This window comes from Pseudomonas sp. GW822-FHT03F08, assembly GCF_058801265.1.
Genome location: NZ_JBXANC010000004.1, coordinates 171,790 through 402,475 on the forward strand (window position 1 = coordinate 171,790; position 230,686 = coordinate 402,475).

Annotated in this window: 193 protein-coding genes, 2 tRNA genes, 2 pseudogenes and 1 riboswitch (2 of these 198 running past the window's edge); of the genes and pseudogenes, 80 read left to right on the forward strand and 117 right to left on the reverse strand. The window is 61.6% G+C overall.

Annotation, left to right across the window (positions count from 1 at the left end; all coding sequences use genetic code 11):
* The 8 genes from AC1RME_RS11285 to rnr all read right to left on the reverse strand — a co-directional run.
* On the reverse strand, positions 1-181 hold the start of the coding sequence (locus AC1RME_RS11285) for a YgiQ family radical SAM protein (protein WP_096819809.1). Its footprint begins 2,132 nt before the window's first position; 181 of the gene's 2,313 nt are visible here — the first part of the coding sequence; its start codon is at positions 179-181; the stop codon falls past the left edge of the window.
* Between the two features lie 112 nt (positions 182-293).
* A complete protein-coding gene (gene dnaB, locus AC1RME_RS11290) occupies positions 294-1,691 on the reverse strand; it encodes a replicative DNA helicase (protein WP_096819810.1) in 1,398 nt (465 codons plus the stop codon).
* Between the two features lie 119 nt (positions 1,692-1,810).
* Positions 1,811-2,257, reverse strand: coding sequence for a 50S ribosomal protein L9 (gene rplI, locus AC1RME_RS11295; protein ID WP_008078307.1), 447 nt, complete (start codon positions 2,255-2,257; stop codon positions 1,811-1,813).
* A 19-nt stretch (positions 2,258-2,276) separates the two neighbouring features.
* On the reverse strand, positions 2,277-3,167 hold the full coding sequence (locus AC1RME_RS11300; RefSeq protein WP_096819811.1) for a YybS family protein: 891 nt from the start codon (positions 3,165-3,167) through the stop codon (positions 2,277-2,279).
* Between the two features lie 37 nt (positions 3,168-3,204).
* Positions 3,205-3,435 carry a 30S ribosomal protein S18 gene (gene rpsR, locus AC1RME_RS11305; RefSeq protein ID WP_002551829.1) on the reverse strand — a complete coding sequence of 77 codons (231 nt, stop codon included), beginning with the start codon at positions 3,433-3,435 and terminating at the stop codon, positions 3,205-3,207.
* A 28-nt stretch (positions 3,436-3,463) separates the two neighbouring features.
* Complete coding sequence (gene rpsF, locus AC1RME_RS11310; RefSeq protein WP_007950702.1) at positions 3,464-3,892, reverse strand: 30S ribosomal protein S6; 429 nt, start codon at positions 3,890-3,892, stop codon at positions 3,464-3,466.
* 309 nt (positions 3,893-4,201) lie between these two features.
* Positions 4,202-4,969, reverse strand: coding sequence for a 23S rRNA (guanosine(2251)-2'-O)-methyltransferase RlmB (gene rlmB / locus AC1RME_RS11315; protein ID WP_096819812.1), 768 nt, complete (start codon positions 4,967-4,969; stop codon positions 4,202-4,204).
* Complete coding sequence (gene rnr, locus AC1RME_RS11320) at positions 4,966-7,596, reverse strand: ribonuclease R (protein WP_096819813.1); 2,631 nt, start codon at positions 7,594-7,596, stop codon at positions 4,966-4,968. The genes rlmB and rnr overlap by 4 nt, the downstream gene beginning before the upstream one ends.
* A 225-nt stretch (positions 7,597-7,821) precedes the next feature.
* Here rnr and AC1RME_RS11325 point away from each other — a divergent pair.
* The 4 genes from AC1RME_RS11325 (at position 7,822) to AC1RME_RS11340 (ending at position 10,943) form a co-directional block, all read left to right on the forward strand.
* Positions 7,822-7,908, forward strand: a tRNA-Leu gene (locus AC1RME_RS11325).
* 180 nt (positions 7,909-8,088) lie between these two features.
* Positions 8,089-8,175, forward strand: a tRNA-Leu gene (locus AC1RME_RS11330).
* 192 nt (positions 8,176-8,367) lie between these two features.
* Entirely contained in the window at positions 8,368-9,378 is a 1,011-nt protein-coding gene (locus tag AC1RME_RS11335) for an iron ABC transporter substrate-binding protein (RefSeq protein ID WP_096819814.1), read from the forward strand.
* Positions 9,378-10,943, forward strand: coding sequence for an ABC transporter permease (locus tag AC1RME_RS11340; protein ID WP_096819815.1), 1,566 nt, complete (start codon positions 9,378-9,380; stop codon positions 10,941-10,943). Before AC1RME_RS11335 ends, AC1RME_RS11340 begins: the two co-directional genes overlap by 1 nt.
* A gap of 43 nt (positions 10,944-10,986) precedes the next feature.
* Here AC1RME_RS11340 and AC1RME_RS11345 read toward each other — a convergent pair whose 3' ends face one another.
* The 12 genes from AC1RME_RS11345 to AC1RME_RS11400 all read right to left on the reverse strand — a co-directional run bounded on the left by AC1RME_RS11345 (position 10,987) and on the right by AC1RME_RS11400 (position 25,981).
* Entirely contained in the window at positions 10,987-12,921 is a 1,935-nt protein-coding gene (locus tag AC1RME_RS11345) for a methyl-accepting chemotaxis protein (protein WP_096819816.1), read from the reverse strand.
* 140 nt (positions 12,922-13,061) lie between these two features.
* Entirely contained in the window at positions 13,062-14,351 is a 1,290-nt protein-coding gene (locus AC1RME_RS11350) for an adenylosuccinate synthase (protein ID WP_085711159.1), read from the reverse strand.
* A gap of 54 nt (positions 14,352-14,405) precedes the next feature.
* A complete protein-coding gene (locus AC1RME_RS11355) occupies positions 14,406-15,593 on the reverse strand; it encodes an ATP phosphoribosyltransferase regulatory subunit (protein ID WP_085746509.1) in 1,188 nt (395 codons plus the stop codon).
* A 312-nt stretch (positions 15,594-15,905) separates the two neighbouring features.
* Positions 15,906-16,775 carry a protease modulator HflC gene (hflC, locus tag AC1RME_RS11360; RefSeq protein ID WP_007950723.1) on the reverse strand — a complete coding sequence of 290 codons (870 nt, stop codon included), beginning with the start codon at positions 16,773-16,775 and terminating at the stop codon, positions 15,906-15,908.
* The gene (gene hflK, locus AC1RME_RS11365) at positions 16,775-17,944 is read right to left on the reverse strand and encodes an FtsH protease activity modulator HflK (RefSeq protein ID WP_085685164.1); all 1,170 of its coding nucleotides are present in this window, start codon (positions 17,942-17,944) and stop codon (positions 16,775-16,777) included. The genes hflC and hflK overlap by 1 nt, the downstream gene beginning before the upstream one ends.
* Positions 17,945-18,040: 96 nt before the next feature.
* Positions 18,041-19,342, reverse strand: a complete 1,302-nt coding sequence (hflX, locus tag AC1RME_RS11370; protein ID WP_096819817.1) for a ribosome rescue GTPase HflX — start codon at positions 19,340-19,342, stop codon at positions 18,041-18,043.
* Between the two features lie 12 nt (positions 19,343-19,354).
* Entirely contained in the window at positions 19,355-19,615 is a 261-nt protein-coding gene (hfq, locus tag AC1RME_RS11375) for an RNA chaperone Hfq (RefSeq protein WP_007902656.1), read from the reverse strand.
* 93 nt (positions 19,616-19,708) lie between these two features.
* Positions 19,709-20,680, reverse strand: coding sequence for a tRNA (adenosine(37)-N6)-dimethylallyltransferase MiaA (miaA, locus tag AC1RME_RS11380; protein ID WP_096819818.1), 972 nt, complete (start codon positions 20,678-20,680; stop codon positions 19,709-19,711).
* Complete coding sequence (gene mutL / locus AC1RME_RS11385) at positions 20,680-22,587, reverse strand: DNA mismatch repair endonuclease MutL (RefSeq protein WP_493091230.1); 1,908 nt, start codon at positions 22,585-22,587, stop codon at positions 20,680-20,682. Before mutL ends, miaA begins: the two co-directional genes overlap by 1 nt.
* Positions 22,584-23,972 (reverse strand): N-acetylmuramoyl-L-alanine amidase, encoded by a 1,389-nt coding sequence (locus AC1RME_RS11390; protein WP_425220387.1) that lies wholly within the window; start codon positions 23,970-23,972, stop codon positions 22,584-22,586. Before AC1RME_RS11390 ends, mutL begins: the two co-directional genes overlap by 4 nt.
* A 51-nt stretch (positions 23,973-24,023) precedes the next feature.
* Complete coding sequence (tsaE, locus tag AC1RME_RS11395) at positions 24,024-24,494, reverse strand: tRNA (adenosine(37)-N6)-threonylcarbamoyltransferase complex ATPase subunit type 1 TsaE (protein ID WP_096819821.1); 471 nt, start codon at positions 24,492-24,494, stop codon at positions 24,024-24,026.
* The gene (locus AC1RME_RS11400) at positions 24,482-25,981 is read right to left on the reverse strand and encodes an NAD(P)H-hydrate dehydratase (RefSeq protein ID WP_096819822.1); all 1,500 of its coding nucleotides are present in this window, start codon (positions 25,979-25,981) and stop codon (positions 24,482-24,484) included. The genes tsaE and AC1RME_RS11400 overlap by 13 nt, the downstream gene beginning before the upstream one ends.
* Before the next feature lie 63 nt (positions 25,982-26,044).
* Between AC1RME_RS11400 and queG the strand changes: the two genes are divergently transcribed.
* A complete protein-coding gene (gene queG, locus AC1RME_RS11405; protein WP_096819954.1) occupies positions 26,045-27,124 on the forward strand; it encodes a tRNA epoxyqueuosine(34) reductase QueG in 1,080 nt (359 codons plus the stop codon).
* Here queG and AC1RME_RS11410 read toward each other — a convergent pair.
* Both AC1RME_RS11410 and orn read right to left on the reverse strand, forming a co-directional pair.
* Positions 27,106-27,717, reverse strand: a complete 612-nt coding sequence (locus AC1RME_RS11410; protein ID WP_096819823.1) for a trimeric intracellular cation channel family protein — start codon at positions 27,715-27,717, stop codon at positions 27,106-27,108. The two genes, queG and AC1RME_RS11410, sit on opposite strands and share 19 nt — an antisense overlap.
* Before the next feature lie 84 nt (positions 27,718-27,801).
* Positions 27,802-28,344, reverse strand: a complete 543-nt coding sequence (gene orn, locus AC1RME_RS11415) for an oligoribonuclease (RefSeq protein WP_096819824.1) — start codon at positions 28,342-28,344, stop codon at positions 27,802-27,804.
* A gap of 107 nt (positions 28,345-28,451) precedes the next feature.
* Here orn and rsgA point away from each other — a divergent pair, with 107 nt between their 5' ends.
* On the forward strand, positions 28,452-29,483 hold the full coding sequence (gene rsgA / locus AC1RME_RS11420; protein ID WP_102620136.1) for a small ribosomal subunit biogenesis GTPase RsgA: 1,032 nt from the start codon (positions 28,452-28,454) through the stop codon (positions 29,481-29,483).
* Between the two features lie 104 nt (positions 29,484-29,587).
* Here rsgA and dinD read toward each other — a convergent pair whose 3' ends face one another.
* From dinD to motA, 3 genes are all read right to left on the reverse strand, one after another.
* Positions 29,588-30,439 (reverse strand): DNA damage-inducible protein D, encoded by an 852-nt coding sequence (dinD, locus tag AC1RME_RS11425; RefSeq protein ID WP_096819826.1) that lies wholly within the window; start codon positions 30,437-30,439, stop codon positions 29,588-29,590.
* Between the two features lie 166 nt (positions 30,440-30,605).
* The gene (gene motB / locus AC1RME_RS11430; RefSeq protein ID WP_493091233.1) at positions 30,606-31,709 is read right to left on the reverse strand and encodes a flagellar motor protein MotB; all 1,104 of its coding nucleotides are present in this window, start codon (positions 31,707-31,709) and stop codon (positions 30,606-30,608) included.
* 3 nt (positions 31,710-31,712) lie between these two features.
* Positions 31,713-32,564 (reverse strand): flagellar motor stator protein MotA, encoded by an 852-nt coding sequence (gene motA, locus AC1RME_RS11435; RefSeq protein ID WP_007952169.1) that lies wholly within the window; start codon positions 32,562-32,564, stop codon positions 31,713-31,715.
* A 166-nt stretch (positions 32,565-32,730) separates the two neighbouring features.
* Between motA and AC1RME_RS11440 the strand changes: the two genes are divergently transcribed.
* Genes AC1RME_RS11440 through asd form a run of 3 tightly spaced genes read left to right on the forward strand, consistent with a single transcriptional unit; the run spans position 32,731 to position 36,003 of the window.
* The gene (locus tag AC1RME_RS11440) at positions 32,731-34,269 is read left to right on the forward strand and encodes an HDOD domain-containing protein (protein ID WP_096819828.1); all 1,539 of its coding nucleotides are present in this window, start codon (positions 32,731-32,733) and stop codon (positions 34,267-34,269) included.
* 39 nt (positions 34,270-34,308) lie between these two features.
* Positions 34,309-35,124, forward strand: a complete 816-nt coding sequence (locus AC1RME_RS11445) for a rhodanese-like domain-containing protein (RefSeq protein WP_096819829.1) — start codon at positions 34,309-34,311, stop codon at positions 35,122-35,124.
* An 18-nt stretch (positions 35,125-35,142) separates the two neighbouring features.
* Positions 35,143-36,003, forward strand: coding sequence for an archaetidylserine decarboxylase (asd, locus tag AC1RME_RS11450; RefSeq protein WP_096819830.1), 861 nt, complete (start codon positions 35,143-35,145; stop codon positions 36,001-36,003).
* A 60-nt stretch (positions 36,004-36,063) separates the two neighbouring features.
* On the opposite strand, the gene AC1RME_RS11455 is transcribed toward asd, so the two are convergent.
* Positions 36,064-36,465 (reverse strand): lectin OAA family protein, encoded by a 402-nt coding sequence (locus AC1RME_RS11455; RefSeq protein ID WP_096819831.1) that lies wholly within the window; start codon positions 36,463-36,465, stop codon positions 36,064-36,066.
* Positions 36,466-36,687: 222 nt separating this feature from the next.
* Here AC1RME_RS11455 and AC1RME_RS11460 point away from each other — a divergent pair, with 222 nt between their 5' ends.
* Positions 36,688-38,442, forward strand: coding sequence for a cyclic-di-GMP receptor FimW-related protein (locus AC1RME_RS11460; RefSeq protein ID WP_493091236.1), 1,755 nt, complete (start codon positions 36,688-36,690; stop codon positions 38,440-38,442).
* Positions 38,443-38,481: 39 nt separating this feature from the next.
* On the opposite strand, the gene serB is transcribed toward AC1RME_RS11460, so the two are convergent.
* Positions 38,482-39,696 (reverse strand): phosphoserine phosphatase SerB, encoded by a 1,215-nt coding sequence (serB, locus tag AC1RME_RS11465; protein WP_096819833.1) that lies wholly within the window; start codon positions 39,694-39,696, stop codon positions 38,482-38,484.
* Positions 39,697-39,830: 134 nt separating this feature from the next.
* Between serB and AC1RME_RS11470 the strand changes: the two genes are divergently transcribed.
* Positions 39,831-41,345, forward strand: coding sequence for an AhpA/YtjB family protein (locus AC1RME_RS11470; RefSeq protein ID WP_096819834.1), 1,515 nt, complete (start codon positions 39,831-39,833; stop codon positions 41,343-41,345).
* Positions 41,346-41,735: 390 nt separating this feature from the next.
* On the opposite strand, the gene AC1RME_RS11475 is transcribed toward AC1RME_RS11470, so the two are convergent.
* The 9 genes from AC1RME_RS11475 to AC1RME_RS11515 form a co-directional block, all read right to left on the reverse strand.
* Complete coding sequence (locus AC1RME_RS11475) at positions 41,736-42,446, reverse strand: PqiC family protein (RefSeq protein WP_096819835.1); 711 nt, start codon at positions 42,444-42,446, stop codon at positions 41,736-41,738.
* A gap of 231 nt (positions 42,447-42,677) precedes the next feature.
* The gene (gene parC / locus AC1RME_RS11480; RefSeq protein WP_096819836.1) at positions 42,678-44,942 is read right to left on the reverse strand and encodes a DNA topoisomerase IV subunit A; all 2,265 of its coding nucleotides are present in this window, start codon (positions 44,940-44,942) and stop codon (positions 42,678-42,680) included.
* A 7-nt stretch (positions 44,943-44,949) separates the two neighbouring features.
* Complete coding sequence (locus AC1RME_RS11485) at positions 44,950-45,474, reverse strand: retropepsin-like aspartic protease family protein (RefSeq protein ID WP_096819837.1); 525 nt, start codon at positions 45,472-45,474, stop codon at positions 44,950-44,952.
* Complete coding sequence (locus AC1RME_RS11490; RefSeq protein WP_096819838.1) at positions 45,471-46,460, reverse strand: esterase-like activity of phytase family protein; 990 nt, start codon at positions 46,458-46,460, stop codon at positions 45,471-45,473. Before AC1RME_RS11490 ends, AC1RME_RS11485 begins: the two co-directional genes overlap by 4 nt.
* On the reverse strand, positions 46,460-48,367 hold the full coding sequence (gene parE, locus AC1RME_RS11495) for a DNA topoisomerase IV subunit B (protein WP_096819839.1): 1,908 nt from the start codon (positions 48,365-48,367) through the stop codon (positions 46,460-46,462). Before parE ends, AC1RME_RS11490 begins: the two co-directional genes overlap by 1 nt.
* Positions 48,368-48,417: 50 nt before the next feature.
* Positions 48,418-49,026: a YqiA/YcfP family alpha/beta fold hydrolase gene (locus AC1RME_RS11500; protein WP_085711138.1), complete on the reverse strand. Its 609-nt coding sequence runs from the start codon at positions 49,024-49,026 to the stop codon at positions 48,418-48,420.
* A gap of 96 nt (positions 49,027-49,122) precedes the next feature.
* Positions 49,123-49,938 (reverse strand): 3',5'-cyclic-AMP phosphodiesterase, encoded by an 816-nt coding sequence (gene cpdA, locus AC1RME_RS11505; protein ID WP_096819840.1) that lies wholly within the window; start codon positions 49,936-49,938, stop codon positions 49,123-49,125.
* 126 nt (positions 49,939-50,064) lie between these two features.
* Complete coding sequence (locus AC1RME_RS11510; RefSeq protein WP_096819841.1) at positions 50,065-50,517, reverse strand: DUF1249 domain-containing protein; 453 nt, start codon at positions 50,515-50,517, stop codon at positions 50,065-50,067.
* Complete coding sequence (locus tag AC1RME_RS11515; RefSeq protein ID WP_096819842.1) at positions 50,508-51,125, reverse strand: NUDIX domain-containing protein; 618 nt, start codon at positions 51,123-51,125, stop codon at positions 50,508-50,510. The genes AC1RME_RS11510 and AC1RME_RS11515 overlap by 10 nt, the downstream gene beginning before the upstream one ends.
* Positions 51,126-51,353: 228 nt before the next feature.
* Between AC1RME_RS11515 and AC1RME_RS11520 the strand changes: the two genes are divergently transcribed.
* Positions 51,354-52,100, forward strand: a complete 747-nt coding sequence (locus tag AC1RME_RS11520; RefSeq protein ID WP_096819843.1) for an RsiV family protein — start codon at positions 51,354-51,356, stop codon at positions 52,098-52,100.
* On the opposite strand, the gene cytX is transcribed toward AC1RME_RS11520, so the two are convergent.
* Positions 52,069-53,361: a putative hydroxymethylpyrimidine transporter CytX gene (cytX, locus tag AC1RME_RS11525; protein WP_096819844.1), complete on the reverse strand. Its 1,293-nt coding sequence runs from the start codon at positions 53,359-53,361 to the stop codon at positions 52,069-52,071. The genes AC1RME_RS11520 and cytX overlap by 32 nt on opposite strands.
* 79 nt (positions 53,362-53,440) lie before the next feature.
* Positions 53,441-55,330 (reverse strand): phosphomethylpyrimidine synthase ThiC, encoded by a 1,890-nt coding sequence (gene thiC, locus AC1RME_RS11530; RefSeq protein ID WP_096819845.1) that lies wholly within the window; start codon positions 55,328-55,330, stop codon positions 53,441-53,443.
* A gap of 146 nt (positions 55,331-55,476) precedes the next feature.
* Positions 55,477-55,582: riboswitch (TPP riboswitch) on the reverse strand.
* A gap of 219 nt (positions 55,583-55,801) precedes the next feature.
* Between thiC and AC1RME_RS11535 the strand changes: the two genes are divergently transcribed.
* Complete coding sequence (locus AC1RME_RS11535; protein WP_096819846.1) at positions 55,802-57,235, forward strand: TolC family outer membrane protein; 1,434 nt, start codon at positions 55,802-55,804, stop codon at positions 57,233-57,235.
* 31 nt (positions 57,236-57,266) lie between these two features.
* Here AC1RME_RS11535 and waaA read toward each other — a convergent pair whose 3' ends face one another.
* Together waaA and AC1RME_RS11545 are read right to left on the reverse strand one after the other, a co-directional pair.
* Positions 57,267-58,547, reverse strand: a complete 1,281-nt coding sequence (waaA, locus tag AC1RME_RS11540) for a lipid IV(A) 3-deoxy-D-manno-octulosonic acid transferase (protein ID WP_096819847.1) — start codon at positions 58,545-58,547, stop codon at positions 57,267-57,269.
* An 11-nt stretch (positions 58,548-58,558) separates the two neighbouring features.
* Positions 58,559-59,461, reverse strand: a complete 903-nt coding sequence (locus AC1RME_RS11545; RefSeq protein WP_096819848.1) for a LysR family transcriptional regulator — start codon at positions 59,459-59,461, stop codon at positions 58,559-58,561.
* Positions 59,462-59,563: 102 nt separating this feature from the next.
* On the opposite strand from AC1RME_RS11545, the gene AC1RME_RS11550 reads away from it, so the two are divergent.
* The 4 genes from AC1RME_RS11550 (at position 59,564) to AC1RME_RS11565 (ending at position 63,016) form a co-directional block, all read left to right on the forward strand.
* Positions 59,564-59,896, forward strand: a complete 333-nt coding sequence (locus AC1RME_RS11550) for a DMT family transporter (protein ID WP_096819849.1) — start codon at positions 59,564-59,566, stop codon at positions 59,894-59,896.
* Positions 59,897-60,031: 135 nt separating this feature from the next.
* Positions 60,032-61,207: an NAD(P)/FAD-dependent oxidoreductase gene (locus AC1RME_RS11555; protein WP_096819850.1), complete on the forward strand. Its 1,176-nt coding sequence runs from the start codon at positions 60,032-60,034 to the stop codon at positions 61,205-61,207.
* The gene (locus AC1RME_RS11560; RefSeq protein WP_096819851.1) at positions 61,204-62,016 is read left to right on the forward strand and encodes an aldo/keto reductase; all 813 of its coding nucleotides are present in this window, start codon (positions 61,204-61,206) and stop codon (positions 62,014-62,016) included. The genes AC1RME_RS11555 and AC1RME_RS11560 overlap by 4 nt, the downstream gene beginning before the upstream one ends.
* A 31-nt stretch (positions 62,017-62,047) precedes the next feature.
* Entirely contained in the window at positions 62,048-63,016 is a 969-nt protein-coding gene (locus AC1RME_RS11565) for a metal ABC transporter ATPase (RefSeq protein ID WP_096819852.1), read from the forward strand.
* Between the two features lie 66 nt (positions 63,017-63,082).
* Here the strand turns inward: AC1RME_RS11565 and hldE are convergent, their stop codons facing one another.
* The 4 genes from hldE to msbA all read right to left on the reverse strand — a co-directional run bounded on the left by hldE (position 63,083) and on the right by msbA (position 67,885).
* Positions 63,083-64,507: a bifunctional D-glycero-beta-D-manno-heptose-7-phosphate kinase/D-glycero-beta-D-manno-heptose 1-phosphate adenylyltransferase HldE gene (gene hldE, locus AC1RME_RS11570; RefSeq protein ID WP_096819853.1), complete on the reverse strand. Its 1,425-nt coding sequence runs from the start codon at positions 64,505-64,507 to the stop codon at positions 63,083-63,085.
* A 102-nt stretch (positions 64,508-64,609) separates the two neighbouring features.
* Complete coding sequence (gene cysC, locus AC1RME_RS11575) at positions 64,610-65,221, reverse strand: adenylyl-sulfate kinase (protein ID WP_096819854.1); 612 nt, start codon at positions 65,219-65,221, stop codon at positions 64,610-64,612.
* Entirely contained in the window at positions 65,214-65,918 is a 705-nt protein-coding gene (locus tag AC1RME_RS11580) for a sulfotransferase family 2 domain-containing protein (RefSeq protein WP_096819855.1), read from the reverse strand. The genes cysC and AC1RME_RS11580 overlap by 8 nt, the downstream gene beginning before the upstream one ends.
* Before the next feature lie 164 nt (positions 65,919-66,082).
* Positions 66,083-67,885, reverse strand: coding sequence for a lipid A export permease/ATP-binding protein MsbA (gene msbA / locus AC1RME_RS11585; RefSeq protein WP_096819856.1), 1,803 nt, complete (start codon positions 67,883-67,885; stop codon positions 66,083-66,085).
* A gap of 154 nt (positions 67,886-68,039) precedes the next feature.
* Here msbA and AC1RME_RS11590 point away from each other — a divergent pair, with 154 nt between their 5' ends.
* Both AC1RME_RS11590 and AC1RME_RS11595 read left to right on the forward strand, forming a co-directional pair.
* Entirely contained in the window at positions 68,040-69,905 is a 1,866-nt protein-coding gene (locus tag AC1RME_RS11590; RefSeq protein ID WP_096819857.1) for a bifunctional O-antigen ligase/aminoglycoside phosphotransferase family protein, read from the forward strand.
* A 2-nt stretch (positions 69,906-69,907) separates the two neighbouring features.
* Complete coding sequence (locus tag AC1RME_RS11595) at positions 69,908-71,128, forward strand: acyltransferase family protein (RefSeq protein WP_096819858.1); 1,221 nt, start codon at positions 69,908-69,910, stop codon at positions 71,126-71,128.
* A 4-nt stretch (positions 71,129-71,132) separates the two neighbouring features.
* Here AC1RME_RS11595 and AC1RME_RS11600 read toward each other — a convergent pair whose 3' ends face one another.
* The 18 genes from AC1RME_RS11600 to AC1RME_RS11685 all read right to left on the reverse strand — a co-directional run bounded on the left by AC1RME_RS11600 (position 71,133) and on the right by AC1RME_RS11685 (position 90,621).
* The gene (locus AC1RME_RS11600; RefSeq protein WP_096819859.1) at positions 71,133-71,756 is read right to left on the reverse strand and encodes a CatB-related O-acetyltransferase; all 624 of its coding nucleotides are present in this window, start codon (positions 71,754-71,756) and stop codon (positions 71,133-71,135) included.
* A 3-nt stretch (positions 71,757-71,759) separates the two neighbouring features.
* Positions 71,760-72,644, reverse strand: a complete 885-nt coding sequence (locus AC1RME_RS11605) for a glycosyltransferase (protein ID WP_096819955.1) — start codon at positions 72,642-72,644, stop codon at positions 71,760-71,762.
* 14 nt (positions 72,645-72,658) lie between these two features.
* Positions 72,659-73,813 carry a glycosyltransferase family 4 protein gene (locus AC1RME_RS11610; RefSeq protein ID WP_096819860.1) on the reverse strand — a complete coding sequence of 385 codons (1,155 nt, stop codon included), beginning with the start codon at positions 73,811-73,813 and terminating at the stop codon, positions 72,659-72,661.
* Positions 73,810-75,255, reverse strand: coding sequence for a PIG-L family deacetylase (locus AC1RME_RS11615; RefSeq protein ID WP_096819861.1), 1,446 nt, complete (start codon positions 75,253-75,255; stop codon positions 73,810-73,812). The genes AC1RME_RS11610 and AC1RME_RS11615 overlap by 4 nt, the downstream gene beginning before the upstream one ends.
* A gap of 8 nt (positions 75,256-75,263) precedes the next feature.
* The gene (locus tag AC1RME_RS11620) at positions 75,264-76,160 is read right to left on the reverse strand and encodes an antimicrobial resistance protein Mig-14 (protein WP_096819862.1); all 897 of its coding nucleotides are present in this window, start codon (positions 76,158-76,160) and stop codon (positions 75,264-75,266) included.
* Complete coding sequence (locus AC1RME_RS11625) at positions 76,160-77,290, reverse strand: glycosyltransferase (protein ID WP_096819863.1); 1,131 nt, start codon at positions 77,288-77,290, stop codon at positions 76,160-76,162. Before AC1RME_RS11625 ends, AC1RME_RS11620 begins: the two co-directional genes overlap by 1 nt.
* Positions 77,274-79,031, reverse strand: coding sequence for a carbamoyltransferase family protein (locus AC1RME_RS11630; protein ID WP_007952261.1), 1,758 nt, complete (start codon positions 79,029-79,031; stop codon positions 77,274-77,276). Before AC1RME_RS11630 ends, AC1RME_RS11625 begins: the two co-directional genes overlap by 17 nt.
* 225 nt (positions 79,032-79,256) lie before the next feature.
* Entirely contained in the window at positions 79,257-80,048 is a 792-nt protein-coding gene (locus AC1RME_RS11635) for a DUF3800 domain-containing protein (protein ID WP_493091242.1), read from the reverse strand.
* Positions 80,049-80,053: 5 nt separating this feature from the next.
* Entirely contained in the window at positions 80,054-80,389 is a 336-nt protein-coding gene (locus AC1RME_RS11640) for a YceK/YidQ family lipoprotein (protein WP_096819865.1), read from the reverse strand.
* 159 nt (positions 80,390-80,548) lie between these two features.
* Complete coding sequence (locus tag AC1RME_RS11645; RefSeq protein ID WP_096819866.1) at positions 80,549-82,000, reverse strand: lipopolysaccharide kinase InaA family protein; 1,452 nt, start codon at positions 81,998-82,000, stop codon at positions 80,549-80,551.
* Positions 82,000-82,752, reverse strand: a complete 753-nt coding sequence (locus AC1RME_RS11650; RefSeq protein ID WP_096819867.1) for a lipopolysaccharide kinase InaA family protein — start codon at positions 82,750-82,752, stop codon at positions 82,000-82,002. The genes AC1RME_RS11645 and AC1RME_RS11650 overlap by 1 nt, the downstream gene beginning before the upstream one ends.
* Positions 82,749-83,483 carry a lipopolysaccharide kinase InaA family protein gene (locus AC1RME_RS11655; protein ID WP_096819868.1) on the reverse strand — a complete coding sequence of 245 codons (735 nt, stop codon included), beginning with the start codon at positions 83,481-83,483 and terminating at the stop codon, positions 82,749-82,751. Before AC1RME_RS11655 ends, AC1RME_RS11650 begins: the two co-directional genes overlap by 4 nt.
* Positions 83,483-84,289, reverse strand: coding sequence for a lipopolysaccharide core heptose(I) kinase RfaP (rfaP, locus tag AC1RME_RS11660; RefSeq protein WP_096819869.1), 807 nt, complete (start codon positions 84,287-84,289; stop codon positions 83,483-83,485). Before rfaP ends, AC1RME_RS11655 begins: the two co-directional genes overlap by 1 nt.
* Positions 84,290-85,411 (reverse strand): glycosyltransferase family 4 protein, encoded by a 1,122-nt coding sequence (locus AC1RME_RS11665; protein ID WP_096819870.1) that lies wholly within the window; start codon positions 85,409-85,411, stop codon positions 84,290-84,292.
* Complete coding sequence (gene waaC, locus AC1RME_RS11670) at positions 85,411-86,472, reverse strand: lipopolysaccharide heptosyltransferase I (protein WP_085711109.1); 1,062 nt, start codon at positions 86,470-86,472, stop codon at positions 85,411-85,413. The genes AC1RME_RS11665 and waaC overlap by 1 nt, the downstream gene beginning before the upstream one ends.
* Before the next feature lies 1 nt (position 86,473).
* Entirely contained in the window at positions 86,474-87,508 is a 1,035-nt protein-coding gene (waaF, locus tag AC1RME_RS11675) for a lipopolysaccharide heptosyltransferase II (protein ID WP_039766536.1), read from the reverse strand.
* A 51-nt stretch (positions 87,509-87,559) separates the two neighbouring features.
* A complete protein-coding gene (gene glnE, locus AC1RME_RS11680; RefSeq protein ID WP_096819871.1) occupies positions 87,560-90,499 on the reverse strand; it encodes a bifunctional [glutamate--ammonia ligase]-adenylyl-L-tyrosine phosphorylase/[glutamate--ammonia-ligase] adenylyltransferase in 2,940 nt (979 codons plus the stop codon).
* Positions 90,496-90,621: a hypothetical protein gene (locus AC1RME_RS11685; protein WP_255261909.1), complete on the reverse strand. Its 126-nt coding sequence runs from the start codon at positions 90,619-90,621 to the stop codon at positions 90,496-90,498. The genes glnE and AC1RME_RS11685 overlap by 4 nt, the downstream gene beginning before the upstream one ends.
* Before the next feature lie 262 nt (positions 90,622-90,883).
* Here AC1RME_RS11685 and aceE point away from each other — a divergent pair, with 262 nt between their 5' ends.
* The 5 genes and pseudogenes from aceE to msrA all read left to right on the forward strand — a co-directional run bounded on the left by aceE (position 90,884) and on the right by msrA (position 100,890).
* Positions 90,884-93,529 carry a pyruvate dehydrogenase (acetyl-transferring), homodimeric type gene (gene aceE, locus AC1RME_RS11690; protein ID WP_096819872.1) on the forward strand — a complete coding sequence of 882 codons (2,646 nt, stop codon included), beginning with the start codon at positions 90,884-90,886 and terminating at the stop codon, positions 93,527-93,529.
* 11 nt (positions 93,530-93,540) lie between these two features.
* Positions 93,541-95,505: a dihydrolipoyllysine-residue acetyltransferase gene (gene aceF / locus AC1RME_RS11695; RefSeq protein ID WP_096819873.1), complete on the forward strand. Its 1,965-nt coding sequence runs from the start codon at positions 93,541-93,543 to the stop codon at positions 95,503-95,505.
* 279 nt (positions 95,506-95,784) lie between these two features.
* Positions 95,785-97,182, forward strand: coding sequence for an alkaline phosphatase D family protein (locus AC1RME_RS11700; RefSeq protein ID WP_096819874.1), 1,398 nt, complete (start codon positions 95,785-95,787; stop codon positions 97,180-97,182).
* 238 nt (positions 97,183-97,420) lie between these two features.
* Positions 97,421-100,117: pseudogene (locus tag AC1RME_RS11705) on the forward strand (putative bifunctional diguanylate cyclase/phosphodiesterase).
* Positions 100,118-100,224: 107 nt separating this feature from the next.
* Entirely contained in the window at positions 100,225-100,890 is a 666-nt protein-coding gene (gene msrA, locus AC1RME_RS11710) for a peptide-methionine (S)-S-oxide reductase MsrA (RefSeq protein ID WP_102620170.1), read from the forward strand.
* Positions 100,891-100,939: 49 nt separating this feature from the next.
* Here the strand turns inward: msrA and AC1RME_RS11715 are convergent, their stop codons facing one another.
* The 5 genes from AC1RME_RS11715 to putP all read right to left on the reverse strand — a co-directional run bounded on the left by AC1RME_RS11715 (position 100,940) and on the right by putP (position 106,966).
* Positions 100,940-101,779 carry a 23S rRNA (adenine(2030)-N(6))-methyltransferase RlmJ gene (locus AC1RME_RS11715; protein ID WP_007952304.1) on the reverse strand — a complete coding sequence of 280 codons (840 nt, stop codon included), beginning with the start codon at positions 101,777-101,779 and terminating at the stop codon, positions 100,940-100,942.
* A gap of 106 nt (positions 101,780-101,885) precedes the next feature.
* Positions 101,886-102,206, reverse strand: coding sequence for a hypothetical protein (locus AC1RME_RS11720; protein ID WP_096819877.1), 321 nt, complete (start codon positions 102,204-102,206; stop codon positions 101,886-101,888).
* Positions 102,207-102,541: 335 nt separating this feature from the next.
* A complete protein-coding gene (locus AC1RME_RS11725; RefSeq protein ID WP_493091247.1) occupies positions 102,542-103,294 on the reverse strand; it encodes a DUF4123 domain-containing protein in 753 nt (250 codons plus the stop codon).
* Positions 103,239-105,254, reverse strand: a complete 2,016-nt coding sequence (locus AC1RME_RS11730) for a type VI secretion system Vgr family protein (protein ID WP_493091249.1) — start codon at positions 105,252-105,254, stop codon at positions 103,239-103,241. The genes AC1RME_RS11725 and AC1RME_RS11730 overlap by 56 nt, the downstream gene beginning before the upstream one ends.
* Positions 105,255-105,481: 227 nt before the next feature.
* Positions 105,482-106,966 carry a sodium/proline symporter PutP gene (gene putP, locus AC1RME_RS11735; RefSeq protein ID WP_102620174.1) on the reverse strand — a complete coding sequence of 495 codons (1,485 nt, stop codon included), beginning with the start codon at positions 106,964-106,966 and terminating at the stop codon, positions 105,482-105,484.
* 458 nt (positions 106,967-107,424) lie between these two features.
* Between putP and putA the strand changes: the two genes are divergently transcribed.
* Positions 107,425-111,378, forward strand: a complete 3,954-nt coding sequence (gene putA / locus AC1RME_RS11740) for a trifunctional transcriptional regulator/proline dehydrogenase/L-glutamate gamma-semialdehyde dehydrogenase (protein WP_096819881.1) — start codon at positions 107,425-107,427, stop codon at positions 111,376-111,378.
* A 143-nt stretch (positions 111,379-111,521) separates the two neighbouring features.
* Positions 111,522-113,324, forward strand: a complete 1,803-nt coding sequence (locus AC1RME_RS11745) for an acyl-CoA dehydrogenase (protein ID WP_493091252.1) — start codon at positions 111,522-111,524, stop codon at positions 113,322-113,324.
* A gap of 46 nt (positions 113,325-113,370) precedes the next feature.
* Here AC1RME_RS11745 and AC1RME_RS11750 read toward each other — a convergent pair whose 3' ends face one another.
* The 3 genes from AC1RME_RS11750 to AC1RME_RS11760 all read right to left on the reverse strand — a co-directional run bounded on the left by AC1RME_RS11750 (position 113,371) and on the right by AC1RME_RS11760 (position 115,937).
* Positions 113,371-115,308: a methyl-accepting chemotaxis protein gene (locus tag AC1RME_RS11750; protein WP_493091254.1), complete on the reverse strand. Its 1,938-nt coding sequence runs from the start codon at positions 115,306-115,308 to the stop codon at positions 113,371-113,373.
* A gap of 99 nt (positions 115,309-115,407) precedes the next feature.
* A complete protein-coding gene (locus tag AC1RME_RS11755) occupies positions 115,408-115,710 on the reverse strand; it encodes a cell division protein ZapA (RefSeq protein ID WP_096819884.1) in 303 nt (100 codons plus the stop codon).
* Entirely contained in the window at positions 115,707-115,937 is a 231-nt protein-coding gene (locus AC1RME_RS11760) for a hypothetical protein (RefSeq protein ID WP_007952320.1), read from the reverse strand. Before AC1RME_RS11760 ends, AC1RME_RS11755 begins: the two co-directional genes overlap by 4 nt.
* A 277-nt stretch (positions 115,938-116,214) precedes the next feature.
* Here AC1RME_RS11760 and AC1RME_RS11765 point away from each other — a divergent pair, with 277 nt between their 5' ends.
* The 5 genes from AC1RME_RS11765 to trxC all read left to right on the forward strand — a co-directional run bounded on the left by AC1RME_RS11765 (position 116,215) and on the right by trxC (position 125,524).
* Positions 116,215-117,840, forward strand: a complete 1,626-nt coding sequence (locus AC1RME_RS11765; RefSeq protein WP_493091256.1) for a methyl-accepting chemotaxis protein — start codon at positions 116,215-116,217, stop codon at positions 117,838-117,840.
* A gap of 157 nt (positions 117,841-117,997) precedes the next feature.
* Positions 117,998-119,740, forward strand: a complete 1,743-nt coding sequence (locus AC1RME_RS11770; protein WP_096819886.1) for a potassium/proton antiporter — start codon at positions 117,998-118,000, stop codon at positions 119,738-119,740.
* Between the two features lie 34 nt (positions 119,741-119,774).
* Positions 119,775-123,128, forward strand: coding sequence for a mechanosensitive channel MscK (mscK, locus tag AC1RME_RS11775; protein ID WP_493091258.1), 3,354 nt, complete (start codon positions 119,775-119,777; stop codon positions 123,126-123,128).
* A 48-nt stretch (positions 123,129-123,176) separates the two neighbouring features.
* A complete protein-coding gene (gene selO, locus AC1RME_RS11780; protein ID WP_096819888.1) occupies positions 123,177-124,640 on the forward strand; it encodes a protein adenylyltransferase SelO in 1,464 nt (487 codons plus the stop codon).
* Between the two features lie 449 nt (positions 124,641-125,089).
* On the forward strand, positions 125,090-125,524 hold the full coding sequence (gene trxC, locus AC1RME_RS11785; protein ID WP_096819890.1) for a thioredoxin TrxC: 435 nt from the start codon (positions 125,090-125,092) through the stop codon (positions 125,522-125,524).
* A gap of 45 nt (positions 125,525-125,569) precedes the next feature.
* Here the strand turns inward: trxC and AC1RME_RS11790 are convergent, their stop codons facing one another.
* Positions 125,570-126,340 carry a ParA family protein gene (locus AC1RME_RS11790; RefSeq protein WP_096819891.1) on the reverse strand — a complete coding sequence of 257 codons (771 nt, stop codon included), beginning with the start codon at positions 126,338-126,340 and terminating at the stop codon, positions 125,570-125,572.
* Positions 126,341-126,710: 370 nt separating this feature from the next.
* Between AC1RME_RS11790 and AC1RME_RS11795 the strand changes: the two genes are divergently transcribed.
* The 21 genes from AC1RME_RS11795 to AC1RME_RS11895 are packed head-to-tail and all read left to right on the forward strand — an operon-like array spanning position 126,711 to position 145,149.
* The gene (locus AC1RME_RS11795) at positions 126,711-127,436 is read left to right on the forward strand and encodes a beta-ketoacyl synthase chain length factor (RefSeq protein WP_096819892.1); all 726 of its coding nucleotides are present in this window, start codon (positions 126,711-126,713) and stop codon (positions 127,434-127,436) included.
* The gene (locus AC1RME_RS11800; protein ID WP_096819893.1) at positions 127,412-128,221 is read left to right on the forward strand and encodes a lysophospholipid acyltransferase family protein; all 810 of its coding nucleotides are present in this window, start codon (positions 127,412-127,414) and stop codon (positions 128,219-128,221) included. The genes AC1RME_RS11795 and AC1RME_RS11800 overlap by 25 nt, the downstream gene beginning before the upstream one ends.
* Positions 128,202-128,462: a phosphopantetheine-binding protein gene (locus AC1RME_RS11805; protein ID WP_085711082.1), complete on the forward strand. Its 261-nt coding sequence runs from the start codon at positions 128,202-128,204 to the stop codon at positions 128,460-128,462. Before AC1RME_RS11800 ends, AC1RME_RS11805 begins: the two co-directional genes overlap by 20 nt.
* Before the next feature lie 9 nt (positions 128,463-128,471).
* Positions 128,472-128,726: an acyl carrier protein gene (locus AC1RME_RS11810; RefSeq protein WP_007909503.1), complete on the forward strand. Its 255-nt coding sequence runs from the start codon at positions 128,472-128,474 to the stop codon at positions 128,724-128,726.
* Positions 128,723-129,268, forward strand: a complete 546-nt coding sequence (locus AC1RME_RS11815; RefSeq protein WP_096819894.1) for a COG4648 family protein — start codon at positions 128,723-128,725, stop codon at positions 129,266-129,268. Before AC1RME_RS11810 ends, AC1RME_RS11815 begins: the two co-directional genes overlap by 4 nt.
* Entirely contained in the window at positions 129,265-130,944 is a 1,680-nt protein-coding gene (locus tag AC1RME_RS11820; protein WP_493091260.1) for an ApeI family dehydratase, read from the forward strand. Before AC1RME_RS11815 ends, AC1RME_RS11820 begins: the two co-directional genes overlap by 4 nt.
* Complete coding sequence (locus tag AC1RME_RS11825) at positions 130,937-131,671, forward strand: glycosyltransferase family 2 protein (protein ID WP_096819896.1); 735 nt, start codon at positions 130,937-130,939, stop codon at positions 131,669-131,671. The genes AC1RME_RS11820 and AC1RME_RS11825 overlap by 8 nt, the downstream gene beginning before the upstream one ends.
* Positions 131,668-132,615, forward strand: a complete 948-nt coding sequence (locus tag AC1RME_RS11830; RefSeq protein ID WP_493091262.1) for a lysophospholipid acyltransferase family protein — start codon at positions 131,668-131,670, stop codon at positions 132,613-132,615. The genes AC1RME_RS11825 and AC1RME_RS11830 overlap by 4 nt, the downstream gene beginning before the upstream one ends.
* Positions 132,596-134,140 carry an HAL/PAL/TAL family ammonia-lyase gene (locus AC1RME_RS11835; protein WP_493071381.1) on the forward strand — a complete coding sequence of 515 codons (1,545 nt, stop codon included), beginning with the start codon at positions 132,596-132,598 and terminating at the stop codon, positions 134,138-134,140. Before AC1RME_RS11830 ends, AC1RME_RS11835 begins: the two co-directional genes overlap by 20 nt.
* Complete coding sequence (locus AC1RME_RS11840) at positions 134,133-134,558, forward strand: acyl-CoA thioesterase (protein WP_096819899.1); 426 nt, start codon at positions 134,133-134,135, stop codon at positions 134,556-134,558. Before AC1RME_RS11835 ends, AC1RME_RS11840 begins: the two co-directional genes overlap by 8 nt.
* Positions 134,555-135,157, forward strand: coding sequence for an outer membrane lipoprotein carrier protein LolA (locus AC1RME_RS11845; RefSeq protein WP_493071383.1), 603 nt, complete (start codon positions 134,555-134,557; stop codon positions 135,155-135,157). The genes AC1RME_RS11840 and AC1RME_RS11845 overlap by 4 nt, the downstream gene beginning before the upstream one ends.
* A complete protein-coding gene (locus AC1RME_RS11850) occupies positions 135,141-137,480 on the forward strand; it encodes an MMPL family transporter (RefSeq protein WP_493071385.1) in 2,340 nt (779 codons plus the stop codon). The genes AC1RME_RS11845 and AC1RME_RS11850 overlap by 17 nt, the downstream gene beginning before the upstream one ends.
* On the forward strand, positions 137,477-138,637 hold the full coding sequence (locus AC1RME_RS11855) for a cation:proton antiporter (RefSeq protein WP_096819902.1): 1,161 nt from the start codon (positions 137,477-137,479) through the stop codon (positions 138,635-138,637). The genes AC1RME_RS11850 and AC1RME_RS11855 overlap by 4 nt, the downstream gene beginning before the upstream one ends.
* Positions 138,624-139,871, forward strand: a complete 1,248-nt coding sequence (locus tag AC1RME_RS11860; RefSeq protein WP_096819903.1) for an NAD(P)/FAD-dependent oxidoreductase — start codon at positions 138,624-138,626, stop codon at positions 139,869-139,871. The genes AC1RME_RS11855 and AC1RME_RS11860 overlap by 14 nt, the downstream gene beginning before the upstream one ends.
* Entirely contained in the window at positions 139,868-140,593 is a 726-nt protein-coding gene (locus tag AC1RME_RS11865; protein WP_096819904.1) for a class I SAM-dependent methyltransferase, read from the forward strand. The genes AC1RME_RS11860 and AC1RME_RS11865 overlap by 4 nt, the downstream gene beginning before the upstream one ends.
* On the forward strand, positions 140,593-141,075 hold the full coding sequence (locus tag AC1RME_RS11870) for a hypothetical protein (RefSeq protein ID WP_096819905.1): 483 nt from the start codon (positions 140,593-140,595) through the stop codon (positions 141,073-141,075). The genes AC1RME_RS11865 and AC1RME_RS11870 overlap by 1 nt, the downstream gene beginning before the upstream one ends.
* Positions 141,072-142,268 carry a beta-ketoacyl-[acyl-carrier-protein] synthase family protein gene (locus tag AC1RME_RS11875; RefSeq protein WP_096819906.1) on the forward strand — a complete coding sequence of 399 codons (1,197 nt, stop codon included), beginning with the start codon at positions 141,072-141,074 and terminating at the stop codon, positions 142,266-142,268. The genes AC1RME_RS11870 and AC1RME_RS11875 overlap by 4 nt, the downstream gene beginning before the upstream one ends.
* Complete coding sequence (locus AC1RME_RS11880; RefSeq protein ID WP_085732583.1) at positions 142,265-142,729, forward strand: hotdog family protein; 465 nt, start codon at positions 142,265-142,267, stop codon at positions 142,727-142,729. Before AC1RME_RS11875 ends, AC1RME_RS11880 begins: the two co-directional genes overlap by 4 nt.
* Positions 142,722-143,450 carry a 3-oxoacyl-ACP reductase FabG gene (fabG, locus tag AC1RME_RS11885; protein WP_096819907.1) on the forward strand — a complete coding sequence of 243 codons (729 nt, stop codon included), beginning with the start codon at positions 142,722-142,724 and terminating at the stop codon, positions 143,448-143,450. Before AC1RME_RS11880 ends, fabG begins: the two co-directional genes overlap by 8 nt.
* Positions 143,450-144,685 (forward strand): beta-ketoacyl-ACP synthase, encoded by a 1,236-nt coding sequence (locus AC1RME_RS11890; protein ID WP_493091264.1) that lies wholly within the window; start codon positions 143,450-143,452, stop codon positions 144,683-144,685. Before fabG ends, AC1RME_RS11890 begins: the two co-directional genes overlap by 1 nt.
* A 20-nt stretch (positions 144,686-144,705) precedes the next feature.
* Positions 144,706-145,149 (forward strand): excinuclease, encoded by a 444-nt coding sequence (locus tag AC1RME_RS11895; protein WP_493091266.1) that lies wholly within the window; start codon positions 144,706-144,708, stop codon positions 145,147-145,149.
* Positions 145,150-145,358: 209 nt separating this feature from the next.
* On the opposite strand, the gene AC1RME_RS11900 is transcribed toward AC1RME_RS11895, so the two are convergent.
* Complete coding sequence (locus AC1RME_RS11900) at positions 145,359-145,742, reverse strand: type II toxin-antitoxin system PemK/MazF family toxin (RefSeq protein WP_085611128.1); 384 nt, start codon at positions 145,740-145,742, stop codon at positions 145,359-145,361.
* Positions 145,743-145,954: 212 nt separating this feature from the next.
* Here AC1RME_RS11900 and AC1RME_RS11905 point away from each other — a divergent pair, with 212 nt between their 5' ends.
* Complete coding sequence (locus AC1RME_RS11905) at positions 145,955-146,392, forward strand: excinuclease (RefSeq protein ID WP_493091268.1); 438 nt, start codon at positions 145,955-145,957, stop codon at positions 146,390-146,392.
* Here the strand turns inward: AC1RME_RS11905 and AC1RME_RS11910 are convergent, their stop codons facing one another.
* Positions 146,393-147,289: a LysR family transcriptional regulator gene (locus AC1RME_RS11910; protein ID WP_039766450.1), complete on the reverse strand. Its 897-nt coding sequence runs from the start codon at positions 147,287-147,289 to the stop codon at positions 146,393-146,395.
* Positions 147,290-147,407: 118 nt separating this feature from the next.
* Between AC1RME_RS11910 and AC1RME_RS11915 the strand changes: the two genes are divergently transcribed.
* Entirely contained in the window at positions 147,408-148,682 is a 1,275-nt protein-coding gene (locus AC1RME_RS11915) for an MFS transporter (RefSeq protein WP_096819912.1), read from the forward strand.
* Positions 148,683-148,738: 56 nt separating this feature from the next.
* Here the strand turns inward: AC1RME_RS11915 and hemE are convergent, their stop codons facing one another.
* From hemE to AC1RME_RS11970, 11 genes are all read right to left on the reverse strand, one after another.
* Positions 148,739-149,806 (reverse strand): uroporphyrinogen decarboxylase, encoded by a 1,068-nt coding sequence (hemE, locus tag AC1RME_RS11920; RefSeq protein WP_493091270.1) that lies wholly within the window; start codon positions 149,804-149,806, stop codon positions 148,739-148,741.
* A 190-nt stretch (positions 149,807-149,996) separates the two neighbouring features.
* Positions 149,997-151,415, reverse strand: coding sequence for an FAD-dependent oxidoreductase (locus tag AC1RME_RS11925; protein WP_007909438.1), 1,419 nt, complete (start codon positions 151,413-151,415; stop codon positions 149,997-149,999).
* Positions 151,416-151,448: 33 nt separating this feature from the next.
* Positions 151,449-155,894, reverse strand: a complete 4,446-nt coding sequence (gene gltB / locus AC1RME_RS11930; RefSeq protein WP_493071398.1) for a glutamate synthase large subunit — start codon at positions 155,892-155,894, stop codon at positions 151,449-151,451.
* 350 nt (positions 155,895-156,244) lie between these two features.
* Positions 156,245-157,843, reverse strand: a complete 1,599-nt coding sequence (locus tag AC1RME_RS11935; RefSeq protein ID WP_102620200.1) for an AAA family ATPase — start codon at positions 157,841-157,843, stop codon at positions 156,245-156,247.
* Positions 157,844-157,853: 10 nt separating this feature from the next.
* On the reverse strand, positions 157,854-158,954 hold the full coding sequence (gene aroB / locus AC1RME_RS11940; protein ID WP_096819915.1) for a 3-dehydroquinate synthase: 1,101 nt from the start codon (positions 158,952-158,954) through the stop codon (positions 157,854-157,856).
* Between the two features lie 142 nt (positions 158,955-159,096).
* Positions 159,097-159,615 (reverse strand): shikimate kinase AroK, encoded by a 519-nt coding sequence (aroK, locus tag AC1RME_RS11945; RefSeq protein WP_045121685.1) that lies wholly within the window; start codon positions 159,613-159,615, stop codon positions 159,097-159,099.
* 4 nt (positions 159,616-159,619) lie between these two features.
* Positions 159,620-161,698 carry a type IV pilus secretin PilQ gene (locus AC1RME_RS11950; protein WP_493071402.1) on the reverse strand — a complete coding sequence of 693 codons (2,079 nt, stop codon included), beginning with the start codon at positions 161,696-161,698 and terminating at the stop codon, positions 159,620-159,622.
* A 13-nt stretch (positions 161,699-161,711) separates the two neighbouring features.
* On the reverse strand, positions 161,712-162,236 hold the full coding sequence (locus tag AC1RME_RS11955) for a pilus assembly protein PilP (protein ID WP_096819917.1): 525 nt from the start codon (positions 162,234-162,236) through the stop codon (positions 161,712-161,714).
* Positions 162,233-162,856, reverse strand: a complete 624-nt coding sequence (pilO, locus tag AC1RME_RS11960) for a type 4a pilus biogenesis protein PilO (RefSeq protein WP_096819918.1) — start codon at positions 162,854-162,856, stop codon at positions 162,233-162,235. The genes AC1RME_RS11955 and pilO overlap by 4 nt, the downstream gene beginning before the upstream one ends.
* Positions 162,853-163,419 carry a PilN domain-containing protein gene (locus AC1RME_RS11965; protein ID WP_096819919.1) on the reverse strand — a complete coding sequence of 189 codons (567 nt, stop codon included), beginning with the start codon at positions 163,417-163,419 and terminating at the stop codon, positions 162,853-162,855. Before AC1RME_RS11965 ends, pilO begins: the two co-directional genes overlap by 4 nt.
* On the reverse strand, positions 163,419-164,483 hold the full coding sequence (locus tag AC1RME_RS11970; RefSeq protein ID WP_096819920.1) for a pilus assembly protein PilM: 1,065 nt from the start codon (positions 164,481-164,483) through the stop codon (positions 163,419-163,421). The genes AC1RME_RS11965 and AC1RME_RS11970 overlap by 1 nt, the downstream gene beginning before the upstream one ends.
* Before the next feature lie 219 nt (positions 164,484-164,702).
* Here AC1RME_RS11970 and AC1RME_RS11975 point away from each other — a divergent pair, with 219 nt between their 5' ends.
* Positions 164,703-167,147: a penicillin-binding protein 1A gene (locus tag AC1RME_RS11975; protein WP_371858309.1), complete on the forward strand. Its 2,445-nt coding sequence runs from the start codon at positions 164,703-164,705 to the stop codon at positions 167,145-167,147.
* 169 nt (positions 167,148-167,316) lie between these two features.
* Here AC1RME_RS11975 and AC1RME_RS11980 read toward each other — a convergent pair whose 3' ends face one another.
* The 3 genes from AC1RME_RS11980 to rpmE all read right to left on the reverse strand — a co-directional run bounded on the left by AC1RME_RS11980 (position 167,317) and on the right by rpmE (position 169,811).
* Complete coding sequence (locus tag AC1RME_RS11980) at positions 167,317-168,585, reverse strand: malic enzyme-like NAD(P)-binding protein (protein ID WP_096819922.1); 1,269 nt, start codon at positions 168,583-168,585, stop codon at positions 167,317-167,319.
* A gap of 183 nt (positions 168,586-168,768) precedes the next feature.
* Positions 168,769-169,551, reverse strand: coding sequence for a thermonuclease family protein (locus AC1RME_RS11985; RefSeq protein WP_493091274.1), 783 nt, complete (start codon positions 169,549-169,551; stop codon positions 168,769-168,771).
* Between the two features lie 41 nt (positions 169,552-169,592).
* Positions 169,593-169,811, reverse strand: a complete 219-nt coding sequence (gene rpmE / locus AC1RME_RS11990; RefSeq protein WP_007975586.1) for a 50S ribosomal protein L31 — start codon at positions 169,809-169,811, stop codon at positions 169,593-169,595.
* 329 nt (positions 169,812-170,140) lie between these two features.
* Between rpmE and AC1RME_RS11995 the strand changes: the two genes are divergently transcribed.
* From AC1RME_RS11995 to AC1RME_RS12040, 10 genes are all read left to right on the forward strand, one after another.
* The gene (locus tag AC1RME_RS11995) at positions 170,141-172,360 is read left to right on the forward strand and encodes a primosomal protein N' (protein ID WP_096819924.1); all 2,220 of its coding nucleotides are present in this window, start codon (positions 170,141-170,143) and stop codon (positions 172,358-172,360) included.
* A gap of 142 nt (positions 172,361-172,502) precedes the next feature.
* Positions 172,503-174,239, forward strand: a complete 1,737-nt coding sequence (gene argS / locus AC1RME_RS12000; RefSeq protein ID WP_102620208.1) for an arginine--tRNA ligase — start codon at positions 172,503-172,505, stop codon at positions 174,237-174,239.
* A gap of 1 nt (position 174,240) precedes the next feature.
* Positions 174,241-174,957, forward strand: coding sequence for an SPOR domain-containing protein (locus AC1RME_RS12005; protein WP_096819926.1), 717 nt, complete (start codon positions 174,241-174,243; stop codon positions 174,955-174,957).
* A 155-nt stretch (positions 174,958-175,112) separates the two neighbouring features.
* Positions 175,113-175,649, forward strand: a complete 537-nt coding sequence (gene hslV, locus AC1RME_RS12010) for an ATP-dependent protease subunit HslV (RefSeq protein ID WP_003220875.1) — start codon at positions 175,113-175,115, stop codon at positions 175,647-175,649.
* Between the two features lie 48 nt (positions 175,650-175,697).
* Positions 175,698-177,035, forward strand: coding sequence for an ATP-dependent protease ATPase subunit HslU (hslU, locus tag AC1RME_RS12015; RefSeq protein ID WP_096819927.1), 1,338 nt, complete (start codon positions 175,698-175,700; stop codon positions 177,033-177,035).
* A 76-nt stretch (positions 177,036-177,111) separates the two neighbouring features.
* Positions 177,112-177,489: a gamma-butyrobetaine hydroxylase family protein gene (locus tag AC1RME_RS12020; RefSeq protein ID WP_085711048.1), complete on the forward strand. Its 378-nt coding sequence runs from the start codon at positions 177,112-177,114 to the stop codon at positions 177,487-177,489.
* Between the two features lie 258 nt (positions 177,490-177,747).
* A complete protein-coding gene (phaC, locus tag AC1RME_RS12025) occupies positions 177,748-179,427 on the forward strand; it encodes a class II poly(R)-hydroxyalkanoic acid synthase (RefSeq protein WP_102620211.1) in 1,680 nt (559 codons plus the stop codon).
* A gap of 68 nt (positions 179,428-179,495) precedes the next feature.
* A complete protein-coding gene (gene phaZ / locus AC1RME_RS12030; RefSeq protein ID WP_085732561.1) occupies positions 179,496-180,350 on the forward strand; it encodes a poly(3-hydroxyalkanoate) depolymerase in 855 nt (284 codons plus the stop codon).
* Between the two features lie 150 nt (positions 180,351-180,500).
* Positions 180,501-182,183, forward strand: a complete 1,683-nt coding sequence (gene phaC / locus AC1RME_RS12035) for a class II poly(R)-hydroxyalkanoic acid synthase (RefSeq protein ID WP_096819929.1) — start codon at positions 180,501-180,503, stop codon at positions 182,181-182,183.
* Between the two features lie 30 nt (positions 182,184-182,213).
* Positions 182,214-182,834: a TetR/AcrR family transcriptional regulator gene (locus AC1RME_RS12040; RefSeq protein ID WP_096819930.1), complete on the forward strand. Its 621-nt coding sequence runs from the start codon at positions 182,214-182,216 to the stop codon at positions 182,832-182,834.
* 58 nt (positions 182,835-182,892) lie between these two features.
* Here AC1RME_RS12040 and AC1RME_RS12045 read toward each other — a convergent pair whose 3' ends face one another.
* The 3 genes from AC1RME_RS12045 to AC1RME_RS12055 form a co-directional block, all read right to left on the reverse strand.
* Entirely contained in the window at positions 182,893-183,732 is an 840-nt protein-coding gene (locus AC1RME_RS12045; protein ID WP_273538711.1) for a phasin family protein, read from the reverse strand.
* 10 nt (positions 183,733-183,742) lie between these two features.
* Complete coding sequence (locus AC1RME_RS12050; RefSeq protein WP_096819932.1) at positions 183,743-184,165, reverse strand: phasin family protein; 423 nt, start codon at positions 184,163-184,165, stop codon at positions 183,743-183,745.
* 161 nt (positions 184,166-184,326) lie between these two features.
* Positions 184,327-184,602: a polyhydroxyalkanoic acid system family protein gene (locus AC1RME_RS12055; RefSeq protein ID WP_085711042.1), complete on the reverse strand. Its 276-nt coding sequence runs from the start codon at positions 184,600-184,602 to the stop codon at positions 184,327-184,329.
* 165 nt (positions 184,603-184,767) lie between these two features.
* Between AC1RME_RS12055 and ubiE the strand changes: the two genes are divergently transcribed.
* From ubiE to AC1RME_RS12110, 11 genes and pseudogenes are all read left to right on the forward strand, one after another.
* Entirely contained in the window at positions 184,768-185,538 is a 771-nt protein-coding gene (gene ubiE, locus AC1RME_RS12060; protein ID WP_007952418.1) for a bifunctional demethylmenaquinone methyltransferase/2-methoxy-6-polyprenyl-1,4-benzoquinol methylase UbiE, read from the forward strand.
* Entirely contained in the window at positions 185,538-186,161 is a 624-nt protein-coding gene (locus AC1RME_RS12065) for a ubiquinone biosynthesis accessory factor UbiJ (protein WP_007952419.1), read from the forward strand. Before ubiE ends, AC1RME_RS12065 begins: the two co-directional genes overlap by 1 nt.
* Positions 186,158-187,762 carry a ubiquinone biosynthesis regulatory protein kinase UbiB gene (gene ubiB, locus AC1RME_RS12070; protein ID WP_493091277.1) on the forward strand — a complete coding sequence of 535 codons (1,605 nt, stop codon included), beginning with the start codon at positions 186,158-186,160 and terminating at the stop codon, positions 187,760-187,762. Before AC1RME_RS12065 ends, ubiB begins: the two co-directional genes overlap by 4 nt.
* A gap of 80 nt (positions 187,763-187,842) precedes the next feature.
* Positions 187,843-188,244: a phosphoribosyl-AMP cyclohydrolase gene (gene hisI / locus AC1RME_RS12075; RefSeq protein WP_007909357.1), complete on the forward strand. Its 402-nt coding sequence runs from the start codon at positions 187,843-187,845 to the stop codon at positions 188,242-188,244.
* Entirely contained in the window at positions 188,237-188,569 is a 333-nt protein-coding gene (locus tag AC1RME_RS12080; protein WP_007952422.1) for a phosphoribosyl-ATP diphosphatase, read from the forward strand. Before hisI ends, AC1RME_RS12080 begins: the two co-directional genes overlap by 8 nt.
* Positions 188,570-188,594: 25 nt before the next feature.
* On the forward strand, positions 188,595-188,873 hold the full coding sequence (locus AC1RME_RS12085) for a twin-arginine translocase TatA/TatE family subunit (protein WP_007952423.1): 279 nt from the start codon (positions 188,595-188,597) through the stop codon (positions 188,871-188,873).
* A gap of 10 nt (positions 188,874-188,883) precedes the next feature.
* Positions 188,884-189,336, forward strand: a complete 453-nt coding sequence (tatB, locus tag AC1RME_RS12090) for a Sec-independent protein translocase protein TatB (protein ID WP_096819934.1) — start codon at positions 188,884-188,886, stop codon at positions 189,334-189,336.
* Entirely contained in the window at positions 189,333-190,121 is a 789-nt protein-coding gene (tatC, locus tag AC1RME_RS12095; protein WP_096819935.1) for a twin-arginine translocase subunit TatC, read from the forward strand. Before tatB ends, tatC begins: the two co-directional genes overlap by 4 nt.
* A complete protein-coding gene (locus AC1RME_RS12100) occupies positions 190,118-190,825 on the forward strand; it encodes a 16S rRNA (uracil(1498)-N(3))-methyltransferase (RefSeq protein WP_085711040.1) in 708 nt (235 codons plus the stop codon). Before tatC ends, AC1RME_RS12100 begins: the two co-directional genes overlap by 4 nt.
* A 223-nt stretch (positions 190,826-191,048) precedes the next feature.
* A pseudogene (locus AC1RME_RS12105) lies at positions 191,049-191,993 on the forward strand (methyl-accepting chemotaxis protein); the annotation flags it as partial.
* 141 nt (positions 191,994-192,134) lie between these two features.
* The gene (locus AC1RME_RS12110) at positions 192,135-192,848 is read left to right on the forward strand and encodes a methyl-accepting chemotaxis protein (RefSeq protein WP_371858310.1); all 714 of its coding nucleotides are present in this window, start codon (positions 192,135-192,137) and stop codon (positions 192,846-192,848) included.
* 54 nt (positions 192,849-192,902) lie between these two features.
* Here AC1RME_RS12110 and AC1RME_RS12115 read toward each other — a convergent pair whose 3' ends face one another.
* The 20 genes from AC1RME_RS12115 to hutC form a co-directional block, all read right to left on the reverse strand.
* Positions 192,903-193,637 carry an amino acid ABC transporter ATP-binding protein gene (locus tag AC1RME_RS12115; RefSeq protein ID WP_096819937.1) on the reverse strand — a complete coding sequence of 245 codons (735 nt, stop codon included), beginning with the start codon at positions 193,635-193,637 and terminating at the stop codon, positions 192,903-192,905.
* Positions 193,630-194,589, reverse strand: coding sequence for an amino acid ABC transporter permease (locus AC1RME_RS12120; RefSeq protein ID WP_096819938.1), 960 nt, complete (start codon positions 194,587-194,589; stop codon positions 193,630-193,632). The genes AC1RME_RS12115 and AC1RME_RS12120 overlap by 8 nt, the downstream gene beginning before the upstream one ends.
* 136 nt (positions 194,590-194,725) lie before the next feature.
* A complete protein-coding gene (locus AC1RME_RS12125; protein ID WP_085711037.1) occupies positions 194,726-195,523 on the reverse strand; it encodes a transporter substrate-binding domain-containing protein in 798 nt (265 codons plus the stop codon).
* Between the two features lie 207 nt (positions 195,524-195,730).
* Positions 195,731-198,301 (reverse strand): glucans biosynthesis glucosyltransferase MdoH, encoded by a 2,571-nt coding sequence (mdoH, locus tag AC1RME_RS12130; protein ID WP_096819939.1) that lies wholly within the window; start codon positions 198,299-198,301, stop codon positions 195,731-195,733.
* On the reverse strand, positions 198,294-200,108 hold the full coding sequence (locus AC1RME_RS12135) for a glucan biosynthesis protein G (protein ID WP_096819956.1): 1,815 nt from the start codon (positions 200,106-200,108) through the stop codon (positions 198,294-198,296). The genes mdoH and AC1RME_RS12135 overlap by 8 nt, the downstream gene beginning before the upstream one ends.
* Positions 200,109-200,429: 321 nt before the next feature.
* Entirely contained in the window at positions 200,430-200,867 is a 438-nt protein-coding gene (dtd, locus tag AC1RME_RS12140) for a D-aminoacyl-tRNA deacylase (RefSeq protein ID WP_065260939.1), read from the reverse strand.
* A complete protein-coding gene (gene pip, locus AC1RME_RS12145) occupies positions 200,864-201,835 on the reverse strand; it encodes a prolyl aminopeptidase (RefSeq protein ID WP_096819940.1) in 972 nt (323 codons plus the stop codon). Before pip ends, dtd begins: the two co-directional genes overlap by 4 nt.
* 104 nt (positions 201,836-201,939) lie before the next feature.
* Positions 201,940-202,845 (reverse strand): alpha/beta hydrolase, encoded by a 906-nt coding sequence (locus AC1RME_RS12150; RefSeq protein WP_096819941.1) that lies wholly within the window; start codon positions 202,843-202,845, stop codon positions 201,940-201,942.
* Positions 202,845-203,792 (reverse strand): choline ABC transporter substrate-binding protein, encoded by a 948-nt coding sequence (locus AC1RME_RS12155; RefSeq protein WP_096819942.1) that lies wholly within the window; start codon positions 203,790-203,792, stop codon positions 202,845-202,847. The genes AC1RME_RS12150 and AC1RME_RS12155 overlap by 1 nt, the downstream gene beginning before the upstream one ends.
* Before the next feature lie 148 nt (positions 203,793-203,940).
* Positions 203,941-204,741, reverse strand: coding sequence for an N-formylglutamate deformylase (hutG, locus tag AC1RME_RS12160; protein ID WP_096819943.1), 801 nt, complete (start codon positions 204,739-204,741; stop codon positions 203,941-203,943).
* Between the two features lie 10 nt (positions 204,742-204,751).
* Positions 204,752-205,957, reverse strand: coding sequence for an imidazolonepropionase (hutI, locus tag AC1RME_RS12165; RefSeq protein ID WP_096819944.1), 1,206 nt, complete (start codon positions 205,955-205,957; stop codon positions 204,752-204,754).
* 75 nt (positions 205,958-206,032) lie between these two features.
* Positions 206,033-207,565 carry a histidine ammonia-lyase gene (hutH, locus tag AC1RME_RS12170; RefSeq protein WP_096819945.1) on the reverse strand — a complete coding sequence of 511 codons (1,533 nt, stop codon included), beginning with the start codon at positions 207,563-207,565 and terminating at the stop codon, positions 206,033-206,035.
* A gap of 116 nt (positions 207,566-207,681) precedes the next feature.
* Positions 207,682-209,205 carry a histidine ammonia-lyase gene (gene hutH, locus AC1RME_RS12175; protein ID WP_096819946.1) on the reverse strand — a complete coding sequence of 508 codons (1,524 nt, stop codon included), beginning with the start codon at positions 209,203-209,205 and terminating at the stop codon, positions 207,682-207,684.
* A gap of 77 nt (positions 209,206-209,282) precedes the next feature.
* Positions 209,283-210,113: a quaternary amine ABC transporter ATP-binding protein gene (locus AC1RME_RS12180; RefSeq protein ID WP_096819947.1), complete on the reverse strand. Its 831-nt coding sequence runs from the start codon at positions 210,111-210,113 to the stop codon at positions 209,283-209,285.
* Entirely contained in the window at positions 210,110-210,961 is an 852-nt protein-coding gene (locus AC1RME_RS12185; protein WP_096819948.1) for an ABC transporter permease, read from the reverse strand. Before AC1RME_RS12185 ends, AC1RME_RS12180 begins: the two co-directional genes overlap by 4 nt.
* Before the next feature lie 70 nt (positions 210,962-211,031).
* Positions 211,032-212,000 (reverse strand): ABC transporter substrate-binding protein, encoded by a 969-nt coding sequence (locus tag AC1RME_RS12190; protein WP_096819949.1) that lies wholly within the window; start codon positions 211,998-212,000, stop codon positions 211,032-211,034.
* Positions 212,001-212,070: 70 nt separating this feature from the next.
* Positions 212,071-213,543: a purine-cytosine permease family protein gene (locus tag AC1RME_RS12195; protein WP_096819950.1), complete on the reverse strand. Its 1,473-nt coding sequence runs from the start codon at positions 213,541-213,543 to the stop codon at positions 212,071-212,073.
* Between the two features lie 82 nt (positions 213,544-213,625).
* Positions 213,626-215,308: a urocanate hydratase gene (hutU, locus tag AC1RME_RS12200; protein ID WP_493091283.1), complete on the reverse strand. Its 1,683-nt coding sequence runs from the start codon at positions 215,306-215,308 to the stop codon at positions 213,626-213,628.
* A 421-nt stretch (positions 215,309-215,729) separates the two neighbouring features.
* Positions 215,730-216,299, reverse strand: coding sequence for a HutD/Ves family protein (locus tag AC1RME_RS12205; RefSeq protein WP_096821981.1), 570 nt, complete (start codon positions 216,297-216,299; stop codon positions 215,730-215,732).
* A gap of 22 nt (positions 216,300-216,321) precedes the next feature.
* Positions 216,322-217,032 carry a histidine utilization transcriptional repressor HutC gene (gene hutC, locus AC1RME_RS12210; protein WP_173861404.1) on the reverse strand — a complete coding sequence of 237 codons (711 nt, stop codon included), beginning with the start codon at positions 217,030-217,032 and terminating at the stop codon, positions 216,322-216,324.
* A gap of 145 nt (positions 217,033-217,177) precedes the next feature.
* Here hutC and AC1RME_RS12215 point away from each other — a divergent pair, with 145 nt between their 5' ends.
* Positions 217,178-218,542 (forward strand): formimidoylglutamate deiminase, encoded by a 1,365-nt coding sequence (locus AC1RME_RS12215; protein WP_493091285.1) that lies wholly within the window; start codon positions 217,178-217,180, stop codon positions 218,540-218,542.
* 48 nt (positions 218,543-218,590) lie between these two features.
* Here the strand turns inward: AC1RME_RS12215 and AC1RME_RS12220 are convergent, their stop codons facing one another.
* Positions 218,591-219,160 carry a lipocalin family protein gene (locus AC1RME_RS12220; protein WP_096821978.1) on the reverse strand — a complete coding sequence of 190 codons (570 nt, stop codon included), beginning with the start codon at positions 219,158-219,160 and terminating at the stop codon, positions 218,591-218,593.
* A 31-nt stretch (positions 219,161-219,191) separates the two neighbouring features.
* On the reverse strand, positions 219,192-219,446 hold the full coding sequence (locus tag AC1RME_RS12225; RefSeq protein ID WP_007952486.1) for a hypothetical protein: 255 nt from the start codon (positions 219,444-219,446) through the stop codon (positions 219,192-219,194).
* Positions 219,447-219,728: 282 nt separating this feature from the next.
* Between AC1RME_RS12225 and AC1RME_RS12230 the strand changes: the two genes are divergently transcribed.
* The 3 genes from AC1RME_RS12230 (at position 219,729) to AC1RME_RS12240 (ending at position 222,354) form a co-directional block, all read left to right on the forward strand.
* Positions 219,729-221,621 (forward strand): methyl-accepting chemotaxis protein, encoded by a 1,893-nt coding sequence (locus tag AC1RME_RS12230; protein ID WP_493071430.1) that lies wholly within the window; start codon positions 219,729-219,731, stop codon positions 221,619-221,621.
* Between the two features lie 131 nt (positions 221,622-221,752).
* Complete coding sequence (locus AC1RME_RS12235; protein WP_039764708.1) at positions 221,753-222,025, forward strand: type II toxin-antitoxin system Phd/YefM family antitoxin; 273 nt, start codon at positions 221,753-221,755, stop codon at positions 222,023-222,025.
* Positions 222,022-222,354, forward strand: coding sequence for a type II toxin-antitoxin system RelE/ParE family toxin (locus tag AC1RME_RS12240; protein WP_085698076.1), 333 nt, complete (start codon positions 222,022-222,024; stop codon positions 222,352-222,354). The genes AC1RME_RS12235 and AC1RME_RS12240 overlap by 4 nt, the downstream gene beginning before the upstream one ends.
* Before the next feature lie 13 nt (positions 222,355-222,367).
* Here AC1RME_RS12240 and AC1RME_RS12245 read toward each other — a convergent pair whose 3' ends face one another.
* The 5 genes from AC1RME_RS12245 to AC1RME_RS12265 form a co-directional block, all read right to left on the reverse strand.
* A complete protein-coding gene (locus AC1RME_RS12245) occupies positions 222,368-222,970 on the reverse strand; it encodes a DUF924 family protein (protein ID WP_096821976.1) in 603 nt (200 codons plus the stop codon).
* A 3-nt stretch (positions 222,971-222,973) separates the two neighbouring features.
* A complete protein-coding gene (locus tag AC1RME_RS12250; protein WP_096821975.1) occupies positions 222,974-223,984 on the reverse strand; it encodes a class 1 fructose-bisphosphatase in 1,011 nt (336 codons plus the stop codon).
* 195 nt (positions 223,985-224,179) lie between these two features.
* Complete coding sequence (locus tag AC1RME_RS12255; RefSeq protein WP_493091288.1) at positions 224,180-225,544, reverse strand: DUF3999 domain-containing protein; 1,365 nt, start codon at positions 225,542-225,544, stop codon at positions 224,180-224,182.
* Positions 225,541-229,134, reverse strand: a complete 3,594-nt coding sequence (locus tag AC1RME_RS12260) for a DUF2339 domain-containing protein (protein WP_493091290.1) — start codon at positions 229,132-229,134, stop codon at positions 225,541-225,543. The genes AC1RME_RS12255 and AC1RME_RS12260 overlap by 4 nt, the downstream gene beginning before the upstream one ends.
* 103 nt (positions 229,135-229,237) lie before the next feature.
* Positions 229,238-230,686: the 3' portion of a glycogen/starch/alpha-glucan phosphorylase gene (locus tag AC1RME_RS12265; RefSeq protein WP_493091291.1), read on the reverse strand. 1,002 nt of this gene lie beyond the right edge of the window; only the last 1,449 of its 2,451 coding nucleotides appear in the window; the start codon falls outside the window, past its right edge; the stop codon is at positions 229,238-229,240.

Genomic DNA, 230,686 nt, shown 5'->3' on the forward strand with positions numbered 1-230,686 from the left:
CGATGATCGCCATGCCGAACGACGGGTGATCGACGTAGGCATCTCCCGTCACAATGATGATGTCGCAGGAATCCCAGCCGAGCTGATCCATCTCCTCCCTGCTCATCGGCAGGAATGGTGCCGGCCCGAAACATTCGGCCCAGTATTTTGGATAGTCAAATAACGGCTTGGCTGCTTGCATGTCGATGACCGGTGTTGAGGTGAAAAATCGCGGGCGCGGAATATAGCACAAAAAATGACCAATTCCGACGGCTGTGGTCGGAAATATCAGGAGCTGTCAGACGAGGACGGACTTACTCGTCGTCGTCGAAGTTATAGCTGCCCGGCGCAAGGTTTTCGAAGCGTGTGTATTTGCCGATGAAGGCCAGACGGATGAAGCCGATCGGGCCGTTCCGCTGTTTGCCGATGATGATTTCGGCGATGCCCTTGTGTTCGGTTTCCGGGTGATAAACCTCGTCCCGGTACACGAACATGATGACGTCGGCGTCCTGCTCGATCGCTCCGGATTCCCGCAAGTCGGAGTTCACCGGACGCTTGTTGGGACGTTGTTCCAGGGAACGGTTGAGCTGCGACAGGGCAACCACGGGGCAGTTGAACTCCTTGGCCAGGGCTTTCAGGGATCGGGAGATCTCGGAAATCTCGTTGGTCCGGTTGTCACCGCTGGAGCCGGGAATCTGCATCAGCTGCAGGTAGTCGATCATGATCAGGCCGACATCGCCGTGCTCACGCACCAGACGCCGGGTCCGGGCGCGCATCTCCGACGGGCTGATACCGGCGGTGTCATCGATGAACAGCTTGCGGTCGTTGAGCAGGTTGACCGCCGAGGTCAGGCGTGGCCAGTCGTCGTCTTCCAGCTGACCGGAACGCACCTTGGTCTGGTCGATACGACCGAGGGACGAAAGCATACGCATGATCAGCGATTCACCTGGCATCTCGAGGGAGTAAACCAGAACCGCCTTTTCACTGCGTAGAACGGCGTTTTCCACCAGGTTCATCGCGAAGGTGGTCTTACCCATCGACGGACGGCCGGCGACGATGATCAGGTCGGACGGTTGCAGGCCGCTGGTCTTCTCGTCGAGGTCGGTGTAGCCGGTGGACAGGCCGGTGATCGCGTCGGCGGTGTTGAACAGGGTGTCGATGCGGTCGATGGCCTTGGTCAGCAATTCGTTGACGCCCACCGGGCCGCCGGTCTTCGGCCGCGCCTCGGCAATTGCGAAGATCTGCCGCTCGGCTTCGTCGAGGATCTCTTCGGCGGTACGGCCTTCAGGGTTGAAGGCGGCGTCGGCGATGTCGTTGCTGATACCGATCAACTGGCGCAACGTCGCACGCTGGCGGACGATTTGCGCATAAGCCTTGATGTTGGCGACGGACGGTGTGTTTTTCGCCAGTTCGACCAGATACCCAAGCCCCCCGACTTGCGAAGTCTGACCTTCCTTGTCCAGTTGCTCGGAAAGGGTCACGACGTCGATCGGCGAGTTCTGATCGGCGAGTTTGGCGATCGCACGGAAGATCAGACGGTGGTCATGCCGGTAGAAATCGCCGTCGGAGACTTGATCAAGCACGCGTTCCCAGGCGTTGTTGTCCAGCATCAGACCACCGAGTACAGCCTGTTCGGCCTCGATGGAATGCGGCGGCACCTTCAGGGATGCGGTTTGCAGATCGTATTGCTCGGGAGCGGAGATTTCGTTCATGGCCACTTTTTATTCAGGAAAAGCAGGGATTACAGAAAGACAAAGGGCACGACCTGTAAACAGGATCGTGCCCGATGTTAACCGTCTGACGGACAAGCCGCCAGCCGATCAGGTGTTGCTTAAGCTGCTACCACGACAACGCGTACGGTGGCTTCAACTTCGGCGTGCAGGTGCACAGCCACGTCGAATTCACCCACGTTGCGGATGGTGCCGTTCGGCAGACGAACTTCGCTTTTCGCAACTTCAACGCCGGAGGCGGTCAGTGCGTCAGCGATGTCGTGAGTACCGATCGAACCGAACAGCTTGCCTTCGTCGCCAGCGGTGGCAGTGATGGTCACTTCCAGCTCGGCCAGTTGGGCAGCACGGCTTTCAGCCGATGCTTTACGGTCTGCAGCAGCTTTTTCCAGCTCGGCACGACGCTCTTCGAACGCAGCAATGTTTGCTGGGGTCGCGGCGGTAGCCTTGCCGTAAGGCAGCAGGTAGTTACGACCGTAACCGGCCTTAACGTTCACTTTGTCACCCAGGTTGCCCAGGTTGGTGACTTTTTCCAGAAGGATCAGTTGCATGTGAAAATCCTCTTAACTTTTAACCTTCACCGTTCGCGCTATCGGTGTCTTTCGACACGTGACGACCGCGAAAATCAATCAGGCTGTCGACGATGGCCAAGACCACCAGTAACGGACCGAGCAAGTGCATGAAAGGCACGAGCGTCACGTATATCCCCACCAGCCAGAAACCGGCCAACCGCTTCTGCGCCACCAGCCCGTGAACCAAGGCCAGACCTGCGAAGAACAGCGGCACGCTGCACAACGGCAACAGGACCAAGGCATGCAGACCGAAGAACGGTGCCACACACATGACGGCCAGAAGCGACAGCGCAACGCTTTTCGGCAGTCGGATGGCGCGAAACTCGCGACCGAAACCGCCGGGGTTATACAACAACGCCTGCCAGTAGCGCCCAAGAATCAGGCACAGCACGCTAAAAACCTGCAACGACACCGCTGTCGAAATGATCGACAGTGGGACCGCCAATGCAGTGAGAATCGCTTTCTGGTCTGCCGAGAATTTCTCGTAGACCTCACCCATCGCCAGCGGCAAGACTTGTTCAAACGTCTGCGCCAGAGTCTCGGTGAAGGAACTGAATACAGTCCCCAGGCTCACGGCAATCAACAATCCCACGGCCACGCTGACCAGCAGCGCGCGATTCCAGGTGTGGCCGGCGCGTAAAACCAGCGCCAGACCGCAGGTCCCGAGCAACACAATCAGTGCCGTCGGATCTTTCAGGTAGTGCCAGCTCACTAACGCTGACAACACTCCCACACCCAGGACGCTCAAGGCGTCCGAACCGCGCCGCAGGAGCACAAGGCAACCTGCAGCGGCACTCAACCAGAACAACAGCGGCAATGCCGCAGATCCGGCCACGACCAGCGTGGCCTGCATACGCCCCCGCATGATGAATTCAGCTAAGGCACGCATGCATTCGATCCCTTACTTACTTGTCGACTACCCGGTCTCAGCGGCCGTGGCTGTCGGTGTAGGCCAGCAGGGCCAGGAAGCGGGCGCGCTTGATAGCGGTGGCCAGCTGACGCTGATAACGAGCTTTGGTACCGGTGATGCGGCTTGGAACGATTTTGCCGGTCTCGGATACGTAGGCTTTCAGAGTGTTGAGATCTTTGTAATCGATCTCCTTCACGTCTTCAGCGGTGAAGCGGCAGAATTTACGACGACGGAAGAAACGTGCCATTTGATAGGCTCCTTAAAAGGTCCGTGGATTACTCGTCAGCGTTATCGCTGTTGTCGCTGTCGCTATCGCTGTCATCGCCATCGGCGCTGCCATCGTGCTCAGGACGTTCGCGACGCTCACGGCGCTCACTGCGGTTTTCTTCAGCCTTGAGCATCTCGGACTGGCCGGTAACGGCTTCGTCGCGACGGATGACCAGGTTACGGATCACTGCATCGTTGTAGCGGAAGTTGTCTTCCAGCTCGGCCAGAGCCTTGCCAGTGCACTCAACGTTCAGCATCACGTAGTGAGCCTTGTGAACATTGTTGATTGCGTAGGCCAGTTGACGACGGCCCCAGTCTTCCAGACGGTGGATTTTGCCGCCGTCTTCTTCGATCAGCTTGGTGTAACGCTCAACCATGCCGCCGACTTGCTCGCTCTGGTCAGGGTGGACCAGAAAGATGATTTCGTAATGACGCATGAATGCTCCTTACGGGTTGTAGCCTGCCGCTCAAAAACGGTCAGACAAGGAGTGAATGACACTTATGGACTTGCCGGCGCGGGGCACATGCGTGCCTGCCGTCACAGCAAGGGGCGCAATTGTAGAGAAGGGACAGAAGAGGTGCAAGGCAATTGGTGATTATTTGAACAGCCACCAAAACTTCGCTCTGCCATAAAACGCTGCGGGAGCGCAGTCTGCTCGCGATTGGGTGAAACACTCAACAATGATGCCGAATGTAACTCCGCTTTCGCTAACAGACTCGCTCCCACATTTTGGACGGCTTAAGGCTTAAGGCTTCTTGGCAGCCGCCTTGGCCTTGGCCCCGCGCTGGCGCTGGGCCTCGAACAGGCACACGCCCGTCGCAACCGACACGTTGAGACTGCTGACGCTACCGGCCATCGGCAGGTTCACCAGGTAGTCGCAATGTTCACGGGTCAGGCGACGCATGCCTTTACCTTCGGCGCCCATGATCAGGATGGTCGGGCCGGTCAGGTCCTGGTCGTAGATGCTGACCTCGGCCTCACCCGCCGTGCCGACAACCCACAGCCCGCGCTGCTGGAGCTTTTCCAGGGTGCGTGCGAGGTTGGTGACGGCCACCAGCGGAATCACTTCCGCCGCACCGCAGGCCACTTTACGCACGACGGGCGTCAGGGTGGCCGATTTGTCTTTCGGCACGATGACCGCCAGCGCACCGGCAGCGTCCGCCGAACGCAGGCAGGCGCCAAGGTTGTGCGGATCGGTCACGCCGTCGAGCACCAGCAACAGCGGCGCACCTTCGGTGCGATCAAGCAGCTCGTCGAGCATCGCTTCGCCCCAGACCTGGCTTGGACTGACGTCCGCCACCACACCCTGATGCACGCCTTCGACCCAGGCATCCATTTCACGGCGCTCGGCCTGACCGATCTGGACCCGGTTTTCGTTGGCCAGCTCGATCAACGTCTGCACCCGCGGATCGTTGCGGCTTTCGGCCAGCCAGATCTGCTTGACGCGCTTAGGGTGGTGACGTAGCAACGCTTCTACCGCGTGAACGCCGTAGATTTTTTCCAACTGACTCATGACTTCGCCTTCGGTTTACGTGCCCCGCCGCTTCTGGCTGGAGCGGAACCCGCTTTTGGCGGGCCCTTGCGGTGTTTGCTCGGTTTGGCTGGTTTGCCGCCGGAGGCCTTTTCAGGCGCCGACCGCCCGGTCTTTCCCCCGGACGCCGCTTTACCACCGTTTTTGGCGTCGGCCAGCAAGGCCTTCTTCATTTCACGGCTTTTGCGCAGTTCGGCGTTTTTCGCCACGGCATCGCTCGGGCGATAAGCCTCGGCCACCTTTTCCTTGGCCGGACGACGGCTGGCGGTTTTTGCCGGAGCCTTTTCTTCCACAGCCTTGGCCGCTGGAGCAGCCGTTTCGGTGCCACGCTTCTTGCGGCCGATTGGCGCGCTGATGGTTTTTTCGGCCATCTCGAAGTCGATCTTGCGCTCGTCGAGATCGACGCGCATGACCCGCACTTCAACGGTATCGCCAAGACGGAAGCTGCGACCGGTGCGCTCGCCCGCCAGGCGGTGATGCACAGGGTCGAAGTGGTAGTAATCGCCCGGCAGCGCCGTAACGTGCACCAGACCTTCGACGTAGATATCGGTCAGCTCGACGAACAGGCCAAAACCGGTCACGGCAGTGATCACGCCCGGGAACGACTCGCCCACGCGATCCTTCATGAACTCGCACTTGAGCCAGTTCACCACATCGCGGGTTGCTTCGTCGGCACGGCGCTCGCTCATCGAGCACTGCTCGCCGAGCTGTTCCAGGGCCGCCTCGTCGTACGGATAGATACGCGCCTTCGGAATGGTCATCGCGCCGGCACGGCGAACGTGCGGGGTGTCCTGTTTCGAATGGATCACGCTGCGGATCGCCCGGTGCGTGAGCAAGTCCGGGTAACGGCGGATCGGCGAGGTGAAGTGGGTATAGGCTTCGTAATTCAGGCCGAAGTGGCCGTCGTTCTCGGCGCTGTACACCGCCTGGCTCAGGGAGCGCAGCATCACGGTCTGGATCAGGTGGAAATCCGGACGGTCCTTGATGCTGGCCAACAGGGCCTGATAGTCCTTCGGCGACGGGCCGTCCTTGCCTTTGTGCAGGGACAGACCAAGCTCGCCGAGGAATGCACGCAGTTTTTCCAGACGCTCCGGTGGCGGACCGTCGTGGACACGGTACAACGCAGGGATTTCGTGCTTTTTCAGGAATTCGGCGGTGGCCACGTTGGCCGCCAGCATGCATTCCTCGATCAGCTTGTGAGCATCGTTACGGGTGGTCGGGCGGATTTCGGCAATCTTGCGCTCGGAACCGAAGATGATCCGGGTTTCCTGCGTTTCGAAATCGATCGCGCCACGTACGTGACGGGCAGCCAGCAATACCTTGTACAGCGCGTAGAGCTGTTTCAGGTGCGGCAGGACGTCGGTGTATTCGCCGCGAAGCTTGCGACCTTCAGTCGCTTTCGGCGTTTCCAGCATCGCGCTGACCTTGTTGTAGGTCAGGCGGGCGTGGGAGTGGATCACCGCCTCATAGAAGCAATAGTCGGTCATTTCGCCGGACTTGGAGATGGTCATCTCACAAACCATGGCCAGACGATCGACGTGCGGGTTCAGCGAGCACAGGCCGTTGGACAGCTGCTCCGGCAGCATCGGCACCACGCGCTCGGGGAAGTACACCGAGTTGCCGCGAACCTGGGCTTCGTTGTCCAGAGCCGAGCCGATCTTCACGTAGCTGGAAACGTCGGCAATCGCCACGTACAACTTCCAGCCGCCGGAGAACAGGCGCAGTTTGCCTGGCTTGGATTCGCAGTAGACCGCGTCATCGAAGTCGCGGGCATCTTCGCCGTCGATGGTGACGAACGGCAGATGACGCAGGTCGACGCGCTTCTCTTTGTCTTTCTCTTCGACTTCCGGCTTGAGCTTGCCGGCTTCCTTCAGAACGGCCTCAGGCCAGACGTGCGGAATGTCGTAGGTGCGCAGGGCGACATCGATTTCCATGCCCGGCGCCATGTAGTTGCCGACGACTTCGACCACATCGCCTTGCGGCTGGAAGCGCGGAGTCGGCCAGTGGGTGATTTTCACCTCGACGAACTGACCGATCTGGGCGTTGGCGTTGCGGCCCGGGGTGACCAGCACTTCCTGCTGGATCTTCGGATTGTCCGCGACGACGAAGCCGATGCCGCCTTCTTCGAAATAGCGGCCGACGATGCTTTCGTGGGCACGGGACACCACTTCGACAATCACGCCTTCGCGGCGACCGCGACGGTCCAGGCCGGAAACACGGGCCAGGGCACGGTCGCCATCGAACACCAGACGCATCTGCGCCGGGCTCATGAACAAGTCGTCGGAACCGTCATCCGGCACCAGGAAGCCGAAGCCGTCGCGGTGACCGCTGATGCGACCGAGGATCAGGTCGAGCTTGTCCACCGGCGCATAAGTGCCACGACGGGTGTAGATCAGTTGAGCGTCGCGCTCCATGGCGCGCAGGCGGCGGCGCAGGGCTTCGATCTGGTCTTCTGTGGTCAGACCAAATTCTTCGACCAGTTGCTCGCGGGCAGCAGGCGAACCCCGATCAGCAAGGTGCTGAAGGATCAGTTCGCGGCTGGGAATAGGGTTTTCATATTTTTCCGCTTCACGAGCGGCCTCGGGATCGAGGGACTGCCAATCGGCCATTAGAGAGTTTTCACCTTGTCTATATGCGGGTTAGTTTGGCATAGGCGCCATCAAACGGGAAATTTCCAACTCTATAAGGCGCGTCTTGAGCCTTGTATCGACGTCTGAAAGGCGTTTTGAACACCGCTGGTAAAAAAAACCATTTTTTTTGCTGGCAGGGGTTTACAGTTAAAAAGACGCTCCGTATAGTGCGCGCCATCGACGACGTACACACGTTGCCGAGATGCCCAGATGGTGAAATTGGTAGACACGCCAGCTTCAGGTGCTGGTGACCTTACGGTCGTGGAAGTTCGAGTCTTCTTCTGGGCACCAATTTCGAGTTTGAGACTAGATCAGTTTCAAGACTCACACAAAAACCCGCGAAAGCGGGTTTTTTGCATTCTAAGCCGTCATTTTCTTAAAACTGATTTATTAAAATCAAATCAGGGGTTTACAGATCAAAAGACGCTCCGTATAGTGCGCCACATCAACAGCGGCAACGCTGAAGATGAAGCCCAGATGGTGAAATTGGTAGACACGCCAGCTTCAGGTGCTGGTGACCTTACGGTCGTGGAAGTTCGAGTCTTCTTCTGGGCACCAATTCAAATTCAAGGTCACGATCTTGAATCTCACAAAAACCCGCGAAAGCGGGTTTTTGCGTTTCCGGGGTTTGGAAAAGCCCGAGACACAGCACCTACCAGACACACCCTCTCCCCGCAAGGAGCATTTGAGAAACGATATCGTTTATCATTGTTGCAAGTTTTTGCAATGCGACAGTGAGGAACCCTGCGAATGATGTTTCGAAATACCCTGCGCCGCGGCTTGACCTTCACCCTGCTCGGCCTGGCGCTCGCCACTCCCCTCACCCAGGCTGCCGACGCGGTTTCCCTGACGCTCTACAACGGTCAACACAAGGAAGTCGGCGATGCGATCGCAAAAGCCTTCGAAGCCAAGACCGGCATTCACGTCAATGTACGCAAGGGCAGCAGCAACCAGCTCGCCAGCCAGATCATCGAAGAAGGCGACCGCTCCCCCGCCGACGTCATCTACACCGAAGAATCCCCACCGCTGAACAACCTCGGCGAACAAGGCCTGCTGGCCAAGGCCGACGATGCAACCCTGGCCGTTCTGCCAAAAGAATACGTCGCCGGCAACGGCACCTGGATCGGCGTCACCGCCCGGGTTCGCGTGGTGGCCTTCAACCCGAAACTGGTCGATGAAAAGGACCTGCCGAAATCGGTCCTGGATTTCGCCGACCCACAATGGCAAGGCAAGGTCGGTTTCGTGCCCACCAGCGGCGCGTTTCAGGAACAGGCCGTCGCCATCATCAAAAAGCACGGTCGCGAAGCCGCCGAAGAATGGCTGACCGGCCTGCGCGCCTTCGGCAAGACCTACAGCAACAACATGGTCGCCCTCAAGGCTGTGGAAAACGGCGAAGTCGCCACCGTACTGGTGAACAACTACTACTGGTTCGCCCTGCAACGGGAGAAAGGCAAGCTCGACTCCAAACTGCATTACTTCACCGGCGGCGATGTGGGCGGTTTGATTACCGTCTCCAGCGCAGCCGTGCTGAAATCCAGCAAGCATCCAAAAGAAGCCCAGCAGTTCCTCGCGTACATGGCCAGCGAAGAAGGCCAGCGTGTGATCACCCAGACGACTGCCGAGTATCCGCTGCACAAAGGCATGGAGTCGGATCGCGGCCTCAAGCCTTTCAGTGAACTGGAAGCGCCGGACGTCACGCCCGCCGACCTGGGCAATGCCGAAGAAGCGCTGGACCTGGAACGCGAAGTTGGCCTGAACTGATGACCGCATCGCTATCCGCCTCCGCCGCTCGCGGGGGTTACGTGCCACGCCGCAAGCGGCCATCGATCTGGCTGGTGCTGCCGGTGTTGCTGCTGGTGGTCATGAGTCTGCTGCCGCTGGCCTACGTCGGGCTCAAAGCCTGGCAGGCCGGCTGGAGCGAAGCGCTGCACTTGCTGTGGCGCCCCTACGTGTTCGGCCTGCTGCGCAACACGCTAGCGCTGATGGTTGGCGTAACCGTAACTTGTGGCGTGATCGGCCTGTCGCTGGCCTGGCTGCTGGAGCGCAGCAATCTGCCGGGCCGGCGCCTGTGGGGCGTGATTCTATGCTTGCCGTTCGCGGTGCCGGCCTTCGTCAGCAGCTTTACCTGGGTTTCACTCAGCGCGCAGTTCGAAGGGCTCGGCGGGGCGATTCTGGTGATGAGCCTGTCTAAATACCCGCTGATCTTCCTGCCGGTGGCAGCCACGCTGCGCAATCTCGATCCGTCCCTTGAAGAGTCCGCCCGAACGCTGGGGCAGAATCGCTGGGGCGTGTTTTTCCGCGTCACCCTGCCGCTGCTCTGGCCGTCTTTGCTGGCGGGCTCATTATTGATTGCGCTGCACATGTTGGTGGAATTCGGCGCACTGTCGATCATTGGTCTGCAAACCTTCACTACCGCGATCTATCAGCAATTCGAACTGGAATTCAGCAATGCCAACGCGGCGATGCTGTCTGCGGTGCTGCTGGCGCTGTGCCTGATGCTGTTGTGGCTGGAACTGCGGGTGCGCGGCAAGGGCCGTCATGTGCGTACCGGCCAAGGGGCTGCGCGTCGCGCCGAGCAAGTGCAATTGGGACCGTGGGCCGCTGCGGGTCAGCTGTACTGCCTGATGCTGGCGATTGTCGGCAGCGGGATTCCACTGGGGATGCTGGCGTACTGGCTCGCCGTGGGATCGTCAGCGGCGTTTCCGGTTGCAGCGATCACTGAAGCTTTGCTGTCTTCATTGGCGCTGTCTCTGGGTGGCGCAGGATTGTGTCTGGTGCTGGCGGTGCCGGTCGGGTTGCTGGTCGTACGTTACAAAGGCCAATTGGCGATCTGGGCCGAGCGCCTGCCTTATCTGCTGCACGCGCTGCCGGGGCTGGTGATCGCCCTGACACTGGTGTATTTCGCCCTGCATTACGTGCCGGCGCTGTACCAGACTTCCGCGCTGTTGCTGATCGCTTATGCGCTGCTGTTTCTGCCACTGGCTCAAGCGCCGATCCGCACGGCGCTGAACAAGGCAGCACCACAACTGGAAGAGGCCGCCCGCACACTGGGCGCGTCTTCGTTCACCGCGTTTTGCCGCGTGACTTTACCGATCATCTTCCCGGCACTGGGCGCGGCGTTTGCGCTGGTGTTTCTGGATGCCATGAAGGAACTGACGGCGACGCTACTGCTGAGTCCGACCGGGCTCAACACCTTGGCGACCGAAGTCTGGGCACACACCGCGAACGTCGAATTTGCCGCGGCAGCGCCTTACGCAGCGTTGTTGATTGTGGTGTCGGGCTTGCCCGTCTACCTGCTGACAACCCGGATGTATTTGAGCCGATAAAAAAATCGCAGCCGAAGCTGCGATTTTTTTTGCCCGCAATATATCAAGCCCGGAACTGACCCAGACTGGCCTTGAGCTGCGCCGCCAGCCCGTCCAGCACCTTGCCGCTGGCCGTTGTTTCGACCACCGCCTGAGCGGCTTTCTCGGCCTGGGCATGAATCGTCTCGACGCGCCCACGCACAGCCTGCGCGCCCTGCGCCTGATGCGCCGCGGCCTGAGTCGCCAGGCCAATCGCCGCATGCACCTGCTCGACCGACGCCTGCACCGACTGCTGCAGTCGCGCGCTGTCACGCAGCACCAGCAAACCTTCGCTGGCCTGGCGCCCGGCCTGCCCGATCGCCTCAACCGCCTCACGAGCGCCCTGCTGCAAGGCCACGATGTGCGCCTGGATGTCGCCAGTGGAGCTTTGGGTCTTGCTCGCCAGCGCACGGACTTCATCCGCCACCACCGCAAACCCTCGCCCCGTCTCACCAGCTCTGGCCGCTTCGATGGCGGCGTTGAGCGCCAGCAGGTTGGTCTGCTCGGCGATGCCGTGAATCACGGTCAACACCACTTCGATCTGCTCACTTTGCTGCGCCAGGCGCTCGATGACTTTGGCGCCGGTATCGACCTGCCCTGCCAGCGCCTCGATCAGGCTGCCGACCTTGGCCGACGTGCGGGTGTTCTCGTCGGTGGCCTGGCGAATATCCACCACCTGCTTCAGCGCCGCCTGCATCGCATGGCTTTCCGACTGCGCCTCATCGGCCATTTGCGACAGCGCGCGCAAGCTCTCGGCGACTTCATCACGCTGCATCCCGGCCGCCGCGTCGGCACCGGCATTGCGCAACGTCATCGCGCCGATTTCCACGCCGGTACGCTGAGCCACATCCCCGGCCTCGCGCACGATCGGTTGCAACTTATCCACAAAGCGGTTGACCGCCGAAGCCATGTCGCCGATTTCGTCTTTGCTGTTGATCTGCACACGTTTGGTCAGATCGCCCTCACCCGCCGCGAGATCATCCATGGCGGCGTTGAGCATCTTCAAGCGGTTGACCACACGGTGACCGAGCACCACGGCCAGCAGCAACAGCACGCCGGCACCAACCAGCGCCAGGCCCATGCCGATACGCCAGCGCAGTGTCGCGGCGGCGTCCTGCACGGTGCTGGTGGTGTTGGCTTTCATCTCCGCAGCGGTGGACTGCGCCGATTGCAAGCGCGCGCGCATGGCCGTGGCGCTGTCGGCGGCCGCGCCCTTGAGGCTGTCGCCGACCAGTTGATCGCTGCTGGCGATCAGCGCCGAGAAGCGTTGATCGAGCGCCGCCAGATCGGCATCCACCGAGGCCGTCGAGACGCCCATCAGCACCTTGCCGATTTCGACTCCGTTGGGATTGATCGACGCTTCGAGGTAATAGACCGAGGGATCGTTCTTCGCCGCATCCAGCACTTTATCCAGCGCCCGCTCACCCTGGCCTTTTTCCAAAAGGGCCTTGTTGATCGGGTTTTCGCGGTTGAGATAGCGGGTCAGATGCTGGCCGGTGGCGTCGTCGTAAACCACGAACAGCACGTTGGGATTGCGCTGGGCTCGGCGGGCGAATTCGGACAGGGTCGGCACGTCGCTGTCCCACATGGCGCGAGGCGCTACGGACGCGAGCAACTGGGCCATGTCGTTGGCCGAGTCCTTCAGGTCTTTTTCCAGGGTCGCACGCAGTTGTGCCTGCTCGTCCTTCAGACGCGAGGACAGGCCTGCAGTCAGCCGCTGACGAGTGTTGGTGGACAAGGTATCGAGGCTCGACGTGACCTCACGCCCGGCCTGCTCCAGCTCGCCGGACAGCTTCTGACTGTCGACGCCCAGGCGAGCACCGAGATCGGCTTCCAGCGCGGTGACGGTGCTCCGCGTCAGGGCGACGGCCACCAACACTTGCACCAAAAGGGCGATACCTAGGGTAACGAATACGGGCCGCAACAAACGGCTTTGTAACAGTGAGAGAACGGCCGACACTGTGAATCCCTCTACTTCTGACGCCATTAATTTGATGGCACTCTTGTAGACAGATTCACAGCAAAGGTCATGCCGTCCAACAGGCATAAACGACAAAGGCCCCGATGAAGGGGCCTTTGTGTTTTTACATCAACGACTTATCAAGCGAACGGATGACGCAGAACGATGGTTTCGTTGCGGTCCGGGCCCGTCGAAATAATGTCGATCGGCGCGCCGATCAACTCTTCAACGCGTTTGATGTAGGCACGAGCGTTGGCCGGCAGCTCTTCCAGGGTCTTGGCGCCCACGGTCGATTCGGTCCAGCCCGGCACTTCTTCGTACACAGGCTGCAGGCCCACGTAGCTGTCAGCGTCAGTCGGCGCAACAGCGTTGCCTTGCGCGTCTTTGTAGCCGGTGCAGATGTTGATGGTTTCCAGACCGTCGAGTACGTCCAGCTTGGTCAGGCAGATGCCCGAGATGCTGTTCACATCGATAGCGCGACGCAGGATAACGGCGTCGAACCAGCCGCAACGACGGGCACGGCCGGTGGTAGCACCGAACTCGTGACCTTGTTTGGCCAGGTGTGCTCCGACTTCGTCGAACAGCTCAGTCGGGAATGGACCCGAACCTACGCGAGTGGTGTAAGCCTTGGTGATGCCCAGGATGTAGTCCAGGAACATCGGGCCAACGCCCGAACCGGTCGCCACGCCACCAGCGGTGGTGTTGGAGCTGGTCACGTACGGGTAGGTACCGTGGTCGATGTCGAGCAACGAACCTTGGGCGCCTTCGAACATGATGTCTTTGCCGGCGCGACGCAGGTCGTGCAGCTCGGCAGTAACGTCCAGCATCAGCGGCTTGAGCAGCTCAGCGTATTCCTTGCACTCGGCCAGGGTCTTTTCGAACTCGATGGCAGGCTCTTTGTAGTAACCAACCAGCATGAAGTTGTGGTAGTCCACCAGTTCACGCAGCTTGTCTTCAAAGCGCGGCATGTTGAGCAGGTCGCCAACACGCAGGCCACGACGTGCAACCTTGTCTTCGTACGCCGGGCCGATGCCGCGACCGGTCGTACCGATCTTCAGCTCGCCACGGGCCTTTTCACGGGCCTGGTCCAGCGCCACGTGGAAGGACAGGATCAGCGGGCAGGACGGGCTGATACGCAGGCGCTCGCGCACCGGTACGCCTTTCTCTTCCAGCTTGGTGATCTCGCGCAGCAGGGCGTCGGGTGCAACCACCACGCCGTTGCCGATCAGGCACTGCACGCCTTCGCGCAGCACGCCCGACGGGATCAGGTGCAGGACGGTTTTTTCACCGTCGATCACCAGCGTGTGGCCAGCGTTGTGGCCACCTTGGTAGCGCACTACGGCGGCAGCATGTTCGGTCAGCAGATCAACGATCTTGCCTTTGCCCTCATCACCCCATTGGGTGCCCAGGACTACGACATTCTTACCCATAACACTTGTCCTCATTCGCGCAAACTTGGTGCCGGCGGTGGCCGGCAGGAAAACTCAAGAAGCCAGTGGCGATACTTGCCAAAGCCCGTTCTGCTGGATCAATTGCCGGTCGCAGTCCGCATCACGGGCGGCGGCCAAAGGTTGTCCAGGCAACGCCTGAACGACACGCTGACCCTCACTGCGCAACTGGCAAACCTGCTGCCAGAGTGCCGCATCCGTACTGTCAGGCATCCAGATACCGCCAGACGGTAGCTCGATCTCAGCACGCCCCAGGGTCACCAGGGTTTTCAAATCGGTGGAAAAGCCGGTGGCCGGACGGGCGCGACCGAAGTCAGCGCCGATGTCGTCGTAACGACCGCCCTGAGCGATGGACTGGCCAACACCCGGCACGAACACCGCGAACACCACACCCGTGTGGTAGTGGTAACCGCGCAACTCGCCCAGATCGAAGTACAGCGGCAGCTCCGGGAAGCGCGCCGACAGCCGCTCGGCGATCGCCAGCAAATCTTCCAGCGCGGCCAGTACCGGCGCCGGCGCATTGGCCAGACGCTCACGGGCAGCGCTCAATACTTCACGGCCGCCGCACAGGTCGACCAGCGCACGCAGCATGCCGGACAGATCGGCCGGCAGGCCTTCGGTCAAGGTAATGACCTCGTCGATAGCCTTGCGTTGCAACGCATCGAACAACTGCTGCTCGACCTCACCCGACAGACCGGCCGCCTGGGCCAGACCGCGGTAGATGCCGACATGCCCCAGGTCCATGTGCACGTCCGGCACATCGGCCAGTTGCAGCATGGCCAGCATCAGGCTGATGACTTCAACGTCGCTGCTCGGGCTCGCATCGCCGTACAACTCGGCGCCCAACTGGATCGGGCTGCGCGAGGACGACAAGGCACGCGGCTGGGCATGCAGCACGCTGCCGGCGTAGCACAGACGGCTCGGGCCTTCACGACGCAGGGTGTGCGCATCGATGCGCGCCACTTGCGGCGTGATGTCGGCACGGAACCCCATCTGCCGGCCCGATTGCGGGTCGATGACCTTGAAGGTACGCAGATCCAGGTCCTGGCCCGCGCCGGTCAGCAGGGATTCCAGGTACTCGATATGAGGAGTCACGACAAACTCGTAACCCCAGCTCTGGAACAGATCCAACACCTGACGACGCGCGACTTCAATGCGCGCCGCTTCCGGTGGCAGTACTTCTTCGATGCCATCTGGCAGCAGCCAGCGGTCTACCGTTGCCATTACGCCATTCCCCTTAGATCCGGGCGGCCAGCCCGAGGGCGAGCCTTGAGTGAAGCAGAAAATGACCGGCCCGTTCAAAACGCACGCGCATGAACGACGCGGCGAAAGGCCTGTTACCGGCTTCGCCCATCACTTTCCTCGAAAAACTGTCGGGTCATTCAACCCGTCTTCTGCAACAAAAACAGCAATCAAACGTGCAGACGCAAAAAAGCCGGGAATTTCCCGGCTGCCGCATCATACACACGTTTTCCCAAAGGATCACCCCGCCCGAGGTTTTAGCCGCCGGGCGGAATGATTCAGGTCAACGTCGTATCAAGGCTTGGACTTTTCCAGGTAACGGAAGAAGTCGCTGCTTGGGTCGAGGACCAAGACGTCGGATTTGTTCGCGAAGCTTTCACGGTAGGCACGCAGGCTACGGTAGAAACCGTAGAACTCCTGATCCTGGCCGTAGGCCTTGGAGTAGATCGCAGCAGCCTGGGCGTCACCGTCACCGCGAATCTCTTCGGATTCACGATAGGCTTCAGCCAGCAGCACGCGGCGTTGACGATCGGCGTCGGCACGGATGCCTTCGGCCAGCTCGTTACCCTTGGCGCGGTGCTCGCGAGCTTCACGCTCACGCTCGGTGCTCATACGTTCGAACACACTGCGGTTCACTTCTTTCGGCAGATCGATGGCCTTGACCCGGACATCGACCACTTCGATACCCAGCTCTTTTTCCGCCATCTTGTTCAACGACGCCGTGATATCGGCCATCAGCGCATCGCGCTCACCGGACACCACTTCGTGCAGGGTACGTTTACCGAACTGGTCACGCAGGCCCGATTCCAGACGACGGGACAGACGCTCGTCGGCGATCTGCTTGAGGCCGGAAGTCGCGGTGTAGAAGCGCTCGGCATCCTTCACGCGCCACTTGGCGTAGGCATCGACCATCACGGCTTTCTTTTCCAGCGTCAGGAAGCGTTGTGTCGGTGCATCCAGCGTCATCAGACGTGCGTCGAATTTACGCACCTGGTTAACGTAAGGCACCTTCACATGCAGACCAGGCTGAACATCGGCCTGAACCACACGACCGAACTGCAGCAACACCGCACGCTCGGTCTGAGCCACGATGTAGAAGCAGTTCCAGCCAACCAGTACCACAACAACGCCAACGATCAGGGCGATCAGCGATTTATTGCTCATCAGCGGGTCTCCCTTGTGCGCGACTGCGGCAGGTCAGTGACATGCGGCGTGACGTCCGTGTTGTTGCTGGCGGCAGCCGAGCCGGTGACCGGTGCATTGCTGCCCGAACTGTTCTGAATCATTTTGTCCAGCGGCAGGTAAAGCAGGTTGCTCTGGCCGTTCTTGTTACCGGTCACGAGTACCTTGCTGGTGCTGCTGAAGACTTCCTGCATGGTGTCCAGGTACAGACGCTGACGCGTGACCTCGGGCGCCTTGCGATACTCGGCAACCAGCTTGGTGAAGCGATCTGCCTCACCCTTGGCGCGCGAGACCGTTTCGTCGCGGTAGCCGTTGGCATCTTCGAGGATGCGCTGGGCCTGACCACGGGCTTCCGGCACCACGCCATTGGCGTAGGTTTCAGCCTGGTTGCGCGAACGCTGCTCGTCTTCACGGGCGCGGATCACGTCATCGAAGGCTTCCTGCACTTCACGCGGTGCGGCTGCGCTCTGTACGTTGACCTGGGTGACGGTGATACCGGTGCGATAGGTATCGAGGAAACGTTGCAGACGCTCCTTGATCTCGCTGGCCATCAGCTCACGACCTTCGGTCAGCACCTGGTCCATCGCGGTGGAACCCACCACATGGCGCAGCGCACTGTCGGTCGCATGTTGCAGGCTGATTTCCGGCTGGTCGACGTTCAGCACGAAGTCCTGCAGGTTGCTGATCTTGTACTGCACGGTCAGCGGCACTTCGACGATGTTCTCGTCTTCGGTCAGCATCTGGCCCTGCTTGGTGTAGGCACGCTCACGCGTGACGTTTTCCATGTACTTCTTGTCGATCGGCGGGAAATAGATGTTCAGGCCCGGGCCGACGGTCTCGTAGTACTTGCCGAAGCGCAGCACCACGGCTTGCTCCTGCTCGTCCACCACGTACACCGCGCTGTACAGCCACACGGCCGCCAGCACGACGAGGCCGATGCCGAGCAGGCCGCCGAAGCCGCCACTCTTGCCCGAACCACCGCCATCGTCACCCCGTTTCTTACCACCACCGAACAACCCGTTCAGGCTTTCCTGCAGCTTTCGGAAGGCCTCGTCGAGATCTGGTGGTCCCTTGCGGTCGCCGTTATTGCGGCGCTTGCCACCCCAAGGATCCTGATTGTTCGAGTTGCCACCCGGCTCATTCCAAGCCATAGCGCTCTCCATCTGATAAAGCAAAGACGCACCCACGGCGCGCCGACCAATGCTACAGAATGCCTGCCGTTGCGGCACAACCGCTTTTTCAGGCTTTTATTGCAAAGTGTGTTGCTCGATGAACTCCGTCGGCACAACGCCTTCACGACTGACCAGTCGATTGAGCTCCGAGCGTGGCAATCGAATGGCCAGCAAGCTGACACCTTCTTCGTCGTATTCTTCTTTCTGTACCGCGCCCAGCTCGAAGAACTGTGCACGCAGACGCGCAAACCGCTGGGGCAAACGCAAGGTTCCGACAAACAAATCACTGCCCAGCAATTCGGCAATGGCTTGCTCAAGCAATTCCAGACCAGTGCCATCCCGCGCCGACAGCCAGACCCGTTGAGGCCTGCCGTTTTCGTCGCGCTGGATTTGTGGCTCAACGCCTTCAAGCAAATCGAGTTTGTTATAGACCTCGAGGATCGGCAAGTCCTGGGCACCAATCTCGCCCAGCACCACCATCACCTGCTCGATCTGCAACATGCGATCCGGTTCGGCCGCATCGATCACGTGCAACAGCAGGTCGGAATTGCTCGACTCTTCGAGCGTAGACCGAAATGCCTCGACCAGCTTGTGCGGCAAATGACGAATGAAACCCACGGTGTCGGCCAGGACAATCGGCCCCAGGTCGTCCAGTTCCAGACGGCGCAGGGTCGGGTCCAGCGTGGCGAACAACTGGTCCGCCGCGTACACGTCGGATTTCGTCACGTTATTGAAGAGCGTGGATTTGCCGGCGTTGGTATAGCCCACCAAAGACACGGTTGGGATATCCGCACGCGAGCGGCCGCGACGCGACTGTTCGCGCTGGCTGCGCACTTTTTCCAGCCGCCCCTTGATCTGGCGCAGGCGAACCCGCAGCAGTCGCCGGTCGGTTTCGAGCTGGGTTTCACCCGGACCGCGCATGCCGATACCGCCACCCTGACGCTCAAGGTGAGTCCAGCCGCGAACCAGCCGGGTGCTCATGTGGTCAAGCTGGGCCAGTTCGACCTGGAGCTTGCCTTCATGGGTACGGGCGCGCTGGGCGAAAATATCGAGAATCAGACCGGTACGGTCGATCACGCGACACTCGAAAACACGTTCGAGGTTACGTTCCTGACTGGGCGTGAGGACGTGATTGAAGATCACCAGATCGGCTTCTTCGGCGTGGACCAGGTCGCGCAGTTCCTCGACCTTGCCGCTGCCAATCAGGAATTTGGCCGTTGGCCGATGACGCGGCACGTTAAAAAACGCAACGGTCTCGGCGCCGGCCGAATTTGCCAACTCCTGAAACTCCTGCGGATCTTCGCGCGCCTCAGGGTCCTGTCCATCCAAGTGAACGAGGATGACTCGCTCACCACCACCGTGGCGCTCAAAGAACAAAGGAGACTCCTATCAGGCGTTACCTGGCTCAGCGTCACCTGCTTCGGATTCGGTTGCGCTTGGCAGACGAATTGGACGAACCGGCACGACTGTAGAGATAGCGTGTTTGTAAACCATCTGGCTGACGGTGTTCTTCAGCAGGATAACGAACTGGTCGAACGACTCGATCGTGCCTTGCAGTTTGATACCGTTGACCAGGTAGATGGAAACCCCAACTTTCTCTTTACGTAAAGTATTCAAGTAAGGGTCTTGTAGCGAATGCCCTTTTGACATGTGCCGCACTCCTTTAAGGATTCAATATAAAAAATAGGTAATCAGATGGCTTTTGCCGCCACACCCCCAAGGATAGACGGCAATTGCAAGGACTCAGCTCAATATGGAGATGGTCCCAAGGTATTTCAAGGCGCGTGGCAGATTGTCGCAATCCAGACTGTCGAGCCAGTGTAAATCGTCCCAGCTGCGCAGCCAGGTAAACTGGCGTTTGGCCAATTGGCGCGTGGCAATGATGCCCCGCTCCTGCATTTCAGCCGACGTCAGCTTGCCATCCAGGTAATCCCAGACTTGGCGATAGCCTACCGCACGTATAGACGGCAACCCGGCATGCAGGTCACTTCTATTACGCAGGGCTACGACCTCGTCGATGAATCCCTGTTCCAGCATATTTGTGAATCTTTGTTTAATGCGGTCGTGCAGTACCTGACGATTTGCCGGAGCAATGGCCAAGTTCGCGACAGTATAGGGCAATTGTTGCAGTCCCGATGCCGCAGCTTGGGTACTTTGTTCAGATTGTTTCAGCCGCAGTTCAGTCATGCTCTGACCGCTGACCCGATAGACTTCCAGCGCACGACTCAGGCGCTGAGGATCATTCGGGTGAATACGCGCCGCCGATTCCGGATCGATCACTGCCAACTGATCGTGCAAGGCTTGCCAGCCAAGGCGTGCAGCCTCCTCCTCGATCTGCGCACGAACCTCGGGATCCGCCGCCGGCATATCCGCCAGACCGTCGACCAAAGCCTTGTAATAGAGCATCGTGCCGCCTACCAACAGCGGAATTTTTCCGCGTGCGGTGATTTCGGCCATGGCTTGCAGGGCATCGCGGCGAAAATCGGCCGCCGAATAACTCTCGGCCGGGTCGAGAATGTCGATCAGCCGATGAGGATGTTCGGCGAGCAGTTCTTTGGACGGTTTGGCCGTGCCGATGTCCATGCCGCGATAGATCAGCGCCGAATCAACGCTGATCAACTCGCACGGCAGCACCTTGGTCAGCTCGATGGCCAGGTCGGTCTTGCCCGCAGCGGTCGGGCCCATCAGGAAAATCGCTGGAGGAAGCTGGCTCATCAACGACCGCGCAGGAACAGTTTGTCCAGATCGTCCAGGCCCAGTTGGGTCCAGGTCGGTCGGCCATGGTTGCATTGACCGCTGCGCTCGGTGTTTTCCATGTCGCGCAGCAGACCGTTCATTTCCGGCAAGGCCAGGCGGCGGTTGGCGCGGATCGCGCCGTGGCAGGCCATGGTGCCGAGCAGTTCATTCAGGTGCGCCTGGATCCGGTCACTGGTGCCGTATTCCATCAAGTCCGACAGTACGTCGCCCACCAGACGGTTGGCCTCGGCCTGTTTGAGCAGGGCCGGAATCTGGCGGATCGCCAGAGTTTCCGGGCCCAGACGCTGCAATTCGAATCCGAGACGCTGGAACCACGCCGCATGCTCTTCGGCGCAATCGGCCTCGCGCTGACTGACCGCCAGCGACTCCGGCACCAGCAACGGCTGACCGCTCAGGCCTTCGCTGGCCATGGCGATCTTCAGGCGCTCATACATGATCCGCTCGTGAGCGGCGTGCATGTCCACCAAAACCAGGCCCTGGGCGTTCTCGGACAGGATATAGATGCCCTTGAGCTGCGCCAGCGCATAGCCAAGTGGCGGAATGTCTTCCTGACCGGCCGGTAGCGCATTGGCATTCGCCTCGGGCAGCGGCGCGAAAAACTCGCGGTACGCAGCCTGAGCTTCAGCGGCCGGCACGGCGGGTTGTGGGCGCGGCGTGTATTGATACTGATAAGCGCCACCAGTGCTGGCGCCCGACGAGGTATTGAACGCCGGTTGTGCCTGCGGCTGCTCCAGCAGCGCATTGGCGGCCAGACGCATTTCACCTTGCGGGCCAAACTCACCGGCCTCGAGGCCGGTTGGCCGGACGATCGCGGTGGTGACCGAACCGGCAAGCTGATCTTCCGGTCGCACATCGCCGAGGGCACGGTGCAAGGTGCCATACAGGAAGTCATGCACCATGCGCCCGTCACGGAAGCGCACTTCGTGCTTGGTCGGGTGCACGTTGACGTCGACCGCTGCCGGATCGACCTCGAAAAACAGCGCGAACGTCGGATGCCGGCCGTTGAACAGCACATCGCGATAGGCCTGACGCACCGCGTGGGCCACCAGTTTGTCGCGCACCGCACGGCCGTTGACGAAGAAATACTGCAAGTCCGCCTGACTGCGGTTGAACGTCGGCAGACCGACCCAACCCCACAGATGCAAGCCATTGCGCTCGATCTCGATCGGCAAGGCCTGTTCAAGGAAGCCCGAACCGCAGATCGCCGCCACACGCCGGGCGCGGGCCGCGTCATCGTGAGCCTCGTGCAGGCTGAGGATGGTCTTGCCGTTATGGCGCAGATGAAACGCCACGTCGAAACGCGCCAGCGCCAGACGCTTGATCACTTCTTGCAGGTGATCGAATTCGGTTTTTTCGGTCTTGAGGAATTTGCGCCGTGCCGGGGTGTTGAAGAACAGGTCACGGACTTCCACCGAGGTGCCGACCGGATGCGCCGCCGGCTGCACGCGGGGTGCCATGTCGCGACCTTCGGTCTCGACCTGCCAGGCCTGATCGGCATCGCGGGTACGCGACGTCAGGGTCAGGCGCGCCACGGAGCTGATCGACGCCAGTGCCTCGCCCCGGAAACCCAGGCTCATCACCTGTTCGAGGTCTTCAAGGTTGCGGATCTTGCTGGTGGCGTGACGGGCCAGCGCCAGCGGCAGGTCATCGGCGGAAATGCCGCTGCCATCGTCACGCACCCGCAGCAGCTTGACGCCGCCCTGCTCGACATCGACGTCGATGCGCCTGGCGCCGGAGTCGAGGCTGTTTTCCAGCAATTCCTTGATCACCGAGGCCGGGCGCTCAACCACCTCGCCAGCGGCGATCTGGTTCGCCAGCCGTGGGCTGAGCAGTTCAATGCGGGCAGCGTTCAGAACCTGATTCATTCTTTGGACGCCAGTTCGGTACCAGGAATGGTCAGGTGCTGACCGACCTTCAGCTCATCGCTGCTGAGGTTATTGGCACTGCGCAAAGTGGCTGGCGACACCTGATAACGCACGGCAATCATCGCCAGGGTTTCGCCGGGGCTGACGCGGTGATCACGCGGGCCCTGAGCGATCTTGCCCGAATCACGCAGCCAGGCAATGTAAGTGCCCGGTGGCGGGTTCTGCTGGAAGAACTGGCGCACGCCGCTGCTGATCGAACGCGCCAGCGCCTGCTGGTGGCTCGAGGCCGAGAGCTTGTTCGCTTCGTTGGCGTTGGAGATAAAGCCGGTTTCCACCAGGATCGACGGGATGTCCGGCGACTTCAGCACCATGAACCCGGCCTGCTCCACGCGTTGCTTGTGCAACGGCGTGACGCGACCAATGTTGGTCAGGACTTTCTGGCCGACGTTGAGGCTGGAAGTCAGCGAGGCGGTCATCGACAGGTCGAGCAGAACGCCAGCGAGCATGCGGTCCTTGTCGTCGAGGCTGACGTTGCCGGCACCACCGATCAAGTCAGAACGGTTTTCACTGTCGGCCAGCCAGCGAGCGGTTTCCGAGGTGGCGCCACGGTCGGACAAGGCAAACACCGAAGCACCGAAGGCCGCCGCAGACGGCGCGGCGTCGGCGTGGATCGAGACGAACAGATCGGCGCCTTTCTTGCGGGCGATTTCGGTACGGCCACGCAGCGGGATGAAGTAGTCGCCGGTACGGGTCAGTTCGGCGCGGAAGCCTTTCATGCCGTTGACCTGACGCTGCAACTCACGGGCGATCTGCAGCACCACGTCTTTCTCGCGCTGACCGCGTGAGCCGGACGCACCCGGGTCTTCGCCACCGTGGCCGGCGTCGATTACCACAATGATGTCGCGCTTGCCGGCCGGGGCCGGAGGCAGTTTGATCGCCGGTTCTGTCGGGGTGACCGGCACGGCCGGAACGGTCGCAACTGTCGGTGTCGGCGCAGGTGTGGGTGGCGGCGGCGCGGCATCGGCCGGGTTATCGAACAAGTCGACCACCAGACGGTTGCCATACTGCGCGTTTGGCGCCAGCGAGAAACTCTTCGGAGTGACGGCTTTTTTCAGGTCGATGACCACCCGCAGGTCGGTCGGCGTACGCTGGGCCGAACGCATCGCAGTGATCGGCGTATTGGCGGTGGAGACTTTCAACGGCGCGCCGAGGGTGGCGCCATTGATGTCGATGACCAGACGGTCCGGCGACGTCAGGGTGAAAACGCTGTGCTGCACCGGACCGGTCAGGTCGAACACCAGACGCGTGTTGTCCGGCGCCCGCCACAGGCGCACGCTGTTGACCTTCGTGTCGGCCACAGCGTTGACGGTTACTGCCATCAACATCAGTCCAGCGGCAGCCACCAACGCGCGAAAGCGCATACCTAACCCCATCATTTAATTGGTTTCCAATGCCAAAGCGGCACACCAGGCCTCGCCACGCGAGCCCTGGGACAAAATAGTCAGCGAACGCCCGCTGTCTTGCGGGCTAATGGTAATGGTCAGGTCAGGCTTTGGCAAAAAGCCTGCACCTTTATCGGGCCACTCGATCAGGCACAGGGCGTCGTCTTCGAAATAGTCGCGAATGCCGAGAAACTCCAGCTCTTCCGGATCGACCAGACGATACAGATCAAAGTGGAAGGCGCGGATGTCACCGATCTCGTAGGGCTCGACCAGCGTGAAGGTCGGGCTTTTCACCGCACCGACGTGCCCCAGCCCGCGAATGATGCCCCGCGACAGCGTGGTTTTACCCATGCCGAGGTTGCCTTCGAGGAAGATCAGGCCATGCCCCCCGGTCACGCGGGCGATCCGTGCGCCAAAGTCGCTCATCGCCTGTTCATCGGCCAGGTACAGGGTTACTTCAGACACGGTGCATGCTCCTCCAACAACTGACGAATGGCTGGAATCAGATCACTGGCCGCCAGCCCACGGCCGAATTTACCTTGTTGTGCTCCGGCGTTGGCGTGCAGCCAGACCGCCAGGCACGCCGCGTCGAACACATTCATGCCCTGAGCCAGCAACGCACCGACCAGACCGGCCAGCACATCGCCAAGGCCCGCAGTGGCCATGGCCGGGTGGCCTTGATGACACAACGCCAGACGCCCGTCGGGATGAGCGATCAGACTGCCGGCGCCCTTGAGCACCACCACCGCTGTATATTTTTTGCTCAATGCCAGTGCTGCCGCAGGACGATCGGCCTGCACTTCGGCGGTGCTGATCCCCAGCAAACGCGCCGCTTCACCCGGATGCGGCGTGATCACACAATCTTTGGGCAGAGTGACAAATCCGGACGCCAGCAAATTCAACGCGTCGGCATCCCACACTTGCGGCTGCGGCGCATTGGCGGCGGCCGACAGCAGTGCCCTGCCCCAACTCGCTTGCCCAAGCCCCGGACCTACTACCAGCACGGACACCTTTTCCAGCAGCCCCATCAGTTGATTGGCCGACGAAGTGCCCAACGCCATGGCTTCAGGAACCCGGCTCAACGCTGCCGGGACATGTTCCGGGCGGGTCGCCAGCGACACCATTCCGGCTCCGCTGCGCAACGCACTTTCGGTGCTGAGAAGAATCGCGCCGCCAAAGCCGTGATCGCCACCGATCAGCAGGACATGGCCAAAACGCCCCTTGTGCGCAGCCGGCAATCGAGCAGGCAGGCGCGGCAGATTACCGGCATTGAGCCGGCGGGCGGCGACGGCAATGTCACGGTAGGTTTCGGCAGGCGCTTGCAGATCGTTAAACAGCAGGTCGCCGACGTGATCCGCCGCGTCCCCGGTAAACAGGCCGAGTTTCAGCCCGATGAAGGTCACGGTCAGGTCAGCGCGCACCGCGCTGCCCAGCACATGGCCGGTATCGGCACACAAACCGGAAGGGATATCGACCGCCACCACCGGCAGGCCGCTGGCATTGATGGCTGCGATGGCAGATGCATACGGCTCACGCACGTCACCGCTCAGACCGGTGCCAAGCAGCGCGTCGACAAGAATTCCGCGCAACTCACTGGAAGCAGTCCACGCCGCAATCGCAACGCCTTCAGCCACTGCTTCGGCATGCGCCAGGGCCGCATCACCCTGCAAACGTTGCGGATCGCCGACGGCCAGCACCTGCACCGTCCACCCCGCACGCCGGGCCAGTGCAGCCACCAGATAACCATCGCCGGCGTTGTTGCCGTGGCCGGTAAGCACCGTCAATTCGTTCGCCGAAGGCCATTGGCGCACCAGTGCGCGCCAGGTGGCATGGGCGGCACGCTGCATCAATTCGAAGCCCGGCGTGCCGGCGGCAATCAGCCGTGCGTCGAGTGCCCGCACTTGCGCGGCGCAGTACAGCGCGTCGGGTAATTGATCTTTAGTGTGCGGCATGCGTCTTCGGGCTCCGATGTCTGGCAGAATTATACGCACCTCAGCTCCGGTTTCTCTCGCCTCATGTCCGCCATCACCACAGATCTTCCCGCCCTCGCCCAATCCATCAAGGACTGGGGCCGCGAGCTGGGCTTCCAGCAAGTCGGCATCAGCGGTCTGGACCTGGCCGAGCACGAGCAGCATCTGCAACGCTGGCTCGAGGCCGGCTACCACGGCGAAATGGATTACATGGGCGCCCACGGCAGCAAACGCTCGCACCCTGAAGAGCTGGTGCCGGGCACCTTGCGCGTGGTGTCCTTGCGCATGGACTACCTGCCGGGCGACACGCAAATGGCGCAATTGCTGGCCAAACCGGAAAAGGCCTACATTTCGCGTTATGCCTTGGGCCGCGATTATCACAAATTGATCCGTAAACGCGTGCAACAACTGGCGGACAAGATTCAATCCGAAATCGGCCCGTTCGGCTTCCGCGCCTTCGTCGACAGCGCCCCGGTGCTGGAAAAAGCCATCGCCGAACAGGCCGGCCTGGGCTGGATCGGCAAAAACACCCTGGTGCTGAACCGCAAGGCCGGCAGTTACTTCTTTCTCAGCGAACTGTTCGTCGACCTGCCGTTGCCGGTGGACGAACCCCACAGCACCGAACACTGCGGGCGCTGCACCGCGTGCCTCGACATCTGCCCGACCAACGCTTTCGTCGGGCCGTATGTGCTGGATGCGCGACGCTGCATTTCCTACCTGACCATCGAGCTGAAGAACGCCATCCCCGAAGACCTGCGACCGCTGATCGGCAATCGGGTGTTCGGCTGCGACGACTGCCAGATCTGCTGCCCGTGGAACCGCTTCGCCCGCCCGTCCGGCGAAAGCGATTTCAAGCCACGGCACAATCTGGACAACGCCGAACTGGCCGAGCTGTTCTTGTGGGATGAGGACAAGTTCCTCAGCAGCACCGAGGGTTCGCCGCTGCGCCGCGCGGGATACGAACGCTGGCTGCGCAATCTGGCGGTGGGACTGGGTAACGCACCGTCGAGCATTCCGGTGCTGGAAGCGCTCAAGGCGCGGCGTGAATACCCGTCAGAGCTGGTGCGTGAACATGTGGAGTGGGCGCTGAAACAGCACGCCGACCGTCAAGGCGCGTCGTTATAGACGAACTTCGGCATTTCCCAATGGAAGCGAATCGCCAACAGCCGCAATAGAAAGCCACCAAACAGCGTGATCAGAATCGCCTGTTCGCTCGGCACGTTGAGGAACAGACAGAGCATGTAGCACCACGCCGCGGCGAACGAGACGCTGGCGTAGAGTTCGCGGCGGAAGATCAGCGGGATGTCGTTGCAGAAGATGTCGCGCAGGATGCCGCCGAACACCCCGGTGATCACGCCACTGACCGAAGCCACCAGCATGCCGTGACCCATTTCCAGCGCGGTCATGCAGCCGATCAGGGTGAACGCCACCAGACCAACCGCGTCGAGCACCAGAAACAGCGACCGCAGATGGCGCATCCAGCGTGCCGTGAACACGGTGATCATCGCCGCGACCGTGGTCAGCACCAGGTATTCCGGGTGTTTGACCCAAGTCAGCGGGTAGTGCCCGAGCAGCACGTCGCGCACCGAACCGCCGCCCAATGCCGTGACGCAGGCGATCAGCACCACGCCGAACCAGTCCATGCCGCGACGGCCCGCAGACAGGGCGCCGGTCATGGCTTCAGCAGTAATGGCGACGAGGTAGAGCATCAGCAACATGGTGGCGATCCTGGCAGGAAGGCGCGCAGTCTACTCACTTCGCCGGGGCACCAAAAGAGGGCGCCTCGGCGTGGGTCGCCGATCTCAGAACTTGATGAAATGCTTGCGGTAGTGCTGCAGCTCGGCGATGGATTCACGGATGTCGTCCAGCGCCAGGTGAGTGCTGCCCTTTTTGAAGCTGTCGCGCACGTCCGGCGCCCAGCGCGCGGCCAGTTCCTTGAGCGTGGAAACGTCGAGGTTGCGATAGTGAAAGTAGCTTTCCAGCGACTTCATGTGGGTATAGAGGAAGCGACGATCCTGGCAGATGCTGTTGCCACAGATCGGCGACTTGCCCTTCGGCACCCACTGCTCGAGGAAGGCGATGGTTTCGGCTTCAGCCTCGGCCATGCTGACACGGCTGTCGCGCACGCGCTGGGTCAGGCCGGAGTTGCCGTGGGTGCGGGTGTTCCACTCATCCATGCGGGCCAGCACTTCGTCGCTGTGGTGGATGGCGATCACCGGGCCTTCGGCCAACGTATTCAGGTCACTGTCGGTGACGATGGTGGCCATTTCGATGATGACGTCGTTTTCCGGATCCAGACCGGTCATTTCCAGGTCGATCCAGATCAGATTCTGCGGGTTTTGCATATTTCGGCTCCTAGGCAATGCTGCGCAGTTTAGCCTAGGGCGGTGCCCGGGCGTGCTAAACTCGCGGCCGTTTTACCTAATCGCTGCATTCTTCAGACGGAACACCCATGGCCAAACGCCAACTCAATCGTCGTCAAAACTGGCGCATCGAAAAGATTCAGGGCGAGCGCGCCGCCCGCGCCGCCAAACGCGAGTCCTCGGCTGTCGAGGCGCTCGAAGGCGGCGATCTGGGCCCGGAACAGCACGGCCTGGTGATCGCCCACTTCGGTGTGCAGGTCGAAGTCGAGGCCGTTGACGGCGAACTGGCCGGCCAGGTTTTTCGCTGCCACTTGCGGGCCAATCTGCCCGCGCTGGTGACCGGCGATCAAGTGGTCTGGCGCGCCGGCAACCAGGGCATCGGCGTGATCGTTGCGCAACTGCCGCGCACCACCGAACTGTGCCGCCCGGACAGCCGTGGCCAGCTCAAACCGGTGGCCGCCAACGTCGACATGATCGTCATCGTCTTCGCCCCGCTGCCCGAGCCCCATGCGAACCTGATCGACCGCTATCTGGTCGCGGCCGAGCACGCCGGCATCCGCCCGTTGTTGCTGCTGAACAAATTCGACCTGATCGACGAACAGAACGCCCCGGCGCTGAACGCGTTGTTGGCGGTGTACCGCACGCTGGGTTATCCGGTGCTGGAAGTGTCGGCGCATCACGGCAACGGCATGGAGCAATTGCAGAAGCAGCTCGACGGGCGCATCAGCGTGTTCGTCGGTCAGTCCGGCGTCGGCAAGTCGTCGCTGGTCAACAGCCTGCTGCCCGAGGTGGAAACCCGCGTCGGCCCGTTGTCCGAACTGTCCGGCCAGGGCACCCACACCACGACCACCGCGCGCCTGTTCCACTTCCCTGGTGGCGGTGAGCTGATCGACTCCCCGGGTATCCGCGAATTCGGCCTGGGCCACGTCAGCCGAGCCGACGTCGAGGCTGGCTTCATCGAGTTCGACGACCTGCTCGGCACCTGCCGCTTCCGCGACTGCAAGCACGACCGCGAGCCAGGATGCGCCCTGCTCAAGGCCCTGGAAGATGGCCGCGTGCAACAGCAGCGAATGAACAGCTACCGCTCGATCATCGCCAGCCTGCCTGAAAACGGCTACTGAACAAGATCGCCAGCAACGCTGACTTTGGGAATGTCCCAGCCAAACAAAAGCCGCAGTCACCTGCGGCTTTTGTTTGTGGATCCACTCCAGCGACCACCTCAATATCAGTCAGCCGGTAGCTTCGGCGCCTGCTTGGCGATGCTCCTTTCCTGTGATTTAACCCGACGTTCAAGCTTGCGAATATCCTCTTCCGCAGGGAGTTCCTCGGGTTTGATACCACGCTGGTCCAGCATGTCGCGCACGCTCAAATTGTTCTGGACATGCTCGCTCGCAATAGCCGACTCACCCTGTAAATCAACCTGAAGCACATTGTGATTGGTCATCTCAGTGGCAAGATTTTTCGCAGCAATAGTCAATGTAGGCAGAAAATCAGCAAGTGGCCGACTCTTGATGATGCCGTAGCGATCTTTCATCGCTTGAGTCGTTTTCCCACCGAAAAGCGCTGCATCTCCCCGGGAGCGGATACGAGCAAACCCCTCATCATCCACGCCACGTTCGTAAATATTCTGCGACAGTTCTTTTTCCGACTCGCGCAAGCGATCACGAGCATCAAAGCGAGCCTGCAGGCGCATCCGGTCTTCAATCAACTCTTGCTTGCGCGTTTGTAGCGCGAAATAGCTCTGAGCAAAGGCAATGGGCCGTTTACGCGGATCGCCATTCTGCGCAATCAAGTAACAGGCATAGCGCGTAAGCATGAAATCGTCGGTAGCTCGTTGCCCACCTTTGCCAATCTCGATCATTTTCGTAACGCCACGAAAATGATCGAGAGCATCCACACCGGTGGCTTCACACGAGGCTATTGCACGCTGGACAACGGTGAGAAAGTTTTCCCAACGTGCATAACCCAAAGGCTCCTGCAGTTCGCGAGCGAACCAGAACTCGATACCCTCGCCAGGCACCCGTTGCGCTAATTCGTCAAATTGCTGTTGCAGCAAAAAGATTGTCTGATTTTCCATCGTCACGACTCCCTGTGGTTCAGAAGGATTTGAATTCATTGCTGGCCATTTAAAGCAAAACACCCGCGTGCGCTGATCGGGGATTATCCGTGAGAGGCTGATCAAAAAAGCGCCCAGTCGTCGCCGGATACAAAAAAGCCGACATCACTGTCGGCTTTTTTGTGGGTCACTGCTTCGGCGCGGGCGCCGGTGCAGTGGCGGGTGCAGTGGCGGGTGCAGTGGCGGGTGCCGCGGGCGCCGGGGCTGGCACCGCGCTGCCCGGCGCGGTTGGCTTCGGCGCCGCGTCGTCAAACAGGTTCAACCGTTCACGCAGCTCGTGCGCCGGCACTGGCTGCTGATCCGCCGGCAAGGCGTTCGGGTCGACCGGTGTGGCCGGGGCCGCACCGTTCTGACCTTGATCTGCCGGTTTCGACGGTTCGGTACCTTGCGAACCTTCGATGGCCGCCTGGGCCTTCTTGGTCAGCACCACGATGTCGATGCGACGGTTGACCGGGTTGAACGGGTTCTCCTTGTCGAACAGCGCCGACGAGGCGTAACCCACGACCCGCGCCACTTGCCCGTCCGGATAACTACCCGCCACCAGCGCACGCCGGGCGGCGTTGGCACGGTTGGCCGAGAGCTCCCAGTTACCGAAGTCACCGGTGCCGGTGTACGGCTTGGCGTCGGTGTGGCCGCTGATGCTGATCTTGTTCGGCACCGCTTTGATGGTGTCGGCCATGGCCAGCAGGATGTCTTCGAAGTACGGCTTCAGGCGTGCAGAACCGGAGTCGAACATCGGCCGGTTCTCGGCGTCCATGATCTGGATGCGCAAGCCGTTCGGCGTGATCTCGAACAGGATCTGATCCTTGAACTTCTGCAGCTGCGGGTTCTCGTCGACCTTGTTCTGCAGTTCTTGCAGCAACAGTTCCAGACGTTCCTTCTCGACCTGCTCGGCCATGCCTTCAACCTGTTCGGTGTCGACCGTGACCTTGTCCGGTTGCGGCTGCGACTTCACTTCAGGGTTGAGGGTGTTTTCCGGCGCCAGGGTCGGCGTACCGCCCAGGTCGATGATGTACGGCGTGCCGCTCTCGGAGAAACCGACCGGGTCCTTGAAGTAACCGGCGATGGCAATCTTCTGTTCCGGGGTCGCGGTGGACAGCAGCCACAACACCAGGAAGAACGCCATCATCGCCGTCGCGAAGTCGGCGAAGGCGATCTTCCACGCCCCGCCGTGATGCCCGCCGGCGATGCGCTTGACGCGCTTGATGATTATCGGCTGGTTATTTTCCATGACTTAACGACCGCGAACGGCTTGTTCCAGCTCGGCAAAGCTTGGACGGTGAGCCGGGTACAGAACCTTGCGACCGAACTCGACAGCCAGCGATGGCGGCATGCCGGACGCCGAAGCCACCAGCGAGGCCTTGATGGCTTCGTAGACGTTCAGCTCTTCCTTGGCATCGTGCGCCAGGGAGTGCGCCAGCGGGCCGAAGAAACCGTATGCCGCGAGAATACCGAAGAAGGTACCCACGAGTGCCGCACCCACGTGCAAACCGATGGACTTCTGATCGCCTTCACCCAACGAGGCCATGGTCACCACGATACCCAGTACCGCCGCGACGATACCGAAACCCGGCATGGCGTCGGCGATGCCGTTCACCGCGTGGGACGGATGCTCCAGGTCTTCCTTGAGGCTGTACAGTTCCATGTCGAACAAGCCTTCCAGCTCGTGCGGCGCCATGTTGCCGGACGACATGATGCGCAGGTAATCGCAGATGAACGCGGTCATGCGTTCGTCTTTCAATACCGCCGGGTACTTGGCGAAGATCGGGCTCGCAGCGGCATCTTCGATGTCGCCCTCGATGGCCATCATGCCTTCACGGCGGCTCTTGTTGAGGATCTCGTAGATCAGGCCCAGCACTTCCAGATAGAACGTGTGGCTGAAACGCGAGCTGAACATGCTCAGGGATTTCTTGAGCACGTGCATCGTCATGTAACCGGGGTTGGCCTGGAGGAATGCTCCGAGTGCCGCACCACCGATGATCATCACCTCGAAAGGCTGGATCAGGGCGGCAATCTTGCCGTGGGAGAGCACGTATCCGCCGAGCACGCTCGCGAATACGACGATGATGCCGATAATTTTAGCCATAGGTAGAAAGTACTTATTTAAGTCGGGTTCAAGGTCATATTCGGAAGTTAAAAAATCTCTTCTTCTACTTATCGGCAAAACTGCGCCAGACTATAGCCAGTTCAGGCGAAAAGCCAATTTAGCCCATGCCGGGCGCGTCTACAGTCAGTGAAGATCTCGTCCAGACATGGCTAATGAAACGAACGTCCCACACGTAAAACCCACCACACTCGATGGCTGGGTGAAGCTGCTCGACGGCGTACGCCTGCCGGTGCCGCAAGAAGCCCACGATCGTGTCTGCCGCGCCATCCGCGATAATCGCAGCTCGCTGCGCGACATCGCCGACCTGATGCAGGACAGCCCGGCGCTGGCGCTGAGCATCATTCGCGAAGCCAACCGTCACACCCTGGGCAGCATGACCGCGCCGGCGGAAAACCTTGAGGTCGCGATCAATCGCCTTGGCCTCGCCCGCACCGAAGAACTGCTGGCTCGCCTGCCCGCCGAACCGCAGGCACAAATTCCCCAGGCCTTGCGCCAGATACAGATGATCAGCCAGCACGCCACGCAACAGGCCAACGGCTTTTTTGCCAGTCGCCTGGCGCGGCTGTGGCAGGACATTCATTGGGGCAGTCTGTTATTTCTGTCGCCGCTGTGGCCGCTGGCGCTGACCTTTCCCAAACTGCTCGAAGAGTGGGAAGTGCGGGTTATCCACAAGGGCGAATCGGCCCGCGACGTGGAAAAGCAATTGTTCGGTGTGCGTCTGCTGAAGATCGGTGAGGCGCTGGTCGAAGTCTGGCGATTGCCGATCTGGGTGCAGCAGGGTTATCGATTGCTGCTCACCGAGCAACGCGAACTGGTCAAGGTTTTGCGCATCGCCCGCGATGTCGATCACCCGCTACGCCAGCAGAATCGCCTCGATGACGACCCGACCCTGCGCCACTGGCTCAATCAGCCGGCCAACACCGTGCTGCTGGCCAACGGCCTGGCGCTGTCGGCGCAACAGGCCTGGGACAGTCCGCACAGCGAGCGCTGGCAATACCTGACCAGCCTCTATCTGCAAATCTCGATGGACGAGGTGCAACAACAGCTGCACCAGCAGGCCGCCAACAGCGCACGCCGACATTCGATGCCGGATCTGTGGCACCCGGCGGTTTCCCTGTTGTGGCCGTGGGGCACCCATCGCCTGCCTGCCGGAATGCTGCCGGCCGCCGCACCCAATGCCGACGACCTCGCCAAGTGGCGCCGGCAATGTGCCGAACTGCTGGCCGAGCCGAGCCGTTTCACCAATGCCATGCACTTGACCATTGCCGCTCGCGACGCGCTGGTGGCCAGCGGCATGCGCCGGGTGATGATCCTGATGGCCGACCGCACGCAGTCCAGTCTGCGTGTGCATCAGATTTCCGGTCTGCCGAAGGAAGCCGCTGCGCTCAACTTCGTCGTCAGTCAAAGCACCGTGTTGCAACGCTTGCTCGCGCAGCAGGCACAAGTGCGGATCACCCCGGACAACAACGCCCAGTTTTCCGCCCTGCTGCCGCCCTCGCTGCGCACGCTGTTCCGAGGCGAACACCTGTTCCTGCGCTCGCTGGTCCACAACGGCCGCGTCATCATGATCGTGGTGGCCGACCAAGGTGGCGGGCCGTTCGCCGACATCACCGTGCAAGCCTTCGGCAAAACCGCGCAGTGCATCGAGAAAGCCCTGCACAGCTTTAGCCTGCGCGGCCAATGACAGCTACAATCCTTCCCCTTTGTGCTCTGGAGACCTCACATGTCTGACTTCTCTGGCCTGGCGCTGGTGATCGAGCCGAGCGACCTGCTCCCTCGCCTCGAAGCCCGCAACCTGATTCTGGTGGATCTGACCAGTGCCGCCCGCTATGCCGAGGGTCACATTCCCGGCGCACGCTTCGTCGATCCGAAGCGCACCCAGCTGGGCCAGGCACCGGCTCCGGGCCTGTTGCCGACAAAAGAAAAACTCGAAGAGCTGTTCGGTGAACTGGGTCATCACAAGGACGCGGTCTACGTGGTCTATGACGACGAAGGCGGTGGCTGGGCCGGACGTTTCATCTGGCTGCTCGACGTGATCGGTCACGACAAGTACCACTACCTCGACGGCGGTCTGCCGGCGTGGCTGGCGGAAGGTTCGCCGATGTCGATCCAGATCCCGCCCGCCGTCGGCGGTCCGGTAGCCCTGACCCTGCACGACGAACCGACCGCCACCCGCGAATACCTGCAAAGCCGCCTCGGTGCCGCCGACCTGGCGATCTGGGATGCTCGCGGGCCACTTGAATACTCCGGCGAGAAAGTGCTGGCGGCCAAGGGTGGACACATCCCCGGCGCAGTCAACTTCGAATGGACGGCAGGCATGGATCAGGCGCGCCAGCTGCGCATCCGCACCGACATGCCGCAGATCCTCGAAAGCCTCGGGATCACGAAAGACAAAGAAATCATTACTCACTGCCAGACCCATCACCGGTCCGGTTTCACTTATCTGGTGGCCAAATCCCTCGGTTATCCGCGGGTCAAGGGCTACGCCGGTTCCTGGGGCGAATGGGGCAACCACCCCGACACCCCCGTCGAGCTTTAAGGATTTTTAAGGACAGTCATGAAAGAGCGTTTGTTTATCATCAGCCAATACCTGCTGCCTCACCACTTGCTGTCGCGCCTGGCCGGCTGCATTGCCGAGTGCCGCGTGCGCTGGTTCAAGAATGCCTTCACCACCTGGTTCGCCAAGCGTTATCAGGTGGACATGTCGCTGGCGCTGGTTGAGGACGTGACCGCTTACGAGCACTTCAACGCCTTCTTCACCCGCGCCCTGAAAGACGGCGCCCGTCCTCTGGACGAGACACCGGGCGCGATCCTCAGCCCGGCCGACGGTGCGATCAGCCAGCTCGGCCCGATCGAACACGGTCGCATTTTCCAGGCTAAAGGCCACAGTTTCAGCGTGCTGGAACTGCTGGGTGGCGACGCGGCCAATGCTGCGCCGTTCATGGGCGGCGAATTCGCTACCGTTTACCTGTCGCCGAAGGACTACCACCGCGTGCACATGCCGCTGGCCGGCACCCTGCGCGAAATGGTCTACATCCCGGGCCGGATCTTCTCGGTCAACAAGACCACCGCTGAAAACGTCCCTGAGCTGTTCGCCCGCAACGAGCGCGTAGCGTGCATCTTCGACACCGAGCGCGGGCCGATGGCCGTGGTGCTGGTGGGCGCGATGATCGTGGCGTCGATTGAAACCGTGTGGGCCGGCCTGGTGACTCCACCGAAGCGCGAACTGAAAACCTTCCGCTACGACGAAGCCGCCCGTGCACCGATTCATCTGGAAAAAGGTGCGGAACTGGGTCGCTTCAAGCTGGGTTCGACCGCGATCGTGCTGTTTGGCCCGGATCAGGTGAAATGGGTTGAAGAAATGAAAGCCGGCTCGCCGGTACAGATGGGCCAGGCCCTGGCATTGCCGAACGCCTGAACCTGTTGATCCGCCCTTTCGCACGTCTGCGAAGGGGCGGACACGACCTGGCTGGCGCCGTTACTCTATCTGCCCACGGAAGCCGATCGGCCCTTCGTTGGCGTAGGTATTGGTGCCGCTGAGGTTTTTCCCGCCGTCACTCGACGTGACACTCAACGCGATAACGTTCTGGTTATCCCGACCGCCGATCACCCATTTGCCACCTGGGTGCCACGGGGCATCGTTGCCACCCCACTGGTTCTCGACGTTGTACTGGTTCTGGCCAGTGCGCTGAGCCTTGAAGCCAATAGGGCCTTCGCCGGCGTAGGTCATGGTGCCGGTGAAGCTTTTGCCGCCGTCGCCGGACTTGATCTCGATCGCGACGACTTTCTGGTTGTCCCGCGCGCCCAGTACCCAGGTTCCACCCGGATGCCAGGGTGCCGAATTACCGCCCCATTGATTTGCCACTGCGTATTTAGACATGAACCTCATCTCCTTGAAGTTGTTCAGAGACCTGCCCGACGTGTGCGGCAAGCCGTGCAACCGTGCGTTTCCGATCGCACGCCAAAGAGCCTAGTAGCGCCTGCCGAAATGGCACCAAGCCAGCAGACCAACGGTAAAAAAGCCTGACAAACGTCTGCGAAACAGACCACAACTGCTAGAGTTTTTGGCATCGTCCTATTCGCCGCCGGAGCTGGTCACGGCATGAGTGAGCCTCGATCCCGACCACAACTGAGCGCCCCGACCCCGACTCAGTTGCGCCTGTCGTTCTGTGAAGCGACCCCGCGCGATCTCAAGCGCTGGATCGCCGGCCTGCCGAAAGCCAACATCGGCGAAACCGCGCGCCAGCTTTATCAGGGCCTTGGCGAACTCAATCAATTGCTGACGCCCAGTGACAATCGTCTGCATCTGCTGGAACTGCTGCGGCCCGAGGTGTACTTCGTCTGCCAGCACCTTGAGCGGCACTTTCTGCATCAGGCGATCATGCTCGATGAGCGTTCACGCAAGATCAGCAACCTGTGCCAGGCGCTGCAAAGCCAACTGGCCATCGGTTACAAACAGATCGTTCTGCGGATCGCGCCCAAATACACAAAGGATCGGGCGACTCTGCTGAGCGAGGCGCTGCAACGCGCCACCCATGCGCTGAAAGGGCAACTGGTGCGCGCCACGCAGTTGTACAGCCCGGCGCCGGAACAGCTGTGGTTTGAATTGCACCAATTGTTTCGCTGCGCCTGCGACTTGCAGCTGCAACACCGTCGGGTCCGTGATGACCTGGCCAGCCTCGCCGGGGAACTGAGCGTCGAACAGACCTACATCGCCGCTCTGCTGCTGGGCAGCGCCCGCTGCAATCAACTGCGCCAGAACCCGATCGCTCAACTCGCGCAGGTGCTTGAGCCGTGGAGTGCCTGGCTGAAACTGCACCCCGGCGCCTCGGGTGAAGGGTTATTCGCGATTTCTGCGCAGATCGACGCAGGTCCACGCTATCGCAGCAAATTTCGCAGCGAACAACAGCCGGGACTGCTCGGCTTCGATCCGCAACCGCTGGTCGATGCCATCGAAGCCCACCTCCTGCACCAGGATGCGTCTAAACCACTGCCGGTACCGGCCGGTCTGACCCTCGACACCCTGCAACATCTGCACGCCACCTGGGGCGAAGCCGCCGAGCGCAGCTTCCAGCGCACCGTCGGCCAGGGCAACCTGACCGTATGTGTGGGCATGAGCGCCCTGCACTTCTATCTGGGTGGCGAACGCACCTTCAGCGAACTGCTCAGGCATCCCGGTTCACGCGCCGCAAACTTCAGCCGCGCGGTGGCCCAAGGCGAAAAGGACAGCTGGAGCCAGGCATTCGATGCCGCGCCACAGAGCAAGTCCGACGAGTTTTTGCCTTACGAAGAAATCCGCTACGAACCCTTGGCTGACGACGAAGGCGACGCTGACAGCCCGCCGCATTACCCGACCTATGCGTTGCCGGTCATCAACCACAGCCCCGGCGGCTATTGCCTGGCGTGGCCAAAAGAAGTGCCCGCCGAATTGCAGACCGGGGAGATGGTCGGCATCCAGGACACCACGAATCAGGGCTGGAGCATTGCCGTGGTGCGCTGGATCCGCCAGGTGCGCGGTGCCGGGACACAAATGGGCATCGAACTGGTGGCGCCTCACGCCCAGCCCTGCGGCTTGCAGCTGGTGCGCACGCGGGACGATCACAGCCATTACTTGCGAGGTTTGTTGTTGCCGGAAATCAGCGCCATCGACTTGCCCGCGACACTATTGGCGCCACGACTGCCGTTTCAGGAAGGCAGTAAAGTCATGATCAACACCCAGGGCGAAGAGCACCGCGCCGGGCTGGATCGGCGGGTGGCGAGCACCCACAGTTTCAATCAGTTTGCCTATCGCTCGCTGGAGGCCGCGCAGAATGGCGGGAGCGAGGAGGATTTCGACTCGTTGTGGAAATCCCTTTGAGCCAGGACCGCAGCCGGGAGCTGCGATCCTGTGCCGTTGTCAGAGCTGCCCGTCGCGATCCCGGAAGCCCAGCAGGTACAGCACGCCATCCAGGCCGAGGGTGGAAATCGCCTGTTTCGCCGACTGCTTGACCAGCGGCTTGGCGCGGAACGCCACACCCAGACCGGCAATCGCCAGCATCGGCAGGTCGTTGGCACCGTCGCCCACGGCGATGGTCTGCTCCAGACGCAAACCTTCTTTTTCAGCCAGCTGTTTCAGCAGATCAGCCTTGCGCTGGGCATCGACGATCGGCTCGATCGCCACGCCGGTGCATTTGCCGTCGACCACTTCCAGTTCGTTGGCGAACACGTAGTCGATGCCAAGCTTGGCCTGCAATTGCTTGGCGAAGTAGGTGAAGCCGCCGGACAGGATGGCGGTTTTGTAGCCCAGGCGCTTGAGTTCGGCGAAAAGGGTTTCGGCGCCTTCGGTCAGGCGCAGCGAGGCACCGATCGAATCGAGTACACCGACATCCAGGCCCTTGAGCAGCGCCAGACGCTCTTTGAAGCTGGCGCGGAAGTCCAGCTCACCGGCCATTGCCCGCTCGGTGATTTCCGACACCTGGTCGCCAACGCCGGCCGCCTTGGCCAGTTCATCGATGACTTCGGCTTCGATCAGGGTCGAGTCCATGTCGAACACCGCCAGACGACGGTTGCGACGGAACAGCGAATCTTCCTGGAACGCGATGTCGACGTTCAGCTCCTGGGCCACGCTGAGGAATTCGGCGCGCAGGGCCTGCGGATCGGCAGCTTCGCCGCGCACGGAGAATTCGATGCAACCCTTGCCCTTGTCCGCCGGCGTGTCCAGCGGCATGCGACCCGACAGACGGTCGATATGGTCGATGTTCAGGCCATATTTGGCGGTGATCGAGCTCACGGCCTGCAACTGGCCGGCGGTGACCTTGCGGGTCAGCAGGGTAACGATGTGGCGTTTCTTGCCCTGATTGCCCACCCATTGCTGGTAATCCTCTTCGGACACCGGGGTGAAGCGCACCTGCTGGTCGAGCTCGTAACCCTTGAACAGGATGTCCTTGAGCACCGACTTGCCTTGCTCGGAGTCGGGGATTTCCACGAGGATGCCGAACGACAGCATGTCGTGGATCACCGCCTGACCGATATCGAGGATGTTCACACCACCCTGAGCCAGAACACCGGTAATGGCCGCCGTCAGACCGGGACGGTCGACTCCCGTGATGTTAATCAGGACGATTTCGCGCAACGCGCACCCCCGCAACTGGAAAAAAACCGCATTCTACCCACTTTCAGTGACCATCGGGCACCGCCAGCGCTTTGCCGGTCTAGGGCCTGTCGCTATACTGCGCGTCAACTTCACGGACAAAAGAGCCGAGCTCAGTGAACCGGCCCACGCCAGTTAAAACCGATAACTTCTTTCTGCTGATCTTCCGTGCACTGCGCCACCGCCGTGTACCGATTGCATTGCGCATTGCCAGCCATAACGTGATCCTGGTCGCCCTGGCCCTGGTGATCTATGCCTGCGTGATGGGCTTGCAGTTCAAGCAGGCCATGCACGAGCAGGCCGATGCGCTGGGCGAAAGCCTGACCACGCAGACCGCCACCTCCGCGACCGAGCTGCTGGTGTCCAACGACATCCTCAGCCTCAACGTGCTGCTCAACAACCTGACCAAGAACAAGCTGGTGGCCCACGCCGCCATCTACAGCGTGGACAACCGCATCCTCGCCGAGTCCGGTCAGCGGCCCAAGCACAGCCTGCTGGGCGAAGCCGAGGGCATGTACGAGAGCAAGATCACCTTCCAGGACGTGACCGCCGGGCAACTGCGCATCAGCCTGGACATGGATCAGTTCCAGCAGCCGATGACCATCAGCCTGCAAAGCATGGGCATCCTGAGTGCGATCCTGCTGGCACTGTCCCTGGCCCTGAGCCTGCGCCTTGGCCGGCACATCTCCACGCCGCTGCTGCAATTGCGCGTGTGGCTGCGCCGGATCGACGAATACACGCCGGGGATCGAGCGTCAGGACGAGATCGGCGATCTGGCCCGTCAACTGCACGCCAGCTACGCCCCGGAACCAACCATTCCCGAGCCTGAGCCGGAACCCGAGTTCGAGGACGACGACGTCGAGCCGGAATTCGAAGTGCGCAACCTGCGCGATCCGAGCTTTGACGAGAGCCGCCCGATGGCCGCGCAGAAGCCTGCGCCGCGCCATGTGGTCAGCACCGTTGAAGACGACGATGACGAAGACCCGTTTGCCGATCTGCGTGACGAATCGCTGAACGAACCCGCGCAACCTGCCGTTCGCAAGCCAACCCCGAGCGTGCCGCAGCACACCGCGGTGCTGGCAGTGCAACTGGGTTCGCAGGAGCAACTTCGCCGCCTGCCGCGGGCACGTCTGGAAGAGTTGCAGGAGCGCTATCGTGACTGCCTGGAGCAGGCGGCTTCGCTGTATCAGGGTGAAATCGAAACCCTGAACGATGGCAGCACGCTGATGCTGTTCCACACCGAAGACAGCGGCGACGATTACCTGACCAACGCCATCTGCTGCGGCGAGCTGCTGCGAGCGCTGGGCCACCAGTTGCAGATCGAAGTCGCCGACAGCGGCATCACCCTGCAATTGCAGTTGGGCCTGACCCTAGGCGACGAACTGTTCGGCCTGAGCCAGATCGACCTGCTGCTGACCGACTCCGCCCAGGACGCCCTGGCGCTGTCGCAACACAGCCGCAACCTGCTACTGGTGGAGCGCAAGATCGGTGATGACACGCTGATTCGCCAGCGTGCACGAATCCGGCCGATTGCCAGCCCTGAAGGGGCTTGCTGTGTGGAGCGATTGATGGAGCCTTATCCGTCGATGCTTGAGCGGCAGCTGGCGCGGATGCATGAGCGTCGGGCCTGAGGCCTTGATGTGAAGAAGCCCGCAGACGAGTGATTGTCTGCGGGCTTTTTTGTGTGTGGCGTTTTCGTGATCTCGCCAGGCTTTGGAGTCCCCTCACCCTAACCCTCTCCCAAAGGGAGAGGGGACTGATAGGGGGATATTCGGGATCTACACCGACCTGAACATGCTGTGCCGAATCCATAATTGTGAGACCGCTCTGCGCCAAATCCATAATCGCCAAGACTTCGCAGGTCGATGAATGACGCAAGACACCTCGGTCAGTCCCCTCTCCCTCCGGGAGAGGGTTAGGGTGAGGGGAGCTTTTCGAGACAGGCATCAATGCATGTACCACCAACGCCCAGAAACGACAAAGCCCGCACAAGGCGGGCTCTGTCCTGACTCGATCCAGCCTTAGAAGCGAAACACTTCCATATCGGTGCGAATCGGCGAAGCCATCGGAATCTTCGGTTGTTTCTCGGCTTCTGCCGCCGGCGCTGCCGGTTTCGGTGCCGGTTTGCGTGGCGCTTCGGCAACCGGTGGCTGGTTGGCCAACGGCTTGAGCGCTACCGAGAGCTGCTCGGCCAGGCGTTGCAGCAAGAGGCCCTGGGCCTGAACCTGCGAAGCCGTGCCGCCACTGTGCTGCTCTTGCAGATGGACGATGCGGTTGTCACGCACCTGGCCACGACGGTCGATCAGACGCCATTGGGCATCGAGAATCGCCGGCTGCGACACACCGGAATCCAGACGCGTGATGGTCAACAGCACCTGCACATCCGGGGTGAAACCCAGAGTGGCCGGCGCCAATACCACACGCTGGCTGTCCAGATGGCCGGCGACCTGACGCAACAGCAACTGATCGATGTCCGAAGACAGGCTGCCGGCCCAGCGGCCGTCGATCGATGCCTGCAGGCTGCCGTCCGGCTGACGCTGCAACAGGGTTTCACGTTGCAGGTAGTCGGCAACTACCACAGGGCCCAGCAAAACTGCCATGCCCGCGCTTTGCGCAGGCTGAGCCGGACTTCCGCTGTCCAGCTGATACAGCGACACCGGCTGGTGAACGCTGCAACCCGCCAGGCCAAGAACGCCGGCGAGCAGGAAAATAAGGGGGCGCAGAGAAGTCATCATCCCGTCCAGGTGGCCGCCACAAGGCTGACCACAGTGAAAATACTCAAAAAATATGAAGAACGCTCGGCCACGCCGGCGCTTGGAAAGGCCATATCATCCGTGAATATGCGTTCCGACTCCAGCGCCAAAGCGCCGATCTACGGGTTAAATCGAAGATCGGGCGCTCTAGAGAGGCGTTCTCAGTCATTTTTCCCGAAGGAGAAATGAGTGCGAACGCTTCCTGGCCGCTTAATTGAGGTTTTCGACGAGCAGCGCATCCACTCGCTGGAAGCCCCGTGGCAGTTTATTGCCACGGCGACCACGCTCACCCTTGTAGTGTTCGAGGTCGTCGGCTTTCAGCGACAAGGTACGTTTTCCGGCCTGCAGCACCAGCGTGGCGCCTTCCGGAAGAACGGCGATGTCCGTGACATATTCTTCGCGACTGGCCACTCGTTCACCGGAAATGCCGATGATCTTGTTGCCTTTGCCCTTCCCTAATTGTGGCAGATCGCTGATTTTGAAGATCAGCAGGCGACCCTCGGTCGTCACCGAGGCCAGCCAGTTCTGCTCGCGATCGGCCACTGGGCGCGGCGCGATCACCTTGGCATTGTTCGGCAGGCTCAACAGGGCCTTGCCGGCCTTGTTCTTGGCTTGCAGGTCTTCACCCTTGACCACGAAACCGTAGCCGGCGTCAGAGGCGATCACGTACAGCGCATCGTCTTCCGGCATCAGCACGCATTCGAACGTGGCGCCAGGCGGTGGCGTCAGACGGCCGGTCAACGGCTCGCCCTGGCCCCGTGCCGACGGCAAGGTGTGCGCGGCCACCGAATAACTGCGACCGGTGGAGTCGATGACCACGGCTGACTGGTTGGAGCGCCCCGCCGCCGAGGTCTTGAAGCCGTCGCCGGCCTTGTACGACAGGCCGGTGGCGTCGATCTCATGGCCCTTGGCCGAACGAATCCAGCCTTTTTCCGACAGCACAACGGTCACTTTCTCGTTCGGCAGCAGATCGTGCTCGGTCAGCGCCTTGGCTTCCGTGCGCTCGACGATTGGCGACCGACGGTCATCGCCGTAAGTTTCAGCGTCTTTCAACAGCTCGGTGCGCACCAGTTTCTTCAGCTTGGCTTCGCTGCCCAGCAGCGCTTGCAGTTTGGCTTGTTCCTTGAGCAGTTCGTCCTGCTCGTCGCGCAGCTTCATCTCTTCCAGACGCGCCAACTGACGCAGACGGGTATCAAGGATGTAGTCGGCCTGGATTTCGCTGAGGGCAAAACGCTCGATCAGCTTGGCTTTCGGGTGTTCCTCGGTGCGGATGATGTGGATCACTTCATCCAGGTTGAGGTAGGCGATCAGCAAACCGTCCAACAGGTGCAGGCGACGCTCGACCTTGTCGAGGCGGAACTGCAGGCGGCGACGCACGGTCAGCACGCGGAATTCCAGCCACTCAACCAGCAACGCACGCAGGTTTTTCAGCTGCGGCTTGCCGTCCAGACCGATGATGTTGACGTTGACCCGGTAAGTCGACTCCAGCTCGGTGCTGGCGAACAGATGCTGCATCAGCGCTTCGTGATCGACACGGCTGTTGACCGGGATGATCACGATGCGGCACGGGTTTTCGTGGTCGGACTCGTCACGCAGGTCGGCGATCTGCGGCGCTTTCGACGGTTTGGCCTGCATCAGCGCGGCGATCTGTTCCAGCACCTTGGCCCCGGAGACCTGGTGCGGCAGCGCGGTGACGATGATGTCGCCGTCCTCGACGTGGTACACAGCGCGCATGCGCACCGAGCCCTTGCCGGTTTCGTACATTTTCAGCAGGTCGGCACGCGGGGTGATGATTTCCGCTTCGGTCGGGTAGTCCGGGCCCTGAATGTGTTCGCAGAGCTGTTCGACCGTGGCTTTCGGCTCATCGAGCAGACGCACGCACGCCGTGGCGACTTCGCGCAGGTTGTGCGGCGGCACGTCGGTGGCCATGCCCACGGCGATACCGGTGGTGCCGTTGAGCAGGATGTTCGGAAGACGCGCAGGGAGAACCAGCGGTTCCTGAAGGGTGCCGTCGAAGTTAGGGCCCCAGTCTGCGGTGCCCTGGCCCAGTTCGCTGAGCAGCACTTCGGAATAACGCGACAGTCGCGCTTCGGTGTATCGCATGGCGGCGAAGGATTTCGGATCGTCCGGCGCACCCCAGTTACCCTGGCCGTCCACCAGCGTGTAGCGATAGCTGAACGGCTGGGCCATCAGCACCATCGCTTCGTAGCACGCCGAGTCGCCGTGGGGGTGGAACTTGCCGAGCACGTCGCCGACGGTACGCGCCGACTTCTTGTGCTTGGAATCGGCGTCCAGCCCCAGCTCGCTCATGGCGTAGACGATACGCCGCTGTACCGGTTTCAGACCGTCGCCGATATGCGGCAAGGCACGGTCCATGATCACGTACATGGAGTAGTTGAGGTAGGCATTTTCGGTGAAGTCAGCCAGCGACCGGCGTTCTACGCCATCTAAGCTGTCTGCAAGGTTGTCGCTCATGCGGGCCTCATCGGTTCGTTGTCTGGCGCAACAGCATGGTGCCGCCGCGCTGAGTAAATTCAAGTTTGTTCAGGGCGCTCATGCCGAGCAGCACCTGGTCGCCATGCAGCCCCGGCGCCACCAGTGCGCGGACGTCCCGCAGCACGATGTCGCCCAGTTGCAGGCGGTCGATACGGGTGCGATAGCCCTGGCTCAGGCCGTTGGCCGTGCTCAGGGTCACACCGAAACCTTCTTCCAGCTTCAGGCTTTTCGCCACCTCCGCCGGGATTGCCACGTCGGTCGCGCCGGTGTCGAGCATGAACTCCACCGGCCGACCGTTGATCAGGCCGCTGACGACAAAATGCCCCTGTGCGTTGCCGATCAGTTTCACTTCGATATAGCCGTTGCCCTGCTGCGAAGTCACCTCTGCATTGGGATTACGCTGGCGGTCTTCCCACTGGCCGAAAAACCGCGTGGCCAGAAACAGCGCCGCGCACCAGGCCAGAATCATCAGCACACGCCCGGCGCGCTTGCCCGGCGGTTGCTGACTCATGGCTTGGCGCTCCAGCCACCCTCAGGCGCGGCAAAGCGCCAGACGATCGGGCGGACCTCGCCATCGGCGCGAGGACCAAAATTGTTGTCGACGCCGATCCAGGCGCCTTGAGCATCGACGACCAGCGCCTCTTCCAGCCCGAAGTTCTGCGCGTAACGACGATTGCCCTGTAACAGCTCGGCCGCGTACGACCAGCAAAGCTCGACCTTGGCCGTCTGCGGATCACGGCGACAGATCTGGTAGGCGTTGCGCTCAAGGGTAAACAGTTTGCCGTTGAACAATGACAGGTCGGAAAAATCCCGATTGACCGGTCTGGCCTTGGGAAACTGCGGCGGCTGCATTTCCATCCCGCCTTCGCTCAGCAACACGCAGCGACCGTCACAGTCCCACACCGTCTGTTGGCGCTTGATCAGCAACAAACCACGGCTTTGCCGTTCGGCGGCCAGCCACATCTGATCGCCCGCCGGATTGATCGCCAGGCCTTCGAAGATCGCATTGAATTGCAGCAACAGGCCACTGGCCCGCGCTTCGCGCACCATCATCGGCGAAATTTTCAGCCACGACGACGGCCCCTGCGGCGGCACTTGCAGTACGGCTGCATGGCCTTCGCTGACAATGTAGCGATTGCCGGCGCTGTCGCAGGTGATCCCTTCGAAATCCAGGTCACCGCCGCGAACGAACGACGCCGCCCAGGTCCGCGATTTAATGCCCCAAGGCAAACCGCTGTCGGGGACTGGCGGCGGATCGATGCGCACGGCAGTCGCCTGCCAGACGGGATCGCGAGTATCGAGACGGTAGATCTGATCATCATCGCGATCCGACACCGTCCACAGCTCGTTGCCGCACAGGGCCAGCCCCGACAGATTGCCGCCGCGCATGCCTTCGACCGGGTGTTCGGCGAGCACACGCAACTCTTGCACAGGCTCCGCCGACGCCGTCATCGATCCCAGCAGCAACGCACCCGCCAAGGCCCAGCCAAACCGCATCAGGCCAGAACCTCGGCGAGGTTGCCCTTGGATTCGAGCCAGGTCTTGCGGTCGCCGGCGCGTTTCTTCGCCAGCAGCATGTCCATCATTTCCGAGGTCTCGGCGAAGTCCTCCCCGAGGGTCAACTGCACCAGACGCCGGGTGTTCGGGTCCATGGTGGTTTCACGCAGTTGCGGCGGGTTCATTTCACCCAGACCCTTGAATCGGGTGACCTGCGGCTTGCCGCGCTTCTTCTCGGCCACCAGACGGTCGAGGATCCCGTCGCGCTCGGCGTCGTCCAGGGCGTAGAAAATCTCTTTGCCCAGGTCGATACGGTACAGCGGCGGCATCGCGACGTAGACGTGACCGGCATCCACCAGCGGGCGGAAATGCTGGACGAACAAGGCGCACAACAACGTGGCAATGTGCAGACCGTCGGAGTCGGCGTCGGCGAGGATGCAGATCTTGCCGTAACGCAGCTGGCTCATGTCCTCGGCGCCCGGATCGACACCGATGGCCACGGCAATGTTGTGCACTTCCTGGCTGGCCAGCACTTCGCTGCCGTCGACTTCCCAGGTATTCAGGATCTTGCCGCGCAACGGCAGGATCGCCTGGAATTCCTTGTCCCGCGCCTGCTTGGCCGAACCGCCGGCGGAATCACCTTCCACCAGAAACAGTTCGGAGCGCATCGGGTCCTGCCCGGCACAATCGGCCAGTTTGCCCGGCAACGCCGGCCCCTGGGTGATGCGCTTGCGCTCGACTTTCTTGCTGGCTTTCAGGCGACGGCCGGCGTTGCTGATTGCCAGCTCCGCCAACGCCAGACCGGTTTCCGGGTTGGCGTTGAGCCACAGGCTGAACGCGTCCTTGACCACGCCGGAGACAAACGCCGCCGCTTCACGGGAGGACAGACGCTCCTTGGTCTGGCCGGAGAATTGCGGCTCCTGCATCTTCATCGACAGCACGAAGGCGATGCGTTCCCAGACGTCTTCCGGCGCCAGCTTCACGCCGCGCGGCAGCAGGCTGCGGAATTCGCAGAACTCGCGCATCGCGTCGAGCAGACCCTGACGCAGACCGTTGACGTGGGTGCCGCCCTGCTCCGTCGGGATCAGGTTGACGTAGCTTTCGGTGACCGAGGTGCCGCCTTCCGGCAGCCACAGCAGGGCCCATTCGACCGCTTCCTTGGTCCCGGCCAGATTGCCGCAGAACGGCGCGTCCGGCAGACGCTCGAATTCGCTGACCGCGTCTACCAGGTAGGAGCGCAGGCCATCTTCGTAATGCCACTCGACCTTTTCGCCGGTGCCCTTGTCTTCGAAGCTGATCAGCAGACCCGGGCACAGCACGGCCTTGGCCTTGAGCACGTGCTTGAGGCGGCTGATGGAGAATTTTGGCGAATCGAAGTATTTCGGGTCCGGTGCGAAGTACACGCTGGTCCCGGTATTGCGCTTGCCGACGGTGCCGATCACTTGCAGATCGGTGGCCTTGTAGCCGTCGGCGAAGGTCATCTCGTATTCGTTGCCGTCACGCTTGACCCGCACCCGCACCTGGGTCGACAAGGCGTTGACCACGGAAATACCCACCCCGTGCAGACCGCCGGAGAACTGGTAGTTCTTGTTGGAAAACTTGCCGCCCGCATGGAGCTTGGTGAGGATCAGCTCAACGCCCGACACACCCTCTTCCGGGTGGATGTCGACCGGCATGCCGCGACCGTCATCGCAAACTTCCAGCGAGTGGTCGGCGTGGAGGATGACCTGGATCGATTTGGCGTGGCCGGCCAGGGCTTCGTCGACACTGTTGTCGATGACTTCCTGGGCGAGGTGGTTCGGCCGACTGGTGTCGGTGTACATGCCGGGGCGTTTGCGCACCGGGTCGAGGCCCGAGAGGACTTCGATGGCGTCGGCGTTATAGGAGCTAGCGCTGGGAGTGGCCATAAGGTCTCGTCGTCAGTGTTCGGTGAATAAGGAATTAATGGGGCAACCGCTCACAGCGCGGTGAAATCGATTGCCTGAAACAAATCGGCGCCAATGCCGGCAAAACTCAGCAACGCCGGCAATTGCCCGGCAAACCCCTGGAAACTATGGTCGCCGCCGGCCTGGATGCGCAAGGCACAGGCCCGGTAATACTGCTGGGCATGGCGATAGTCCAGCGTTTCGTCCCCGGTCTGCAACCACACCTGATACCGCTGCGAATCCTGCGGTGCCGGCACTTCCAGTTCGGCCAGGGCCGTCACGTGGTCGTGGGTCAATTCCCAGGTTTCGTCGGTGTACAGGTTTTTCTGCGTCCCCAGGTATCCGTCGAACATCCGGTGCGGACTAACGGCCGGGTTGACCAGCAGGGCTTTCAGGCCATGGCGCTCGGCCAGGTGAGTCGCATAGTAGCCGCCGAGCGAGCTTCCCACCAGCAACGGCCGGCCGAGTTCGGCGATTGCCTGCTCCAGCTGACCGATGGCTTCACGCGGGTGGTGATGCAGCGCCGGGACACGCAATTGATCGCTCAAACCCAACCGCTCCATCACCTCGACCAACTGACAGGCCTTCTTCGAGGCCGGTGCGCTGTTGAAACCGTGGATATAGAGGATCGAACCGGACATTTGAGCTCCCTGGGTGTCGGCTAAAGAAAGCGGAGTTTACAGGGAGTCAGGGGGTGTTGGGCCAGCACCCGAGGAAATCAGCGCCGCGCCCCTGAATCAGTAGCCGTTGGAGCCATAATCGACGGTGAACCGGAAATCGGTGACACGCTCCACGCCCGTCTCGATCCGCCCGTCCGGCAACAGCCGCAACCAGCGATAGCCCGGTGACTGCTCGCCGACCTTGAAGTCGACACTGCCCGGCTCGAACTGAATGCAGGTCGACGGCGAGGCGATCAGTCGCACGCCATTGCGCTCACGATCGATCTCTTGATGCACATGCCCCCACAACACGGCACGGGCCTGCGGGAAACGGTCAAGCACGTCGAAAAACGCTTCGGGATTGCGCAAGCCGATCGGCTCCATCCAGGCGCAACCGATCGACACCGGGTGATGGTGGAAACACACCAGATGATGCCGATCCGGCGCTTCGCTCAGCGAACGCGCCAGCAATTGCAGTTGGTCATCCTGCAAATACCCTGGCACCGAGCCCGGCACCGCCGAGTCGAGCAGGGTCACGCGCCAGTTACCGACATCCACCACCGGCTCCAGCAATGCACTTTGTACCGCGGCCATCTGCATGATCTGCGGTTCGTCGTGGTTGCCGGGGATCCAGCGGGCCGGCGCGTCGATCTGCGCCGTCATCTGACGAAATTGCTGGTAGGACTCCAGCGTGCCGTCCTGGGACAGATCACCGCTGGCAACGATCAAGTCGATCTGCGGCTGCTGCTCGAGCACCAGTTCGATGACTTTTTGCAGGCTCTCGCGAGTCTTCATGCCCAGCAGCGCACCGTCCGCCTCGGCGAACAAATGACTGTCGGACAGTTGCACCAGCAACGCCGTATCGGCGGTGGTCAGAGTCGATACGCTCGGCAAGGCGTTCTCCCAAGGCTGGATCGCCGGGTCGGAAAGGTTCGCAATTATGCTGGGGGAAGCCCCCGGGAAGAAACCGCCGAACCGGACGCAGTTCACAACTTGCCGCTGTTATCACAGCTATCGAAGCTATCGAACGGCAGCGTACTCGTGACCGCAGGCCAGACAATGACTCAGCCATTCTCCGAGAAAGAGATTGAGCTGGGCCTTTTCGTCCGGCTGATGCATGGCCGCGTTGGGGTAAGGATAGATGCCGCGAAAGCGTCGTGCATGTTCGGCGCTGATCACTTCGGCCATGCGCGCGTCGTGATAGACCTGCACTTCCAGTTGCGGCACCGGCAGCCAGGGCAGGCTGTGTTCCTGACGCACTTGCAGGGTCGTGGTGTACGGACAGGCCTGCAACACTTCGATGGCCAGCACGCCGAGCATCTGGTCACCCTGGGTCACGGCGATGCGCCGCGCTTCAGGTTCGCGGCGCATGTCCGGCAACAGTCGCATCAGGCGCGCGTAGTTGGCCTCGCAGGCGGCTTGCAGGCCCACGAGGTCGACACGATAGCGATCGCGCAGTTTGTTTACGACCATAGCCCCCTCACTTCGGCGCGATTGAGCGCCAGCCACTGCAAGGCGATGATGCTCGCCGCATTGGCAATCCGTCCGTCGCGTACAGCCTGCAGGGCATCTTCGAAGGCCCAGACCGTGACGCGGATATCTTCTGCCTCTTCCTCCAGCCCGTGCAGGCCGCCAACGCCTTCGGTGCTGCAACGCCCCAAGTACAAATGCACGAACTCGTTGCTGCCCCCCGGCGACGGGAAATATTGCATCATCGGCCACAGGGCCTTGATGTCCAGTCCAGCTTCCTCCTGCGCTTCGCGGCGAGCAACTTCTTCCGGCACTTCTTCCTTGTCGATCAGACCGGCGACCAGCTCCACCAGCCAGGGATTGGTGGTCTTGCCCATGGCGCCGACGCGAAACTGCTCGATCAGCACCACTTCATCGCGCTGCGGATCGTAGGGCAGCAGGCACACCGCGTCGTGTCGCACGAACACTTCACGATTGATCTCGCGGCTCATGCCACCGGCGAACAATTCATGGCGCAAATGCACGCGATCGAGCTTGTAGAAGCCCTTGTAGCATTGCTCGCGTCGCACGATGTCGATGGCGGACGGAATGGCTTTGGCAAAATCGGTCATGAGCATCCTCGTTTACTGCAAATCCTATACGAGGTTCATTTTTGCTACCTGCAACCTCGACTTCGCGCCATCCTAACGCGCCCGTGACGTTTGATGCAGCCCCTTTACCGTCAGCGGGATGGACGGTGGAGGTGAAACCCACTCTAATTAGCTTAGTGGCGAACTGACTGCTTCGTAGAGAGTCGAAGCGGTAACTTTTTGCCTTCCCCTGTTTCAGAAAGGACGCCCATGTCGCTTTTCAAAATTGCCTCCGTGGCCGCCATCGCCCTGACCCTGGGCGCTTGCGCCAGCCTGTTCCAGCCCAACTACCGGACGCCGCTGGAAACCACCCGCGACGCCTCGGAAACGCTGAAACCCGGTTGCTCCAACCCTGACTGCCCACTGGTGAACATCGACACTCTGCACTTCCCGGCAGAGCCTGCACTGGATGGCATCATCGAAAAACGCCTGCTGCAATTCACCCGCACAGCGCCGGATGCACCGGTGGCGCCAACCCTGGCCGCCTATCGCGAGCAGTTCCTGCGCACTGCCGGCCCGCGCAACAGCAGCTATTTGCAGGCGAAAGTACGCGAGCAGCATGACGGTCTGGTGATTGTCGAAGTGTCGAGCTACCTGGATACCGGCGGCGCCCATGGCACACCGGGTCGCGGCTTCATCAACTATTCGCGCCAGCAGCACAAGGTGCTGAGCCTGTCGGACATGTTGGTGCCGGGTCAGGAAGAGGCCTTCTGGAAGGCTGCGCAAGTCGCGCATAACAGCTGGCTGATCAGCACCAAGCTCGATCAGGAACCGGAATATGTGAAGAACTGGCCGTTCGTCAAAACCCCGCACGTGGCGCTGACTTACGGCGGCGTGATCCTCAAGTACGACGTGACCACCATCGCGCCTTATGCGCTGGGCCACGTCGAACTGAAGATCCCTTACCCGCGCCTGAACGGCATCATCAAGCCCGAGCTGTTTCCCGGCCGTAACTGAAAGCCCGACCGAGCACGAGCTGCAGCAGCCCTGCCAGGACCAGCGCCGGCAGGGTTGCGCCGACATCCGGATACAGATTGGCCAGCAGGTGATAGGTGCTGATGCCACCCAGCCAGGCCAACAACGCCGGCCAGCGCAATGCGGCCGAAGCCACCTGGCCACTGCGTTTGCGCAGGATGAAGTGATCCACCAGCACCACGCCGAACAGCGGCGCGAACACCGAGCCGATCAACAGCAGGAAGTTCTGGTATTGCGCCAGTGGCGCGAGCAAGGCGATCAGGGTGCAGATCACGCCGATGGCCAGCGCCAGATGCTCGACTTTCAGACGCAACAGAATCCCGCTGGAAACCGCTGCCGAGTGAATGTCGGCAAAGGCGTTTTCCGACTCGTCCAACAGGATCAGCAGCAACGGAATCCCCAGACCGGCACCGGCCAGCGCCAGCAGCAACGCGTTGACTTCACCGCTTGGCGCAAAGGCCAGGGTGTAGGCGACGCCCAGGCTCATCAGCCAGAAGTTGCCGATGAAGAAACCGATCGCCGTACCACCGAACACGTTTTTCGCCTTCTTGCCGAAACGCGAGTAGTCGGCAATCAGCGGCAGCCATGACAGCGGCATCGCGATGGCAATGTCGAAGCCCACGGCGAACGGCATCGAACCATCCCCGGCCTGTGCCCACAAGGCGCCCAGATCGGCCTTGGCGAACAGGTTCCAGGTCAGCCAGATGCACGCGGCCAGAATCAGCCAGATACCCCATTTGCGCAGGATCTTGCGCACGAATGTCAGCGGACCGCTGACGGCGAGCAGCGTCGCCAGTGCACCGAAGCACAAGGTCCACAACATCGGGCTGGCCCACAGCGAACCTTCGCTGAATGCACGGGTGCCGAGCAGGCTGGCGGCGTCGCGCATGACGATGATTTCGAACGAGCCCCAACCGATCAGTTGCAGCAGATTGAGCAGCGCCGGCAGGCTCGCGCCCTGGCGGCCGAGGCTGAGTTTCAGCGCGGCCATCGACGACAGGCCGGTGTCGCTGCCGATCACGCCAACGGCGGCCAGCAACAGGACGCCGACCAGCGTGCCGAGGAAGATCGCCAGCAGCGATCCCGACAGTCCCAGCCCCGGCGCCAGCAGCGCACCGGTCTGCAATACCATCAGGCCGATGCCGAGGGAAAACCACAGGGAAAACAGATCGCGACCGCCGAATACCCGCTTGTCGGCGGGCACCGCGAGGTCGGGGGAATAAGTACCGGGTTGAATGCTCAAGGGTGTTATCTCAGAGGGACATTTGTTGTTTTTTTGATCGTCATCGCGGCGGCGCGAACGCCGCCCGACTCAGGTCAGATCAAACCTTCTTGTACAGCTGACTGCCTTCCTTCTTGAACCGCTCGGCCTGTTCCGCCAGGCCCTGGGCGACGTCCACGTCGACCGCGTCGATCCGCTGGTTGGCCGCGTATTCGCGGACTTCCTGAGTGATCTTCATCGAGCAGAATTTCGGCCCGCACATCGAACAGAAATGCGCGACCTTCGCCGAGTCCTTCGGCAGGGTTTCATCGTGATACGAACGGGCGGTGTCCGGGTCCAGACCAAGGTTGAACTGGTCTTCCCAACGGAATTCGAACCGCGCCTTGCTCAAGGCGTTGTCGCGGATCTGCGCGCCCGGATGCCCCTTGGCCAAGTCCGCGGCGTGAGCGGCGATCTTGTAGGTGATGATCCCGGTCTTCACGTCATCCTTGTTCGGCAGGCCGAGGTGTTCCTTCGGCGTCACGTAGCAGAGCATCGCGCAACCGAACCAGCCGATCATCGCCGCACCGATACCGGAGGTGATGTGGTCGTAGCCCGGCGCAATGTCGGTGGTCAGCGGGCCGAGGGTGTAGAACGGCGCCTCGTCGCAGCACTCCAGCTGCTTGTCCATGTTCTCCTTGATCAGCTGCATCGGCACGTGGCCCGGGCCTTCGATCATGCATTGCACGTCGTGCTTCCAGGCGATCTTGGTCAGCTCGCCGAGGGTCTCCAGTTCGCCGAATTGCGCTTCGTCGTTGGCGTCGGCAATCGAGCCCGGACGCAGGCCGTCGCCCAGCGAGAAGCTGACGTCGTAGGCCTTCATGATTTCGCAGATTTCGTCGAAGTGGGTGTAGAGGAAGTTCTCTTTGTGGTGCGCCAGGCACCACTTGGCCATGATCGAACCGCCACGGGAAACGATGCCGGTCACGCGCTTGGCGGTCAGCGGCACGTAGCGCAACAGTACGCCGGCGTGGATGGTGAAGTAGTCGACGCCCTGCTCCGCCTGCTCGATCAGCGTGTCGCGGAACAGCTCCCAAGTCAGGTCTTCGGCGACGCCGTTAACCTTTTCCAGCGCCTGATAAATCGGCACGGTGCCGATCGGCACCGGCGAGTTGCGGATGATCCACTCGCGGGTTTCGTGAATGTGTTTGCCGGTGGACAAGTCCATGACGGTGTCCGAACCCCAGCGAATGCCCCAGGTCAGTTTCGCCACTTCTTCTTCGATGGACGAACCCAGTGCGCTGTTGCCGATATTGCCGTTGATCTTCACCAGGAAGTTGCGGCCGATGATCATCGGTTCCAGTTCGACGTGGTTGATGTTGGCCGGGATGATCGCGCGGCCACGGGCGATTTCTTCGCGCACGAACTCAGGGGTGATTTCTTTCGGGATGCTCGCGCCGAAGCTGTGGCCAGCGTGCTGCTGCTTCAACAGGCCGGCGGCGCGAGCCTCTTGCAGCTTCATGTTTTCGCGGATGGCGACGTATTCCATCTCGGCGGTGATGATGCCTTGGCGGGCGTAGTGCATCTGGCTGACGTTGGCCCCGGCCTTGGCCCGGCGCGGGTTGTTGACGTGGGCGAAACGCAGTTTGGTCAGTTCGGCGTCGGCAAGGCGTTGCTGGCCGAAGTTCGAGCTCAGGCCCGGCAGGCGTTCGGTGTCGCCACGGTCGTCGATCCACGCCGAACGCACATCGCCCAGGCCTTTGCGCACATCGATCACCACGTTCGGATCGGTGTACGGGCCGGAGGTGTCGTAGACGGTAACGGGCGCGTTGATTTCGCCGCCGAAGTCGGTCGGGGTCACATCGAGGGTGATTTCGCGCATCGGCACGCGGATGTCCGGGCGGGAGCCCTGAACGTAGACTTTTTGCGAACGGGTGAACGGTTGAACCGACTGTTCATCGACCTTGGCCGAGTCACTCAGGTTGATCGCGTTTTTAGATTTTGTAGTCATCACGGGCTCTCCAGACAGCATCCAGGCAGTGGATTGTCGGAGCAGAACCTGAAAGGCACGGACGCACCAGGACTGGTGCTGTGCATCGTCGTCGAGCGTTCGATTGTCGAACAATTTCCCGGACGAAGCACAAGAGGACTCGCCGGGTGACGAGAAATCTTGTTCCCTACGCAGGCGCTAACCTGATCAGGTTCAACGGGATCCGAAATTATTCGATCTCAGCCTCATAGCAAGGCACCCCGACAAGAACCCGGCCAGTCTAGACACAACCGGCAAAGAACGCCAACACCGTGGCAAACACCATGATGAATGGCGCAATTGCGGCGGCCGACAGGATTGTGAGCGCCTCAATGCACAACTACACTCGCCTTGCCCTGCCGCGCCTTGGCGCCAGGCCTTGACGATGCAGTGCCCGCGCCCTACCTTTGGCGCCCGGATTATTTCCATAATATTCATGCTAGGGATCGCCTCATGCTGCGCAAACTCTCACTGGCTGTTGCCGTGTCTTGTGCGTCCAACGCAATGGTCTGGGCAGCAGAAGCGCCCTTGTCGACCAAGACCGATCTGGTCAGCGTCTATCAGGAAGCGGTCGACAACAACGCCGATCTGGCCGCCGCCCGCGCCCAGTACGGTGCCCAGAAAGAAGTCGTGCCTCAGGCCCGCGCGGGCTTGCTGCCGAACCTGTCCGGCGGCGCCGAAACCGCCAACGTGCGTACCTCGATCGACCAGCCTTCGGCCACCGCCAACCGCAGCGCGCATTCCTATCAGGCGACGCTGGCACAGCCGCTGTTCCGCGCCGATCGCTGGTTCCAGTACCAGGCCGCCAAGGACGTCAACGAGCAAGCCGCGCTGCAACTCTCGGCCACCGAGCAGAACCTGATCCTGCAATCGGCCGAAAGCTATTTCAACGTGCTGCGCAGCCAGGACAACCTGGCCTCGACCAAAGCCGAAGAAGCCGCGTTCAAGCGCCAGCTCGACCAGTCCAACGAGCGCTTCGACGTGGGCCTGTCGGACAAGACCGACGTGCTGCAATCGCAAGCCAGTTACGACACCGCCCGCGCCAACCGGATCGTCGCCCAGCGTCAGGTCGATGATGCATTCGAAGCGCTGATCACCCTGACCAACCGCCAGTACAACTCGATCCAGGGCATCGTCCACACCCTGCCGATCCTGCCTCCGGCGCCGAACGACGCCAAGGCCTGGGTCGACACCGCCGCGAAACAGAACCTCAACCTGCTGGCCAGCAACTATGCGGTGAGCTCCGCCGAACAGACCCTGAAGCAGCGCAAGGCTGGCCACCTGCCGACCTTGGACGCCGTGGCCAAGTACGAAAAAGGCGACAACGACGCCCTCGGGTTCGCCAACCCGAATGCCTTCGGTACGCCGTACAGTGGCAACGTCGAGCAGAGCACCGTGGGCCTGCAACTGAACATCCCGATCTACAGCGGCGGACTGACCAGCTCCCAGGTGCGCCAGTCTTACGCGCAACTGGATCAGAGCGAGCAGCAGCGCGAAAGCCTGCGCCGGCAGATCGTGGAAAACACCCGCAACCTGCATCGCGCGGTGAACACCGACGTCGAGCAGGTGCAGGCGCGCCGCCAGTCGATCATCTCCAACCAGAGCGCGGTGGAAGCCACGGAAATCGGTTATCAGGTGGGGACGCGCAACATCGTCGACGTGCTCGACGCCCAGCGCCAGCTCTACACCTCGGTGCGCAACTACAACAACACCCGTTACGACTACATCCTCGACAACCTGCGCCTGAAGCAGGCCGCGGGCACCTTGAACCCGGGCGACTTGCAGGACCTTACACGTTATCTGAAGGCCGACTACAACCCGGACAAGGATTTCCTGCCGCCGGATCTGGCCAAGGCTGCGGAAGCACAGCTCAAGGCCCGGCCTTAAACAAAAAACGCAGCCCTGAGGCTGCGTTTTTTTATGGGCGGTCGATCAACCGTCCCAGGCCATCGAGCAATCGCTGCAACGCGCCTTGATTGCGGCGCATCACGCTCAATCCGGCTTCGGCCATGCGCTGCGCATCGCGCGGCAACTCGAACAGCCGCTGCACTTCGGTCGCCAGACCTTCGGCGTCATCCACTTCGGCCAACGCCCCGGCGCTGCGCAGTTGCGCGGCGATGTCGAGGAAGTTGAAGAGATGCGGGCCGCTGATCACCGGTTTCGCCAGCGCTGCCGGTTCCAGCAGGTTGTGTCCGCCGTTGGGCACCAGGCTGCCACCGACAAACGCGCTGTCGGCCAGGGCGTAGAGAAACAGCAACTCGCCCATGGTGTCGCCGAGCAGCACCGACGTTGTGGCGTCGACGTTTACGCCGGTCGAGCGACGCACCGTGGCGAAACCTTCGCGCTGGCACAGTTCGAACACCGAGTTGAAACGCTCCGGATGGCGCGGCACCAGAATCAGCAACGCATCGGGATGGTTGGCCAGTAAACGGCGATGGGCGTTCAACACCACCTCGTCTTCGCCTTCATGGGTGCTGGCGGCGATCCACACCGGACGCTCCTGCGCCTGCCATTGGCCGCGCAGTTCAGCGGCGCGTTGCAACAGCTGCGGGTCGATGGTCAGGTCGAACTTGATCGAGCCGGTGACTTCGACTGTCTCAGGGCGTGCGCCCAAATCACGGAAACGCTGGGCTTCCGCTTCGGTCTGCACGGCGAACAGGCTCATTTCGGCGAGCATCGGCGCGGTCAGTTTGCTGAACCGGCCATAGCCTTTGGCCGAACGCTCGGACAAGCGTCCGTTGGCCAACGCCACCGGGATCCCGCGTTTGGCGCATTGGTGAATGTGGTTGGGCCAGAGTTCAGTTTCCATGATCACCGCCAGCTTCGGCTGCACACGATCGAGAAAACGCGCCGCCGCGCAGGGCAAATCGTAAGGCAGGTAGCAGTGCTGGATGCGCGGTTCGTCGGCGAACATCGCATGGATGCGCTCCGACCCGGTCGGCGTCATGCAGGTCACGGTGATCGGCAGCTGTGGATAACGTTGCAGCAGCGCGCGGATCATCGGCGCGGCCGCGATGCTTTCGCCCACCGACACTGCGTGGACCCAGATGCCGCCAGGTTGCAGCGTCGGCATCCCATAGGAGAAACGTTCGCCAATCCGTTTGGCATACGCCGGCGCCTTGCGCGAACGCAGCCATAGCCGAATCGCCACCAATGGCAGCCCCAGGTAAAACAGCGCGGTGTAGAGAGTTCTATTCATGGCGGCGGAGTTTATCGACTTTTGCCGCCGATCGCCCGCAGGTGTATGGCAAATCGCTCCGCCAGCCAGCGCGCCGCCGGCCCCAGCGGTTCGTCACGACGCCAGACCAGTTCCACGACCAGAGCCGGCGGCGTCCATTCGCTGTCGAGTTCCACCATCAGCCCTTGATACGCCGAATACTGCACCACGTGGCGCGGCAGCCAGGCCCAGCCGAGGTCGCGCACCAGCCATTCGGCCATCACGTAGAAACTGTCGGCGCGCCACACCTGCGGGCTGGCCGGTTCGCTGCCGGGGTAAACGCTGGTCTGGGTCGACATCAACAGTTGCCGATGCTGCGCCAGTTGCTGGCAATTAACCCGGGATTGCGCCGCCAGCGGGTGATTGACGCCACACACCGTGACCATCTCCACGCTGCCCAGCACCCGGCGCTCCAGTGCCTCGGGAATTTCATCGTGATAGAACAACAGCCCGAGATCGGCCCGGCGCTCCACCAGTTTGCGCGAAACCTCGCCCTGGGCCGCGCTGGTCAGTTGCACCTCCAGACTCGGAAACTGCTCGGCCAGTGCGCCGAAGCTCTCCACCAGTGCCTGATACGGCATCGCCTCATCCTGGGCGACCCGCAATTGCGCCTCCTGACCGCGCAACATGGCCATGGCCCGGCCGTTCAGGCGCTCGCACTGACGCAGGACTTCCCGCGCCTCTTCGAGCAAGGCTTCACCCGCTTCGGTAAGACTCGGCTGGCGACCGCTGCTACGCTCGAACAGACTGACACCGAGGTCGTCCTCCAGCATCGCGATCGCGCTACTGATTGCCGACTGCGCCTTGCGCTGCTGGCGCGCCACGGCGGAGAACGAACGCTGTTCGGCGACCGCGACGAACACGCGTAACTGATCCAGATTCCACTGCATGCTCATCGGCCAACCCATCTCGTAAACAGATAGGTAATGACTTTACCCCATCTGGGGAGTCACTAGAATGCCGCCTCAGAAAGCAACGCTTCACACGAGGATTTGAACATGAACGCTTACGTCTACCTGGCCATCGCCATTTGCGCCGAAGTGATCGCGACCGTTTCGATGAAAGCCGTCAAAGGTTTCAGCACGCCTTTGCCACTGGTGCTGGTCATCGTCGGCTACGGCATCGCGTTCTGGATGCTGACGCTGGTAGTGCGCAGCGTGCCGGTGGGCGTGGCCTACGCGGTGTGGGCCGGCATGGGCATCGTGATGGTCAGCATCGCGGCGCTGTTCATCTACGGGCAGAAGCTGGATATCCCGGCGATGCTCGGGATGGGCTTGATCGTGCTCGGCGTGGTGGTGATCCAGCTGTTCTCGAAAACCGCCGGCCACTGATAAGCCGATCCAGATCCCTGTGGGAGCCAGTGTGCTCCCACAGTGGCGGGTGCCTTCCCTCTGTTGATCAGCAACAAATCCCCTTTTCCCCGAGTCTGTATACTGCGCCCTCGTCTTGAACACTGAGGTCGTTGCATGCCATCTCCAATTTCCACCGACGTGCTGATTGTCGGCGCGGGTGTCGCCGGTCTCTGGCTGAACGCGCGCCTGCGCCGCCAGGGTTTTTCGACCGTGCTGGTGGAAAGCGCCAGCCTCGGCGGCGGGCAGAGCGTGAAGTCCCAGGGCATCATCCACGGCGGCGCCAAGTACGCGCTGCACGGTGCGCTGACCGGCGCCTCGGAAGCCATCGCCGACATGCCGCGCCGCTGGCGTGAAGCCCTGGCCGGCGACGGCGAACTGGACCTGAGCGGCGTGCGCCTGCTGTCCGAAGCCCATTACCTGTGGTCGCCGGGCACCCTGGCCGGCAACCTCACCAGTTTCTTCGCCAGTAAAGCGGTGCGTGGCCGGGTCGATCAGGTCAAGGGCGACCAATTACCGCCGGCCCTGCAGGACAAGCGCTTCAAGGGCAAGGTTTACCGCCTCGCCGAGCTGGTGGTCGATGTGCCGAGCGTGATCCAGCGCCTGGCCGACCTGGCGGGCGACGGTCTGCTCGCCGGCCAGAACATCGAACCGTTGCTGGAAAGCGGCGTGTTGGTTGGCTTGAAAGTTGATGGCCGAGAGATTCGTGCCCAGCGCATTGTCATCAGTGCCGGTGCCGGCACCGCAGCGCTGCTGGAAACCCTCGGCCTGACTCATCCGGCCATGCAACGCCGGCCGTTGCACATGATCATCGCCAAGGGCCCCGGCCTGAAGCCGCTGTACGCTCACTGCCTCGGAGGCGGCACCAAGCCGCGCATCACCGTCACGACCCATCCGGCAGCGAATGGTCAGTGGGTCTGGTACATGGGTGGCGACATTGCCGAAAGTGAAGGCGTTGCCCGCGAGCCGGCCGAGCAGATCGCCACTGCGCAAAAGGAAATTGCACAGTTGTTGCCGTGGATCGATCTCAGCACCACGCAGTGGGCGACCCTGCGCGTCGACCGCGCCGAACCGCTGCAAACCGGCTTGACCCGCCCGGACAACGCCTTCCTTGCGGAAGAAGGTCGTCTGCTGGTGGGCTGGCCAACCAAACTCGCACTCGCGCCGGACTTCGCCGACCGGGTGATCGCGTCCCTCGAGCGCGACGGCATCCAGCCGAGCCACGCTGCTCCGCTGCCCGAGCTGCCGAAACCACCGATGGGCGTTCCGGCCTGGGAGCAACTGCTGCCATGAGCCTGCCGACCCTGCACGATTTGCACCGCCCGTTGGGCAGCACCGGCCTGAAGGTTTCGCCACTGGGCCTGGGCACCGTCAAACTCGGTCGCGACCAAGGGGTGAAATACCCCAACGGCTTTCAGATCCCCGACGACGACGCTGCGCGGATGCTGCTCAAGCAGGCGCGGGAGCTGGGCATCAACCTGATCGACACCGCACCGGCCTATGGCCGCAGCGAAGAGCGCCTCGGCCCGCTGTTGCGCGGCGAGCGCGAGGATTGGGTGATCGTCAGCAAGGTCGGCGAAGAATTTGTCGATGGCCAGTCGACCCACGACTTCAGCGCCGCTCACACGCGAATGTCGGTGGAGCGCAGCCTGCAACGTCTGGAAACCGATTTTATCGACCTGGTGCTGGTGCACTCCGATGGCAACGATCTTGCGATTCTCAATGACAGCGAAGTCTACGCGACCCTCGCGGCACTGAAGGCCGAGGGCAAGATTCGCGGCTTCGGCTTTTCCGGCAAAACCGTCGACGGCGGCCTGAAAGCACTGGAGCAAGGCGATTGCGCGATGGTCACCTACAATCTGAACGAGCAAAACGAGAAGGCAGTCATTGACTATGCTGCTGCCCACGGCAAAGCCATTCTGGTGAAGAAGGCGCTGGCCAGCGGTCACGTGTGCCTGAGTCCCGGCGTGGACCCGGTGCGCGCCAGCTTCGAGTTGCTGTTCGCCCAGCCCGGTGTGGCCAGCGCCATTGTCGGGACGATCAATCCGCTGCACCTCGCCCATAACGTTGCGACCGTTGCTCAGGTCCTTCGTGGTCAATGACGCCGCCCCGCGGCCTTAAGCAGGAGCCGACATGCCGCGTACGCTCATCAGAAAGAACCCGAGCAACTTCAAGACGCTGCCGCTGTTCGTCGAAGCGACGCCCGAAGGCCTGACCTACCAGAGCGTCGGCATGCCGCTGAATTTCGCCCAGACCCTGCAACGACGCAAACCGGTCAGCGTGGCGGATGCCGAACGCTTTGCGCTGGAGCTGGCCAACCTCGGCGTCTCGGTGCGCCTGACCCTGCACTGGCAGAATCGTGATTACTGGGTGCTGGTGCGCCAGCGGCGGCAGGATCGCGGCGATGTCGTGCTCAAGCTGATTTCCGGCTACGTGCCGGCGCATGAACTGAACATTCCGCTGCACACGGCGATCCAGGAGATCGCCGAGGAATGCCTGCTGGAAACCCCGGAAGGCTGGCTCGGCGGGCGTTTCAACGACACCTGGCTGCCAGCGCCGTACGCATCGGCGCTGCATTACCGCGAGGCCCTGCCCTTTCGCCTGACGCCGCTGTCCGGTTCGGCCCGACCGGTGCGCTGCGCCAACCTGCAATTGCTCGAACGGCCACAGGCCTACGTGCACTTGCCGACCGCGTCCCTGCAATTGATCTACGACCTGCGGCTGGACGTGCCCAAGGAAGCCAAGAGCCTGAGCCTGTTCCATGTCGATGAACGGCTGGAAGGCGATCAACTGGTCGCCCGGCTCGACCGCAAACGCCCCGATCTGTACTTGATGCCGTTGCAGGACGGCGAACCGCTCCCTGAGTTGTATACGCTGAAGAAAGGTCAGCTGTACCCGGCGGGAACCCGCGGTCTGTATCTGGCGGAAAGCTTCGCCCGACAGGACGGCTGGCTGGTGCGCGAGGAGCGGATTCGCTGGAAGGACTGGCTGCGGCAGCAAGGTTTGACGCCGCCGCCCAAGGACACGGGGCTGGCGCGATTGCGCGGCAAGGCGAAACAACTGCTGAAGAAGATCGTGCCGCGCAAGAAAGTGAACTCCTGAACGGCAAAAGACCGCGCCTGCGAGTGACTCCAGAGAGTCGTCGCAGGCGCGGTCTTTATGCTTGCATCACTCGGACTTGCGGATTTTTTCCACAATCGCCGTGGTCGAGCTGTTTTCCACCAGCCCCAGCACTTTAACGGTGCCACCGTAGGCCTTGACGATGTCGGCGCCGACAACCTGGTCGATGCCATAGTCGCCGCCCTTCACCAACACGTCCGGCTTGACCTCGCGCAGCAGGTTTTCCGGGGTGCCTTCGGCGAAGCTGATCACCCAGTCCACCGCACCGAGACCGGCGAGAACCGCCATGCGCCGATCGACGCTGTTGATCGGCCGGCCCGGGCCTTTCAGGCGGCTGACCGAAGCGTCATCGTTGATCGCGACGATCAGACGATCGCCCTGGGCCCGCGCCTGCTCGAGGTAGGTCACGTGGCCGGCATGGAGGATGTCGAAACAGCCGTTGGTGAACACGATCCGCTCGTTGTGCGCCCGGGCATCGGCAACCGCCAGCAGCAGTTGTTCCAGACCCAGCACACCCCGCTCGGAGCCTTCCTCGCGCTGAATCGCGCGGCGCAGTTCCGGAGCGCTGATCGCCGCCGTACCCAGCTTGCCGACCACGATGCCGGCCGCCAGGTTGGCCAGCGCCACCGCGTGCGGCAGTTCTTCGCCAGCGGCAATCGCGGCCGCCAGGGTGGAAATCACCGTGTCGCCGGCACCGGTCACGTCGAACACTTCACGGGCCCGGGCCGGCAGGTGCAGCGCCGGATGATCCGGACGCAGCAGGGTCATGCCGTGCTCGCCGCGGGTCACCAGCAGTGCGCCGAGCTCGAGGTCGTGCATCAGCGTTGCGCCCTTGCTCACCAGTTCGTGCTCATCGGCGCAACCGCCGACGATAGCTTCGAACTCGCTGAGATTCGGGGTGATCAGGCTCGCGCCACGGTAGATCGAGAAATCCTTGCCCTTCGGGTCGGCCAGCACCGGAATGCCTTTGGCACGGGCGGCCTGGATCAACGCCTGATGGTTTTTCAGGGCGCCTTTGCCGTAGTCGGACAACACCAGCACCTTGATGCCTTCCAGCAGGTCGTCGACCTGGGAAGCAAGGGCCAGGGCGTCAGTGGCGAACGGTTCTTCGAAGTCGATACGCAGCAGTTGCTGGTGCCGGCTCATGACCCGCAGCTTGACGATGGTCGGCTGGTGCGCAATGCGCTGGAACAAGGCGCGCACGCCCGCACCCTTGAGGCTGTTGCTCAGGCTGTCGGCGGCTTCGTCATCGCCGGTCACACCGACCAGCGAGGCCGGCGCACCCAGCGCGGCAATGTTCAAGGCAACGTTGGCGGCACCGCCCGGGCGGTCTTCGATTTGCTCGACCTTTACAACCGGAACCGGCGCCTCAGGGGAAATCCGTGAGGTACCACCATGCCAGTAACGGTCGAGCATGACATCGCCGACCACCAAGACAGGGGCTTGATCGAATCGCGGCATGGACAACTTCATGGAGCAACCCACATACAAAATGAACAGGGGCGCGATATTAACACAGGGTTGGCGAAGGCTTGTGCGGTGGCTGCAACAGGATGAAACGACAGGCTTTTTTGCTCATTTTTTGCACAGAAACGCGGCCAGTCGATGGCAGGCATCGGCCAGTTCCACCTCATCGGTATCGATCCGGCACTCGGCCGCCAGCGGCGCCTCGTACGGGCTGTCGATCCCGGTGAAGTCCTTGATCCGCCCTTCCCGCGCCGCCCGGTACAACCCCTTCGGGTCGCGTCGGGCGCAGACCTCCAGCGAGGTGCTGACATGCACTTCAATGAAATCGCCTTCGGCAAACAGCCGGCGCGCCGTATCCCGCTCGGCACGAAACGGTGAAATGGCGGCCACGATCACGATCAACCCGGCGTCCACCATCAACCGTGCCACTTCGGCGGTGCGCCGGATGTTCTCGCGCCGACAGGCCTCGGTCATCCCCAGATCGCGACAAAGACCGCCGCGCAGGTTGTCGCCATCGAGCAGGAACGTATGCAGACCGAACTGATGCAGATGCAGCTCCAGTGCATTGGCCAGCGTCGATTTGCCGGCCCCGGACAACCCGGTCAGCCACAGGCAGCGCGGTTGCTGCGACTTCTGCTCGGCGCGAGCCTGGGCGGGCAGTGCCAGGGCATAGGGGCGGATGGCCGGTGGCAACAGGGAAACGGACAGTGCTTCATTCATAGCCGAGCATCTCGTAGTCACGTTCATAGACCCGCCGAACCAGGCGTCGGGTGCGCTGCGTGCAGAAATCACGCGCCGGCAGCGGACGCCGCTGCCGGGAAACGTTGACGTGCTGCAATTGACTCGTCAGCCCCAGGTGCTCACACACCAGGCGGAAGTCCCGCTCCAGATGCTCCTGATAGCCAACGAAATCCAGCGCCAGGCGGCCCAGCGAATCGGTGAGAAAGTCGGTTTGCGCGGCAAAGTGCAATTGTCGCGCAATGGTGTCGGCATGTAGCCAGCGTGCAACAAAATCGTCGAAGTCGCGGTAATGCCTGACCATTTGCTGCGCTGCGTGATCACGCTCGCTCAGTTCGTTGCCCCGCAGGAACGCGTAGGCCGAATAGGCACGCTCCAGCGGATCACGCACGAAAGCGAACTTGTATGCAGCCGCAAACTGCGCGGGAAACTGTTCTTCATACCAGTACAACGGCAGATGGCCGGGCCGCCAGCCGTCGAACATCGCCGCGCACACGCTGCTGCCGGCGCATTTGGGCACATGAATGAACAGACAGGAATGCTGCTCGAAGGCTTTGGGAAAGCGCAGGTTGGCCGACATCGACTTGTTCACCACTTGCCGGTCGACCACCGACAGGCGCCCAAGCAGGAAGGTTCGCTGCGACTTGGGCAACAATTTCCACAGATAGCGTTGCAGCATGAGAGTACCCGCGCGACGGGGATAGCCCCTTCGTTGGAAGTCAGAGTTCAGTCAGGAACCTTAACAAGCGCGATGCCGGGTTTTATGCAGGTTTGGTCAAGAAGGGTAAAGATTCGGATACAAATGGCCGGGCGCATTGCGCGCCCGACCTTCACAAGGCTGGATCAGGCGATGTCTTCGGCCGGCGCATCGAGGCCCATGGCGTTCAGACGCGCGTAGTAGCCGTTCTGCGCCAGCAGGTCGCCGTGAGTCCCGCGCTCGACGATCCGGCCCTGATCCATGACCAGAATCAGATCGGCCTTCTCGATAGTCGACAGACGGTGAGCGATCACCAGCGTGGTGCGGCCTTTCATCACCTGGTCCAGAGCCGCCTGAATGTGCCGCTCGGATTCGGTGTCGAGAGCCGAGGTGGCCTCGTCGAGGATCAGCAGCGGCGCGTTCTTGAGCAAGGCACGGGCAATCGCCAGGCGCTGGCGCTGACCGCCGGAAAGCAGCACGCCGTTCTCGCCGACCTGGGTGTCCAGGCCTTCCGGCAGTTGCGCGATGAAATCCATCGCGTACGCATCACGCGCCGCTTTCTCGATGTCTTCACGCGGTGCCCCGGCCAGGTCGCCGTAGGCAATGTTGTTGGCCACGGTGTCGCTGAACAGCGTGACGTGCTGGGTCACCTGGGCAATGTGGCGGCGCAGGTTGAGCAACTTGTACTGCTCGACTTCCACGCCATCGATCAGGATTTCACCCTTGTCGTGGTGATAGAAGCGCGGGATCAGGTTAGCCAGCGTCGACTTGCCGCTGCCGGAACGCCCCACCAGCGCCACCATCTGCCCCGGCTCGACCGAGAAGCTGATGTTGTCGAGTACCTGACGTTCGGTCCCCGGGTAGGTGAAACTCAAGTTACGCACATCGAGACGACCGCTGACCGCATCGCGCTCGATCGTGCCGGTATCGACTTCCGGCTCGACGTCCAGTTGCTCGAAAATGCTTTCTGCACCGGCAACGCCCTTCTGGATGGTCGAGCTGACTTCGGACAACTGGCGAATCGGCTTTGGCAGCAGGCCGGCCAGGGTGATGTAGGCCACCATGTCACCCGCCGAAGCGTCACCGCGCAGGAACAGCACCAGGAACATCAACACCGCCATGGCGCTGTAAATCACCAGCTGCAGCATCGGCGTGTAGATCGCGCCGGTGCGGGTCATGCGCAGTTGTTTGTCGGTATTGCTCTGACTGGCGTTGAGGAAGCGTTTTTCTTCGTAGGTTTCGCCGCCGAAGCTGCGCACCACGCGATAACCCTGGATGGTTTCCGAGGCCACGTGTGTCACGTCGCCCATGGCCGCCTGGATCTTCTTGCTCTGCTTGCGGAATTTCTTGCTCGCGGTACGCACCATCACGGCGATCAGCGGCAGGATCGCGACCATCACCAGCGTCAGCTTCCAGTTCATGAACAGCAGGGAGGCGAACAGGAAGATCACCGTCATGCCTTCACGGATTACGACCTTGATCGCATCTGTTGCCGCCCCCGTGACCATGGTCACGTTGAAGGTGATACGCGAAATCAGATGGCCGGAGTTATGCTTGTCGAAATACCGGTTCGGCAGCACCAGCAGGTTGTTGAACAGCTGCACCCGCAGATCGTGCACCAGGCCCAGGGAGACCTTGGCCAGGAAGTAGTTGCCCAGATAGGATCCCAGGCCCTGCCACGCAGCGATCAGGATGATCAGCAGCGGTACGGCCTGCAACAGTTGCAGGTCGCGCAGGTACGGCACGGTGGGAAACAGCACTGCCTCGGGATTGGACAGACCGTCGACGAAATACTTGAGAATGTAACCGAGCATCGGCTGGGTCGATGCGAAAATCAGAAAACCGACGATGCTGATCAGGAACAGACTGATATACGGCCGGACGTAGCCGAGCAGGCGGAAGTAGATTTTCAAGCTCGAAGGGCTTGCGGCGAGACTGGAGTCGGTCATATCACGCGAGAGTCGATAAAAAGGACGCTGACTTTAGCACAGCTTCTTCAGGGTTCTGGCAATCGGGCAAAGGCTGTTATTGTTAGGCATCTTTTTCAGCATCAAATAGCCATCAATGAAATGGCCGATCAACTTCAGGATTGAATCTCACAGCATGCAACTTCGCGGCTTCAGCAGTACGTCCAATCGAATCTTCGATTTCATCAGCCTGTGGATACTTCCCGTCGGCTACTTCCTGCTCTTGTGCGCGCTGTTCTTCCTGCCGGGTCGCAGCCTGCATCACAAACTGTTTTATGGTCTATTCAGCATTCCTGCACTGATCGCCCTGTGCCTGCGCCCGCGGGAGTTGAAAGAGCTGCTGGGCGAACCGGTGATTCTTGCGGTGCTTGCGTTCATCGCCTGGGCGTTGCTCAGTCTGTGCTGGGGTCCGCCCGATGGCGAATCGTTCGGCGGCATGCTCAAACCCCCGCTGCATACCTTGCTGCTGTTCGTCGGTTGCTACCTGGTGGTGCGCTACCGCAGTGACATTATTTCGCCGATGCTGTTCGTCGCGGCCGTGGTTGCCTTGATCGCCACGATCTGTTTCCTGATCCCCTTTATCCATCATTACCAGCCAGGTGCGCGTCTGGTCGGCGGCGGGGCGTTCGACAACCCGCTGCTCAGCTCCCATCTGTTCGGTTTTTTCTGCGCCTACTGGCTCAGCGTCAGCATGTCCTGCAAACACGGCCGCCTGCTCTGGCTCAGCCTGCCGGCGATGCTGATCATGTTCGCGGCGGTGATCTCGACCGGTTCAAGAACGCCGCTGGTCGCCTTGACCATGGCGGCCTTGTGGCTGGCCTTCATCTGCTGGAACCGGCGTTCGCTGGTGATGCTGGGGTCGCTGGCGGCCGTCGGCATCGCCGTGGTCGCCCTGTTCTCGAAGATGATCACCGAGCGCGGCGACTCCTACCGTTTCGAAATCTGGCAGATTGCCCTGCAAAAAATTGCCGATCACCCCTGGATCGGTCATGGCTACAACGCCGATCTGGCGATTGACCCGGGCGTTGGCTACAGCTTTCAGGAACCGCACAGCTTTGTCCTCGGCGTGCTTTATTACGTCGGCATCCTGGGCCTGCTGCCGTGGCTGTTCTTCCAGGGCTGGAGCTTGCTGAGCAGTTGGCGTCAACGCGTACAACCCTTGCTGATCATCGCTTCCACCTGGCTGGTGTTCGGCATCGGCGCCGGGCTGACAGAAGGTGGCGGCATCATTTCGCGCCCCAAGGAACATTGGTTCCTGCTGTGGATTCCGCTGGCGCTGATTGCTGCGATCAGCATCAATCAGCGGGCCCGACGCCTGCTGGCAATACCGGTGCAGAAACTGTCGGTCTCCGGCCTGCAACAACGCTGCGCCGATGCTCAGGTGATCGAAGAGGACGGCCTGGGTCCAAAGGTCTTGCGCCTGACCGATGGCAGCTTCCTCAAGCTGTTCCGCCGCCGCCGCTGGTACACCTCCGGCAACTTCAACCCGTACTCCGAACGCTTCGCCATCAATAGCGAACAGTTGCGCCGGATGGGCATCCCGACCCCGCAGGTGCTGAATCTGTATCGCCTGGACGATGGCAGCAGCGCGGTGCACTACGCTCCGTTGCCGGGTCACACCTTGCGTCAGGTGCTGCAGGGCATCCCCGCACCAGCGGTGCGACAGGCGCTGGTCGAGCGTTTCGGCAAGTTCATGGCCCGGCTTCATGAGCAGGGTGTCTATTTCCGCTCACTGCATCTGGGTAACGTGCTGGTGCTGGAGGACGGTGAGTTCGGGCTGATCGATCTGGCCGACCTGCGCATCTATCCATCACCCTTGAGCCTTTCATTGCGCCAGCGCAATTTGCGCCACATGCAACGCTACACGGAAGACAAGCGCTGGCTGTTCGAGGATCACTTCGATGCCCTGCTCCAGGGGTATTCGGTGACGGCCTCCAAGGCTGCCGTCGACAATCTGCACCGGCAAGTGCAACAGGGAGGTCGCCCGGCTCGGGCCCACTGATCATGACGGATACAAACCCAGTCTTTGCCGCGATAGCGTATCTGCTCGCTATCGCGACGTCGGTAATGTTCCTGCGTCTGATACCCAAAGCCGCCCAGCACCTGCGTCATAGCGGCGAAAGCCGCTATAACAGCATTGACGGCTTGCGCGGCTATCTGGCTTTTGGCGTGTTCATTCATCACGCAATCATTACCTGGTTCTACCTGCGCACTGGCGTCATCGACTTTCCGCCCAGCAATCTCTACTCCCAATTGGGCCAGGCCAGTGTCGCGCTGTTTTTCATGATCACCGGTTTCCTGTTCTGGAGCCGCCTGCTCAAACAGGGTCGCGACCATGACTGGCAGGCATTTGCGGTTTCACGCGTGTTTCGGCTTTATCCGCTTTACCTGCCGCTGATGCTGATCGTGTTTGTCACCGTCTTCCACCTGCAAGGCTGGGAGCTGAAAGACTCCGGCACGCAGCTGGCCGGGCAAATACTGGCCTGGCTGACGTTCGACCGACCCGACATCAATCAGTACCCCCATAGCGGCATGTTGATTTCCAACGTGACCTGGACGCTGGCCTATGAGGTGTTTTTCTACCTGGCGCTACCACTTCTGGGGCTGATATTCATCTACCGCAAGCACTGGCTGCAGGTGGTCCTGTGCCTGATCGGGATCTATGCCCTTTATCAGGTGGTCGGCTGGGAGCATTCGCTGAAAAAGCACTTTCTGGCGAGTTTCCTGGGGGGGATCGCCGCGGCTTACTGGGTGAGACGTCCCCATCTGGTGGCATGGAGCCAGACACGGTTCGCCACCTTCATTGCCCTGCTGGCCCTTGTTCTCGTGATGACGCAATACAAACGCGCCTTCAGCCTGATGCCGCTGCTGTTGCTGGGCGTGTTTTTCGTCATCGTGGCATCGGGCAACGCGCTATTTGGCGCCTTGCGCCTGCGTAGCGTCCGCTGGCTGGGAGAGATCAGCTACAGCACCTATCTGCTGCACGGCTATGTGCTCTGGATGATGGTGCAGCAACTGCCACACCTGGTTCCCTTCAATCCACAGAACCCGAGCCTCTATCTGCTGTTGATGGCCGTGTGCAGTTGTCTGCTGATCGTGATCGCCAGCCTGACATTTCTGTACGTCGAAAAACCGGGCATCGAAGCAGGCAGGAAGTTTCTGCAATGGTTACGTCAGAAGCAGGCGCCGAAAAAACTGGCCGACAAAGCCGTTCAGGACCACTGAGCGGCTACACCGGCTGACGTTGACGGGCATAACTCAGGAAAGCCTCGATGTCATCGCTGCAGAGCTTGTCGACCAGCCCGCGCAGCTCGGCTTCCGGCCAATCCCACCAGGCACTCTGCAACAACTGCTGACGCTGCTCCTCGGGAAACCGCCAGCGCAGGAACTTCGCCGGATTGCCGCCCATGACCGCATAGGGTTCAACATCCCGCGTGACCAGTGCACCGGCAGCGATGATCGCGCCACTGCCGATGGTGACACCCGACAGGATTGTGCAGTTGGAGCACAGCCAGACATCGTTGCCGATTATCACGTCCCCGTGAGTACCGCTGTAATCGCAGATGCCAGCGGCCTCCGGCAGCATCGCCGGAAAGGGAAACGTGGTCACCCAGTCCGCCCGGTGATGCCCGCCAAGAAAGATCTGCACACCTACGGCAATCGAACAGTAGGCACCGATCTTCAGCGTCGAGCCTTCCTTCCAGTCATGAACGATCGGCAGACCATAACTGCCCCGGCCAAAGCTGTAGTCAGGGTAAGCCCGGGCGAACCGCGCCGCGCCGCGTTCGATCTTCGGCAGCTTGCGAATCGCCCGTTTGGCGCGCTGCTCACGCCAGCGCTGAAGCCAGCCCATGGCTCAGTCCTTTTCCAGCGGTGAAAACAGCAACCGGCCCAGACCGCGCCAGGTTTTCTTGTTCCAGGCCTTGAGCGGAATCTGTGCCAGCAGCTCCCGCGCCAGTTTGCGGTCACGGTTGGCGGTTTTCAGGAACATCGAATTGAGCGACTTGTAGCGCACCTCGTCGTACAGCGGGTGATCGCTGAACAGCGCGTAAGTGCGCAGGATGTTTTCGATCATGAAACGATGGTTCTTGTACGAGTTCGTGGCGTGTTTGCGATAGCGCGCCATCACCACGTTCAGGCCGTCGATGAAATACCCGGCGCGGGTGACTTTCAGCTCGATGTACAGATCCTCGAGACGAATCGTCGGATCGAACCCACCCACCTTGTCCAGCGCCTCGCGGCGGATCATCAGGGTCGGGGCCGGCGGATACGGCTTGCGCTCCAGGAACATGTCATCGAAATCCAGGCGACGGAACGGCACGTCCCGGCGCTGGCGCTTTTCCGGGTAGAGGTTGCCGTCGGCGTCCATCAACTCGATGTTGCCGGCGCAGATACCCACTTCCGGCTTGCCGTCCATGTACGCGACCTGGGTGGCGATACGGTCCGGGTACATGATGTCGTCGGAGCCGAACGGTACGATCAGGCTGCCCCTGGCCCGCGCAATCGCGCCGTTCAGCGTATTGGTCAGGCCCTGGTTCTGCTGCACACGGAAGTCGAATCCGTGCTTTTCCTGCAAGGCTTTGATGCGCTCCACGCTGTCATCCTTCGAGCCGTCGTCGACCACCAGCAGCTCAATGTTCTTGTAGCTCTGGTTGATGACGCTGAGGATGCTTTCCTCGATGTACGGTCCGTGGTTGTAGGACGCGATGATCACGGTGACGATGGGTTGTGCATCGCTCAGGGCGGTGACCTCACTCATGGCTGTTCCTTGCGGGCCTGCGCCAGGCCGGAGTCGATCAGGGTCAGGTATTCCTGACGGAAGACCTCGATGTCGTGTTGTTCCTGCAAATAGCGATAGGCCTGCTCGCCCTTGGCCTTGAGCTCGTCATCCGACAGCCCGAGGTAAGTATCCAGCGCCGTCACCAGGCTCGTCACGTCCTTGGGGGTGATCGACAGGCCACCGGCACCTTCGATCAGCGGCAACATGGCCGGCACGTTCGACGCGATCACCGGCAGATGCCCGCTCATGCCTTCCAGCAAGGCCAGGCCCAGGCCTTCGGCCAGCGACGGCATGGTCCAGATATCGAACGCACGTACGTATTGCAGGGCGTTTTCCTTGAAGCCCAGCAGGTGCGCGCGACCGCTCAGGCCCAACTGTTCGATCTCGGCCGCCAGCGGCGCTTGCAGGCGCCCGGCACCGATGATTGCCAGTTGGGTGTTCGGGTATTTGTCTTTCAGTTGGGCGAAAGCCTGCAACAGGTAAGTGTGGCCCTTGACCGACACCAGCCGGCCCAGCGCACCGATCAGCCGCACCTTCGGGTCGATACCGAGCAGCTCACGGGCCCGCTCGCGGCTGTGCTGCAAACCTTCGGCCTGCTCGATGTCGATGGCGTTGGTGATCGCGTACGTATTCTGATCGGTGAAACCGCAATCGCAGTCCAGCAGGTACTGCTTGACCGCCGGCGACACACCGACAAAGCGCCAGTGGCGATCGATCAGACGCTGGGTCTGACGACGGCGATAGAAGCGGTCGTACTCGCCAAAACCGTGGGAAATGCCGATGCACAACGGCACTTTCAACCAGCGGTTGAGCGTCAGCATCATGTTCACCGGTTTGAACCGGTTGCAGATCACCACATCAAACTTTTCCCGACGGCAGAACTTGTACAGCTGCCACATCGCCCGCAGGCGCATGCCTTTGAGGGACTTGTCGGAAAACTCGAAATACACCGAACGGTCGGCCCGGCTGACGGCTTCACCCGGCCCGGGCTTGCCGCGCAGGAATGCTGCCGTCACCTCATAACGATCCGTCGGCAAAGCCTTGACGATCTGTTCGGCGAGGTCGGCGAAATCATGGGATTTGACGTTGTAGTCGGGCTGCAGCTGCAGAACCTTTGCGCGTTGACTCATGACTCTCCCCGTTGCGAACCCGTCGCGCCTGTTTCGCTCTGCTTCAGCACCCAGAACAACTCCTGGCGCCTGACCGCTTTGCGGAAAAATTCGTTCTCGCCGTATACCGACGGAGTTCGGCCGGCCAGCATTCGCTGAAACAGCCGGCGCAGTCGCCGCTTGAACGGCGCCGGCGGCTGCAGGTCATGCATCATGCCCAGCGCCATGGCCTTGTCACGTTGCAGCTCGATCGGCAGCGGCAGGCACACCGGTTGCATCGCCACGTTTGCATCGAACGTCGGCGGCAAGGCGATGCCCTGCCCGCTGTCGCCCATCGGCCAGCGATCGTTGTCGTGCAGGTGGTTGGCGTAACCGAGCAGGGTCGGTTGGTAATCGAGACCGCGCAAGGCTTCCAGTACGGCCTCCTGGGCGCAGATATGGTCGGGATGCGGATCCAGCGTCGGATGTGGCAACACGATCACATCCGGACGCGCACGAGACAGGACGTCACGCAGGTCGGCCAGCAGATTGCTCCAGGTCGGCGCGCCGTCGGCATCGCCGGGCAAGGCAAACGGATTCAACTGACGAAAAATTCGCGTGTCGCTCAGATCAGCTTCCCGCGAGCCAATCGGTTGATTCGGCGCAGCCTGCATCGCCGCCAGTTGCAGGCAGAAGTAACCGAGCTGCACGCAATGTTCCTGCGGCACACCGGCCCAACGCGGCACGGCGAGGCTGTCCCAGGCCCGCAAGCGGCCCTTGAGCCGCGATGCCTCGACCTTGTTCAGGCCCATCTGCTGATAGTGTTCGGCTTCGATCTCGCCAGCGGTCAGGGTAACGATCCAGGCCTCATCGGCCTGACTGTACAAACCGTAAGCGGCCAACTCGGCATCGTCGGCGTGCGGCGCGATCACCATCACCCGCTGACGGCGGTAATCCGGTTGTTCCAGCGCCCACAACACCGGTTCGCCGGTCACCCGGCAGAAACGTCCGCGCAGGCGCAACAGGCCTTGCGACAAGGTCTGCGCCTGACCGCTGAGGTTCAGATAACGCAGGCCGTTGACGCCACGTTCGAAAGTCTGAGCATCCGGATTCGTTCCGCCCGCAAGCTCCACGCGTGGATCGAAGAAACGTCCCAGCCAGGTGCTTTTCACCCGCACGGCGAGGATCAGCGTGGCGTCGTCCACCAGCATCACGCCCTCGTCGAGGCGCAACTGCTCACCGCTCAAATGCACTTTCGGCTGCGGTGTGAACGGCGGAAAGCTGTATTGGTAGTCGTCTTTCGGCGAGTAGAACAAGTGATCGGCGAACCACGCTTCGTGAGCGATCCAGCCAACCACCGCCAGCACCAGCGGCAACCACCAGGCCACCAGCACACCGAGGGCGATCAACACGATCAGCGCGATCAACAGGCCGATGCGTTTATTGCGCCGGTGACGCTTGAGCAGTTGCTGTTTGCGGCTCATGGGCTGACTCATACGGTGAAGACCGGCACAGGATTGCACCAGCGATCCTTGTATTCACGGTCGGCACGACCGAAGGAAAAGCGTAGCGGCTTGTTCAGCGCCCGGGCGTGCTCCCACGCCGATTGCGTATTGAGGAAGCTCAAGACACTGCCGGGGCTGAATTCACGGGTTTCGGGGTCGACGCCGCCGTTGATGTACTCGACGCTGATCCACTCCGGCGCTTCGACGCGATATACCAGTTGAATGGCGATCGGCGCATCGTTGAGGAAGATCACCGAACCGATCAACAGCTCGCGCAACAACTCGATGACCTCGGCCATGCGTGCCGCGCCAGTGGCCGGGAATCCCCAGCGACGCTGGAACAGGTCGCAATAAATGGCTGCCAGTTCCGCACTCGTGAACTCGCTGACCGGCCGTACGACACCGCCCGCCTCTTCAAGCAGGCGCAACTCACGACGCTGGTTGTAGCGAAACTTCTTCGACAGTTCTTCCGGGGTGCGGGCCATGGCCAGTTGTTCGGTCTGCAACTTGAGACCGCTGAAGCGGTTTTCGTTGAGCGCCGACAGGTATCGCCCGCGATGGCGCAGCGGGGCCTGGGCATCGACGGCGGCCGGCAGGATCAGTTCGGCGTTGCCGAGGTCGAACAGGCCTTTCTTGCCGTTGCGCTTGAGCACGTCCTTGGACAAGGCCAGATCGCGGCCCCAGGTCGGGATCGCCGCTTTGACTTCGCCCTGCTGCTCCCAGGCCAGATAGCGCACCGGGATGCCGGCCAGATCCGCCAGACGCTCGACGACCAGCGGATGAGTCGCGACGCTGCCGCCAAAACGCTGCCAGGCCTGTGCATAAGTTGAGGCGTCAACGGGCGACCAGCCACGTTCGCGCCAGCCTTGAAATCGGTTGAGCATCAGCCCCTCGGTGCCAGATCGGTAACTTGCGGCAAATGCCAGAAGGTGTCGCGTACGGCGCGGTCGGAGAAGCGCTCGCGCAGGCGATCGAACATCATCTCGGCGCATTGACGGCGTTGCTGCTCGTCCATGCCGGCCAGATGTTTCAGGCCCTGGGCCAGATGTTCGGCATCACCCAGCGGGAACAGAATGCCCACGCCTTCGACCACTTCCTTCGCCCCGCCGCACGCAGTCGCCAACAACGGCACGCCAGCGGCCATGGCCTCCAGCAGCACCATGCCGAACGGTTCGTGGTCGGAACTCAGGGCAAACACATCGAATGCACGGAAATAATTGCGCGCGTCCGGCACCTGACCGAGAAACAGCACGCGATCACCGACGCCCAGTTCGCGGGCCAGCGCCTTCAGATCATCCTCAAGACGCCCCTTGCCGAGAATCACCAGTTGGCTGTTGGCCGGCAGACCGGGCAGCGCCGCGGCAAAACCGTGCAGCAGCGTGGCCTGATCCTTGTCCGGGTGCAGGCGACCGACGTTGCCGACAATGAACGCATCCGCTGAAAGACCGAGGGTTTCGCGGGCTTCACGGGCGGACACCTGACTCATCTGCAACGCCGAGACATCGATGCGGTTGTAGAGGGTCTGGATTCGCGTCGCCGGCCATTTCGGCAGGCAGCGGCGCATGTCGTCGCGCACCGCGTCGGACACGCCGAGCAGGCTCAGGCGCTTGCGGAAAATGTGCGCGAACAGCTTGCGCGTGCCGCGTTTGTAATCGCCAAACGCGTGGTGCACGCCAATCACCGGCAGCGAAGTGCCGAGCAAGGCGATGTAGATCGGCTTGAAGCGATGGGCGATGCAGAAACTGAAATTGCGTGAAGCGGCGATCTTGCGCAGATCGCCGATGGCGCCCAGCTTCAGGCCACGAATGGCCTTGGAGCTGTATTCCATGAACAACACTTCGTCGGAGGCGCAGGCCGCGGCCACCTCGCTATCGGCCGCCCCGGTCAGAAAGACCGTGGTGACCCGATAACCGGTGCCCGCGAACAGGCTGGCGTACTGCCGCGCGCAGTCCAGGAACGGCCCGTCATAGCCGTGGCAGAACTGCAGCACATGGCGTTCAGCCGAGCGTGTCATAAGCGTTTGCGCCTTCTTTGACCACCAGGATGTCTTCCATGATCAGGTACTGCAGATCGGAGCCGAAGAACATGTTCAGGGCGTCGGTCGGCGAGCAGATCATCGGTTCACCACGGCGGTTGAGCGAGGTGTTCAGGGACACGCCGTTGCCGGTCAGCACTTCCAGCGCCTTCATCATGTCGTAGTAGCGCGGGTTGTATTCGCGCTTGAGCACCTGGGCCCGGGAAGTACCGTCTTCGTGGACGACTTCCGGCACGCGGGTCTTCCACTCTTCCGCCACTTCGAAGGTGAAGGTCATGAACGGCGCCGGGTGATCGATCTTGATCATCTGCGGAGCAACGGTGTCGAGCATCGACGGGCAGAAAGGCCTCCAGCGCTCGCGGAACTTGATCTGGTGGTTGATGCGGTCAGCCACGCCAGCGACGCTCGGGCAACCGATGATCGAACGACCACCCAGCGCACGCGGACCGAACTCCATGCGGCCCTGGAACCAGGCCACCGGGTTGCCATCGACCATGATTTTGGCGATCTGCTCCGGCATGTTGTCGAGCTTGCGCCAGGTCGGCTTGTTCTCGTGACGGGCGCACGCGGCGATCACGTCTTCGTTGCTGTACGACGGGCCGAGGTAGACGTGTTCCATCTTCTCGACCGGTACGCCACGGGCGTTGGACACATAGGCCGCTGCGCCGACTGCGGTGCCGGCGTCGCCGGATGCAGGCTGCACGAACAGTTCCTTGACGTCGTCGCGGGCGATGATTTTCTGGTTGAGCTTGACGTTCAACGCACAGCCACCGGCGTAAGCCAGTTTGCCGGTTTCCTTGAGCACGTCGCCCAGGTAGTAGTCGATCATCTGCAGCGCAATTTTTTCGAACAGCGCTTGAATGCTGGCGGCGTAGTGGATGTACGGCTCGTCGGCGATGTCGCCTTCACGCTTCGGACCCAGCCACTCGATCAGCTTCGGCGAGAAGTAGTAACCCTTGCCCTTCTCTTTATAGCGACGCAGGCCGATCACGTTGGCGTAGTCGGTGTTGATCACCAGCTCGCCGTTCTCGAACGAGGCCAGACGCGAGAAATCGTATTTGCTGGCGTCGCCGTACGGCGCCATGCCCATGACCTTGAACTCACCGTCCAGCATGTCGAAACCGAGGAACTCGGTGATCGCACCGTACAGGCCGCCCAGGGAGTCCGGATCGAAGAATTCCTTGATCTTGTGGATCTTGCCGTTTTCGCCATAACCGAAGAAGGTCGTGGCGTACTCGCCCTTGCCGTCGATGCCGAGGATCGCGGTTTTCTCTTTGAAACCCGAGCAGTGGTAGGCACTGGAAGCGTGGGCCAGGTGGTGTTCAACCGGCTCGATCTTGATTTTCTTCGGATCGAAGCCCAGTTGCTCCAGGCACCAGACGATCTTGTTGCGATAGCGCTTGTAGCGGCGGTTACCCATCAGGATCGCGTCGAGTGCACGGTCCGGGGCGTACCAGTAACGCTTGGCGTACTGCCAGCGGGCCTTGCCGAAAATGCTGATCGGGGCGAACGGAATCGCTACCACGTCAACGTCGGACGGCTTGATGCCAGCCTGCTCCAGGCAGAACTTCGCCGATTCGTAGGGCATGCGGTTCTTTGCATGTTTATCGCGTACGAAGCGCTCTTCCTCAGCCGCCGCGACCAGCTTGCCGTCGATGTACAAGGCTGCTGAAGGATCATGGCTAAGGGCGCCGGACAGGCCAAGAATCGTCAATGCCACAGGGGTCTAGCCTCTTTAGTCTGCATTCAGGCGCGATGCGCCTTGAAAAATGATGTGCCCTCGCACCGGGCGAGAGACAGCTAAAGGGCGGGATTATAGCTTAAAAGCGCCGACAAACCTCTAGCGGAACTGGCCGGCCGGTGCGTTGACACTCGAGTAGCATCGACATAGACTCCAGCGCAAATGGACTGGGAGATCCCGGTCGGCGCTAATGCCTCGGTGAGATCATCGGGGCTTTTCGCTTTCTGGGGATGGGAAAATTTTCAAACCCCAATTCTCGAAACCCTCTCCAACTTTGCTCCGCCCCCCGCTGCAATAGAACTTGCGCTTGAGCACGTCAAAAGCACGGTTTCCCTGACCCGCCCTCAACACGCTCATGCCAATGGGCCTCGCAACAAGATCGGCTAGCTGCAGGCCGGTGGAGTTCACCTGTTTAGTTGCAAAAACGATGTCAAACGGCAGTTGAATACCCCATCGATTCGCCCCACCACACATCCTGCGAAACTCCAATTCAAGCTCGTTATCCTCTCGCTTTCCTCGGCGCTCGAAAATCACGTGCGTCAGTGCCCCTTGTTGATTCTTCTCCTGCAAAAACTCATAGAGCGTTTCCAGACAAAAGCCGAGCGCGAGGTGATAAGGATTGTGTCCCGTGCCTTGTTTCTCGCGAAGGGAAGCCTTGTCTACGACGCAACTGATCAGAACGAAGTTGCTGGCTTCAATGATGCAAGTCAGCTCCTCAAGAAAAGCATTCTTGTGCTCTCTCGACATGAAGAGGCCAGAAAACGCTCCTTTTTCTTTACGAATTTCGAGCTCATGCAGACCGATCAGATCGTGTCCCATATGGGTGAACTTGAATTTCTGCAGGGCCGGAATGACCTTCTCGCAATAATGCCTTTTATGAAACGCACAAAACGCGAGCACGAAAACTGGATAGTTGGGGTCCAGTGTTTGCATTCCATGATCACCGCTCTCATCGACATAAACGATGACATCGCTGTATTCACTGGTTGGGGGCAAGGTAATTACCCCCGACCTGGCCGCCAATAAACACTGATATTCCCGTCCACCGCCTGACGATAGATCGTATAAGGCAGGCAAGCCGTGTCGAAGACGCCGGACAGGGTCAGGTCGAGCAGGACGACCGGCACCAGAATGCCGGTGGGGTCGGGCGGCGCGTGCAGCAGGCAGAAGTCGTGGGCCAGGCCGCTGTAGATGCGCGGAATGGACTGGCAGTAAGTTTTCTGTTTGCGCAGGCCGCGCGTGGCGTCCTCGTCGTCCTGCAACACCGTGACGGCGGTGCCGCAGCCAGACAGCACCAGGGAAAATGTACCGATGGTGATCGCCGTTTTGATGGTCAAGGTTTGCCCTCCGGGAACGTCGGGGCAAACTAGCATCGGGGTTTTACGGGGGGCAGTTCATGGGTTCCGGAAAGGCCGTAGGACAAGTCACAAGGATTTGTCGCCACATGCCTTACCCGAATTCAACTGCAGAAACCTCTTACGCGCTGGCGAAAATAATCACGCAGCGCCCGATGCATCCTTGGGCAAACGCTGATCAATCACCTGATACAGCGCACTGCTCTCAGGCCAGTTGCGCATGAACCGCGCACGATCCTTGGCATAAGCCGGAGCAAAGCTGCCCGCCGAGCCGTGCTGGCACATCGAATCCAGATCGATCAGCGCCCAGCGATCCTCGTGCCAGAACAGGTTGTGGCCCTTGAAATCACCGTGACTGATGCGCTCTGCAATCAACCGCGCAAACAACTGATCCAGCGCCTGCAACTCGGCTTCCGGCGCTTCGCCGCTTTCAACATACGGTGCAAAACGCTCGATGATGTCCGGTCCTGCCAGGTACTCGGTGATCAGGTACGCCTTGCTGCGCAACCAGAAAAACCGGGTTTCCAGCACCGCCAGCGGCTTCGGCGTAGCAATGCCGAGAAACGCCAGGCGATTGCCTTCGCGCCACGAATGCCAGGCGCGGCTCGGGCGCCAGAAGCGCTTGAGCCAATGGGCAAAATTCTTGATGTTGTAACGCTTGATCACCAGCGGACGCCCGGCGACTTCGACCTTGCCGACGCTGGCCGCGCCGCCGGTCTTGTACAGGTGCCCCTGATCGAGCAAGGCATCGGCCTGCTCCAGCACCGGCAGCATCGCGGGTTCTTCCTCGCGACGGATCGAACGCAGGCCAAAGGCTCCGCGTCGCACGCTGAACAACGTGCATTCACGACCGACTTTGATCAGGAAATCCTTCAACCGCCAGGCGCGCACCTTGTCGATCTGCTTCTGCAAGGCTTCCAGCGGCAGCGCGTGCTCGCTGTTGCTCAGCAGGTAATACACCAACAATTCTTCGGTGAAAGGCTCGAGCGATTTGGGCAACTGGGCGAAGAACACCCCGAGGTTTTCCAGCACTTTCTGCCGGGACAATGGCTGGCCGGCGTTTTCCGCACAGATGCCGGCGCCATCGATCAGGTACAACTGACCGCCGTGGCGCAGCAGGTTGTCCAGGTGCAGGTCTTCCTGCCACAGGCCTTTGCCGTGCAACTGGCCAATGGCGCCGAGGGCCTCGGCCAGTACCGACGATTGCTCGTCGGCCAGCACCGGCAAGGATTCAACCTTGCTCCAGGCATCACCCAGGCTTTCGGCGCCTTCGAGAAACTCGAACAACAACCAGCCGCCCTCGCCGTCCTTCAGGCCATCGGCCAGCAGCAACGGCGTAGTCATGCCTTGGGCGGCGAGCAGTTTCACCCCTTCCAGTTCACGCTGAAAATGCCGTGCAGCCTTGCTGCCAACCAGCAATTTGGCCAACACCGGACGCCCGCGCCACACGCCGGCACCGACATAGCGCTGCCCCGGCAACACCCGCAACAGGCTGAGCAACTGCAAATCGGCGGTACCCGCCGCATCGGCCAACGAAACCGTCAGCGGCAGGCTCGGTGTACGCCCGGCGTTTTTCAGGTCGGACAACTGCATCAGCGCGTCTCCTTGCGACTGCGCCGCGCGGTCAGCCGCGTGACCCAGCTATCGACCAGTGAACTGTCGACCGACTGATCGAGATACGCCGCCAGCAACTCGCGCAACTGGGCATCACTCCACTCCGGAGCGCGACGCAGCAGCGGCTCCAGATCCTTGACCCGATCACGCTGGCCGAACAGCAGGGGCCGGGTCTTTTCCAGGTCGATCAGTTGCGCCTGATACCCGGTACCCTCGGCACGCAGGAAAATGTGCTTGGGATAGAAGCAGCCGTGCACCTGACGTACACCGTGCAGGCGCCGCGCCAGCTGGCCGCAGGCCTTGAGAATCGCCGAATGCTGCGTGACTTCCAGGCTAGACCAGCGCTGCAGCAACGAATCCAGATCATCCCAACCGTCGAGGGCTCGGGTCAGCAGGATCGCGCGCACTTCGCCGTTGATTTTGCGCTGGCCGAAAAACGCCGCTTGCAGCGCCGGAATGCCAAGCTGGTTGTAACGGCTGATGTTGCGAAACTCCCGGGCGAACGTCGGCTCGCCAAACGGCGCGTGCAGGGTGCGGGTCAGGTAGTTGCTCTGACGCTTGAGGTAATAACCGTGGCCTTCGAGTTCGAGCCGGAACACACTGCTCCAGCCGCCGCCGTCGGTGTTCGGTTCATCCACCGCATCGAGTTGCTTGTCCCACAACGCGTCGAACGTGCCGAGGCCGTGGCGCTCCAGCAGCGCACGGTCTTCAGCGGCCAGAAAATCAGTCATTCGCGTCCCTCGAAAAATCTCACCACGTGGCGAATCCGTTTCTTGTCGGCGGCATTGAGCCGGTCACGCTGGCGGTATTGCAGGTAGAAGCGCAGGCGCTGGGTGTTCGACAGGTGATATTTGGCAACCTTGTCGAGACAGGCCAGGTCCTTGGTAATCCGGTATTTGAGCCAGAAACCGCGCCAGAAATCGCCGTTCGGGCAGTCGATCAGAAACAGCCGCGCCTGATCGTCGATCAGCAGGTTGCGCCACTTCAGATCGTTATGGGTGAAGCGATGGTCGTGCATTGTCCGGGTGTAAACGGCCAACTGCCGACTGATGCCGTCAACCCAGCTATGACTCTTCAGCTTGGGATCGTTGCGCTCGGCCAGCGCCGAGAGGTCCTCGGTACGCGGCAGTTCGCGGGTGATCATCGCCCCGCGATCGTAGGCCATGCCATTGCGCTCCAGGCCCCAGGCCACCACTTCGGCGGTGGGAATGCCCCACTTGGCGAAACGCTTGAGGTTCTGCCACTCCATCTTCACCCGCGGCTTGCCGAGGTAACGGCGCAAGCCCTTGCCGGCGCCGACGTAGCGTTTGACGTAGTAATTGACACCGTTGCGCTGCACGCGGATGACTTCGGACAGCGGGTCGCGGGTCAGACGCTCGCCTTCAAGCGCGAATACCGCTTCAAGGCTGCCAAAATCCGCTGCGAGGTCGCTGTACCCGGGTTCAAGATTCCAACCCGCCATCAGAGCGCATCCCCGTAGCGCAACTTGCGCTCGTAGAGTTTGTTGGCCTTGCCTTCGAGCCAGCTCAGCAACGGCGCTTCTTCCGCCAGGATCTGGCGCAGCGGTTGCTGGAAGTAACCTTTGAGAAAGCGCAGCTTGTCGCGACGGGTCAGGCCGATGTCCAGCGCGGAGAAATACAGCGCCGCCAGATCCTTGTTGCGCCAGCGCTGAGTGATCGCCGGGCGAGTCTGGGCCCGGTGCAGGTCGATCACCGAGAGTTTGAAATCTTCCGGGGTGACCGGTTTGTCGGTGTGCAGCAGGAAGTGGCAGATGTAGCAGTCGCGGTGGTTGACCCCCGCGCGGTGCATCATCCCCGTCATGCGTGCAACTTCAGCGATCAGCGCGCGCTTGAGCTTTGGCTGCGGCGGCTGCTTGACCCAGTCGATGCTGAAGTCTTCGAGGCTGATGGTCGGCGCCAGTTCTTCGGTGACGATGAACGAATGCTGGTCCGCCGGGTTGCTGCCCTTCTCACCGTACGCGACGGCGGTCATGGTCGGCACACCGACTTCCTGCAGACGCTGGATAGCCTTCCATTCCTGGCCCGCGCCAAGCACCGGCAGCTTGGCAGTCAGCAGGTTCTTGAAAATCTCGCCCCAGCCAATGCCTCGGTGGATCTTGACGAAAAATCCGTTGCCGTCGACTTCCGTGCGCAAAGTCCTGCGGGCTTCCAGCTCGCGGTACACCTCGCCCTGCAAGCCCTCGACTTCCGCGAACGCATCGCGGCCGGCCCAGAGGCTCTTGAACGGTTCAGCCAGCATCAACTTCATTTATGCGTGCTCCGCCAGAATCACATCGGCCGCGTGCTGCGGCATGCTGTAGAGGTCGGCCGTCTCGGCGAAAGCCAGACCGTTGCGGCTCCAGGCCGCCCGTGCAGCGTCGTCGTTCAACATGTCAGTCAGGTATTGCGTCAGTTGCGCCTGATCGAACGGCTCGTCCAGCACGCGCCCGGCATCGGCCTCGGCAATGTAATGGGCGTAGCCGCAGACCGCGCTGACCAGCACCGGCAACCCGGCGACCAGCGCTTCAAGCAATACCGTACCGGTGTTCTCGTTGTACGCCGGGTGGATCAACAGATCGGCGCCGAGCAGGAAACGCGGGATATCGCTGCGCCCCTTGAGGAACGTCACGTTGTCGCCCAGACCCAATGTTGCACTCTGCATCTGGAACAATTTGGGGTCATCCTGGCCGATTACAAACAGCCGGGTGCGTTTCTTCAGTTCGGCGGGCAATGCGGCCAGCGCCTTCAGGCTGCGATCGACGCCCTTGGTCTTGAACCCGGAACCGATCTGCACCAGCAACAGTTCGTCGTCCTTGAGGTTGAATTCGGCGCGGAAACCGGCGCGAATTTCGTCGGCATCCGCCGGACGCCGACGATCCTGGGCGATGCCCGGCGGCAGCAGGTGGAAGCGCTCGAGCGGCGTGTCGTAGTGCTTGATGAACAGCGGCTGCTGCACTTCGGAGATCATCAACACTTCAGTCTTCGCGTCTTTGGCGAACACCGCGCGCTCGTACTCGGCGAAGTGGCGATAGCGCCCCCAACGGCGATACAGCGAATTGCGCAGGTTCTGCGCCTTGTCCTCGAAGCAGCCGTCGGCGGCGTAGTAGACGTCCAGACCCGGCATCTTGTTGAAGCCGATCAGGCGATCCACCGGGCGCCTGGCCAGGTCCGCTTCCATCCACGCGCTGAGTTTCTCGTTGCGGCGATGGTTGAAGAACGCCTTGACCGGCGCCACCAGCACTTCGAAACCGGGCGGCACGTCGCCTTCCCAGATCAGGGTGTAGACGCGGATCTTGTGGCCACGTTTCTGACATTCGAGAGCGATGCGCATGAAGTCGCGCTGCAAACCACCGAACGGGAAATACTTGTAAAGGACAAATGCCAATTGCATCAACGCAGCTCCTCAGCCATCAACAACGTGCTCAGTCGGCTGGCGACACGCTCGGGATTCAGACGCGTGAAGCACAAAGGCAACTCGCGTTTCAGGTCAAACTGACGGGCATCCTGCGCGGTCGGTTGATACGTACATTTCTTTTGCAGGCACGGCGCGCACGGGAAATCGCTGCCGAGGTGAATCTGCAGCTTGCCGTAGGCGCCGGTCAGGCCCGGATTGGTCGGGCCGAACAGCGAAATCGTCGGCACGTCCAGTGCCGCAGCGAGATGGCCGAGACCGGTGTCCACCGCGACACAGGCCTGGGCGCCGGCCAGCACCTTGCCGACCCCGGCCAGGTTGAGCTTCGGCAGCACTTCGGCATGCTTGAAGCCGGCAGCGATGCGCTCGGCCCGGGCCTTCTCCAGCGGGTTGCCCCACGGCAGCTTGATCCCGACGCCGAGGTAGCCGACCCGCTCGGTCAGCTCACGCCAATAGCTTTCCGGCCAGTGTTTGGTGTCCCAGGTGGTGCCGTGCAAAAACACCACGTAAGCATTCTTGCGTGGCAGTTCCACCAGACGCTCGACGTTGAGGCCGTAATCACCCAGGCCTTTGGGCAAGTCGTAACCCAATGCAATCGCGAACAACTGACGCACACGCTCAACGGCGTGCTGCCCACGGGCCACCGCCAGTTTGCGATCATAAAAACGCGCGGCGATCGGCTCACGGGCCGAGCCCTTGTCGAGACCGGCCACCGGGGCTTTGACGTAACGAGTCAGCCAGGCGCTTTTCAGCAAGCCTTGAGCGTCGATCACCAAGTCATATTTGTTCGCCCGAACGGATTGCTTGAAGCGCTTCCACTCGCCGCTGGTGATGGTTTTCCAGAGGTTCTTGCGCCAGCGGCGGATCGCCACGGGAATGACCTTGCCCACGGCCGGGTGCCAGGTCGGGATTTCGGCAAAGCCTTCTTCCACCACCCAGTCGAATTTGATCCCGGGAATCGCCCGGGCAGCGTCGGTCAACGCCGGCAACGCATGAATCACGTCGCCCAGCGAAGAAGTCTTGATCAGCAATACCCGCAACTTAATGGACCTCGACCACAGAGCCCTGCAAACGCTGCAAGGCATCGTTGACCGCGTCCGGCATCAGCTGGCGCAGGCAGTTGTAATGGCCAAAACGGCAGGTCCGGTCAAAGCAAGGGCTGCAATCGAGGCCCAGACGGACGATTTCCACATGCTCGGCCAGCGGCGGGGTGAAGCCCGGCGAAGTCGAGCCATAGACGGCCACCAACGGACGGTTCAACGCTGCAGCAACGTGCATCAGACCGGAATCGTTGGAAACCACAGAGTCAGCGCAGGACATCAGGTCGATGGCTTCGGCCAGCGAAGTACCGCCACTGAGGTTCACGGACTCTTCACGCAGGCCCGGAATCAGCCGCGCGCGGATATCTTCGCCCACCGCGTGATCGTTCTTCGAGCCGAACAGCCAGACCTGCCAGCCTTCGCGGATGCGCGCCTCGGCGACCTTGGCGTAATGCTCGGACGGCCAGCGTTTGGCTTCACCGAACTCGGCACCGGGGCACAGCACCAGCACCGGACGATCGAGGGTCAGGCCGAACTTGGCCAGCGCCGCCTCGCGGGTCACCGGGTCGATTTGCAGGCTCGGGCGCGGATACGGTTTCGGCAGCTCGGCGTTCGGCTCGTAGGCCAGCGCCATGAAACGTTCGATCATCAGCGGATAACGTTCTTTATCCAGTGTGCGCACGTCATTGAGCAGGCCGTAGCGGAATTCGCCGCGCCAGCCAGTACGCTTCGGGATGCCGGCGAAGAACGGCACCAGCGCCGACTTCAGCGAGTTCGGCAGCAGGATTGCCTGGTCGTACTGGCCGGCCAGGGATTTGCCGATCCGCCGGCGGGTCGCCAGCTCCAGCGCGCCGTGGCCGAGCGGAAAGCTCAAGGCCTTGCGCACTTCGGGCATGCGCTCAAGGATCGGCCGGCTCCACTCGGGGGCCAGCACGTCGATTTCGCACTGCGGGTGGCGCTGCTTGAGACACTGAAACAGTGTCTGCGCCATCACCATGTCACCGACCCAACTGGGCCCAACGATCAGAATATTCATGTGGTTTCCAAAAACGAACCGGGGAGGCTTTACGCCTCCCCGTCTCGAGAATCAGCTTAGCCCCAGCTCACGCCAGATCCGCATCACCTGCCGCCGTTCGTCCGCGAACTGATCGCCCGGTATCACCCCGGCATCCTTCTGCAAGGCCTGCCGGTGGGCGGCGGAACGATAGGCCTTATAGGCCTCGCGCAACAGGCTGGCGTCTTCGACGGGCATCAGCCCCTCGTGTTCCAGCTCTTCCAGAATGCGGATATTGTCCGTCCAGCGCAGCAACGGCGGGTGGGTCTGCGACCACGCCAGGGCCGCGTATTGCACCATAAATTCAATATCGACGATACCTCCGGCGTCCTGCTTGAGGTCGAACGGCGCCGTGGCATCGAAGGCATTCGCCGCGGTACCGGCGGCGGTGCTCTTGCTGCCGAGGTTATCGCGCATCTTGGCGCGCATCTCGCTCACTTCCTGTTGCAGTTTCGCCAGATCCCGCGCCTTGCCCAGCACCTGAGCCCGTACTTTCTCGAACGCCTGGCCGACATCCTGACTGCCCACCAGCACCCGCGCCCGCACCAGAGCCTGATGCTCCCACGTCCAGGCTTCATTTTCTTGATAGCGGGCAAATGCCCCCAGCGAACTGACCAGCAGCCCCGACGCACCGGACGGCCGCAGGCGCATGTCCACTTCATACAGCTGGCCGGAGTTGGTCTGCGCCGTCAGCAAGTGAATGATCCGCTGGCCGAGCCGGGTAAAGAACTGCGCGCCATCAATAGGCTTCGCTCCGTCGGTTTCCGCCTGCGGATCGCCGTCGTGGATGAACACCAGATCCAGGTCCGAACCATGCCCCAATTCAATCCCGCCGACTTTCCCATAACCGACAATGATGAAGCCGGGATCGCACAACGTGCCGTCGGTGCGCAGCGGAGTGCCGTACTTGGCCACGGTCTGGCGCCAGGCCAGGGCCAGCACTTGTTCCAGAATCGCCTCGGCGAGCCAGGTCAGGTAATCGCTGACTTTCATCAACGGCAGGCTGCCGGCGATTTCCGACGCGGCGACGCGCAAGCGATGCGCCAGTTTGAAATGGCGCAGGGCTTCCATCTGCTGTTCGAGGTCGTCCTCGGGGATCCGGGTCAGGCGCTCGCGCAATTCGGCGGCCAGTTCCGGCGCCAAGGGCGGCTTGAACAGGCGACCTTCGTTGAGCAACTCATCGAGCAGCAGCGGGAAACGGGTGATCTGCTCGGCGATCCACGGACTCGCGGCGCACAGAGTCAGCAAGCGACGCAGCGCGCCGGGGTTTTCCGTCAGCAACACTAAATAAGCCGAACGCCGGGCCACCGCTTCGACCAGCGGCAGAACCCGTTCGAGCACCAGATCCGGATTGTCATGCTCCACTGCCTGAGCGAGCAGACGTGGAATAAAGGCGTCGAGGCGTTCGCGTCCCAGACGCTGCATCGCCCGCAGCTGCGGACTGCTGCGCAGACCGGCCAGCGCTTTCAAGGCTTTGGTGGCGTCGGCGAAACCGCCCTCTTCCAGTTGGCGGCAAGCGGCTTCTTCGTCCTGAGCCTCTTCCCACAGCGGCAGCCATTCACCGCCGACCACCACTTCGCAGTCGGCGCCTTCTTCCTCATCGGGATCGGCGATGACCTGAGCAAAATGCCAGGCCACCCGGCCACGCCAGAACATCAGCTTTTCATGGAAGGCGTCCCAGTCGGCGAAACCGAGCATGAAGGCGATGCGGGCCTGATCCTGCGGGCTGTCCGGCAGCATCTGGGTCTGCCGATCGGCAATCGCCTGGATCGCGTGTTCGGTGTAGCGCAGGAATTCATAACCTTCACGCAATTCGCTGATCACTGCCGGCGGCAGATAACCCTGCCCTTCCAGCGTGCTCAACACCTTTAATAGAGGCCGCTGTTGCAGGCTCAGATCGCGACCGCCATGAATCAACTGAAAGGCCTGGGCGATGAACTCGACTTCACGAATGCCACCGGAGCCGAGCTTGATGTTATCGGCCATGCCCTTGCGCCGGACTTCCTGCTGGATCAGTTGCTTCATGGTGCGCAGCGCTTCGATCGCCGAGAAATCCAGATAGCGCCGGTAAACGAACGGCCGCAGCATTTCCTGCAACTGCGCCCCGGCCACCTGATCGCCGGCCACCACCCGCGACTTGATCATCGCGTAGCGTTCCCAGTCGCGGCCCTGATCCTGGTAATACTGCTCCAGTGCATTGAAGCTCAGCACCAGCGCGCCGGACGAGCCGTACGGGCGCAGGCGCATGTCGACGCGGAACACAAAGCCGTCGACGGTCATCGGATCGAGGGCCTTGATCAGGCGCTGGCCGAGACGAATGAAAAATTCCTGGTTATCCAGCGCGCGCTTCACGCCGACGGTTTCGCCGCCCTCGGGGTAGGCGAAGATCAGGTCGATGTCCGAGGAAAGGTTCAGCTCGACCGCGCCGAGCTTGCCCATGCCGAGGATGACCATTTGCTGCGGTTCGCCGCTGCGCCGGCCGGTCGGCGTGCCGAACTGTTCGCAATGGCGGCTGTACAGCCATTGATAAGCCTGGTCGATGCTGGCGTCGGCCATGTCCGAGAGGTCGCGGCAGGTCTGCACCAGATCGGCCTGGCGAGTCAGGTCGCGCCAGATGATCCGCACCTGATGCCGGGCGCGCTGACGACGCAGGACGCGACCCAGTTCATCCTCGGTCTGCGCGGTGCTGACCGCCGCCGCAATCTGCCCGCACAACTCGCCGGGGGCGAACGGTCGATCGAGCTCACCGGACTGCACCAGCGACAGCAACATCAAAGGGTCACGAACGCTCTGTTCAATCACGAAATCGCTGGCGGCGGTGACGCGGGCGAACTGCGCCCAGCGCTCCGGAGTCCAGGTGGAGAAGCCTTGATCGTCCTCAAGTGCGGCGACGGCCGTACGGAACGACTGCTCGGATCGGCTGACCAACGGCAGGAGAATGGCAGGCAGTTCGGCAAGCGCGGGCAGGGTCATGGTCTATCCTTGATCGGCGTGTAAATGGCCGCTTGTAGTGATGATTGAAAAACCGCTACGCGAAGGACTGTCGAACAAAAGTGAGAAATAGCTGAAATTTCTTTTTCTTTGGCAGCCAGCATCAAACTTTCACCTTTTTCGGATGGCTAAAGAGCAACCTTAACGATTATTCTCACAACGCAGTCGGAGGCCACAAGCCTTTCATCTGTAGTTTTACTACTCGTCTATACATTCGAAAGGCTGAAATGCCGGATGATTTGTAGTAAAACTACACGCCGCCGGAACAACCTGTCGGCAATCCAAGAATTTTAAATCGTCTGCCCACAAGGCCAGTCGCAAACTCAGGCAACCGATTCTGGAAGCCTTTCCGCCCTGGAGCAAGCCATGCAAGACCTCGATCCCGTCGAAACCCAGGAATGGCTGGACGCCCTGGAATCGGTTCTCGACAAAGAAGGCGAAGACCGTGCTCACTATCTGATGACCCGTATGGGCGAACTCGCGACCCGCAGCGGCTCGCAACTGCCTTACGCCATCACCACGCCTTACCGCAACACGATTCCCGTTACCCACGAAGCACGCATGCCTGGCGACCTGTTCATGGAACGCCGCATTCGCTCGCTGGTACGCTGGAACGCGATGGCCATGGTAATGCGTACGAACCTGAAAGATTCTGACCTGGGCGGTCACATCTCCAGCTTCGCCTCCAGCGCGACCCTGTACGACATCGGCTTCAACTACTTCTTCCAGGCCCCGACCGACGAACACGGCGGCGACCTGATCTACTTCCAGGGCCACACCTCGCCAGGCGTCTACGCCCGTGCGTTTATGGAAGGCCGCATCACCGAAGACCAGATGAACAACTTCCGCCAGGAAGTCGACGGTCAGGGCCTGTCGTCCTATCCGCACCCTTGGCTGATGCCTGACTTCTGGCAGTTCCCGACTGTATCGATGGGGCTGGGCCCGATCCAGGCGATCTACCAGGCTCGCTTCATGAAGTACCTGGAACACCGCGGTTTCATCCAGCCAGGTAAACAGAAAGTCTGGTGCTTCCTGGGCGACGGCGAGTGCGACGAGCCGGAATCCCTGGGCGCGATCTCCCTGGCCGGCCGCGAGAAGCTGGACAACCTGATCTTCGTCATCAACTGCAACCTGCAGCGCCTCGACGGCCCGGTTCGCGGCAACGGCAAGATCATCCAGGAACTCGAAGGCGTGTTCCGCGGTGCTCAGTGGAACGTGACCAAAGTCATCTGGGGCCGTTTCTGGGACCCACTGCTGGCCAAGGACGTCGACGGCATCCTGCAACGTCGCATGGACGAAGTCATCGACGGCGAGTACCAGAACTACAAAGCCAAAGACGGCGCGTTCGTGCGTGAACACTTCTTCAACACGCCTGAACTCAAGGCGATGGTTGCAGACCTGTCCGACGACGAGATCTGGAAACTCAACCGTGGCGGCCACGACCCGTACAAGGTCTACGCGGCGTACCACGAAGCGGTCAACCACAAAGAACAACCGACCGTCATCCTGGCCAAGACCATCAAGGGTTACGGTACCGGTGCGGGCGAAGCGAAGAACACCGCGCACAACACCAAGAAAGTCGACGTCGACAGCCTGAAGCTGTTCCGCGACCGCTTCGACATCCCGGTGAAAGACGAAGAGCTGGAAAACCTGCCGTTCTTCAAGCCGGAGCCAAACAGCGCCGAAGCCCGTTACCTGGCAGAGCGTCGCACTGCACTGGGCGGTTTCGTCCCTCAGCGTCGTGCACAAAGCTTCAGCGTACCGACCCCGGATCTGGATACCCTCAAGGCAATCCTCGACGGTTCCGGCGACCGTGAAATTTCCACCACCATGGCGTTCGTGCGGATCCTCGCGCAACTGGTCAAGGACAAGGAAATCGGCCCGCGCATCGTTCCGATCATCCCGGACGAAGCCCGTACCTTCGGTATGGAAGGCATGTTCCGTCAGCTGGGCATCTACTCGTCCGTCGGCCAGCTCTACGAGCCAGTCGATAAAGACCAGGTGATGTTCTACAAGGAAGACCAGAAAGGTCAGATCCTTGAAGAAGGCATCAACGAAGCGGGCGCCATGAGCTCCTTCATCGCGGCCGGTACTTCGTACTCCAGCCACAACCAGCCAATGCTGCCGTTCTACATCTTCTACTCGATGTTCGGCTTCCAGCGTATCGGCGATCTGGCCTGGGCCGCCGGCGACAGCCGCACCCGTGGCTTCCTGATTGGCGGCACCGCCGGCCGTACCACCCTGAACGGTGAAGGCCTGCAGCACGAAGACGGTCACAGCCACCTGCTGGCTGCCACCATCCCGAACTGCCGCACCTACGATCCAACCTACGGCTACGAGCTGGCGGTGATCATTCAGGACGGCATGAAGAAGATGACCGAAGAGCAACAGGACATCTTCTATTACATCACCGTGATGAACGAGTCCTACCAGCAGCCAGCCATGCCGGCCGGTGCCGAAGAAGGCATCAAGAAAGGCATGTACCTGCTGGAAGAAGACACCCGCGAAGCGGCGCACCACGTACAGCTGATGGGCTCCGGCACCATCCTGCGTGAAGTCCGTGAAGCGGCGAAGATCCTGCGTGAAGAGTTCAACGTCGGTGCCGACGTGTGGAGCGTCACCAGCTTCAACGAACTGCGTCGCGACGGCCTGGCCGTAGAGCGCAGCAACCGTCTGAAACCAGGCCAGAAGCCTAAGCGCAGCTACGTCGAAGAGTGCCTGAGCGGCCGTAAGGGTCCGGTCATCGCCTCTACCGACTACATGAAACTGTTCGCCGAGCAGATCCGTCAGTGGGTACCGTCCAAGGAATTCAAAGTCCTGGGCACCGACGGTTTCGGCCGCAGCGACAGCCGCAAGAAACTGCGTCATTTCTTCGAAGTCGACCGTCATTTCGTGGTGTTGGCAGCCCTGGAAGCACTGGCTGACCGTGGTGATATCGAACCTAAAGTCGTGGCCGAGGCCATCACCAAGTTCGGTATCGACCCGGAAAAACGCAACCCACTGGACTGCTGAGGAGAAACTCTGTGAGCGAACTCATTCGCGTACCTGACATCGGCAGCGGTGAAGGTGAAGTAATCGAACTGTTTGTGAAGGTCGGCGACCGTATCGAAGCCGATCAGAGCATCCTGACTCTGGAATCGGACAAGGCCAGTATGGAAGTGCCGGCCCCGAAGGCCGGCGTCATCAAGAGCCTGAAAGTGAAGCTGGGCGATCGCCTGAAAGAAGGCGACGAACTGTTGGAACTGGAAGTCGAGGGCGCCGCTGCTGCGGCCCCAGCGCCTGCCGCTGCTCCTGCTGCCAAGGCTGAAGCCAAACCGGCTGCCGCTCCTGCGGCTGCCGCGCCAGCCGCAGCGCCTGCTGCCGCTTCGGTTCAGCAAGTGCACGTGCCGGACATCGGTTCGTCGGGCAAGGCCCAGATCATCGAGATCCAGGTCAAGGTCGGCGACAAGGTCGAGGCTGATCAGTCGCTGATCACCCTGGAATCCGACAAGGCGAGCATGGAAATCCCGTCGCCTGCCGCTGGCGTGGTCAAGGCCATCAGCGTCAAGTTGAACGACGAAGTCGGCACTGGCGACCTGATCCTGGATCTGGAAGTGGCGGGTGCTGCGGCCCCTGCTGCGGCCGCTCCGGCCCAGGCTGCTGCTCCAGCCGCTGCCGCTGCACCGGCTCCGGCCGCCGCGCCTGCTGCACCGGTTGCCGACAGCGTTCAGGACATCCACGTTCCGGACATCGGTTCGGCCGGCAAGGCCAAGATCATCGAAGTGTTGGTCAAGGCTGGCGACAGCGTTGAAGCCGACCAGTCGCTGATCACCCTGGAATCCGACAAGGCGAGCATGGAAATCCCGTCGCCTGCCGCTGGCGTGGTGGAAAGCATTTCCATCAAGCTGGACGACGAAGTCGGCACTGGCGATCTGATCCTCAAGCTGAAAGTCAAAGGCGCCGCTCCGGCTGCTGCCTCGGCACCTGCCGCTGCCGCTCCGAGTGCTCCGGCGCCGGCCGCTGCTGCTCCGGCTACCGCTGCACCTGCACCTGCTGCCGCTCCAGTTGCTGCTCCAGCCAAGCCTGGTGCGAAAGTTCACGCCGGCCCTGCCGTGCGTCAACTGGCTCGCGAATTCGGTGTCGAGCTGAGCGCTGTTGGCGCCAGCGGTCCGCACGGTCGCATCCTGAAAGAAGACGTGCAGACTTACGTCAAAGCCATGATGCAGAAGGCCAAGGAAGCACCGGCCGCTGCCGCTGGCGCAACCGGTGGCGCGGGCATCCCGCCGATTCCGGTCGTCGACTTCAGCCGTTTCGGCGAAATCGAAGAAGTGCCGATGACTCGTCTGATGCAGATCGGCGCGTCGAGCCTGCACCGCAGCTGGCTGAACATCCCGCACGTGACTCAGTTCGATTCGGCTGATATCACCGAGCTGGAAGCGTTCCGTATCGCTCAGAAAGCCGTTGCAGAGAAGGCTGGCGTCAAGCTGACCATTCTGCCGCTGCTGCTCAAGTCCTGCGCACACATGCTCAAGGAACTGCCGGACTTCAACAGTTCGCTGGCTCCAAGCGGCAAGGCGATCATCCGCAAGAAGTACGTGAACATCGGCTTCGCCGTCGACACCCCGGATGGCCTGCTGGTACCGGTCATCAAGAACGTCGACCAGAAGAGCCTGCTGCAACTGGCAGCCGAAGCCGCTGCGCTGGCCGCCAAGGCCCGCGACAAGAAGCTCACCGCTGACGACATGCAAGGCGCCTGCTTCACCATTTCCAGCCTCGGCCACATTGGCGGCACCGGCTTCACGCCGATCGTCAACGCGCCGGAAGTGGCGATCCTTGGTGTTTCCAAGGCAACCATCCAGCCAGTCTGGGACGGCAAAGCCTTCCAGCCGAAACTGATGCTGCCACTGTCGCTGTCCTACGATCACCGTGTGATCAACGGCGCCGCTGCCGCACGCTTCACCCAGCGTCTGAGCAGCCTGCTGGCGGACATCCGCACCATCCTGCTGTAAACCGCTTGGCCCTCCGGCAACGGAGGGCCAACCGGGTTCCACGTTTTCGAGCGCCACACGCTCGTACCTCAACCCCGTCAGTTTGGCGGGGCTTTTTTTTGCCTTAAATAACTGCCGCCCGCACTTTTCCCACAACTTGCGCTGATATAAGCCACGACTCGAGTCCACTTCCTATCGATATTTTTCAGCAACAGACAACTAACCTTTGCGCATTAAAGTTACGCCTATAAAGCTGGATAACTTTATTCATTACCAATACTTATTCGAATGGATTCGAACATGCTGAAACCTACTGTCGGCCCGATCGTTGGCCACACAACAACTAATCAGGCGCGGATCTTCATTCGCGGCGGACTGCAACATAACACGGCCGTATTTGCCGGTATTCGCTATCGAATATTGGATTCGAAACAATGGCAACCGGGCCAGTTTGTCAAACTGGATTCAACCCGCGACATGACTGAAGTGCTGGTACTCGATCATTTGCAAGCCGACACCGACTACGAATACCAGACCGGCTGGTTCAGCCCGATGAGCCCCGTCCACACCATCCACAGCGTGGCGGAGTTGCCGCTGCAATGGCCACGGGAGACGTATCGCCTGCGCACCCGCAGCCATCGGCCTTTGCAGCCTCGCGCCTACATCCTCGGTTCCTGCCGCTATCTGCGCCTGACCGCCGGCATCCCGTCGCTCCCGCATCTGGGCGACCGGATCTTCGCGTCCATCAGCCAGTTGATCGAGGGGGCACAACCGGCGATCAGTGCAATCATGATGTGTGGCGATCAGATCTACGCGGACGATCTGAACCTGTTCGCACCGGATCGCGACTACGACGAGTTCATTGAAAAGTATCGTGTGGCGTTTTCCCTGCCCAATATCCGACGACTGATGTCCGGCACTTCGACTTACATGATCCTTGATGATCACGAAATAGAAGACAACTGGCCAATGAATGCCAGCAAGTCTGATAAAACCCTGTATCGCAATGCAATAGCGGCTTACGATATTTATCAAGCAAGTCATAGCCCGATCTGCGCGACAACAACTAACGGCACAATTGATCGCACGACACTGAAGCACTACTGGTATCAATTCAGCGACGGCGATATCGAATGGTTTGTGACGGACAGTCGAACTCGCCGCAACTTGTCGACCGAGAACCGCCGCATCCTCGATGAAGAACAGGAACAGGCCTTGTGCAAGTGGTTGGTCGAGAGCCCGGCGCGGATCAAGTTCGTGGTCACCAGCGTCATGTTCTACCCCGACCGCAAAATCAACGGCAATGATGCCTGGGCGGGCTTTCCCGAACAGCGCCTGCGCCTGCTGGAAACCATCCGCCGGCATCGGCTCAAAAACGTCGTGTTCATTTCCGGCGATGTGCATGGTTCGCTGACCAGCCGCCTGACCCACAGCGAAGACCAGGACTTTGAAGTACACACCGTCGTGTCCTCGCCGCTGAGCAACAGCAAACTGCTGCCCTATGCCAGGGCATCGACGTTCATTCTCGATCAGCCGCTGGCTCGCACAGACGCGGGAGAATACCGGCACACGCTGACCAGCCAGGTCGTCAGCCAGGACAATTTTGCCCACATGGTGGTCGAGGCCGAACACATCCGGGTCAACTACCACGACTGGGATGGCAAACACTTGCAATCAATCGACATTCCACTGCGCTGAATGGAAAAATGCCGCCGCTCCGGATGCCAGAAGGCTCTGGAACGGCGCTCTCAGCGCGCCGCTGCATTACTTTCCAGCGCCCGCTGGAGAAATGTTCAGCGCAGCCGACATATTCTTATAGCACTTGGCCTTCATGTCTCTTGTCAGTCGGTGCCGCAATGATGCAACCTTGCCGCAGGCAACAGTAAAGAGGGCGAGAGCCCGGCGCGTTCAGCAAATTTCCAAGCGAGTTCCCTTCATGAAGAGCCAACCCGATGCCGCCAGCCGTATGGTGGCCGAGGTAGTGACGCAGTTGCCTGTGCCCTCGCGGCTCGGCATGCTGCGTTTCGAGCGCCTGAATGAAGCCAGCTGGGCGATGCTGTTTCTCGATCCCAACTGTGAACGCCAGTTCGGCCAGCCCGCCGTCGAACTCTGCGCGCTGGTCGGTTCGCCCTACGCCAGCCTGATGGAGCCCGAAGCGCGCTATCAGTTGCATGACGCGATCCAGCAACAATTGCGCGACAGCCCGCATTATCTGGTGCGCTATACCCTGCACACCGCCGCCGGGGCGCTGAGCATTCTTGAACTGGGTGAAGCCTACAAACAGCACAACCGTCACCTGCTGCGCGGTTATTTGCTGGCGGTCGACGACGTGTTCGACGAAGCGCCGACGCTGCCGTCCGTCGACCTGGAAACCCAGAACTAGCGCCTGCAAATCGCCCTTGAGCTCAATCAGCGTGCCCAGCAGGAACAACTGCAGCATCTGGAGCGGGTGCGCGCCCAGCAGGACCTGATCCTGTTGCTGGCCCGCCAGCGCTACAGCAGCCAGAACTCCCTGCAAGAAGCCGCCGAGCTGATTACCCGCTGCGCCTGCGATATCTATGAAATCGACTGCGCCAGCCTGTGGAACCTCGAAGGCCAGAAGCTGGTACCGATTTCCGCCTACCACCGCGCCACCCAGGAATACATCCTGCCGGAGGTGATCGACGTCAGCGGCTTCCCCGATTACATGGACGCCCTGCACGGCAGCCGCGCCATCGACGCGCACAACGCGATGCGCGACCCGCGTACCCGGGAGATGGCCGAAGCCCTGCGCCCGCGTGACGTCAACGCCATGCTCGACGCCAGCATCCGTGTCGACGGCCAGGTGGTCGGCGTACTGTGCCTGGAGCAGACCGGCGTGACACGCGCCTGGCAGTCCGACGAAATCGCCTTTGCCGGCGAGCTGGCCGACCAGTTCGCCCAGGTCATCAACAATCACAACCGCCGCACCGCCACCAGCGCCTTGCATCTGTTCCAGCGCGCGGTCGAGCAAAGCGCCAATGCCTTCTTGCTGGTCAATTGCGACGGCGTGGTCGAGTACGTCAACCCGAGCTTCACCGCGATCACCCAGTACACCACCGAGGAAGTCCACGGCCAGCGCCTCTCGGAGCTGCCGGCCCTGGAAAACCTCAGCGAGCTGTTGTTCGACGCACCCTCGGCGCTGGCCAAGAGCAACAGCTGGCAGGGCGAATTCAAAAGCCGCCGCAAGAACCTCGAACCCTACTGGGGCCAGTTGTCGATCTCCAAGGTCTATGGCGACAACCGTGAGCTGACGCACTACATCGGCATCTACGAAGACATCACCCAGACCAAACTGGCGCAGCAGCGCATCGAGCGTCTGGCCTACACCGACAACCTGACCAACCTCGGCAACCGGCCTGCATTTATCCGCAATCTGGATGAGCGCTTCGCCCGAGACAGCGATACCCCGATCAGCCTGCTGCTGGTGGACATCGACAACTTCAAGCGGATCAACGACAGCCTCGGCCACCAGACCGGCGACAAACTGTTGATCAGCCTGGCCCGGCGTCTGCGCAACAGCCTGAGCCCGAGCGGTAGTCTGGCGCGGTTCGCCAGTAACGAATTCGCGGTGTTGCTCGACAACACCGACCTTGAGGCCGGCCAACAGATCGCCAGCCAGTTGCTGCTGACCCTCGACAAACCGATGTTCGTCGACAACCAGTTGATCAGCGTCACCGGTTCCGTGGGCCTGGCCTGCGCGCCGCTGCACGGCCGCGACCCGCAGACCCTGATGCGCAACGCCGGCCTCGCCCTGCACAAGGCCAAGGCCAACGGCAAACATCAGGTGCAGGTGTTCACCGAGGCGCTGAACGCCGAGGCCAGCTACAAGCTGTTCGTCGAGAACAACCTGCGCCGCGCCCTGACCCAGAACGAGCTGGACGTGTTCTACCAGCCGAAGCTGTGCCTGCGCAGCGGCCGGTTGCTGGGCATGGAAGCGCTGCTGCGCTGGAACCACCCGGAACGCGGCATGATCCGCCCGGACCAGTTCATCAGCGTGGCCGAGGAAACCGGCCTGATCATTCCGATCGGCAAGTGGATCGCCCGCCAGGCCTGCCGCATGAGCAAAGCGTTGACCGCTGCGGGTATGGGCAACCTGCAAGTGGCGATCAACCTGTCGCCCAAGCAGTTTTCCGACCCGGATCTGGTGGCCTCGATCGCCAACATCCTCAAGGAAGAAGCGCTGCCGGCCAATCTGCTGGAGCTGGAGCTGACCGAAGGCCTGCTGCTGGAAGCCACCGAAGACACCCACTTGCAGCTCGACCAGCTCAAGCGCCTGGGCCTGACCCTGGCCATGGACGACTTCGGCACCGGTTACTCGTCGCTCAGTTACCTGAAAAAATTCCCGATCGACATCATCAAGATCGATCGCAGCTTCATCCACGAAATCCCGGACAACCAGGACGACATGGAAATCACCTCCGCCGTGATCGCCATGGCCCACAACCTGAAACTCAAGGTCGTGGCCGAAGGCATCGAGACCGCCGAGCAGCTGGCGTTCCTGCGCCGGCACCGCTGCGACGTCGGCCAGGGTTACCTGTTCGACCGGCCGATTCCGGGCGGCGAGCTGATCCAGGCGCTCAAGCGCTACCCGCGCGGCCCTCTCCCTCTGTAAACCACAACCAAAGTACCCGCACATTTTGACTAGTGATTAACTGGGCATCATTGGGCACACTGGTGGTCTGTGTAATTGACATCCCATCCTGACTGAGAGGAACGATCATGGTTCTGCGCTCGGAAATTCTGGTGAACAAAAACGTGCTACCGACTAAAGAACAAGCTCTGCCTGGCCGCGAAACCGCGATGACCCTGCCTGAAAACCATTTCGTCTTCAAAGACACGCCGCTGCTTGGCCCGTTCTTTCAGGACGTCGATTTCGCGATTTTCGGACTGGGCTGTTTCTGGGGTGCGGAACGCCGCTTCTGGCAGCGTGAAGGCGTGGTCAGCACCGTGGTCGGTTACGCCGGCGGCTTCACGCCGAACCCGACCTACGAAGAAGTCTGCTCGGGCCTGACCGGTCATTCGGAAGTGGTGTTGGTCGTTTTCGACAAAGACAAAGTCAGCTACGAAGAGCTGCTGGCAATGTTCTGGGAACTGCACAACCCGACGCAGGGCATGCGTCAGGGCAATGACATCGGCACCCAGTACCGTTCGGTGATCTACGCGACCCATCCGGAGCAACTGGATGCGGCGTTGAAGAGCAAGGCCGTTTATCAGGCTGAACTGTCGAAGGCAGGTCTGGGTGAAATCAGCACCGAGATTGAACAGGCGCCGACCGTTTACTTCGCCGAGACTTATCACCAGCAGTATCTGGCGAAAAATCCGGAAGGCTACTGCGGGATTGGCGGTACCGGTGTGTGCATGCCACCAAGCCTGGCAGGTAACTAAGCCCGCCCTGATCGCTCCCACGCTTTACGTGGGAGCGATTGACGGTTGATCAGCTCTCGGCGATCAACCAATCCATCTGCCACCCACCCTGGGTCTGGCCCAGTTTCTTGGACAGCCACGGCAGCAGCTCACGCAATTCTTCCTCCAGCCCCCACGGCGGATTGGCAATCGCCAGGCCAGAGCCGTTCAGGCTGTTCGGCGTGTCCAGCGGATGCACCAGCAGCTCGACCCGCAGCAACTTCGGCGCACCGGTGCCGGCCAGATCCTGATAGAAACGACGCAGTGCGCGCTGGTCCTTCACCGGATACCAGATGGCCGCCACGGTTTGGCGCATCCGGCCAATGGCCTCTTTCATCGAGGCTGCACAGCGCTGCATTTCATCGAGCTGTTCGAACGGCGGATCAATCAGCATCACCGCGCGTTTCTCCTGCACCGGCAACATCGCGCGGGCGACATGCCAGCCCTCGCCCAGATGCACTTTCACCCGACGATCGCCGGCCATGTTGTCCTTGAGCAGGACGCCGTCTTCGGGGTGCTTCTCATTGAGCATCACCCGATCCTGCGGCCGGGTCAGACGCCGCGCCAGCTCCGGCGAACCCGGGTAATAGCGCAACTGGCCGTCCGGGTTCATCTCGTGCAGCACTTTCATGTAGTCGGCAGTCAGCGCCGGCAGATCCGGCTGATCCCACAAGCGTGCGATGCCTTCCAGGTACTCGCCGGTACGGTTGGCCTGATCGCCCTGCAAGTCATACAGACCGATGCCGGCGTGGCTGTCGAGATAGGCAAACGGCTGCTCCTTGCGCGACATCAGGGCGATGAGGCGGGTCAAGGTCAGGTGTTTGAACACATCGGCGTGATTGCCGGCATGGAAGGCGTGACGATAATTCATGGCTGCTCCTGCGAGGGCCGTGAAGTTTACCTTTTACCGGGCGGCAAGTCAGGGGTTGGGGGCTGAGTGGGCGTTTGTTCCCACGCAGAGCGTGGGAACGATCGAGTCAGGACGGTATGGCGCGTAGGCGCTTGCCAATCACATCCAACACATCGCAGCCGTCACGCAGCGGAATCACGCAGAGCTGGGCGAAGTCGCTGAGGATGACCGAGTCGCACTCGACCGAGCCGCGCATGCACATGTTTTCCAGAACCTGGATGACCGCGCGGATGCGGTAGTTGGCGGCGTCCATCAGGATGTCGAGCGGGGCGTGGGTGTCGATGAACAGGGTGGGCATGTCGTTGCAGTTGCTGGTCAGCGCCATGAGGCGGTTGTTGGGGTGAGGGATGAAGGGTTCGTAGGGTGGATCGGGTTTTAACGTCGACATATTTTTTGCACCTCGGCAGGTTAAGTGAGGCTGCCAACGACCTTCCTACAGGTTTGGGTGGCAGCTGTACGCGAGAGTAGGAAACTGAGGAACCCACCAAACTCAGCCACGCCGAAGCGTTCCCGCGCACAGCCGCCGCGAACAATTTCATGGGCACGTTAAAGTGCCGCAATCAAAGAACAGAGCTAATGCACGGTGAGTTTTCCAAGGGTTCCTACACCCTGTCACTACTCTCGCAGTGACAGCCAAAAGACTATCCCCGCACCACCGCCCCCACCAGTTCACGCAAACCGCCACAACTCGCGGGAAACGTCCGAAGCCATTGCCCGGAAATTTCACTCTGACTCGTCCCATAAGTAGTCCAGCAACGCCGAATCCGAAGATTCGTCCGACGCCGAAACCGCAAAAAACCTGACAACCTTGCAGCGCAGGACATCGGCGGGGAATGCCTCGAACAATGCCGGATGTTCCTCGCTCAACCACTGCAAGGCATTGTTGATCCGGGCATCACCACCGAATTGCGTCAGCAGTTTTTCCGGCACCGACCACCAAGGAAATTCCCGCCCCGAGGCCTGTCCCCTGCCCCCGATCTCGACGGCCTGACCGTTGACCAACCCTCGCGAGAGGACCGGTAGAAGTTGCCCGGCCTCCACCTCGGGCGACTCAAGGATCGGCAACAAATACCGCCCATCCCAAAACCGAAAGAACACCGCTTTCCCGTCCGGCATCAGTACCTGAGTCAAACTGCGAAAATGCTCGACCACCGCCTCAAGCCCCGCCGAGGACACTGCCAGCCAGCCCCAGTCCCGAGACTCCGTGGTCGCCACCCAATCCAGAAACTCACAGCCTGCGTCGACGATTCCCACATAGGGCATCACCGCATCCCACTCGGCATAGATCGTTTCCGTCCAGACCGGTTTCGGCATCTGCGCATTCGAAGGCCAGGCTTTCAGCGGACCCACCGCACTGGCGCTGCTGAAAATCGCGAACAACTGCTCCGATGGTTTCAGCGGATCTCCCTTCAACCATTGATCAGGCTGCACAGACTCCCTCCTTACAGCGCTCGCATTCTTCGCAGAACGGCGCATCTCCCTTAAGGCTCATGATTTGCGCGGCAGTCAGAATCGCCGCCGGTGCCGCCACCAGTTTTTCCGGCAACCCCGGCACTGTTGGTGCTGCACTCATCGCCGCCATCGGCGCACCGCCCACCACAATCGGCACACTGCTGAAGATCCCGCCGGGGCCGATGTTGATCCACTGCCCGCCCGCCTGAATCGTTGCGCTCGCCCCGCCGTCGATCACCACTTGCTGGCCGGCGCTGACGTGGAATTGAGCACTGGCATTGATCGCCTGATTGCTCACGCGGATGTGCCGATCGCCGCTCACCGTGAGATGGTCGTCCTTCTTCACCTCGGTCTGACGCTGACCGTGGGTGATGCGCTGTTCATCGGCTTTCAGCTCGTGTTTTGCGAGGCCAGTGACAACGACGCTACGCTGGTTATCCACCTGCACCTGTTGATCATTCAACACATGCTGCGTCCAGTTTCGCTGGGCGCGCAGGTAGATTTCCTCGGCGCCTTTGCGATCCTCTATACGCAATTCGTTGTAACCGCCGCCGCCCGGACTACTCTGGCTGCGGAAAATGCTGCGGGTCTTGTCGGCCGGCAGATCCAGCGGCACCGGCGTCGCCGCGTTCGGCAGGCAACCCATGACCAATGGTTTGTCGGCATCCGAATCGATGAACCCCACCAGCACTTCCATGCCGACCCGTGGAATCAGCACGCTGCCATAGCGGTCATGAGCCCAACCACTGGCGACCCGCAGCCAGCAACTGGAATGCTCGTTGAGTTCGCCGTCGCGATCCCAGGCCAGTTGCACCTTGACCCGGCCGTACTCGTCGCAATGGATTTCACTGTCTTTCGGGCCGGTAACCACGGCCGGTTGATAACCAAGCATCCGTGGCTTTTCCGGGCCCATCGGTGGACGGAAGAACACGTCCCACGGTGTGGCGAGAAAGGTATTACGGTAACCCTGGAATTCATCGCCATTGCTGGTGACCGATTCCTCCAGCACTTGCGGCTGTCGGCCATGGTGCTCGACGGCAGTCAGCAGCCAGAGGTCATTCAAGTCCTGGCGTGGATGCTCGGTCAGTTGCAGGAAATGTCCGCTGACCAAGGCAGATTGATCGCTGCGACCCTCAGCCTGACGGTAGTCGGCGACATGTCGCTCAAGGGTGCGCTGGGCCAGTTGCTTGCCGGTTTCGCGCTCGGTGAACTGGCCGGGAAAGTGATAATCCTCCAGCACCGGGCGCTGTTCGCTTTCGGCGCGACTTTGCAGCGCCAGCCGGGGTTTGGTGAAGTCGTAATCACGCCGGGTGACTACGCTGGTGCGGGTTTCAACACGTACCGTGAAACGCTTGATCGCCGGGGCCGCCGCAGCCATGCCGCTGCCCGGGAGGTACAGCGTCGGTTCGGCCAGACGCGGGAACACCGTTTGATCGTCGCCGAACACCAACAAATGCCCGTCAGGACTGTGCTGAAAGTGGAAATGAATGCCGACTTCGGCACACAGGCGCTGAATGAACGCCAGATCACTCTCGGCGTACTGCACGCAATACTCACGAGGCGGGTAATCGCTGCCGAGGCGAAATTCGAAGGCATCGCGCAGGATCGCGTGATCCTTGAGGATCTGCGTCACGATCTGCGGCACGCTTTGATGCTGGAAGATTCGCTGATTGATCCGATGGCCGAGATAAGCCAGGCGCGGAACAAGACTGACGTGATAGCGGGTCAGACGCTTGCCGGAATCGCCCTGCCCGACCCGATAGATCTGACCATGAATACCGGAACCGTCTTCATCGAAACCCAGAAACGCCTGACAATGCAGCAGGCTTTCAAGGTCCAGGTCCGGCCGTTCGCTGACCAGCTCCAGGTCGAAACGAAAGGGTTGGCTGATGGCTTCCTTGCCCGTGAACTCAAGGACTTTGAGGTCAAACTGGGCGCCTTCGACGGTCAACGTGAAACGCGGTTGATTGGCAGGCGCGAACATCCGATGTCTCTCTGCAGAATGAGGGCGGGCGATTCTGCATGAGGGGCAAGGGGTGCAGGATGAGTGACCGGAAAATCAGATTTTCCCTACTTTAAACTTCGATCTCCCCTTCAATAACCGGCGTATTCGCCTACAGACTTTTCCTTCAGAAAAACCGCAGCCAATAAAAAACGGCCCGCTTCCTATAGGAAACGGGCCGTTTTCTTGTGAGCCTCAGCTCTTTCCCATCACTTGTTCAGATGGAAATCCTTCTCGGCCGCTTCAAAGCGCTGAACCATGCCGGTGCTCGGCTGGCCCAGCAGGCTGACGAAGTAGATCGCCAGGCTGGCGAAGATGAAGCCCGGGATGATTTCGTACAGGCCCAGCACTTCGAAATGCTTCCACACGATCACGGTGATCGCGCCGACCAGGATGCCGGCCAGTGCGCCGTCGCGGGTCATCTTTTTCCAGATTACCGAGATCAGCACGACCGGACCGAAGGCTGCACCGAAACCGGCCCAGGCGTAGGACACCAGGCCCAGCACGCGGTTTTCCGGGTTGGCGGCCATCGCGATAGCGATCAGTGCAACCAGCAACACCATGGCGCGGCCGACCCATACCAGCTCGACTTGCGAGGCGGATTTACGCAGGAAGGTCTTGTAGAAGTCTTCGGTCAGGGCGCTGGAGCACACCAGCAACTGGCAGCTCAGGGTGCTCATCACCGCCGCCAGAATGGCCGACAGCAAGACACCGGCAATCCACGGGTTGAAGAGGATTTTCGCCAGTTCGATGAACACACGCTCGTGGTTCTCGCTCACGGGCATTGCCACGTCCGGGTTGGCCGAGAAGTAAGCGATACCGAAGAAGCCCACAGCCACGGTGCCGCCCAGGCACAGGATCATCCAGGTCATGGAGATGCGGCGGGCGTTGGCGATGGATTTCACCGAGTCAGCGGCCATGAAGCGCGCCAGGATGTGCGGCTGACCGAAGTAACCCAGGCCCCAGCCCATCAGCGAGATGATGCCGATGAAAGTGGTGCCTTTGAGCATGTCGAAGTTGCCAGGATCGTTGGCTTCGATGGCCAGGAACGTGGTGTCGACGCCGCCGGTGGCCAGCAGCACGATGATCGGCGTCAGGATCAGCGCGAAGATCATCAGGGTGGCTTGCACGGTGTCGGTCCAGCTCACTGCGAGGAAACCGCCGACGAAGGTGTAGGCAATCGTCGCCGCAGCACCGGCCCACAGCGCGGTCTCGTAGGACATGCCGAAGGTGCTTTCGAAGAGACGGGCGCCGGCAACAATGCCGGAAGCGCAGTAGATGGTGAAGAACACCAGAATCACCACCGCCGAAATGATCCGCAGCAGGCCGCTTTTGTCTTCGAAACGGCTGGCGAAGTAGTCCGGCAGGGTCAGCGCATCACCGTTGTGTTCGGTTTGAACACGCAGACGACCGGCGACGAACAGCCAGTTCAGGTAGGCACCGACGATCAGGCCGATGGCGATCCAGCTTTCGGACAGGCCGGACATGTAGATGGCGCCCGGCAGGCCCATCAGCAACCAGCCGCTCATGTCGGAAGCGCCGGCGGACAATGCGGTCACCACGCTGCCCAGGCTGCGGCCGCCCAGAATGTAGTCGGAAAGGTTGTTGGTGGAGCGATAGGCCATGAAGCCGATCAGCACCATTGCTGCGATGTAGATCACGAACGTGATCAGGGTTGGATTGCTTGCGCTCATTACGTACGTGCCCTGGCTTTGTTTTTATGTAGCGGCGGCGGTTGCACCGTTTGCAGACTGACGTCTGACAGACGATTCGCACGGCCGCGCATTTATGACCAATGTTTCCCCAGGAAAGCCATTGGCCGGTACACCGGGTTCCCCGGTTGCACCTTGGGCGCGAATCCTATGCAACAAAGCAAAACAGGTGCAACCAGTTTCTTGAGAATTAGTTGCACCTACGTCGTTTTTTCGACTGCAAACCGCCTATTTTGCACTGTTCCGGCGCAGTGACACCCCTCCATCTGCCTTGAAAGCACCTATCTAGAGCGGTCATCGCGAAGCTGAAATTTATTCCTGACAAGTTGCCGAATATTCCGACAAAAAAAGGGTTGCACCCGGTTGCACCTCTGCAAGCTCACGGCTAATCTTGCCGCCAGCTGTTGTCGCGCAACTGCGGCACCTATGAGGATAAAAATATGGCTACCACCACCCTTGGGGTCAAACTCGATGACCCGACCCGCGAGCGCCTGAAGGCCGCCGCAACCTCGATTGATCGCACACCGCACTGGCTGATCAAGCAGGCAATTTTCAATTACCTGGAAAAACTCGAGGGTGGTGCAACCCTGACCGAGCTGAACGGTTTGACCGCCAAGGACGCCGATGAGGCAGGCGAAGTCCATACCGATCATGCTCACCAATGCTTCCTCGAATTTGCCGAAAGCATCCTGCCGCAATCGGTGCTGCGCGCCTCGATCACCGCCGCTTACCGTCGCCCTGAGCCGGAAGTGGTACCGATGCTGATCGAACAGGCTCGCCTGCCAGCGCCGATGGCCGAAGCCACCAACAAACTCGCCGCCTCCATCGCGGAAAAACTGCGTAACCAGAAGAGTGCCGGCGGTCGTGCAGGCATTGTTCAGGGTCTGCTGCAGGAATTTTCCCTGTCGTCCCAGGAAGGCGTGGCGCTGATGTGCCTGGCCGAAGCGCTGCTGCGTATCCCGGACAAAGGCACTCGCGATGCACTGATCCGCGACAAGATCAGCACCGGCAACTGGCAGCCGCACCTGGGTAACAGCCCGTCGCTGTTCGTCAACGCGGCGACCTGGGGTCTGCTGCTGACCGGCAAACTGGTGTCGACCCACAACGAAGCCGGCCTGACTTCGTCCCTGAGCCGCATCATCGGCAAGAGCGGCGAGCCGATGATCCGCAAGGGCGTCGACATGGCCATGCGCTTGATGGGCGAGCAGTTCGTGACCGGCGAAACCATCGCCGAAGCCCTGGCCAACGCGAGCAAGTTCGAAGCCAAGGGTTTCCGCTATTCCTACGACATGCTCGGTGAAGCGGCGCTGACCGAACACGACGCCCAGAAGTACCTGGCCTCGTACGAACAAGCCATTCACTCGATCGGCAAAGCCTCTCACGGCCGTGGGATTTATGAAGGCCCGGGCATCTCGATCAAACTGTCGGCCCTGCACCCGCGTTACAGCCGCGCCCAGTACGAGCGCGTGATGGATGAGCTGTATCCGCGCCTGCTGTCGCTGACCCTGCTGGCCAAGCAATACGACATCGGCCTCAACATCGACGCCGAAGAAGCCGACCGCCTGGAGCTGTCGCTGGATCTGCTCGAGCGCCTGTGCTTCGAGCCGCAACTGACGGGCTGGAACGGCATCGGTTTCGTGATCCAGGCCTACCAGAAGCGTTGCCCGTACGTGATCGACTACGTGATCGACCTGGCTCGCCGCAGCCGTCATCGCCTGATGATCCGTCTGGTGAAAGGCGCGTACTGGGACAGCGAAATCAAGCGTGCCCAGGTCGAAGGCCTGGAAGGCTATCCGGTCTACACCCGCAAGGTGTACACCGACGTTTCCTACATCGCTTGCGCCCGCAAACTGCTGTCGGTACCGGAAGTCATCTACCCGCAGTTCGCCACGCACAACGCCCACACCCTGTCGGCGATTTATCACATTGCCGGTCAGAACTATTACCCGGGCCAGTACGAATTCCAGTGCCTGCACGGCATGGGCGAACCGTTGTACGAGCAGGTTGTAGGCAAAGTTTCCGAAGGCAAGCTGAACCGTCCGTGCCGCGTGTACGCTCCGGTCGGCACCCACGAAACCCTGCTGGCGTACCTCGTACGTCGTCTGCTGGAAAACGGCGCCAACACCTCGTTCGTCAACCGCATCGCCGACCAGTCGATTTCGATCCAGGAACTGGTGGCCGATCCGGTGGCCAGCATCGAGCAGATGGCAACCGTGGAAGGTGGTTTCGGCCTGCCGCACCCACGCATTCCGCTGCCGCGTGACCTTTATGGTTCCGAGCGCGCCAACTCCAGCGGCATCGACATGGCCAACGAACATCGTCTGGCATCGCTGTCCTGCGCCCTGCTGGCGACCGCGCACAACAACTGGAAAGCCGCGCCGATGCTCGGTTGCGCCTCCAGCAACGAAGCGCCGGCACCAGTCCTGAACCCGTCCGACCTGCGTGACGTGGTCGGCCACGTGCAGGAAGCCACCGTCGAAGACGTCGACAACGCCATTCAATGCGCCCTGAACGCTGCACCGATCTGGCAGGCCACCCCGCCGGCCGAACGCGCCGCGATTCTGGAACGCGCCGCCGACTTGATGGAAGGCGAGATTCAGCCGCTGATGGGCCTGCTGGCTCGCGAAGCCGGCAAGACCTTCGCCAACGCCATCGCCGAAGTCCGCGAAGCCGTCGACTTCCTGCGTTATTACGCAGTGCAGGCCCGCAACGATTTCAGCAACGACGCCCACCGCCCACTGGGCCCGGTGGTCTGCATCAGCCCGTGGAACTTCCCGCTGGCAATCTTCAGCGGCCAGGTCGCCGCCGCACTGGCCGCCGGCAACCCGGTACTGGCCAAACCAGCCGAACAGACCCCGCTGGTCGCCGCACAAGCCGTGCGCCTGCTGCTCGAAGCCGGGATCCCGGAAGGCGTGCTGCAACTGCTGCCGGGGCGCGGTGAAACCGTCGGCGCTGGCCTGGTGGGTGACGAGCGCGTCAAAGGCGTGATGTTCACCGGCTCCACCGAAGTCGCGCGTCTGCTGCAACGCAATATTGCCGGTCGTCTCGACAACCAGGGCCGTCCAATCCCGCTGATCGCCGAAACCGGTGGCCAGAACGCGATGATCGTCGACTCTTCGGCACTGACCGAACAGGTAGTGATCGACGTTGTGTCCTCGGCCTTCGACAGCGCTGGTCAGCGCTGCTCGGCCCTGCGCGTCCTGTGCTTGCAGGAAGATTCCGCTGATCGCGTCATCGAAATGCTCAAGGGCGCGATGGCTGAAAGCCGTCTCGGCAACCCGGAGCGCCTGTCCGTGGACATCGGCCCGGTGATCGACGCCGAAGCCAAGGCCGGCATCGAGAAGCACATCCAGGGCATGCGCGACAAAGGTCGCAACGTGTACCAGGTAGCCATCGCCGATGCCGAGGAAGTCAAACGCGGCACCTTCGTCATGCCGACCCTGATCGAACTGGAAAGCTTCGACGAGCTGCAACGCGAGATCTTCGGCCCGGTGCTGCACGTGGTGCGCTACAAGCGTAAAGAGATCGACCAGTTGATCGCCCAGATCAACGCCTCCGGCTACGGCCTGACCCTCGGCGTGCACACCCGCATCGACGAGACCATCGCCAAGGTGATCGACAACGTCAACGCCGGTAACGTCTACGTCAACCGCAACATCGTGGGTGCCGTGGTCGGCGTCCAGCCGTTCGGTGGCGAAGGCCTGTCGGGTACCGGTCCGAAGGCCGGTGGCCCGCTGTACCTGTACCGTCTGCTGTCGACGCGTCCTACCGATGCCATCGAACAATCCTTCGCTCGCGGTGATGCGGCCGTGGCACCGGATGTTCGTCTGCGCGATGCCCTGAGCAAACCGCTGGTCGCCCTGAAAGCCTGGGCCGACAGCAACAAGTTCGCCGACCTGAGCACTCTGTGCGTGCAATACGCAGCCCAGTCGCAAAGCGGTATCACCCGCGTACTGGCCGGCCCGACCGGCGAGAAGAACAGCTACGCGATCCTGCCGCGCGAGCACGTGCTGTGCCTGGCGGACATCGAAGGTGACCTGCTGACCCAACTCGCGGCAGTACTGGCAGTGGGCGGTTCGGCGGTCTGGCCGGAATCCGACACCAGCAAGGCATTGTTCGCACGCCTGCCGAAGGAGATTCAGGCGCGGATCAAACTGGTTTCCGACTGGAACAAGGACGATGTGGTATTCGATGCGGTTCTGCATCACGGCCACTCCGACCAGTTGCGCGCGGTCTGCCAGCAGATCGCCAAGCGTGCCGGCGCCATCGTCGGGGTTCAGGGCCTGTCCCAGGGCGAGACCAACATTGCGCTGGAGCGCCTGGTGATCGAGCGCGCGTTGAGCGTCAACACCGCAGCGGCGGGCGGCAACGCCAGCCTGATGACTATCGGTTAATCGCCGACTCTGTCAGCAACATAAAAAATGGGCGCCCTCACCGGCGCCCATTTTTTTGGCCTCTCCATCACCGTTATCAATCTTCCTGTTCAGCCTTTATTCGCACGCCTAGACTCGGTCCATTCCAAAAAAGGTAGGCCGCCATGTCCGAGACGCTGCTCAGTTCCCGCAATCTGGCTTTCGAGCTGTACGAAGTCCTCGATGCCGAGGGCCTGACCCGGCGCGAGCGGTTTGCCGAACACAACCGCGAAACCTTCGATGCCGCCATCGGCACGGCGCGCAACATCGCCGAGAAGTACTTCGCACCGCACAACCGCAAGGGCGACGAGAACGAGCCGCGCTACGAGAACGGTCAGGCGATTCTGATTCCCGAAGTGAAACCGGCGGTGGATGCCTTCCTCGAAGCCGGATTCCTCAACGCGGCGCGCAGTTTCGACGCCGGCGGCATGCAACTTCCTACACTGCTGTCCCAGGCCTGCTTCGCTCACTTTCAGTCGGCCAACGCGGCTTCGACTTCCTACCCGTTCCTGACCATGGGCGCGGCCAACCTGATCGAAAGCTTCGGCACCGAAGAACAGAAGCAACGTTTCCTGCAACCGATGATCGACGGCCGTTTCTTCGGCACCATGGCCCTGACCGAACCCCATGCCGGTTCGTCGCTGTCGGATATTCGTACCCGCGCCGAACCAGCGTCCGACGGCACTTATCGCCTGAAGGGCAACAAGATCTTCATCTCCGGCGGCGATCACCCGCTTTCGGAAAACATCGTGCACATGGTGCTGGCCAAATTGCCGGACGCGCCGGCCGGGGTGAAGGGGATTTCGCTGTTCATCGTGCCCAAGTTTCTGGTCAACGATGACGGCAGCCTCGGCAAGCGCAATGACGTGCTGCTGGCCGGGCTGTTCCACAAGATGGGCTGGCGCGGAACGACCTCGACCGCGCTGAACTTCGGCGATAACGGCGAGTGCGTTGGCTATCTGGTGGGCAAGCCGCATCACGGTTTGAGCTACATGTTCCAGATGATGAACGAGGCGCGAATCGGCGTCGGCATGGGCGCGGTGATGCTCGGTTACGCCGGCTATTTGTACTCGCTGGAATACGCTCGCGAACGTCCGCAGGGCCGAGTGCCGGACAGCAAGGACCCGACGACGGCGCCGGTGGCGATCATTCAGCACGCGGACGTCAGACGCATGCTGCTGACGCAGAAATCCTACGTCGAAGGTGCGTTCGATCTCGGCCTGTACGCGGCACGGCTGTTTGATGACACCACCACGCTGGAAACCGAAGCCGAGCGCAAACAGGCGCATGAGCTGCTGGACTTGCTGACGCCGATCGCCAAATCCTGGCCATCGGAGTTCTGCCTCAAGGCCAACGAACTGGCGATCCAGATTCTCGGCGGCCACGGTTACACCCGCGAATACCCGGTGGAGCAGTATTACCGCGACAACCGCTTGAACCCGATACACGAAGGCACCCACGGCATTCAGTCGCTGGACTTGCTGGGACGCAAACTGGCGCAGAACGGTGGCGCCGGGCTCAAGCAACTGATCCGCCTGATTGCCGACACGGCCGAACGCGCGGTGGCGTACGAATCGTTGACCGCATTGCGTGAGCCGCTGGAGAAACTGGTCGCACGCCTGCAGAGCGTGACCATCGGCCTGCTGACGGATCTGGCCCAGGGCAAGGTCAACAGCAGCCTGGCGAATTCGGCGCTGTACCTGAAAGTGTTCGGGCACACGGTGATTGGCTGGCGCTGGCTGGAGCAGGCGATTCGGGCGGAGGAAGGTTTGGCCAAGGGGAATGCGGCGGATGCCGACTTCTATAAGGGCAAGTTGCAGGCGGCGCGGTATTTCCTGACGTGGGAAGTGCCGGGTTGCCATCATGAGCTGGCGTTGCTGGAGGCTCGGGATGATACGTGCCTTGCAATGCAGGACGCGTGGTTCTGACACGTTGATGATCGTTCCCACGCGTTGCGTGGGAACGATCAACTAATCAGGTAAGTTTGAAGCCACCCATCTGCCGCGCCAGATCATCCGCCAGCCGCTGCAGCATCTGACAATCCTCACGACAAGCCCGAACCTCCCCCGCCGTCGCCCGCGCCAGATCGGAAATCCCCTGCACGTTGCGGTTGATCTCCTCGGTCACCGCCGACTGCTCCTCAGTCGCCGTCGCCACCTGATGGTTCATGTCGCTGATGCGCTCGACCTGCCCGGTAATCGCAGTCAAAGACGCACCCGTACGCTGGCTCGACTCTACGCCGGTGCCGGTTGCCGCCTGTCCCGTACGCATTGAAGACACGGCATTCTCCGCCCCCTGTTTGAGGCTGCCGATCATCTGCTGGATTTCGTCAGTGGATGCCTGAGTGCGGCGCGCCAGCGTCCGCACTTCATCGGCCACTACCGCAAAACCACGCCCCATATCCCCGGCCCGCGCCGCTTCAATCGCCGCATTCAATGCCAGCAGATTGGTCTGTTCGGAAACACCGCGAATCACCGCCAGCACCTGATCGATCGAAGCCACCTGATGCGCCAACTCCCCCACCGCGCCGGCCGCGACGCCGATTTCATCAGACATGCTTTCTATATGGCGAATCGAGCCGCCGACCACTTCGCGCGCCTGCATCGCTTCATCGCGAGCGGTTTGCGAGGCGAGCGCGGCGTTGCCGGCGTTCTGGGCGATTTCCTGCACGGTCAGGCCCATTTCGTGGACGGCGGTGGCAACCATGTCGGTCATTTCCTGCTGGCGGCCGGAGCGCTCGGCGGTGTTATCCACAACCCTGGCCACCTGACCCACAGCGACACGCAAACGCTCACTGGTGGTCAACACCTCGGCGATCATCCCGCGCTGACTGTCGAGGAAACGGTTGAAGCCCCGAGCGAGGTCGCCCAGCTCGTCGGCGCGGCTGGAATCTAACCGATGGGTCAAATCTCCACCACCGCTACCGATTGCTACCAGCGCAGCTGTTACCTGACGAATCGGTCGCACCAATCCCTGAGCCAGCCAGATCACCAGCGCCAGGCAAACCAGCGCCACCGCCAGACCGATGCCGCTGCTCATCCACATCGCCCGTCGGGCTTCGGCGTAGATCTGTGACTGCGGCACTTCGGCCACCAGAGTCCAACCGAGGTCACGCAAAGGCAGGCTGAAGGCGAGGAAGTCTTCGCCGTCACGCTGGAAGCTGCTGTTGGCCGCCACTTTATGGCCCATGACCGCTTGTGCCGCGCTTGCGCCGATCTGCTCCGTAAGCGTGCGCTTGCCGCTGAATTGCGCCTCGGGATGGACCTGGATCAAACCGTCGGAACGCACGAGATAGACCTTCCCGCGTTCACCGAAGCTGAAGTTGTGGATCAGCTCGGACAGCTCTTTCATGCTCAGACCTAGCCCCGCAACGCCGACCACTTTGCCGGCCTGCTCGACCTTCAGGTCGATGAACAGCGCCAACTCTCCGGTGGCCCCGTCGTTGTCGATGTTCAGGGTTCGGGGCTGATTGCTGTCCAGGAATGAGTAGAACCACGCATCGGCCGGTTTGGCGCGGCTGAGGGTGCGATCCAAGCCTTTTTCGGTGATGTAGTGATTGGATTCGGTGCCGATGATCAGCGCGGTAAACGCCTTGTGTTCGGCGCGGATGCCTTCCAGATATTGCGCGAAGCCTGCCGTTTTGGCGGAGTCTTCACCTGTGGCCAGCCAGTCGCGGACCATGGTGTTGCTGGCGATGTCTTTGGCGGCGGTGAGGGGTTGAACGAGGATTCGCTCGATGTCGTTGCGCGTCGCTTCGATGCTCGACGGCAACGCCTGCTCGACCAGATAGCTCTGGGCGAGGCGGTTGACCACCAGGGTATAAATGCCAACCACGATCAGGATGCTGACCAGCAGGGCGGTGCCCATGCCGAGGATCAACTGCCATTGAATACTGCGACGCCAGAACTGCATGGAGCACCCCCAAAGAATAAGAGGCTGAAACACTGCAACAGCCGTGCCGATTGTATACAACGCAATCGACAATCTTACTCTTTGGTTGTGCGCAACCCATCAACCCTGATTGATGGTCTTGGCGATGGTCTCGACCGTGGCGCTGACTTGCTCTTGGTAACGCTCGAGTTCCTGCTGGTGCTGCTTCTTCATTTCAATCTGCTGCGAGCACAGATTCATCGCCGCCAGCACCAGCAGGCGGTCGCCGATCAGCGTCGGGTATTTGCGTTTGGTGTCGGCCAGTGCGGCCTTGAGCATCAATGCGGCGTCCAGCAGGGTCTGTTCTTCCCCGGCCGGTGCCTTGATCGAATAGTCCTCCCCCATGATGGAGACGACTTTTACCCCTGCTGTGCCGTGGTTCATGCGCTGACAGGACCTGCGTTGACGCGATCAACCAGGGCCTGGATGCGTGCGGCGGTGGCGCCGTGCTTTTCTTCCTGTTCCATCAGGCTCAGTTGCAGGCTTTCGTTTTCATCCTTGGCCTGGGCCAGTTCCGTGGACAGGGTCTGGTTGGTTTCCGAGAGGGTCTGGTTCTGTTGCACCAGGTCGCTGACGAGCTGTTCCAATTGGCTGAGGGATGCTTCCAACATTTTGATCTTCCAGGGCATTTTCAAAGGGCGCGTACGATAAAGAAAAGTCGTCGTGGATGCCAGGGTTAAACCGGCGCAAGGCCTTGATTTTCCTGGTGGCCGACCGTTCCTGCGAGTGTTAGAGACTGTGATCTGCCGATCTGGTTCCTGCACTTCGTCGCCCGGCCTTCAGTGCGACAAATACGCGCATCGGCTCAAGACTTTAGTCGTATGACCGATAAGTCATCCAACAGCAGTCTCAGCCCGCATGGATGCGGCCCTTCCTGGTATACGCCCCATGTCCCTTCGCAATATGAATATCGCCCCCCGGGCGTTCACCGGTTTCGCCCTGATCGGCGGCCTGATGCTCATTCTCGGTGTGTTCGCCCTGAACCAGATGAGCAAGATCCGCGGCGCCGCCGAAAACATCACCACCACCAGCGTGCCGAGCATCAAGAACCTCGACGAGTTCACTCAGCTGACCCTGCGTCTGCGGGTGCTGTCGTACCGTTTGCTGGTGAACCGCGAGCCGGACATCCAGCAGAAAACCATCGAACTGCTGGAGATGCGCAACCAGCAGATCCGCAAGGCCCAGACCGATTACGAGCCGTTGATCGGCAGCCCGGCCGAACGTGCGGCCTATGACCAATACGTGCAGTTGCTGGGTCAATACCGCCAGATCGAAGACCGGATGAAAACCCTGTCGCGCAACAATCAGGTGGATGAGCTGCGCAACCTGCTGAACACCCAGTTGCTCGACAACTCCGAAGCGATGAACTCGGTGCTCAACCGTCTGATGCAAATCAACGGTGAGCAGATCAGCACCACCAACCAGCAAGCCGCCGAGCAGTTTTCTTCGGCTTTCAGTCTGGTGGTGACGCTGCTGGTGATCGCGACCGGCCTGACCTTCCTCTTCGCCTGGCTGCTGACCCTGAGCATCACCAAGCCGATTTCCAAAGCGCTGGATGCGGCGGAAACCATCGCCGAAGGCAACCTGACCCAGCCGATCCACGTTGACGGCACCGACGAAGCCGGTCGCCTGCTGGCCGCCATGGCCAAGATGCAATCGAAGCTGCGCGACACCCTGCAGCGGATTTCCGGCTCGGCCACCCAACTGGCCTCCGCCGCCGAAGAGCTGAACAGCGTCACCGACGAAAGCGCCCGTGGCCTGACCCAGCAAAACAACGAAATCGAACAGGCTGCCACCGCAGTCAACGAGATGACCAGTGCGGTTGAAGAAGTCGCACGCAACGCCGTCAGCACCTCGGAAGCCTCGAAGAACGCCACCACCTCCGCCGGCGACGGCCGCGATCTGGTGCAGGAAACCGTCAGCGCCATCGAGCGCATGAGCGCCGACGTGCAGAGCACCGCGACCCTGATCGGTGATCTGGCCAACGAATCCCGTGACATCGGCAAGGTGCTGGACGTGATCCGCGGCCTGGCTGACCAGACCAACCTGCTGGCACTGAACGCTGCCATTGAAGCGGCCCGCGCCGGAGAAGCCGGTCGCGGTTTTGCCGTGGTGGCCGACGAAGTCCGTGCCCTGGCGCACCGCACCCAGCAGTCGACCAGCGAAATCGAGCGCATGATCGGCAGCATCCAGAGCGGCACCGAGCACGCCGTGGATTCGATGCGCAACAGCACCGAGCGCGCCGAATCGACCCTGAACATCGCCCGTGGCGCGGGTATGTCGCTGGACACCATCAACACGGCCATCGTCGAAATCAACGAGCGCAACCTGGTAATCGCCAGCGCTGCCGAAGAACAGGCGCAAGTAGCGCGGGAAGTGGATCGCAATCTGGTGAACATTCGCGATCTGTCGGTGCAATCGGCGACCGGCGCGAATCAGACCAGTGCGGCGAGCAACGAGCTGTCGCGTTTGGCGCTGGATCTGAACAATATGGTTGGGCGGTTCAGCCTGTAACCTTCCGCATGACTGATCGTTCCCACGCCCGTGGGAACGATCTTGCACTCCGCGCAAAAAGCTTTTTGACAGCATCACATTTCAACAGGTTAGAATCGCTGGCACGCAGACTGCATGGTCAGTTTGTGCCCGTCTTTCCGCTTCTGGAGTACTGCCTTTGAATGCGACGACCATCAACAGCCTGTTCTTGATCGGCGCGTTGCTGGTAGGTGCGAGCATTCTTGTCAGTTCCCTTTCGTCGCGTCTCGGCATCCCGATTCTGGTGATTATCCTCGCAGTCGGCATGACTGCCGGGGTCGATGGCGGCGGCATCATTTTCGATAACTACCCGACGGCCTATCTGGTCGGCAACCTCGCTCTGGCGGTGATCCTCCTCGACGGCGGTTTGCGCACCCGAGTGTCCAGTTTCCGCGTGGCCTTGTGGCCGGCCTTGTCGCTGGCCACCGTCGGCGTCCTTATAACAACCGGTCTCACCGGCATGGCCGCTGCGTGGCTGTTCGACCTGAACCTGATTCAAGGCCTGTTGATTGGCGCCATCGTCGGCTCGACGGACGCCGCAGCGGTGTTCTCGCTGCTCGGCGGCAAGGGCCTGAACGAACGGGTGACCGCCAGCCTGGAAATCGAGTCCGGCAGCAACGACCCGATGGCGGTGTTCCTCACCGTGACCCTGATCGACATGCTCGCCAGCGGCCAGACCGGCCTGCACTGGAGCCTGTTGACCCACCTGATCCGCGAGTTCGGCATCGGTGGCGTGATCGGCCTCGGCGGCGGCTGGCTGATGCTGCAACTGGTCAACCGGATCAACCTCGCCACCGGCCTCTATCCGATCCTGGTAATCGCCGGTGGTCTGGTGGTGTTCGCCCTGACCAACGCCCTGCACGGCAGCGGCTTCCTTGCCGTTTACCTGTGCGGCCTGGTGATCGGCAACCGTCCGGTGCGCAGCCGCCACGGCATCCTGCACATGCTCGACGGCATGGCGTGGCTGGCGCAGATCGGCATGTTCCTGGTGCTGGGCTTGCTGGTTACTCCGCACGACTTGCTGCCGATCGCCCTGCCTGCTCTGGGCCTGGCGCTGTGGATGATTCTGTTCGCACGGCCGCTGTCGGTGGTGGTCGGGTTGCTGCCGTTCAAGGCTTTCCATGGTCGCGAAAAGGCGTTCATTTCCTGGGTCGGCCTGCGCGGCGCGGTACCGATCATTCTGGCGGTGTTCCCGCTGATGGCCGGGCTGCCGAATGCGCAGCTGTATTTCAACCTCGCGTTCTTCATCGTACTGGTGTCGCTGCTGGTGCAGGGCACGAGCCTGCCGTGGGTGGCCAGACTGCTCAAGGTGACGGTGCCGCCGGAGCCTGCGCCGATCTCCCGTTCGGCCCTGGAAGTGCACATCACCAGCGAGTGGGAGCTGTTCGTTTACAAGCTCGGCGCGGAGAAATGGTGCATCGGTTCGCCCCTGCGCGAGCTGAAAATGCCCGAAGGCACCCGCATCGCCGCCCTGTTTCGCGGCCAGCAACTGCTCCATCCGTCGGGTAGTACGGTGCTGGAAGTCGATGATTTGCTGTGCGTTATCGGCCATGAACACAACTTGCCGGCCCTCGGAAAACTGTTCAGCCAGGCACCGCAACGGGGCCTCGATCTGCGTTTCTTCGGCGACTTCGTACTCGAAGGAGACGCCCAGCTCAAAGCGGTTGCGGCCCTGTACGGCCTGCCGGCCGAAGGCATCGATCCGGACATGACCCTGGGCCACTTCATTGCCCAGAAAGTCGGCGGTGCACCGATCGTGGGCGACCAGGTGGAATGGAACAACACCCACTGGACGGTTGCGGTCATGGACGGGAACAAGATCGCCAAAGTGGGCGTCAGATTCCCCGAAGGAAGTCGCCCGGGCCCCGGGCTCTTCCTCTAAACTGCCTCCACTCTCACTTGCTTGACCGGTCTCTATGCCTACCCTGCGCTCCTTTTTCCTCGCGGCCCTGCTGGGCCTGAGTCTTACTGTCGGCCCGCTGCACGCCGCAGAACCGCCATCCAGCGACGCCGTGCAGGCCAACCTGGACAAGCTCACCGACAGCAAACTGCCCGAGGCCGACAAAAAGGCCCTGCAAACGCTCCTGCAAAACACGCTGAACCAGCTCAACAACCGGCGTGACTACGAGCAGAAGCTGAGCGACCTCAAGCAGCAGTTGGCCACCGCGCCGAAGCAGACCATCGAGAACGCGCGCGAACTGACGCGACTCAAGGCCACCCCTGTGGTGCCAGTGGCGCAGCGCTTCACCAAAGAGAACATCCAGCAGCTGGAGCAGATACTCACCGAGCGCTCGACCCAGCAAAGCGATCTGCAAAAAGCCTTGGCCGATGCCAACAGCCTGATCATCACTGCGCAGACTCGCCCGGAACGCGCCCAGGCAGAAATCGCCAGCAGCCAGACGCGCATCCAGCAGATCAACAACATCCTCAAGACCGGCAAGGACAGCGGCAAGACCCTGAGCGCCGAGCAACGCGACCTGCTCAACGCCGAGCTGGCGTCGCTCAATGCCCTGATCCCGCTGCGCCGTCAGGAACTCGCTGGCAACAACCAGTTGCAGGATCTGGGCAACAGCCAGCATGACCTGCTCACGGAAAAGTCCGACCGCCTGGACCATGAGATCCAGGAACTGCAAACCCTGATCAACCAGAAACGTCTGACCCTGTCTCAGGAAACCGTGACGCAGCAGTCGATCGAGGCTCAGAAGTCGGGCAGCAGCACCCTGCTCGCCACTGAAAGCGCGGCCAACCTCAAGCTCTCCGACTATCTGCTCAAAAGCACCGACCGCCTCAACGAGCTCACCCAGCAGAACCTGCAGACCAAGCAGCAGCTGGACAGTGTGACCCAGAGCGATTCGGCCCTCGACGAGCAGATCAACGTGCTCAAGGGCAGCCTGCTGCTGTCGAAGATTCTCTATAAACAGAAACAGGCGCTGCCGCGCCTCAAGGTCGACCGCGACCTGGCGGATCAGATCGCCGACATTCGCCTGTACCAGTTCGAAATCAACCAACAGCGCGAACAGTTGAGCAATCCGGCGACTTACGTCGACAACCTGCTGTCCACCCAGCCGCCGGAGCAAGTCACGCCACAGCTGCGTAAGAGCCTGCTGGAGCTGGCCAACACCCGCGTCGATCTGCTGGAGCGGCTGAGTCGCGAACTGAGCGCGATGCTCAACGAGTCGATCACCCTGCAACTGAACCAGAAGCAACTGCTGAGCACCGCGCAAAGCCTGCGCGCGACCCTCGACGAACAGATGTTCTGGATCCCCAGCAACAAGCCGCTGGACAACGAGTGGATTCGCGGCGTGCCGGAACGCCTGAAACGCCAGATCGACACCCTGCCGCTGGCCTCGAGCCTGAGCGAACTGACCGACGGCCTCACTCAGCGCCCGCTGCTGTTCCTGCCGCTGGCGCTGCTGATCGGCGCGCTGCTGTGGCGCCGCAAACAGCTGTATTCGCGACTGAACAAGGTCCACCAGGATATCGGTCACTTCAAACGTGACAGCCAGTGGCACACCCCGCAGGCAATTCTGATCAACATCCTGCTGGCGATGCCGGTGGCGCTGGGCCTGGCGTTGTGCGGGCTGGCGCTGCAGATCGACGCCCGGGGCCAGAACGCCAACATGGGTGCGGCCCTGCTGCAAATGGGCCAGGCGTGGCTGGTGTTCTACACCGCTTACCGGATCCTCGCGCCGGGCGGTGTGGCCGAGCTGCACTTCCGCTGGGAAAAACCGCAGGTCGAATTCCTTCAGGGCTGGGTGCGTCGCCTCGGTCTGGTGGTGATGGCACTTGTGGCGGTGGTGGCGGTTGCCGAACTGCAACCGGCGGCGCTGGCCGATGACGTCATCGGCATGCCGGTGGTGCTGACCTGCTACGCCCTGATGGGGTGGCTGCTCAGTCGACTGCTGATCAGCAGCCCGGCCCACGAAAACGCCTCGCTGTTCCGCAAGGCCGTGGGTGTGATGTTCACCCTCCTGCCGATCGCCCTGTTCGTCGCGGTGTGCTTCGGCTACTACTACACCGCGCTGAAACTCAGCGACCGCTTGATCAACACCCTGTACCTGCTGATGTTCTGGCTGGTGATCGAAGCCACCTTCGTCCGTGGTCTGGCGGTCGCGGCACGACGTCTGGCTTACCAGCGGGCCCTGGCCAAACGTCAGGCCGCGAAAGAAGCTGGCGACGGCGAAGCGGTGATCGAAGAACCGACCCTGGACATCGAAAAGGTCAACGAACAGTCCCTGCGCCTGATCCGACTGGCGCTGCTCGGCGGATTCATCGCCGCGCTGTACTGGGTCTGGGCCGACCTGATCACGGTGTTCTCGTACCTCGACAACATCACCCTCTACGAATACACCAGCGGCACCGGCGCCAACATGAGCATGGTGCCGATCAGCATCGGCGACATGCTCGGCGCGCTGATCATCATCGGCATCACCTTTGCGCTCGCACGCAACTTGCCGGGTCTGCTTGAAGTGTTCGTGCTGTCGAAACTCAACCTGGCCCAGGGCAGTGCCTACGCAACCACGACGCTGCTGTCGTATGTGATCGCCGGGGTCGGTTTCGTCTCGACCCTGTCGACCCTCGGGGTTAGCTGGGACAAGTTGCAATGGTTGGTGGCGGCGCTGTCGGTCGGTCTCGGTTTCGGTATGCAGGAGATCTTCGCGAACTTCATCTCCGGCATCATGATCCTGTTCGAACGCCCGGTGCGGATCGGCGACACCATCACCATCGGCAACCTGTCGGGCACGGTGAGCAAGATCCGCATCCGCGCCACGACCATCACCGACTTCGACCGCAAGGACATCATTGTCCCGAACAAGACGTTCATCACCGGGCAACTGATCAACTGGTCGCTGACCGACACCATCACCCGGGTGACGCTGAAACTCGGCGTGGATTACGGTTCCGATCTGGATCTGGTCAAGGAACTGCTGCTCAAGGCCGCCCGGGAAAACCCGCGCGTGCTGAAGGAACCCGAGCCGCATGTGTACTTCCTCAACTTCGGCGAAAGCACCCTCGACCACGAACTGCGCATGCACGTGCGCGACCTCGGTGACCGCAACCCGGTGATCGACGAGGTCAACCGCTTCATCAACCGCGAGTTCAAGAAGCAGCACATCAACATCTCGTTCCGGCAGATGGAGGTTTACCTGAAGAACCTCCACGGCCAGGAGTACAAACTGGTGCCGGTCGAAGACGACAGCAAAACCATCGCGCCCGTCAGCGGCGAGCAAAAACCGCTGCAAGAGCCGCCGCCCGCCAAACTCGACTAACCCGACTAATCCCAGCAGAATGCTCGGACATTCTGCTGGAGCCGGCCCTTGAAAGCCCTCGACGAACTGACCTTCGACAACCGCTTCGCCCGCCTGGGCGACGCGTTCTCGGCCCATGTGCTGCCTGAACCGATCGACAACCCGCGACTGGTGGTCGCCAGCCCGGCGGCCCTGGCGCTGCTGGATCTGGATCCCGCGACGGCCGACACTCAGGAATTCGCTGAACTGTTCGGCGGCCACAAGTTGTGGGCCGATGCCGAGCCGCGGGCGATGGTCTATTCCGGGCATCAATTCGGCGGCTATACCCCGCAACTGGGCGATGGTCGCGGGCTGCTGCTGGGCGAGGTCTACAACGCGGCCGGCGAGCATTGGGACTTGCACCTCAAGGGTGCCGGACAGACACCGTTTTCGCGCATGGGCGACGGTCGTGCGGTGCTGCGTTCGTCGATTCGTGAATTTCTCGCATCCGAAGCGCTGTATGCGCTGAACATCCCGTCCTCACGCGCCGCGTGCGTGATCGGTTCCGACACCCCGGTCTGGCGTGAGAAACAGGAACGCGCCGCGATGGTGCTGCGGCTGGCGCCAAGCCACGTGCGTTTCGGCCACTTCGAATATTTCTATTACACCAAGCGTCCCGAGCAGCAGAAGTTGCTCGGCGAACACGTGCTGGCGATGCACTTCCCCGAATGCCTGGAACAGCCGGAACCGTACCTGGCGATGTTCCGCGAAATCGTCGAGCGCAACGCCGAACTGATCGCCAAGTGGCAGGCCTACGGTTTCTGCCACGGGGTGATGAACACCGACAACATGTCGATCCTCGGCATCACCTTCGACTTCGGCCCGTTCGCCTTCCTCGACGACTTCGACGCGAACTTCATCTGCAACCACTCCGATGATCAGGGCCGCTACTCGTTCAGCAATCAGGTGCCCGTCGGCCAGTGGAACCTCAGCGCCCTGGCCCAGGCCCTGACGCCGTTCATTAGCGTCGAAGCCCTGCGCGAAACCCTTGGCCTGTATCTGCCATTGTTCCAGGCCCATTACCTCGACCTGATGCGCCGCCGTCTGGGCTTCACCACGGCCGAGGACGAGGACCAGCAACTGCTGGAGCAACTGCTGCAATTGATGCAGAACAGTGGCGTCGACTACACGCTGTTCTTCCGTCGTCTGGGCGAGGAGTCAGCAGATAAGGCTGTTGCCCGGTTGCGCGATGACTTTGTGGATATCCGAGGCTTCGACGCCTGGGGCGAGCGTTACGTCGACCGTGTTGCACGCGATGGCGCGACCGATCAGGAACAACGCCGCGCGCGGATGCATGCGGTGAATCCGCTGTACATCCTGCGCAATTACCTGGCGCAGAAGGCGATTGATGCGGCGGAACAGGGTGACTATTCGGAGGTTCGCCGACTGCATGCGGTGTTGAGCAATCCATTCGAGGAACAACCTGGAATGGAAAGCTACGCGCAACGGCCGCCGGAGTGGGGCAAGCATTTGGAGATCAGTTGTTCGTCGTGAGGCTGCTTCCAACTTCCAAATACTCAAGACGATCGATGTAATTGGCTATACGCGTCGAGATGGCCGCCTATTATCTCGATCAAACCCATGAGCGGGTGTGACTCGTCCGCTCCAGCCATGCCTCTCAGCTCCTTAACTGCTTCGACCAGCAAATTGTATTCCTCCTCTGACTCTGGCCGCTTAAGGACAGGTGCGACGTGGCCCCAGTGCTCAATAGCCAACTCAACTATTCCGCTCATTTTTGCCCCTTGCTTTGGTCACCAGCAAATTGCCAGGACGCCCGGAGTCACTCTATGCCGCGAGCAAAATGAGCAAAATCAGCTGAAACGACACTTTATGTAGGACACATCTTCGATTATCGAAGGTAACTGCTGTCAGATTTCGTCTTGATAAATGCCTCGCATGACACCAGATTCGTTTTACGAACTGCCTAATCAACCGAGCCGATCATGACCGACCCACTCCTCATCCCCTGCCCCTTCTGCAACGGCCTCAACCGCATTCCCGCCGAGCGCCTCAACGACCACCCGAAATGCGGACGCTGCAAGTCAGAGGTGCTGTTGAACAAGCCGTTCGAACTCAAGCAAGGCGACTACGCCAGCCAGATCAAGGGCGATCTGCCGTTACTGGTGGACGTGTGGGCGGACTGGTGCGGGCCGTGCAAGTCGTTTGCGCCGGTGTTCGAGCAAGCCGCTGCGCAATTGGCAGGCAAGTGCCGGCTGGCCAAGCTGGACAGCGAGGCCAATCAGCAGTTGTCGGCGCAGTTGGGGATCCGCTCGATTCCGAGCCTGATTCTGTTCAGGAACGGTCGTGAGGTGGCGCGGCAAAGCGGGGCGTTTCCGCTGCCGCAACTGATGGCGTGGCTGCGCAGCCAGGGCATCTGACACAACACCCTCCAAATGTGGGAGCTTGCTCCCACATTGGTTTTTTCAGGCGTCTTCGAGCAGGTTGTGCAGTTCGACGAACTGCTGAGTCAACTTGTGTCGCGGGTCGAGATGGATCAGCGGCGTGCTGGCCTGATGCGATTCGCGCATGCGCACTGAGCTGGCGAGATAAACCGGCAGCACCGGCAAACCTTCAGCGATCAATTCATCGAGAATCTGCTGCGGCAGACTGGCCCGGGCCTGGAACTGGTTGACCACGATGCCTTCGACTTCCAGGCCTTCGTTGTGGTCATCCTTCAACTCTTCGATCTCCGACATCAGCCCGTACAGGGCCTGACGGGAAAAGCTGTCGCAATCGAAGGGAATCAACACCCGATCAGCAGCAATCAACGCCGAAACCGCATAAAAGTTCAGCGCCGGCGGCGTATCCAGGTAGATACGGTCGTAGTCCTCGCTCAACTCATCGAGCAACTTCCGCAGCTTGTTGATCTTGTGCTTGGCTTCGAGTTTGGGCTGCAAGTCGGCCAGTTCCGCCGTGGCGGTGATGATGTGCAGGTTGTCGAACGGGGTTTCGTAGATATCGGCCTTGTTCTTCTTGGAGAACGGGCCCGAGGACAGGGTCTGCTTGAAGAAGTCGGCGATGCCCATCGGAATGTCGTCACCGGTGAGCCCGGTCAGATACTGAGTGGAGTTGGCCTGGGCATCGAGGTCCACCAACAGCGTGCGATAACCCTCGCTGGCGCTGACCGCCGCCAGATTGCAGGCGATGCTGGATTTGCCCACGCCACCTTTCTGATTGAACACCACGCGCCGCATGACAAAACCTCCGTGTATCAAAGAATGACCGAGTGTAGTGGTGCCCGGCCCCGCTTCGCTACCTTCACGGACACGGACTACAGGGTCAGGCGCAAATATCTCAATGGACACGGCGCAAATGCCGCCATTGGCCGCCGATATGCCCGACAGACAATCCCGTCGCAATCCGGATAATGGCCAAGTGACATTTTTTGCCATGTACCCTTCGGTCCATTTCAGCGCGCAAAATGTAACCAGCATTTGCTACACACTCGTCGCACCGGGATAATGCGCGCCACCCGGCGCCAAGCGCCACGCCACTTTCGGCAAGGTCAGCACCTCTGTGGCTTTGGCAGAACCGCGTCAAAAACAGCCCGCAGGGGCGGGATGAATGTCCGTGATCAACTTCAACATCGCCCAATGGCGCGCCTGGGCTCCCGGGCTCGACAGTGTGGACGCCTGGCAAGCCTGGAGCCGACAGCCGGTCGTGCTCCCGAGCAGCGATGCCGCGCCCGATGTGTCGTTCCTTCCCGCCATGCAGCGCCGCCGTCTCAGCCGCCTGGCGCGGATGGCCTTCAGTGTCGGCTGGCCACTGGCCGACGGTCGGGAAAACCTGCCGCTGGTCTTCGTCTCCCGCCACGGTGAAACCCCGCGTACGTTCGACATCCTCAGCGACCTGGCCAACGAACAACCGCTGTCACCGACCCAGTTCAGCCTCTCCGTGCACAACGCGATCATCGGCCTGTGGTCGATCATGCGCGGCGAAACCAGTGAGATGACCGCCCTCGCAGCAGCGGGCGACGGCCTCGAGCACGGCGTGCTGGAAGCCGCCGCCCTGCTGGACGAAGGCGCTCCAGCGGTACTGTTGGTGATCACCGAAGAACAACCGCCCGCCGCCTATTCGGCATGGATCGATGACGTGCCGTTTCCGTATGCGGTGGGCTTGCTGCTGACCCCCGGTACCGACTGGCGGCTGACCCTGAACAGCGCCCCCGAAGCACTGTCCAAAGCGCAATGGCCCCACGCGCTGAATCTGCTGCAAACCCTGCTCGGCCAGCAAACCCTTTGCCAACATGCCTGGAAAAATCGTGTATGGACCTGGCAACGCAACCCGTAACCGAAAAAAACCGCGACGCCTACTACTGGCGTCTGCTGGCCACCGCCATCAGCTTCGCCCTGTTCGGGCTGGGCGGGCTGTGCCTGCGACTGCTGGTGTTTCCGCTGCTGGGCTGCCTGCCGGGCGATGCGAAGACCCATCGGGAGCGGGCGCGGCAGACCGTCAGTCGGCTGTTCTGGTTTTTCGTCCGGTTCATGGCCCGCACCGGGGTGCTGACCTACGACATCCAGGGTGCCGAACGCCTTGGCCGTCCGGGGCAGATGATCATCGCCAACCACCCGTCGCTGATCGACGTGGTGTTCCTGATCGGTCTGGTGCGCCACGCCAATTGCGTGGTGAAGAAAAGCCTGTGGGAAAACCCTTTCACCCGTGGCCCGCTGCGCAGCACCGAATACATCAGCAACGACGGCAGCATGGACATGCTCGATGCCGCCGCCGATGCGCTGCGAGACGGACAGACCCTGATCATTTTCCCGGAAGGCACCCGCACCCAGCCCGGACAGGCACCGGCCTTCCATCGGGGCGCGGCGGCCATCGCACTGCGGGGTGCGAAAATTCTCACCCCGGTGATCATCAAGGTCAGCCCGACTACGCTGACCAAGGCCGAGCCGTGGTATCGCATCCCCTGCCGCCGTGTTCACTTCAGTTTTCGCGTCGGGGCCGATATAGACCCACAGACCTTTGCCGCACAAGGCCCTGCACCGCAGGCCTCGCGCAAGCTCAACGACTTTCTGCACCATTTTTTTATCAAGGAGCTCGCCGAAGATGAGCGATCTGCACCGTGAGATAAAACTGCTGATCATCGACGCCCTGGGCCTCGAAGACATCAGCGTCGACGATATTGGCGACGACCAGACGCTGTTTGGCGAAGGCCTGGGCCTGGATTCGGTCGACGCCCTGGAACTTGGCCTGGCCATCCAGAAAAAGTACGGCATCAAGATCGATGCCGACGCCAAGGACACCCGCAACCATTTCACCAACGTGGCGAGCCTTGCGGCGTTCGTCACGGCAAAACAGGCAGCTTGAGACCGGACCATGCAAACTCGTGACGACATTTTCAACACCCTGCGCGATGCCCTGGTCGAGCTGTTCGAACTGGACCCGGCCCGTGTGAGCCTGGAATCGAACCTGTATCAGGACCTGGAAATCGACAGCATCGACGCGGTCGACCTGATCGACCACATCAAGCGTCAGACCGGCAAGAAAATCGCCGCCGAGGAATTCAAGTCGGTGCGCACCGTCGGCGACGTGGTCGAGGCGGTCTACCGTCTGGTTCAACCGGCCGCATGAGCCGACTGATCGGCCTCGGCCTGCTGCTGGCGGGCCTGTTGTACCCCTTTGCGGTGTATTTCGGCATGGAGCACTTTGCGCCGTGGCAGTTCGGCCTGCTGCTGGGCAGCCTGTGGCTGGCCCGTGCGCTGACCGGCGAGCGCAAGCCCGGCAGCCTGTGGATGGCCTGCGTGGCGATCGTGTTCTGCCTGCTGCTGGCGCTGTTCGACAGCCCGCTGTTACTGCGCTGGTACCCGGTGCTGATCAGCGGCTTCATGTTGATGCTGTTCAGCCTGAGCCTGAAATACGGCCCGCCGATGGTCGAGCGCCTGGCGCGCTTGCGTGAACCGCAGCTGCCACCCGAAGCGATCCGCTACACCCGCCAGGTCACCGTGGCCTGGAGCGTGTTCTTTTTCTGTAACGGCTTGTGCGCGGCCCTGCTGACCCTTTGGGCGCCGCTGCACTGGTGGATGTTGTACACCGGCCTGATCTCCTACGGATTGATCGGCCTGATGTTTGCCATTGAATGGCTGATACGACAACGGGTAAGAGGTCGCCCATGAACTGGATAAAACTTGAGCAACTGTTGCTCAAGGATCTGCCGCAGCGCGCCATCACCGTCGCGCCGACACTCGATCACGCACACCTGCGCGAACAGGCCCTGAGCCTGGCTGCGGGCCTGCAAGCCAAAGGTGTGCAGCGAATGGCCGTGCACCTGGAAGATGCCGCAGAATTGGCCGTCGCCCTGCTCGGTGCCTGGCGCGCCGGCGTCAGCGTATTGCTGCCTTCGGATCTGCAAGCACAGACTCGCCAGCGCTGGTCGCATGAAGTCGACCTGTGGCTGACCGATCACGCGGACGACGCGCACCTGAGCGATTGGCAGCACACCGCACTGACCGGCGCCGAACTGGATCTCGACCAGTGCCGCCTGAGCCTGTGCACCTCCGGCTCCAGCGGCGAACCCAAGCGCATCGACAAATCCCTGCGGCAACTGGCCAACGAAGTCGAAGCCCTCGAGCAACTGTGGGGCATGGATCTCGGTGAGGCCTGCATCATCGGCAGCGTCGCCACCCAACACATTTACGGTCTGCTGTTCCGTGTGCTGTGGCCGCTGTGTGCCGGGCGCCCGTTTTTGCGCAAACAACTGGCCTTTCCCGAAGACATGCAGCGCGCCAGTCGCGAGCACCCGGCCTTCGCCTGGGTCGCCAGCCCCGCGCTGCTCAAGCGCATGGGCGATAACCTCGACTGGCCGGCCCTGAGCGCCGTGCGTCGGGTGTTTTCCTCCGGTGGTGCGTTGCCGGCGGATGCCGCACAAAGCCTGCACCAGCGTTTGCAACAGTGGCCGACGGAAATCCTCGGCAGCTCGGAGACCGGCGGTATCGCCTGGCGTCAGGGCGAGTCGCTGTGGCAGCCGTTCACCGGGGTCGAGCTGAGCCAGGACGGCGACGGCGCGTTGCTGATCGCCTCGCCGTATTTGCCCTCCGGACATATCGAACACACCGCCGATGCCGCGCGCATCGAGGCCGATGGTCGCTTCGAGCTGCTCGGGCGACTGGACCGGATCGTCAAACTGGAAGAAAAGCGTATCTCCCTGCCGATGCTGGAGCAGGCCTTGGTCGCCCACGACTGGGTCGCCGAAGCGCGACTCGGTGTGGTGCAGGAAAACCGCGCGTCTCTCGGTGCCTTGCTGGTGCTCAGCGAATCAGGCCTGTTTGCCCTGCGCGAACACGGCCGGCGCAGCCTCACCGAAACCCTGCGCCGTCACCTCGGCGAGCATTGCGAAGCCCTCGCCCTGCCTCGGCGCTGGCGCTTGCTGCGACAACTGCCGCTGAACACTCAGGGCAAGTTGCCTCAGGCTGACGTCGAAGCCTTGCTGCTGGCACCGCGTCCGAAGGCACCGGAAGTTCTGGAGCAGACCGAAACCGAGGGCGAATGGAGCCTGCAACTGAGCGTGCCGCCGGATCTTGCCTACTTCAGCGGTCACTTCCCCAAGGCCCCGGTGCTGCCCGGCGTGGTGCAGGTCGAGTGGGCGCTGAACCTCGGTCGGCAACTGTTGAACCTGTCTGGTGCATTCGCCGGGATGGAAGTGCTGAAGTTCCAGCAACTGGTGCGCCCCGGCGATGAAATCCAGTTGCACCTGCGCTTCGACGCCGAACGCGGCAAGCTGTATTTCGCCTATCGCAACGACACCGCGACCTGCTCCAGCGGCCGGATTCTGCTGGGGGCTGGCGATGCATAACCCTTGCGCGGTCATCCCGGTCTACAACCACGAAACCGCGATCACCACGGTGGTCGAGGCCCTGCTCGCCCAAGGCTTGCCGTGCATTCTGGTGGACGACGCCAGCAGCAAATCCTGCGCAGCCGTGCTGGATGTTCTGGCCGAACGCGAGCGGGTGTATCTGGTGCGACTCACCACCAATCAGGGCAAGGGCGGCGCGGTGATGACCGGACTGCGTGAAGCCGCGCGACTGGGTTTCACTCATGCCTTGCAGGTCGATGCCGACGGTCAGCACGACTTGCAGGACGTCAGCCGCTTCGTCGAAGAATCCCGCGCCCATCCGCGTGCGCTGATCTGCGGTTATCCGCTCTACGACGCCAGCGTGCCCAAGGGGCGCCTGTACGCCCGTTACCTCACGCACGTGATGGTGTGGATCAACAGCCTGTCACTGCAGATTCGCGATTCGATGTGCGGTTTCCGTGTCTATCCGCTGGAGCCGACCCTGGCACTGATCGACTCGGCGCGGATCGGCAAGCGCATGGATTTCGACTCGGACATTCTGGTGCGCCTGTCATGGCGCAACCAGCCGATGCGCTGGCTGCAAACCAGCGTGCACTACCCGCTGGACGGCGTGTCGCACTTTCGGATGTTCCACGACAACGTGTTGATTTCGAGCATGCACACGCGCCTGTTCTTCGGCATGTTGCTGCGCTCGCCCGCCATCCTCTGGCGACGGTGGCGCGCATGACGGTCGAGACCGACAAAAAGCACTGGGCCGACCGCGAAGAGCGCGGCAGCTTTCTGCTGATGAAATTTACCGCGTTCGCCGCCAAGGTTCTTGGCCGACGCCTGTTGAGCCCGTTGCTGTACGGCATCGTCCTGTACTTTTTCCTGTTCGGCCGCACAGCCCGGCGCAGTGCCTGGCAGTATCAGCAACGCCTCGCCGACTGGAGCGGCCGCCACGAATTGCGCCCAAGCCTGTGGCGGGTGTTCGGCCAGTTCATGGCGTTCGCCGATTCGCTGCTCGACAAGCTCGACGTGTGGAACCGCAAGCTGCGCATCGAGCAGATCGAAATCATCGACCCGGCGCTGCTGCGCGATCAGTTGCGCGGCAGTCGCGGGCAAATGCTGGTGGGCGCGCATCTGGGCAACCTCGAAGTGTGCCGGGCGCTGGCGGAGATCGGCGAAAAGGTCACCATGAACGTTCTGGTGCACACCAAGCACGCCGAACAATTCAATCGCCTGCTGGGCGAGGCCGGGGCGACCAATCTGCGGCTGATCCAGGTCAGCGAGCTGGACCCGGTGATCATGCTGCAACTGCACGAACGCCTGGAGCGCGGCGAATGGCTGGCGATTGCCGGCGACCGTGTACCGCTGCACGGCGGGCGCAGCGTAACCGTGGACTTCCTCGGCCATCCGGCGCGATTTCCGCAAGGCCCGTGGCTGCTGGCCGGCTTGCTGAAATGCCCGGTCAATCTGCTGATGTGCCTCAAGCAACCTGACGGACACTATCGCCTGACCCTCGAACCGTTCGCCGATGCCGTGACGTGGACGCGCCGCGAGCGCGAACAGGTCATTCATCAGTGGGCGACCCGCTATGCCGAACGCCTGAGTCACTATTGCCTCGAAGCCCCCAAGCAATGGTTCAACTTTTACCCTTTCTGGAAGACCGATGACGACGCCAACCCATGAGCCGGTAACCTTCGGCGAACGCCCTTTGCGCATCGAAGACGTGCTGGCCCTGGCCAACCGTCAGGCGCCCGTGCAGTTGCAGAGCGACGCCGACTACCGCGAACGCATCGCCAAAGGCGCGCGGTTCCTCGATTCGCTGCTGGACAAGGAAGGCGTGATCTACGGTGTGACCACCGGTTACGGCGACTCCTGCGTGGTCGCGGTGCCGCTGCATCACGTCGAGGCGCTGCCGCGTCATCTTTACACCTTCCACGGCTGCGGACTGGGCAAACTGCTCGACGCCCAGGCCACCCGCGCGGTGCTGGCGGCGCGTTTGCAGTCGCTGTGCCACGGCGTGTCCGGGGTGCGCATCGAACTGCTGGAACGTCTGCATGCCTTCCTCGAACACGACATCCTGCCGCTGATCCCCGAAGAAGGTTCGGTGGGTGCCAGCGGCGATCTGACGCCGCTGTCCTACGTCGCCGCGACTCTGTCCGGCGAGCGTGAAGTGATGTTCCGTGGCGAACGCCGCCAGTCCGCCGATGTGCATCGCGAACTGGGCTGGACACCACTGGTGCTGCGCCCGAAAGAAGCGCTGGCACTGATGAACGGCACCGCCGTGATGACCGGTCTTGCCTGCCTGGCCTATGCCCGCGCCGATTACCTGCTGCAACTGGCCACCCGCATCACTGCGTTGAACGTGGTGGCGCTGCAAGGCAATCCGGAGCACTTCGACGAGCGCCTGTTCGCCGCCAAGCCGCATCCGGGGCAGATGCAGGTTGCCGCGTGGCTGCGCAAGGATCTGGCGATCGACGCGCCGACCGCGCCGCTGCACCGCTTGCAGGACCGCTACTCGCTGCGCTGCGCTCCGCACGTGCTCGGCGTATTGGCCGACAGCCTGAACTGGCTGCGTTCGTTTATCGAGACCGAACTCAACAGCGCCAACGACAACCCGATCATCGACGCCGAAGCCGAGCGCGTGCTGCACGGCGGGCATTTCTACGGCGGGCATATCGCCTTCGCCATGGACAGCCTGAAAAACCTCGTGGCCAACGTCGCCGACCTGCTCGACCGACAACTCGCGCTGCTGGTGGACGAGCGTTACAACCACGGTTTGCCGAGCAACCTGTCCGGCGCCAGCGCCGACCGGGCGATGCTCAACCACGGCTTCAAGGCTGTGCAGATCGGCGCCAGCGCCTGGACTGCCGAAGCGTTGAAAAACACCATGCCGGCCAGCGTGTTCTCGCGCTCCACCGAGTGCCACAACCAGGACAAGGTGAGCATGGGCACCATCGCCGCACGCGACGCCATTCGCGTGCTGGAGCTGACCGAACAGGTCGCCGCCGCCACCTTGCTCGCGGCCAATCAGGGCGTCTGGCTGCGTGGCCGTGATGAAGACGCACGACCACTGCCACCGTCGCTGGCCGCCATGCACGAAGAGCTGGCCAAAGACTTCCCGCCAGTCATCGAAGACCGCGCCCTGGAAGGCGAACTGCGCCTGTGCCTGCAACGTATCGCCGAACAACACTGGAGGCTGCATGCGTAGCGCCGGAGTGCTTCACGCCGATACGGAAATCCTCGTGCCGTTCTTTGACATCGACACCATGCACGTCGTCTGGCACGGCCATTACGTGAAATACCTGGAAGTGGCGCGCTGCGCGTTGCTCGACAAGATCGGCCACAACTACAACCAGATGGTCGACTCGGGCTATGCCTGGCCGGTGATCGACCTGCAATTGCGCTACGTGCGCGGCGCAGTGTTCGGTCAGCGGCTGAACGTGCGCGCCAGCCTGGTGGAATGGGAAAACCGCCTGAAGATTCACTACCTGATCACCGACGCCCAGACCGGCGAACGCCTGACCCGCGCCAGCTCGGTGCAGGTCGCCGTCGAGGTGAGCAGCCGCGAGATGCAACTGGCGTCGCCGAAAGTCTTCACCGATGCCGTGGAAAGGATGCTGCGATGAATGTGTTTGTGAAATCCTTCGGGGCCTTGGCGTTGCTGGGGCTGTCGTCGCTGGCCAACGCCTTCGACCTGCAACAGTTGAGCGATCAACTGGCGAAACCGGACGTGATCCACGGCCAGTTCATTCAGGAAAAACACCTGCGCGCCCTGCCCCAGCCGCTGATCAGCAAGGGCAGCTTTGTCCTCGCCAAAAACCACGGCCTGCTCTGGCTGTTGAAAACCCCGCTGCAGCAGGATTACCGCATCAGCGCCAAAGGCATTGCCCGTCGTGACCTCAACGGTTGGCAACTGTTGCCCGGCAAGAGCGCCGGCGCCGAACAGAACCGTTTGTTTCTCGCCGTGCTGCAAGGCGACAGCAGCGGTCTGCAACGGGATTTCGAACTGGCCCTGAACGGCGACGCACAAAAGTGGCAACTGACGCTCACCCCGCGTTCGGTGCTACTCAAGCAAGTGTTCAACCAGATCAACATCACCGGCGGCACGCTGGTGAGTACCATCGAACTGCTGGAAACCCAGGGCGACAGCACTGTGCTGCGCATGCAGGACAGCACCGCCGGCCAACCGTTGAGCGACGCGGAGCAACATGACTTTGCCGAGTGAACGCAGGCTGCCCTGGCTGTTCCTGATCCTGCTGCTGGCCGTCGTCGCACTGGGCGCCTGGCAGTGGCGCGACGGCGCACCGCTGTCGGCGAACCTGATGGAGCTGGTGCCCGGCACCCATCCGGACGCCGTCGAGCAGCGTGCCGAACAACGCATGCAGGAACCGCTCAACCGGGAAATGCTGGTATTGGTCGGTCACACCGATCGCCAGCAGGCCGTCGCCATGGCCCAGACCCTGGGCGAGCAATGGCAGGCCAGCGGCTTGTTCGAAAAGGTCCAGTGGAACCTGCAGGCCGATCTGCCCGCCCTGCGCGCACAATTGCTGCAAGGGCGACTGGCGATGCTCTCGGCCGATGATCGGCAGTTGCTGATCGAACACCCGGACGCCTTCATCCAGCAACGGGTGCAGGCGCTGTTCGATCCGTTCACCGGTTTCAGTCTGGTGCCGAGCCAGGACGACTGGCTGGGCCTGACCGGACGCATCCAGAACAACCAGCCGCAGCACGGCGCGGTGCAACTGGACATCGGCAGCGGCGCATTGATTGCCGATTCCGACGGCAAGAGCTGGGTGCTGCTGCGCGCGCGCACCACCGGCAACGCCTTCGACATGAACCTGCCGCTACAAGTCGCCGCGCTGCTGCAACACAGCCGCGAGCAAGCGGCGAAATCCGGTGTGCAACTGCTGGCTGCCAGCGGATTGCTCTACGCGGCCAATGGTCAGCAACAAGCGACCCGGGAAATTTCCTGGGTCGGCGGCGGCGCCACCCTCGGCATTCTGTTGCTGCTGTTGCTCGCCTTCCGCCGCTGGCGGGTGTTGCTGGCGTTCATTCCGGTGCTGGTGGGCATGCTGTTCGGCGCGGTGGCCTGCGTGGCACTGTTCGGGCACCTGCATGTCATGACCTTGGTGCTCGGTTCGAGCCTGATCGGCGTGGCTGTGGATTACCCGCTGCACTATCTGTCCAAGAGCTGGAGCCTCAAACCGTGGCGCAGCTGGCCGGCCTTGCGCCTGACCGTGTCGGGCCTGACCCTGAGCCTGATCACCAGCGCCATCGGCTATCTGGCGCTGGCCTGGACACCGTTCCCGGCCCTGACCCAGATCGCCGTGTTCTCCGCTGCTGGCCTGCTCGGCGCTTACCTGTCCGCGGTGTGCCTGCTGCCGGCGCTGTTGAGCAACGTCGAGTTGCGCCCGGCGCAATGGCCGCTGCGTCTGGCCGAGCGCATGGTCAGTCTTCGGGAAACGCTGCTGGAACACGTGCGCACACCGATTCTGGCGGCACTGCTGATCGCGTTCTGCGCCGGCGGCCTGGTGCAACTGCAAAGCAAAAACGATATCCGCCAATGGGTCGGCGCGCCGCAGCACCTGACCGATGAGGCGCAGACCATCGCCCGCATCACCGGTTATCAGCCGACCAGCCAGTTTTTCCTGGTGCGCGCAGAAAACCAGCAGCAACTGCTGGAACGCCAGGCAGCCCTGAGCGAGCGGCTGGATCAACTGGTCAACCTCGACAAGTTGCAGGGTTATCTGGCGCTCAACCAATTGGTCAGCCCGCCGAGCCAGCAGCAACAGGCTCGCGAAGCGCTGAACAAATTGCCGCAATTCTGGCAGCCGCTGCTTGAAGTCGGCGTACCACTGGCAGCGTTACAAACCGAACTGACGCAATTGCAGGCCCTGCCCGCCGAAGACATCGACGCCGCACTGGTCGGCCCGCTCGGCGAGCCCTACCGCACCTTGTGGCTCGGTCCGACCGAAGAAGGCGTCGCGGCGATGGTCAGCCTGCAAGGCCTGAACAACCCGGCGCTGCTGCGGGTGCAGGCGCTGGACTTGCCCGGCGTGGAGCTGGTGGATCGCCTCGGTGACTTGAACCGGGTGTTTGCCGAAACCCAGATCAGCGCCGCCGAACTGAAACTCGCTTCCTGCGTGCTGATCGTGCTGGTGCTGATCCTGCCGTTCGGTCTCGGTGGCGCGTTGCGCATCGTTTCCCTGCCACTGCTCGCGGCGCTGTGCAGCCTGGCCAGCCTCGGCTGGCTCGGTCAGCCGCTGACCCTGTTCAGCCTGTTCGGCCTGCTGCTGGTGACGGCGATCAGCGTCGATTACGCGATCCTCATGCGCGAACAGGTCGGCGGCGCGGCGGTCAGCCTGCTTGGCACTTTGCTGGCGGCGCTGACGACCTGGCTGTCGTTCGGTCTGCTGGCAGTGTCGAGTACGCCGGCGGTGAGCAACTTCGGGTTGTCGGTGAGCCTCGGGCTGGCCTTCAGTTTCATGCTGGCGCCGTGGGCCGGGCGTCATGCCCATGCGGTGACAGTCGCGGAGCCGGCAGCATGATGATCGTGATTTTCTGGCTGATGGCGCTGGCGTTGTTCGCCGTGGCCACCCGTGTCGGTCGATATTTCGGATTGATTCCGATCGTCAGCCAGTTGCTGCTGGCCAGTTTCGTGCTGCCGCTGTTGATGTATTTCTGGATCGAACCGGGCTGGCAGCTCAGCGGAGCCGAACTGATTGCGCCGAGCTGGCTGAAAAACCTCTACAGCCTGAGCTTCGCGCTGTTGCTCGGGCACATTCTCAGCGACGTGATCGACCTGCGCCTGGATCGTCAGAGCGTGAAAATTGCCCTGCCGAGTTTTGCCGTGCCGTTCGCCTGCGGGTTGGCGACGGCGTACTGGCTGCTGCCAGCGCAACCGTGGATCAACTCGCTGGCCATCGGTCTGGTGTTCGCCATCACCGCGATCCCGGTGCTGTATCTGTATCTGCGCCATATCGACTATCCGCCCGCCGCCACCCGGCGTCTGGTGCAGACTGCGATCCTGATCGACCTGACCTGCTGGACCCTGTTCGGCCTCGCCCAGGGCAGCCTGCACCTGAGCAGTCTGCTGCTGCCGCTGGGGCTGGCCTGCGTGCCAGTACTGCTGCGTGTGTTCGGCGTCCGCCGGCCATTGACCTACAGCCTTGGCTTTTTTGCGCTGTTGGTGCTGGCCGAACACTACAAACTCAATGCGCTGATTTTCGGCATCGGCTATCTGCTGTGCATGGCCGCGCTGAAGGTGCCGTTGGTGCTGCCGTTGCCGGCACGCTGGATGAACCGTTTGCAAACGTGGATCGCGATTCCGCTGATCCTCACCTTCGGCATCGTGCAGATCGATGTGCACAGCGCCCTCGCCAGCCTCGGCGTCGTGCAATGGGCAGCGCTGCTGCTGTTGCCGATCGCCAGCAAACTGCTCGGCAACTGGCTGGGCCTCGGCTGGGCCGGCGCATCGTTCGAAGGCGCCAGCCGCTGGCGTGAAAGCGTGCTGCTGAACATTCGCGGCTTGAGCGAAATCGTTTTTCTCAACTTGCTGTTGCAACAACAACTCATCAGCCCGGCGCTGTACTTTGCGCTGATGCTGATGGGCCTGATCGCGACGCTGTTGCCGGCTTTCATCGGCCTGCACCGTGCGTCATTGAACCCTATTGCCGTACCCAGGAGCTCGCGTGCCAATCGTTGAAATGGAATCCCGTCAGGTCGTGATCATCGGCGCCGGCCCGTCCGGCGCCATCGCCGCCGCGTTGCTCAAGCGTAAGGGCCACGACGTGCTGGTTATCGAGCGCCAGCATTTCCCACGGTTCTCCATCGGCGAAAGCCTGCTCAGCCATTGCCTGGATTTCGTCGAAGAAGCGGGGATGCTCGAAGCGGTGAACGCGGCCGGATTCCAGCGCAAGACCGGCGCGGCATTCGCCTGGGGCGAGCGCTACAGCGCGTTCGATTTCGGCGATACGTTCACCGGCGGCAAACCGACTACCTTCCAGGTACAACGCGCCGACTTCGACAAACTGCTGGCCGATCAAGCGGCGTTGCAAGGCGTGGAAATCCGTTATGGCGACGCCATTGTCAGCGTCGACTTCGAGCGTCCGCATCCGCAACTCGATGTGCGTCGCGAAGACGGCAGCGAGTACCGCGTCGAGGCCGGTTTCGTCCTCGATGCCAGCGGCTACGGCCGCGTGCTGTCACGCCTGCTGGATCTGGAAGCTCCATCGAATTTCCCGGTGCGCCAGGCCGTGTTCACCCACGTCGAAGATCACATCGACCACCCGGCCTTCGACCGCGAGAAAATCCTCGTCACCACCCACCCGCAGCATCGCGACATCTGGTTCTGGACGATTCCGTTCAGTAACGGTCGCTGCTCGGTGGGCGTGGTCGCTGCCGCTGAACATTTCAAGGGTAGCGATACCGATCTCGACGCCTGCCTGCGCGGTTTCATCGCCGAAACCCCGAGTCTGGCCAAGGTACTGAACAACGCCGTGTGGGATACCCCGGCGCGTACCCTCGGCGGTTATGCGGCCAACGTCAAAACCCTGCACGGTCCGGGGTTTGCGCTGCTGGGCAACGCGGCGGAGTTTCTCGACCCGGTGTTCTCCTCGGGCGTGACCATCGCCATGCGCTCGGCAAGCATGGCCGCCGGCGTGCTGCACCGGCAGTTGCAGGGCGAAACCGTGGATTGGCAGAGCGAGTTCGCCGAACCGCTCAAGCGCGGCGTCGATACCTTCCGCTGCTATGTCGAGGGCTGGTACGCCGGCACCTTCCAGGACGTGATTTTCCACGAGCAAGGCTCCCCCGAAATCCGTCGCATGATCTGCTCGATCCTCGCCGGCTACGCCTGGGACGAACGCAACCCGTTCGTCAGCGAAGCGCGCCGCCGGCTGAAGACGATTTCCGAACTCTGTGCAAGGGACGACACATGAATTACTTGAGCGACAGCTACGTCGAGGAAACCCGTTTCGGCTTCTGGTTCCTGCGCAGCCACACCTGGCAGCACCATGTGCTGCGCGTGGCGATCAATGATTTGCGCGGCTTGTTCAGCGAACCGCTGCCGGCCAACCCGGTGCTGCTGGATGCAGGCTGCGGCCAGGGCAAATCCTTCGGCCATCTGCGCCAGACCTTCGCGCCACAGCGTTTGATCGGCGTCGATGCCGACCCGCACAGCCTGGAATTGAGCGCTGAAGAAGCGGCGCGCCAGGGCTTCGCCGTCGAGCTGATCGGCAGCGACTGCGCGACACTGAATGTCCCGGATGCGAGCGTCGATCTGCTGTTCTGTCACCAGACCTTCCATCATCTGGTGGAGCAGGAAAAAGCCCTGGCCGAGTTCTACCGGGTGCTCAAGCCGGGCGGTTATCTGCTGTTCGCCGAGTCCACCGAGGCTTACATTGATACATGGGTCATCCGTTGGTTGTTCCGCCATCCGATGCACGTGCAAAAGAGTGCGGCGCAGTATCTGGAGATGATTCGCCAGCAGGGATTCGAGTTCGCCGAGCGGAATGTTTCCTACCCGTATCTATGGTGGAGCCGCTCAAAGGATTTTGGTCTGCTGGAACGTTTTGGCCTGCGCAAACCGAAGCCGGTTGGCCAGCGTGAAGAAACCCTGGTCAACGTCGTGGCGCGCAAACCGCTGGAAGAGGCCGTCTGATGCTGCGTGTTCTGCTGCTCGCCTGCGTCCTGCTGCTGACCGCTTGCGCCAGCCAGGCGCCGCTGCCTGTGGATAACCCTACGCTGCCCTTGCCGCTGCAATTGCACATCGAGCGCCAGCAAGCCGAACAGCGTCAGGACTGGTTGCTGGTGATCCAGCGCGAGGGCCCGGGCATTCGCTGGTCGATGATGGATCCGCTGGGCATTCCCCAGGCCCGTCAGCAACTGATCGACGGACGCTGGCAGGCTGACGGCCTGCTGCCGCCGAATCCGGAGGCCCGGGAGTTGTTCGCTGCGCTGCTGTTTGCCCTGACGCCGTCCGGCGAACTGTCGCGCAATTACCCCACCGCGCAGCAACACGGCGGGCAACGTTCCTTGCCGGCGCGTTGGGACATCCGTTATGCACAACCGTTGAGCTTCGAATTGAACCTGCCCCAAGGCCCGCAGTATCGGGTTTCTCCTTTAGGTGAATCGACGCCATGACCGCCTACCTCAACGCCCTCGGCGTGATCTGCGCCCTGGGCCGTGACAAGCAAGAAGTCGCCAGTCACCTGTTCGCCGGCGATTGCTCGGGCATGCGCCACGAGTCGGGCTGGGTGCCGGAACGCGAGTTGCCGGTGGCCGCCGTACGCGGTGATCTGGCGCCCATTCCGCCGCAGATGGCGGCGCACAAGAGCCGCAACAATCAGTTGCTGCTGGAAGCCGCGCTGCAGATTCGCGACGACATCGACGCCGCCATTCAGACCTATGGCCCCGACCGCATCGGCGTAGTGCTCGGCACCAGCACTTCGGGCATCGACGAGGCCAGCGAGGGTCTGGCGCATTACATTCGCGACCAACAGTTCCCGGCCGATTACGACTACCGACAGCAGGAACTCGGCGCCCCGGCGACGTTCCTCGCCGACTGGCTGCAACTGAGCGGCCCGACCTACGTGATTTCCACCGCGTGCACCTCCAGCGCCCGGGCCTTGATGAGCGCCCGGCGTCTGCTGGATCTGGGGCTGTGCGACGCGGTGCTGTGCGGTGGTGTCGACAGCCTGTGCAAGCTGACCCTGAATGGTTTCTCGTCGCTGGAAGCGGTGTCCGACGAGCGCTGCAATCCGTTCTCGGCCAACCGCAACGGCATCAACATCGGCGAGGCCGCAGTGCTGTTCGTGATGAGCAAACAGCGCGGCGACGGCCCGGCCATTGCCCTGCTGGGCGCTGGCGCCAGCTCCGATGCGCACCATATTTCCGCGCCGGAGCCGTCCGGCCGTGGCGCGTTGCAAGCCATGCAACAGGCGCTGGACCGCGCGCAGCTGCAAGCCACGCAAATCAGTTATCTGAACCTGCACGGCACCGCCACCCAGCACAACGACGCCATGGAAAGCCTGGCCGTTTCCACGTTGTTCCCGCAGGGTGTGGCGTGTTCCTCGACCAAACCGATGACCGGCCACACCCTCGGTGCTGCCGGCGCACTGGAAGCCGCGTTCTGCTGGTTGAGTCTGAGTGCCGACAACCCCGACCACGCCTTGCCGCCGCACGTCTGGGACGGCCAGGCCGATCCGGACCTGCCAGCGCTGAAGTGGGTGACCGCGAGCGAGCGCCTGGCGTCCATTGCACCCCGCTACCTGATGAGCAACTCGTTTGCCTTCGGTGGCAATAACGTCAGCCTGATTATCGGAGACGCCCCATGAATGACTGGCCGCTCGCCGAATTGCTGCCCCACGCTGGCGACATGATTCTGATCGACCGGATCCTCAGCTTCGACGATGAGCAGATCCACACCACCCTCACGGTCAAGCCCGATGGCTTGTTCAACCTGCCCGACGGCAGCCTGCCGGCGTGGGTCGGCGTCGAGTTGATGGCGCAGAGCGTCGCTGCCTTCGCTGGCTGCCATGCCCGGCAGAAAGGCAATGCGGTGGAGCTGGGCTTTCTTCTCGGCACCCGCAAGTTCGAATGCAATGTCGAGGCGTTTCCGGTCGGTTGTGAACTGACTATCCACGGCATCCGCTCGCTGGAAGACGACAACGGCATGGGCGTGTTCGAATGCCACATCAATGCGCCCGGCATCGAAGCCAGCGCCCGGCTGAACGTGTTCCGCCCGCCGCACGCGGCGCAATATCTAGAACAATTGAAGGAGTCGAACGATGACTGAATTCGTACTGGTCACCGGCTCCAGTCGCGGTATCGGCCGCGCGATTGCCCTGCGTCTGGCTCAGGCCGGCCACGACATCGTCCTGCATTGCCGCAGCGGCGTGGCCGAAGCGCAAGCGGTGAAAGCCGAAGTCGAAGCGCTCGGGCGCCATGCACGCATCCTGCAATTCGACGTCGCCGACCGCGAAACCTGCAAAGCCATTCTCGAAGCCGATGTCGAAGCCCACGGCGCCTATTACGGCGTGGTGCTCAATGCCGGGCTGACCCGCGACGGCGCGTTTCCGGCCCTCAGCGATGACGATTGGGACGTGGTATTGCGCACCAACCTCGACGGTTTCTACAACGTCCTGCACCCGGTGATGATGCCGATGATCCGCCGCCGCGCCGCCGGTCGCATCGTTTGTATCACCTCGGTCTCGGGGCTGATCGGCAACCGTGGCCAGGTCAACTACAGCGCCTCGAAAGCGGGTGTGATCGGTGCCGCAAAGGCGTTGGCGATCGAACTGGCCAAGCGCAAAATCACGGTGAACTGTGTTGCTCCCGGCCTGATCGATACGGCCATGCTCGATGAAAACGTGCCGGTGGAAGAACTGATGAAAATGATCCCGGCACAACGCATGGGCACGCCGGAAGAAGTGGCCGGTGCGGTGAATTTCCTGATGTCGGCGGAAGCGTCGTACATCACCCGCCAGGTGCTGGCAGTCAACGGAGGCTTGTGCTGATGAAGCGCGTTGTCGTCACCGGCATGGCCGGCATCACCTCGCTGGGCAGCGACTGGGACACCATCGCCGGCAACTTCGCCGCCAACCGCAGCGGTATCCGCCGGATGGACGAGTGGGATCGTTTCAGCGAACTCAACACCCGACTGGCCGGGCCAATCGACGATTTTCTGGTGCCGGCGCACTGGACCCGCAAACAACTGCGCAGCATGGGCCGGGTCTCACGGCTGGCAGTCGGCGCGGCTGAAAAAGCCTTGGCCGATGCCGGCCTGCTCGGCGACGAATCGATCAAGGACGGCCGCATGGGCGTGGCCTGTGGCTCGTCCACCGGCAGCACCGACGAGATCAAAGCATTCGGCAACATGCTGCTGAATTCGGTGGCCGAAGGCCTGAACGCCAACTCCTACGTGCGGATGATGCCGCACACCACGGCGGCGAACATCAGCATCTTCTTCGGCCTCACCGGTCGCCTGATCCCGACGTCCAGCGCCTGCACCAGTGGCAGCCAGGGCGTCGGTTATGCCTACGAGGCGATCAAATTCGGTCGTTTGCCGCTGATGCTCGCCGGTGGCGCCGAAGAACTCTGCCCGACCGAAGCCATGGTGTTCGACGCGCTGTACGCCACCAGCCTGAAAAACGATGCGCCGCAAACCTCGCCACGTCCGTATGACAAGGGCCGCGACGGCCTGGTGATCGGTGAAGGTGGTGGCATGCTGGTGCTCGAAGAACTGGAACACGCCCTCGCTCGCGGCGCGCACATTCACGCCGAAATCGTCGGTTTCGGCAGCAACGCCGACGGCCAGCACACCACTCGTCCCGAGCAAGTCACCATGCGTCGTGCGATGGAGCTGGCACTGGAAGACGCGGGCCTGACGCCTGACGCCATCGGTTACGTGAACGGTCACGGCACGGCCACCGAGCAGGGCGACATCGCCGAAACCCTGGCCACCAGCAGCCTGTTTGGCGAGCGCATGCCGATCAGCTCGCAGAAGAGCTTCCTCGGCCACACCCTGGGTGCCTGCGGTGCGCTGGAGTCCTGGTTCAGCATCGAAATGCTCAATCGCGACCTGTACGTGCACACGCTCAACCTCGACGAAGTCGACCCGCACTGCGGCAAGCTCGATTACCTGCGCGGCGAATTCCGCCAGATGCACCACGACTACGTGATGAACAACAACTTCGCGTTTGGCGGGGTCAACACCTCGCTGATCTTCCGCCGCTGGACGCAACCGAATTAATTCAGGTCAAGGAGACCTCCATGCGTTTGAACAAACTCGCGGCCGCCACCCTGCTGCTCTGCGCCTTGCCCGCCGTCAGCCAGGCCCGTGACACAGCGGTGTACCTGCCGTTCGACAAGGCGGTCGCCGAGGCAACCCGCACCGGCAAGATCGACGGCAGCGTGAAGTTCTATCTGGCGGGCAACGCCCCGGCCGGCAAAGTCACCGTGGTCAGCAGCGGCGCGGTGACCAACAAGAAGACCAACGCCTTCAACAAGTCCGATGAAGTGGCCTGCGAATGGGTCGTGCAATCGGCCATCATCAGCCTGCACCAGGCCGCGAAAAGCGCCGGCGCCAACGCCGTGACCAACATCGTCAGCTTCTACAAGAGCAACGAGCGCAAGGATGCGAAGAACTACGAGTGCCACGCGGGCGCGATCATGGCTGGCGTTGCCTTGAAGGGTGATCTGGCGACGGTTCAGTAACCGCCGGAAACGACAAAGGGCGCCTTTCGGCGCCCTTTCACAAACAGGTTGGCTTGTCATCACCTCTCACCTGCCTGGCTCTGCGATGGCTGGTTGCCCAGGATCCTCAGAGTCTCACAAGCCCCTTTCGGGAACGCGGGCAGTATTGCCTGAAACTGCATGTGGAGCAACGGCTGGCATTTGGCTTCGATGCGCCACTTCAGCTGCCATCACAGCCCCAACGCCCGTCTGACCGCGGTTTTGATCGCGTGAAATTCGTCTGTTGCAAGATGTGAGATCAGGTAGATGCGCTTGCCTTGCCGATCCCGGCTTTTGATCCGATCAAGCCGCGAAAGGCTGACCGTGGCAATCATGTCGCACTTTGCCCAACAGGTCGGGCTGGCTCCCTGAAGGTGGCTTGCAAGTTCAAGATGATGCCCGAGCAAGCAATCAGGGGCGGTGGTACTCAACGGCACTACTGTCACCAGCAGGCTGTTGGTTCGATGTTTGCGGATCACAACAACAGGTCTGACTTTGACCATCTCGGGAATTTCATAACCCCTGAAATCGCAAATCAAAACGCTGCCCTCCTTAGGCTGGTATCGAAGTGGCATCCGTGACACTCGTTTGAAAAAGAACTGATTTTGCGCAACTACGGCCATATTCCCTACGACAGTTCCGTTACTCGAAATGTACGGAGCCAAGCCAACCAAATCCATGCACACAACTACACTCGCTCAAACAGGCCGACACACAGCGTCTGCCGGAACGGCGAGCCCGGTCGGTCGAGCACTCGCGGTTCTCTTTCACCGTCAAGGAGATGACCATGCAAGCAAAAGCCCTGATCGCCGCCGCCCTTTTCAGCCTGCTACCCAGCGCCAGCCATGCCACCAATCTGATGTACATGCCGTTCGAAACCGTGCTGTCGGATGCGATTCGTGCGGGGCGGCTGGATGGCAGTGTGAAGTTCTACCTGATCGGCAATGGACCACTGGGGACTCAGCGGATGTTGCAGCGCGGGGTGGTCAGCGATCTGAAGACCAACGGTTTCAACAAGAGCGATCACGATTCCTGCGAGTGGGTGTTGCAGTCGAACCTGATTGCGCTGCAGGCCCAGGCCAAGCGCGTCGGAGCCAATGCGGTGACCAATATCGTCAGCTACTACGACCAGCATGTACGCAAGGATCTGAACACTTACGAATGTCGGGCCGGGGTGTTTGTGACGCGGGTGGCGTTGAAGGGTGATCTGGTACAACTGCCCTGATCAACCGGCTTCGACCTTGCGCGTGAGCAGCTCGACGAACGCCTTGGCCATCGGCGATTTCTGATCCTTGCGCTGCACCAGCCACACGGCCGTCACCGCTTCGGGATCGAGCAACGGCCGATAGACCACGCCGTCGATGCGCATCCGCTGATACGACGCCGGCATCACCGATACGCCCAGGCCCGCCGCTACAAGGCCGATGATGGTCATCGCCTCCCCCGCCTCTTGGGCGAAGTGCGGGCTGAAACCGGCGTCACGGGCCAGGCTGATCAGTTGCGAGTAAAGACCGCTACCGTAGCTGCGCGGGAAGAACACGAACGGTTCGAGGGCCAGCGCCGAGAGGAACAGCCCCTCTTCAGAGCCCTGCGCCAGCGGATGTTTGGAACTGAGCACCGCCACCAAAGGCTCGCGCATCAGTTCGACCACGCTCAGCGAATCCGGCAAACCCAGCGGGCGCATGATGCCGACCTCGATCGACTCGTCCACCAATGCGTCGGCCACCATGGTGCTGCTCATCTCCCGCAGGTTCAGGTGCACGGCCGGGAAGCGCTGACGGAAGGAAAAAATCGCCTGAGGAATGGTCGAGTTGAACGGTGCCGACGAGGTGAAACCGATCTTCAACTCACCGAGCTCACCCAATTGCGCGCGCCGCGCCACGTCCGCCGCTTTGTCGACCTGAGCCAGCACCAGCCGCGCCTCTTCCAGAAACAGTCGTCCGGCCTCGCTGAGCTCGACCCGACGATTGGTACGCTCGAACAGCCGTGCGCCGACTTCCTGCTCCAGCGCCTGAATCTGCTGGCTCAGCGGTGGCTGGGAGATGCCCAGTACCTGTGCGGCGCGGCCGAAGTGCAGTTCTTCGGCGACGGCGATGAAGTAGCGCAAGTGACGCAATTCCATGGAAACCCCATTAGGTCGTGAAAGATATCAAACAGGTCGAACAATATATTGGATAGAAACATTAGCCAGCTATATGATTTTTTCATTGCCTGCCTGCCCGCGCCCTCCGAGGTCTGATGTGAAAACCGCCGTCGCTCCACTGGCCCATGAAGTCCCGCCCGCTGCGGCGGACGATGTGCTGACCGAACTGCAAGAGATCTACATCGAGAAAGGCACGCCCGCGTTCATGCGCACGGTGCTCGCGCTGTTCAGCGGCGGCTTCGCGACGTTTGCCCTGCTGTACTGCGTGCAGCCGATGATGCCGTTGCTGTCCCAGGAATATTCGATCAACGCGGCGCAGAGCAGCCTGATTCTTTCAGTGGCCACAGGCATGCTGGCCTTTGGTCTGCTGATCACCGGGCCGATTTCCGATCGGGTCGGGCGTAAACCGGTGATGGTCGCCGCTCTGTTTGCCGCAGCCCTGTGCACCATCGCCAGTTCGATGATGCCGAGCTGGCACGGCGTGCTGATCATGCGTGCGCTGATCGGGCTGTCGTTGAGCGGCCTGGCGGCGGTTGCAATGACGTACCTGAGCGAGGAAATCCATCCGCAGCACATCGGTCTGGCGATGGGCCTGTACATCGGCGGCAACGCGATTGGCGGGATGAGCGGGCGATTGATTACCGGTGTATTGATCGACTTCGTCAGCTGGCACACGGCGATGCTGGTGATCGGCGGCCTGGCGCTGATTGCGGCAGCGGTGTTCTGGAAGATCCTGCCGGAGTCGCGCAACTTCCGCTCCCGCTCGCTGCATCCGCGCAGCCTGCTCGACGGCTTCACCATGCACTTTCGCGATGCAGGCCTGCCGCTGCTGTTCCTTGAGGCGTTCGTGCTGATGGGCGCGTTCGTCACGTTGTTCAACTACATCGGCTACCGCCTGCTCGCCGAGCCGTATCATCTGGACCAGGTGTTTGTAGGGCTGTTGTCGGTGGTCTATCTGTCGGGCATCTACAGCTCGGCAAAAATCGGTTCACTGGCCGACAAACTGGGCCGCCGCAAAGTCCTGTGGGCAACCATCGCCCTGATGTTCGCCGGCCTCGCCCTGACGATGTTTACACCGCTGCCTCTGGTGATCATCGGCATGCTGATCTTCACCTTCGGCTTCTTCGCCGCACACTCGGTGGCCAGCAGCTGGATCGGCCGTCGTGCGCTCAAGGCCAAGGGGCAGGCGTCGTCGTTGTACCTGTTCAGCTATTACGCCGGGTCGAGCATCGCCGGGACGGCGGGCGGAGTGTTCTGGCACATGGCGGGATGGAACGGGATAGGCCTGTTCATTGGCGCATTGTTGCTGGTGGCGCTGTTGGTGGCGTTGAAGCTGGCGAAGTTGCCGCCGCTGGGTGGCGTCAAAGCCTGATTCACGCCCACAAAAAAACGCCCGGCATAAGCCGGGCGTTTTTTATTGAGGCACGATCACTCGTGGTACTGCGCCGACAACTCGTGCACCGCGTGCAGGAACGCGCCAGCGTGTTCCGGATCGACCTCAGGCGTGATGCCGTGGCCGAGGTTGAACACGTGGCCGCTGCCCTTGCCGTAGCTGGCGAGGATGCGTCCGACTTCGGTGCGGATCGCTTCCGGCTTGGCATACAGCACGGTCGGGTCCATGTTGCCTTGCAGTGCGACCTTATCGCCAACGCGGGCGCGGGCGTTGCCGATGTCGCAGGTCCAGTCCAGGCCCAGTGCGTCGGCGCCAGCGTCGGCGATGCTTTCCAGCCACAGGCCGCCGTTCTTGGTGAACAGGATCACCGGCACCTTGCGACCGTCGTGCTCGCGGATCAGGCCGCTGACGATTTTCTTCATGTAGGCCAGGGAGAATTCCTGATACGCCGCCGCCGACAGGTTGCCGCCCCAGGTATCGAAGATCTGCACCGCTTGCGCGCCGGCCTGGATCTGGCCGTTCAGGTACGAAGTCACCGACTGCGCCAGCTTGTCCAGCAGCAGGTGCATGGCTTGCGGGTTGTCGTAGAGCATCGCCTTGGTCTTGCGGAAGTCTTTCGACGAGCCGCCTTCAACCATGTAAGTGGCGAGGGTCCATGGGCTGCCGGAGAAACCGATCAGCGGCACACGGCCGTTCAGTTCGCGGCGGATGGTGCTGACCGCGTCCATCACGTAGCCGAGGTCTTTGTGCGGATCCGGGATCGGCAGGGCTTCGATGTCGGCCAGGGTGCTGACGACTTTCTTGAAGCGCGGACCTTCACCGGTCTCGAAGTACAGGCCCTGGCCCATGGCATCGGGAATGGTGAGGATGTCGGAGAACAGGATCGCCGCGTCCAGTTGCGGATAGCGGTCGAGAGGTTGCAGCGTGACTTCGCAGGCGAATTCCGGATTCATGCACAGGCTCATGAAATCACCGGCCTGGGCGCGGCTGGCGCGGTATTCCGGCAGGTAACGGCCGGCCTGGCGCATCATCCACACAGGGGTGACGTCTACGGGTTGCTTGAGCAGGGCGCGGAGGAAACGGTCGTTCTTCAGGGCAGTCATGTCGGCATCCGGAAAAAAAGTGCGGGCATTTTCTCAGAGCGCGACGCAAAAGGCACGGTTGCAGGTCAGCCTTTTGTCTATCGGGTCAATTTGTCGCAATGATTTCGCGGATTTCAGCAACACCCTGAAAACAATGTGGGAGCTGGCAAGCCAGCTCCCACAGGTATTGCGGTGCAGTTTCGAACCGGGTTTAGACGCCCAGGTAGTCGAGGATCCCTTCCGCCGCATTGCGGCCTTCGAAGATCGCCGTCACCACCAGGTCGGAACCGCGCACCATGTCGCCACCGGCGAAGATTTTCGGGTTGCTGGTCTGGTGCTTGTACTGACCTTGCTCAGGCGCAACGACGCGGCCCTGGCTGTCGGTCTGGATCTCGAACTGCTCGAACCACGGCGCCGGACTCGGACGGAAACCGAACGCGATGACCACGGCGTCGGCCGGGATGATCTCTTCGGAGCCCGGGATCGGCTCGGGGCTGCGACGGCCACGGGCGTCCGGTTCGCCGAGACGGGTCTCGACCACTTTCACGCCTTCGACCTTGTCTTCGCCGACGATGGCGATCGGCTGGCGGTTGTAGAGGAATTTCACGCCTTCTTCCTTGGCGTTCTTCACCTCTTTGCGCGAGCCGGGCATGTTCGCTTCGTCACGACGATAAGCACAGGTCACCGACTTGGCGCCCTGGCGGATCGACGTGCGGTTGCAGTCCATCGCCGTGTCGCCGCCGCCCAGCACCACAACCTTCTTGCCTTTCATGTCGACGAAATCTTCCGGCGACTTTTCAAAGCCCAGGTTGCGATTGACGTTGGCAATCAGGAAATCCAGTGCGTCATAAACGCCCGGCAGATCCTCACCGGCAAAACCGCCCTTCATGTAGGTGTAGGTGCCCATGCCCATGAACACGGCATCGTATTCGGCGAGCAGTTGCTCCATGGTCACGTCCTTGCCGACCTCGGTGTTGAGGCGGAACTCGATGCCCATGCCGGTGAAGACTTCGCGGCGATTGCTCAGCACGGTCTTCTCAAGTTTGAACTCGGGGATGCCGAAGGTCAGCAGACCGCCGATTTCCGGGTTCTTGTCGAACACCACCGGGGTCACGCCGCCACGCACCAGCACGTCGGCACAACCGAGGCCCGCCGGGCCTGCACCGATGATCGCGACACGCTTGCCGGTCGGCTTGACCTTGGACATGTCCGGGCGCCAGCCCATGGCGAACGCGGTGTCGGTGATGTACTTCTCGACCGAGCCGATGGTCACCGCGCCGAAACCGTCGTTGAGGGTGCAGGCACCCTCGCACAGACGATCCTGCGGGCACACCCGGCCGCAGACTTCCGGCAGGGTGTTGGTCTGGTGCGACAGCTCGGCGGCCTGGAGGATGTTGCCCTCGGCCACCAGCTTCAGCCAGTTCGGAATGAAGTTGTGCACCGGGCACTTCCATTCGCAATACGGGTTGCCGCAACCCAGGCAGCGGTGGGCCTGGTCGGCCGACTGCTGGGGTTTGAACGGTTCGTAGATTTCCACGAACTCTTTCTTGCGTTGACGCAACAGTTTCTTCTTCGGATCTTTGCGCCCGACGTCGATGAACTGGAAGTCGTTATTCAGACGTTCAGCCATTGTTAAAACCTCATCAAACTCTTCAGGCGCATATCACTGCGGGTTGGCACGGGTGCTGGAAAGCAACGACTTCAGGTTGGCAGCCTTCGGCTTGACCAGCCAGAAACGACGCAAGTAGTCATCGAGGTTCTCGGCGAGTTCACGACCCCACTCGCTGTCGGTTTCCGCGACGTACTCGTTCAGCACGTTCTGCAGGTGGCTGCGATAGGCTTCCATCGCCTCGCCGCTGATCCGCTGGATTTCCACCAGTTCGTGGTTGACCCGGTCAACGAAGGTGTTGTCCTGGTCGAGCACGTAGGCGAAGCCGCCGGTCATGCCTGAGCCGAAGTTGTAACCGGTCTTGCCCAGGACGCAGACGAAACCACCGGTCATGTACTCGCAGCAGTGATCGCCAGTGCCTTCCACGACCGTGTGGGCACCGGAGTTGCGCACGGCGAAACGCTCGCCTGCGGTGCCGGCGGCGAACAGCTTGCCGCCAGTGGCGCCGTACAGGCAGGTGTTGCCGATGATGGCGCTGTTCTGAGTCTGATAAGCGCTGCCCTTCGGCGGCACGATGACCAGTTTGCCGCCGGTCATGCCTTTGCCGACGTAGTCGTTGGCGTCGCCTTCCAGGTACATGTTCAGACCGCCGGCGTTCCACACGCCGAAGCTCTGACCCGCAGTGCCCTTGAAGCGGAAGGTGACTGGCGCCTTGGCCATGCCCTGATTGCCATGCTTGCGGGCGATTTCGCCGGAGATCCGCGCGCCGATCGAACGGTCGCAGTTGCAGATGTCCAGTTCGAACTCGGCGCCGCTGAGGTCGTTGATCGCCGACGTCGCCATCTCGACCATTTTCTCGGCCAGCAGGCCCTGGTCGAATGGCGGGTTGCGCTCGACGCCGCAGAACTGAGGCTTGTCCGCCGGGATGTGATCGCTGCCCAGCAGCGGGGTCAGATCCAGGTGATGCTGCTTGGCGGTCTGGCCTTCGAGGATTTCCAGCAGATCAGTGCGGCCGATCAGCTCTTCGAGGGAACGCACGCCCAGCTTGGCCAGCCACTCACGGGTTTCTTCGGCGACGTAGGTGAAGAAGTTCACCACCATGTCGACGGTGCCGATGTAGTGATCCTTGCGCAGCTTCTCGTTCTGAGTCGCAACGCCGGTGGCGCAGTTGTTCAGGTGGCAGATACGCAGGTATTTGCAGCCCAGCGCGATCATCGGCGCGGTACCGAAGCCGAAGCTTTCGGCGCCGAGGATGGCCGCCTTGATCACGTCGAGGCCGGTTTTCAGGCCGCCGTCGGTCTGCACCCGGACCTTGCCGCGCAGGTCGTTGCCGCGCAGGGTCTGGTGGGTTTCGGCCAGGCCGAGTTCCCACGGTGCGCCAGCGTATTTGATCGAGGTCAGCGGCGAAGCACCGGTGCCACCGTCGTAGCCGGAGATGGTGATCAAGTCCGCATAGGCCTTGGCCACACCGGCGGCGATGGTGCCGACGCCCGCTTCAGCCACAAGCTTCACCGAAACCAGCGCCTTCGGGTTGACCTGTTTCAGGTCGAAGATCAACTGCGACAAGTCTTCGATCGAATAGATGTCGTGGTGCGGCGGTGGCGAAATCAGGGTCACGCCCGGCACTGCGTAACGCAGCTTGGCGATCAGCCCGTTCACTTTACCGCCCGGCAGTTGCCCGCCCTCGCCCGGCTTGGCGCCCTGGGCGACCTTGATCTGCAGCACTTCGGCGTTGACCAGGTATTCCGGGGTCACGCCGAAACGACCGGTCGCAACCTGCTTGATTTTCGAGCTCTTGATGGTGCCGTAACGTGCCGGGTCTTCGCCGCCTTCGCCGGAGTTGGAACGCGCACCGAGGCGGTTCATGGCTTCGGCCAGGGCTTCATGAGCTTCCGGCGACAGGGCGCCCAGCGAGATACCGGCGGAGTCGAAGCGCTTGAGCACCGATTCCAGCGGCTCGACTTCACTGATGTCCAGCGGCGTGTCGAGGGTCTTGACCTTGAACAGGTCGCGGATCATTGACACCGGACGGTTGTCCACCAGCGAGGTGTATTCCTTGAACTTGGCGTAGTCGCCCTGCTGCACGGCGGCTTGCAGGGTGTTGACCACGTCCGGGTTGTACGCGTGGTATTCGCCACCGTGGACGAACTTCAGCAGGCCGCCCTGCTGGATCGGCTTGCGCGGACTCCAGGCTTCGGTGGCCAGTGCTTTCTGCTCGGCTTCGATGTCGACGAAACGCGCGCCCTTGATGCGGCTCGGCACGCCACGGAAGCTCAGCTCGCAAACTTCTTCGGACAGACCAATGGCTTCGAACAGCTGCGCACCGCGATAGGACGCAATGGTCGAGATGCCCATCTTCGACAGGATCTTCAACAGGCCTTTGGTGATGCCTTTGCGGTAGTTCTTGAACACCTCGTAGAGGTCGCCCAGGACTTCACCGGTACGGATCAGGTCGCCCAGCACTTCGTAGGCCAGGAACGGATAGACCGCCGAGGCGCCGAAGCCGATCAGCACCGCGAAGTGATGCGGATCGCGGGCGGTTGCGGTTTCAACGAGGATGTTGGAATCGCAGCGCAGGCCTTTTTCGGTCAGGCGGTGGTGTACCGCGCCGGTAGCCATCGAGGCGTGGATCGGCAGCTTGCCCGGCGCGATATGGCGGTCGCTCAGAACGATCTGGGTACGACCGGCGCGCACGGCTTCTTCAGCCTGATCGGCGACGTTGCGGATCGCCGCTTCGAGGCCGACGCTTTCGTCGTAGTTGAGGTCGATGATCTGCCGCTCGAAACCCGGGCGGTCGAGGTTCATCAGCGAGCGCCACTTGGCCGGGGAAATGACCGGCGAGCTGAGGATCACGCGCGAAGCGTGTTCCGGCGATTCCTGGAAGATGTTGCGTTCGGCACCGAGGCAGATTTCCAGCGACATCACGATCGCTTCACGCAGCGGGTCGATCGGCGGGTTGGTCACCTGCGCGAACTGCTGACGGAAATAGTCGTATGGCGTGCGCACACGCTGGGACAGCACGGCCATCGGCGTGTCGTCGCCCATCGAGCCGACGGCTTCGTAGCCTTGCTCGCCGAGCGGACGCAGTACCTGATCGCGCTCTTCGAACGTGACCTGATACATCTTCATGTATTGCTTGAGCTGATCGACGTCGTAGAAAGCCGAACCGTGATCGTTGTCTTCCATGGTCGCCTGGATGCGCAGGGCATTCTTGCGCAGCCATTGCTTGTACGGATGACGGGATTTCAGACGGTTGTCGATCGCGTCGGTGTCGAGGATCTGACCGGTTTCGGTGTCCACGGCGAGGATCTGGCCAGGACCGACGCGGCCCTTGGCGATCACGTCCTGCGGCTGGTAGTTCCAGACGCCGATTTCCGAAGCGACAGTGATGAAACCATTGGTGGTGGTGACCCAGCGCGCCGGGCGCAGACCGTTACGGTCGAGCAGGCACACCGCGTAACGACCATCGGTCATCACCACGCCGGCCGGGCCATCCCACGGCTCCATGTGCATCGAGTTGTACTCGTAGAACGCACGCAGATCCGGGTCCATGGTTTCGACGTTCTGCCACGCAGGCGGAATGATCATCCGCACGCCACGGAACAGGTCGATGCCACCGGTGACCATCAGTTCGAGCATGTTGTCCATGCTCGAGGAGTCGGAACCGACACGGTTCACCAGCGGGCCGAGTTCTTCCAGATCCATCAGATCGTTGCTGAACTTGGTGCGACGGGCCTGAGCCCAGTTGCGGTTACCGGTGATGGTGTTGATCTCGCCGTTGTGAGCGAGGAAGCGGAATGGCTGAGCCAGCGGCCATTTCGGCAGGGTGTTGGTGGAGAAGCGCTGGTGGAACACGCAGATCGCGGTTTGCAGGCGCTGGTCACCCAGATCCGGATAGAACGCGGCCAGGTCGGCCGGCATCATCAGGCCTTTATAGATGATGGTCTTGTGGGAAAAGCTGCAGATGTAGTGGTCGGTGTCAGCGGCGTTGGCCACGGACGAACGACGACGTGCGCTGAACAGCTTGACCGCCATGTCCTGATCGCTCAGGCCTTCGCCGCCGATGTACACCTGCTCGATCTGCGGCAGGCGCTCAAGGGCGAGGCGGCCGAGGACGCTGGTGTCGATGGGCACTTTGCGCCAGCCGATCAGTTGCAGGCCTTCGGCCAGGATCTCGCGGTTCATGTTCTCGCGAGCGGCTTCGGCCTTGGCCGGATCCTGGTTGAAGAAGACCATGCCCACGGCATATTGCTTGGGCAGCTCGACGCTGAAGGCTTCCTGGGCAATCGCGCGCAGGAAGGCGTCAGGCTTTTGAATCAGCAGACCGCAACCGTCACCGGTCTTGCCGTCGGCATTAATCCCACCGCGGTGGGTCATGCAGGTCAGGGCCTCAATGGCCGTTTGCAATAGGGTATGACTGGGTTCGCCCTGCATATGGGCTATCAGGCCGAAACCGCAGTTATCCTTGAATTCATCTGGTTGGTACAGACCTGCTTTCATAGACACTTTCTCACCAGGCTGCCTCTTTTCGAGGCAAATTTCTTTTCAATTCAACCACTTGCATCTCGCGCCGAACGTACGCCGGCTTAGCGGGGGCAAAAGGGTGGTCATTGTACACAGCGACACAGAGGCTCACAAATTTGACGACGAAATGTCGCAAATTCATGTCGCATTTGTGAAAGGTTTAAAGCGATCTGCTGTGCTAGTCAAAACTTTTTTAATTTTGACCGCAACGACTCAAAGACTACTGTGACGCAGACACCACAAGGCACGCGGTCTGTAGAGACGGCGCGCACTTGTAGAGATTTTGAGGTGCTTGGAGAGGCGGCCTGGGTAAGGCCGCCGAATCTTCAGCGAGTTGTTGCCAGTTCCTGTTGGACGCTGGCGACAGTGCGAGGCCAAGGTTTACCAGCCTGAACCTTCGCTGGCAAGGCCTTGATGGCAGAAACGGCCGCATCACGATTGGCAAAGCTGCCATAGGTGATCACGTAGAGCGGCTTGCCGTTGAGGACTTTCTTGAAATAACGGTACTCGCCGCCCTGCTCCTTGACGAAGCTTTGTGCGGCGGCTTCAGAGCTGGTGCCGAGGATCTGCACCACGTAGTTGCCCGGCGCCTGGCCGGCGTACCAGCTGCCGCCAGCGGCCTTGGCGACGGTGACCGGCTTCTCGGCGGCTTTCTCGGCCGGTTTGGCCGCTGCTACAGGCTTGGCAGGCGCCGGAGCAGGCTTGGCGACTGGGGCGGCCGGAGCAGGCACTGGCTTGGCCGTGGCAACCTGAGTCGGTGCCGGTGTCGGTTTGGCCGCAGGGACCGGGACCGGCGTCGGCGCAGGACCGGCAGGCACACCGGCCGGTGGCGCGGTGGTGGTCACGGTTGGTGGCGTATTGCTGGAACCTTCCAGCGGCACACCGTCGTCACCTTCGGTAATCCCGCCGGCCGCTTCGGCCAATGGCTTGCGCATGACCGGTTGCGAATTGCCGACCAGCGGCAACGGCATCGGCTGGGTGTTACCGGCGAACTCCACGTTCGGTGCGCCACCCTGGCCCAATGGCAGCTGTGCCTGTTCATTGGCCGGTGCGCCGGTGGTTGGCGCCTTGTTGCGACCAGGCATCAGCCAGGCGGCAGCGACCGCCACCACGACGACGGCGGAAATCGCCAATACGTGTTTCTTCGGCATGTTGAACCCCATACTTGGACGCTTGACCGCAGAGCGGCTGGCAATCATGACTTCGATCAGAGCATCGCGAGCGACCTGGTTGATGTTGCCCGGCCAGCCCTCGGAGCTTTCGTGAATATCAGAGATCTGATCCGCGGTGAAAAGTTCGACGCCACGGCCCGCACCTTCGAGCCGCTGGTCGAGATATTCGCGGGTTTCTTCTTCGGTGTATGGCTGCAATTCGATGACGTGGAAGCGCTCTTCCTCAAGGTGCAGCGCCTCAAGCTGAGCAATCAGCGACGACTCACCGAACAGGAACACATGCGGACGGCCTTCCGGTGCGCCGGCACCCAAAGCCATCAGGGCTTCGAGGGCGGACTCGTCGAGCTGCTCGGCATCGTCCACCAGCAGATAGACTTCCTGGCCGGTCAGCGCCAACTGTACGACCTGATCGAGGATCGCTCCGACATCGGCCTGGGCCACGTCCAGCGCCTGGGCGACCTGACGCAGCACACCGGCCGCATCGCCGGCGCCACGGGCGGAGACGACAACACTCTGAACCGACTGCTTGTTGGTGCTGGCAACCAGCGCCTGGCGCAGCAACGTCTTGCCGCTGCCCTGAGGGCCGGTGACCACCAGCAGCAACTGGCTGTAACGCGCCAGGTGGTGCAGTTGACCCAGCACCGGTTTGCGCTGGGCCGGGAAGAATTTGAAGCCCGGGACCCGTGGAGCGAAAGGGTCATGACTTAACTGGAAATGGCCGAGGAACGCCTCGTCGGCATGCAAACTAGTCATCGGAATCTTATTAACCTTTAAGCTGAGCCAGAGCGCGGTAATCCGCTCCCAGCGTGGCCTGTAGAACCTCTTTCGGATAATCGTCGGTCACTACCGCTTCGCCCATCCGGCGCAGCAGCACCAGGCGCAAACGACCGTCGATCACTTTTTTGTCAATTGCCATGTGTTCGAGAAAATCGGCTTCGCTCATCTCTTCAGGCGGCACCACCGGCAGGCCGGCACGCTGGAACAGACGAATCCCGCGATCGCGCTCCTGCTCGCTGATCCAGCCGAGGCGCGCGGACATTTCCATCGCCATTACCGTGCCGGCAGCGACCGCTTCACCGTGCAACCAGACACCATAGCCCATGTGGGTTTCGATGGCGTGGCCGAAGGTGTGGCCGAGGTTGAGCGTGGCGCGCACACCGGTCTCTTTCTCATCGGCGCCGACCACCGCCGCCTTGGCCGCGCAGGAGCGCTCGATGGCATAGGTCAGGGCTTTCTGATCCAGTGCGCGCAGGGCGTCGACGTTGTCTTCGAGCCAGGTCAGGAACGGCTCGTCGCAGATCAGGCCGTACTTGATGACTTCGGCCAGACCTGCCGACAGCTCGCGCGCTGGCAGGGTTTTCAGGGACGCCGTATCGATCAGCACCACGTTCGGCTGATAGAAGGCGCCGACCATGTTCTTGCCCAGCGGGTGGTTGATCCCGGTCTTGCCGCCCACCGACGAATCGACCTGGGACAGCAGCGTGGTAGGAATCTGGATGAAATCGACGCCGCGCTGGTAGCAGGCGGCTGCAAAACCGGCCATGTCGCCGATCACACCGCCACCAAGGGCGATGACGGTGGTACGACGATCATGCCGAGCAGTCAGCAGACCATCGAAGATCAGTTGCAGGGTTTCCCAGTTCTTGAAGGCTTCGCCGTCCGGCAGCACCACGGAAACCACCGAGAATTGCGCCAGGCTGCGGGTCAGACGCTCGAGATAGAGCGGCGCAACAGTCTCGTTGGAGATGATTGCCACTTGCCGCCCGTGGATGTGCGGAGCCAGCAATTCAGGCTGATCCAACAGTCCTTCGCCAATATGAATCGGGTAGCTGCGCTCGCCTAGATCGACCTTGAGTGTCTGCATGTGTCCCCACAGTGAAGATGGAAGCAGGCGTCCTGCCTTGAATTATCGGATGTCCCCGGTCTTGAGTGATGTGACGCCGCTTGCATGCGATCGGCCACAACCCTCGACAGGACGCCGAGGATAGCGCATTTCGAGCGGCGCTTTAACGGGGCGGAAGCTGCTGCAGGCGGTCGAGAATATCGAGCACGACCATGCGTGGTGGCCGCTCGTCGGTTTCCACCACCAGATCGGCGATTTCCCGATAAAGCGGATCACGGATCGCCAGCAGGTCGCGCAAGGTTTTCTCGGGATTGGCCGTGCGCAGCAGCGGCCGGTTGCGGTCGCGGGAGGTGCGGCCGACCTGCTGCTCGACGGAGGCGTGCAGATACACCACCCGTCCGCCCTCATGCAGGGCCTTGCGGTTGGCATCGCGCATCACCGCGCCGCCGCCCGTCGCCAGCACCACGCCGTCGAACGCGCACAGCTCGGCGATCATCGCCTGCTCACGATCACGAAAACCGGGCTCGCCTTCCTTGTCGAAGATCCACGGGATATTGGCGCCCGTACGCAGTTCAATTTCCTTGTCGGAATCCTTGAACGGCAGGCGCAGCTCTTTGGCCAGTAATCGGCCGATGGTGCTTTTTCCAGCCCCCATCGGTCCTACAAGAATCAAATTTCGCACAGAATCAACGACTCACAGCAATCGCCTGGTTATTCATGATACGCGGAGTGAGGAATACCAGCAGCTCGGATTTTTTCTCCGAAACCACATCACGCCGGAAAAGGCGGCCAAGATACGGCACATCGCCAAGAAATGGCACCTTATCTACGACCTTGCTTTGAGTATTTGAGAAAACCCCGCCAATCACGATGGTCTCGCCGTCGTTCACCAGCACTTTGGCGTTGACCTCGTTTTTCTTGATCGGCGGTACATCCTGAACTTTGTTCAGGTAGTCCGGTTCGTCCTTGGTGACCTTCACCTCCATGATGATGCGGTTGTCCGGTGTGATCTGCGGCGTGACCTCCAGCGACAGCGAGGCCTCCTTGAAAGACACCGACGTAGCGCCGCTGGAGCTGGCTTCCTGATACGGAATTTCGGTGCCCTTGAGGATCTTCGCGGTCTCCTTGTCGGAGGTGACGACCTTGGGCTGCGAGACGATTTCACCGTTGCCGGTCTTCTCCATCGCTGTCAGCTCAAGGTCCAGCAAGACGTTGTCGGTGATGAACGCAATGCCGATCCCGGACGTGTTGTTGACCGTGCCCATGTCGACGAACGGTGAGTTGGTGCTGGTGCTCCCCGGTGTACCGATGGTGGTCGACGAGCCGTTGCTGACCCCGGAAGTATTCCAGTTGCCCTTGTTCTGGATCGATCCGCCCCAGCGCACGCCCAGGCTTTTGTCGTAATCGACGTTGGCTTCGACGATCCGCGCCTCGATCATCACCTGACGCACCGGGATATCCAGTTGCGCCACGATCCGCCGCAGCTCGTCGAGGCGATCCTGGGTCTGGTAGGCGATGATGTTGTTGGTGCGCTCATCGACGGTGATCGAACCCCGTTCGTCGACTTTGGCCTCGGCGCTGGTGACCGACTGGAACAGCTTGGCGATGTCCGCAGCCTTGGCGTAATTCACTTGCAGCAGCTCGCGGCGCAGCGGTGCCAGCTCGGCGATCTGTTTCTGCGATTCCAGTTCCTGCCGTTCGCGGGCAGCGATTTCATCCGCCGGCGCCACCAGCAACACGTTGCCGACCTTGCGCTTGTCCAGCCCTTTGGTCTTGAGCACCAGATCCAGCGCCTGATCCCAAGGCACGTTTTGCAGGCGCAAGGTGATCCCGCCTTGCACGGTGTCGCTGGCCACCAGGTTGAGATTGGTGAAATCGGCGATCAGTTGCAGCACCGAACGCACATCGATGTCCTGGAAATTCAACGAAAGCTTTTCACCGCTGTAGCTGTTGCGGTCGGCGTTGCGCTTTTGCAGGTCATCGACGGTCAACGGCCGGATGCTCACGGTCAGCTTGTTGTCGGTCTGGTAAGTGGAATAGTCGAAGGTGCCGCTAGGCTCGACGGTGATGGTCGCGCGATCTCCGCTGACGCCGGCATTGACGAACTGCACCGGGGTGGCGAAATCCTTGACGTCGAGGCGCACCCGCAACGGCTCGGGCAATTGGGTGCGGGCAAAATTGAGGATAATCTTGCCGTCATGTTCTTGGATGTCCGGCGCAATGGTCGGGTCGGACAGGTCGATGACGACATTGCCCTCACCCGCCGTGCCACGCTGGAAATCCACACCACGAATGGCCTTGGCCGTCGGCACAAACGTCCGGGCCGGGGCGGCCACCGGCGTGGCGCGCGGAGCCTTGGTGGCAGGTCGCGGCGCAGTAACTTTGCTGCCCTGCCCAACCACCACGAACAGCGTGTTCCCCTCGACCCGGGCGTCATACGGCGCCAGCTGCGTCAGGTTGATGATCAACCGGGTACGGTCGTTGGCCTCGACCACGGTGGCAGTGCGCGCATTTCCGCTACCGAGGTCGCGAGTCTTGCTCGCGAGCTGGCTGGCCACTCCCGGCAGATCCAGAGCAATCCGCGCAGGCGAATCGGTGGTGTAGCCCTTGGGCTGTGGCGGTGGGCCGTCGAACGACAGCTTCAACTCGACGCGATCGCCCGGCAGCGCCGCAACATCCAGCGTCTTCAGATTGGCCGCTTGAACCATCGGCGACAGCAGCGCTATCCATAGCGAAAAACCGAGGGTGGAGAAAATCCTGTTCATTGTTCGACTTCCACTATGAGTGCTCTTTCAAAGGAATGGTGCGCGGCCGCTCCAGCCAGGCCCCTTCGCCATCGGGAACGATTTCGACCACATCGACCTGGGAGGCGCTGATCGCGACGATGCGCCCGTCGTTGCGCCCCAGGTAATCGCCGACTTTCAGCCGATGCACCCCGCCCGCCCCGCGCAGCAGCGCAAAGGAGCCGGAGGCATTGGCAATCGTGCCGACCATCTCGAATTGCTCGATGTTGAAACCTTCGAGGTACTGCTTGACCCGGTTCGGGTCCGGTTTGACGTTGCGCGAACCATGCTGCTGCCCGGCCAGATCAACCCGCACCTGACGCGAGAACGGGCTGCGCAGGCTGGCGGCGCTGTAGGTGAACGTCGGGTAGGAACGAAAGGTCGGCGTCGGCTCGATCTTGCCCGGCGGCCGCAGGCGCACTTCATTCATGTAGGCGTCGAGATCGCTGAAGTCGTTGCCGCCGCAACCGCTCAAGCCCAGCGTCAAGGTCGACAATAGAAGGAAACGGATCGGGCTCATTTTTGCAGCCCCTTGTCGTTGTAGCGGTACGTCTTGGCGAGGATGCTCATGCGCAACTTCGTCCCGCCTTCCGGGTTGGCCGGCGCCAGCTCGAAGTCGTGCAGGGTCACGATCCGCGGCAATCCGGCCACGCCGCTGACGAAGGTGGCGAGGTCGTGATACGCGCCTGTGACGGTGATCTGGATCGGCAATTCGATGTAGAACTGCTGCGTCACCTCCGGCAACAGCTTGATCTCCTCGAATTCAAGACCGCTGCCCAGACCGGTGCGCGTGATGTCTTCCAGCAGCCCCGGCACTTCGGTGTCGCTGGGCAATTGCCGCAGCAGGACGCCGAACGAGTTCTCCATTTCCCTCATCTGCTGGGTGTACAGCTCGAGATTGGCCGCCAGGTGTGCCTTGCTGGTGAACTGCTCCTTGAGCGTGGCTTCCTCCGTACGCTTGAGCTCAAGCTGGTTTTCCATGTCACTGACGAAAAAGTTGTAGCCCAGCGCCAGGACCAGGATCATCAATAGCGCCCCGGCCAGGCCTTTGACGGCCGGCGGCCAGGAGCCGATGTTGCTGGTATCCAGGTCGTTGAAATCGATATTGCGCAGGCTTGCGAACCATTCGGACGGTTTCATTGATCGTCCTCCAGGTTCTTGGGCCGGGTTTGACGGACGGTCAGTTGAAAGACGTTGGCCTGATCCAGTTGCCCGGCCGTGGTCGCCTTGACCTCGTTCAGGCTCGGCGCATCGAACCAGTCGGATGCATCGAGATTGCGCATCAGGTCGGACACCCGATTGTTCGACTCCGCCGCACCGCTGATCGACAGGGTTTTGCCGACCATTTTCACGCTGGTGAAATACACCCCGTCAGGCAGGGTACGCGCCAGTTGATCGAAGATCCGCCCGCTGACCTGCCGGTTGGCCTGCAGGTCCTGGATGATGCGCATCCGCTCCACCAATTGCTGGCGACGTGCCTTGAGCTCGCTGATCTGCTTGATCCGCTCATCGACCACGGCGATCTGTTTGCCGATGTAATCGTTTCGCGCCTGCTGCCGCTCAATGGCGGTGCTGAAAATCTGAGCAGCAATGAAGACCGCGCCGACCGAACCGACCACCACGCCCGTCAGGGCCAGCAGGAAGCGTTTGCGTCGTTCTTCGCGGCGCTCCTCACGCCAGGGTAAAAGGTTGATCCGCGCCATCAGTCGAAACTCCTGAGCGCGAGCCCGCAGGCAATCATCAGGGCCGGCGCATCACTGGCCAGGGCCCCGGCGTTGACCTTGCTGCTCAAGGCCATGTCGGAAAACGGGTTGGCGACCTGGGTCGGCGTGCCCAGGCGCTCTTCGATCAGCCGATCCAGCCCGGGCACCGACGCCGTGCCACCGGCCAGCAGAATATGGTCGACCGCGTTGTACTGGCCGGAGGCGAAGAAGAACTGCAGGGAGCGCGAGACCTGCTGCACCAGCGCCTCGCGAAAGGGCTGCAGGACCTCGCTGACATAATCGTCCGGCAGACCGCCCTGCTTCTTGGCCAGCCCGGCCTGTTCAATGGTCAGGCCATAACGGCGCTGGATTTCCTCGGTCAGCTGGCGCCCGCCAAACAGTTGCTCGCGGGTGTAGATGATCCGGCCGTTGTGCAGGACGCTGAGGGTGGTCATGGTGGCGCCGATATCGACCACCGCAACGGTCAGGCGCTCCTGGGAAGCCGCCAGTTGCGTGGCCAGCAGGCCGAACGAGCGCTCGAGCGCATACGCCTCGACATCCACCACCCGCGCAGTGAGGCCGGCGAGGGCCAGTGCCGCCTCGCGGACTTCGACGTTTTCCTTGCGACAGGCGGCCAGCAGCACATTGACCCGTTCGGGATTGCGCGGTGAAACGCCCTGAACTTCGAAGTCGATGGCGACTTCGTCCAGCGGATAGGGGATGTATTGATCGGCCTCGATCCTGAGCTGGTTTTCCAGCTCGTCGTCGGACAGCCCGGCGTCCATTTCGATGACCTTGGTGATCACCGCCGAGCCGGCCACCGCCACCGCCACGCTCTTGAGCCCGGTACGCGCCTTGACCAGCACCCGGGACAAGGCGTGCCCGACGCCTTCGAGTTCGGCGATGTTCTTCTCGACCACGGCGTTGGCCGGCAACGGCTCCACCGCGTACGCCTCGACCCGGTAGCGCTCACCCTGACGGCTCAGCTCCAGCAGCTTCACCGAAGTGGAGCTGATGTCGATCCCCAGTAACGTGTTGGTCTTTTTGTTGAAGAGTCCTAGCACTACCAATTCCCTATGACTATCCGTGAGTTACGGACTCTGTAATGCGCATTGCGTTCCCTCGCCCCGTCTTGACAGAAGCGCAAATGACGCCCCCAGCGGAAAAGTGCTTATAATGCCCAGCGATTTTTTCCGCTTTTTACTGCCGGCGCGGGCCGTTCTGTGTGTTTCCGGAACCCTGTCGCCCAATTCATTCTTTGCCCTGGATGTCCAAAAGCCTTGATTCGTCTGCTGAAATTCTTCGGTTGGTCCATCGTCGCCGTTTTCTGCGGACTGCTTTTAGGTCTCAGCGGCGCGTTTCTTTACCTTAGTCCGGGTTTGCCATCTGTGGAGGCGCTGAGAAGCATTCAGTTGCAGATTCCGCTCCGGGTGTACAGCAGCGACAACAAGTTGATCGCAGAATTTGGCGAAATGCGCCGCACGCCGATCCGTTTCGCCGACATTCCCCCCAATTTCATCAATGCGTTACTAAGTGCTGAAGACGACAACTTCGCCAACCACTATGGTGTCGATCCGAGCAGCCTGATGCGTGCCGCGACTCAACTGGTCAAGAGCGGGCACATCCAGTCCGGCGGCAGCACCATCACCATGCAGGTGGCGAAGAACTTCTTCCTGACCAGCGAACGCAGCTTCTCGCGCAAGACCACGGAAATCCTCCTGGCCCTGCAGATCGAACGACAGCTGACCAAGGACGAGATCCTCGAGCTGTACGTGAACAAGATTTATCTGGGCAACCGCGCCTACGGCATCGAGGCGGCGGCGCAGGTGTATTACGGCAAGTCGATCCGTGAGGTCAGCCTGGCGCAGATGGCGATGATCGCCGGCCTGCCGAAAGCCCCGTCGCGCTTCAACCCGCTGGCCAACCCGGCGCGCAGCAAGGAGCGTCGTGACTGGATCCTCGGGCGCATGTACAAGCTCGGCAAGATCACCGAGGCCGACTACACCGCCGCCATCAACGAGCCGTTGAACGCCAGCTATCACGTGCCAACCCCGGAAGTGAACGCGCCGTACATCGCCGAGATGGCCCGCGCCGAAATGGTCGGCCGCTACGGCAGCGACGCCTACACCGAAGGTTTCCGCGTCACCACCACGGTCCCGAGCAACCTTCAGGAAATGGCCAACACCGCGCTGCACGAAGGCCTGATGACCTACGACCAGCGTCACGGCTACCGTGGCCCTGAATCGCGTCTGCCGGGCAAGACCCATGAAGCCTGGGCCACGGAGCTGACCAAGCAGCGCACCATCAGCAGCCTCGAGCCAGCTATCGTCACCCAGGTCGACAAGAACGGTCTGCAAGTGCTGACCCGCACCGGCGAAGAGCACGTGGCGTGGGACACCATGAAATGGGCCCGTCCGTTCCTCAATACCAACAGCATGGGCGCCGCGCCGCGTCAGCCATCGGATGTCGCGCAGGTCGGCGACCTAGTGCGCGTGCAGCGCCAGCCGAACAATTCGCTGAAGTTCAGCCAGATTCCGCAGGCCCAGGGCGCGCTGGTGTCGCTGGATCCGCAGAACGGTGCGATCCGCTCGCTGGTCGGCGGTTTCGCCTTCGAGCAGAGCAACTACAACCGCGCAATGCAGGCCAAGCGTCAGCCGGGCTCGAGCTTCAAGCCGTTCGTCTACAGCGCCGCGCTGGATAACGGCTACACCGCCGCCAGCCTGGTCAACGACGCACCGATCGTGTTCGTCGACGAGTACCTGGACAAGGTCTGGCGTCCGAAGAACGACACCAACACCTTCCTCGGCCCGATCCGTCTGCGTGAGGCGCTGTACAAGTCGCGCAACCTGGTTTCGATCCGTTTGCTGCAGGCGATGGGCGTAGGCAAGACCATCGACTACATCACCCGCTTCGGCTTCAACAAACAGGACCTGCCGCCTAACCTGTCCCTGGCGCTGGGCACCGCGACCCTGACGCCAATGGAAATCGCCACCGGCTGGAGCACCTTCGCCAACGGCGGTTTCAAGATCACCCCGTACATCATCGACAAGATCGAAAGCCGCAATGGCGACACGCTGTTTGTCGCCAACCCGCCGACCGTACCGCAGGGCGGCGCAGCCACCGACGGCATCGCGGCACCGGCGACCCAATCGATCACCGTCAACGCAGCGCCGATTCCGGGTGAAGCACCGGGCAGTGCCGCAATGCCACAAGTGCCGGCAGTCGCCGAGCGCATCGTCGATGGCCGCACCACCTACATCCTCAACAGCATGCTGCAGGACGTGATCAAGCTCGGCACCGGTCGTCGTGCACTGGCCATGGGTCGCAGCGACATCGCGGGTAAAACCGGTACCACCAACGAATCCAAGGATGCGTGGTTCTCCGGTTACAACGCCGATTACGTGACCACGGTCTGGACCGGTTTCGACCAGCCGGAAAGCCTTGGTCGCCGGGAGTTCGGCGGCACCGTAGCGCTGCCAATCTGGATGAACTACATGAGCGCCGCACTCAAGGACAAGCCGCCGCATGTCCAGCCAGAGCCGGAAGGCATCCTCAGCCTGCGGGTGGACCCGGTCAGCGGCCGCGCGGCCACACCGAGCACACCGGGCGCCTACTTCGAGCTGTTCAAGGCCGAAGACACGCCGCCGTCGGTCAACGAGATCGGCAACGGTACCGCGCCGGGCAGCCCGCTGCCGGCGGATGAACAGGCGCCGATCGATTTGTTCTGATCCCGATCCTGATCCGCCAAAAAGCCCCGCCTTCGTGAGAAGTGCGGGGCTTTTTATTGCCTTCAGGATTGGTGCTGGATGAACCGGCCACACCCGACACAAAACCCTCAGGCACAAAAAAGCCCCGACTCTCACGAGCCGGGGCTTTCGGTTGAAGCGCTACAACGACTTAGCCGTTGAACACGTCATCCACGCTTTTCAGCGGGTAGTGCTTCGGATACGGCAGGGTGGCCACACCGGTCTCGATCGCGGCCTTGGCCACGGCGTCGGAGATCAGGGTGATCAGGCGCTTGTCCATTGGCTTCGGAATGATGTACTCACGACCGAATTCCAGCTTGATGCCGCCGTAGGCGTCGCACACTTCCTGTGGAACCGGCAGTTTGGCCAGCTCACGCAGGGCGTTGGCAGCAGCCACTTTCATTTCTTCGTTGATGCGCTTGGCGCGAACGTCCAGGGCACCACGGAAGATGAACGGGAAGCCCAGCACGTTGTTGACCTGGTTCGGGTAGTCCGAACGGCCGGTGGCCATGATCACGTCGTTACGGGTGGCGTGGGCCAGTTCCGGGGAGATTTCCGGATCCGGGTTGGAGCACGCGAAGACGATCGGGTTGGCCGCCATGCGCTTGAGTTGCTCGGCGCTCAGCAGGTTCGGGCCCGACAGGCCGACGAATACGTCAGCGCCTTCGATGGCGTCGTCCAGCGTGCGTTTCTCGGTAGCGTGAGCAAACACAGCCTTGTACTGGTTCAGGTCGTCACGGCCAGCGTGGATCACGCCGGTACGGTCGATCATGAAGATGTTCTCGACCTTGGCGCCCATGCTCACCAGCAATTTCATGCAGGAGATAGCGGCAGCGCCGGCGCCCAGGCAGACGATCTTGGCTTCGCCGAGGGTTTTGCCAGCGATTTCCAGGGCGTTGATCATGCCCGCAGCGGTCACGATCGCGGTGCCGTGCTGGTCATCGTGGAACACCGGAATGTCGCACTGCTCGATCAGAGCGCGTTCGATCTCAAAGCACTCAGGCGCCTTGATGTCTTCCAGGTTGATGCCACCGAAGGTGATGGAAATGCGTTTTACGGTGTCGATGAAGGCTTGCGGGCTTTCGGAATCGACTTCGATGTCGAACACGTCGATGCCGGCGAAGCGCTTGAACAGCACGCCTTTACCTTCCATCACTGGCTTGGAAGCCAGTGGGCCGAGGTTACCCAGGCCCAGAATCGCGGTGCCATCGGAAATGACTGCAACCAGGTTGCCCTTGCCGGTGTACTTGTAGGCCAGTTCAGGATCGCGAGCGATCTCGCGCACTGGTTCAGCTACGCCGGGGCTGTAGGCCAGCGACAGGTCGCGGGCGGTAGCAGTGGCCTTGGTGAGCTCGACACTCAGCTTTCCTGGACGAGGATGGGCGTGATATTCGAGAGCGGCAGTTTTCAGATCAGACATTTTGGCATTCCGCTTTTTACTGTTGGACAGACTGGTCAGCGAGGATACGCGCCTCGCAAAGTCCCCACAAGACTGCCCGGTCACCCCTGTCAAGCGCCCTGCCCTACGACTTTGGGCCAAGAGCCACGGCGCACAAGGGCTTGACTGTTCACAATCGACAGAAAAAATGTCTACAATTTTTCTTCAGCGAGACGATTGCAACATCGAAGGATCGGTCAGCGGCAACAACCAGCGAGCCTGACCCGGTTTCAATCCGCCCCGTCGCGAACGGTCGACCACCCAGCCTCGGGCCTCGATCTGCCTGCCCTTCCGCGCTAGCAACGAAGCGTCATCGAAACGATCCAGCAGATTGGGTGCAACGCGCAGTACAAGCTTGTCCTGCAATTCGATCCAGATTCCGCCGCGATTGCGCTGAACCTTGCTCACACGACCGCTGACCACTGCGAAACCCGATCGCTCGATCTGCTCCGCTTTCAGTACAGGTGAGCGCTTCCACAGGCCAAGACCGGCCTGCCGTGCACGTCGTTCGGCAGCCTGCTGGCAATCGACAAGATCGACATTCGGCGCCACCGCGACCTGGAAACCGAGGCCATCGGCGAGCATTTGCGCTTCGAGATTGTCACCCTTGGCGCTGAAAACATGGGCCAGGGTCCGGCCGTAATGATCCTTGGACTCGGCGCCGAGCTGCAGGCCAACCCGACCGTCGCCCTCCGCGACCAATGCTTCGAGGCGCTTGCGCGCCGCTGCCGCGAATGGCTCGTCACTGCGACCCTGCTTGCCGAGCTCAGGGGTGTTGAGCCCGATCATCCGCACGCTGCGCCCGTCGCTCAGGCGCAAGGTGTCGCCGTCGACCACGCGCTGCACGGAGACGCTGGTCAGGCCGGCGGGAGCAGGGCAGAAGGCCTGGGCGCCGGACAGCCAAATCGCGGACACAAAAAAGGCGCCCGCAAGGGACGCCTTTTTCATCAGACCGGAAAAACCTTTGAGGCTTTCCAGAATGAAGGGCCTTAGGCCTTTTTCGCGCCGAAAGCACCGAAACGGTCGGCGAACTTCTGAACGCGACCACCGGTGTCCAGAGTCTTCTGCTTACCGGTGTAGAACGGGTGGCACTCGTTGCAAACGTCGATCGCCAGGGCTTTGCCGAAGGTCGAACGGGTTTCGAACTTGTTGCCGCAGCTGCAGGTAACAGCAACTGCTGGGTATTCTGGATGGATATCAGCTTTCATGGTGTCTTCCTCAGGCTAGCGTGCCGCCACCCAACACTATTGTTGAATACCGCACGTAATTAGGCCGCGGATTCTACCAGACCTTTTCAATCACGCAAGCTGTCCGGGGTGCCCTCCATCAGAAAAGACTGTTCAATGTTGACGGCGTCTTTTGACGTCAGGCTGCGTTGCTACTCCTCCCCATAGCAAGCTATGAGTCGTCGTAGCGCCTTGCCTGACGCCAAAACCCACTCGTCAACATTTGAACGCTTTCCTGATGGAGGACACAGAACCGACCGTCTGCTAGGCTCCCGCCCTTCTTCACCGCCCCGCCTATGAGAATCCTCCGCGTGCCCGACGCCATTCTGCGCCTCGCCCTGCCTTCGCCCCTGCGCCGCCTGTTCGACTATCGGGCCCCGGCCGGCGTGCTGCGTTCGCAGTTGCAACCGGGCATGCGCCTGCGAGTGCCGTTCGGTCGGCGGGAAATGATCGGGATTCTGGTGGAAGTCACTGACACCAGTGAAGTGCCGGTGGAGAAGCTCAAACCGGCGCTGGCCCTGCTCGATGCCACGGCGCCGCTGCCGCCAGCACTGTTCAAGCTGTGCCTGTGGACCGCCCAGTATTATCAGCACAGCCTCGGCGACACCTTGAGTTGGGCACTGCCGGTGCTGCTGCGCCAGGGCGAACTGGCCGAGGCCCGCCAGGAACGTTTCTGGTCCGCCGCCCCCGGTGCCAGCCTCGATGACCCGCGCATCGCCCGCGCGCCGCGCCAGCGTGAAGCCCTGGCGACTTTGGCCCAGCATCCTCACGGCGTCGCCCATCAGTTGCTGAGCAAACTGATGCTGAACAAGGACAGCCTCGATCTGCTGCTGGCCAAGGATCTGGTGCAGGTCGAAGTGCGTCGCCACGCCCCCGGCGCACGCCACGAGCACTGGCTGGCCCAGCCGGAACTGCCGCTCAACAGCGAACAGCGCGCTGCGTATGAAGCGATTCGCGCCGGTTTCGACAGTTATCACGCGTTCCTGCTGGCCGGGGTTACCGGCAGCGGCAAGACCGAAGTCTATCTGCAGCTGATCCGCGAAACCCTCGAAGCCGGCAAGCAGGCGCTGGTGCTGATCCCGGAGATCAACCTCGGCCCGCAAACCCTGGCGCGCTTCGAACAACGCTTCAATGCGCGCATCGCCCTGCTGCACTCGGCGGTCAACGACCGCGAGCGGCTCGACGCCTGGCTCGCCGCCCGCGATGGCGAGGCCGACATTATTATCGGCACCCGCTCGGCGCTGTTCACCCCGATGAAGAATCCGGGGCTGATCATCATCGACGAAGAACACGACGGTTCCTATAAACAGCAGGAAGGCCTGCGCTACCACGCACGGGATCTGGCGCTGGTGCGGGCGCGGCAGGAAAACATCCCGATTGTCCTCGGTTCCGCGACGCCATCGCTGGAAAGCCTGCACAACGCCTACACCGGTCGCTACGGGCTCCTGCGCCTGAACGAGCGGGCCGGCGGCGCCAAGCAGCCACGGTTCCTGCGTCTGGATGTGAAAAGTCGTCCGCTGGACAGCGGCATTTCCGGGCCGATGCAGCAGGCCATCGGCCAGACCCTCGCCGCCGGCCAACAAGTGCTGGTGTTCCTCAACCGCCGGGGTTTTGCCCCGACCCTGCTGTGCCACGATTGCGGCTGGATGTCCGAGTGCCAGCGCTGCGATGCGCGGATGACCGTGCACCAGCGCTATGGCGAACTGCGCTGCCACCACTGCGGTTATGTCGAGCGCGTGCCGCGCCAGTGCCCGAAGTGCAACAAGGTCGATCTGCGGCCGGTGGGCGCCGGCACCGAACGGGCCGAGGAGCGGCTGGCGATTCTGTTCCCGGACTATCCGGTACTGCGCGTCGACCGCGACAGCACGTCGCGCAAGGACGCCATGAATCAGTTGTTCGCCACGATCCAGAAAGGTCAGCCGTGCATTCTGGTCGGCACTCAAATGTTGGCCAAGGGTCACCACTTCCCCCGGGTCACCCTCGTGTCGATCCTCGACGCCGACGGCGGATTGTTTTCCGGTGACTTCCGCGCCAGCGAGCGCATGGCGCAGCTGATCGTGCAGGTCGCCGGCCGTGCCGGGCGGGCGGAAGAACCGGGCAAGGTGATCATCCAGACCCACCTCGCCGACCACCCGTTATTGGTACAACTGACCGAACAGGGTTATTTCGCCTTTGCCGAACAGGCCCTGAGCGAACGCCGCGCCGCCGGGCTGCCGCCATTCTCGCATCTGGCACTGTTGCGCGCCGAAGCCCACAAACCGGGGCAGGCCGAAGGCTTTCTCGATGAAGCCTGCAGCGAAGCCGAGCGCTTGCTGGCCGAGCAGAACCTGAGCGGCATCGAACTGCTGGGACCGGTGCCGGCGCCGATGGAACGTCGGGCCGGACGCTTCCGCGCGCAGCTGCTGTTGCAGGCCACGGCCCGGGCGCCGCTGCACCGGTTGCTGGCGAGCTGGCTGCTGGCGCTGGAGCAGATGCCGAGCGGCCGGGCGGTGCGCTGGTCGCTGGATGTCGATCCGGTGGATCTGTACTGACCGGGCAAAACCGCTCGAATTGTCACCACACATCCACATCCTGCCTGCTAAGGTTGGCAAGCCCGTCTTCGCAACGGATAATGCCCAGTTTTTCCACCCGCGCATCGATGCGCCGCCGCGCTTGCGGTCGAAAGAGAAGACCATGAAAGACACCATTCGCCAGCTGATCCAACAAGCCCTCACCCAACTCGTCAACGAAGGTGTGTTGCCTGAAGGCCTGACGCCGGCGATCCAGGTGGAGAACGCCCGGGACAAGACTCACGGCGACTTCGCCAGCAACATCGCGATGATGCTGGCCAAGCCTGCGGGCATGAAGCCGCGCGACCTGGCAGAGAAAATCATCGCCGCCCTGCCGGCTGACGAGAACGTCACCAAGGCCGAAATCGCCGGCCCCGGCTTCCTCAATTTCTTCCAGAACACGCAAGCGCTGGCCTCGCGCCTCGACGCCGCCCTGGCGGACGAACACGTTGGCGTACGCAAGGCCGGCCCGGCGCAACGCACCGTGGTCGACCTGTCGGCACCGAACCTGGCCAAAGAGATGCACGTCGGTCACTTGCGCTCGACCATCATCGGCGACGGCGTGGCCCGTGTGCTTGAGTTCCTCGGCGATACCGTGATCCGTCAGAACCACGTTGGCGACTGGGGTACCCAGTTCGGCATGCTGATGGCGTACCTGCAGGAAAACCCGATCACCAGCGACGAACTGTCGGACCTGGAAAACTTCTATCGCGCCGCCAAGCAGCGTTTCGACGAGTCCCCGGAATTCGCCGACCGCGCCCGTGGCCTGGTGGTCAAGCTACAGGCCGGCGATGCCGAATGCCTGGCGCTGTGGACCAAGTTCAAGGACATCTCGCTGTCGCACTGCCAGAAGATCTACGAACTGCTCAACGTCAAACTGACCATGGCCGACGTGATGGGCGAAAGCGCCTACAACGACGACCTGATCAACGTGGTCAACGACCTGAAAGCCGCCGGCATGCTGGTCGAAAGCAACGGCGCCCAGTGCGTGTTCCTCGACGAGTTCAAGAACGCCGAAGGCGAGCCGCTGCCGGTGATCATCGTCAAGGCTGACGGCGGCTACCTGTACGCCACCACCGACCTGGCGGCCGTGCGCTACCGCAGCGGCAAGCTGAAGGCCGACCGTGCGCTGTACTTCGTCGACCAGCGTCAGGCCCTGCACTTCCAGCAAGTGTTCGCCGTGGCGCGTAAGGCCGGTTTCGTGACCCATCCGATGGAAATGGAACACATGGGCTTCGGCACCATGAACGGCGCCGACGGCCGTCCGTTCAAGACCCGTGATGGTGGCACCGTGAAGCTGATCGATCTGCTGACCGAAGCTCAGGAACGCGCCTACACCCTGGTGAAGGACAAGAATCCGGAGCTGGCCGAAGACGAGCTGCGCAACATCGCCAAAGTCGTGGGCATCGGCGCGGTGAAGTACGCCGACCTGTCGAAGCACCGCACCAGCGACTACAGCTTCAACTTCGACCTGATGCTCAACTTCGAAGGCAACACCGCGCCGTACCTGCTGTACGCCTACACCCGCGTGGCCGGCGTGTTCCGCAAACTGGGCAAGGACTTCAGCGAAGTCGACGGCCAGATCGTTCTCGAAGCGGCGCACGAACAGGAACTGGCGGCCAAACTGGCGCAGTTCGGTGAAGTGCTGAACAACGTCGCGGAAAAGGGCACGCCACACACCCTGTGCACCTACCTGTACGACGTCGCCGGCCTGTTCTCCAGCTTCTACGAGAACTGCCCGATCCTCGCCGCCGACACCCCGGCACAAATGCAAAGCCGTCTGCGCCTTGCCGCGCTGACCGGCCGTACCCTCAAGCAAGGCCTGGAACTGCTCGGCCTGGAAACCCTGGAGCGTATGTAAGTTGGCTGCCAAGAAAAAACCTGCACCCAAGCGTGGCGCCAGCCGTTACCAAGCTCCTGCAAAGCAACCGATCCCGGGTTGGCTGTGGATGGCCATCGGCCTGACGGTCGGCGCGTTCATCGTGTTCCTGATGAAACTGGAGCCGGGCAAGGGCAGCGACACGGTCAAGCGCGAGAAGATCGAGCAACAGCAGCAACAGAAAGCCACCAAGATCGCCGAGGCCAACAAGACCCCGCCGAGCCCGACGCAACCGGTGAAGCCGAAGTACGACTTCTACACCCTGCTGCCGGAATCGGAAGTGATCGTGCCGCCAGACGCCGTGCCGGAGAAAACCCTGCCGACGCCACAGGTGCCGGCGATCCCGACCACGCCGGTGACCCCGGCCGAAGCGGCGAAGATCGACACGGCGCGCGCCCAGGCTGCACTGGCCGGGATTACCCCACCGCCAGCGCCGCCGGTGACCAAGGCTGCGCCGGTAACCAAGTTCTTCCTCCAGGCCGGTTCGTTCCGCAAAGAGGCCGATGCCGACAAGGTGCGCGCGCAGATCATTCTGCTCGGCCAGGCGGTAGCGGTTGAATCCGGGACGGTGAAGGATGAAACCTGGTATCGCGTACTGGTCGGCCCGTTCAGCAACCGCGAACAACTGACCACCGCCCAGAAACAACTGGCGGGCGCGGGCTTCAGCAACCTGTTGTTACAACAACGCCAGAGCCGCTGATTTCCCCCGAATGATCCTTCCCGCGCTCTGCGTGGGGAGGATCAGCGCGACAACACCGCTCGTCCCCTCTCCCTCCCCGCAGTTGAAATCCTCTCCACCACCCCCATATGAATGGGCATAAGGCATTTTCGCCCCGCAGTGTGGAGACTCTTCCCTTGACCACCATCGTTTCAGTCCGCCGCCACGGCAAAGTCGTCATGGGCGGCGACGGCCAGGTTTCTCTCGGCAACACCGTGATGAAAGGCAACGCGAAGAAAGTTCGTCGCCTGTACCACGGCCAGGTCATCGCCGGTTTCGCCGGTGCCACCGCCGACGCCTTTACCCTGTTCGAACGTTTCGAAGGCCAGCTCGAGAAACATCAGGGCCACCTGATCCGCGCCGCCGTCGAACTCGCAAAAGAATGGCGCACCGACCGTTCCCTGAGCCGCCTCGAAGCCATGCTCGCGGTCGCCAACAAGGACGCCTCCCTGATCATCACCGGCAACGGTGACGTGGTCGAACCGGAAAACGGCCTGATCGCCATGGGTTCCGGTGGCGGTTACGCCCAGGCTGCTGCCAGCGCGCTGCTGAAAAAGACCGATCTGTCGGCCCGCGAAATCGTCGAGACCGCTCTCGGGATCGCCGCCGACATCTGTGTATTCACCAACCACACTCAGACCATTGAGGAGCAGGATCTCGCTGAAGAAGCCTGAGTCGGCCCTGTGCCACGGCTTGTTTCTGCTTGAGGACCGTCAATTATTATGTCCATGACTCCCCGCGAAATCGTCCACGAACTCAATCGCCATATCATCGGCCAGGACGATGCCAAGCGCGCCGTCGCGATTGCCCTGCGCAACCGCTGGCGCCGCATGCAGCTGCCTGAAGAGCTGCGTGTTGAAGTGACCCCGAAGAACATCCTGATGATCGGCCCGACCGGTGTCGGTAAAACCGAGATCGCCCGTCGCCTGGCCAAGCTGGCCAATGCGCCGTTCATCAAGGTCGAAGCGACCAAGTTCACCGAAGTCGGCTACGTCGGCCGCGACGTCGAATCGATCATCCGTGATCTGGCCGATGCCGCGATCAAAATGCTGCGCGAGCAGGAAATGACCCGCGTTCGCCACCGCGCCGAAGACGCTGCCGAGGACCGAATCCTCGACGCCCTGCTGCCGCCGGCACGCATGGGCTTCAGCAACGAAGAAGCGCCGAGCCCGGATTCCAACACCCGCCAGCTGTTCCGCAAGCGCCTGCGCGAAGGTCAACTGGACGACAAGGAAATCGAGATCGAAGTCGCCGAAATGGCCGGCATCGAGATCGCCACGCCGCCGGGCATGGAAGAGATGACCAACCAGCTTCAGTCCCTGTTCGCCAACATGGGCAAGGGCAAGAAGAAGTCTCGCAAGCTCAAGGTCAAGGAAGCGCTGAAGCTGGTGCGCGATGAAGAAGCCGGTCGCCTGGTCAACGAAGAAGAGTTGAAGGCCAAGGCCCTGGAAGCGGTCGAGCAGCACGGCATCGTGTTCATCGACGAAATCGACAAGGTCGCCAAGCGCGGCAATGTCGGCGGCGCCGATGTGTCCCGTGAAGGCGTACAACGCGACCTGCTGCCGCTGATCGAAGGCTGCACCGTCAACACCAAGCTGGGCATGGTCAAGACCGACCACATCCTGTTCATCGCCTCCGGTGCGTTCCACCTGAGCAAGCCGAGCGACCTGGTGCCGGAGCTGCAAGGCCGTCTGCCGATCCGCGTCGAACTCAAGGCCCTGAGCCCGGAAGACTTCGAGCGCATCCTCAGCGAACCGCACGCCTCGCTCACCGAGCAATACTGCGCGCTGCTGAAGACCGAAGGCCTGAACATTCAGTTCCAGCCTGACGGCATCAAGCGCCTGGCGGAGATTGCCTGGCAGGTCAACGAGAAGACCGAGAACATCGGTGCCCGTCGCCTGCACACGCTGCTCGAGCGCCTGCTGGAAGAGGTGTCGTTCAGCGCCGGCGATCTGGCCAGCGCCCACGACGACAAGGCGATCCTGATCGACGCCGAGTACGTCAACAGCCACCTGGGTGAATTGGCGCAGAACGAAGATCTGTCTCGTTATATCCTGTAAGCCATACTGACAGTGGTCGTGAAACTGTGGGAGCCATCGGCTCCCACAATTTTTTTCACCTGACGGAACGCCGGCAATGACCCAACTCCCCACCGACATCAAACTGCACAAAGCCTCGAAAACCCTGTCGCTCAAATACGCGTCCGGCGAGGAGTACACCCTGCCCGCCGAATTCCTGCGCGTGCATTCGCCCTCCGCCGAGGTCCAGGGCCACGGCAAACCGATCCTGCAATTCGGCAAGCTGCACGTCGGCCTGACCAAGGTAGAACCGGCCGGTCAGTACGCACTGAAACTGACCTTCGACGACGGTCACGACAGCGGCCTGTTCACCTGGGATTACCTCTACGAACTGGGGCGACGTTATGACGCACTCTGGGCGGATTATCTGGCCGAGCTCAAAGCCGCCGGCAAAACCCGCGACCCGGACGAGTCCGTCGTCAAGCTGATGCTCTAGTCCGCGCCTCGGACTGTTTAGAGGGCATTTTCTAAATTCATCTGTTTGAATGCTCCGCTAAAGCGGTCCGGGATCGGCTGCTTGCGAAAAAAATTAAACTCGGGTAACCAATGGAGCTGGCAAGTTCCCTGCAGTGCTCTACGACTGTAAAGCAGCTATGCAGAATCAACGGTCACCCGAGCAGTAGTACCTGGCATTGGCTGTGGAACTGCACAGCAGAAAACCGGGTACTCGTCTCAGGACAATGGAGCGTCGTAGATGAGTAACAAGAATAACGATGATTTGAAGTACCAAGCCTCGGAAAACACCCTGGGGCTGAATCCTGTCGTTGGGCTTCGCGGAAAGGATCTGCTGGCCTCTGCTCGAATGGTGCTGACCCAGGCCATCAAACAACCGATCCATAGTGTCAAACACGTCACTCATTTCGGCCTCGAATTGAAGAACGTGCTGTTCGGCAAATCAGAACTGCAACCGGCTGGCGATGACCGTCGCTTTGCCGATCCGGCGTGGAGTCAGAACCCGCTGTACAAGCGTTACCTGCAAACCTATCTGGCGTGGCGCAAGGAACTCCATGCCTGGATCGACGACAGCAGCCTCTCGCCCAAGGACATTGCGCGCGGGCACTTCGTGATCAACCTGATGACCGAAGCCATGGCGCCGACCAACACGGCGGCCAACCCGGCGGCGGTCAAACGTTTCTTCGAGACTGGCGGCAAGAGCCTGCTCGACGGCCTCTCGCATCTGGCCAAGGATCTGGTACACAACGGCGGCATGCCGAGCCAGGTCAACATGGGCGCGTTCGAGGTCGGCAAGACCCTGGGCGTGACCGAAGGCGCGGTAGTGTTTCGCAACGACGTGCTGGAGCTGATCCAGTACAAGCCGATCACCGAGCAGGTGCACGAGCGCCCGCTGCTGGTCGTACCGCCGCAGATCAACAAGTTCTATGTATTCGACCTGAGCCCGGACAAGAGCCTGGCGCGCTTCTGCCTGCGCAACAATGTGCAGACCTTCATCGTCAGCTGGCGCAACCCGACCAAGGAACAGCGCGAGTGGGGCCTTTCGACCTACATCGAAGCCCTGAAGGAAGCGGTCGACGTGGTCACCGCGATCACCGGCAGCAAGGACGTCAACATGCTCGGCGCCTGCTCTGGCGGCATCACGTGCACCGCCCTGCTCGGCCACTATGCCGCCACTGGCGAAAACAAGGTCAATGCCCTGACCCTGCTGGTCAGCGTGCTCGACACCACCCTGGACAGCGACGTCGCGCTGTTTGTCGACGAGCAGACCCTGGAAATGGCCAAGCGTCATTCGTATCAGGCCGGCGTGCTCGAAGGCAAAGACATGGCCAAGGTCTTCGCCTGGATGCGTCCCAACGATCTGATCTGGAACTACTGGGTCAACAACTACCTGCTCGGCAACGAGCCGCCGGTGTTCGACATCCTGTTCTGGAACAACGACACCACCCGGTTGCCGGCGGCGTTCCACGGCGACCTGATCGAGATGTTCAAAAACAACCCACTGATCCGCCCCGATGCACTGGAAGTGTGCGGCACGCCGATCGACCTCAAGCAGGTGACCGCCGACATCTTCTCGCTGGCCGGCACCAACGACCACATCACCCCGTGGAAGTCTTGCTACAAGTCGGCGCAGCTGTTTGGCGGCAAGGTGGAATTCGTGCTGTCGAGCAGCGGGCATATCCAAAGCATTCTGAACCCGCCGGGCAACCCGAAATCGCGCTACATGACCAGCGACGAAATGACCGCCAATGCCGATGACTGGCAGGAAAACTCGACCAAACATGCCGATTCCTGGTGGTTGCACTGGCAGGCGTGGCAAGCGGCGCGTTCGGGCGAGCTGAAAAAGGCACCGACGAAACTGGGCAACAAAGCATTCCCGGCAGGCGAGGCCTCACCGGGCACTTACGTACACGAGCGGTAACCGACACACCTCACTCCCCCCGGGGAGTGAGGTGAACACTGAGATTGCGACCCACAGGGCCTTGAAGCATGCCGCAACCGTTCATCTTTCGTACTGTCGAGCTGGATGGCCAGACCATCCGCACGGCGGTTCGCCCCGGCAAGCCTCACTTGACGCCCTTGCTGATTTTCAACGGCATCGGCGCCAACCTGGAGCTGGTGTTTCCTTTTGTCGCGGCGCTGGATCCGGACCTGGAAGTGATCGCCTTCGACGTGCCCGGTGTCGGTGGCTCTTCGACGCCGAGACGGCCGTATCGCTTTCCGGGACTGGCGAAGCTCACTGCACGGATGCTCGACTACCTCGACTACGGACAGGTCAATGTGATCGGCGTGTCCTGGGGTGGCGCGCTGGCGCAACAGTTCGCCTATGACTATCCCGAGCGCTGCAAGAAGCTGGTACTGGCAGCGACGGCGGCGGGCGCAGTGATGGTGCCGGGCAAGCCGAAGGTGCTGTGGATGATGGCCAGTCCACGGCGCTACATCCAGCCGTCCCATGTGATCCGCATCGCCCCGATGATCTACGGCGGCTCGTTCCGCCGCGACCCGACACTCGCCGCCAGCCATGCGGCCAAGGTGCGTTCGGCGGGCAAGCTCGGCTACTACTGGCAACTGTTCGCGGGCCTTGGCTGGACCAGCATTCACTGGCTGCACAAGATCCATCAGCCGACCCTGGTGCTGGCCGGTGACGACGATCCGCTGATCCCGCTGATCAACATGCGCATGCTGGCCTGGCGGATTCCCAACGCCCAGTTGCACATCATCGATGACGGTCATCTGTTCCTGATCACCCGGGCCGAAGCCGTGGCGCCGATCATCATGAAGTTCCTCCAGGAGGAACGTCTTCGTGCAGTGATGCACCCCCACCCGACACCGCTGGGCGGATAACCGGCCCGGTCCGGTTTTCTGGACAGCTCCTTGCAGAGCCTTTTCAAAGTGCGTGGCAGGACGCCGCGCAGGCAACAACCCGCAACAGCGTCTATGGTGTTCTGGTTCGGTGTGTTTGTTTTTGACCTGAAGACGAAGGAGTGTTGAGTCATGCGCGACAAACCAGCGACGGGCGTAGTGCCCAGTCCTGCCGTTTTCATCAATGCACAAAGTGCAATGACCGGCCTGCGTGGCCGCGACCTGATTTCGACGTTGCGCAGCGTAGCCGCCCACGGCCTGCGCAACCCGATTCACAGCGCGAGGCACGCGTTGAAACTCGGTGGCGCGCTCGGACGCGTGCTGCTCGGCGAAACCCTTCACCCGACCAACCCCAATGACAGCCGCTTCGCCGACCCGGCCTGGAGCCTCAACCCGTTCTACCGCCGGAGCCTGCAGGCTTATTTGAGCTGGCAGAAGCAGGTCAAGAGCTGGATCGACGACAGCAGCATGAGCGATGACGATCGCGCCCGTGCGCACTTCGCTTTTTCCCTGATCAACGACGCCGTCGCGCCCTCCAACACGCTGCTCAATCCGCTGGCGGTCAAGGAGCTGTTCAACTCCGGCGGCCACAGCCTGGTGCGTGGGCTGAGCCATCTGTTCGATGACCTGCTGCACAACGACGGCCTGCCGCGCCAGGTTACCAAGCAGGCTTTCGAAGTCGGCAAGACCGTCGCCACCACCACCGGCTCGGTGGTGTTTCGCAACGAAATGCTTGAGCTGATCCAGTACAAGCCGATGAGCGAAAAGCAGTATTCAAAACCGCTGCTGGTGGTGCCGCCACAAATCAACAAGTACTACATTTTCGACCTGAGCCCGAACAACAGCTTCGTCCAGTACGCCCTGAAGAACGGCTTGCAGACCTTCATGATCAGTTGGCGCAACCCGGACGTGCGCCACCGCGAATGGGGCCTGTCGACCTACGTCGAAGCCGTGGAAGAAGCGATGAACATCTGCCGGGCGATCACCGGCGCCCGCGAAGTCAACCTGATGGGCGCCTGCGCCGGCGGGCTGACCATCGCCGCACTGCAAGGGCACTTGCAGGCCAAGCGGCAACTGCGGCGAGTCTCCAGCGCAACCTATCTGGTGAGCCTGCTCGACAGCCAGATCGACTCTCCGGCCACACTGTTCGCCGATGAACAGACCCTCGAAGCGGCCAAACGCCGCTCCTACCAGAAAGGCGTGCTGGACGGTCGCGACATGGCCAAGGTGTTCGCCTGGATGCGTCCCAACGATCTGATCTGGAGCTACTTCGTCAACAACTACCTGCTGGGCAAGGAGCCGCCGGCGTTCGACATCCTCTACTGGAACAACGACAGCACCCGTCTGCCCGCCGCGTTTCATGGCGATCTGCTGGATTTCTTCAAGCACAACCCGCTGATTCATTCGGGCGGCCTGGAAGTCTGCGGCACGCCGATCGACCTGCAGAAAGTCACGGTCGACAGTTTCAGCGTGGCCGGCATGAACGACCACATCACGCCATGGGACGCGGTGTATCGCTCGACCTTGCTGCTCGGTGGCGAGCGGCGCTTCGTGCTGTCCAACAGCGGCCATGTGCAGAGCATTCTCAACCCGCCGAGCAACCCCAAGGCCAACTACGTCGAAAACGGCAAGATGAGCAGCGACCCGCGTGCCTGGTACTACGACGCGAAAAAAGTCGACGGCAGCTGGTGGCCGCAGTGGCTGGAATGGGTTCAGCAGCGCTCCGGCACCCTGCGCGAAACCCAGATGGCCCTTGGCAACGCGAACTATCCACCGATGGAGGCGGCGCCCGGCACTTACGTGCGTGTGCGCTGACCGGCCCCAACCGCCCTTTAAGAAGACTGGATGAAAACAAGCGAACGGATCCTCGAATGTGCCCTGCAGTTGTTCAACGAAAAGGGCGAGCCGAACGTCTCCACCATGGAGGTTGCCAATGAAATGGGGATCAGCCCCGGCAACCTCTACTACCACTTTCACGGCAAGGAGCCGCTGATCCTCGGGTTGTTCGAGCGCTTCCAGAACGAACTGGCGCCACTGCTCGACCCGCCCGCGGATGTAGAGCTGGCGCCGGGGGATTACTGGCTGTTCCTGCACTTGATCGTCGAGCGGCTGGCGCAGTACCGGTTCCTGTTCCAGGACTTGTCGAACCTGGCCGGACGTCTGCCGAAACTGGCCAAGGGCATCCGCAACTTTCTCAACGTCCTGAAGCGCACGCTGGCGTCATTGCTGGCGCGATTGAAGGCGTCGGGGCAGTTGGTCAGTGATACCCAGGCGCTGGGGCAACTGGTCGAGCAGATCACCATGACCTTGCTGTTCTCGCTGGACTATCAGCGGATTCTCGATCGCGAGGGGGAAGTGAGGCTGGTGGTGTACCAGATCATGATGCTGGTGGCACCGCACCTGTTGCCGCCGGTGAAGGTGGCGACGGAGCGGATGGCGCTGCAGTACCTCGAAGATCACGAGTGACCGCCCAAACAAAAACGCCCGACCTTCACAGGCCGGGCGTTTTCTTGAGCCCTGAAAATCAGGACTGACTGGTCGGCGTCGACGGAGTCGATGCAACAGTCGGAGCAGGCGCCGGGGTTGGAGCCGAGGCGGAGTTCGACGTGCTTGCCAGTGCTGCCGGTGTGGTCACCGGTTTCGGCGCAGCGGCTTTCGGCGCAGCCGGTTTTTTCACTGCTGGTTTTTTCGCCGCAGCCGGTTTGGCGGCAGGCTTGGCAGCGGGTTTGGCGGCAGCGGTTTTCGCTGCTGGCTTGGCCGCTGGTTTTGCAGCAGGTTTCGCGGCGGCCTTGGCGGCAACCGGTTTGGCCGCGGCTTTCGCTGCGGGCTTGGCGGCTGCGGTTTTGGCCGCAGGTTTTGCTGCAGGTTTAGCAGCAGCCTTGGCCAATGGTTTGGCAGCAGGTTTTGCCGCCGGTTTGGCTGCAGCGGTTTTGGCCGCCACAGGTTGGGTTTTCAGACCGGTGAGTTTTTCGATCTGCTTGGTCAGGGTATCGACCTTCTTGTGCAGATCCTTCACCTCGTTGCGGCTCGGTACGCCCAGGCGCGAAATCGCACTGTTCAGGCGCTTGTCGAAAGCCCCTTCCAGTTGATCCCACGTGCCCAGCGCGCGATCTTTCACGCCGCTGATGCGCGATTTGGCCGAGTTTGCAGAGTCCTTGGCAGCATCGACTGTCTTGCCGACTGCAGCCTTGGTGAGCTTCTCGGCTTTCTCGCCGTCTTTGACCAATGTATCGAAGAGCTTGCTGCCGTCAGTGTCGATCTTCGAGTACACGCCTAAACCAGCCAGCCAGATCTTGCGGGAGTAGTCTTCGACTTTCCCGATCCACGAGCTGCCTTCTTTATCGGTGTTCTTTTTACCAGCCATCCCGTTCTCCTTAAGATTTACGCGCGACGCGTTCGAGCAATGCCGTCAGCTCATCGAGCTTAGCAGAGAGTGCCTCAACGTCATGTTTAGACGGAATGCCGATACGATTCAAGGCACTGGCGACACGCGTGTCGAACGCCTTCTCGACCTTGTCGAGCTGAACTTCGACGCGGCCTTTGAAAGAGCTGACTTCGCTCTTGGCTTCGTCGATCTCGGCATTGGCCGCTTCGAGTTTTTCGGTGACGACTTTTTTGCCTTTCTTTTCAACAGTTTGACCAGCCTTGATCAACTCCTGAAAGTACTCGCTGCCCTCCTGACCGACCTTGGTGTAGGCACCCAGGCCTGCCAGCCAGATCTTGCGGGCATAGGATTTGACGTCGCTCAGAGCAGAAGTCGAGGCGTCGATTTTTTTCTTCAAAATAACTTTGGCCATGGTGCACCTCACGCGCAGAAGGTTTGAGGAACTGCCCGGACGTGTGTCGGGCTCAGGCACAAAGTAGGGAGAAAAATTAGAAACGGCACCCTAACAACTGACATAAAAGGCAGGTGCACCACAAAGAAAAAAGGGAGCCCGAAGCTCCCCCTCTGTTCTGTTCAGACCAGCGCCTTGTCCAGCGCCTTCTCGATCTCGGCTTTGATCATGCCGCTCATGGCCGACATCATCAGGCCCAGTTCCACGTCGACCCGGATCGAATCCTCGGCCACATGCACCGCGCCTTTCACGCCCGAACGCTTGAGGTTCAGGGTGTCACCCGCCCACTGCGGCTCGAGGCCATACTGATCGGACAGTTTCTGCGCCAGCTTGTCGGCTTTCTCGCGGGCAACTTCCTTGCCCAGGCTGTGGGCACGCTCAACACTGATATGGGCCATTGAATGACTCCTGCTTTTTGAATGGGGCTATGAATGCCTGCAACGAATCTTGACCGCCACTGCGGCAAATCGTCCCGAAGGTTGCCCATCTTACCTTTAGCCATTCCAAGACAAAGCATGGCTTGGGGATTAGAATGTCGCGCATTCTCTTTTGGTGACAGCGATATGACTGATCAGCGCAAAGGCAGCGATGCCGAACCCACCACTCACTTCGGCTTCAAAAACGTTCCGGAAAGCCAGAAAGCGGAAAAAGTCGCTGAGGTGTTCCACTCCGTAGCCGCCAAGTACGACCTGATGAACGACCTTCTGTCGGGCGGCATGCACCGTCTGTGGAAGCGCTTCGCAATCGAATTGTCGGGCGTGCGCGCAGGCAACCGCGTGCTGGACATCGCCGGCGGCACGGGCGACCTGACCAAGAAATTCTCGCACCTGGTCGGCCCGACCGGTCAGGTGGTTCTCGCGGACATCAACGAATCCATGCTCAAGGTCGGTCGTGACCGCCTGCTGGATGTCGGCGTGTCGGGCAACGTCGAATTCGTTCAGGCGGACGCTGAAAAACTGCCGTTCCCGGACAACCATTTCGACTGCGTGACCATCGCCTTCGGCCTGCGCAACGTGACGCACAAGGAAGACGCTCTGCGCTCCATGCTGCGCGTACTCAAGCCTGGCGGCCGCCTGCTGGTGCTGGAGTTCTCCAAGCCGACCAACGCGCTGATGTCCAAGGCCTACGACGCCTACTCGTTCGCCTTCATGCCGCTGATGGGCAAGCTGATCACCAACGACTCGGAAAGCTATCGCTACCTGGCCGAGTCGATCCGCATGCACCCGAATCAGGAAACCCTGAAGTCGATGATGGTCGACGCCGGTTTCGACCGTGTGACCTATCACAACATGACCGCAGGCATCGTTGCCCTGCACCGCGGCATCAAACCCTGATGCTGCTGACCGGGCTGCTGGCCAGCGTCGAACTCGGCCTGAACCGCGTGCTGCGTCTCGACAGCACGGCGCTGCCGCGACTGGCGCATCTGACCGGCAAAGTGATTGCCGTGGATTGCCGCAGCCCGGCGCTGCAACTGTTCATCCTGCCCAGCGACGAAGGCCTGATGCTGGCGTCCCACTGGGAAACCGGTGTCGACTGCACCTTGCGCGCCCCGGCCTCGAGTCTGGTGAAACTGGCCCTGAGCAAGGACAAGACGGCGGTGCTGCACGCACCGGAAGTCGAACTCGACGGCGACAGCGGCGTGCTGCTGGAACTGGCGGGCGTGCTGCAGGACCTTGAGCTGGACTGGGAGTACGAACTCTCGCGCTGGCTGGGACCGGTCGCCACGCAACTGGTCGGCGGTCACCTGCGCAGCCGCGCCCGCTGGTATCAACAAGGATTTGCCAGCCTCAACCAGAACCTCGCCGAATACCTGGCCGAAGAATCGCGCACCCTCGTCGGGCAACGCGAAGCCGAAGCCCGTTTCAGCGAACTGGACCGGATCAAACTCGATCTGGAACGTCTCGAGGCGCGCTTCGAGCGCCTTTCCCGATCCCTCGACCCAAGCGATAACGCATGAAGCTGCTCGCCGTCCGCCGTCTGTTGCGCATCCAGCGCGTCGTGATCCGCTACCGCCTCGATGACCTGCTGTTCGATCTGCCATTGCCGTGGTTCCTGCTGGCGCTGCGCTACGCCTTGCCGTGGCGCTGGTTCCCGCGCAAGCCGCTGGACCTGAGCCGTGGCGCACGCCTGCGCCTGGCCTTGCAGGACCTGGGGCCGATCTTCATCAAGTTCGGGCAGATCCTCTCGACCCGCCGCGACCTGCTGCCGGAAGACATCGCCGATGAGCTGATGCTGTTGCAGGACCGCGTGCCGCCGTTCGATTCGCAGCTGTCGGTCAAGCTGATCGAAGAACAGCTAGGCAAGAAGATCAGCGAAGTGTTCAGCCGCTTCGACGTCGAGCCACTGGCCTCGGCCTCGGTCGCGCAGGTGCATGCCGCGCAGTTGAAGACCGGCGAAGAGGTGGTGGTCAAGGTGATCCGCCCGGGCCTGAAGCCGATCATCGCGCAGGATCTGGCGTGGCTGTTCATCCTCGCCCGCGCGGCCGAAAAGGTCTCCGCCGACGCCCGTCTGCTGCACCCGGTGGAAGTGGTCAGCGACTACGAAAAGACTATCTACGACGAACTCGACCTGTTGCGCGAGGCGGCCAACGCCAGCCAGTTGAAGCGCAACTTCGAAGGCTCGCCGCTGCTCTACGTACCGCAAGTCTATTGGGACTGGTGCCGGCCGAAAGTGCTGGTGATGGAGCGTATCTACGGGATTCAGGTGACGGACCTGACAACCCTCGCCGACCAGCGCACCGACATGAAAATGCTTGCCGAGCGTGGCGTGGAGATCTTCTTCACCCAGGTGTTCCGCGACAGTTTCTTCCACGCTGACATGCACCCGGGCAACATCTTCGTCAGCACCGTCAACCCGTGGAGCCCGCAATACATTGCGATCGACTGCGGCATCGTCGGCAGCCTGACCCCGGAAGACCAGGATTATCTGGCGCGCAACCTGTTCGCCTTCTTCAAGCGCGACTACCGCCGCGTGGCGCAATTGCACATCGATTCGGGCTGGGTGCCGGCGGAAACCAAGCTCAACGAATTCGAAGCGGCGATCCGTACCGTGTGCGAGCCAATCTTCGAAAAACCGTTAAAAGATATTTCATTTGGCCAGGTGCTGATGCGCCTGTTCCAGACCGCACGCCGCTTCAACATGGAAGTGCAGCCACAGCTCGTATTGCTGCAAAAGACCTTGCTGAACATCGAAGGTCTGGGCCGCCAGCTGTACCCGGACCTGGATCTGTGGAACACCGCGCAGCCGTTCCTCGAACGCTGGATGCGCGAGCGCGTCAGCCCGAAAGCCTTGATCGGCAACGTCCAGAGCCAGTTCGAACAACTGCCGCACTTGGCCAACATGGCCCGTGACCTGCTCGAGCGCATGTCTCAGCCCCACGCCAACGATCCACCGCCGCCATGGCACAAACGCAAGGACGACTGGTTCCTGCGCCTGCTCGGCAGTGCCCATCTGGCGGGCGGCACGATCCTCGCCGCCGGCGGCCCGTTGCACGAACTGGGGCATTGGCCCGCCGGAATCATGGTGGCAGTCGGCTTGTATCTGGTCGTTCGCCGATAGCCAGTTCCGCGATCGGCTGGCACACTGTTTCAACGCCTGTACCCGACTATTGAAGTGTGGGTTCGCTGTCGGAGTCGAAGATGAAAAACTGGCTGGACGAGATCAAGTGGGACGCCGATGGCCTGGTGCCGGCGATTGCCCAGGATCACAAGACCGGACGCGTGCTGATGATGGCCTGGATGAACCGCGAAGCCCTGGAGCTGACCGCCGCGGAAAACCGTGCAATCTACTGGTCACGTTCCCGTGGCAAGCTGTGGCGCAAGGGCGAAGAGTCCGGCCATGTGCAGACCCTGCATGAAATGCGTCTGGACTGCGACGCCGACGTGATCATCCTGATGGTCGAACAGATTGGCGACATCGCTTGCCATACCGGCCGTCAGAGCTGCTTCTACCGCGTCTTCGAAAACGGCGACTGGAAAACGGTCGACCCGGTCTTGAAAGACCCGCACGCTATTTATTCCGCAGGACACAAACATGAGTGACACCCTGACCCGCCTCGCTCAGGTGCTTGAAGAGCGCAAGGGCGCTGCTGCCGACAGCTCGTATGTGGCCAGTCTGTATCACAAGGGCTTGAACAAGATTCTGGAAAAAGTCGGCGAAGAATCGGTCGAAACGATCATTGCCGCCAAGGACGCCGCCGTCAGTGGCGACTGCAGCGACGTGATCTACGAGACCGCCGACCTGTGGTTTCACAGCATGGTCATGCTCGCCCAACTGGGGCAGCATCCGCAGGCTGTACTCGACGAGCTGGATCGTCGCTTCGGTCTGTCCGGACACGTCGAGAAAGCCTCGCGTCCGTCCGCCTGAACAACTATTAGAGAGGAACAGCAACATGGGCATTTTTGACTGGAAACACTGGATCGTCATTCTGGTTGTCGTGGTGCTGGTGTTCGGCACCAAGAAACTGAAAAACCTCGGCACCGACGTCGGCGAGTCGATCAAGGGCTTTCGCAAAGCCATGAACGACGACGAAAAACCGGCCGATCCGACCGTCACGCCTGCGCAACCGGTGCCACCGGTTCAGCCGCAAGCCACCGCTCAGGCCAACCCGCCGCACACCATCGACGTGCAGGCGCAAAAAGTCGAAGAGCCGATCCGCAAAGACGTGTGAGCACTGACTAATGTTTGGTATCAGCTTCTCTGAACTGCTGCTCGTCGGCCTCGTTGCCCTGCTGGTGTTGGGCCCCGAGCGTTTGCCGGGCGCTGCGCGCACCGCGGGCCTGTGGGTCGGGCGGCTGAAGCGCAGCTTCAACGCGATCAAACAGGAAGTTGAACGTGAAATCGGTGCCGACGAAATCCGTCGGCAACTGCACAACGAACACATTCTGTCGCTGGAGCAAGAGGCGCGGAAGATTTTCACGCCTCCGGCTCAGCAGGAGCCGACACCGGTGCCGCCGGTTGCAGAGCAAACGCCAGTGGCTCCCGTTGCGGAACAACCGGCAAGCGTCGAGCACGTTTCTGCCGCCGTCGCTGAAGCTGCGCCGATCATGAAGCCGATTGAACCTGTTGCTCCAGCCGCCGCGCCAGCCACACCAGCGCCCCAAGACACCACTTTGCCGCCGCGAGCCCCATGAGCGATCTCCCCGAAAACGACCAGCACATGCCGCTGGTTTCGCACCTCACCGAGTTGCGCACCCGCCTGCTGCGTTGCGTCGCGGCGATCTTCATCATCTTCGCCGGGCTGTTCGCCTTCACCCAGCAGATCTACACCTTCGTCTCGACGCCGCTGCGCAGTTACTTGCCGGCCGGCGCGACGATGATCGCCACCGACGTGTCGTCGCCGTTCCTGACGCCGCTGAAGCTGACGATGATGGTGTCGCTGTTCCTCGCGATCCCGGTGATCCTGCATCAGATCTGGGGCTTCATCGCGCCGGGCCTGTACAAGCACGAGAAACGTGTCGCGGTGCCGTTGCTGATTTCCAGCATCCTGCTGTTCTACACCGGTATGGCATTCGCCTATTACTTCGTGTTCCCGCTGATCTTCAAGTTCTTCGCCTCGGCCACCCCGGCCGGCGTGGAAATGATGACCGACATCACCAGTTACCTCGATTTCGTCATGACGCTGTTCTTTGCCTTCGGCGTGGCGTTCGAAATCCCGGTGGCCGTGGTGCTGCTGGTGTGGATCGGCGTGGTCGACGTCAAATACCTGAAGAAGATCCGCCCGTACGTGATCATCGGCTGCTTCGTGGTCGGCATGATCCTGACCCCGCCGGACATCTTCTCCCAGACCCTGCTGGCCGTGCCGATGTGGATGCTGTTCGAAGTCGGCATCCTGTTCGGCAGCCTGGTCAGCAAGCGCGAACGCCCGGAAGAAACCGCCGACGACCACAACGACCAGCCGCCAGCGACGCAGCCATGAACCTGCTGTTGCTCGAAGAGGCCGATTTCATTGCGGCCGACCGCGTCGTGCTGCGTGATCGGCGCCTGACTCACATGCAGGAAGTCCACCGCTCGGAAGTCGGCGACAGCCTGCGGGTCGGGCGCATCAACGGGTTGATGGGCTCTGCCGAACTGCTGCGTCTGGAAGCGGGCGAAGCCGAACTGCGGGTCACCCTCGATCAGCCACCGCCGGCCAAGCTGCCGCTGACCCTGGTACTCGCCCTGCCACGCCCGAAGATGCTGCGTCGGGTGTTCCAGACCGTGGCGACCATGGGTGTATCGAAGGTGATTCTGGTCAACAGCTATCGCGTCGAAAAGAGCTTCTGGCAGACGCCGTTTCTGGAGCCGGAAGCGATTCGCGAGAATCTGATCCTCGGCCTCGAACAGGCCCGCGATACCGTGCTGCCGGAGATCATCATCGAGAAGCGCTTCAAGCCGTTTGTCGAAGATCGTCTGCCGGCCATCACCGACGGCACCCTCGGCCTGGTCGGCCATCCGGGCAACTTCCCGCCCTGCCCGCGCGCCCTGAGCGAACCGGTGACCCTGGCCATCGGCCCCGAGGGTGGCTGGATTCCCTACGAGATCGACCTGCTGGGCAAATCCGGCCTGCAACCGGTGCAACTCGGCGATCGCATCCTGCGCGTCGAAACCGCCGTCACTGCCCTGCTCGCCCGCCTGTTCTGAACCGCTCTGGCGCCATTCGGCGCCAGACAAATTGCGTTACAGATTGCCATCATCCAGCCGATACAGTCTCCATAAGTCCAATTAGTGGTCCGAGGGGAGTCGTCGCATGTACCGTTGGTTAGCCGAGAATCTTGGAAACGTCAGCGTCAAACGCAAGCTGGGCATCGGTTTCGGCCTGGTGCTGCTGCTGACCCTGTTGATCACCTTCACCGGCTGGACCGGCATGAGCGGCATCATCAGCCGCGGTGACAAACTCGGTTTCATCTCGAGCCTCAACGAGCTGACCAAGGACCTGCGCCTGGCGCGTCTGGACTACGAAATGCGCCGTGGCGAACAAGGCCCGGGCACAGTCAATGACCTGCTCGGCAAACTCGACAGCGGCCTGCAAACCGCTCGCAGCCTGATCGAACAGCCAGCCGACGCGGCGATGGTCGATCAGCAACTGGCCGCCGTTGCCGAATACAAACGCGCCTTCGCCGACATGACCCAGGCCACCGCCCTGCGCGAAGACGCCCGCAGCAAACTCGGCGCCACCGCCGACAATGCCGTGGCCAAGGTTGCCGAAGTCGAGAAATCCATGCTGCAAGGCGACAGCGTTGCCCAGTTCAACGCGGTGATCGACCTCAGCAAGCTGATCCAGCAGGCCCGCTTCCAGGTGCGCGGCTACACCTACAGCGCCAAGGCCGAGGCCGAACAACCGGCCCTCGACGCCATCGACAACGCCCTGAAAAACCTCGAGACCCTGCCGGCCAAACTGCCGGAACAGCACATCGCCAACCTGCAACAGGCTACCGAGTCGCTGAAAGCCTATCGCGCCGCTGTCAGCCAGTTCCGTGATTCGCAGGTTGCCAGCGCCAAGGCGCTGGCCCGCATGTCGGCCCAGGGCGACCTGTTGATGGACATCAGCAAGAAGCTCACCGACTCCCAGACCATCGTGCGTGATACCGATGCCGCCAGCGCCAAGAACCAGTTGCTGATCGCCACCTTGCTGGCCGTGGCCTTCGGCCTGCTCGCCGCCTGGGCGATCACCCGGCAGATCATCATCCCGCTGGAGCAGACCCTGAAAGTCGCCGAGCGCGTGGCCGCCGGTGACCTGACCCACAACCTGATCTCCCAGCGCCGCGACGAACTCGGCCAACTGCAGCGTTCGATGCAGAGCATGACTCAGGGCCTGCGCGACTTGATCGGCGGGATCAGTGACGGCGTCACTCAGATCGCCAGCGCCGCCGAAGAACTGTCGGCCGTGACCGAGCAGACCAGTGCCGGCGTGAACAATCAGAAAGTCGAGACCGATCAGGTCGCCACCGCCATGAACGAAATGGCTGCCACCGTGCAGGAAGTCGCGCGCAACGCCGAGGAAGCTTCAGAAGCGGCCGTCGCCGCTGACCAACAGGCCCGCGAAGGCGACAAAGTGGTCGGCGAAGCCATCGCCCAGATCGAACGCCTGGCCACTGAAGTCGGTCACTCCACCGAGGCCATGGGCGAACTCAAGCGCGAAAGCGACAAGATCGGCAGCGTCCTCGACGTGATCAAGTCCGTGGCCCAGCAAACCAACCTGCTGGCCCTCAACGCTGCCATCGAAGCGGCCCGCGCCGGTGAAGCCGGACGTGGTTTCGCGGTGGTCGCCGACGAAGTGCGCAGCCTCGCGCAACGCACCCAGAAGTCCACCGAAGAAATCGAAGAGCTGATCGTCGGCCTGCAGAACGGCACCCAGCAAGTGGCGACGATCATGGACAACAGCCGCACGCTGACCCAGAGCAGCGTGGAACTGACCCGTCGTGCCGGTGGCTCGCTGGAAAACATCACGCGCACCGTGTCGGCGATTCAGGCGATGAACCAGCAAATCGCAGCGGCGGCCGAGCAGCAGAGTGCCGTGGCCGAAGAGATCAACCGTAGCGTGCTGAACGTGCGGGATGTATCGGACCAGACGTCGGCGGCGAGTGAAGAGACGGCGGCCTCCAGCGTCGAGCTGGCGCGCCTGGGTACTCACCTGCAAACGCTGGTGGGACGCTTCAAGGTTTAAACCGCGCAAACAAAAAAATCGCAGCCAATGGCTGCGATTTTTTTTGCCCCGCGCTTAGAGAACCTGGCGCAGGAAAGCCTGGGCCCGCGGATCCTTCGGCGCATCGAAGAACGCCGCCGGCGAGGCGTCTTCCAGCAGTTTGCCGTGATCGAAGAACAGCACCCGATCCGCCACTTCCCGGGCAAAGCCCATTTCGTGGGTCACGCAGACCATGGTCATGCCTTCCACGGCCAGGTTTTTCATCACATCCAGCACTTCACCGACCATCTCCGGGTCGAGGGCCGAGGTCGGCTCGTCGAACAGCATGACTTTCGGGTCCATCGCCAGTGCCCGGGCAATCGCCACGCGCTGCTGCTGACCGCCGGACAGGCGCGAAGGATATTCGCGGGCCTTCTGTGCAATCCCGACCTTCTCCAGCAACGCCAAAGCCTTCGCCTCGCTTTCCTTCTGGCCGCGCTTGCGCACGACTTTCTGCGCCAGGCACAGGTTTTCCAGCACGGTCATGTGCGGGAACAGGTTGAAGTGCTGGAACACCATGCCGACTTCGCGGCGGTAGGCGTTGACGTCGGTTTTCGGGTCGGCCAGTTGCAGGCCGTCGATGCTCACCGAGCCGGAATCGAATGCCTCCAGACCATTGAGGCAACGCAGGAAGGTCGACTTGCCGGAGCCGGACGGACCGATCACCACCAGCACCTCGCCCTTGGCGACGGAAGTGGTGACGTTATCCACAGCCCGGACCACTTGCCCACGGGTGTCGAAGACTTTTACCAGATCGCGGACTTCAATCACTTTGCGCGAGCCTCCGCTCAAGCCGGCTGGCGATTTTCGACAGCGGCAGGTTGATCAACAGGTACAGGCCGGCAACGCAGAACAGGATTTCGAACGGCGAAAACGAGGTGGTGATCACTTCGCGACCGCTTTTCAGCAGCTCGGTGATGGCGATCACCGACACCAGCGAAGTGTCCTTCACCAGACTGATGAACTGCCCGGCCAGCGGTGGCAGCACGCGCTTGAAGGCTTGCGGCAACACCACATGACGCATCGACTGGCCAGCGCTCAGACCCAGCGAACGGGCGGCTTCGTTCTGGCCACGGGCAATCGACTGCACGCCGGAACGGATGATTTCCGCCACGTAGGCGCCGGTGAACAGCGACAGCGCGGCGATCCCGGCGAACTCCCGGGACAGGTTCATCACCGTGCCGATGAAGAAGTAGAAAATGAAGATCTGCACCAGCAGCGGCGTGCCGCGCACCAGTTCGACATAGATCGTCGACAGGTCGCGCAGGGTCGGGTTGCTCGACAGCCGGCACAGCCCGGTCGCCAGACCGATCAGCAGCCCCAGCACGCCGGACACCACCGACAGCCAAAGCGTCGTCCACAGGCCCCACAGCAGCGGCCCCGCCGCCCAATGTCGGGTAACACCCACGACGTCGCCTTCAGCCACATCGTCGCCCTGGGCGAATTGCAGGCTGTTTTCGTCAACGGTCAGGTGCTGCTCGTCACCGGCATCGTTGCGCAGGGTGACTTGCGCGCTGCCGCCCTTGCGCACCAGTTCGCTGACGGTGGAAATGTCGGTGGCGCGCTGGGTTTCCTCGGCCTGATAGGCGAAGTACTGCGGCACGCGGTTCCAGCGCCATTCGTAGGACATCAGCGACGTGGCGTAATACAGCGCGCCAGCCAGGCCGATCAGCACCAGCACGGTCAGCACGTGCCAGGGCCATTGGGCTTTTTTCTGTTTCATGGGTTTAGCGAAATCCGAAAGTTGTGTCGCCGGGGAGGCCGCTATCGCGAGCAGGCCCGCTCCCACAGGGAAGCGCATTCCAATGTGGGAGCCAGCCTGCTGGCGATGGGCGCGACGCGGTCAGTCTGACCAGCGCTTATTCCATGTCCTTGAGCCACTCGGTGCTCTTGAACCACTTGTCATGGATGCGATCGTAGGTGCCGTCTTCGTGGATCTGGTGCAGGAAGTTGTTGATGAAGTTGATGCTGTCGTAATCACCCTTCTTCAGGCCGAAGGCCAGCGGCTCGTAAGTGAACGGCTTGTCGAGGAACACCAGTTTGCCGGCACCGACCTTGTTCACCGCGACCACGTTGTACGGCGCGTCGTAGATGAAGGCGTCGGCCTTGCCGTTGACCACGTCGAGCACGGCTTCCTGCTCGTTGTCGTAGCCGTGGTACTTGGCCTTGGCGATCAGCTTCTTGGCGACCATTTCACCGGTGGTACCGAGCTTGGAGGTGATGCGGTAGTCGGCGGTGTTCAGGTCTTTATAGGACTTGATGGTGCCTTCCAGCTCCTTGCGGATCAGCAGGGTCTGGCCGACCACGATGAACGGTTCGCTGAAGTTCAGGCGCAGGTTGCGCTCCTGGGTCAGGGTCATGCCGCTGCCGATCATGTCGAACTTGTCGGTCATCAGCGCCGGGATGATGCCGTCGTAACCGGTCGAAACCAGCTCCAGCTTGACGCCCATGGCCTTGGACATGGCTTTGAGGATGTCGACTTCGAAACCGATGATCTCGCCGCGCTTGTTGGTCATTTCGAACGGCATGTAGGTCGGGTCCATGCCGACTTTCAAGGTGCCGCGCTTGACCGCGTCATCGATTGCGCCGGCCTGCGCCGCATTGACTGCAACCAGTGCCGTGACGCCGACCAGCAGCATCGACAGATACTTCTTCATCTTCAAGTCCCCAAAACCATTGCGTTTGCGGCGCGAAAACCGACAGAGGTGGACAAGATTGTCCGGGTGCGCCAATTCGGGGACGGATGCTAACGCACTCGATTTTTTGCACAAGGTTTAATGGACGATTTGTTTAACAATCAAGGGCCGGGCCGAGGGGCTCCTTTATCGAGAACAAAAAAAACCCCGCTTTCGCGGGGTTCTTCATCAGGCCGGTTGCGCCTGCAAGCTCACAGGCTTGAGCGGCAGCAACGGCGCATGGGGGTCGGCTTTCACCGAGGCCCGCCAGGCGTCCAGCCACTCGGCGTGCCCTTCGGCCCACACTTGCTCGTGCAGACGGGCCAGGGCGACCGGGTCGCTCAGCAGTTGCAGGCGATCATGGTTGTTCAGCCCGGCCGGGCCCACCTTGATCGCGTGACGCACACGTTCCTGACGCAGCCACTCGATCGGCTCGGCCTCACCGTGACGCGAGGTCGCCAGCGAGCACGCCAGGGCGTTCTGCTGCGGATCGACCACGGCGCGGACGAAGCCGTCGTTCAGCGCATGCCAGCGGTTTTCGTGGGTGTACTGATCAGTGGCCAGCAACGCCTGTGGCGGATTGTATTCCTCGGGGATGAGGAACAGGCTCTCGTCGCGGGACTTCAGGCCCAGACCCACGCGGCTGGAAATCACCGACACCGGAATCGACAGCATCAGCGAACCGACGATCGGCACCAGCCACCACAGGAAGCTCGGGTTCAGCCAGATCACCAGCAGTGCCCAGAAGAAGCCCAGCAGAGTCTGCGGGCCGTGGCGCTTGACCGCTTCGCTCCATGGCGTGGAGTCGTCGTCACGCTGTGGCGAGTTCCAGGTCGCGGCCCAGCCGAGGAACGCGGCGAGGACGAAACGGGTGTGGAAAATCATCCGCACCGGCGCCAGCAGCATGGAGAACAGCATCTCCAGCAGCATCGACAGGGTCACCTTGAACTTGCCGCCGAACTCTTTCGCGCCTTTGGCCCAGATCAGGATGATGCTCAACAGCTTCGGCAGGAACAGCAGCACGATGGTCGTCGAGAACAGCGCGACCGCTTTATCCGGATGCCATTGCGGCCACAGCGGATAGAGCTGGCGTGGCTCCATGAAATACTGCGGTTCCATCAGCGTGTTGACCGCCAGCAGCGCGGTGGACAGCACCAGGAAGAAGAACCACAACGGCGCCGACAGGTAAGACATCACGCCGGTCAGGAACACCGCACGGTGCACCGGGTGCATGCCTTTTACCAGGAACAGGCGGAAGTTCATCAGGTTGCCGTGGCACCAGCGACGGTCACGCTTGAGTTCGTCGAGCAGGTTCGGCGGCAGTTCTTCGTAGCTGCCCGGCAGATCGTAGGCAATCCACACGCCCCAGCCGGCACGGCGCATCAGCGCAGCTTCAACAAAGTCGTGAGAGAGGATCGCACCGGAGAACGCACCTTTGCCCGGCAACGGCGCCAGGGCGCAGTGGTCGATGAACGGCTTCATGCGGATGATCGCGTTGTGACCCCAGTAGTGGGATTCACCCAGCTGCCAGAAGTGCAGGCCGGCGGTGAACAGCGGACCGTAAACGCGAGTGGCGAACTGCTGCATGCGTGCATACAGCGTGTCCATGCCCGAAGCACGCGGCGCGGTCTGGATGATACCGGCGTCCGGAGTGGCCTCCATCAGGCGCACCAGACTGGTCAGGCACTCGCCGCTCATCACCGAGTCGGCGTCGAGCACGACCATGTACTTGTAGTCACCACCCCAGCGACGGCAGAAGTCGTCGAGGTTGCCGCTCTTGCGTTTGACGCGACGGCGACGACGGCGATAGAAGATCTTGCCGAAGCCCTTGGCTTCACGGCAGACGTCCAGCCAGGCCTGCTGTTCGGCAACGCAGATATCGGTGTCGTTACTGTCACTGAGCACAAAGAAGTCGAAGCGATCCAGGTCACCCGTGGCCGCCACCGACTCGAACGTCGCACGCAGACCGGCGAACACCCGAGGCACGTCTTCGTTGCAGATCGGCATCACCAGTGCGGTGCGCGCGTCTTTCGGAATCGGCTCGTTGCCAGCACTTTTACCGGAGATCCGGTATTTATCGTGACCGGTGAGCAATTCGAGGAAGCCCATCAGCGCGGTCCAGAAACCGGCCGATACCCAGCAGAACAGGATCCCGAACATGATCAGGATGCTGGTCTGCAGCGCATACGGCAGCACTTGCGTGGCGGTTTGCAGCAGCGGTTGATGCAGGACTTCTTCCAGATCGACGAACGACCAGCCCTGGTACGGCATGATGCCTTTCATGTACCAGCCGGCGACGATGGTCTGACCGAGCATCAGGATCAGCAGAATGTAGCGACGGATCGAACCGACGGTGCGCCAGCGCGCAGCAGGCAGCACATTTTCGTCTTTCGGCGGTTGCGGCGGATTGGTCCGGCCGGTCAGGCGGCGCCAGCCACGCACCAGGATATTGGTGCGCCACGGCTCCGGCACGACCTTGGTCCGACGAATCGGTGGCGTGGCCTTGAGACGGACTCGACCGCTGGCGTCCACGCCCAGCATTTCCGCGTCTTCCAGCTCTTCGGCGGTGCTCAGGGTCAGGCGCTTGCCCACCGAAGCCTGGGCGGCTTCGGTCGGCGCGTCGAACGTCGAGGACGACAGGCGTTCATGCAATTCGCTGAAGGACTGGCAGCCCGCGAGTTCCGCGCGCTGCTCGTCGGTCATCGGCAGATGCGCCAGGTACTCGGACAGAGTCTCTGGCTGTACTTGAGAGTTACTCATCGGCAGGCAACTGATAGCTCCAGGTCTCGGTCAGGACTTCTTCAGTCGGTGCCGATTCCGGTGTGGCTGGGGCCGCGTCCGCAGCGGCTGGCTGCTTGGCGTCTTTGTTGGCCTTGTCCTTGGCGTCTGTCGCTGGCTTGGCGTCGGCCTGTTTGGCTTCGGCGGCCTTGGCTTCCTTGTCGGCTTTCTCCTGTTGCTTGGCGGCGACCTTGTCGGCCTTGGCAACCGAGGAGTTGGAAGCCGGCAGCGAGGTCTTGGCCAGATCGGCCGGGACGATGTTCTGCACCAGTGCGGCACGCATCTCGGTCGACTTGCTCGCGTCCTTGATCTTCATCCGCAGGGTCAGGCGCCAGCCCTTGGTTTCAGGGTTGTAGCGCACGCTGTTCTCGACCAGTTCGGCGTTGTCGCCGACGCTGACCTGGCTGCGAACGTCCGCATCCGGGGCCAGGGCCGACAGCGACGGGCCTTCGAAGTCGACCAGGTAGGCCACGCTGCCATCCGGCTGACGGATCAGGTTCGATTGCTTGACGTCACCGGTCGAACGCAGGGTCTGCTTGACCCAGGCGCTGTCCGGCGCGTGAATCGCCGCTTCGTCCATGGTCCAGTGCATGCGGTAGGCGAAGTCCAGCGGCTGGCCTGGCTCCGGCAGTTTTTCCGGATTCCAGAACGCAACGATGTTGTCGTTGGTTTCGTCGGCGGTCGGGATCTCGACCAGATCGACGGTGCCTTTGCCCCAGTCGCCCTTCGGCTCGATCCAGGCGCTTGGACGCTTGTCGTAGCGGTCGTCGAGGTCTTCGTAGTGACTGAAGTCACGGCCACGTTGCAGCAGACCGAAACCACGCGGGTTTTCGACGCTGAACTGGCTGACTGCCAGATGTTTAGGGTTGTTCAGTGGGCGCCAGATCCACTCGCCGTTGCCGGCATGGATCGACAGACCGCTGGAGTCGTGCAGTTCACGACGGTAGTTGAGCACTTTCGACGGCTGGTTGGCGCCGAACAGGAACATGCTGGTCAGCGGCGCGACGCCGAGCTTGCCAACCTTGTCACGCAAGTACATCTGGCCTTTGACGTCGACGATGGTGTCGCTGCCAGGACGCAGGATCAGACGGTAGGCGCCGGTGGCGCGCGGCGAATCGAGCAGGGCGAAGATCACCAGGTGCTTGTCGCCCGGCTTCGGCTGCTGAATCCAGAACTCGCGAAAACGCGGGAATTCTTCGCCGGACGGCAGAGCGGTATCGATCGCCAGGCCACGGGCCGACAGACCGTAGGTGTGACCCTTGCCGACGACGCGGAAGTAGCTCGCGCCCAGCATGGTCATGATTTCGTCTTGCTTGTCAGCCTTGTTGATCGGGTACAGCACACGGAAACCGGCATAGCCCAGTTGTTCGGTGGCCTTTGGATCGAACTGCAGATCGCCGAAATCGAAACGGCTCGGATCGTATTTGATCTCTTCGACGGTGTTCGCGGTGATTTCGTTGATTTTCACCGGCGTATCGAAGTGCATGCCCTGATGATAGAAGGACAGCTTGAACGGGGTCTTCTGGTCGGCCCATTCGGCTTTTTCGGTGCGGAAACGAATCTTCTGGTAGTCCGCGAATTTCATGTCACGGAATTCGTTCGGCAGGTTGCTGCGCGGGGCTTCGAATTTCTGCCCGGCCAGTTCTTTAGCCTTGGCCGACACATCGTCAAGATTGAATGCCCAAAGCTGGCCGGCGCTGAGCAGGCACAGTAGTGCCGAGCCCGCTACCAGAGCGCTGCGCAAGCGTTTGGCAGACAATTTTGCTGCATTACAGGGACTAACAATCACGAGCAACCCTCGCCGAAAACAGATCAATAAACCAACGGCCAGATGAAGTGCCTGTGAGGTTTTCGGTACAAAAATACCGGCCTTGCAGGGCACCCTTGCCAAGTTGGCGAGCATTGTTCCGACTCCGCTGGGTCAAAATGATTCCCCAATCGGATCCGGACAAGTCTCTACCTAAGTCAAAATGGACCAACGAACGCTGATCCCCGTAGCGCGCGATTATCTAGTAGCCCGCGTGACAACGCATCAGGGGTAACAAAGTATTTATCGCGAAAATTCCCTGTTTTCAGTCGAAAAGCCCTTAAAAAGTTGTTTCAAGCACTTTCATGTCTGTAACAGGAAGGTTACCGGGCCATCGTTGACCAGGTGCACCTGCATATCCGCGCCGAATCTACCTGATGCCACAGTGCCATGCATCTGTTTCGCTTTGCTTAATAGATAGTCGAACAATTCCTCGCCCAGCGCCGGAGGGGCGGCGGTCGAGAAACTCGGGCGCAACCCGCTTTTGGTGTCGGCAGCCAGGGTGAACTGAGAGACCAGCAGCAACCCGCCGCCCACATCCGCCAAAGACAGGTTCATCTTGCCCTCGGCGTCACTGAATACTCGATAGTTAAGCAGCTTATGCAGAAGTTTGTCGGCGCTGGCCTGCGTGTCGTCGGGTTCGACCGCCACCAGCACCAGCAATCCCTGATCGACGCTGCCGACCACCTCACCCGCCACTTCGACCCGCGCGCCTTTCACGCGCTGCAAAAGACCCTTCATGCTTCTTCGGGCGGCAGGTCGAGCAGGCGCCGGGCCATGTTGCTGGCGGCACGTACCAGCGCATCGGTGATGCCCGGTTCGGACGCGGCATGACCGGCGTCGCGGATCACCTGCAGCTCGCTGTTCGGCCAGGCCTGATGCAGTTCCCAGGCATTGTCGAGCGGGCAGATCACGTCGTAGCGGCCGTGGATGATCACACCCGGCAGGTGGGCGATCTTGCCCATGTCGCGAATCAACTGGTTCGGCTCAAGAAAAGCGTTGTTGGTGAAGTAGTGGCATTCGATCCGCGCAATCGACAAGGCGCGCTGCGGCTCGGAGAAACGGTCGACCACCAGCGGGTTCGGCCGCAGGGTCGCGGTGCGCCCTTCCCAGGTCGACCAGGCTTTGGCCGCGTGCATCTGGGCGATCTGGTCGTTGCCGGTCAGGCGTTTGTGGAACGCGCTGAGCAGGTCATCACGCTCGTCCAGCGGGATCGGCGCGATGTAGTCCTGCCAGTAATCGGGGAACAGACGGCTGGCACCGGCCTGGTAGAACCATTCGATTTCCTGCGGGCGGCAGAGAAAGATCCCACGCAGGATCAGACCATGCACGCGCTCCGGGTGGGTCTGCGCATAAGCCAGCGCCAGGGTCGAACCCCAGGAGCCGCCGAACAGCACCCATTTCTCGATGCCCAGGTGTTTGCGAATGCGCTCGAGGTCTTCGACCAGATCCCAGGTGGTGTTGTTTTCCAGACTGGCGTGCGGGGTGGAGCGACCGCAACCGCGCTGGTCGAAGGTGACAATGCGATACAGGTTAGGATCGAAGTAGCGACGGCTCTGGGCATCGCACCCGGCACCGGGACCACCGTGAATGAACACCACCGGCAAACCTTCCGGTGAACCGCTTTCGTCGACGTACAGCGTATGGGTGTCGTCGACGGCCAGATCGTGCCGTGCGTGAGGTTTGATCTGCGGAAACAATGTCTGCATTGCGTGCTCCGTAAGGGGTCGAGGTCATCCCTGGGGGGACTTCTATTATTCTGCCGTCCGGCATCATAAACCCGATTTACGTCAATGAGCATGCCCGTGCACTGTCACAATTTGTCAGCCATGAACCCCAGCAGGCTTTCGTAGAGACGATCGACTTCGGCGACCTGATGCCGCGCCCGCAGACAGCCATGCACCAGCCCTTCACCGTAATACAACGCGGCCTCGCCCCCGGCGGCGGCGAGTCGTTCGGCGTAGCGCACCCCGTCGTCGCGCAACGGATCGAACTGCGCCACGGCGATCCAGGCCGGGGGCAATCGGCTGACGTCATCGGCGAGCAACGGCATGGCCCAGGCATTCGGTTGCGTCGAGCCACGCAGGTACAACGCGTGATAACAGTCGACATCGCTGCTGGTCAGTAGTGGCGCATCGGCGCATTCGCTGCGTGACGGCAGATGTTCGTCGCCGCCCAGTCCGGGATAGATCAGCACCTGAGCGCCGGGCAGAGGCTCGCCGGTATCGCGCAAGGCCAGGCACAACGCGGCGGCGAGATTGCCACCGGCGCTGTCGCCGGCCACCAGCATCCGCTCGCGGTCGAAGCCGAACGATCCGTCGCGCAGGGCACGCCAGACATTCAGGCAATCGTCGAATCCGGCGGGAAACGGATGCTCCGGCGCCAGCCGGTAATCCACCGCCACCACCATTGCCCCGAGCGCCACGGCCAGTTCGCAGCAGATGAAGTCGTGGGAATCCAGCCCGCCAACCACCCAGCCACCGCCGTGCAGGTACACCACACAGGGCGGTAACGCCAGGGGTGGGCGATAGGCACGGACCGACACCGCGCCCAATCGAAAGTCCTCTACCTCAAGCCCTGCCGGTCGCGGTGGAGTGAACGCCCGGCACATCTCGTCATAGCCCCGGCGCAATCCAGCAAGGCTGCTGTCATCGCTGGCGAAGCTTTCGGTCCTGGCGACAAACGCCGCCATCGCCGGCGACAGTGGATAAGTACCCATCAGTTTTTCAGACTGGCCTGAACCGTGGCCACGCCATCCTTGCCGTCGAAACTGCTGACACCCGCCAGCCAGCGCTGCAAATCTTCCGGGTGCTCACGCAGCCAGTTCTTCGCCACTTCCTGGGGTGTCTTGCGTTCCATGATCGGCACCATCAACTGGCTTTCCTGAGCGGCGGTGAAGGTCAGGTTCTCCAGCAGTCGATGGACGTTGGGGCAGCGCTCGGCGTAGTCCGGCGAGGTGACGGTGGAAACGGTGGCGGCGCCTTCGTTCGGGCCGTAGACATCGTCGCTGCCGGTCAGGTAGGTGATTTTCATGTTGATGTTCATCGGGTGCGGGGTCCAGCCGACGAACACCACGAATTCCTTGCGGTTCACCGCCCGCTGCACGGCGGCGAGCATGCCGGCCTCACCGGATTCGATGATCTTGAAATCCTTCAGACCGAAATGGTTGGTTTCGATCATGGTCTTGATCGTGGTGTTGGCGCCGCTGCCGGGCTCAATGCCGTAGATCTTGGCGCCGAGCTGATCCTTGAACTTCGCGATGTCACCAAAGGTTTTCAGCCCCGCCGCCGCGACATAGTCCGGCACTGCCAGCGTCGCCTGAGCGTCGGCCAGGCTTGGCTTGTCCATCACTTTGACTTGATTGGCAGCGATGAACGGCGCGATGTTCTTGTCCATCGCCGGTTTCCAGTAGCCGAGGAAGATATCCAGACGCTTGTCGCGGATGCCGGCAAAGATGATTTGCTGCACGGCGCTGGTTTGTTTGCTTTCGTAACCAAGGCCGTTGAGCAGCACGTCGGCCATGCCGCTGGTGGCGATCACGTCGGTCCAGTTGACCACGCCCATGCGCACGGTTTTGCAGGAAGCATCGTCGGAAGCCATGGCGCCGGCGCTGAGCAGCGCACTGCCGGTGAGGATTAACGCACAACGAGTGAACAGTTTTTTCATGTGGGATCGTCTCGTGCGGCAGCGGGTTATTGTTCGGATCGGTGTCTTCTTGCACCGTGGCCGAAACATTACGCAGCAGGCGAGACGGAAAAGCGACCTGTGGCGACCGGGATTTGCACGGTGGCGACAGGCGCTCTCCAAAACAGACTCAGTTGTAGTGCTTTTCGCCCCAGGCGAGCAGCCCTTGCAGCAACTCCTTGAGCACCACCCGCGTCGGCTCCGCCAGGTCGGCGCGGTAGCGGAACGGTTCGAACTCTTCCATATAGGTGCACTGACCCAGTTCCAGTTGCACGGCGTGGATGTTCTCGGCCGGGTTGCCGTAGTGACGGGTAATGTGACCGCCCTTGAAGCGTCCGTTCAGCACATGGCTGTAATCGCCGTGGCGTGCGCAGATCGCTTCCAGTTGCGTGGCCAACTGCGGATCGCAGCTGGCGCCGTTGAAGGTGCCGAGGTTGAAGTCCGGCAGCTTGCCGTCGAACAGGTGCGGGATCACCGAACGGATCGAGTGCGCATCGAACAACAGTACGTAACCGAACTCGGCCTTCAGCCGCGCCAGCTCCTCCTGCAAGGTGCGGTGGTACGGCGTCCAGATCTGTTCCAGGTACGACGCGCGTTCTTCTTTCGACGGTTCCTTGCCTTCCTTGAACAACGGAATGCCATCGAACAGCGTCGCCGGGTACAGCCCGGTGGTGGCGCCCGCGTACAACGGTTTGTCGTCGGACGGCCGGTTCAAGTCGATGACGAACCGCGAGTACTCGGCCGCCAGCGTGCTGGCGCCCAGCTCGGCGGCAAAATCGTAGAGCTGCGGAATATGCCAGTCGGTGTCCGGCAGGCTTTTCGCGTCCGGGATCAATCCGGCCTCGACCACCGGGGTCAGGCGCACACCCGCGTGGGGCATGCTGATCAGCAGCGGCACGCGACCTTGTTTGAAGTTCAGAACCTTATCCACAACCGTTCTCCTACAGACTTGATTCAACGCCGTGACGCACGACGCGTTTGTCCAGTTCACCACCGAGCCAGTACGCCAGATCCGCCGGCCGGTCGATGTGCCAGGCGACGAAATCCGCCACCTTGCCGACTTCCAGCGAACCGTGGGTATCGGCCATGCCCAAGGCTTGCGCCGCATGAATCGTGGCGCCGGCCAGGGCTTCTTCCGGTGTCATGCGGAAACAGGTGCAGGCCATGTTCAGCATCAGCCGCAACGACAGCGCCGGCGAGGTGCCGGGGTTGAGGTCGCTGGCAATGGCGATTTTCACTTTGTGTTTGCGCAGGGCTTCCATCGGCGGCAATTGGGTTTCACGCAGGAAGTAGAACGCACCCGGCAACAACACCGCGACGGTGTCGGATTCGGCCATGGCGATGGCGTCTGCTTCATCCATGAACTCCAGATGATCGGCAGACAATGCGTGATAACGCGCAGCCAGGCTGGAGCCGTGCAGCGACGACAGTTGTTCGGCGTGCAACTTCACCGGCAGGCCGAGTTTTTGCGCGACGATGAACACCCGCTCGACTTGCTCCGGGGAGAACGCCAGGTATTCGCAGAACGCATCCACCGCATCCACCAGGCCTTCGGCAGCCAGCGCTGGAAGCATTTCGGTGCAGATGTGATCGATGTAATCGTCAGCGCGATCCTTGTATTCCGGTGGCAACGCGTGAGCCGCCAGACAGGTGCTGCGCACGCTGATCGGCAATTCGTCGGCAAGGCGGCGGATGACCCGCAGGATCTTGCGCTCGCTGGCCAGGTCGAGGCCGTAGCCGGATTTCATTTCGACCGTGGTCACGCCGTCGCGCATCAGGCTTTTCAGGCGTTTGGCGGCGCTGGCGAACAGTTCATCTTCCGACGCTTCGCGCGTGGCGCGCACGGTGCTGGCGATGCCGCCGCCGGCCGCTGCGATCTCGGCGTAGCTGACGCCTTGCAGGCGTTTCTCGAACTCACCGCTGCGGTTGCCGCCGAACACGGTGTGGGTGTGGCAGTCGATCAGGCCGGGGGTGACCCACGCGCCTTGCAGATCGTTGACCGCCGGGTATTCGCCCGACGGCAATTGAGTGCGCGGTCCGATCCACTCGATGTGTGCACCGGACGTCACGATGGCCGCATCCTCGATGATCGAGTAGACGCCTTGCGCCATGGTTGCGACGTGGCAGTGTTGCCAGAGGGTTTTCATCCCAGGTCCTCGTCTTGCGATCGTTCCCACGTCGAGGCGTCGAACCGTCTGCGTGGGAACGATCAGTGGATAGGGTTAAAGGCTCGGCAGCAGTTTCGCCGGAACCAGTTCAGTCAGAATGCGCGAAGCCAGCAGCTCGGTCGCCGCATTGATGTCCGGCGCAAAGAAGCGGTCCTTCTCGTAGAACGGTACTTCGCGACGCAGAATCGCCCGGGCCTTTTCCAGTTTGGTCGAGGTCTTCAGGCCGTTGCGCAGGTCCAGACCTTGCGCCGCCGCCAGCCATTCCACCGCGAGAATCCCGCGGGTGTTTTCGGCCATTTCCCACAGGCGCTTGCCGGCAGCCGGAGCCATCGACACGTGGTCTTCCTGGTTGGCGGAGGTTGGCAGGCTGTCCACCGAATGCGGATGTGCCAGTGCCTTGTTCTCGCTGGCCAGTGCGGCAGCCGTCACCTGGGCAATCATGAAACCGGAGTTCACGCCGCCATTGGCCACCAGGAACGGCGGCAGTTGCGACATGTGCTTGTCCATCATCAGCGAGATGCGACGTTCGCTCAGCGAACCGATTTCGGCGATGGCCAATGCCATGTTGTCAGCGGCCATGGCCACTGGCTCGGCGTGGAAGTTACCGCCGGAAATCACGTCGCCTTCAGCCGCGAATACCAATGGGTTGTCGGATACGGCGTTGGCTTCGATCACCAGCACCTCGGCAGCCTGACGGAACTGAGTCAGGCACGCACCCATGACTTGCGGCTGGCAACGCAGCGAGTACGGGTCCTGGACCTTTTCGCAGTTCTGGTGCGAGTCGGAGACTTCACTGCGCTCGCCCAGCAGATCGCGGTAAGCAGCGGCGGTGTCAATCTGGCCTTTCTGGCCACGGGCGGCGTGGATACGGGCGTCGAACGGCGAACGCGAGCCCAATACCGCTTCAACTGTAAGACCACCCAGCGCCAGTGCACCGGCAAACAGGTCTTCACCTTCGAACAGACCGCGCAAAGCGAATGCGGTAGAAACCTGAGTGCCGTTGAGCAGCGCCAGACCTTCTTTCGCCGCCAGTGTCAGCGGGGTCAGACCGGCAACTTTCAGCGCTTCGGTCGCTTCCATCCACTCGCCCTTGTAGCGCGCCTTGCCTTCGCCCAGCAGTACCAGCGACATGTGCGCCAGCGGTGCCAGGTCGCCGGACGCACCGACCGAACCTTTCAACGGAATGTGCGGGTAAACCTCGGCATTGATCAGGGCGATCAGCGCATCGATCACCACGCGGCGGATGCCAGAGAAACCACGGCTCAGGCTGTTGACCTTGAGCACCATGATCAAACGCACCAGCTCATCGCTGATCGGCTGACCAACGCCAGCGGCATGGGACAGCACCAGAGAGCGCTGGAGGTTTTCCAGGTCTTCGCTGGCGATGCGGGTCGAGGCCAGCAGGCCGAAACCGGTGTTGATGCCGTAGGCAGTGCGGTTCTCGGCGAGGATCTGCTCGACGCAGGCGACGCTGGCTTCGATCTGCGCCGAGGCGCTGTTGTCGAGGGTCAGCTTGACCGGGTTCTGGTAGACGTCACGCAGTTGGGCCAGGCTCAGTTGGCCGGGGATCAGGTTCAGCGCAGTCATCTTGTGCTCCTTTTGAGAGTTTCTTGTTAACTAACCAGACGCTCCGGAGATGTCCGTTGTCCGTCGCTTCTCGCCTTTTGGGGAGCCGCGCCTTGGCACGCTGGCATGGGTATTCGTCAGTGCAAATTCGGTAGTACGTTGTGCAGCAAATCCGAGTCCTTCAACACGCTCGCGGCAGCGGCGATATCCGGCGCCAGCCAGCGGTCCTGATCGTAGGCCGGGACTTTCTCGCGCAGCAGTCGCCACGCCACATCGGTGCCGGCGCCGAAGCGTTGTACCTTGAGAAATTCAAAGGCCTGAGCCGCCAACAGGTACTCGATGGCGAGGATCTGCGTGCAGTTTTCCAGTGCGCGATGCAGCTTCAGCGCGGCGTTGGTGCCCATGCTCAAGTGGTCTTCCTGCAGGCCCGAAGTGACGTAGTTGTCGAGCACCGCCGGTTGTGCCAACTGGCGGTTTTCCGCGCACAGCGACGCAGCGACGTATTGCACGATCATCATCCCGGAGTTCACTCCCGGATTGGCCACCAGGAAGGCCGGCAGACCGCTGACGTGCGGGTTGATCAGACGATCCAGACGCCGCTCGGCAATCGAGCCGATTTCGGCCATCGCGATGGCCAGCAAGTCCGCCGCCAGCGCGACCGATTGACCGTGCGGGTTGGCCTGGGACATTACCCGGAAGTTGTCCGGCGTACCCAGCAGCAACGGGTTGTCGGTGCAGCCGTTGAGCTCGGTTTCGATCTGTTTGATCGCGTGTTCCAGTTGATCGCGCGCGGCGCCGTGCACCTGCGGGATCGAACGGATGCTCAGCGCATCCTGGGTGCGAATGCCTTTGCTTGTCGCAATCACTTCGCTGCCATCGAGCAGCGCACGCAGATTGACGCCGACCTGCTGCATGCCCGGGTGCGGTTTGAGCGCGATGATCTCGGCGTCGAACGCGGCGATCTGGCCGCGCTGCGCTTCGAAACTCATGGCACCGACCACGTCCGCCCATTGCACCAGACGCGTGGCATCGGCGATGGCCAGGCAACTGAGACCGGTCATGCACGGCGTGCCATTGACCAGGCACAAACCGTCCTTCGCGCCGAGTTGCACCGGTTGCAGGCCTTCTTCGGCCAGCGCTTGCTGCGCAGAGACAACCTGCCCGCGATAGCTGACATTGCCGACACCCAGCAGCGCGATACCGATGTGCGCCATGTGGGTCAGGTAACCCACCGAACCCTGGGACGGCACTTGCGGGGTGATGCCGCGATTGAGCAGCGCCAGCAGCGCTTCGACCACCTGACGATGAATCCCGGATTTGCCGTGGCCGTAATTGCGGATCGCGGCGCACATGATTGCGCGGGTCTGCTCGTCGGCCAGCACCGGGCCGACGCCGCAGGCATGGCTGAGCAAGGTGTTGCGCGACAACTGGCTGAGTTGTTCGCCTTGCAGCGAGACATTGGACAAACCGCCCAGCCCGGTATTGACGCCATAAGCACGTTCGCCGCTGGCAACGATGCGCTGGACGATGCCCTGAGCATTTTCGATGCGCGCCCAGGTCTGGGCCGACAGCTCGAGCTGCGCGCCGTGACGGGCTACCGCGACCACATCCTGCCAACGCATCGGGGCGTCGGCGATAACGATTTTTTCAGCCTGGGACATCTAAAACCTCTTTAACCTGATCGTCACGGAATGCATTCCCACGCAGACGGTTCGACGCCTCGACGCGGGAACGAACCTCAAACCACCGCCGCCCGCCGCTGCACGAAGCGGTCGACATACTCATCCGCCGGCGAGTGCAGGATCTCTTTCGGCGTACCGACCTGGATCAGGCGGCCGTCCTTGAGGATCGCGATGCGGTTGCCGATGCGCACAGCCTCGTCGAGGTCGTGGGTGATGAAGACGATGGTCTTGTGCAGGGTCTTTTGCAGCTCCAGCAACTGATCCTGCATCTCGGCGCGGATCAGCGGATCGAGGGCACTGAACGCTTCGTCCATCAGGATGATGTCGGTGTCCGCCGCCAGAGCGCGGGCCAGGCCGACACGCTGGCGCATGCCACCGGAGAGCTGGTGCGGGTATTTGCTTTCGTAGCCTTTGAGGCCCACGGTGTTGATCCAGTGCAGTGCGCGTTCGGCGCACAGCTGCTTGGTCTCGCCGCGCACTTTCAGGCCGTAGGCGACGTTGTCGAGGACGGTCTTGTGCGGCAGCAGGCCGAAGCTCTGGAACACCATGCTGATCTTGTGCCGGCGAAATTCGCGCAGGGCTTCCATGTCGTATTGCAGGATGTCCACGCCGTCCACCAGGATCGCGCCGCTGGTCGGGTCGATCAGGCGATTGAAGTGGCGCACCAGCGTGGATTTGCCGGAGCCGGACAGGCCCATGATCACGAAGATCTCGCCGGTGCCGATGCTCAGGGACAAGTCGTTGACCCCGACCACGCAACCGGTTTCGTTCAGCACCTGATCCTTGGTCTTGCCCTGGCCGACCATCGCCAGGGCGTCCTTGGCGCGGTTGCCGAAAATCTTGAAGACGTTTTTGACTTCGATCTTGCTCACGGTTGCGTTGTTCATTTGCTCACCTCATGCCGTGGCCGACCATACGCCTGGGTAATGCGGTCGATGACCACTGCGAGAATCACGATCGCCAGACCGGCTTCCAGACCGCGTCCGACGTTGAGGGTCTGAATGCCCACCAGCACATCTTCACCCAGGCCACGGGCGCCGATCATCGAGGCAATCACCACCATCGACAGGGCCATCATGGTGGTCTGGTTGATCCCGGCCATGATGCTCGGCAGGGCCAGCGGCAGTTGCACGCCGAACAGTTGCTGCCAGCGGTTGGCGCCGAAGGCGTTGATGGCTTCCATCACTTCACCGTCGACCTGGCGGATGCCCAGATCGGTCAGACGGATCAGCGGCGGTGCCGCGTAGATCACGGTGGCGAAAATCGCCGGCACCTTGCCCAGACCGAACAGCATCAGTACCGGGATCAGGTACACGAAGCTGGGCATGGTCTGCATGATGTCGAGCAGCGGCATCAGGATCGAACGCAGGCGATTGCTGCGCGCCGAGAGAATCCCCAGCGGCACACCGATCAGCACCGAGATGACCGTGGCGACCATCATCAGCGCCAGCGTTTGCATCAGTTTGTCCCACAGGCCAACGGCGCCGACCAGGAACAGCAAACCGACGATCACGGCGGTGGTCACGACTTTGCGCGTGGCGTGCCAGGCAACGCCCGCGACGATGGCCAGCATCAACCACCACGGTGCTGCGCGCAGCAGGCCTTCAAGGTTGACTATGGCCCATAGCAGGGTGTCGGAGATGTGGCGGAACACATCGCCATAGTTGGTGACCAGCGCATCGACCCAACCGTTGACCCAGTCGGCGATGGAAAACGTAAAGCGTTCGGGAAACATAAGAGACTCTCAATCAAGGGGTTGCGATCAAGCGTCCGACTGCCGTTACCGGCAGCCGGTGAAGCTCAACCTACAAGGCCGCGTCGATTTTCTTGGCTGCGTCGTCGCTCACCCATGCGTGCCAGACCTCAGGATGTTCCTTCAGGAAGATCTTGGCCAGTTTTGGCGACTCGATCCGCTCCTTGGTCATGCGACCCAGGTTCTGGTTCAGCAGGTCGATCGGCAGGTTGACCTTTTCCAGCACGGCCACCAGCTCCGGCGCTTGCTCGTGGAAGGTCTTGGACAGGCCGACCTTGATGGTCACGGTCTTGTCGACGCCCGGTTTCTCTTCCAGTTTGACGGCGTCGATCTGGCCCATCAGCGGCGTTGGCGACCAGTAGTAGAACAGGATCGGCTCGCCACGTTTGTAGCTCGACAGCACGGCCGCATCCAGCGCAGGGCCGGTGCCCGGGCGGAAGTTGGTGTAGGTGCTTTCCAGGCCGTAGCTTTTCAGCATTTCACTGTTGTCCAGCTCGCAGGTCCAGCCGGCCGGGCAGTTGTAGAAGCGGCCCTTGGACGGTTCTTCGGCGTCCTTGAAGATTGCCGAGTATTTGCCCAGGTCAGCGATGTTTTTCAGGTCCGGCGCCTTGGCTTCGATCTTGCGCTTGGCATCGCCTTCGATCACGTAGCGCGGCACGTACCAGCCTTCAATCGCACCGACGACCGGCGCGCCGACACCGACGACCTTGCCGGCCTTCTCGGCCTTGTTCCAGACCTCGCTGCGGCCGACCCACTCTTCGGCGAACACTTGAATATCGTTGCTGCTCAGGGCGTTTTCCATGGTGATGGAGTTGCCCGGCAGGCTGTCGGTCTTGCAGTCGTAACCTTTCTCCAACACGACTTGCAGCACGTCGGTCAGCAACATCGCGCTTTCCCAGTTCAGGCCGGCGAATTTCACCGGTTTGCCGGATTCGCACCAGCCGGCAGCCTGAGTGGCGCCGGCACTGGCCAGCAGGCCCATGGACAGCAGTGTGGTCAGCAGGGTCTTGTTCGATTTCATTGTTGTGACGCTCCTAATCATGAGTTGGCTTACGGCAGTCAAGAGGCATCCAGCCCTGTCCACGTCCAAATCAGGCCTGCGCCGCAGCGCGACCGGCCCCGCTTGCTTTAGGTTGTACAACGCTGTTCTGCTCGACCGGCAGAATCAGTTGATCGGGCACGCTGCCGTGCCATTTCTTTGCGCACACGTAGTACAGCGCGGCAGGCAACACCAGGCCGATGATCCACGAGATATCCACATCACCCAGCGCGGCCACCAGCGGACCGGTGTAGAACTTGGTGGAAATGAACGGCAGCTGCACCAGCACACCGAACACGTAGACGCTGATACCAAGCATGTTCCAGCGGCCGTAGCGACCGTTCGGATCGGCCAGCGCCGGTACGTCATAGCGCTCGCGGGTGATGCAGTAGTAGTCCACCAGATTGATCGCGCTCCACGGCGTGAAGAACGCCAGCAGGAACAGGATGAAAGACTTGAACGCCCCGAGGAACGAGTGCTGGCCGAGCAGCGCCATCAGCGTCGCCGCACCCACGATGACCAGCACGAACACCAGACGCTGCAGGCGCGTTACTTTCAGGTCACCACGGAAACCGCTGATGATGGTCGCGATGCACATGAAGCTGCCGTAGGAGTTCAGGGTGGAGATGGTCACCTTGCCGAACGCGATGCTGAAATACAGCAGCGCAGCGGTGGCACCGGTCCCGCCCAGGCCGACGATGTAAGCCACTTCATGACCGGCGAACTGGCCGTTGGCCGAAGCCGCCGCGAACACGCCGAGGATCATCGCCACCTGCGCGCCAATCACCGAACCGGCACCGGCAGCGAAAAAGGTTTTCACCGAGGAAACCTTGCTCGGCAGGTAGCGCGAGTAGTCCGCCACGTAAGGGCCGAAGGCGATCTGCCAGGACGCTGCCAGCGACACCGCCAGCAGGAAACTGCTCCAGCTGAAGTGACGGATTTGCAAGAGTGCGCCGACATCCACCTGACTCATCAGACGGCTGAACAGATAAACGAAAGCAATCACGCCAATGGCACTGGCAATACGGCCGATCCAGTGGATCACCCGATAGCCGAGCACCGTGACCACGACGATGACGCTGGCGAAAAGAAGGATGCCGACAGTGTCACTGACACCAAACAACTGGCCCAGCGCCTGGCCCGACAGCACGGTGCCGGTCGCGGTGAAGCCCAGGTACATCAGGCACACCAGCACGATCGGAATCGCCGCGCCATAAACCCCGAACTGCACACGGCTGGAGATCATCTGCGGCAGGCCCAGCTTCGGACCTTGTGCCGCGTGCAGCGCCATGACACCGCCGCCCAGCAGTTGACCGATCAACAGACCGATCAGCGACCAGAACACATCACCGCCCAGCACCACGGCCAAGGCCCCGGTGACGATTGCGGTGATTTGCAGGTTGGCACCCATCCACAGGGTGAACTGACTGAATAGACGACCGTGTCTTTCCGCTTCCGGGATGTAGTCGATCGAACGCTTTTCGATCAACGGTTTGTTGCTTGCACGATCGGTGTTGCCAGCCATGATTCAACCTCTGTGGATTGTTCTGGATTTTGTTGTTGTATTGGCTTGAGCGGGAGCGAGCATGCTCGCTCCCGCCGGTTTTTTATTTACCGGTGATCATCGGCAGGTTCAGCCCTTGCTCCTTGGCGCAGTCGATGGCGATCTGGTAACCGGCGTCGGCATGGCGCATCACACCGGTGCCCGGGTCGTTGTGCAGCACGCGAGCGATACGCTCGGCCGCTTCATCCGTGCCGTCGCAGACGATCACCATGCCCGAGTGCTGCGAGAAGCCCATGCCGACGCCACCACCGTGGTGCAGCGAAACCCAGGTCGCGCCGCTCGCGGTGTTCAGCAGGGCGTTGAGCAGTGGCCAGTCGGACACTGCATCCGAGCCGTCCTGCATCGATTCGGTTTCGCGGTTCGGGCTCGATACCGAGCCGGAGTCGAGGTGGTCGCGACCGATCACGATCGGTGCCGACAGCTCGCCGCGACGGACCATTTCGTTGAACGCCAGGCCGAGCTTGGCGCGCTGGCCTAGGCCGACCCAGCAGATCCGCGCCGGCAGACCCTGGAAGCTGATGCGCTCGCGGGCCATGTCCAGCCAGTTGTGCAGGTGCGCGTCGTCCGGGATCAGTTCCTTGACCTTGGCGTCGGTCTTGTAGATGTCCTGCGGATCACCCGACAGCGCCGCCCAGCGGAACGGGCCGATGCCACGGCAGAACAGCGGACGGATGTAGGCCGGGACGAAACCCGGGAAGTCGAAGGCGTTTTCCACGCCCTCTTCCTGAGCCATCTGGCGGATGTTGTTGCCGTAGTCGAAGGTCGGGATGCCTTGCTTCTGGAAGTCGAGCATCGCCTTGACGTGCACCGCCATCGACTGCTTGGCGGCCTTGATCACAGCGGCCGGTTCGGTCTTGGCGCGGGCGCGGTATTCGTCCCAGGTCCAGCCGGCCGGCAGGTAACCGTTCAATGGGTCGTGGGCGCTGGTCTGGTCGGTGACCATGTCCGGACGCACGCCGCGACGGACCAGTTCCGGGAGGATTTCCGCAGCGTTGCCCAGCAGCGCGATGGAGATCGCCTTGCCTTCTTTCGTGTACTTGGTGATGCGCGCCAGGGCGTCGTCGAGGTCTTTGGCTTGCTCGTCGACGTAACGGCTTTTCAGGCGGAAATCGATGCTCACCTGCTGGCATTCAATGTTCAGCGAGCAGGCACCGGCCAATGTTGCAGCCAGTGGCTGGGCGCCACCCATGCCGCCGAGGCCGGCGGTCAGGACCCAGCGGCCCTTGAGGTTGGAGTTGTAATGCTGGCGACCGGCTTCGACGAAGGTTTCGTAAGTCCCCTGGACGATGCCCTGGCTGCCGATGTAGATCCAGCTGCCGGCGGTCATCTGGCCGTACATGGCCAGGCCCTTGGCGTCCAGTTCGTTGAAGTGTTCCCAGGTCGCCCAGTGCGGCACCAGGTTGGAGTTGGCGATCAGTACGCGCGGCGCATTGCTGTGGGTCTTGAACACACCGACCGGCTTGCCGGATTGCACCAGCAGGGTCTCGTCGTCGTTCAGGTTGGTCAGGCTTTCGACGATCTTGTCGTAGCACTCCCAGTTGCGCGCAGCGCGGCCGATGCCACCGTAAACCACCAGTTCTTTCGGATTCTCGGCCACTTCCGGGTCAAGGTTGTTCATCAGCATGCGCAGCGGCGCTTCGGTCAGCCAGCTCTTGGCGGTCAGCTTGTTGCCGCGTGCGGCGCGGATCTCAACATTGCGGAATTTTGTAGGCTTATTGTCAGTCACGAAAAAGACTCCTCAGCGATCAATTCAAACCAACCCTGGCGATGGGCAAGCGGCTTGTGCGCTTCAATGCGCGACAAGCGAATCAGGGACGCTGCGGAGAACCTCTAACGACTCATACGCATACGTCTTTACTTGTACATACAAGCATATGCAATCGAGCGGCCAACTTGTTGGAGGGCTGTTCAACAAAAATGCCGGGCACGGCTGGAGGACGCCTGAATCAAGGGTTGTGGCGTGTATGAATTTTTTCGCGGGGTTGGTTTGAGCAAGCGGGAGGCTGGTTCATGAGCGTGGTTTTGCGCCACGCTGGGGCGTTCGGTAACAAGTTGGTGCGCGTTCGGGAACGTCGGGATGAAAAAAACCGCCGTTTTCAACAGCCCTTACGGGCACTGTTCAAAGCGGCGGTTTTTCAAGGATCGGATCAGTGTGCAGTCAGTTCGATCACACAGCAGCCCGCGTTGACGGCGATTTCCACCAGACCGGTGTTACCGTCCAGTTGCAGGCAATCATGCCGGCCGAGTTGCGAAGCGCTGTCACCGACCGTCACTTCCAGCAACTCGCTGACGCTGAAGACGAGAACAGTGCCGGCGGAGCTGAAGAACCGTTGCTCGCCATCCAGCCACTGCAAACGCGCGCTGTAACGCTGCGGTGCGTAGATCAGGTTGAAATCGCGGATCGCGCCGCCGAGCAAGGTGCAGGACACCTGGCTTTCGCCGCTGAAGGCAAACGGGTCGAGGGGTAACAGCGGCCGAGTGTCGTCACCGTCGACACACAAGGTCATGCCGTCGCCCTGCAACACCGTGATCACCCGCTGATAACCGGTGAACGTCGAGAAGCCGCCGGATTCGGCGATGTCGGCAATCGACAGACGCCAGCCGAAACCGTCGAGACCGGCACCGGCGTCACGGGTGATTTCCTCGGTGCTGCCGCCGCCGTTTTTCCACGGCATGCGCGGGTAGCCTTCGGCGCGTAGAACCTTCAACTCGCTCATTTATGCTCTCTATTTATGCTTTTTATTTATGAAACCGACCTTCCAGACGATGACGGGAACCGGGGTGGATCAGGCGCGCTGCCGTCACCGGCTGACGGCCCGACCAGGTGCGACGGCGGATCAGCAGGCACGGCTCGCCCTTTTCAATCTGCAGCAATTTGCATTCGGTCGGCTCGGCGAGGATCGCTTCGACCACATGCTCGCCTTCGGTCAGCGGCGCAACCTGGTTGAGGTAGGCGTAAGGCGTTTGCAGAGTGAAGTCCTGCTTGAGGTATTCCGGGGCGACCAGCGCGTTGACGAAACGGTCTTCGATCTGCACCGGAATGTCGTTTTCGTAATGCACGATCAGCGAGTGGAACACCTTTTGCCCTTCGCGCATGTCCAGCGCCAGGGCGCGCTCGGAACCGGCGGCCTCTTCTTCCAGGGTGATCACCTGGCAGGTGTGGCGATGGCCACGGGAGGCGATTTCGTCGGCGATGTTGTGCACCTCGAACAGCGCGGACTGGCTCTTCGGCTCGGCGACGAACGTGCCGACGCCCTGCATGCGCACGAGCAGACCGTCGGCGGTCATTTCCCGCAGCGCGCGGTTGATGGTCATGCGGCTGAAGCCCAACTGGCTGACCAGCTCGCTTTCCGACGGCACGCGGTAATGCGGCGGCCAGTTACCACTGTCGATCTGCTGGGTGATCATCTGTTTGACGCGGGCGTACAAGGGCGCCGGACTGTCGCCCATGTTCGCGGCCAACGGAGAGACTGGAGGCGGAGTCGGCACGGTGGATCCCTGTTCATTGGATAAGGTTGCTAGCTTGCCGGAGTTTACCGGGCAGGCAAACGTCTGTATATGTATATACAAATAACACACGATGGGGTGCTGAACCATGTCCGCCTTCTTTGCCGAACGCGCGCTGCTGCCTAACGGATGGGCCAACAATGTACGTCTCGAGGTCAGCGCCGAAGGCGTATTGACCCGAATCCAGGCCGATTCCACCGCAGAAGGCGCCGAACGGCTGAGCGGTCCGCTGCTGCCGGGGATGCCGAATCTGCACTCTCACGCGTTCCAGCGAGCGATGGCCGGGCTGGCAGAAGTGGCCGGCAATCCCAATGACAGTTTCTGGACCTGGCGCGATCTGATGTATCGGCTCGTCGGAAAAATCAGCCCGGACCAGCTCGGCGTGATCGCCCGTCAGCTGTACATCGAAATGCTCAAGGCCGGTTACACCTCGGTCGCCGAATTCCATTACGTCCACCACGATCACAACGGTCAGCCGTATGCCGATCCGGCCGAGCTGGCGTTGCGTATCAGCCAGGCCGCGAGCTCCGCCGGCATCGGCCTGACACTGTTGCCGGTGCTCTACAGCCACAGCGGTTTCGGTGGCCAGACACCGAACGAAGGCCAGCGCCGCTTCATCAACAGCACCGAAAACTACCTGAAACTGCAATCACGCCTGCAACCGCTGCTGGCTCAGGAAAAGGCTCAGTCGCTGGGATTGTGTTTCCACTCGTTGCGCGCAGTCACCCCACAGCAGATCAGCGAAGTGCTGGCGGCCAGCGACAAGCAATGCCCGGTGCACATCCACATCGCCGAACAGCAAAAGGAAGTCGACGACTGCCTGAGCTGGAGCGGTCGCCGTCCGCTGCAATGGTTGTACGAGAACACCGAAGTCGATCAGCGCTGGTGCCTGGTGCACGCGACCCACGCCAATCCGGAAGAAGTCACGCTGATGGCCAAGAGTCGCGCCATCGCCGGCCTGTGCCTGACCACCGAAGCCAACCTCGGCGACGGGATCTTCCCGGCGGTGGATTTCCTGGCTCAGGGCGGACGCATGGGTATCGGCTCCGACAGCCATGTGTCGTTGAGCGTGGTGGAAGAATTGCGTTGGCTGGAATACGGCCAGCGTCTTCGCGATCAACGACGCAACCGTTTGTACAGCGCGGATCAGCCGATGGTCGGCCGCACGCTGTACGACGCGGCACTGGACGGTGGTGCTCAGGCGCTGGGCCAGCCGATCGGTGCACTGGAAGTCGGCAAACGCGCCGACTGGATTGTGCTCGATGGCAGCGACCCGTATCTGGCGACGGCCAGCGGTGACGGGATCCTCAACCGCTGGCTGTTTGCCGGTGGCGACCGTCAGGTGCGTGACGTGCTGGTCAACGGTCAGTGGGTCGTTCGTGACGGGCGACATGCCGGGGAGGAGGACAGCAATCACGCCTTCACCCAAGTCCTGCGAGACCTTTTGGGCTGACACAAAAAAACCTGTGGAGGGCAACCTCCACAGGTTTTTTGTTGCGCGTCAGTTGGACGTCTTGGCCATCTGCTGATCCGATGCGCGCCAGATCAACCGCGTGGTGTCATAACCCTGCTGACGCGCCTTGCTCAGCAGTTCTTCGCGCACCACACCGTTGACGGTCGGCGTGCGGGACAACAGCCACAGGTAACGTCGGCTCGGGTCGCCAACAATGGCGGTCTTGTAGTCGTCACTGACGTACAGCACCCAGTATTGACCCTTCGCCGAACCCGGAATCAGCCGCGAGAACCAGGTATCGAACTCGACCCACAATTTGTCGGTCTTGCCCGGCACCTGTGGATAAGCCTTGCCCTTGACCTCTTCCCACTGCCAGTCCTTGGTCAGGCAACGGTTGAACACGCCGAGGTTGCCGTCAGGCTGGAGGCTGTAGCGGGCTTCGGATTGAGCGCAATTGCGCTGGAAATACATCGGCAGCCGCGCCAACTCGTACCAGGTGCCCTGGTAACGCTTGAGATTGACGCTGTGGACTGTCTTGGGCGCCAGCGGATCTTCACCGGTCGTGGCGCAGCCGGCCAATACCAGGCCGGCAAAAAGGACAAGCAATAACCGCTTCATTGTTTTTCTCCCGTGGGCGCGTAGCCCCGGTTTACTTCAGGCCTTGGCCGGAAAACATCAACACTTTGTCACCGGCGTACTGCACGCTGATAAAGCTGTTCTTGTCGCCCCAGGTGCAACTGGACATGCCGAGCGCGCCCGAGCAATCGGTGGGCTTGCCGAGCAGCGTCTCCACTTCGGCCTTGGCCATCCCGGCCGAGAGCTTCGAGTAGTTTTCCTGATTGACCTTGCTGCATGCGGCCAACAGCACGCAAAACGACAGAAGGGCGATAGATCGCAGCGACATGGTGTAACTCCTGGAACGGAAGGGGGATGGCATGGCGCCAACCAGAAGCTTAGAAGAGAAAACCCCTGTCTGGTTCCCTGGAGCACTGGCTATTTGTTAGCCCGCTCGTCCGGCATTCATCGGTAAATCAGACACTTTGTAGGGCTATTGAGCATTTCGTCGCCTTTAGCAAAAGCTGCCTAATCTTTGGCGCGCAGCGGTCGAAATAAGAGCAGCGCAAAGCCCGATAGTGTGGCAAATTGCCGCCCTTTCTTGACCAGCCCCTTCGCGGTAGCTCACTTAATGACCAGAAACATGAAATTCAGCCACAAGATCTTGTTGGCTGCCGCCCTCGTGGTGGCCGTTGCGTTCGCCTGTTTCATTTTGTTCAACGACTATCGACAACGCGAAGCCCTGCAAACCAGCACCGAAGCGTCAATGCAGGAACTGGGCAGCCTGACCACCAGCAACATCCAGACCTGGCTGGAAAGCCGCATTCAATTGCTGCAATCGATGTCGCAGCAGGTTGTCGCCGACGGCAACGCCCCGGCGAGCCTGAAACGCATCATCGACCTGCCCGCCTACACCGGCAATTTCCAGCTCAGCTATTTCGGCGGTGCCGACGGCGTGATGTTCTCGGTCCCGGCCGGCAACCGCGCACCGGATTACGACCCGCGCGCCCGTGGCTGGTACAAGGCCGCGAACAGCGCCCAGCAGACCATCGTCACCGAACCGTACATTGCCGCCTCGTCGGGCAAACTGGTGATAACCGTTGCCACCCCGGTGCAGCGCCAGGGCCAGATGATCGGTGTGGCCGGTGCCGACATCGATCTGTCGAGTGTCAGCGCAATCATCAACTCGCTGAACTTCGGCGGCCATGGCCACGCGTTCATCGTCAGTGCCGACGGCAAGATCCTGATCCACCCGGACAGCAAACTGGTACTCAAGACCCTGGCCGAGGCCTATCCCAACGGCGCACCAAAAGTCAGCCCGGGCCTGAAGGAAGTCGAGTTCGACGGCAAGACCCAACTGATCTCCTTCACCCGCGTCAACGGCGTACCGTCGGCCGACTGGTACGTGGGCCTGGTGCTGGACAAGGACACCGCGTTCTCGATGCTCAGCGAGTTCCGCACCTCGGCGCTGATCGCCATGATCATTGCCGTGGTGATCATCATCGCCCTGCTCGGCATGCTGATCCGCGTCCTGATGCAACCGCTGCTGACCATGGGCCGCGCCATGCATGACATCGCCGAAGGCGAAGGCGACCTGACCAAACGCCTGACCATCCACGGCCACGACGAATTCGGCGCGCTGGGCTTGTCGTTCAACCGCTTCGTCGAACGTATCCATACCTCGATCCGCGAAGTGTCCTCGGCCACTGGCCAGGTCAACGAAGTTGCCCTGCGCGTGGTCGCGGCGTCCAACTCGTCGATGTACAACTCGGACCAGCAAGCCTCGCGTACCAACAGCGTGGCCGCCGCGATCAATCAACTCGGCGCCGCCGCCCAGGAAATCGCCCAGAACGCCGCCCTCGCCTCGCAACACTCCAGCGACGCGCGCAGCCTGGCCGAAGACGGCCAGCAGGTTGTGGATAAAACCATCCACGCGATGCAGCAACTGTCGGCGAAGATCAGCGATTCCTGCGGCAACATCGAAACGCTGAACAGCAACACCGTGAACATAGGGCAGATTCTGGAAGTGATCACCAGCATCTCCCAACAGACCAACCTGCTGGCCCTCAACGCCGCCATCGAAGCAGCCCGTGCCGGTGAGGCCGGTCGTGGTTTCGCCGTGGTGGCCGACGAAGTCCGCAACCTGGCGCACCGCACCCAGGATTCGGCACAGCAAGTGCAGAAAATGATCGAAGAGCTGCAGGTCGGCGCGCGTCAGGCGGTCGGCATCATGACCGAGAGCCAACGCGAGAGCGAAAGCAGCGTCGGCATCGCCAACCAGGCCGGCGAACGCCTGGGCAGCGTGACCCAGCGCATCGGCGAAATCGACGGCATGAACCAGTCGGTGGCGACGGCAACGGAAGAGCAGACGGCCGTGGTCGAATCGATCAACGTCGACATCAACGAGATCAACACGCTGAACCAGGAAGGTGTGGAGAACTTGCAGGCGACTTTGCGCGCTTGTGCGGATCTTGAGCAGCAGGCTGCGCGGTTGAAGCAGTTGGTAGGCAGCTTCAGGATATAAGGCGTCCGAAGCCGTCTTCGCGCTTGAACCCGCGAAGACGGAACAACATTCGACACGCTTGTCACCTCGGCCTGACTCAGGACTGAATTAAGACTAAACTCAGTCCTAGTCCACCGAGCGAGGCGCAGCCCGTGAAGCTTTCATCCCAGATCAAACCCATCAGTTACCTGAAAAGCCATACCGCCGAAATCGTCAAAACGATTAGCGAAAGCCGTGAGCCGCTGGTGATTACCCAGAACGGCGAAGCGAAGCTTGTAGTCATGGACGTCAAAAGTTTTGAAGAGCAGGAAGAAACAATGGCTCTGCTCAAACTGCTTGCCATGGGTAATCGAGAAATTGAGGAAGGCAAGTACAGGGACGTTGAAGACGTTTTCGCAGAGCTGGACAGGATCGACCCCCAATGAGTTTGAAGGTCGTTATTCTTCAGTCCGCCGAAACAGATCTCAAAGATCTTCGCACCTACCTCATCAAACAGTTCTCACCTCAAACCTGGCATAGCACTTATGCCAGCTTGAAGGTCGCTATTCGCAGTCTCGCATCCTTACCCTATTCAGGTTCCATTCCCGAAGAAATAGAAAGGCTGAACCTTGGTCAATATCGACAAGTCATCTCTGGCTTGAATCGCATTATTTATGAAGTTCGAGAGCAGACCATCTATATCCACATCATCGCCGATACGAGAAAAAACCTGCCTGCACTCTTGATGAAGCGTTTGCTTCAAGGCAATCCCTGAGTCTGATGCAGCTTCAGAAACTCGACCCCGGCTGCGAAAGAAACGCCAGCTCCTCAGCCGTAGACTCCCGCCCCAATACCGCATTGCGATGCGGAAACCGCCCAAACCGCGCAATCACCCGCTGATGCCGCTCGGCATAATCCAGGTTGTCGGCAAACACCCCGCGCTCCGCCTCCGGCTGTTCAGCCACCAGTTCGATGAATCGCGAGACCGCTTCATTCTGCACCGCGAGGTTTTCGCAGTGTTCGAAGACGAGGTAGATGAAGAGTCGCTGGATCGGCTTCAACTGCCGATCGAAATCCGCCGCGATGCCTTGGGCAACCAGCTTCTGTGCCCGTAGATCACCAGAGAAAGCCTTGGGTGTATCGCGAAAGATCATTCGCGGGAGTTGATCGAGCAGCAGCACCACCGCCAGCCAACCATCGGGACGTTGCGTCCATTCGGTCAATCCGCCAGCGAGGGCCTGATCGACAAAGACCCCGAAACGCTCACGCGCTTCGAGGTCCTGGCTGTCTTTCTTGCCGAACCACAACTTGCCCTGTTGCGCCGTCACTTCAGTGGCCGATTCGGAATGACCGAACCACCAATCGAGCAACGGCTGCCAGGGCGCGATCATGGTTTATTCCTTGTGGTAAGCCGTGGCGCGAGCGACTTCTTCTTTCGAGCCGAGGAACACCGCTACGCGCTGGTGCAGGCCTTCAGGCTGAATGTCGAGGATGCGCTGGTGACCGTCGGTGGAAGCGCCGCCCGCCTGTTCCACCAGGAACGACATCGGGTTGGCTTCGTACATCAGGCGCAGTTTGCCCGGTTTGGACGGCTCGCGGCTGTCGCGCGGGTACATGAACAGACCGCCACGGGTCAGGATGCGGTGCACGTCGGCAACCATCGCCGCGACCCAGCGCATGTTGTAGTTCTTTTTCAGCGGGCCTTCTTCACCGGCCAGCAGTTCCGAAACGTAGCGCTGTACCGGGGCTTCCCAGTGACGCTGGTTGGACATGTTGATGGCGAATTCCTGGGTGCTTTCAGGAATGGTGATGTCTTCGTGGGTCAGGACGAAGCTGCCCATTTCGCGGTCCAGGGTGAAGCCTTTGACGCCGTGGCCCAGGGTCAGCACCAGCATGGTTTGCGGGCCGTAGATGGCATAACCGGCGGCAACTTGCTGGGTGCCTGGCTGCAGGAAGGCCTTCTCATTCAGAGGCTCGTTCTGGCTCAGGTATTCGTTCGGGCAACGCAGTACCGAGAAGATGGTGCCGACTGGTGCGTTGATGTCGATGTTCGACGAACCGTCCAGTGGGTCGAATACCAGCAGGTAGGCGCCTTTCGGGTATTTGCCCGGGATCTGGTAGGCGTTGTCCATTTCCTCGGACGCCATGCCGGCCAGGTGACCGCCCCATTCGTTGGCTTCGAGCAGAATTTCGTTCGACAGCACGTCGAGCTTCTTCTGCACTTCACCTTGCACGTTTTCAGTGCCCATGCTGCCCAGAACGCCGCCCAGGGCGCCTTTGGACACGGCGTGGCTGATCTCCTTGCAGGCACGCGCCACCACTTCGATCAGGAAGCGCAGATCGGCAGGAGTGTTGTTGCTGCGGGTCTGCTCAATCAAATAGCGACTCAGGGTAACGCGGGACATGGACGGCTCCGGTGGAATGGGGGGCTAAAAACCCGCGCAGTTTACAGGGAGTCTGAAACCGTAGCGAGCAATGACGCCCGGTAACGTGCGTCGGGTGCAATTCCTGCTATCAGACGTGATCGAACCGAGAGAGTTCAGGCACCGGATTCAGCGTAGTTGGAAACCCGACGGGTGTAGAGGCCACACCCGTCATATTCAGGACTTGGCCGGCGGCTTGCGCAGCAGACTGAAGGCCATCGCGGCCAGAAACAGCACACTGAGCAGCAACACCGCCCACAGGCCGAATTTCTTCCAGTTGGTGTCGGTTGTGGCCGTCGAGGTGGCTGTCGACGTCTGGGTCGCTACCGCTTCACCCTGCACCGTAGCCTTTCCCAATGCGGCCAGTTTCTCCGGTTTGAAGTCGGGGATCAGCGTGGTCAGCGGCAGGTTCGCCGTTCTCACCGTCGGATTGCCCAGCGCCAGGCTGTAGGGCCCGTCGCCGCGTGCGAGGAAGATCACCTGGGTGGCGCGCACCGCGTACTTGACGCTCGGCGCCTGCTCGCCGAGACCGCCGCCGCGTTCGTCGACCGTCAGTTTCAACTGCTGGACGGTCTGCCCGTAAAGCTGCAATTCGTTCTGCACCACGTCCTGGCCATTCTGGGTCAGGCGATAGAGCAAGCCGCTGCTCAACGGCTGCCACGGCAGACTGGTTTCGCGGCGTCCCGACAGCGTCACCGGCGCCAGGCTGTTGGGTTGCTTCAGCTCAACCTGGACCCGCTCGATATTCAGCCCCATCGGCAACTGCCAGGTGTACTCCCCGGCCTTGGTGCTGCTGCCGGCCAGCGCTGGCGACCAGACGAGCGGCAGCGGCAGGTTTTGCGGGTCGCTGCTTTTCAACTGCGCCGACGTCAGGGTCGGGGCCGCATTCGGCGAATCCCACAACAGGCGCAGATAACGCGCCGATTGTCCCGGCAACGCGACTTCATGCTGCTCGATGCGCTCATCGGAAAAGGTCAGGCGCGCGACCTGGCCTTCGCCCCAGGCTTGCCAGTGCTGCAAGTCGTCGCTGGCCTCGATGCTGAAACGCTGGAAGCCGTCGCGCTCGCTGGTCCAGTCGAGGATCAGTTGCTGCAACGGTGCCTTGATCGCACTGGCATCCAGCAGCCAGCCGCGCAGCACCTCTTCCCCCGCTTCCAGTTGGCTGGATGGCTGCACTTCCACCAGCGTGCCGGTAGTCGTGGACTGCACCCGCACGCTCGGCGCGCGCTCGGTGGCATCCGCCGAGTTGTACAGCGGGAACCACTTCACCGTGTTCAACTGGCCGTCGTCGCGGGTCTGCGCTGATTCCCGGGCCAGCGCATACGCCTGGGGCTCTCCGGCGGCGTTGAACACCCGCAGGTCGCTGAGATCGGTCTGACGCGCCTGCAACTGCACGCTCAGCGGCAGTTCGAGGCGATACCACGGGCCTGCGCCACTGACCGACAACGGCACCTGTGCGGCGAAGTCCGCCGGTTTTTCCTGGGCGCCGGCCGTCATGGCCACGCCCAGCAACAGCCACCCCAGATTAAGCTTGCGACTCAAGACGACACTCCTTCGGTTTCCGGGGCCGGTTTGTCCGCCTCCGGTGCAGCTTCGACGCGTTTGGGCGGCAGCGGCGCGAAGTAGCCCACCACCAGCAGCAACACGCCGACGCCGATAAACGAGACGATCCGGGCCAGCCCGCCACGGTTGCTCAGTTCGACAAAAATCAATTTGGCCACCACCAGCGCAATCAGCGCCGCACCGATCAGCCACACTTCGCGGCGATGACGCAGATGCCCGCCGATCATCAGCCCGAGCGCCATCAGCGTCCAGACGATGGACAACCCGGCCTGCACCAGCATCGACTCAAGCAACAGGTCCAGCTCGAACGGAATCCCCGCCCAATGGTGCGCGGCGCGGGTCACCATCGCGGTGCAGAACGCGAACAGCGAAACACCGGCGATCAGTTGCGAAGCGTGAGCGGCGTAATCCTTGCGGATCGACAGCTCGGTGACCGCGCTGCGTGACCAGACATAGACGCTGAACAACGCGATCAACAGGCCCAGCTCCAATGGGTTGATCAGCGGCACGTAAGGCAGCGGTTCGGCGTTGCCGTCACTCACTCCATTCGCCAGCCAGAACCAGACAAGCATCAACACCGCCAGCGGCGCCGCCGCGTACAAGCGGTACTCACGAGGGAACGCCGCCACCGGCCACGGCCAGTTGTGCGGCGCAGCCATCAGCAACAGATACACGCTCGGCAGAATCGCCCAGCCCAGCCAGCGCCAGGCGTTGTATTGCTCGGACAACAGCAGCAGGCCGTAGCGCAGCTCCAGCGCCAGCACGCCGATCAGCAGCCAGCAGCCGAGCACATGCGCCGTGCTCAAGGCCCGCGCCGGCAACATCGGCGCCAGACGCCGCAGGCTGAAGAAATGCACCGCAAACACTGCTGCCCACGCCAGCCAGCCGAAGTTGGCCGCCGGGTGATAACGCGAGTGCCACGCAGCGAGCAACACCAGCCCGGCTGCCGGTATCAGCAAGGTGCAGAGCAAACCAAGCGAAGGCCATTTCAGACGCAATGCCAACAGCGCCCACAATGCGATGCTCAACGCGGCAACCAGCAGCAACAGCGTTGCCTGCAGATTCAGCGGCGCAAAGCGCAGCACTTCGCTGACCCACGCCAGCGCCCACCAACCGGCGCCCCACACCAGCAACACTTCGGACAATCGCTGCAAACTCAGCACATCGAACGCCGAAGCGTGATTGCCCAGTTGCAGGCGCCACGCCCCGATCATCGCCGCCAGACCCAGCACCAGCGGCGTCCAGAACCCGCCATGGGCCAGCGGTCGCAGACCTTCGCTGGACAGCGGCCCGAGCAGCTCGGGACCGGCCAGCAAAAACGCCGCGCCGCCGATCAGTTGCAACAGCAGACCGAAGACAAAACTCACGCGCTGCTTGAGGTACAGACTGAGCCAGATAATCAGCAATCCACTGGCCGCCCACACGGCGCTCGCGGTTTGCCACGGCAGGACGAACAACACCGCCAGATTGATCAGCACCAACCCCGCCAGCAGCACCACCGACAAACCGCGCAACAGACGAACATCGTTGCGCACCATCTCGTCACGCGCCGCCAGCAGCATGCCGGCGATCAACGCCAGACCGATCAGCGAGGCGCTGAGTAAACCGCTCCAGCCGGCGCTGAACACGGCCGCCGAATCCTCGCCCGCCCCTTGCAGGCGCAACAGGAACAACGCACCACCCAGCAACTGCACGGCAAACGCGGTGAACAGGAACGTGCGCGATTGCAGGCGCAAGCCGACGAACAAGGTCACCAGACCGGCCAGCGCCCAACTGATCGCCGTGCCGTGGGTGAAGAAAAACAGCGGTGCCAGCAGATAGAGGAACGTCAGACCGAGACTCGCCAATACCGGCAAGCCCTGCCGTTCCCAAGCCGAGGTGTATTCCGCCGGGGCTTTGCGCAACTGATAGAAACTGAACAGCAGCGCGATGCCGAGCATCAGCGCGCCCAGCGGTGCACCGTCGAGCAGGCTGCTTTCGCCAACGCGCAACTGGCTGAGAAACGCCAGCGCCGAACCGAGTTGCAGCAGCAATGCGAAGGCCCGGGCAAACGGCCGGTGCTGACGCAGGCCGAGCCAGAAAATCCCCGCGCCCTCCACTGCCCAGGCAGCAGATGTCCAGCGCGCATCCAGCCCCAGTGGAATCGCCAGGCTGGCGAAAATCACCCCCAGCGCCAGGCAAGTCTCGCCCAGCAACAACGCCCGGCCGCCCATCAGCACCCGAGCGAGCGTCATGTAAATCATGCCCAGTGCCAACGCACTGAACGCGGCGGCGAACTCCAGATGCTGCACCAGCGCGAATTGCAGACCGAAACCTACCAGCGGCGGGCCGAACAGCATCGTGCCATCGACGTAGTCACCCTTGCGCGCCGACCAATTCAGCAGCGCCTCGCGATCGTTCTCCGCCGGGGCGTCCGGCATGTCCAGCAACTTGCGTCGGGCGAACAGCAGACCGATGGCCAGGTACATCATGAAGAACAGAATCAGGAACGGCTCGGTGCTCCACAGCAGTTCCGGCGCATACGAACGCACACCCCAGGCGAAACCGATGCCGAAGGTGCCGGCGAAACCGATCAGGTTGAGCAGGCGCCAGGCCTTGAACCAGGCGATGGCCAGGATGCCGGCGTTGAGCAGCGCGAAATAACTGAACAACGCGACATGATTGCCGGCGCCGGTGGAGGTCAGGATCGGCGCGGCAAAACCGCCCAAGGCCGCAACGCAGGCCAGGGCGAGGGAGTCCTGGGTGATGGCCAGAATGGCCGAGAACACCGTCACCGCTACCAGCAACCCCAGTGCAGCAGACGGATCGAGCAACGGGTGCAGACGCATCGCCGCGAACACCGTCAGGTACAACACCGCAATCCCGGTGCCTTGCAGCATCAAGGCGTAGCTGCTGTTGCGATGGCGCAGCCACCAGCCCAGCGCCAGCAACCCCAGCGCCGCTGCGGCGACTCCGGCATAGCGCATTTCGATCGGCACCACCATGCCTTCGGTGGCGTAGCGCAGCAGGAAGGCCAGACCGAAAAACAACAGCACCACGCCGACCCGCAACACGGTGTTGCCACCGAACAGCCAGTTGCGCGCAGCGCTGATGCCGCGCTCGATAAGGTTCGGGCCACGGGGTTCCGCGGGTTGCTGCGGTTCGGGAAGGTCGGCAGTAACGGCGTCGAGACGCCAGACATCGGCCGGCAGCGGCTGACTAGCTTCGCTGGCGACGGCAGAGAGAGGTTCGAGTTCGGGCGGCAGCTCCCAGACCAGGTCGGGGGCCGGCGCTTCTTCGACGACATCGACGGGCTCGACCAAAGGCTCGGGGGCCGACTCTACGCCTGGCGCCGGCACCGCGTGAGAAGGCGAACCCTCCAGCAGATACAGACGCTGCGCGACACCCTGCAAAGCCACCTTCGCCTGTTCAAGTTGCTGCTGTTGCTCCGCCACCTGCGAGCCGAGCCGCATGATGCGGATAGTCTGCCCGATTGCCAGGCCCAGCAACGCGCCCAATAGCGCAGAACTGAACGATTCGTCGAGCAGCCAACCGAGCAGCAGCCCGATCAACATGAACATCCATTGCATGGTCGATATCCCTGAGCAGCCCCGAAGCGGGGCCGAACCAGGGCTCAGTATATCGGCCCGGCCCAACAAGCGTGGGGGCCGGGCGCACATTTGTCGCTAAAAGTTACTCCAGTGCCTTCCAGATATCCGTGGCGTACTCGCGAATCGTCCGGTCGGAGGAGAACCAGCCCATCCGCGACGTGTTCAACACCGCCGAGCGCCACCACTTGTTGGAATCGTGCCAGAGCGCATCGACGCGCATTTGCGCCTCCCAGTAGGAGTCAAAATCGGCGCAGACCAGGAAGCGGTCGTAATCCACCAGCGAATCGATCAGCCCGGTGTAGCGCGACGTGTCATCCGGCGAGAACACACCGCCGCGAATCGCCTGCAATACATCGTTCAAACGATGGGAGGCGGCGATATCCGGCACCGCGCTGAACTCGTGGTTCTGCTTGCGCGCTTCGACCTGCTGGGCACTCAGGCCGAAGATGAACATGTGTTCGGCGCCGATGCGCTCGCACATTTCCACGTTGGCGCCGTCGAGCGTGCCGATGGTCAGCGCGCCGTTGAGGCCGAACTTCATGTTGCTGGTGCCCGAGGCTTCGAAACCGGCGGTGGAGATCTGCTCCGACAAGTCCGCAGCCGGAATGATGCTTTCCGCCAGGCTGACGTTGTAGTTGGGCAGGAACACCACTTTCAGCAGGCCCCGCACGGTCGGGTCGTTGTTCACCACGCGGGCGATGTCGTTGGTCAACTTGATGATCAGCTTGGCCTGGTGATAACTCGCCGCCGCTTTGCCGGCGAAGATTTTCACCCGCGGCACCCAGTCGATTTCCGGCTCGGCGCGGATCGCCTGATACAGCGCGACGGTGTGCATCAGGTTGAGCAACTGGCGTTTGTATTCGTGGATCCGCTTGACCTGCACGTCGAACATCGCCGCCGGGTTGACGGCGATCCCCAGCCGCTCGTGGATCAGATAAGCGAGGGCCTTTTTGCTGTGCAGCCGTTGCTCGGCGAAGGCTTTGCGGAAGGCGGGTTTCTCGGCGAAAGGCTCAAGATCGAGCAGACGCTGTTCGGGGTTATCCAGAACGTCCGGGCCGAGGGAATCGACCAGCATCGATGTCAGCTCCGGGTTGGCCTGGTACAGCCAGCGGCGGAAGGTGATGCCGTTGGTCTTGTTGTTGATCCGCTCCGGGTAGAGCTTGTGCAGTTCGGCGAACACGGTCTTGCGCATCAGTTGCGTGTGCAGCCCGGATACGCCATTGACACTGTGCGAGCCGAGGAACGCAAGGTTGCCCATGCGCACCCGGCGGCCATTGTCTTCTTCGATCAGCGACACCGCGCGCAGCACGTCGAAATCGTGGATGCCCTTGGCCCGCAGCGAATCGATGTGCTGGGCATTGATCAGGTAAATGATCTGCATGTGCCGGGGCAACATGCGCTCCATCAGCCCCACCGGCCAGGTTTCCAGCGCTTCGGGCAGTAGCGTGTGGTTGGTGTACGACAGCGTATCGACGGTGACTTGCCATGCCGCATCCCAGGCCACGTCGTAGACGTCGACCAGTTGGCGCAT

Coding starts and splice junctions, on each gene's coding strand:
- AC1RME_RS11875 (WP_096819906.1), top strand. CDS start 141,072: ATGACCGCCTACCTCAACGCCCTCGGCGTGATCTGCGCCCTGGGCCGT.
- AC1RME_RS11650 (WP_096819867.1), bottom strand. CDS start 82,752: ATGACTGATTTTCTGGCCGCTGAAGACCGTGCGCTGCTGGAGCGCCAC.
- AC1RME_RS11805 (WP_085711082.1), top strand. CDS start 128,202: ATGAGCGATCTGCACCGTGAGATAAAACTGCTGATCATCGACGCCCTG.
- phaZ (WP_085732561.1), top strand. CDS start 179,496: ATGCCGCAACCGTTCATCTTTCGTACTGTCGAGCTGGATGGCCAGACC.
- glnE (WP_096819871.1), bottom strand. CDS start 90,499: ATGACCCTGCCCGCGCTTGCCGAACTGCCTGCCATTCTCCTGCCGTTG.
- AC1RME_RS11795 (WP_096819892.1), top strand. CDS start 126,711: ATGTCCGTGATCAACTTCAACATCGCCCAATGGCGCGCCTGGGCTCCC.
- AC1RME_RS11515 (WP_096819842.1), bottom strand. CDS start 51,125: ATGACCGATTTTGCCAAAGCCATTCCGTCCGCCATCGACATCGTGCGA.
- hemE (WP_493091270.1), bottom strand. CDS start 149,806: ATGACTGCCCTGAAGAACGACCGTTTCCTCCGCGCCCTGCTCAAGCAA.
- AC1RME_RS12100 (WP_085711040.1), top strand. CDS start 190,118: ATGAACCTGCTGTTGCTCGAAGAGGCCGATTTCATTGCGGCCGACCGC.
- AC1RME_RS11830 (WP_493091262.1), top strand. CDS start 131,668: ATGACGGTCGAGACCGACAAAAAGCACTGGGCCGACCGCGAAGAGCGC.
- AC1RME_RS11620 (WP_096819862.1), bottom strand. CDS start 76,160: ATGCTCAACCGATTTCAAGGCTGGCGCGAACGTGGCTGGTCGCCCGTT.
- AC1RME_RS11595 (WP_096819858.1), top strand. CDS start 69,908: ATGACGGATACAAACCCAGTCTTTGCCGCGATAGCGTATCTGCTCGCT.
- msrA (WP_102620170.1), top strand. CDS start 100,225: ATGGTTCTGCGCTCGGAAATTCTGGTGAACAAAAACGTGCTACCGACT.
- cysC (WP_096819854.1), bottom strand. CDS start 65,221: ATGAATGAAGCACTGTCCGTTTCCCTGTTGCCACCGGCCATCCGCCCC.
- AC1RME_RS11340 (WP_096819815.1), top strand. CDS start 9,378: ATGACCGCATCGCTATCCGCCTCCGCCGCTCGCGGGGGTTACGTGCCA.
- AC1RME_RS11880 (WP_085732583.1), top strand. CDS start 142,265: ATGAATGACTGGCCGCTCGCCGAATTGCTGCCCCACGCTGGCGACATG.
- AC1RME_RS12110 (WP_371858310.1), top strand. CDS start 192,135: ATGAACGAAATGGCTGCCACCGTGCAGGAAGTCGCGCGCAACGCCGAG.
- pilO (WP_096819918.1), bottom strand. CDS start 162,856: ATGAAACCGTCCGAATGGTTCGCAAGCCTGCGCAATATCGATTTCAAC.
- AC1RME_RS11490 (WP_096819838.1), bottom strand. CDS start 46,460: ATGCGGTTTGGCTGGGCCTTGGCGGGTGCGTTGCTGCTGGGATCGATG.
- AC1RME_RS12185 (WP_096819948.1), bottom strand. CDS start 210,961: ATGTTTCCCGAACGCTTTACGTTTTCCATCGCCGACTGGGTCAACGGT.
- AC1RME_RS11355 (WP_085746509.1), bottom strand. CDS start 15,593: ATGGCAACGGTAGACCGCTGGCTGCTGCCAGATGGCATCGAAGAAGTA.
- parC (WP_096819836.1), bottom strand. CDS start 44,942: ATGAGCGACAACCTTGCAGACAGCTTAGATGGCGTAGAACGCCGGTCG.
- AC1RME_RS11745 (WP_493091252.1), top strand. CDS start 111,522: ATGTCCGAGACGCTGCTCAGTTCCCGCAATCTGGCTTTCGAGCTGTAC.
- AC1RME_RS11500 (WP_085711138.1), bottom strand. CDS start 49,026: ATGTCCGGTTCGATCCTCTATATCCACGGTTTCAACAGCGCACCGGCC.
- AC1RME_RS11655 (WP_096819868.1), bottom strand. CDS start 83,483: ATGGCGGGTTGGAATCTTGAACCCGGGTACAGCGACCTCGCAGCGGAT.
- AC1RME_RS11715 (WP_007952304.1), bottom strand. CDS start 101,779: ATGAATTATCGTCACGCCTTCCATGCCGGCAATCACGCCGATGTGTTC.
- putP (WP_102620174.1), bottom strand. CDS start 106,966: ATGAGCGCAAGCAATCCAACCCTGATCACGTTCGTGATCTACATCGCA.
- AC1RME_RS11455 (WP_096819831.1), bottom strand. CDS start 36,465: ATGTCTAAATACGCAGTGGCAAATCAATGGGGCGGTAATTCGGCACCC.
- rfaP (WP_096819869.1), bottom strand. CDS start 84,289: ATGAAGTTGATGCTGGCTGAACCGTTCAAGAGCCTCTGGGCCGGCCGC.
- hflK (WP_085685164.1), bottom strand. CDS start 17,944: ATGGCTTGGAATGAGCCGGGTGGCAACTCGAACAATCAGGATCCTTGG.
- AC1RME_RS12225 (WP_007952486.1), bottom strand. CDS start 219,446: ATGTCGCTGCGATCTATCGCCCTTCTGTCGTTTTGCGTGCTGTTGGCC.
- AC1RME_RS11400 (WP_096819822.1), bottom strand. CDS start 25,981: ATGCCGCACACTAAAGATCAATTACCCGACGCGCTGTACTGCGCCGCG.
- AC1RME_RS12040 (WP_096819930.1), top strand. CDS start 182,214: ATGAAAACAAGCGAACGGATCCTCGAATGTGCCCTGCAGTTGTTCAAC.
- AC1RME_RS12150 (WP_096819941.1), bottom strand. CDS start 202,845: ATGGGTACTTATCCACTGTCGCCGGCGATGGCGGCGTTTGTCGCCAGG.
- queG (WP_096819954.1), top strand. CDS start 26,045: ATGTCCGCCATCACCACAGATCTTCCCGCCCTCGCCCAATCCATCAAG.
- AC1RME_RS11765 (WP_493091256.1), top strand. CDS start 116,215: ATGTCCCTTCGCAATATGAATATCGCCCCCCGGGCGTTCACCGGTTTC.
- AC1RME_RS11855 (WP_096819902.1), top strand. CDS start 137,477: ATGATGATCGTGATTTTCTGGCTGATGGCGCTGGCGTTGTTCGCCGTG.
- ubiB (WP_493091277.1), top strand. CDS start 186,158: ATGAAGCTGCTCGCCGTCCGCCGTCTGTTGCGCATCCAGCGCGTCGTG.
- AC1RME_RS11665 (WP_096819870.1), bottom strand. CDS start 85,411: ATGCAATTGGCATTTGTCCTTTACAAGTATTTCCCGTTCGGTGGTTTG.
- AC1RME_RS11535 (WP_096819846.1), top strand. CDS start 55,802: ATGCTGCGCAAACTCTCACTGGCTGTTGCCGTGTCTTGTGCGTCCAAC.
- AC1RME_RS11850 (WP_493071385.1), top strand. CDS start 135,141: ATGACTTTGCCGAGTGAACGCAGGCTGCCCTGGCTGTTCCTGATCCTG.
- waaF (WP_039766536.1), bottom strand. CDS start 87,508: ATGAATATTCTGATCGTTGGGCCCAGTTGGGTCGGTGACATGGTGATG.
- AC1RME_RS11565 (WP_096819852.1), top strand. CDS start 62,048: ATGCCGCGTACGCTCATCAGAAAGAACCCGAGCAACTTCAAGACGCTG.
- AC1RME_RS11700 (WP_096819874.1), top strand. CDS start 95,785: ATGCTGAAACCTACTGTCGGCCCGATCGTTGGCCACACAACAACTAAT.
- rnr (WP_096819813.1), bottom strand. CDS start 7,596: ATGGCCGATTGGCAGTCCCTCGATCCCGAGGCCGCTCGTGAAGCGGAA.
- AC1RME_RS11965 (WP_096819919.1), bottom strand. CDS start 163,419: ATGGCGCGGATCAACCTTTTACCCTGGCGTGAGGAGCGCCGCGAAGAA.
- AC1RME_RS11950 (WP_493071402.1), bottom strand. CDS start 161,698: ATGAACAGGATTTTCTCCACCCTCGGTTTTTCGCTATGGATAGCGCTG.
- AC1RME_RS12050 (WP_096819932.1), bottom strand. CDS start 184,165: ATGGCCAAAGTTATTTTGAAGAAAAAAATCGACGCCTCGACTTCTGCT.
- AC1RME_RS12245 (WP_096821976.1), bottom strand. CDS start 222,970: ATGATCGCGCCCTGGCAGCCGTTGCTCGATTGGTGGTTCGGTCATTCC.
- AC1RME_RS11840 (WP_096819899.1), top strand. CDS start 134,133: ATGCGTAGCGCCGGAGTGCTTCACGCCGATACGGAAATCCTCGTGCCG.
- AC1RME_RS11520 (WP_096819843.1), top strand. CDS start 51,354: ATGTCGCTTTTCAAAATTGCCTCCGTGGCCGCCATCGCCCTGACCCTG.
- AC1RME_RS11980 (WP_096819922.1), bottom strand. CDS start 168,585: ATGTCTGATCTGAAAACTGCCGCTCTCGAATATCACGCCCATCCTCGT.
- AC1RME_RS12240 (WP_085698076.1), top strand. CDS start 222,022: ATGAGTTTGAAGGTCGTTATTCTTCAGTCCGCCGAAACAGATCTCAAA.
- AC1RME_RS11905 (WP_493091268.1), top strand. CDS start 145,955: ATGCAAGCAAAAGCCCTGATCGCCGCCGCCCTTTTCAGCCTGCTACCC.
- AC1RME_RS11485 (WP_096819837.1), bottom strand. CDS start 45,474: ATGAGTCAGCAACCGCCGGGCAAGCGCGCCGGGCGTGTGCTGATGATT.
- AC1RME_RS11645 (WP_096819866.1), bottom strand. CDS start 82,000: ATGCAGTTGTCCGACCTGAAAAACGCCGGGCGTACACCGAGCCTGCCG.
- msbA (WP_096819856.1), bottom strand. CDS start 67,885: ATGACCGACTCCAGTCTCGCCGCAAGCCCTTCGAGCTTGAAAATCTAC.
- AC1RME_RS12065 (WP_007952419.1), top strand. CDS start 185,538: ATGCTGCTGACCGGGCTGCTGGCCAGCGTCGAACTCGGCCTGAACCGC.
- AC1RME_RS11925 (WP_007909438.1), bottom strand. CDS start 151,415: ATGGCTGAACGTCTGAATAACGACTTCCAGTTCATCGACGTCGGGCGC.
- AC1RME_RS11390 (WP_425220387.1), bottom strand. CDS start 23,972: ATGTTGATGGCAGTAACCGTCAACGCTGTGGCCGACACGAAGGTCAAC.
- AC1RME_RS11460 (WP_493091236.1), top strand. CDS start 36,688: ATGAGTGAGCCTCGATCCCGACCACAACTGAGCGCCCCGACCCCGACT.
- AC1RME_RS12180 (WP_096819947.1), bottom strand. CDS start 210,113: ATGAACAACGCAACCGTGAGCAAGATCGAAGTCAAAAACGTCTTCAAG.
- AC1RME_RS11725 (WP_493091247.1), bottom strand. CDS start 103,294: ATGCGCCGTTCTGCGAAGAATGCGAGCGCTGTAAGGAGGGAGTCTGTG.
- thiC (WP_096819845.1), bottom strand. CDS start 55,330: ATGACTACAAAATCTAAAAACGCGATCAACCTGAGTGACTCGGCCAAG.
- gltB (WP_493071398.1), bottom strand. CDS start 155,894: ATGAAAGCAGGTCTGTACCAACCAGATGAATTCAAGGATAACTGCGGT.
- AC1RME_RS12045 (WP_273538711.1), bottom strand. CDS start 183,732: ATGGCTGGTAAAAAGAACACCGATAAAGAAGGCAGCTCGTGGATCGGG.
- asd (WP_096819830.1), top strand. CDS start 35,143: ATGAAAGAGCGTTTGTTTATCATCAGCCAATACCTGCTGCCTCACCAC.
- aceE (WP_096819872.1), top strand. CDS start 90,884: ATGCAAGACCTCGATCCCGTCGAAACCCAGGAATGGCTGGACGCCCTG.
- hutH (WP_096819946.1), bottom strand. CDS start 209,205: ATGTCCCAGGCTGAAAAAATCGTTATCGCCGACGCCCCGATGCGTTGG.
- AC1RME_RS11440 (WP_096819828.1), top strand. CDS start 32,731: ATGGCTAATGAAACGAACGTCCCACACGTAAAACCCACCACACTCGAT.
- AC1RME_RS11870 (WP_096819905.1), top strand. CDS start 140,593: ATGCTGCGTGTTCTGCTGCTCGCCTGCGTCCTGCTGCTGACCGCTTGC.
- AC1RME_RS11730 (WP_493091249.1), bottom strand. CDS start 105,254: ATGTTCGCGCCTGCCAATCAACCGCGTTTCACGTTGACCGTCGAAGGC.
- AC1RME_RS12220 (WP_096821978.1), bottom strand. CDS start 219,160: ATGAAGCGGTTATTGCTTGTCCTTTTTGCCGGCCTGGTATTGGCCGGC.
- dinD (WP_096819826.1), bottom strand. CDS start 30,439: ATGGAAAATCAGACAATCTTTTTGCTGCAACAGCAATTTGACGAATTA.
- hutH (WP_096819945.1), bottom strand. CDS start 207,565: ATGACTGCGCTGAACCTGATCCCCGGCCAACTGAGCCTGGCCCAACTG.
- motA (WP_007952169.1), bottom strand. CDS start 32,564: ATGGCTAAAATTATCGGCATCATCGTCGTATTCGCGAGCGTGCTCGGC.
- AC1RME_RS11560 (WP_096819851.1), top strand. CDS start 61,204: ATGAGCCTGCCGACCCTGCACGATTTGCACCGCCCGTTGGGCAGCACC.
- AC1RME_RS12125 (WP_085711037.1), bottom strand. CDS start 195,523: ATGAAGAAGTATCTGTCGATGCTGCTGGTCGGCGTCACGGCACTGGTT.
- motB (WP_493091233.1), bottom strand. CDS start 31,709: ATGGAAAATAACCAGCCGATAATCATCAAGCGCGTCAAGCGCATCGCC.
- rpsF (WP_007950702.1), bottom strand. CDS start 3,892: ATGCGTCATTACGAAATCATCTTTCTGGTCCACCCTGACCAGAGCGAG.
- AC1RME_RS11410 (WP_096819823.1), bottom strand. CDS start 27,717: ATGTTGCTGATGCTCTACCTCGTCGCCATTACTGCTGAAGCCATGACC.
- AC1RME_RS11445 (WP_096819829.1), top strand. CDS start 34,309: ATGTCTGACTTCTCTGGCCTGGCGCTGGTGATCGAGCCGAGCGACCTG.
- AC1RME_RS11475 (WP_096819835.1), bottom strand. CDS start 42,446: ATGACTTCTCTGCGCCCCCTTATTTTCCTGCTCGCCGGCGTTCTTGGC.
- AC1RME_RS12250 (WP_096821975.1), bottom strand. CDS start 223,984: ATGTCCCGCGTTACCCTGAGTCGCTATTTGATTGAGCAGACCCGCAGC.
- miaA (WP_096819818.1), bottom strand. CDS start 20,680: ATGAGCCAGCTTCCTCCAGCGATTTTCCTGATGGGCCCGACCGCTGCG.
- AC1RME_RS11825 (WP_096819896.1), top strand. CDS start 130,937: ATGCATAACCCTTGCGCGGTCATCCCGGTCTACAACCACGAAACCGCG.
- phaC (WP_102620211.1), top strand. CDS start 177,748: ATGAGTAACAAGAATAACGATGATTTGAAGTACCAAGCCTCGGAAAAC.
- AC1RME_RS11580 (WP_096819855.1), bottom strand. CDS start 65,918: ATGCTGCAACGCTATCTGTGGAAATTGTTGCCCAAGTCGCAGCGAACC.
- hisI (WP_007909357.1), top strand. CDS start 187,843: ATGAAAAACTGGCTGGACGAGATCAAGTGGGACGCCGATGGCCTGGTG.
- hfq (WP_007902656.1), bottom strand. CDS start 19,615: ATGTCAAAAGGGCATTCGCTACAAGACCCTTACTTGAATACTTTACGT.
- AC1RME_RS11615 (WP_096819861.1), bottom strand. CDS start 75,255: ATGAGCCGCAAACAGCAACTGCTCAAGCGTCACCGGCGCAATAAACGC.
- dtd (WP_065260939.1), bottom strand. CDS start 200,867: ATGAAGGGTCTTTTGCAGCGCGTGAAAGGCGCGCGGGTCGAAGTGGCG.
- rplI (WP_008078307.1), bottom strand. CDS start 2,257: ATGCAACTGATCCTTCTGGAAAAAGTCACCAACCTGGGCAACCTGGGT.
- AC1RME_RS11890 (WP_493091264.1), top strand. CDS start 143,450: ATGAAGCGCGTTGTCGTCACCGGCATGGCCGGCATCACCTCGCTGGGC.
- AC1RME_RS11955 (WP_096819917.1), bottom strand. CDS start 162,236: ATGAGCCCGATCCGTTTCCTTCTATTGTCGACCTTGACGCTGGGCTTG.
- AC1RME_RS11545 (WP_096819848.1), bottom strand. CDS start 59,461: ATGAGCATGCAGTGGAATCTGGATCAGTTACGCGTGTTCGTCGCGGTC.
- aroB (WP_096819915.1), bottom strand. CDS start 158,954: ATGCAGACACTCAAGGTCGATCTAGGCGAGCGCAGCTACCCGATTCAT.
- dnaB (WP_096819810.1), bottom strand. CDS start 1,691: ATGAACGAAATCTCCGCTCCCGAGCAATACGATCTGCAAACCGCATCC.
- AC1RME_RS11810 (WP_007909503.1), top strand. CDS start 128,472: ATGCAAACTCGTGACGACATTTTCAACACCCTGCGCGATGCCCTGGTC.
- rpmE (WP_007975586.1), bottom strand. CDS start 169,811: ATGAAAGCTGATATCCATCCAGAATACCCAGCAGTTGCTGTTACCTGC.
- rlmB (WP_096819812.1), bottom strand. CDS start 4,969: ATGAGTCAGTTGGAAAAAATCTACGGCGTTCACGCGGTAGAAGCGTTG.
- AC1RME_RS11555 (WP_096819850.1), top strand. CDS start 60,032: ATGCCATCTCCAATTTCCACCGACGTGCTGATTGTCGGCGCGGGTGTC.
- AC1RME_RS11335 (WP_096819814.1), top strand. CDS start 8,368: ATGATGTTTCGAAATACCCTGCGCCGCGGCTTGACCTTCACCCTGCTC.
- mscK (WP_493091258.1), top strand. CDS start 119,775: ATGCCTACCCTGCGCTCCTTTTTCCTCGCGGCCCTGCTGGGCCTGAGT.
- AC1RME_RS12205 (WP_096821981.1), bottom strand. CDS start 216,299: ATGAGCGAGTTGAAGGTTCTACGCGCCGAAGGCTACCCGCGCATGCCG.
- AC1RME_RS12120 (WP_096819938.1), bottom strand. CDS start 194,589: ATGAAACAGAAAAAAGCCCAATGGCCCTGGCACGTGCTGACCGTGCTG.
- AC1RME_RS11900 (WP_085611128.1), bottom strand. CDS start 145,742: ATGCCACTTCGATACCAGCCTAAGGAGGGCAGCGTTTTGATTTGCGAT.
- fabG (WP_096819907.1), top strand. CDS start 142,722: ATGACTGAATTCGTACTGGTCACCGGCTCCAGTCGCGGTATCGGCCGC.
- AC1RME_RS11815 (WP_096819894.1), top strand. CDS start 128,723: ATGAGCCGACTGATCGGCCTCGGCCTGCTGCTGGCGGGCCTGTTGTAC.
- AC1RME_RS12215 (WP_493091285.1), top strand. CDS start 217,178: ATGTCCGCCTTCTTTGCCGAACGCGCGCTGCTGCCTAACGGATGGGCC.
- rsgA (WP_102620136.1), top strand. CDS start 28,452: ATGGCCAAACGCCAACTCAATCGTCGTCAAAACTGGCGCATCGAAAAG.
- AC1RME_RS11790 (WP_096819891.1), bottom strand. CDS start 126,340: ATGCGGCGCGTGGTGTTCAATCAGAAAGGTGGCGTGGGCAAATCCAGC.
- AC1RME_RS11750 (WP_493091254.1), bottom strand. CDS start 115,308: ATGCAGTTCTGGCGTCGCAGTATTCAATGGCAGTTGATCCTCGGCATG.
- AC1RME_RS11610 (WP_096819860.1), bottom strand. CDS start 73,813: ATGAGTCAACGCGCAAAGGTTCTGCAGCTGCAGCCCGACTACAACGTC.
- AC1RME_RS11300 (WP_096819811.1), bottom strand. CDS start 3,167: ATGCGTGCCTTAGCTGAATTCATCATGCGGGGGCGTATGCAGGCCACG.
- hutC (WP_173861404.1), bottom strand. CDS start 217,032: ATGGGCGACAGTCCGGCGCCCTTGTACGCCCGCGTCAAACAGATGATC.
- AC1RME_RS12260 (WP_493091290.1), bottom strand. CDS start 229,134: ATGCAATGGATGTTCATGTTGATCGGGCTGCTGCTCGGTTGGCTGCTC.
- AC1RME_RS11600 (WP_096819859.1), bottom strand. CDS start 71,756: ATGGGCTGGCTTCAGCGCTGGCGTGAGCAGCGCGCCAAACGGGCGATT.
- putA (WP_096819881.1), top strand. CDS start 107,425: ATGGCTACCACCACCCTTGGGGTCAAACTCGATGACCCGACCCGCGAG.
- AC1RME_RS11935 (WP_102620200.1), bottom strand. CDS start 157,843: ATGACTAGTTTGCATGCCGACGAGGCGTTCCTCGGCCATTTCCAGTTA.
- AC1RME_RS12020 (WP_085711048.1), top strand. CDS start 177,112: ATGACCCAACTCCCCACCGACATCAAACTGCACAAAGCCTCGAAAACC.
- parE (WP_096819839.1), bottom strand. CDS start 48,367: ATGGCCACTCCCAGCGCTAGCTCCTATAACGCCGACGCCATCGAAGTC.
- hflC (WP_007950723.1), bottom strand. CDS start 16,775: ATGAGCAATAAATCGCTGATCGCCCTGATCGTTGGCGTTGTTGTGGTA.
- AC1RME_RS11755 (WP_096819884.1), bottom strand. CDS start 115,710: ATGAACCACGGCACAGCAGGGGTAAAAGTCGTCTCCATCATGGGGGAG.
- orn (WP_096819824.1), bottom strand. CDS start 28,344: ATGCAAAACCCGCAGAATCTGATCTGGATCGACCTGGAAATGACCGGT.
- trxC (WP_096819890.1), top strand. CDS start 125,090: ATGACCGACCCACTCCTCATCCCCTGCCCCTTCTGCAACGGCCTCAAC.
- AC1RME_RS12055 (WP_085711042.1), bottom strand. CDS start 184,602: ATGGCCCATATCAGTGTTGAGCGTGCCCACAGCCTGGGCAAGGAAGTT.
- AC1RME_RS11685 (WP_255261909.1), bottom strand. CDS start 90,621: ATGCTGGCTGCCAAAGAAAAAGAAATTTCAGCTATTTCTCACTTTTGT.
- AC1RME_RS11625 (WP_096819863.1), bottom strand. CDS start 77,290: ATGACACGCTCGGCTGAACGCCATGTGCTGCAGTTCTGCCACGGCTAT.
- AC1RME_RS11835 (WP_493071381.1), top strand. CDS start 132,596: ATGACGACGCCAACCCATGAGCCGGTAACCTTCGGCGAACGCCCTTTG.
- tatC (WP_096819935.1), top strand. CDS start 189,333: ATGAGCGATCTCCCCGAAAACGACCAGCACATGCCGCTGGTTTCGCAC.
- hldE (WP_096819853.1), bottom strand. CDS start 64,507: ATGAAGTTGTCCATGCCGCGATTCGATCAAGCCCCTGTCTTGGTGGTC.
- ubiE (WP_007952418.1), top strand. CDS start 184,768: ATGACTGATCAGCGCAAAGGCAGCGATGCCGAACCCACCACTCACTTC.
- mutL (WP_493091230.1), bottom strand. CDS start 22,587: ATGAATCAGGTTCTGAACGCTGCCCGCATTGAACTGCTCAGCCCACGG.
- AC1RME_RS11760 (WP_007952320.1), bottom strand. CDS start 115,937: ATGTTGGAAGCATCCCTCAGCCAATTGGAACAGCTCGTCAGCGACCTG.
- AC1RME_RS11820 (WP_493091260.1), top strand. CDS start 129,265: ATGAACTGGATAAAACTTGAGCAACTGTTGCTCAAGGATCTGCCGCAG.
- AC1RME_RS11550 (WP_096819849.1), top strand. CDS start 59,564: ATGAACGCTTACGTCTACCTGGCCATCGCCATTTGCGCCGAAGTGATC.
- AC1RME_RS12195 (WP_096819950.1), bottom strand. CDS start 213,543: ATGGCTGGCAACACCGATCGTGCAAGCAACAAACCGTTGATCGAAAAG.
- AC1RME_RS11985 (WP_493091274.1), bottom strand. CDS start 169,551: ATGAAAAAGGCGTCCCTTGCGGGCGCCTTTTTTGTGTCCGCGATTTGG.
- waaA (WP_096819847.1), bottom strand. CDS start 58,547: ATGAATAGAACTCTCTACACCGCGCTGTTTTACCTGGGGCTGCCATTG.
- AC1RME_RS12085 (WP_007952423.1), top strand. CDS start 188,595: ATGGGCATTTTTGACTGGAAACACTGGATCGTCATTCTGGTTGTCGTG.
- AC1RME_RS12080 (WP_007952422.1), top strand. CDS start 188,237: ATGAGTGACACCCTGACCCGCCTCGCTCAGGTGCTTGAAGAGCGCAAG.
- AC1RME_RS11720 (WP_096819877.1), bottom strand. CDS start 102,206: ATGTCGACGTTAAAACCCGATCCACCCTACGAACCCTTCATCCCTCAC.
- AC1RME_RS11800 (WP_096819893.1), top strand. CDS start 127,412: ATGGACCTGGCAACGCAACCCGTAACCGAAAAAAACCGCGACGCCTAC.
- tatB (WP_096819934.1), top strand. CDS start 188,884: ATGTTTGGTATCAGCTTCTCTGAACTGCTGCTCGTCGGCCTCGTTGCC.
- rpsR (WP_002551829.1), bottom strand. CDS start 3,435: ATGGCACGTTTCTTCCGTCGTCGTAAATTCTGCCGCTTCACCGCTGAA.
- AC1RME_RS11865 (WP_096819904.1), top strand. CDS start 139,868: ATGAATTACTTGAGCGACAGCTACGTCGAGGAAACCCGTTTCGGCTTC.
- mdoH (WP_096819939.1), bottom strand. CDS start 198,301: ATGAGTAACTCTCAAGTACAGCCAGAGACTCTGTCCGAGTACCTGGCG.
- AC1RME_RS11845 (WP_493071383.1), top strand. CDS start 134,555: ATGAATGTGTTTGTGAAATCCTTCGGGGCCTTGGCGTTGCTGGGGCTG.
- AC1RME_RS12155 (WP_096819942.1), bottom strand. CDS start 203,792: ATGAAAAAACTGTTCACTCGTTGTGCGTTAATCCTCACCGGCAGTGCG.
- AC1RME_RS11510 (WP_096819841.1), bottom strand. CDS start 50,517: ATGGTCGTAAACAAACTGCGCGATCGCTATCGTGTCGACCTCGTGGGC.
- AC1RME_RS12190 (WP_096819949.1), bottom strand. CDS start 212,000: ATGAAATCGAACAAGACCCTGCTGACCACACTGCTGTCCATGGGCCTG.
- hslU (WP_096819927.1), top strand. CDS start 175,698: ATGTCCATGACTCCCCGCGAAATCGTCCACGAACTCAATCGCCATATC.
- AC1RME_RS11895 (WP_493091266.1), top strand. CDS start 144,706: ATGCGTTTGAACAAACTCGCGGCCGCCACCCTGCTGCTCTGCGCCTTG.
- AC1RME_RS11590 (WP_096819857.1), top strand. CDS start 68,040: ATGCAACTTCGCGGCTTCAGCAGTACGTCCAATCGAATCTTCGATTTC.
- AC1RME_RS12230 (WP_493071430.1), top strand. CDS start 219,729: ATGACCAGAAACATGAAATTCAGCCACAAGATCTTGTTGGCTGCCGCC.
- hutI (WP_096819944.1), bottom strand. CDS start 205,957: ATGAAAACCCTCTGGCAACACTGCCACGTCGCAACCATGGCGCAAGGC.
- argS (WP_102620208.1), top strand. CDS start 172,503: ATGAAAGACACCATTCGCCAGCTGATCCAACAAGCCCTCACCCAACTC.
- phaC (WP_096819929.1), top strand. CDS start 180,501: ATGCGCGACAAACCAGCGACGGGCGTAGTGCCCAGTCCTGCCGTTTTC.
- pip (WP_096819940.1), bottom strand. CDS start 201,835: ATGCAGACATTGTTTCCGCAGATCAAACCTCACGCACGGCACGATCTG.
- AC1RME_RS11350 (WP_085711159.1), bottom strand. CDS start 14,351: ATGGGTAAGAATGTCGTAGTCCTGGGCACCCAATGGGGTGATGAGGGC.
- AC1RME_RS11910 (WP_039766450.1), bottom strand. CDS start 147,289: ATGGAATTGCGTCACTTGCGCTACTTCATCGCCGTCGCCGAAGAACTG.